193 protein-coding genes and 1 other RNA gene (2 of these 194 running past the window's edge) are annotated in these 230,686 nt (G+C 61.5%); 109 read left to right on the forward strand and 85 right to left on the reverse strand.

What is annotated here, in order from left to right:
- Positions 1–469, forward strand: partial view of a molybdenum cofactor biosynthesis protein B gene (gene moaB, locus QMK47_RS09690; RefSeq protein WP_053120541.1) — the 3' portion only. 71 nt of this gene lie to the left of the window's left edge; the window shows 469 of its 540 coding nt (coding positions 72–540); its start codon lies off the left edge, out of view; it ends in the stop codon at positions 467–469.
- Between the two features lie 22 nt (positions 470–491).
- Positions 492–1,679 (forward strand): gephyrin-like molybdotransferase Glp, encoded by a 1,188-nt coding sequence (gene glp / locus QMK47_RS09695; RefSeq protein ID WP_253478461.1) that lies wholly within the window; start codon positions 492–494, stop codon positions 1,677–1,679.
- A gap of 59 nt (positions 1,680–1,738) precedes the next feature.
- Here the strand turns inward: glp and QMK47_RS09700 are convergent, their stop codons facing one another.
- Entirely contained in the window at positions 1,739–2,047 is a 309-nt protein-coding gene (locus QMK47_RS09700) for a hypothetical protein (RefSeq protein WP_250886185.1), read from the reverse strand.
- A gap of 349 nt (positions 2,048–2,396) precedes the next feature.
- Between QMK47_RS09700 and yegS the strand changes: the two genes are divergently transcribed.
- On the forward strand, positions 2,397–3,314 hold the full coding sequence (yegS, locus tag QMK47_RS09705) for a lipid kinase YegS (RefSeq protein WP_253472725.1): 918 nt from the start codon (positions 2,397–2,399) through the stop codon (positions 3,312–3,314).
- On the opposite strand, the gene QMK47_RS09710 is transcribed toward yegS, so the two are convergent.
- From QMK47_RS09710 to QMK47_RS09720, 3 genes are all read right to left on the reverse strand, one after another.
- Complete coding sequence (locus QMK47_RS09710; protein ID WP_214510838.1) at positions 3,298–3,957, reverse strand: response regulator transcription factor; 660 nt, start codon at positions 3,955–3,957, stop codon at positions 3,298–3,300. The two genes, yegS and QMK47_RS09710, sit on opposite strands and share 17 nt — an antisense overlap.
- Positions 3,954–4,847, reverse strand: a complete 894-nt coding sequence (locus QMK47_RS09715; protein WP_214510877.1) for a sensor histidine kinase — start codon at positions 4,845–4,847, stop codon at positions 3,954–3,956. The genes QMK47_RS09710 and QMK47_RS09715 overlap by 4 nt, the downstream gene beginning before the upstream one ends.
- 233 nt (positions 4,848–5,080) lie before the next feature.
- On the reverse strand, positions 5,081–5,551 hold the full coding sequence (locus QMK47_RS09720; RefSeq protein ID WP_253472727.1) for a hypothetical protein: 471 nt from the start codon (positions 5,549–5,551) through the stop codon (positions 5,081–5,083).
- A gap of 482 nt (positions 5,552–6,033) precedes the next feature.
- On the opposite strand from QMK47_RS09720, the gene QMK47_RS09725 reads away from it, so the two are divergent.
- Together QMK47_RS09725 and QMK47_RS09730 are read left to right on the forward strand one after the other, a co-directional pair.
- A complete protein-coding gene (locus QMK47_RS09725; RefSeq protein WP_003183670.1) occupies positions 6,034–6,957 on the forward strand; it encodes a chemotaxis protein CheV in 924 nt (307 codons plus the stop codon).
- Positions 6,958–7,028: 71 nt separating this feature from the next.
- Entirely contained in the window at positions 7,029–7,838 is an 810-nt protein-coding gene (locus QMK47_RS09730; protein ID WP_253472729.1) for an MOSC domain-containing protein, read from the forward strand.
- A 236-nt stretch (positions 7,839–8,074) separates the two neighbouring features.
- Here QMK47_RS09730 and QMK47_RS09735 read toward each other — a convergent pair whose 3' ends face one another.
- The 6 genes from QMK47_RS09735 to QMK47_RS09760 all read right to left on the reverse strand — a co-directional run bounded on the left by QMK47_RS09735 (position 8,075) and on the right by QMK47_RS09760 (position 15,936).
- On the reverse strand, positions 8,075–8,359 hold the full coding sequence (locus QMK47_RS09735) for a pyrimidine/purine nucleoside phosphorylase (RefSeq protein ID WP_014337306.1): 285 nt from the start codon (positions 8,357–8,359) through the stop codon (positions 8,075–8,077).
- A gap of 93 nt (positions 8,360–8,452) precedes the next feature.
- Positions 8,453–8,995: an exonuclease domain-containing protein gene (locus QMK47_RS09740; RefSeq protein WP_253472731.1), complete on the reverse strand. Its 543-nt coding sequence runs from the start codon at positions 8,993–8,995 to the stop codon at positions 8,453–8,455.
- A gap of 62 nt (positions 8,996–9,057) precedes the next feature.
- The gene (locus QMK47_RS09745; RefSeq protein WP_320390090.1) at positions 9,058–11,028 is read right to left on the reverse strand and encodes an acetyl/propionyl/methylcrotonyl-CoA carboxylase subunit alpha; all 1,971 of its coding nucleotides are present in this window, start codon (positions 11,026–11,028) and stop codon (positions 9,058–9,060) included.
- Between the two features lie 133 nt (positions 11,029–11,161).
- Positions 11,162–12,319, reverse strand: coding sequence for a citronellyl-CoA dehydrogenase (atuD, locus tag QMK47_RS09750; RefSeq protein WP_320390091.1), 1,158 nt, complete (start codon positions 12,317–12,319; stop codon positions 11,162–11,164).
- 33 nt (positions 12,320–12,352) lie between these two features.
- Complete coding sequence (gene atuC / locus QMK47_RS09755) at positions 12,353–13,969, reverse strand: geranyl-CoA carboxylase subunit beta (RefSeq protein WP_320390092.1); 1,617 nt, start codon at positions 13,967–13,969, stop codon at positions 12,353–12,355.
- A gap of 143 nt (positions 13,970–14,112) precedes the next feature.
- Entirely contained in the window at positions 14,113–15,936 is a 1,824-nt protein-coding gene (locus QMK47_RS09760) for an acyclic terpene utilization AtuA family protein (RefSeq protein WP_320390093.1), read from the reverse strand.
- Between the two features lie 180 nt (positions 15,937–16,116).
- On the opposite strand from QMK47_RS09760, the gene QMK47_RS09765 reads away from it, so the two are divergent.
- From QMK47_RS09765 to QMK47_RS09775, 3 genes are all read left to right on the forward strand, one after another.
- The gene (locus QMK47_RS09765) at positions 16,117–16,743 is read left to right on the forward strand and encodes a TetR/AcrR family transcriptional regulator (RefSeq protein WP_253472742.1); all 627 of its coding nucleotides are present in this window, start codon (positions 16,117–16,119) and stop codon (positions 16,741–16,743) included.
- Positions 16,744–16,860: 117 nt separating this feature from the next.
- Positions 16,861–17,637, forward strand: coding sequence for a substrate-binding periplasmic protein (locus QMK47_RS09770; RefSeq protein WP_320390516.1), 777 nt, complete (start codon positions 16,861–16,863; stop codon positions 17,635–17,637).
- A gap of 71 nt (positions 17,638–17,708) precedes the next feature.
- On the forward strand, positions 17,709–18,722 hold the full coding sequence (locus QMK47_RS09775) for a GNAT family N-acetyltransferase (protein ID WP_214510848.1): 1,014 nt from the start codon (positions 17,709–17,711) through the stop codon (positions 18,720–18,722).
- A 119-nt stretch (positions 18,723–18,841) separates the two neighbouring features.
- Here the strand turns inward: QMK47_RS09775 and QMK47_RS09780 are convergent, their stop codons facing one another.
- The gene (locus QMK47_RS09780; protein WP_024619408.1) at positions 18,842–19,390 is read right to left on the reverse strand and encodes an RNA polymerase factor sigma-70; all 549 of its coding nucleotides are present in this window, start codon (positions 19,388–19,390) and stop codon (positions 18,842–18,844) included.
- A gap of 283 nt (positions 19,391–19,673) precedes the next feature.
- On the opposite strand from QMK47_RS09780, the gene QMK47_RS09785 reads away from it, so the two are divergent.
- Positions 19,674–32,660: a non-ribosomal peptide synthetase gene (locus QMK47_RS09785; protein WP_320390094.1), complete on the forward strand. Its 12,987-nt coding sequence runs from the start codon at positions 19,674–19,676 to the stop codon at positions 32,658–32,660.
- 97 nt (positions 32,661–32,757) lie between these two features.
- Here QMK47_RS09785 and QMK47_RS09790 read toward each other — a convergent pair whose 3' ends face one another.
- Positions 32,758–33,024, reverse strand: a complete 267-nt coding sequence (locus QMK47_RS09790) for a hypothetical protein (protein ID WP_024619516.1) — start codon at positions 33,022–33,024, stop codon at positions 32,758–32,760.
- A gap of 168 nt (positions 33,025–33,192) precedes the next feature.
- Between QMK47_RS09790 and QMK47_RS09795 the strand changes: the two genes are divergently transcribed.
- Entirely contained in the window at positions 33,193–33,999 is an 807-nt protein-coding gene (locus QMK47_RS09795) for an alpha/beta fold hydrolase (RefSeq protein ID WP_320390095.1), read from the forward strand.
- Between the two features lie 170 nt (positions 34,000–34,169).
- Here QMK47_RS09795 and dsbG read toward each other — a convergent pair whose 3' ends face one another.
- The 3 genes from dsbG to dsbD are packed head-to-tail and all read right to left on the reverse strand — an operon-like array spanning position 34,170 to position 37,509.
- Entirely contained in the window at positions 34,170–34,937 is a 768-nt protein-coding gene (gene dsbG, locus QMK47_RS09800) for a thiol:disulfide interchange protein DsbG (protein WP_320390096.1), read from the reverse strand.
- Complete coding sequence (locus QMK47_RS09805; RefSeq protein WP_214510852.1) at positions 34,913–35,782, reverse strand: TlpA family protein disulfide reductase; 870 nt, start codon at positions 35,780–35,782, stop codon at positions 34,913–34,915. The genes dsbG and QMK47_RS09805 overlap by 25 nt, the downstream gene beginning before the upstream one ends.
- The gene (gene dsbD / locus QMK47_RS09810) at positions 35,782–37,509 is read right to left on the reverse strand and encodes a protein-disulfide reductase DsbD (RefSeq protein ID WP_320390097.1); all 1,728 of its coding nucleotides are present in this window, start codon (positions 37,507–37,509) and stop codon (positions 35,782–35,784) included. The genes QMK47_RS09805 and dsbD overlap by 1 nt, the downstream gene beginning before the upstream one ends.
- 175 nt (positions 37,510–37,684) lie before the next feature.
- Here dsbD and QMK47_RS09815 point away from each other — a divergent pair, with 175 nt between their 5' ends.
- The 4 genes from QMK47_RS09815 to QMK47_RS09830 all read left to right on the forward strand — a co-directional run bounded on the left by QMK47_RS09815 (position 37,685) and on the right by QMK47_RS09830 (position 41,632).
- Positions 37,685–38,365, forward strand: a complete 681-nt coding sequence (locus tag QMK47_RS09815; RefSeq protein WP_013692602.1) for a response regulator — start codon at positions 37,685–37,687, stop codon at positions 38,363–38,365.
- Positions 38,362–39,693 carry an ATP-binding protein gene (locus QMK47_RS09820; protein WP_253472761.1) on the forward strand — a complete coding sequence of 444 codons (1,332 nt, stop codon included), beginning with the start codon at positions 38,362–38,364 and terminating at the stop codon, positions 39,691–39,693. The genes QMK47_RS09815 and QMK47_RS09820 overlap by 4 nt, the downstream gene beginning before the upstream one ends.
- A 214-nt stretch (positions 39,694–39,907) precedes the next feature.
- A complete protein-coding gene (locus tag QMK47_RS09825) occupies positions 39,908–41,320 on the forward strand; it encodes an aspartate aminotransferase family protein (protein ID WP_320390098.1) in 1,413 nt (470 codons plus the stop codon).
- Positions 41,321–41,404: 84 nt separating this feature from the next.
- Positions 41,405–41,632, forward strand: coding sequence for an MbtH family protein (locus QMK47_RS09830; RefSeq protein ID WP_079305605.1), 228 nt, complete (start codon positions 41,405–41,407; stop codon positions 41,630–41,632).
- Positions 41,633–41,804: 172 nt separating this feature from the next.
- On the opposite strand, the gene QMK47_RS09835 is transcribed toward QMK47_RS09830, so the two are convergent.
- On the reverse strand, positions 41,805–42,701 hold the full coding sequence (locus tag QMK47_RS09835) for a LysR family transcriptional regulator (RefSeq protein WP_258690648.1): 897 nt from the start codon (positions 42,699–42,701) through the stop codon (positions 41,805–41,807).
- 102 nt (positions 42,702–42,803) lie between these two features.
- Here QMK47_RS09835 and QMK47_RS09840 point away from each other — a divergent pair, with 102 nt between their 5' ends.
- Positions 42,804–43,649: a type 1 glutamine amidotransferase domain-containing protein gene (locus tag QMK47_RS09840; protein WP_320390099.1), complete on the forward strand. Its 846-nt coding sequence runs from the start codon at positions 42,804–42,806 to the stop codon at positions 43,647–43,649.
- A 150-nt stretch (positions 43,650–43,799) separates the two neighbouring features.
- Here the strand turns inward: QMK47_RS09840 and QMK47_RS09845 are convergent, their stop codons facing one another.
- Complete coding sequence (locus QMK47_RS09845) at positions 43,800–44,618, reverse strand: pyruvate, water dikinase regulatory protein (protein ID WP_014337326.1); 819 nt, start codon at positions 44,616–44,618, stop codon at positions 43,800–43,802.
- Between the two features lie 184 nt (positions 44,619–44,802).
- On the opposite strand from QMK47_RS09845, the gene ppsA reads away from it, so the two are divergent.
- The 9 genes from ppsA (at position 44,803) to QMK47_RS09890 (ending at position 53,388) form a co-directional block, all read left to right on the forward strand.
- Complete coding sequence (gene ppsA, locus QMK47_RS09850; protein ID WP_214510859.1) at positions 44,803–47,178, forward strand: phosphoenolpyruvate synthase; 2,376 nt, start codon at positions 44,803–44,805, stop codon at positions 47,176–47,178.
- Positions 47,179–47,360: 182 nt separating this feature from the next.
- Positions 47,361–48,350, forward strand: coding sequence for an alpha/beta fold hydrolase (locus QMK47_RS09855; protein ID WP_320390100.1), 990 nt, complete (start codon positions 47,361–47,363; stop codon positions 48,348–48,350).
- Positions 48,351–48,476: 126 nt separating this feature from the next.
- Positions 48,477–48,968, forward strand: a complete 492-nt coding sequence (gene rraA / locus QMK47_RS09860; RefSeq protein ID WP_320390101.1) for a ribonuclease E activity regulator RraA — start codon at positions 48,477–48,479, stop codon at positions 48,966–48,968.
- A gap of 25 nt (positions 48,969–48,993) precedes the next feature.
- A complete protein-coding gene (locus QMK47_RS09865) occupies positions 48,994–49,989 on the forward strand; it encodes a zinc transporter ZntB (protein WP_253472777.1) in 996 nt (331 codons plus the stop codon).
- A 63-nt stretch (positions 49,990–50,052) separates the two neighbouring features.
- Complete coding sequence (locus QMK47_RS09870) at positions 50,053–50,298, forward strand: hypothetical protein (protein WP_003199521.1); 246 nt, start codon at positions 50,053–50,055, stop codon at positions 50,296–50,298.
- A 2-nt stretch (positions 50,299–50,300) separates the two neighbouring features.
- Entirely contained in the window at positions 50,301–51,125 is an 825-nt protein-coding gene (locus QMK47_RS09875; RefSeq protein WP_003199523.1) for a mechanosensitive ion channel family protein, read from the forward strand.
- Between the two features lie 91 nt (positions 51,126–51,216).
- Positions 51,217–51,807 carry an RNA polymerase sigma factor SigX gene (sigX, locus tag QMK47_RS09880; protein WP_003183614.1) on the forward strand — a complete coding sequence of 197 codons (591 nt, stop codon included), beginning with the start codon at positions 51,217–51,219 and terminating at the stop codon, positions 51,805–51,807.
- Between the two features lie 108 nt (positions 51,808–51,915).
- Positions 51,916–52,950 (forward strand): OmpA family protein, encoded by a 1,035-nt coding sequence (locus tag QMK47_RS09885; RefSeq protein ID WP_214510862.1) that lies wholly within the window; start codon positions 51,916–51,918, stop codon positions 52,948–52,950.
- Between the two features lie 249 nt (positions 52,951–53,199).
- A complete protein-coding gene (locus QMK47_RS09890) occupies positions 53,200–53,388 on the forward strand; it encodes a nucleoid-structuring protein H-NS (RefSeq protein WP_320412955.1) in 189 nt (62 codons plus the stop codon).
- A 212-nt stretch (positions 53,389–53,600) separates the two neighbouring features.
- Here the strand turns inward: QMK47_RS09890 and cobA are convergent, their stop codons facing one another.
- From cobA to QMK47_RS09930, 8 genes are all read right to left on the reverse strand, one after another.
- Positions 53,601–54,356, reverse strand: coding sequence for a uroporphyrinogen-III C-methyltransferase (gene cobA, locus QMK47_RS09895; RefSeq protein WP_320390102.1), 756 nt, complete (start codon positions 54,354–54,356; stop codon positions 53,601–53,603).
- An 11-nt stretch (positions 54,357–54,367) separates the two neighbouring features.
- Positions 54,368–57,085, reverse strand: coding sequence for a molybdopterin-dependent oxidoreductase (locus QMK47_RS09900; RefSeq protein WP_320390103.1), 2,718 nt, complete (start codon positions 57,083–57,085; stop codon positions 54,368–54,370).
- A complete protein-coding gene (nirD, locus tag QMK47_RS09905; RefSeq protein ID WP_018605256.1) occupies positions 57,085–57,402 on the reverse strand; it encodes a nitrite reductase small subunit NirD in 318 nt (105 codons plus the stop codon). Before nirD ends, QMK47_RS09900 begins: the two co-directional genes overlap by 1 nt.
- A complete protein-coding gene (nirB, locus tag QMK47_RS09910) occupies positions 57,399–59,852 on the reverse strand; it encodes a nitrite reductase large subunit NirB (protein WP_320390104.1) in 2,454 nt (817 codons plus the stop codon). The genes nirD and nirB overlap by 4 nt, the downstream gene beginning before the upstream one ends.
- A gap of 426 nt (positions 59,853–60,278) precedes the next feature.
- The gene (locus tag QMK47_RS09915) at positions 60,279–61,949 is read right to left on the reverse strand and encodes a bifunctional protein-serine/threonine kinase/phosphatase (protein WP_320390105.1); all 1,671 of its coding nucleotides are present in this window, start codon (positions 61,947–61,949) and stop codon (positions 60,279–60,281) included.
- Between the two features lie 9 nt (positions 61,950–61,958).
- On the reverse strand, positions 61,959–63,170 hold the full coding sequence (locus tag QMK47_RS09920; RefSeq protein WP_253472792.1) for a nitrate/nitrite transporter: 1,212 nt from the start codon (positions 63,168–63,170) through the stop codon (positions 61,959–61,961).
- A 360-nt stretch (positions 63,171–63,530) separates the two neighbouring features.
- A complete protein-coding gene (locus QMK47_RS09925; RefSeq protein WP_003199539.1) occupies positions 63,531–64,106 on the reverse strand; it encodes an ANTAR domain-containing response regulator in 576 nt (191 codons plus the stop codon).
- A 14-nt stretch (positions 64,107–64,120) separates the two neighbouring features.
- Entirely contained in the window at positions 64,121–65,332 is a 1,212-nt protein-coding gene (locus tag QMK47_RS09930) for a CmpA/NrtA family ABC transporter substrate-binding protein (protein ID WP_253472795.1), read from the reverse strand.
- A gap of 180 nt (positions 65,333–65,512) precedes the next feature.
- Between QMK47_RS09930 and QMK47_RS09935 the strand changes: the two genes are divergently transcribed.
- The 20 genes from QMK47_RS09935 to QMK47_RS10030 all read left to right on the forward strand — a co-directional run bounded on the left by QMK47_RS09935 (position 65,513) and on the right by QMK47_RS10030 (position 84,857).
- On the forward strand, positions 65,513–66,250 hold the full coding sequence (locus QMK47_RS09935; RefSeq protein ID WP_258690655.1) for a helix-turn-helix domain-containing protein: 738 nt from the start codon (positions 65,513–65,515) through the stop codon (positions 66,248–66,250).
- 58 nt (positions 66,251–66,308) lie between these two features.
- Positions 66,309–67,904, forward strand: a complete 1,596-nt coding sequence (gene sctC, locus QMK47_RS09940) for a type III secretion system outer membrane ring subunit SctC (protein WP_258690656.1) — start codon at positions 66,309–66,311, stop codon at positions 67,902–67,904.
- On the forward strand, positions 67,901–69,007 hold the full coding sequence (gene sctW, locus QMK47_RS09945) for a type III secretion system gatekeeper subunit SctW (RefSeq protein WP_258690657.1): 1,107 nt from the start codon (positions 67,901–67,903) through the stop codon (positions 69,005–69,007). Before sctC ends, sctW begins: the two co-directional genes overlap by 4 nt.
- Positions 69,008–69,030: 23 nt before the next feature.
- A complete protein-coding gene (locus QMK47_RS09950) occupies positions 69,031–71,082 on the forward strand; it encodes an EscV/YscV/HrcV family type III secretion system export apparatus protein (RefSeq protein ID WP_258690658.1) in 2,052 nt (683 codons plus the stop codon).
- A 13-nt stretch (positions 71,083–71,095) separates the two neighbouring features.
- Positions 71,096–71,503, forward strand: a complete 408-nt coding sequence (locus tag QMK47_RS09955; protein ID WP_258690659.1) for an Invasion protein B family — start codon at positions 71,096–71,098, stop codon at positions 71,501–71,503.
- On the forward strand, positions 71,500–72,786 hold the full coding sequence (gene sctN / locus QMK47_RS09960) for a type III secretion system ATPase SctN (RefSeq protein ID WP_258690660.1): 1,287 nt from the start codon (positions 71,500–71,502) through the stop codon (positions 72,784–72,786). Before QMK47_RS09955 ends, sctN begins: the two co-directional genes overlap by 4 nt.
- A complete protein-coding gene (locus QMK47_RS09965) occupies positions 72,770–73,225 on the forward strand; it encodes a type III secretion protein (protein WP_258690661.1) in 456 nt (151 codons plus the stop codon). The genes sctN and QMK47_RS09965 overlap by 17 nt, the downstream gene beginning before the upstream one ends.
- Entirely contained in the window at positions 73,222–74,118 is an 897-nt protein-coding gene (locus QMK47_RS09970) for a type III secretion effector protein (protein ID WP_258690662.1), read from the forward strand. Before QMK47_RS09965 ends, QMK47_RS09970 begins: the two co-directional genes overlap by 4 nt.
- Positions 74,115–75,038, forward strand: a complete 924-nt coding sequence (locus QMK47_RS09975) for a FliM/FliN family flagellar motor switch protein (RefSeq protein ID WP_258690663.1) — start codon at positions 74,115–74,117, stop codon at positions 75,036–75,038. Before QMK47_RS09970 ends, QMK47_RS09975 begins: the two co-directional genes overlap by 4 nt.
- Positions 75,031–75,690 (forward strand): EscR/YscR/HrcR family type III secretion system export apparatus protein, encoded by a 660-nt coding sequence (locus QMK47_RS09980; RefSeq protein WP_024618104.1) that lies wholly within the window; start codon positions 75,031–75,033, stop codon positions 75,688–75,690. Before QMK47_RS09975 ends, QMK47_RS09980 begins: the two co-directional genes overlap by 8 nt.
- A gap of 8 nt (positions 75,691–75,698) precedes the next feature.
- Positions 75,699–75,953 carry an EscS/YscS/HrcS family type III secretion system export apparatus protein gene (locus tag QMK47_RS09985; RefSeq protein WP_014337351.1) on the forward strand — a complete coding sequence of 85 codons (255 nt, stop codon included), beginning with the start codon at positions 75,699–75,701 and terminating at the stop codon, positions 75,951–75,953.
- Between the two features lie 4 nt (positions 75,954–75,957).
- On the forward strand, positions 75,958–76,761 hold the full coding sequence (gene sctT, locus QMK47_RS09990; protein WP_320390106.1) for a type III secretion system export apparatus subunit SctT: 804 nt from the start codon (positions 75,958–75,960) through the stop codon (positions 76,759–76,761).
- Positions 76,736–77,770 (forward strand): EscU/YscU/HrcU family type III secretion system export apparatus switch protein, encoded by a 1,035-nt coding sequence (locus QMK47_RS09995; protein ID WP_320390107.1) that lies wholly within the window; start codon positions 76,736–76,738, stop codon positions 77,768–77,770. The genes sctT and QMK47_RS09995 overlap by 26 nt, the downstream gene beginning before the upstream one ends.
- Positions 77,771–78,108: 338 nt before the next feature.
- On the forward strand, positions 78,109–78,591 hold the full coding sequence (sicA, locus tag QMK47_RS10000) for a type III secretion system translocator chaperone SicA (RefSeq protein ID WP_320390108.1): 483 nt from the start codon (positions 78,109–78,111) through the stop codon (positions 78,589–78,591).
- 2 nt (positions 78,592–78,593) lie between these two features.
- Positions 78,594–80,363 carry a type III secretion system translocon subunit SctE gene (gene sctE / locus QMK47_RS10005; protein WP_320390109.1) on the forward strand — a complete coding sequence of 590 codons (1,770 nt, stop codon included), beginning with the start codon at positions 78,594–78,596 and terminating at the stop codon, positions 80,361–80,363.
- Positions 80,364–80,387: 24 nt separating this feature from the next.
- Positions 80,388–81,485, forward strand: coding sequence for a cell invasion protein (locus tag QMK47_RS10010; RefSeq protein ID WP_320390110.1), 1,098 nt, complete (start codon positions 80,388–80,390; stop codon positions 81,483–81,485).
- A 13-nt stretch (positions 81,486–81,498) separates the two neighbouring features.
- Entirely contained in the window at positions 81,499–82,605 is a 1,107-nt protein-coding gene (locus tag QMK47_RS10015) for an IpaD/SipD/SspD family type III secretion system needle tip protein (protein ID WP_320390111.1), read from the forward strand.
- Between the two features lie 19 nt (positions 82,606–82,624).
- Positions 82,625–82,915 carry an acyl carrier protein gene (locus tag QMK47_RS10020; RefSeq protein WP_074849611.1) on the forward strand — a complete coding sequence of 97 codons (291 nt, stop codon included), beginning with the start codon at positions 82,625–82,627 and terminating at the stop codon, positions 82,913–82,915.
- Positions 82,916–83,013: 98 nt separating this feature from the next.
- Positions 83,014–84,327, forward strand: a complete 1,314-nt coding sequence (locus tag QMK47_RS10025; protein ID WP_139213087.1) for a hypothetical protein — start codon at positions 83,014–83,016, stop codon at positions 84,325–84,327.
- Between the two features lie 347 nt (positions 84,328–84,674).
- Complete coding sequence (locus QMK47_RS10030) at positions 84,675–84,857, forward strand: hypothetical protein (RefSeq protein ID WP_320390112.1); 183 nt, start codon at positions 84,675–84,677, stop codon at positions 84,855–84,857.
- A 160-nt stretch (positions 84,858–85,017) separates the two neighbouring features.
- Here the strand turns inward: QMK47_RS10030 and QMK47_RS10035 are convergent, their stop codons facing one another.
- Positions 85,018–85,992, reverse strand: a complete 975-nt coding sequence (locus QMK47_RS10035; RefSeq protein WP_320390113.1) for a zeta toxin family protein — start codon at positions 85,990–85,992, stop codon at positions 85,018–85,020.
- A 469-nt stretch (positions 85,993–86,461) separates the two neighbouring features.
- Between QMK47_RS10035 and QMK47_RS10040 the strand changes: the two genes are divergently transcribed.
- The 11 genes from QMK47_RS10040 (at position 86,462) to QMK47_RS10090 (ending at position 95,019) form a co-directional block, all read left to right on the forward strand.
- Positions 86,462–87,721 (forward strand): winged helix-turn-helix domain-containing protein, encoded by a 1,260-nt coding sequence (locus tag QMK47_RS10040; protein WP_320390114.1) that lies wholly within the window; start codon positions 86,462–86,464, stop codon positions 87,719–87,721.
- Entirely contained in the window at positions 87,718–88,182 is a 465-nt protein-coding gene (locus QMK47_RS10045; protein ID WP_258690672.1) for a transglycosylase SLT domain-containing protein, read from the forward strand. Before QMK47_RS10040 ends, QMK47_RS10045 begins: the two co-directional genes overlap by 4 nt.
- A gap of 129 nt (positions 88,183–88,311) precedes the next feature.
- Positions 88,312–89,487: a PrgH/EprH family type III secretion apparatus protein gene (locus tag QMK47_RS10050; RefSeq protein WP_258690673.1), complete on the forward strand. Its 1,176-nt coding sequence runs from the start codon at positions 88,312–88,314 to the stop codon at positions 89,485–89,487.
- 3 nt (positions 89,488–89,490) lie between these two features.
- Positions 89,491–89,754 carry a type III secretion system needle filament subunit SctF gene (gene sctF, locus QMK47_RS10055; protein ID WP_258690674.1) on the forward strand — a complete coding sequence of 88 codons (264 nt, stop codon included), beginning with the start codon at positions 89,491–89,493 and terminating at the stop codon, positions 89,752–89,754.
- A 58-nt stretch (positions 89,755–89,812) separates the two neighbouring features.
- Positions 89,813–90,121, forward strand: a complete 309-nt coding sequence (gene sctI, locus QMK47_RS10060) for a type III secretion system inner rod subunit SctI (RefSeq protein WP_258690675.1) — start codon at positions 89,813–89,815, stop codon at positions 90,119–90,121.
- A complete protein-coding gene (locus QMK47_RS10065; RefSeq protein ID WP_320390115.1) occupies positions 90,118–90,840 on the forward strand; it encodes an EscJ/YscJ/HrcJ family type III secretion inner membrane ring protein in 723 nt (240 codons plus the stop codon). The genes sctI and QMK47_RS10065 overlap by 4 nt, the downstream gene beginning before the upstream one ends.
- Entirely contained in the window at positions 90,827–91,393 is a 567-nt protein-coding gene (locus QMK47_RS10070; protein ID WP_320390116.1) for a secretion system protein, read from the forward strand. The genes QMK47_RS10065 and QMK47_RS10070 overlap by 14 nt, the downstream gene beginning before the upstream one ends.
- Positions 91,365–92,072 (forward strand): oxygen-regulated invasion protein OrgB, encoded by a 708-nt coding sequence (locus tag QMK47_RS10075; protein ID WP_320390117.1) that lies wholly within the window; start codon positions 91,365–91,367, stop codon positions 92,070–92,072. Before QMK47_RS10070 ends, QMK47_RS10075 begins: the two co-directional genes overlap by 29 nt.
- Positions 92,062–92,499, forward strand: a complete 438-nt coding sequence (locus QMK47_RS10080) for a hypothetical protein (protein ID WP_320390118.1) — start codon at positions 92,062–92,064, stop codon at positions 92,497–92,499. The genes QMK47_RS10075 and QMK47_RS10080 overlap by 11 nt, the downstream gene beginning before the upstream one ends.
- 47 nt (positions 92,500–92,546) lie before the next feature.
- Positions 92,547–93,902 carry a hypothetical protein gene (locus tag QMK47_RS10085; protein ID WP_320390119.1) on the forward strand — a complete coding sequence of 452 codons (1,356 nt, stop codon included), beginning with the start codon at positions 92,547–92,549 and terminating at the stop codon, positions 93,900–93,902.
- 97 nt (positions 93,903–93,999) lie between these two features.
- Positions 94,000–95,019 carry a quinone-dependent dihydroorotate dehydrogenase gene (locus QMK47_RS10090; RefSeq protein ID WP_253472803.1) on the forward strand — a complete coding sequence of 340 codons (1,020 nt, stop codon included), beginning with the start codon at positions 94,000–94,002 and terminating at the stop codon, positions 95,017–95,019.
- A 386-nt stretch (positions 95,020–95,405) separates the two neighbouring features.
- Here the strand turns inward: QMK47_RS10090 and rmf are convergent, their stop codons facing one another.
- Positions 95,406–95,621: a ribosome modulation factor gene (gene rmf, locus QMK47_RS10095; RefSeq protein ID WP_003223300.1), complete on the reverse strand. Its 216-nt coding sequence runs from the start codon at positions 95,619–95,621 to the stop codon at positions 95,406–95,408.
- A gap of 531 nt (positions 95,622–96,152) precedes the next feature.
- Here rmf and rlmKL point away from each other — a divergent pair.
- A complete protein-coding gene (gene rlmKL / locus QMK47_RS10100) occupies positions 96,153–98,423 on the forward strand; it encodes a bifunctional 23S rRNA (guanine(2069)-N(7))-methyltransferase RlmK/23S rRNA (guanine(2445)-N(2))-methyltransferase RlmL (protein ID WP_018608655.1) in 2,271 nt (756 codons plus the stop codon).
- A 143-nt stretch (positions 98,424–98,566) separates the two neighbouring features.
- Complete coding sequence (locus tag QMK47_RS10105; RefSeq protein WP_320390120.1) at positions 98,567–100,951, forward strand: diguanylate cyclase; 2,385 nt, start codon at positions 98,567–98,569, stop codon at positions 100,949–100,951.
- A 168-nt stretch (positions 100,952–101,119) separates the two neighbouring features.
- On the opposite strand, the gene dacB is transcribed toward QMK47_RS10105, so the two are convergent.
- Positions 101,120–102,586: a D-alanyl-D-alanine carboxypeptidase/D-alanyl-D-alanine-endopeptidase gene (dacB, locus tag QMK47_RS10110; RefSeq protein WP_214508874.1), complete on the reverse strand. Its 1,467-nt coding sequence runs from the start codon at positions 102,584–102,586 to the stop codon at positions 101,120–101,122.
- Between the two features lie 48 nt (positions 102,587–102,634).
- Here dacB and QMK47_RS10115 point away from each other — a divergent pair, with 48 nt between their 5' ends.
- Both QMK47_RS10115 and QMK47_RS10120 read left to right on the forward strand, forming a co-directional pair.
- The gene (locus QMK47_RS10115) at positions 102,635–102,829 is read left to right on the forward strand and encodes a hypothetical protein (protein WP_253472813.1); all 195 of its coding nucleotides are present in this window, start codon (positions 102,635–102,637) and stop codon (positions 102,827–102,829) included.
- Positions 102,819–103,163: a YggL family protein gene (locus QMK47_RS10120; protein WP_003199553.1), complete on the forward strand. Its 345-nt coding sequence runs from the start codon at positions 102,819–102,821 to the stop codon at positions 103,161–103,163. Before QMK47_RS10115 ends, QMK47_RS10120 begins: the two co-directional genes overlap by 11 nt.
- A 158-nt stretch (positions 103,164–103,321) precedes the next feature.
- On the opposite strand, the gene QMK47_RS10125 is transcribed toward QMK47_RS10120, so the two are convergent.
- Positions 103,322–104,512 (reverse strand): benzoate/H(+) symporter BenE family transporter, encoded by a 1,191-nt coding sequence (locus QMK47_RS10125; RefSeq protein WP_003199555.1) that lies wholly within the window; start codon positions 104,510–104,512, stop codon positions 103,322–103,324.
- Between the two features lie 244 nt (positions 104,513–104,756).
- On the opposite strand from QMK47_RS10125, the gene QMK47_RS10130 reads away from it, so the two are divergent.
- Complete coding sequence (locus QMK47_RS10130; protein WP_253472816.1) at positions 104,757–105,521, forward strand: GntR family transcriptional regulator; 765 nt, start codon at positions 104,757–104,759, stop codon at positions 105,519–105,521.
- Positions 105,522–105,643: 122 nt separating this feature from the next.
- On the opposite strand, the gene guaD is transcribed toward QMK47_RS10130, so the two are convergent.
- The 4 genes from guaD to xdhA form a co-directional block, all read right to left on the reverse strand.
- Positions 105,644–106,948, reverse strand: a complete 1,305-nt coding sequence (gene guaD / locus QMK47_RS10135; RefSeq protein ID WP_253472818.1) for a guanine deaminase — start codon at positions 106,946–106,948, stop codon at positions 105,644–105,646.
- A gap of 19 nt (positions 106,949–106,967) precedes the next feature.
- Positions 106,968–107,810 carry a xanthine dehydrogenase accessory protein XdhC gene (xdhC, locus tag QMK47_RS10140; RefSeq protein ID WP_253472821.1) on the reverse strand — a complete coding sequence of 281 codons (843 nt, stop codon included), beginning with the start codon at positions 107,808–107,810 and terminating at the stop codon, positions 106,968–106,970.
- A 126-nt stretch (positions 107,811–107,936) separates the two neighbouring features.
- Positions 107,937–110,336 (reverse strand): xanthine dehydrogenase molybdopterin binding subunit, encoded by a 2,400-nt coding sequence (gene xdhB / locus QMK47_RS10145; protein ID WP_320390121.1) that lies wholly within the window; start codon positions 110,334–110,336, stop codon positions 107,937–107,939.
- Positions 110,329–111,783, reverse strand: coding sequence for a xanthine dehydrogenase small subunit (gene xdhA / locus QMK47_RS10150; RefSeq protein ID WP_320390122.1), 1,455 nt, complete (start codon positions 111,781–111,783; stop codon positions 110,329–110,331). Before xdhA ends, xdhB begins: the two co-directional genes overlap by 8 nt.
- A gap of 383 nt (positions 111,784–112,166) precedes the next feature.
- Between xdhA and QMK47_RS10155 the strand changes: the two genes are divergently transcribed.
- The 5 genes from QMK47_RS10155 to QMK47_RS10175 all read left to right on the forward strand — a co-directional run bounded on the left by QMK47_RS10155 (position 112,167) and on the right by QMK47_RS10175 (position 121,394).
- Positions 112,167–112,826 (forward strand): GntR family transcriptional regulator, encoded by a 660-nt coding sequence (locus QMK47_RS10155; protein WP_253472830.1) that lies wholly within the window; start codon positions 112,167–112,169, stop codon positions 112,824–112,826.
- Between the two features lie 2 nt (positions 112,827–112,828).
- Positions 112,829–116,317 carry a chromosome segregation protein SMC gene (gene smc / locus QMK47_RS10160; RefSeq protein WP_320390123.1) on the forward strand — a complete coding sequence of 1,163 codons (3,489 nt, stop codon included), beginning with the start codon at positions 112,829–112,831 and terminating at the stop codon, positions 116,315–116,317.
- 258 nt (positions 116,318–116,575) lie between these two features.
- Positions 116,576–117,421, forward strand: a complete 846-nt coding sequence (gene zipA / locus QMK47_RS10165; protein ID WP_058545536.1) for a cell division protein ZipA — start codon at positions 116,576–116,578, stop codon at positions 117,419–117,421.
- A 195-nt stretch (positions 117,422–117,616) separates the two neighbouring features.
- Complete coding sequence (gene ligA / locus QMK47_RS10170; protein WP_320390124.1) at positions 117,617–119,974, forward strand: NAD-dependent DNA ligase LigA; 2,358 nt, start codon at positions 117,617–117,619, stop codon at positions 119,972–119,974.
- Positions 119,975–120,233: 259 nt separating this feature from the next.
- Positions 120,234–121,394 carry a putative zinc-binding metallopeptidase gene (locus tag QMK47_RS10175; RefSeq protein WP_320390125.1) on the forward strand — a complete coding sequence of 387 codons (1,161 nt, stop codon included), beginning with the start codon at positions 120,234–120,236 and terminating at the stop codon, positions 121,392–121,394.
- 125 nt (positions 121,395–121,519) lie between these two features.
- Here the strand turns inward: QMK47_RS10175 and QMK47_RS10180 are convergent, their stop codons facing one another.
- Positions 121,520–122,482 (reverse strand): IS110 family transposase, encoded by a 963-nt coding sequence (locus QMK47_RS10180; protein ID WP_018603751.1) that lies wholly within the window; start codon positions 122,480–122,482, stop codon positions 121,520–121,522.
- Positions 122,483–123,016: 534 nt separating this feature from the next.
- On the opposite strand from QMK47_RS10180, the gene ffs reads away from it, so the two are divergent.
- Positions 123,017–123,113: signal recognition particle sRNA small type (gene ffs, locus QMK47_RS10185), an RNA gene on the forward strand.
- Between the two features lie 192 nt (positions 123,114–123,305).
- Here ffs and QMK47_RS10190 read toward each other — a convergent pair.
- Positions 123,306–123,812 (reverse strand): DUF4823 domain-containing protein, encoded by a 507-nt coding sequence (locus tag QMK47_RS10190; protein WP_253472842.1) that lies wholly within the window; start codon positions 123,810–123,812, stop codon positions 123,306–123,308.
- Positions 123,813–124,013: 201 nt separating this feature from the next.
- Positions 124,014–124,328, reverse strand: coding sequence for a helix-turn-helix transcriptional regulator (locus QMK47_RS10195; RefSeq protein ID WP_320390126.1), 315 nt, complete (start codon positions 124,326–124,328; stop codon positions 124,014–124,016).
- A gap of 338 nt (positions 124,329–124,666) precedes the next feature.
- On the opposite strand from QMK47_RS10195, the gene QMK47_RS10200 reads away from it, so the two are divergent.
- Entirely contained in the window at positions 124,667–126,415 is a 1,749-nt protein-coding gene (locus tag QMK47_RS10200; protein ID WP_258690689.1) for a putative bifunctional diguanylate cyclase/phosphodiesterase, read from the forward strand.
- Here QMK47_RS10200 and QMK47_RS10205 read toward each other — a convergent pair.
- The gene (locus QMK47_RS10205) at positions 126,361–127,131 is read right to left on the reverse strand and encodes a substrate-binding periplasmic protein (RefSeq protein ID WP_253472852.1); all 771 of its coding nucleotides are present in this window, start codon (positions 127,129–127,131) and stop codon (positions 126,361–126,363) included. The two genes, QMK47_RS10200 and QMK47_RS10205, sit on opposite strands and share 55 nt — an antisense overlap.
- 143 nt (positions 127,132–127,274) lie before the next feature.
- Here QMK47_RS10205 and dnaX point away from each other — a divergent pair, with 143 nt between their 5' ends.
- The 4 genes from dnaX (at position 127,275) to recR (ending at position 131,727) form a co-directional block, all read left to right on the forward strand.
- The gene (dnaX, locus tag QMK47_RS10210; RefSeq protein WP_258690691.1) at positions 127,275–129,350 is read left to right on the forward strand and encodes a DNA polymerase III subunit gamma/tau; all 2,076 of its coding nucleotides are present in this window, start codon (positions 127,275–127,277) and stop codon (positions 129,348–129,350) included.
- Positions 129,351–129,414: 64 nt separating this feature from the next.
- A complete protein-coding gene (locus tag QMK47_RS10215) occupies positions 129,415–129,753 on the forward strand; it encodes a YbaB/EbfC family nucleoid-associated protein (RefSeq protein WP_214508885.1) in 339 nt (112 codons plus the stop codon).
- A gap of 276 nt (positions 129,754–130,029) precedes the next feature.
- Positions 130,030–131,058, forward strand: a complete 1,029-nt coding sequence (locus QMK47_RS10220; protein ID WP_320390127.1) for an NADP-dependent oxidoreductase — start codon at positions 130,030–130,032, stop codon at positions 131,056–131,058.
- Positions 131,059–131,124: 66 nt separating this feature from the next.
- A complete protein-coding gene (gene recR, locus QMK47_RS10225; protein WP_003199585.1) occupies positions 131,125–131,727 on the forward strand; it encodes a recombination mediator RecR in 603 nt (200 codons plus the stop codon).
- Between the two features lie 127 nt (positions 131,728–131,854).
- Here recR and QMK47_RS10230 read toward each other — a convergent pair whose 3' ends face one another.
- The 18 genes from QMK47_RS10230 to ccoN (QMK47_RS10315) form a co-directional block, all read right to left on the reverse strand.
- Positions 131,855–132,403 carry an adenine phosphoribosyltransferase gene (locus QMK47_RS10230; RefSeq protein ID WP_003199587.1) on the reverse strand — a complete coding sequence of 183 codons (549 nt, stop codon included), beginning with the start codon at positions 132,401–132,403 and terminating at the stop codon, positions 131,855–131,857.
- Positions 132,404–132,479: 76 nt separating this feature from the next.
- Positions 132,480–133,214, reverse strand: coding sequence for a fumarate/nitrate reduction transcriptional regulator Fnr (fnr, locus tag QMK47_RS10235; protein ID WP_018608622.1), 735 nt, complete (start codon positions 133,212–133,214; stop codon positions 132,480–132,482).
- 94 nt (positions 133,215–133,308) lie between these two features.
- Positions 133,309–134,691, reverse strand: coding sequence for an oxygen-independent coproporphyrinogen III oxidase (gene hemN / locus QMK47_RS10240; protein ID WP_320390128.1), 1,383 nt, complete (start codon positions 134,689–134,691; stop codon positions 133,309–133,311).
- Between the two features lie 283 nt (positions 134,692–134,974).
- Positions 134,975–135,658, reverse strand: coding sequence for a sulfite exporter TauE/SafE family protein (locus QMK47_RS10245; RefSeq protein WP_046065274.1), 684 nt, complete (start codon positions 135,656–135,658; stop codon positions 134,975–134,977).
- On the reverse strand, positions 135,651–135,869 hold the full coding sequence (ccoS, locus tag QMK47_RS10250; RefSeq protein WP_003183505.1) for a cbb3-type cytochrome oxidase assembly protein CcoS: 219 nt from the start codon (positions 135,867–135,869) through the stop codon (positions 135,651–135,653). Before ccoS ends, QMK47_RS10245 begins: the two co-directional genes overlap by 8 nt.
- Before the next feature lie 24 nt (positions 135,870–135,893).
- Positions 135,894–138,344 (reverse strand): heavy metal translocating P-type ATPase, encoded by a 2,451-nt coding sequence (locus QMK47_RS10255; protein ID WP_253472867.1) that lies wholly within the window; start codon positions 138,342–138,344, stop codon positions 135,894–135,896.
- Positions 138,345–138,517: 173 nt separating this feature from the next.
- Positions 138,518–139,057, reverse strand: a complete 540-nt coding sequence (locus QMK47_RS10260; RefSeq protein ID WP_214508889.1) for a FixH family protein — start codon at positions 139,055–139,057, stop codon at positions 138,518–138,520.
- An 11-nt stretch (positions 139,058–139,068) separates the two neighbouring features.
- Entirely contained in the window at positions 139,069–140,484 is a 1,416-nt protein-coding gene (gene ccoG, locus QMK47_RS10265; protein WP_214508890.1) for a cytochrome c oxidase accessory protein CcoG, read from the reverse strand.
- A gap of 431 nt (positions 140,485–140,915) precedes the next feature.
- A complete protein-coding gene (locus QMK47_RS10270; RefSeq protein ID WP_258690695.1) occupies positions 140,916–141,326 on the reverse strand; it encodes a type II toxin-antitoxin system VapC family toxin in 411 nt (136 codons plus the stop codon).
- Entirely contained in the window at positions 141,327–141,581 is a 255-nt protein-coding gene (locus QMK47_RS10275; protein ID WP_258690696.1) for a type II toxin-antitoxin system Phd/YefM family antitoxin, read from the reverse strand.
- 151 nt (positions 141,582–141,732) lie between these two features.
- Positions 141,733–142,716 (reverse strand): cytochrome-c oxidase, cbb3-type subunit III, encoded by a 984-nt coding sequence (gene ccoP / locus QMK47_RS10280; protein ID WP_003199603.1) that lies wholly within the window; start codon positions 142,714–142,716, stop codon positions 141,733–141,735.
- Positions 142,713–142,898 carry a CcoQ/FixQ family Cbb3-type cytochrome c oxidase assembly chaperone gene (locus QMK47_RS10285; protein ID WP_003183474.1) on the reverse strand — a complete coding sequence of 62 codons (186 nt, stop codon included), beginning with the start codon at positions 142,896–142,898 and terminating at the stop codon, positions 142,713–142,715. Before QMK47_RS10285 ends, ccoP (QMK47_RS10280) begins: the two co-directional genes overlap by 4 nt.
- A gap of 6 nt (positions 142,899–142,904) precedes the next feature.
- Positions 142,905–143,513, reverse strand: coding sequence for a cytochrome-c oxidase, cbb3-type subunit II (gene ccoO, locus QMK47_RS10290; protein WP_003199605.1), 609 nt, complete (start codon positions 143,511–143,513; stop codon positions 142,905–142,907).
- The gene (gene ccoN, locus QMK47_RS10295; RefSeq protein WP_003199607.1) at positions 143,513–144,955 is read right to left on the reverse strand and encodes a cytochrome-c oxidase, cbb3-type subunit I; all 1,443 of its coding nucleotides are present in this window, start codon (positions 144,953–144,955) and stop codon (positions 143,513–143,515) included. Before ccoN (QMK47_RS10295) ends, ccoO (QMK47_RS10290) begins: the two co-directional genes overlap by 1 nt.
- A 481-nt stretch (positions 144,956–145,436) precedes the next feature.
- Complete coding sequence (ccoP, locus tag QMK47_RS10300) at positions 145,437–146,390, reverse strand: cytochrome-c oxidase, cbb3-type subunit III (RefSeq protein ID WP_320390129.1); 954 nt, start codon at positions 146,388–146,390, stop codon at positions 145,437–145,439.
- Positions 146,387–146,590, reverse strand: coding sequence for a cbb3-type cytochrome oxidase subunit 3 (locus QMK47_RS10305; RefSeq protein ID WP_253472878.1), 204 nt, complete (start codon positions 146,588–146,590; stop codon positions 146,387–146,389). The genes ccoP (QMK47_RS10300) and QMK47_RS10305 overlap by 4 nt, the downstream gene beginning before the upstream one ends.
- Before the next feature lie 3 nt (positions 146,591–146,593).
- Entirely contained in the window at positions 146,594–147,202 is a 609-nt protein-coding gene (ccoO, locus tag QMK47_RS10310) for a cytochrome-c oxidase, cbb3-type subunit II (protein ID WP_320390130.1), read from the reverse strand.
- A 10-nt stretch (positions 147,203–147,212) separates the two neighbouring features.
- Positions 147,213–148,637, reverse strand: a complete 1,425-nt coding sequence (ccoN, locus tag QMK47_RS10315) for a cytochrome-c oxidase, cbb3-type subunit I (protein WP_320390131.1) — start codon at positions 148,635–148,637, stop codon at positions 147,213–147,215.
- 95 nt (positions 148,638–148,732) lie between these two features.
- Here ccoN (QMK47_RS10315) and QMK47_RS10320 point away from each other — a divergent pair, with 95 nt between their 5' ends.
- Positions 148,733–149,422: an alpha/beta family hydrolase gene (locus QMK47_RS10320; RefSeq protein ID WP_320390132.1), complete on the forward strand. Its 690-nt coding sequence runs from the start codon at positions 148,733–148,735 to the stop codon at positions 149,420–149,422.
- Between the two features lie 167 nt (positions 149,423–149,589).
- Here the strand turns inward: QMK47_RS10320 and QMK47_RS10325 are convergent, their stop codons facing one another.
- The 3 genes from QMK47_RS10325 to acnA all read right to left on the reverse strand — a co-directional run bounded on the left by QMK47_RS10325 (position 149,590) and on the right by acnA (position 155,097).
- Positions 149,590–151,155, reverse strand: a complete 1,566-nt coding sequence (locus QMK47_RS10325) for a methyl-accepting chemotaxis protein (RefSeq protein ID WP_253472884.1) — start codon at positions 151,153–151,155, stop codon at positions 149,590–149,592.
- A gap of 86 nt (positions 151,156–151,241) precedes the next feature.
- A complete protein-coding gene (locus tag QMK47_RS10330; RefSeq protein WP_253472887.1) occupies positions 151,242–152,030 on the reverse strand; it encodes a CPBP family intramembrane glutamic endopeptidase in 789 nt (262 codons plus the stop codon).
- Positions 152,031–152,355: 325 nt separating this feature from the next.
- Positions 152,356–155,097 carry an aconitate hydratase AcnA gene (gene acnA, locus QMK47_RS10335; RefSeq protein WP_253472890.1) on the reverse strand — a complete coding sequence of 914 codons (2,742 nt, stop codon included), beginning with the start codon at positions 155,095–155,097 and terminating at the stop codon, positions 152,356–152,358.
- Positions 155,098–155,269: 172 nt separating this feature from the next.
- On the opposite strand from acnA, the gene rlmM reads away from it, so the two are divergent.
- Both rlmM and tusA read left to right on the forward strand, forming a co-directional pair.
- Entirely contained in the window at positions 155,270–156,343 is a 1,074-nt protein-coding gene (gene rlmM, locus QMK47_RS10340; RefSeq protein ID WP_253472907.1) for a 23S rRNA (cytidine(2498)-2'-O)-methyltransferase RlmM, read from the forward strand.
- A 188-nt stretch (positions 156,344–156,531) separates the two neighbouring features.
- Positions 156,532–156,783: a sulfurtransferase TusA gene (tusA, locus tag QMK47_RS10345; RefSeq protein ID WP_014339369.1), complete on the forward strand. Its 252-nt coding sequence runs from the start codon at positions 156,532–156,534 to the stop codon at positions 156,781–156,783.
- Here the strand turns inward: tusA and QMK47_RS10350 are convergent.
- Positions 156,780–158,183, reverse strand: a complete 1,404-nt coding sequence (locus tag QMK47_RS10350; protein WP_320390133.1) for an MATE family efflux transporter — start codon at positions 158,181–158,183, stop codon at positions 156,780–156,782. The two genes, tusA and QMK47_RS10350, sit on opposite strands and share 4 nt — an antisense overlap.
- A 293-nt stretch (positions 158,184–158,476) precedes the next feature.
- Between QMK47_RS10350 and pdxB the strand changes: the two genes are divergently transcribed.
- Positions 158,477–159,619, forward strand: a complete 1,143-nt coding sequence (pdxB, locus tag QMK47_RS10355) for a 4-phosphoerythronate dehydrogenase PdxB (RefSeq protein WP_253472910.1) — start codon at positions 158,477–158,479, stop codon at positions 159,617–159,619.
- Between the two features lie 242 nt (positions 159,620–159,861).
- Here the strand turns inward: pdxB and QMK47_RS10360 are convergent, their stop codons facing one another.
- Positions 159,862–160,041, reverse strand: coding sequence for a PA1571 family protein (locus QMK47_RS10360; RefSeq protein ID WP_003199629.1), 180 nt, complete (start codon positions 160,039–160,041; stop codon positions 159,862–159,864).
- Positions 160,042–160,290: 249 nt separating this feature from the next.
- Here QMK47_RS10360 and QMK47_RS10365 point away from each other — a divergent pair, with 249 nt between their 5' ends.
- A complete protein-coding gene (locus QMK47_RS10365; RefSeq protein ID WP_258690700.1) occupies positions 160,291–162,072 on the forward strand; it encodes an ABC transporter transmembrane domain-containing protein in 1,782 nt (593 codons plus the stop codon).
- A gap of 184 nt (positions 162,073–162,256) precedes the next feature.
- Here the strand turns inward: QMK47_RS10365 and QMK47_RS10370 are convergent, their stop codons facing one another.
- The gene (locus QMK47_RS10370; protein WP_253472932.1) at positions 162,257–164,185 is read right to left on the reverse strand and encodes a transglycosylase SLT domain-containing protein; all 1,929 of its coding nucleotides are present in this window, start codon (positions 164,183–164,185) and stop codon (positions 162,257–162,259) included.
- A 213-nt stretch (positions 164,186–164,398) separates the two neighbouring features.
- Between QMK47_RS10370 and QMK47_RS10375 the strand changes: the two genes are divergently transcribed.
- A complete protein-coding gene (locus tag QMK47_RS10375) occupies positions 164,399–166,318 on the forward strand; it encodes an ATP-binding cassette domain-containing protein (protein ID WP_320390134.1) in 1,920 nt (639 codons plus the stop codon).
- 195 nt (positions 166,319–166,513) lie between these two features.
- Here the strand turns inward: QMK47_RS10375 and QMK47_RS10380 are convergent, their stop codons facing one another.
- Positions 166,514–166,954 carry a universal stress protein gene (locus QMK47_RS10380; RefSeq protein ID WP_003199636.1) on the reverse strand — a complete coding sequence of 147 codons (441 nt, stop codon included), beginning with the start codon at positions 166,952–166,954 and terminating at the stop codon, positions 166,514–166,516.
- 102 nt (positions 166,955–167,056) lie between these two features.
- On the opposite strand from QMK47_RS10380, the gene QMK47_RS10385 reads away from it, so the two are divergent.
- From QMK47_RS10385 to QMK47_RS10415, 7 genes are all read left to right on the forward strand, one after another.
- Positions 167,057–167,494, forward strand: coding sequence for a hypothetical protein (locus tag QMK47_RS10385; protein ID WP_253472938.1), 438 nt, complete (start codon positions 167,057–167,059; stop codon positions 167,492–167,494).
- Positions 167,495–167,981: 487 nt separating this feature from the next.
- On the forward strand, positions 167,982–170,129 hold the full coding sequence (gene fadB, locus QMK47_RS10390) for a fatty acid oxidation complex subunit alpha FadB (protein ID WP_214508904.1): 2,148 nt from the start codon (positions 167,982–167,984) through the stop codon (positions 170,127–170,129).
- A 30-nt stretch (positions 170,130–170,159) separates the two neighbouring features.
- Positions 170,160–171,335, forward strand: a complete 1,176-nt coding sequence (gene fadA / locus QMK47_RS10395; RefSeq protein ID WP_018604861.1) for an acetyl-CoA C-acyltransferase FadA — start codon at positions 170,160–170,162, stop codon at positions 171,333–171,335.
- A 108-nt stretch (positions 171,336–171,443) separates the two neighbouring features.
- Positions 171,444–171,680: a DUF1653 domain-containing protein gene (locus tag QMK47_RS10400; RefSeq protein WP_003199644.1), complete on the forward strand. Its 237-nt coding sequence runs from the start codon at positions 171,444–171,446 to the stop codon at positions 171,678–171,680.
- Between the two features lie 115 nt (positions 171,681–171,795).
- Complete coding sequence (gene topA, locus QMK47_RS10405; protein ID WP_214508906.1) at positions 171,796–174,408, forward strand: type I DNA topoisomerase; 2,613 nt, start codon at positions 171,796–171,798, stop codon at positions 174,406–174,408.
- Positions 174,409–174,624: 216 nt separating this feature from the next.
- Positions 174,625–175,149 (forward strand): DUF6586 family protein, encoded by a 525-nt coding sequence (locus QMK47_RS10410; protein WP_320390135.1) that lies wholly within the window; start codon positions 174,625–174,627, stop codon positions 175,147–175,149.
- Between the two features lie 106 nt (positions 175,150–175,255).
- On the forward strand, positions 175,256–175,489 hold the full coding sequence (locus tag QMK47_RS10415; RefSeq protein ID WP_003183419.1) for a hypothetical protein: 234 nt from the start codon (positions 175,256–175,258) through the stop codon (positions 175,487–175,489).
- A 71-nt stretch (positions 175,490–175,560) separates the two neighbouring features.
- Here the strand turns inward: QMK47_RS10415 and sulA are convergent, their stop codons facing one another.
- On the reverse strand, positions 175,561–176,034 hold the full coding sequence (sulA, locus tag QMK47_RS10420) for an SOS-induced cell division inhibitor SulA (protein ID WP_003199648.1): 474 nt from the start codon (positions 176,032–176,034) through the stop codon (positions 175,561–175,563).
- Positions 176,035–176,044: 10 nt separating this feature from the next.
- The gene (gene lexA, locus QMK47_RS10425; protein WP_003199651.1) at positions 176,045–176,653 is read right to left on the reverse strand and encodes a transcriptional repressor LexA; all 609 of its coding nucleotides are present in this window, start codon (positions 176,651–176,653) and stop codon (positions 176,045–176,047) included.
- A gap of 241 nt (positions 176,654–176,894) precedes the next feature.
- Here lexA and QMK47_RS10430 point away from each other — a divergent pair, with 241 nt between their 5' ends.
- The 3 genes from QMK47_RS10430 (at position 176,895) to QMK47_RS10440 (ending at position 182,116) form a co-directional block, all read left to right on the forward strand.
- On the forward strand, positions 176,895–177,602 hold the full coding sequence (locus tag QMK47_RS10430) for a TetR/AcrR family transcriptional regulator (protein WP_013692622.1): 708 nt from the start codon (positions 176,895–176,897) through the stop codon (positions 177,600–177,602).
- A gap of 183 nt (positions 177,603–177,785) precedes the next feature.
- Positions 177,786–178,784, forward strand: a complete 999-nt coding sequence (gene nagZ / locus QMK47_RS10435) for a beta-N-acetylhexosaminidase (RefSeq protein ID WP_320390517.1) — start codon at positions 177,786–177,788, stop codon at positions 178,782–178,784.
- 41 nt (positions 178,785–178,825) lie between these two features.
- Positions 178,826–182,116, forward strand: coding sequence for a DEAD/DEAH box helicase (locus tag QMK47_RS10440; RefSeq protein WP_320390136.1), 3,291 nt, complete (start codon positions 178,826–178,828; stop codon positions 182,114–182,116).
- Positions 182,117–182,321: 205 nt separating this feature from the next.
- On the opposite strand, the gene QMK47_RS10445 is transcribed toward QMK47_RS10440, so the two are convergent.
- Genes QMK47_RS10445 through mfd form a run of 3 tightly spaced genes read right to left on the reverse strand, consistent with a single transcriptional unit; the run spans position 182,322 to position 189,053 of the window.
- A complete protein-coding gene (locus QMK47_RS10445; protein WP_320390137.1) occupies positions 182,322–185,015 on the reverse strand; it encodes a DEAD/DEAH box helicase in 2,694 nt (897 codons plus the stop codon).
- A gap of 11 nt (positions 185,016–185,026) precedes the next feature.
- Positions 185,027–185,593, reverse strand: a complete 567-nt coding sequence (locus QMK47_RS10450; protein WP_253472946.1) for a CsiV family protein — start codon at positions 185,591–185,593, stop codon at positions 185,027–185,029.
- A 10-nt stretch (positions 185,594–185,603) separates the two neighbouring features.
- Complete coding sequence (mfd, locus tag QMK47_RS10455) at positions 185,604–189,053, reverse strand: transcription-repair coupling factor (protein ID WP_320390138.1); 3,450 nt, start codon at positions 189,051–189,053, stop codon at positions 185,604–185,606.
- Positions 189,054–189,221: 168 nt separating this feature from the next.
- Here mfd and QMK47_RS10460 point away from each other — a divergent pair, with 168 nt between their 5' ends.
- The gene (locus QMK47_RS10460; protein WP_320390139.1) at positions 189,222–190,685 is read left to right on the forward strand and encodes a glyceraldehyde-3-phosphate dehydrogenase; all 1,464 of its coding nucleotides are present in this window, start codon (positions 189,222–189,224) and stop codon (positions 190,683–190,685) included.
- Positions 190,686–190,838: 153 nt separating this feature from the next.
- On the opposite strand, the gene QMK47_RS10465 is transcribed toward QMK47_RS10460, so the two are convergent.
- Positions 190,839–192,137 carry an MFS transporter gene (locus tag QMK47_RS10465; RefSeq protein ID WP_253472952.1) on the reverse strand — a complete coding sequence of 433 codons (1,299 nt, stop codon included), beginning with the start codon at positions 192,135–192,137 and terminating at the stop codon, positions 190,839–190,841.
- Between the two features lie 314 nt (positions 192,138–192,451).
- Between QMK47_RS10465 and QMK47_RS10470 the strand changes: the two genes are divergently transcribed.
- Positions 192,452–193,441, forward strand: a complete 990-nt coding sequence (locus QMK47_RS10470; RefSeq protein ID WP_320390140.1) for an FAD:protein FMN transferase — start codon at positions 192,452–192,454, stop codon at positions 193,439–193,441.
- A 211-nt stretch (positions 193,442–193,652) separates the two neighbouring features.
- Positions 193,653–195,047, forward strand: a complete 1,395-nt coding sequence (gene sthA / locus QMK47_RS10475) for a Si-specific NAD(P)(+) transhydrogenase (protein WP_003183399.1) — start codon at positions 193,653–193,655, stop codon at positions 195,045–195,047.
- A gap of 42 nt (positions 195,048–195,089) precedes the next feature.
- Here the strand turns inward: sthA and QMK47_RS10480 are convergent, their stop codons facing one another.
- Positions 195,090–195,812, reverse strand: coding sequence for a glycerophosphodiester phosphodiesterase (locus QMK47_RS10480; RefSeq protein WP_063322173.1), 723 nt, complete (start codon positions 195,810–195,812; stop codon positions 195,090–195,092).
- Entirely contained in the window at positions 195,809–196,405 is a 597-nt protein-coding gene (locus QMK47_RS10485; protein WP_320390141.1) for a PilZ domain-containing protein, read from the reverse strand. Before QMK47_RS10485 ends, QMK47_RS10480 begins: the two co-directional genes overlap by 4 nt.
- Before the next feature lie 94 nt (positions 196,406–196,499).
- Between QMK47_RS10485 and QMK47_RS10490 the strand changes: the two genes are divergently transcribed.
- From QMK47_RS10490 to QMK47_RS10500, 3 genes are all read left to right on the forward strand, one after another.
- Positions 196,500–197,750 carry a lipoprotein-releasing ABC transporter permease subunit gene (locus tag QMK47_RS10490; protein WP_003199675.1) on the forward strand — a complete coding sequence of 417 codons (1,251 nt, stop codon included), beginning with the start codon at positions 196,500–196,502 and terminating at the stop codon, positions 197,748–197,750.
- 7 nt (positions 197,751–197,757) lie between these two features.
- Positions 197,758–198,441: a lipoprotein-releasing ABC transporter ATP-binding protein LolD gene (lolD, locus tag QMK47_RS10495; RefSeq protein WP_162843734.1), complete on the forward strand. Its 684-nt coding sequence runs from the start codon at positions 197,758–197,760 to the stop codon at positions 198,439–198,441.
- Positions 198,442–198,504: 63 nt separating this feature from the next.
- Positions 198,505–199,749, forward strand: coding sequence for a lipoprotein-releasing ABC transporter permease subunit (locus tag QMK47_RS10500; protein ID WP_320390142.1), 1,245 nt, complete (start codon positions 198,505–198,507; stop codon positions 199,747–199,749).
- 188 nt (positions 199,750–199,937) lie between these two features.
- On the opposite strand, the gene QMK47_RS10505 is transcribed toward QMK47_RS10500, so the two are convergent.
- Entirely contained in the window at positions 199,938–201,287 is a 1,350-nt protein-coding gene (locus tag QMK47_RS10505; RefSeq protein WP_320390143.1) for a heavy metal sensor histidine kinase, read from the reverse strand.
- Positions 201,284–201,964, reverse strand: coding sequence for a heavy metal response regulator transcription factor (locus QMK47_RS10510; RefSeq protein ID WP_320390144.1), 681 nt, complete (start codon positions 201,962–201,964; stop codon positions 201,284–201,286). The genes QMK47_RS10505 and QMK47_RS10510 overlap by 4 nt, the downstream gene beginning before the upstream one ends.
- A 157-nt stretch (positions 201,965–202,121) precedes the next feature.
- Between QMK47_RS10510 and QMK47_RS10515 the strand changes: the two genes are divergently transcribed.
- Both QMK47_RS10515 and queF read left to right on the forward strand, forming a co-directional pair.
- Entirely contained in the window at positions 202,122–202,667 is a 546-nt protein-coding gene (locus QMK47_RS10515) for a cupredoxin family protein (protein WP_320390145.1), read from the forward strand.
- A gap of 61 nt (positions 202,668–202,728) precedes the next feature.
- Positions 202,729–203,559, forward strand: a complete 831-nt coding sequence (gene queF / locus QMK47_RS10520) for an NADPH-dependent 7-cyano-7-deazaguanine reductase QueF (protein WP_320390146.1) — start codon at positions 202,729–202,731, stop codon at positions 203,557–203,559.
- Positions 203,560–203,745: 186 nt separating this feature from the next.
- Here the strand turns inward: queF and QMK47_RS10525 are convergent, their stop codons facing one another.
- Positions 203,746–204,009 (reverse strand): DUF4404 family protein, encoded by a 264-nt coding sequence (locus QMK47_RS10525; protein ID WP_214508918.1) that lies wholly within the window; start codon positions 204,007–204,009, stop codon positions 203,746–203,748.
- Between the two features lie 109 nt (positions 204,010–204,118).
- On the reverse strand, positions 204,119–204,739 hold the full coding sequence (locus tag QMK47_RS10530; RefSeq protein ID WP_320390147.1) for an HAD family phosphatase: 621 nt from the start codon (positions 204,737–204,739) through the stop codon (positions 204,119–204,121).
- Between the two features lie 202 nt (positions 204,740–204,941).
- Between QMK47_RS10530 and QMK47_RS10535 the strand changes: the two genes are divergently transcribed.
- From QMK47_RS10535 to rssC, 3 genes are all read left to right on the forward strand, one after another.
- Positions 204,942–205,631, forward strand: a complete 690-nt coding sequence (locus QMK47_RS10535; RefSeq protein ID WP_092344347.1) for a VacJ family lipoprotein — start codon at positions 204,942–204,944, stop codon at positions 205,629–205,631.
- A 346-nt stretch (positions 205,632–205,977) separates the two neighbouring features.
- The gene (gene rssB, locus QMK47_RS10540) at positions 205,978–207,159 is read left to right on the forward strand and encodes a two-component system response regulator RssB (RefSeq protein ID WP_053120765.1); all 1,182 of its coding nucleotides are present in this window, start codon (positions 205,978–205,980) and stop codon (positions 207,157–207,159) included.
- A complete protein-coding gene (gene rssC / locus QMK47_RS10545; protein ID WP_018609990.1) occupies positions 207,159–207,641 on the forward strand; it encodes an anti-sigma factor antagonist RssC in 483 nt (160 codons plus the stop codon). Before rssB ends, rssC begins: the two co-directional genes overlap by 1 nt.
- Positions 207,642–207,844: 203 nt before the next feature.
- Here the strand turns inward: rssC and tal are convergent, their stop codons facing one another.
- The 7 genes from tal to QMK47_RS10580 all read right to left on the reverse strand — a co-directional run bounded on the left by tal (position 207,845) and on the right by QMK47_RS10580 (position 212,341).
- Positions 207,845–208,771: a transaldolase gene (gene tal / locus QMK47_RS10550; RefSeq protein ID WP_214508920.1), complete on the reverse strand. Its 927-nt coding sequence runs from the start codon at positions 208,769–208,771 to the stop codon at positions 207,845–207,847.
- 178 nt (positions 208,772–208,949) lie between these two features.
- Positions 208,950–209,936, reverse strand: coding sequence for a tRNA dihydrouridine(20/20a) synthase DusA (gene dusA, locus QMK47_RS10555; protein WP_320390148.1), 987 nt, complete (start codon positions 209,934–209,936; stop codon positions 208,950–208,952).
- 82 nt (positions 209,937–210,018) lie between these two features.
- Complete coding sequence (locus tag QMK47_RS10560; RefSeq protein ID WP_024616334.1) at positions 210,019–210,303, reverse strand: type II toxin-antitoxin system RelE/ParE family toxin; 285 nt, start codon at positions 210,301–210,303, stop codon at positions 210,019–210,021.
- Positions 210,293–210,535: a hypothetical protein gene (locus tag QMK47_RS10565; RefSeq protein WP_024616335.1), complete on the reverse strand. Its 243-nt coding sequence runs from the start codon at positions 210,533–210,535 to the stop codon at positions 210,293–210,295. The genes QMK47_RS10560 and QMK47_RS10565 overlap by 11 nt, the downstream gene beginning before the upstream one ends.
- A 220-nt stretch (positions 210,536–210,755) precedes the next feature.
- Positions 210,756–211,478, reverse strand: coding sequence for a metallophosphoesterase (locus QMK47_RS10570; protein WP_320390149.1), 723 nt, complete (start codon positions 211,476–211,478; stop codon positions 210,756–210,758).
- 93 nt (positions 211,479–211,571) lie between these two features.
- The gene (locus QMK47_RS10575; protein ID WP_320390150.1) at positions 211,572–212,171 is read right to left on the reverse strand and encodes a putative adenosine monophosphate-protein transferase Fic; all 600 of its coding nucleotides are present in this window, start codon (positions 212,169–212,171) and stop codon (positions 211,572–211,574) included.
- Positions 212,171–212,341: a YhfG family protein gene (locus QMK47_RS10580; RefSeq protein ID WP_003199786.1), complete on the reverse strand. Its 171-nt coding sequence runs from the start codon at positions 212,339–212,341 to the stop codon at positions 212,171–212,173. Before QMK47_RS10580 ends, QMK47_RS10575 begins: the two co-directional genes overlap by 1 nt.
- A gap of 648 nt (positions 212,342–212,989) precedes the next feature.
- Between QMK47_RS10580 and QMK47_RS10585 the strand changes: the two genes are divergently transcribed.
- The 3 genes from QMK47_RS10585 (at position 212,990) to QMK47_RS10595 (ending at position 214,826) form a co-directional block, all read left to right on the forward strand.
- Positions 212,990–213,265: a hypothetical protein gene (locus QMK47_RS10585; protein ID WP_018610006.1), complete on the forward strand. Its 276-nt coding sequence runs from the start codon at positions 212,990–212,992 to the stop codon at positions 213,263–213,265.
- 381 nt (positions 213,266–213,646) lie between these two features.
- Positions 213,647–213,934 carry a metal-sensing transcriptional repressor gene (locus tag QMK47_RS10590; RefSeq protein WP_258690744.1) on the forward strand — a complete coding sequence of 96 codons (288 nt, stop codon included), beginning with the start codon at positions 213,647–213,649 and terminating at the stop codon, positions 213,932–213,934.
- A gap of 7 nt (positions 213,935–213,941) precedes the next feature.
- Positions 213,942–214,826: a nickel/cobalt efflux protein RcnA gene (locus tag QMK47_RS10595; RefSeq protein WP_320390151.1), complete on the forward strand. Its 885-nt coding sequence runs from the start codon at positions 213,942–213,944 to the stop codon at positions 214,824–214,826.
- Between the two features lie 10 nt (positions 214,827–214,836).
- Here the strand turns inward: QMK47_RS10595 and QMK47_RS10600 are convergent, their stop codons facing one another.
- Positions 214,837–215,784: a LysR substrate-binding domain-containing protein gene (locus tag QMK47_RS10600; RefSeq protein WP_258690746.1), complete on the reverse strand. Its 948-nt coding sequence runs from the start codon at positions 215,782–215,784 to the stop codon at positions 214,837–214,839.
- A 181-nt stretch (positions 215,785–215,965) separates the two neighbouring features.
- On the opposite strand from QMK47_RS10600, the gene QMK47_RS10605 reads away from it, so the two are divergent.
- Together QMK47_RS10605 and QMK47_RS10610 are read left to right on the forward strand one after the other, a co-directional pair.
- Entirely contained in the window at positions 215,966–217,261 is a 1,296-nt protein-coding gene (locus tag QMK47_RS10605) for a dicarboxylate/amino acid:cation symporter (protein ID WP_258690747.1), read from the forward strand.
- A 10-nt stretch (positions 217,262–217,271) separates the two neighbouring features.
- On the forward strand, positions 217,272–218,786 hold the full coding sequence (locus tag QMK47_RS10610; protein ID WP_258690748.1) for an amino acid racemase: 1,515 nt from the start codon (positions 217,272–217,274) through the stop codon (positions 218,784–218,786).
- A 130-nt stretch (positions 218,787–218,916) separates the two neighbouring features.
- On the opposite strand, the gene QMK47_RS10615 is transcribed toward QMK47_RS10610, so the two are convergent.
- Positions 218,917–219,834 (reverse strand): AraC family transcriptional regulator, encoded by a 918-nt coding sequence (locus QMK47_RS10615; protein ID WP_320390152.1) that lies wholly within the window; start codon positions 219,832–219,834, stop codon positions 218,917–218,919.
- A 186-nt stretch (positions 219,835–220,020) separates the two neighbouring features.
- Here QMK47_RS10615 and QMK47_RS10620 point away from each other — a divergent pair, with 186 nt between their 5' ends.
- The gene (locus tag QMK47_RS10620; protein WP_320390153.1) at positions 220,021–221,070 is read left to right on the forward strand and encodes an NAD(P)-dependent alcohol dehydrogenase; all 1,050 of its coding nucleotides are present in this window, start codon (positions 220,021–220,023) and stop codon (positions 221,068–221,070) included.
- 522 nt (positions 221,071–221,592) lie between these two features.
- Positions 221,593–222,810, forward strand: coding sequence for an MFS transporter (locus QMK47_RS10625; protein ID WP_320390154.1), 1,218 nt, complete (start codon positions 221,593–221,595; stop codon positions 222,808–222,810).
- 207 nt (positions 222,811–223,017) lie between these two features.
- On the opposite strand, the gene QMK47_RS10630 is transcribed toward QMK47_RS10625, so the two are convergent.
- Positions 223,018–223,506, reverse strand: a complete 489-nt coding sequence (locus QMK47_RS10630; RefSeq protein WP_258690752.1) for a hypothetical protein — start codon at positions 223,504–223,506, stop codon at positions 223,018–223,020.
- Between the two features lie 135 nt (positions 223,507–223,641).
- On the opposite strand from QMK47_RS10630, the gene arsN2 reads away from it, so the two are divergent.
- Complete coding sequence (gene arsN2 / locus QMK47_RS10635; RefSeq protein ID WP_258690753.1) at positions 223,642–224,073, forward strand: arsenic resistance N-acetyltransferase ArsN2; 432 nt, start codon at positions 223,642–223,644, stop codon at positions 224,071–224,073.
- Here arsN2 and chrA read toward each other — a convergent pair.
- Positions 224,070–225,428 carry a chromate efflux transporter gene (gene chrA, locus QMK47_RS10640; RefSeq protein ID WP_320390155.1) on the reverse strand — a complete coding sequence of 453 codons (1,359 nt, stop codon included), beginning with the start codon at positions 225,426–225,428 and terminating at the stop codon, positions 224,070–224,072. The two genes, arsN2 and chrA, sit on opposite strands and share 4 nt — an antisense overlap.
- 178 nt (positions 225,429–225,606) lie before the next feature.
- On the opposite strand from chrA, the gene QMK47_RS10645 reads away from it, so the two are divergent.
- The 3 genes from QMK47_RS10645 to QMK47_RS10655 form a co-directional block, all read left to right on the forward strand.
- On the forward strand, positions 225,607–226,266 hold the full coding sequence (locus QMK47_RS10645) for a ribonuclease T2 (protein WP_320390156.1): 660 nt from the start codon (positions 225,607–225,609) through the stop codon (positions 226,264–226,266).
- 375 nt (positions 226,267–226,641) lie between these two features.
- Positions 226,642–228,213, forward strand: coding sequence for a diguanylate cyclase (locus QMK47_RS10650; RefSeq protein ID WP_320390157.1), 1,572 nt, complete (start codon positions 226,642–226,644; stop codon positions 228,211–228,213).
- Between the two features lie 205 nt (positions 228,214–228,418).
- Positions 228,419–230,686: the 5' portion of an EAL domain-containing protein gene (locus QMK47_RS10655; protein WP_320390158.1), read on the forward strand. 309 nt of this gene lie beyond the right edge of the window; the window shows 2,268 of its 2,577 coding nt (coding positions 1–2,268); it begins with the start codon at positions 228,419–228,421; its stop codon lies beyond the right edge, outside the window.

A 230,686-nucleotide genomic window follows, 5' to 3' on the forward strand; every position in this document is an offset into this window, starting at 1 on the left:
CCTGGAAACCGATACGTCCGGACAGGTCTTCGTCGATCGGCTCACGGCGGCTGGCCACAACCTGGCGGCGCGGGTCCTGCTCAAAGATGATTTGTACAAGATCCGGGCGCAAGTCGCGACCTGGATTGCCGAAGACGTGGTGCAGGTGGTGCTGATCACCGGCGGCACCGGTTTCACGGGGCGTGACAGCACGCCGGAAGCCGTCACGTGCCTGCTGGACAAGCAGGTCGATGGCTTTGGCGAGTTGTTTCGACAGATATCCGTGGCCGACATCGGCACGTCCACCGTGCAGTCCCGCGCGCTGGCAGGCCTGGCCAATGGCACGCTGGTGTGTTGCCTGCCGGGTTCGACCAACGCGGTGCGTACCGGATGGGATGGCATCCTGGCCGAACAGCTGGATGTGCGGCATCGGCCGTGCAACTTCGTGGCTCATTTGAAACAGGCAGCGCCTTGTGAATCCCGTGGGTAAACCGGGCAAGGCCGGGGCCTTGATGGCCGTTGAGGTCGCATTGGAACGACTGCTCGAGATGGCGGCGGCCACGCCGATTGTCCAGCGCGAGCATTTGCCTTTGGCCGCGGCGTTAGGGCGAGTGCTCGCCGGGGATCTGGTGTCGACCCTAGATTTGCCGCCATGGCCCAACAGCGCCATGGACGGCTATGCCTTGCGGCTGGCTGACTGGAACGGCGAGCCATTGAAGGTCAGCCAGCGGATTTTTGCCGGGCAGGCCCCAGAGCCGCTGGCCGTTGGCACGTGCGCGCGGATCTTCACCGGGGCGCCAGTCCCTGCTGGCGCCGATTGCGTCGAGATGCAGGAAAATGCCGTGGTTGAAGACGACCAGCGGGTGCGCTTTACCGAGCGTATGGTCAGCGGGCAGAACATTCGCCCCCAGGGGCAGGAGACCACCGTCGGCGAGCAAGTGCTCTCTGCCGGCACTCGCCTGGGGCCGATCGAGCTGGGGCTGGCCGCCTCCTTGGGCTGTGCATCGCTGGAAGTGGTGCGCAAAGTCCGCGTCGCAGTCCTGTCCACGGGGGATGAGCTGGTCGAGCCCGGGCAGGCGTTGGGCCCAGGCCAGATCTATAACAGCAACCGCGTGCTGCTGTGTAGCTGGCTGCAACGCATGGGTTGTGACGTGATTGACGCGGGTATCCTGCCCGACGATTTATCGGCCACCCGCGAGCGCCTGGCACAGTTGTCTGATGTCGATCTGATCCTGTCCACCGGTGGCGTATCGGTGGGGGAGGCGGATTTCCTGGGCATCGCCTTGCGCGAGGACGGCGAGCTGGCGCTATGGAAACTCGCCATCAAGCCGGGTAAACCGCTGACGTTCGGGCATTACCGTGGCGTGCCGGTCATAGGCTTGCCTGGAAACCCTGCCTCGACCCTCGTGACTTTCGCACTGCTGGCACGGCCCTACCTGCTAAGACGCCAGGGCGTTCAGTCGGTGGCGCCGCTCAAGTTCAAGGTGCCGGCCGGTTTCGCCTGGCCGAAGGCAGGCAGTCGACGAGAATACTTGCGAGGCCGCATGGAGAATGGTCGAGCGATCATCTACCGGAATCAAAGCTCGGGTGTCCTGCGCAGCGCCGCCTGGGCCGAAGGGCTGGTCGAAGTGCTCGAGGGCCGGACGCTGGTGGAGGGCGATGAAGTGGGTTTCATTCCCTTGAGCGAAGTCCTGGGCTAGCACTGTGGCAGGTGTTCTGCGGCCCGAGCCGGATCCTCGGGCCTTCACGCGTCTCACCTTCATCGTGTGAGCAGCATCACCACCTGATCGAATCGATTGTTCGCAATCCAGCCCAGCAGGCCGAGCACCACCGCTGCAGCGCCAGCCGAATAGGCCAGCCTGTGGCGGATCACCTTTACGTCGGTGCGAATTTCATCCATGTCTTTGCGGATGTATTTGAGGTGGGTTTCCAGTTCAACGACGCGCGGTTCCAAATCAATTCCTCCAACGGGATTACTGCAACTTTTGCATTCGTTCCGAGTATCGGCCCGCCCGCTTCCAAGGGGCGCGCGCTGCTGGGGCAACAGCTTGTATTCACGGTTATGCATGGGACGGTTCATCCCCTTGGCCATAACTGTTCAAACGACTGATCCGGCCCCAGCGGGCCGTGACGTATCCATCCATGGGTAAGTGCTTCCTTGTGTGAAGAGGGTTTTAGCGTTCCAGCAAAACAGAAGGCCAAGGTGTCTCAATACCGCTAGAGGGTCAATTGAGCTGATTCGCCAGATCTTGTAAGAAAACTCTTCGAATCAAGACGTCCCGGTCGAACGAGCTGCCCTGCGGGTTTTCTCCCGGGGGGGCAAGCCTTCCTGCTTTTTTAATAAATTGAGATATTTCGGGCTTTTTCGCTCGAATGAGCGGTCCCATTTCCTGAACCTTCCAATGACGGAGACAACGATGAGCAAAGGCAAGGCGCTGTTGATTTTGCATGGCAAGCAAGCGCTCAACGAAGAGGTTCGCACGGCAGTGATGCTCAAGCGCGAGCAGGGCTGGGACCTGGCGGTACGGTTGACCTGGGAGGCGGGTGATGCCCAACGATGCGTCGATGAGGCGCTGGAGGCCGGTTATACGCGGCTGATCGCCGGCGGCGGTGATGGGACCTTGCGTGATATCGCCGAAGCGATCGTCCTCCATTCGAGTGATGCCAGCCTGGTACTGCTGCCGCTGGGCACTGCCAACGATTTCGCCCGGGCGGCTGGCGTTCCGTTGGAGCCTGCGCAGGCCCTGGATTTGCTCGACGTTGCGCCGCAGGCCGTGGATGTGGGTGAAGTCTGCGGCAGGATTTTCCTGAACATGGCCACCGGCGGTTTTGGCAGCCAGGTGACGGCGAACACTTCCGAGGACCTCAAGAAAGTCCTGGGGGGCGCGGCCTACCTGTTCACCGGCCTGTCACGATTCAGTGAGCTGAGTGCCGCCTATGGTGAGTTGCAGGGCCCCGATTTCCACTGGCAGGGCGATTTGCTCGCGCTGGGTATCGGCAATGGCAGTCAGGCGGGGGGTGGCCACGTGCTGTGCCCGCAGGCGTTGGCCAATGATGGGTTGCTGGACATCAGCATCTTGCCGGCGCCTCAGGAGGTGGTCAGTACATTGAAGGACTTGCTGGCGGGTGGCCTGGGCATCGACAACATGTTTGTCCGCGCGCGCTTGCCATGGGTGGAGATCAAGGTCGCGCAAGGCCTGGATATCAATCTCGATGGCGAGCCGTTGCAGGTAGACGCCCTGCGTTTCACTGTCCGCCCAAAAGCACTGCGCGTGCACCTGCCGTCCGATTCGCCGCTGTTGGGCGGCGCGACGGCGCTCAATCGTCCAGGCTGATGATCTGTTCGCGCACCGCGAACAGCACAAGGCCGGCCACGTCATGGATCTGCAGGCGCTTCATGATTTGCGCCCGGTGGGTTTCCACGGTCTTGATGCTCAGGTTCAGGCCGTTGGCTATTTCCCGGGTGGACTTGCCGCGCACGATCAGCCGCAGTATTTCCAGCTGGCGTGCCGTCAGGTTATGAGTCCGGGCGGGGTCCGACTGATGCTTCTGGACGCGAGTCAGCGCCTGGTTGATCACGGTATGGGCGATGGCCGGGCTCAGGTAGCGTTCGTTGTTGCGCAGCGCCTCCAAGGCGTGTTTCAGCTCATTGGCGGTGGTGTCCTTGAGCAGGTAGCCATGGGCTCCTGATTCCAGCGCCTGCATGATCAGCGCCGGATCCGTATGCATGGACAGGATCAGCACCTTGCTGTGGGGGCGCACCCGCTTGAGCTGTTGCAAGGCGTCCAGGCCGCAGGTGTCCTTCATGGAAATGTCCAGCAGCACGATATCGGGGTTCAACCGTTCGACCAGTTCGACCAATTGCGTGCCATCGCTGGCCTCACCAATGACGGCATAGCCCGGGATATCCATGACCAGCGCGCGTACGCCGGCCCTGATCAGGGAGTGGTCATCTACCAGGAGCAAATTACAAATCAAAGGAGAACCTTATTCTTACTGGCTCGTTCCAGGGCTCGCGGCGCCCAGGGAAAGCGTGCTTCGATGTGCGTGCCCTTGCCGGCCTCGCTGATGACCTTGAGGGTGCCGCCCAACTGTTCGACTCGCTCCGACATGCCGGCCATGCCCCGTTGGCCTTCGCGAGCGGGGTGGGTGGCGGGGACAAACCCCTGGCCATCGTCGCTGATCAGCAGGGTCAGGCCGTCAGGCAGGCGTTGCAAGCGTACCAGCAGATTCGTCGCCCGGGCATGACGCAAGATGTTGGTGACCGCTTCCTGGGTGATCCGGAACACCGCGACCGACATTTCCTCCGGGATGCCTGCCATGCGCTGTTGGCAATCGAGGCTCCACTTCACCGGGGCATTGGCCAGGGTCTTGAGCAGGTGCGCCCGCAGGCTGGCCTCCAGTCCGAGGCTGGTCAGTTGCCGGGGGTTGAGGATCGCCGATACGTCGCGGACCTTGTTGAGGGTTTCGTCCAGGGTCTCGCAGAGTAGCGCGCATTGGCCTTGCAATTCTTCCGGCATCCGCCGCTTGAGCCATTCGCCTTGCAGTTTCGCTGCGGTCAGCAACTGGCCAATGTCGTCGTGCAATTCGCGGCTGAGGCGATGGCGCTCGTTTTCCTGGACCTCAAGCAACCGGTCGGCCAGTTCCTGAGGCTGGAACTTGATGGATTTGCGTGACAACCGATGGTGGATCCAGACACAAGTCATGGCTGCGACATTCAGTACCAGCAGGCTCAACGGCACCGTGTAGGCGTACAGGTAGGCCAGCAGGCAGCCGAGGGTCGAGCAGATACACAATAATAATGTGAAGCGACGGGCGTTTTCTCGGGAGGGAGGCCAGGTGATGAATGACTTGAGGCTGGCGTACATAGCGGATGGAGCCAATGAATGTTCGCTGCGGGCTGGCCGGTCAGCGCATCTGACAGGCCCGGTCGGGTAAACGTTTTCAGGTCGAGGGCAGCTTCGGTCGGCGGCTTTACGGCGCTGTCTTGAAGTGGCTGACGCGCGAGATAGTACCACTTCACCTATCGTTGGTCGCGCTCGGCATGGCGCGGTGAAAGCGCTACGTACCTGGCACGCAGCACTGAGCCGGCATCATCGTCTCAGGCTTGTTTCTGGGGGTAGGATACCAACGCCAGCGGACTTGACGCTGCCGATGCCTGGCCGGGGCTCTGGCCTACCTGGAAAGCGAATGCCTCGATCAACGAAATCTGTTCACTGCTGTCCAGGCCCAACTGGCCGGTGGTGTGATCGACCAGTTCCAATTGCCAGGCCATCAGGGTTAAACAATCCTTCAGGGCGTCCAAGGCTCGGTCATGCAACTCCATGTGGTTTTGCGCGTGACTGAGCAAGCCATGGATATGCAGTGAAAACTCCGAAACGGCTTCCAGCGCCAGGGCATTGGCCTTGTTCGACAGTTTCAGCAAGGTGCTGAGCATGCAATCGATGGCGTCCTTGTCGTTGTTGATCAATTGCAGATGGCTCAGGCATTCCTCCGACTTGGCCAACAGCGTCTCGGCCTCGATCAGAAGCTCGGGAAGACGCTGAGTCCAGTTCCTACGATCGTTCGGCATGCTTATCTCCACAACATCATGTCAGGCGAAAGAAAACCGCTTATGGCGAACGGCTGGATCTCAAGGTCGGCCGCGGTCGGACGCACGGCGACACATCCCTGCCGTTCAGCGAAAGCGAATTCGCAAACAATTGCACGGGTGGGATCGGCCGAAAGACTGGAGGTCCGATGACCTTTGGTCGCGCACAAAAGCCTGACTCCGTTCAGCAATGAGAATGGCGTCACATTAATGGCTATTGGATAACGGGAATATCAGGTTGGACCTGATTGTGCCTAGGGGAATCCCTTAGGCAGGGGAACTTTGCACGCAAACCTGGGTCGCGCGGCAGAGAAAAGGTGCAGATGAAATCATGAAGTCAGTAAAACATGATGTTAATGTGACATCAATACCCCGTGATTGTATTTTATCCGGGGGTCAAGATTCGGTTCGCGCAGCCGATATCTCATTCATTGGATTCATCCGAACAAGCCCAGGAGTCATCGATGGCCGGCATTCTCGACACAGTAGATCAACGAACCCAACTGGTGGGTGAGAATCGCCTGGAAATTCTCATGTTCCGCCTGGCGGGTCGACAGTTGTTCGCCATTAACGTGTTCAAGGTCCAGGAAGTGCTGCAGCTGCCGAAGCTGACCCTGATGCCGCAGCGCCACCCGTTCGTGTGCGGCGTGGTCAATCTGCGGGGCCAGACGTTGCCGGTGATCGACCTGTCCCAGGCCATTGGCATGCGTCCGCTGGTGCCGGGCCCCAACAGCACCATCATCGTGACTGAGTACAACCGCTCGGTTCAGGCATTTTTGGTGGGCGGTGTCGACCGCATCGTCAACATGAACTGGGAAGCCATCCTGCCACCGCCGACAAGCGCTGGCCGTGAGCACTACCTGACGGCCATCAGCAAGGTGGACGATCAGTTGGTGGAAATCATCGACGTGGAAAAAGTCCTGGCCGAAATCGTGCCGTACAACGCCAAGGTCTCCCGGGACAAGCTCGAAGACCCGGTGCTGGAGCGCGCCCGTGGTCGCGAAGTGTTGCTGGTGGACGACTCCAACGTCGCGCTCTCGCAACTGCGCGATACCCTGGGGCAACTGGGCGTGAAAATGCACATCGCCAGCGACGGCCTCAAGGCCCTGAACATGCTCAAGGCTTGGGCCGATACCGGCGAGGTGATGACCGATAAATTGCTGATGATCTTCACCGACGCGGAAATGCCGGAAATGGACGGCTACCGGCTGACCACTGAAATCCGCAACGACCCGCGCTTGCGTGGGCTCTATGTCGTACTGCACACCTCGTTGTCCGGCAGCTTCAACGATTCGATGGTCAAGAAGGTCGGTTGCGACAACTTCCTCTCCAAATTCCAGCCGGACAAGCTGGTCGATGTGGTGCGCCAGCGGCTGATGCTCGACTGAAACCGATGGTGGTTTGCTTCAATGGCCGGCTCGTATAAGGTGGCATTTTTTCGCCACCAGGGAAGTTGACCATGTTGCGGCTGAGCGCGCTGTATCGGTATCCGTTGAAGTCCGGCAAGGGTCAGCCCTTGCAAGGGATCGGCCTGGACAAGCTCGGGCTGGACGGTGACCGGCGCTGGATGCTGGTGGATGAGGGCACGGGGCGTTTCCTGACCCAGCGAGCCGTGGCGAAGATGAGCCAGCTCTCAGCCTTGTGGAACGAAGCGGGTGGCCTGACGCTCAGCGCGCCGGGCCATGGCGCCATCGACGTGCCGCTGCCGCCCGTGGTGGAAGAACAGCGGCGCGGGGTGACCATCTGGCGTGACACCTTGCGTGTGCCGGATGCCGGTGACGAGGCCGCGGCCTGGGTCAGCGAATTCATCGGCAATCCAACCCGCCTGGTGCATGTGCCGGTGGATCTGGCGCGTACCACCGCCGCCGGTTATGGCAAGGATGACGACAAGGTTGCCTTTGCCGATGGGTTCCCCCTGCTGCTGATTGGCCAGGCGTCCTTGCAGGATCTGTCGAACCGAGTCGGTCGTTCGCTGGAAATGTTGCGCTTTCGCCCCAACCTGGTGGTCGAGGGCAGCGAGGCGTTTGCCGAGGACGGCTGGAAGCGCATTCGTATCGGCGAGGTTGAGTTCCGGCTGGTCAAGCCATGCTCACGTTGCATCATGACCACGGTCGATCCGCAAACCGGCGAACGCGATCCGAATCGCGAACCCTTTGCCACGTTGCAGCATTACCGTTCGACACCGGACGGTGCGATGTTCGGCCAGAACCTGGTCAACGACAGCAACGGTCGGCTTGAAGTCGGCATGCCGGTTGAAGTGCTCGAATAAAAAAATCCGTAAACAAAAATGCCCGTGTCATTGGACACGGGCATTTTTGTTTATCACGCAAGCATTTTTTGTAGGCTTTTGTGGCGAGGGAGCTTGCTCCCGTTGGGTTGCGAAGCAGCCCCTGCATTCCAGTCATCACATCGTAGGGGACGCTGGCGCGTCCAGCGGGAGCAAGCTCCCTCGCCACAGGGTTAACCATGCCCCCAAAAGGGGAGCAGCTCTGGTGGTTCGCCGAATCAGCCGCGGTACTCACACAGGTAAGCGGTATCGACGGCCACTTTGAGCTGGAATTTGCTGTTGGCCGGAACATTGAACTGGCTGCCGGCCTCGAAGGTTTCCCAGTCGGTGCTGTCAGGCAGCTTCACGGTCAGGGCGCCGGAGACCACGTGCATGATTTCCCGTTGGGCCGTGCCGAACTCATATTCGCCCGGTGCCATGACGCCGATGGTCGCAGGGCCTTCGGCAGTGCCAAAAGCGATCGACTTGACGGTGCCGTCGAAGTACTCGTTGACTTTAAACATGGGCGATTCCTCGAAAAAGGGGCTGAAAAAGGCCGGCCAGTATGCACAAGGCCGCAACATTCGTCATCTGCCACACTGGGAGGTGGCTGCCGCTCAACGCGCAAGCACCAGGGGCAACAACCGCGCGGTATTGCGTGCGTCTTCCAGCGCACGGTGCTGTTGACCGCAGAATTGCAGGCCAGCCAGTTGCAGCGCGCCATTGAGCCCCAGCGGTCGCTCCAGTCGCCGGGCCTTGGCGAAGCGTTGCTTGAGGTTCATGTGCGGCACCTGGCCGAGGACACTGTGCAACTGCTGGTGCTGCCATTCCTGAAGCAGTTGCTTGCGGTCGTAATCGCCCCAACTGACCCAGCTTTCCAGCTTCGACTGATACGGCGCCAGCCAGCGCTCGAACGCCGGCCAGACCTCGGTCAAGGGCGCGGCATTGTCGATATTGGCCTGGGTGATGTGGGTCAGTTCGCGGCAGAAGGGCGTGAGCAGCGGCCGCCTCAGGGGCCGCACGAAGCGCTGGAAATGATCCACTTCGCGGCCGTCACGATTCACCAGCGTGGCGCCGATTTCGATAATTTCCATTTCGGTTACCGGCCAGCCACCTTCATCGGTGGTGGCCTCCAGATCAATCACCAGCCAGTGAGGCATTGCAGGGTTCCCGGTATCGGCGTGCTGATGGGTTTGAGCGTAGTCAAACCCTCGGCATCCGACTAGTGGGCTGTTTCAACGCGCAACAAAACCTGGCGATTTTTCACCTGGTCACCCCGCGTGACCTGCAATTGCCTGACCACCCCGTCGATGCCTGCCTTGAGTGGATGCTCCATTTTCATCGCTTCGAGCACCATCAGCAGTTGGCCTTGGCGCACCGTGCTGCCTTCGCTGACCAGCACCTCGACAATGGCACCGTCCATGGGCGCCTTGAGCATGCCGTCGTTGGCACTGGCCTTGGCGGCGATGGCGGCCAGGGTTCGGTCCTGCAGATGCAGGCCGCCGGGTCGGGTGGACAGCCAGAGATCGTTGCCATCGAGGCGCCACGCATGCCGCCGGCGAATCCCATCGATCACCAGTGTTGCGCCATGGGGGTCAGCGTCGAGCAGCCTCAGTTCGATCAAGCACCCGGCACTGCGGATGTTGAATGTGCCGTCGGTTTCGGCCACCAGGCTCAGCGTCCAGTCGTGCTCGCCGACGCCGATCCGGTAGTGCAGCGCCGCGCCGATGCTGTTGCGCCATCCGCGCAGGCCCGGAGCATGCCGTGCTTGCGAGGCCTGATAAAACGCCGCCGTGGCGATGGCGAGTTGTTCGGCTGAGGGCTCAAGGGGCCGGAGCGCCGCATGATCGGCAAAGTGTTGCCCGATGAATCCGTTACCGAAGTCACCGTCGATGAACCGCGGGTGTGCCAGCAACCCGGCGAGCAATCGCTGGTTGCTCTGGACGCCAAGCAGCACGCAATCTTCCACCGCTCGCAACAATTTGCGTCGGGCCTCCTCGCGAGTGGCGCCGTGGACGATGAGCTTGCCCAGCATCGAATCGTAGAACGGGGTGATGGCTTGGCCCTCCAGCAGGCCATGGTCGATTCGCACGCCGTCCAGTATGGGCGGCTCCCAACCGATCAACCGCCCGGTCTGGGGCAGGAAATCCGCCGCCGGGTCCTCGGCGTACAGCCGCACTTGCATGGCGTGGCCGGTGAGCGTCACCTGCTCCTGGCGCAGGGGCAGCGGCCTGCCGGCGGCGACGTCCAATTGCCAGGCCACCAGATCCAGGCCGGTGATCAACTCGGTGACCGGGTGTTCGACCTGCAGGCGCGTATTCATCTCCAGGAAGTAAAACCGACCGTCCGCAGCGAGCAGGAACTCCACGGTCCCGGCCCCGACATAATTCACAGCGCGTCCGGCCTTGAGTGCTGCGTCGCCCATGGCCTGGCGCAGGTCGGCGGTCATGACCGGGCAGGGCGCTTCCTCGATGACTTTCTGGTGGCGCCGCTGGATCGAACAGTCCCGTTCGCCCAGGTGGATCAGCTGACCATGGTGGTCGCCGAAAACCTGCACTTCCACATGCCGCGGATCGATCAAGGCCTGTTCGAGGATCAACTCGTCGCTGCCAAAACCGTGCAGGGCCTCCGAGCGCGCGCTGCGCAACTGCTCCAGCAGGTCCTCGGCCCGCTGGACCAGGCGCATGCCTCTGCCTCCGCCACCGGCGCTGGCCTTGATCATCAACGGGTAGCCGATACGCCCGGCTTCGCGCTGCAGCGTGTCGTCGTCCTGGGCGGCGCCCTGGTAACCGGCGATGCAGGGAACGCCGGCTTCAATCATGGCGATTTTTGCCCGGCGCTTGCTGCCCATCAGGTCGATGGCCTCGGGGCTGGGGCCGATGAATACGATGCCGACCGCTTCGCAGGCCTTGGCGAACCCGGCATTTTCCGAAAGAAAGCCGTAGCCGGGATGGATCGCATCGGCCCCGCAGCGCCGGGCTGCATCGAGCATGGCCGAGGGGTTGAGGTAGGACTGCTGCACCGCGGCTGGGCCGATCAACACCGCTTCATCGGCCATGCGCACGTGCAGCGCCTCGGCGTCGGCCTCGCTGAACACCGCCACCGTGCGATAGCCCAGGGCCTGGGCGGTGCGCTGGATCCGGCAGGCGATTTCGCCGCGGTTGGCGATGAGGATTTTGCTGAAGGCGGGCATGGGGGTCATTCCTGGGTTTTTGTGGTGTCTGTTCTGGTCTCATCGCGAGCGAGCTCGCTCCCACACGGGGCTGTGTTCACCTTCCTTTGTGGGAGCGAGCTTGCTCGCGATAGCGGCCTGGCAGGCGAGGCGCTCAGTTTTTCTTCCCCGGCAAAATCCCCATGAGCTTGCAGATGATGCCCAGCATGATCTCGTCCGCACCGGCACCGATGGACACCAGCCGCACGTCGCGATAGGCCCGGGCGACCGGGTTGTCCCACATGAAGCCCATGCCGCCCCAGTATTGCAGGCAACTGTCGGTGGTTTCCCGGGCCAGGCGTCCGGCCTTGAGCTTGGCCATCGACGCCAGCCGCGTGACGTCCTGGCCATTGATGTACTGCTCGGTGGCCTGGTAGACCAGCGCCCGCAGGCATTCGATCTCGCTGGCCAGCTCCGCCAGGCGAAAGTGGATCACCTGGTTGTCGATCAGGGCCGCGCCGAAGGTCCTGCGTTCCTTGCAGTACTCGATGGTGCTGTCGATGCAATGCTCCAGGCCCTTGAGCATGTTGGCCGCGCCGAACAGGCGTTCTTCCTGGAACTGCAGCATCTGCATCATGAACCCGGCGCCTTCCTGGCCGATGCGATTGCGTTGTGGCACTCGCACGTCGTCGAAAAACACCTGGGCGGTTTCCGAGCTGCGCATGCCGAGTTTGTCCAGGTGCTGGCCGAGGCTGATGCCGGGGCTGTGCATCGGCACCATGATCAGCGATTTGTTGACGTGGGGCTTGTCATCCGAGGTGTTGGCCAGCAGGCAGATGAAATCGGCGCTGGGTGCATTGGTGATCCACATCTTGCTGCCGTTGATGACGTAGTCGTCGCCGTCCTTGCGCGCCGTGGTCTTGAGCCCGGCGACGTCGGAGCCGGCGCCAACCTCCGAGACGCCGATGCAGCCCACCTGTTCGCCGCGAATGGCCGGGCGCAGGAACGCTTCACGCAACTCATCGGAGCCGAAACGGGCCAGGGCCGGGGTGCACATATCGGTCTGGACACCGATGGACATGGGCACGCCGCCGCAATGAATGGTGCCGAATTCCTCGGCCGCGACGATCGAATAGCTGTAGTCCAGGCCCATGCCGCCGAAGGCAGCTGGTTTGGAAATGCCCAGCAGGCCCAGCTCGCCGGCCTTGCGGAAAACCTCGTGGATGGGAAAACGCCCGGCTTTCTCCCATTCGTCGACGTAAGGGTTGATGTCATGCTCGACAAACTGGCGAACGGTGCGCCGCAGTGCTTCGTGTTCCTGGGTGAAGATCATTTTTGGTGTTCTCCTGTGAGCCGTGGAGCGTCCTCAGAAACGGGCCACGCCGAAGCTGTTGGCTTGCAGTGGCCGCTGCTCGGCCTGGTGACAGATGTCCAGCAGCAAGCCCAGCAAAGAGCGCGTGTCGCGCGGGTCGATGAGCCCGTCGTCCCACAGGCTGGCGCTGCCGTAGAGGGCGGTGGACTGGCTGTCGAGCTGCTGCGCGGTGGTTTGCTCGAGCAGGTCCAGCATCTTCGGGTCGGGGGTCAGGCCGTTCTTGATCTGCGTGGCCTCGGTGACCATGCGCAGGACCTTGCCGGCCTGGGCACCGCCCATCACCGCCGTATGGCTGTTGGGCCAGGCGAAGATGAAGCGTGGGTCCAGCCCACGGCCGCACATGGCGTAATTGCCGGCGCCGTAGGAACCGCCCACCACGACGGTCAGCTTGGGCACTCGGGCATTGGCCACGGCCTGGATCATCTTGGCGCCATGCTTGATCACCCCCTGTCGCTCCGACTCGGTGCCGACCATGAACCCGGTGGTGTTGTGCAAAAACAGCAACGGCGTGCGGCTCTGGTCGCACAACTGGATGAACTGCGCGGCCTTGCTGGCACCTTGCGGCGTGATCGGTCCGTTGTTGCCGATCAGGCCGCAGGCGTGGCCGCGAATGTGCAAGTGACCGCAAATCGTCTGGGCGTCGAACTCGCTTTTGAAGGCCAGGAAATTCGAGCCGTCGGCGATGCGGGCGATGATTTCCTGCACGTCATAGGGCTTCTTCGGGTCGTCGGGGACCAGTCCCAATAATTCGTCGGCAGGGTAGAGCGGCTCCGTCCAGCTCCGTTCGGGCTGCGGTGGCAGTTGCGCATTCCAGGGCAGCAGGCTGAGAATCTCCCGGGCCAGGCGCACGCCGTCGGCGTCGTTCTCGGCCAGGTATTCGGCGGTGCCCGCCACCTGCGCATGCATCTGCGCACCGCCCAGATCCTCCTCGCTGGCCACTTCGCCGGTCGCGGCCTTGAGCAACGGCGGCCCGGCCAGGAACAGCCGCGCCTTGTCGCGCACCACCACCACGTAATCCGACAATCCTGGCTGATAAGCCCCGCCTGCGGTGGCCGAGCCATGCACCACGGTGATCTGTGGCAGGCCCATGGCCGACATGCGTGCCTGGTTGGCGAAGCAGCGCGCGCCTTCGACGAAAATCTGCGCGGCGTAATTGAGATTGGCGCCACCACTTTCGGCGAGGGTGATGATCGGCAGTTTGTTTTCCATGGCGATCTGTTGCAGGCGCAGGGTCTTGTACAAGCCGCTGGGGGAAATCGTGCCGCCCTTGATTGCGCTGTTGTTGGCCACCACCAGCACCCGCACCCCGGACACGTAGCCGATCCCGGCGATCAGGCCGCCGCCGGCCTGGCTACCGTCCTTGTCGTCATGGAGTTTGTAGCCGGCCAGGCTCGCCAGTTCGAGGAACGGCGCGCCAGGATCGAGCAGCAGGTTCAGGCGCTGGCGCGGCAACAGTTGGCCGCGTTGGTCGAACTTGCCCTGGGCCTGGGCGGCTTTCTCCAGCACGGCCTGTTCGAGCTGGCGCAACTGTTCGACACCGGCCAGCATCGCCGCGTGGTTGCGCGTGAAGTCAGCGCTGTGGGGATCAAGGTGCGATTCGAAGATTGGCATGAGGATTCCTCTTGCTCGAACGGATTAGCGCAAAATCGCCCCCCCTGTAGGAGCTGCCGAAGGCTGCGATCTTTTGATCTTGATTTTTATCTTTCGCTCGCGACTCAATTGTCCGGGACAAGATCGCAGCCTCGTTGCACTCGTCAGCTCCTACGGGTCAGGCATGCATCAGGGCGGTGTGGGGAGGCGTTGACCCGGTCGGCAATGTGTTGCGGCACCGGAATCTGGATTTCCAGCAACTGCTGGGCGAACGCCTTGCCCTGGGGATCAATGCGCAGGCTGGCGACACCGCCGCCGCCGAGGGCGTTTTCCAGCAGGAAATTCAAACTGTGGGTGCCCGGCAGATACCAGCGTTCGACCCGGCCCAACCGCGGGTCGAGCACGTGGCTCATCCAATCGACCATCACCTCCGGCGTCAGCGCTTCGGCGATCCAGGGCAGGTATTCGGGTTCCCGGGCGATCACGCCAATATTGCTGTGGTTGCCCTTGTCGCCGGAGCGCGCCACCGCCAGTTTGACCAGCGGCACGCTGGCATCGGCCCGGCCCTGGGGTTTGGGCACATCCGGGGCGACCGGCAGATCGACGGTGCGTAGCGGTTCGAAAGTGGGCAGGGGGCAAGGGTGACGCTGGCCGTCGAGTTCGATGTCGAGCCGGCAAGTGGTTTTGTCGATCAGGAACGAGAACAGGCGAATCAACGGCGACACCGTCGGCCGACCGCCGACCAGCCCCGTCAGCCCCGGCGCCATGCCGGTGGCGGCTTGGGCGATTTCCCTGGAAAACAGCACCAGCGGCTGTTTGTCCGGGTGCCGTACCGCCAGCTTGATCACCACCTCACGGCTGTCCCGGCGCTGGCCGTAAGTAGCTTCGCTGCCCAGCAGTTCGATGTTCACTTCGCTGTAGGGCGCCCAGCCACGTTGACTGAAAATCTGTGAGGTCTTGGCGACGATTGCCTGGCTGACCCGTTCAGCCTTGGCCACCGCATCAATGCCGGCGATCAGGCAGGTGGCGGTGCAGCGCCAACCGTCCGGCCAGGTGGCGCTGACCTTGTATTGATCGGTGGGCGGCAAGCCCTTGGCGCCGTGGACGCGCACGGCGTGCTTGCCTTGCTGGATCAACCTGACCTGGCTGAAATCACAGATCACGTCTGGCAACAGATAGCCTTGCGGGTCGCCGATTTCGTAGAGCAACTGCTCGCCGACGGTCAATGGCGTGACCAATCCGCCGCTGCCTTCGGTTTTGGTAACCGTGAATTGGCCGTCGGCGCTGACCTCGACGATGGGAAAGCCGATGTGCTCATAATCCGGCACTTGCTGCCAGTCGGTGAAGTTGCCGCCCGTGCACTGGGCGCCGCACTCGATCAGGTGCCCGGCCAGTGCGGCCTGGGCCAATCGGTCGTAATCGTCCCAGGCCCAGCCGAATTCATGCACCAGGGCGGCGCTGACCACGGCGCTGTCCACCACTCGACCGGTGATCACGACATCGGCCCCCAGGCGCAACGCCTCGACAATGCCGGGCGCGCCAAGGTAGGCGTTGATCGACACGCACGCGCAGGGCAGGGGCTCGCCACTGAACATTTCACGGATGCCCTGGGCGGCGAGCCGTTCGAATTGCGGTTGCAGGTCATCGCCCAGCAGCACGGCGATCTTCAACGGCACGCCCGCCTGATCGCAGGCCGCTTGCAGGGCCTTCGCACAGGCCTGGGGGTTGACCCCGCCGGCGTTGCTGATGACGCGGATGCCGTCGTCCTGCAAACGCTGTAGCAGCGGTGTGAGGACCTCGATGAAGTCCGTGGCATAGCCGCTCGAAGAATCCTTCAGCCGCGCTCCCGCCATGATCGACATCGTCACCTCGGCCAGGTAATCGAACACCAGGTAATCCAGCGCCCCGCCCTCGACCAGTTGCGCCGCCGCAGTACAGGTATCGCCCCAGAAGGCGCTGGCGCAACCGATACGGATCGTTTTGGGCATGGCGTTCCCTCCGACAAAGGTGGCTCGAGACTACCAAGCAAGCGCTTGGTTTGTAAACGACCGCTGGTTCTTCTGGCCGAGCGCTTGCTTGGTTGCCTCGGTCAGCTTAAATTGCCCGCGCCACTGATGGTTTGATGTGCAATGCTCGCGCGTGGGTTGATCGACTGTAGGAGATAATGGGTGGACGAGCAAAAAGCCCTGAGCGTGATGCGGGAGCTGGTCGACAACGGGCAACTGACCGACCCGGACAGTGCTCGCGGCAAACTGCTCCAGACCGCCGCCCACCTGTTTCGCAACAAAGGCTTCGAGCGCACCACGGTGCGTGACCTGGCCAGTGCCGTGGGCATCCAGTCGGGTAGCATCTTTCACCATTTCAAGAGCAAGGACGAAATCCTGCGGGCGGTGATGGAAGAAACCATCTGCTACAACACCGCATTGATGCGCGCCGCCCTGGCCGAGGCCGACAGCGTGCGTGAGCGGGTATTGGCGCTGATCCGCTGCGAATTGCAGTCGATCATGGGCGGCACCGGCGAGGCCATGGCGGTGCTGGTCTATGAATGGCGTTCGCTATCGCAGGACGGACAGCGGCACGTGCTGGCCCTGCGTGATATTTATGAAGACTTGTGGCTCGAGGTCCTGGGCCAGGCCAAGGAGGCCGGGTATATTCGTGGAGACGTGTCCATTACCCGGCGGTTCCTCACGGGAGCGTTGTCCTGGACCACCACCTGGTTTCGCGCCGAAGGCAGCCTGAGTCTCGATGAGCTGGCCGAGCAAGCCCTGATCCTGGTGCTTGAAGAAAAACAATAATCGAGCAATGCCTTGAATGACCGTGTGTGGCTGGCTAAGTGGCTGAAACCGCCTAGCTTGATTGTTATTGATGGGACTTTTGGGGAGTGGGTTATCTTGACGTTTTCGCCGATGGGGATGACCTCGCGTCTGCTGCTGGCTGTTCTGGCCGTTTTCCTGGCGCTGCCGACCGAGGCAGCGCAACTGGTACGGATCGGCGCGGCGCATTTTCCGCCTTATACCGTTCGTCCCGAAAACGGCGCCGACACCGGCCTGCTGCCGCAAATGGTGGAGGCCTTGAACCAGGCGCAAACCGACTATCAGTTCGTGCTGGTGCCGACATCGATCCCGCGCCGCTTCAATGATTTCAAGCAGGGCCGGGTCGACATGGCGATCTTCGAGAACCCCGAGTGGGGCTGGCAAGATGTGCCGCACACCTCGGTGGACATGGGCCTGGAGGATGCGGAAGTCTTCGTCGCGCAGCGCGAGCCGGATCGCACGCAAAGTTATTTCACCGACCTCAGGGGCAAGCGCCTGGCCCTGTTCAGCGGCTATCACTACGCCTTCGCCGAATTCAACGCCGACCCCAAGTTCCTCGCCGGCCAATACAACGCCACGCTGACGTATTCCCACGACAGCAACCTGCTGATGGTCTTGCGTGGGCGTGCGGATATCGCCCTGGTGACCCGTTCGTACCTCAACGATTACGTGTTGCGCAATCCCGAAGTCGGCCCGCAATTGCTGGTGTCTGAACGCATCGATCAGGTTTACCACCATTACGCGTTGATCCGCCCGCAGGCGCCCATTTCCAGTGAGGCGTTTGCGCAGTTGCTGCAAATGTTGCGGGATAACGGTCAGTTGCTGAAGATTTTCCAGCCCTACCAGATTCATCTGGTGCCCACGCATTCCCATTGAATGCGCCACTAAATTTCCCTTCCTGGCTCACGTCCCTCGTTGACTACCGACGAATACGCGAGCCCCCCCCCATGTCCAACCTCAACCACCCGACGACGCTGCCCTTGCCCGGCGGCCGTCGCCTCGGCGCCGATGAAACCGAACGCCACCTGAGCCTGATGCTCGAAGGTGCGCCGCTGATCCGGCTGCGCCTTGCGCGCGGTCCCGAGTTGCACGTGCACTTGCAGGAAATCAACGACCGCCCGGTGGGCCCGGCGCTGTGGGCGGCCTGCTATTGGCTGTTTGCTCGCGACCCCGATTGCCAGCGCCTGACCTGGCACCTCGACGAGCGCCCCGGCGAAGCCTTGCTCAGCGGTTTGTTGACGGCCACTGAACGTGCCGGTGAATACATCTGCGAGCGCACGATGTTCTGGCAATTGCCGCAGCCCTGGCTGGGAGTGTCGTTCAACGGCAGCTACCCGCAACACATGACCATCACCGATGGCCAGCGCCATCCACGCCGGCCCATCAAGCCCCGTGGCGAGGTGTACCGGCGTTTCGATGCGCGGCTGGGGGCCTGGGTGTCCTTGCGCACCCTGGAAATCGAGCAGGACCTTACGCGTTTCAACCGCTGGCAGAACAGCCCGCGGGTGGCGAGTTTCTGGCAGGAGGAGGGCAGCCTGGAACAGCATCGCGAGTACCTGGGCAAGCTGCAGGCCGATCCCCGGGTCTTGACCCTGATCGGTTGTTTCGATGACCAGCCGTTCGCTTACTTCGAAGCCTATTGGGCCAAGGAGGATCGGATCGCGCCGTTCTATGACGCCGGCAACTACGATCGCGGCATCCACATGCTGGTGGGTGAAGAGCAACACCGGGGACCGCACAAGGTGGCCAGTTGGTTGTCGGCGCTGGTGCATTACCTGTTCCTGGACGATCCGCGCACCCAGCGCGTGGTCGCCGAGCCCCGGGCCGACAATGCCCGGATGATCGGGCACCTGCACAACCAGTGCTTCCATTGTGAAAAGGAATTCGATTTCCCCCACAAGCGCGCGGCGCTGATGATCCTGGGGCGTGAGCGGTTTTTTGATCGGTGTGGGTTGATGTAGGGGGGGGCAGGGCCTTAGGGCCTCATCGCGAGCAAGCTCGCTCCCACAGTTTTTGTGGTCACTGAATTCCTCTGTGGGAGCGAGCTTGCTCGCGATGAGGCCGGCAAAACCACCGCAAGTTACCGCCGGGCGAAGGTATCCCCCCGAACCCCCGACACCTTGCGGCAATGCACCAGGGCATCGCGGATCATGAAGTTCACCAGGGTCGGCGAGACGCCCAGTTCCTTGGCGATGTCCTTCTGTGGCACGCCATGCAGGCGATACATCTCGAAGGCATAGCGGGTGCGGCTGGGCAGCTCGGTCAGCGCGTCGGCGATGTGCTCCAGCGTGGAGAAGTTGATATGGGAGGTTTCTGGCGAAGCACCCTGGATCACCACGTTCAACCCTTCCTCTTCCGGCCCCGAGTATTTCTGTTCCAGCGCCTGCTTGCGGTAGTGGTCGATCGCCAGGTTGCGCACGATCTGGAACAGATAGCTGAGCTGCGCCTTGAACGAGGAGGTGATCTGCGGCGCCGATTGCAGCCGGAAAAACGCGTCCTGCACCACATCCTCCGCACGGGATCGGCAGCCGGTAATGCGTGCCGCGATCTTGACCAGGATCAATCGGTTGTCCACGAATGCCTGGAGTAACGGTGAGTCGCACCTGCTTGTGGATACTTGTTCCGTCATGGAATTCACCTTGCTGCAAAAAGTTAGCGGGACGTCCGGATGCCGCACTCGTCCTACACATCGAGCGCCAAATTAGGCTTAATGATAATGATTGTCAATTGAGAAGAAGAATTATTGATGTAATGAAGTCCAGCCTCGGTGCTGCGACCCATTGCCGCGACGCGTGGCCGTCGGATGCTTCGGTGCGCTGCTTCGGTGAGTAGGCTCCTCGACTAATTATTTGTCGGGACTATCCGTTCCCATGGGTGACAACTTGCAAGCCGAATCCAGGCAGGAACCCCCCATGACCGACGCGTTCGAACTCCCCATCACCCTGGCTCATGCCCTCCAGCGCCGCGCCGCGTTGACGCCGGACCGGGTGGCCCTGCGCTTCCTCGCCGACACCCCTGGGCAGGGTGTGGTGTTGAGTTATCGCGACCTGGACCTGCGCGCCCGGATCATCGCCGGCGCTTTGCAGGCCGAGGCCGCGCTGGGTGATCGCGCCGTGCTGCTGTTCCCCAGCGGCCCGGATTATGTCGCGGCGTTCTTTGGCTGCCTCTACGCCGGGGTGATTGCCGTGCCGGCCTATCCGCCGGAGTCCGCCCGTCGCCACCATCAGGAGCGTTTGCTGTCGATCCTCAAAGACGCCGAACCGCGCCTGTTGCTCACCAGCAGCGATCTGCGCGAGCCATTGCAAGCCATCGAATCGGCACCGCCGGTGTTGTGCGTCGATACCCTCGACCCGGCCCACGCCGGGCAATGGCGGATGCCGACGCTGCAGGACGACGACATTGCTTTCCTGCAATACACCTCCGGCTCCACCGCGTTGCCCAAGGGCGTGCAGGTCAGCCACGGCAACCTGGTGGCCAACGAACTGCTGATCCGTCATGGCTTCGGCATCGACCTGAACCCCGATGACGTCATCGTCAGCTGGCTGCCGCTGTACCACGACATGGGGCTGATTGGCGGCTTGTTGCAGCCGGTGTTCAGCGGCGTCCCCTGCGTATTGATGTCGCCGGCCTACTTCCTGGCCCGACCCCTGCGCTGGCTCGAAGCGATCAGTGAGTACGGCGGCACCATCAGCGGTGGCCCGGACTTCGCCTACCGGCTGTGCAGCGAACGGGTCAGTGATTCGGCCCTGCAGCGTCTCGACCTGAGCGGCTGGCGCGTGGCCTATTCCGGTTCCGAGCCGATCCGCCTCGACACGCTGGAGCGGTTTGCCGAGAAGTTCGCCCCGTGCGGCTTCACGCCGGACAATTTCATGGCCTCTTACGGCCTGGCCGAAGCGACGCTGTTCGTCGCCGGCACGCCACGCCGCCACGGCATTCCTTCGCTGCGGGTGGACGATGCGGCCCTGGCGCAAAACCGTGCCGAGCCGGGGCAGGGCAGTGCGGTGATGAGTTGTGGTGTCAACCAGCCCGGACACGCGGTGCTGATCGTCGAGCCCGCCACGTTGCAGCCGTTGGCCGACCATCAGGTCGGTGAAGTCTGGGCCGCCGGCCCGAGCATCGCATTGGGCTACTGGCGCAACCCTGAAGCCAGCGCCAAGACCTTTGTCCAGCACGACGGGCGGACCTGGCTGCGTACCGGTGACTTGGGTTTCCTGCGCGGTGGCGAGCTGTTCATCACCGGTCGCCTGAAAGACCTGCTGATCGTGCGCGGGCATAACCTCTATCCCCAGGACATCGAGCAAACCATCGAGCGCGAAGTGGAGGTGGTGCGCAGGGGCCGCGTGGCCGCGTTCGCGGTCAACGATAACGGCGAGGAAGGCATCGGCATCGCTGCGGAAATCAGCCGCAGCGTGCAGAAAATCCTCCCGCCCGAAGCCTTGATCAAAGCCATTCGCCAGACCGTGGCCGAGGCCTGCCAGCAAGCCCCGAGCGTGGTGGTGCTGCTCAATCCCGGCGCGTTGCCCAAGACCTCCAGCGGCAAGTTGCAACGCTCGGCGTGCCGCAGTCGATTGGCCGACGGCAGCTTGGACAGTTATGCACAGTTCCCGTCAGCCGAGGCAGAAGTCGCTGACGAATCTGCGCCGTCATCCGAGCTGCAAACGCTCATCGGCCAAATCTGGCGGGAGCAGCTGCAGGTCGAACACGTCCAGGCTGACGATCATTTCTTTCTGCTGGGCGGCAACTCCATCGCCGCCACCCAGGTGATCGCACGGCTACGGGAAACCCTGGGGCTGGAGTTGAACCTGCGCCTGCTGTTCGAAGCCCCGACCCTGGTTGCGTTCGCCACAGCGGTGGCGAACCAGCAACAGGACGGCGGCCAGCCTCAAGGCGCGATCAGCGCATTGTCGCGCGACGATGCGTTGCCGCAATCCCTGGCCCAGAACCGTTTGTGGATTACCTGGCAGCTCGATCCGGCGAGCCATGCCTACAACATTCCCGGCGCCTTGCACCTGCGCGGCGAGCTGGACGAAGACGCGTTGCGCACCAGCTTCCAGCAATTGATCGAGCGTCATGAGTCCCTGCGCACGCGGTTCCTGGAGCGGGATGGCGTGGCCCTGCAACAGGTCGATCCGGCCGGTGAATTCAAGCTGCGTGTCATCGACCTTGGCGACCTGCCTGCCGACTCGCGCGAAGCCCGGGCGCGGCAGGTTCGAGAAGACGAAGCGGCCACGCCGTTCGATCTGGAGAAGGGGCCGCTGCTGCGGGTCAGCCTGTTGCGTCTCGACGAGGATGACCATCAGCTGCTGGTGACCCTGCACCACATCATCGCCGACGGCTGGTCGATGAACGTGTTGGTCGAAGAGTTTTCCCGGCTGTACGCCGCTGCATCCCAAGACCAGGTCGCCGGTCTGGCGCCGTTGCCCTTGCAATACGCCGACTACGGCAGTTGGCAGCGCCAGTGGCTCGCCCAGGGCGAGGCCGAGCACCAACTGAGCTACTGGAAGCAGCAACTGGGCGCGGAACATTCGGCCCTGGTGCTGGGCACGGATCACCCGCGCAGCGCTCAACGCCAGCGCAGTGCCGCACGGCATAGCCTGCGCCTGGACAAGGGCCTCGGCGATACCTTGCGCCAAGTGGCCCAGGCTCACGACGCAACGCCGTTCATGCTGTTGCTGGCAGCCTTCCAGGCGCTGTTGCAGCGTTACACCGGCCAATCCGACATTCGCATCGGCGTGCCCAACGCCAACCGTCCGCGCCTGGAAACCCAGGGCCTGATCGGCTTCTTCATCAACACCCAGGTGCTGCGTGGGCAGGTCGATTCACGTCAGCCATTCGCTGCGCTGCTGGCCCAGGCCCGGGAAGCCACGCTCGGTGCCCAGGCCCACCAGGACTTGCCGTTCGAACAATTGCTCGAAGCGTTTCCCGAAGCGCGTGAACAAGGCCTGTTCCAGGTGATGTTCAACCACCAGCAGCGTGACTTGAGTGCCTTGCGGCGCCTGCCGGGGTTGCTGGCCGAGGAGTTGCCGTGGCACAGCCGCGAAGCCAAGTTCGACCTGCAACTGCACAGCGAAGAAGATCGCAACGGCCGGCTGACGTTGTCGTTCGACTACGCCGACGAACTGTTCGAGGCGGCAACCATCGAGCGGCTGGCGGCGCATTATTGCAACCTGCTGCGGGCGGTCTGTGCCGATCCTCAGCAAGCCATCGGCGATGTGCCGTTATTGGGCGCCGATGAACACAGCCAACAGCAGCAATGGAGCGCGGCCCCGTGCGCGCCGGCCAGCCAATGGCTGCCGGAGCTGTTGAACGAACAGGCCCGCTGCACGCCGCAACGCACTGCGTTGCGCTGGGACGGTGGTCAAGTCGATTATGCCGAGCTGCACGCCCAGGCCAATCGCCTGGCCCATTACCTGCGGGACAAGGGCGTTGGCCCGGACGTGTGCGTGGCGATTGCCGCCGAGCGTTCGCCGCAGTTGCTCATCGGTGTGCTGGCCATCATCAAGGCCGGCGGTGCCTATGTGCCGCTGGATGCGGACTACCCGGCCGAACGCCTGGCCTACATGCTCCACGACAGTGGCGTCGACTTGCTGCTGACCCAAACCGCGCTGCTCGAGCGTTTGCCGGCTTGCGACGGTGTCAGTGTCATCGCCATGGACGCCCTGCACCTGGAGCAATGGCCGAGCAATCCGCCGGGCTTGCACCTGCACGGCGACCACCTGGCCTACGTGATCTACACCTCCGGCTCCACCGGCCAGCCCAAAGGCGTCGGCAATACTCACGCGGCCCTGGCCGAGCGCCTGCAATGGATGCAAGCGACCTACGGGCTGGATGCCAGTGATGTGCTGATGCAAAAAGCGCCGATCAGTTTTGACGTGTCGGTCTGGGAGTGCTTTTGGCCACTGATCAGCGGCAGCCAACTGGTATTGGCTGGCCCCGGAGAGCACCGTGACCCGCACCGCATCGCCCAGTTGGTGCGGCAGTTTGGCGTGACCACGTTGCACTTCGTACCGCCGTTGCTCAGCCTGTTTGTCGATGAGCCCCTGAGCGCCCGTTGCAGCAGCCTGCGTCGGTTGTTCTCTGGTGGCGAAGCCTTGCCCGCCGAACTGCGCAACCGGGTGTTGGCGCAACTGCCGGCGGTGCAACTGCACAACCGCTACGGCCCGACCGAAACCGCGATTAACGTCACCCATTGGCATTGCACCGAGGCCGATGGCGAGCGCTCGCCGATCGGCCGTCCCCTGGGCAACGTCCTGTGCCGGGTACTCGACAGCGAGCTCAATCTCGTGCCGGCCGGTGTGCCCGGCGAGCTGTGCATCGGCGGCCTGGGCCTGGCCCGGGGTTACCTCGGCCGTCCGGGCCTGAGCGCCGAGCGTTTCGTCGTCGACCCATTGGGGCCGGCCGGTGCGCGGTTGTACCGTACCGGCGACCGCGCGCGTTGGAACGCCGACGGCGTGATCGAGTACCTCGGCCGCCTCGACCAGCAGGTCAAGCTGCGCGGTTTCCGGGTCGAGCCGCAGGAAGTCGAAGCGCGCCTATTGGCCCAGGACGGCGTCGCCCAAGTGGCGGTGTTGGTGCGCGACACCTCGGCCGGCCCGCAGTTGATCGGCTATTACACCGCCCCGGATGTCGCTCAGGACCAGGACGCGTTGAACATTCGACTCAAAACCGCCCTGGCCGCCGAGCTGCCCGACTACATGGTGCCCACCCAACTGCTGCGTCTGGAGACCATGCCCCTGGGCCCGAGCGGCAAGCTCGACCGCCGTGCCTTGCCCGAACCGCAGTGGCAGGTGCGCGAGCACGTCGAGCCGGCCAGCGCCCTGGAGCAACAAATCGCTGGGATCTGGCGCGACGTGCTGGGCCTTGCGCGCATCGGCCTGCGGGACGATTTCTTTGCCCTCGGCGGCCATTCGCTGCTGGCGACCCAGATCATTTCCCGCACCCGCCAAACCTGTGACGTCGAGCTGCCGCTGCGCACTTTGTTCGAGGCCAGTGAGTTGGGAGCCTTCGCTGAACAAGTGCGCTTGATCCAGGCCAGCGGCCAGACCAACCGCCAGCCGCCCATCGAGAAGGTCGACCGCAGCCAACCAGTGCCGCTGTCCTATTCCCAGCAGCGCATGTGGTTTCTCTGGCAGATGGAGCCGGACAGCCCGGCCTACAACGTCGGTGGCATGGCGCGCTTGCGCGGGGTGTTGGATGTCGGCCGCTTCGAGGCGGCCTTGCAGGCGTTGATCCTGCGCCACGAAACCCTGCGCACCACGTTCCCGAGCATCGACGGCGTGGCTCGCCAGCAGGTGCACGGCGAGACGGGCCTGTGCATGGACTGGAAGGACTTCTCGAGGCTGGCCGCCGACGTCCGCCAGCAGCGGGTGCAGCAACTGGCGGACAGCGAAGCCCACCAGCCCTTCGACCTGGAAACCGGGCCGCTGCTGCGGGCCTGCCTGGTCAAGACCGCCGAGCATGAGCATTACTTTGTGCTGACGCTGCACCACATCGTCACCGAAGGCTGGGCGATGGACATTTTCGCCCGTGAACTGAGCGCGCTGTACGAAGCCTTTATCGACGATCGTGAATCGCCTCTGGAACCGTTGCCGGTGCAGTACCTGGACTACAGCGTCTGGCAGCGTCAGTGGCTGGAGTCCGGCGAGCGTCAGCGACAACTCGACTATTGGACCGCGCAACTGGGCCGCGAACACCCGCTGCTGGAACTGCCCGGTGACCGTCCGCGTCCATCGGTGCAAAGTCATCGCGGTGAATTGTTCCGTTTCGACCTCAACGATGATTTGGCGGCGCGGGTCCGTGCCTTCAACGCGCAACAGGGCCTGACCCTGTTCATGACCATGACCGCGGCCCTGGCCGTGTTGCTCTATCGCTACAGTGGCCAGACCGACCTGCGCATCGGCGCGCCGGTGGCGAACCGCATCCGTCCGGAAAGCGAAGGGCTGATCGGCGCGTTCCTCAATACCCAGGTGTTGCGTTGCCAGCTCGACGGGCAGATGTCGGTGGGCGAACTGTTCGAACAGGTGCGCCACACCGTCATCGAAGGCCAGTCCCACCAGGATTTGCCGTTCGATCATCTGGTGGAAGCCCTGCAACCGCCGCGCAGTGCGGCGTACAACCCGCTGTTCCAGGTGATGTGCAACGTGCAGCGCTGGGAGTTCCAGCAGAGCCGCACGCTGGCCGGCATGACGGTGGAATACCTGGTCAATGACGCCCGGGCCACCAAGTTCGACCTCAACCTGGAAGTCACCGACCTGGATCAGCGCCTGGGTTGCTGTTTGACCTACAGCACCGACCTGTTCGACGAGCCGCGCATCGCGCGCATGGCTGGGCACTGGCGCAATCTGTTGGAAGCGTTGCTGGTCGATCCGGCCCGACGCCTGAGCGAACTGCCGTTGCTGGACACCCGCGAGCAGCAACAGCTGCTCGACAGCCTGGGCGTCGAGCCCGGTGAGCATCGCCTGGACCAATGCCTCCACGCACTGTTCGACGAACAGGCGCGGATGCGTCCCGACGCACCGGCGCTGACGTTCGCCGGGCAGACCCTGACGTATGCGCAACTGGACAGCCGCGCCAATCGCCTGGCCTGGATGCTGCGCGAGCGAGGCGTCGGGCCGCAGGTGCGGGTCGGCCTGGCCCTGGAGCGTTCGCTGGAAATGGTCATCGGCCTGCTGGCGATCCTCAAGGCCGGCGGTGCCTACGTGCCGCTGGACCCGGAATACCCGCTGGACCGCTTGAGCTACATGATCGAGGACAGCGGCGTCAGCCTGCTGCTCAGTGACCGGGCGATGTTCCAGGCCCTCGGTGCGTTACCCGAGGGCGTGGGCTGCTGGTGCCTGGAAGATGATTCGGCGACCCTGGCCCAATACCCGGATCAGCCGCTGCCGCTGATCAACCTGCCGCAACAGCAGGCGTACCTGATCTACACCTCCGGCTCCACCGGCAAGCCCAAGGGTGTGGTGGTGTCCCACGGTGAAATCGCCATGCATTGCCAGGCGGTGATCCAGCGTTTCGGCATGCGCCCGGACGATTGCGAGCTGCATTTCTATTCCATCAACTTCGACGCCGCCACCGAACGCCTGCTGGTGCCATTGCTCAGTGGCGCCCACGTGGTGCTGCGGGCCCAGGGCCAATGGGACGCCGAGGAAATCTGCGGGCTGATTCGCCAGCATCGCATCAACATCCTTGGCTTCACGCCCAGTTACGGTAGCCAGTTGGCGCAGTGGCTGGCGACCCAGGGCCAGACCTTGCCGGTGCGCATGTGCATCACCGGCGGCGAAGCCCTGACGGGCGAGCATTTGCAGCGCATTCGCGCGGCGTTCAACCCAAGCCTGTTCTTCAACGCCTATGGTCCGACCGAAACCGTGGTCATGCCGTTGGCGAGCCTGGCTCCGGAGCGACTGGAAGAGGGCGCGGCCAGTGTGCCGATTGGCAGCGTGATTGGCGCCCGCGTGGCGTACATCCTCGACGCCGACCTGGCGTTGGTGCCCCAAGGTGCCACAGGTGAGTTGTATGTCGGCGGCGCCGGTCTGGCCCAGGGGTATCACCAGCGTCCGGGGATGACCGCCGAGCGTTTCGTCGCCGACCCGTTCGCCACCGAGGGCGGACGCCTGTATCGCACCGGCGACCTGGTGCGCCAGGGTGCCGACGGTCTGGTGGAATACCTGGGGCGGATCGACCATCAGGTGAAAATCCGCGGCTTCCGCATCGAACTGGGGGAAATCGAAACCCGCCTGCTGGAACATGACGCGGTGCGCGAGGCCGTGGTACTGGCCCTCGACACGCCGGGGGGCAAGCAACTGGCGGGTTACCTGGTGACCGAGGTCGCCGAACAGGGCGGCGAGCAACAAGCGACCCTGCGCGAAGCCTTGAAAAACCACCTCAAGGCACAGTTGCCGGATTACATGGTGCCCACGCACCTGATCCTGCTGGCGAGCATGCCGCTGACCGCCAACGGCAAGCTCGACCGCCGCGCCTTGCCGCTGCCCGATCCCGAACTCAATCGCCAACACTACGTGGCGCCGAGCAATGCCCTGGAGCAGACCCTGGCGGCGATCTGGTGCGACGTGCTGAACGTCGGGCAAGTGGGCCTCAACGATAACTTCTTCGAGCTGGGCGGCGATTCGATCCTGTCCATCCAGGTGGTCAGCCGCGCCCGGCAGCAGGGCATTCATTTCACTCCCCGGGACTTGTTCCAGCACCAGACCGTGCAGACCCTGGCCGCGGTCGCCACGCGCAGCCAGCAGGTGCTTGCCGAGCAGGGCCTGTTGCAGGGTGAGTCCGGGCTGACGCCGATCCAGCACTGGTTCTTCGAGCGCCGGATCCCCAACCAGCACCACTGGAACCAGGCGCTGGTGCTGGCGCCGACCACGGCCCTGGCGCCGCAACCGCTGGAGCAGGCACTGCGCAGCGTCTTCCAGCACCACGATGCCTTGCGCCTGGGCTTCGACGAAAGCGCCGGGCACTGGCGGGCCGAGCATCAGTCGTTGTCTGACGCGGCGCTGTTGCGGCACGTGTCCGTGGACACCGCGCAGGATTGCGAAGCGTTGTTTGCCGAGACGCAGAGCCGTTTCAATCTATCAACCGGGCCATTGCTGCGCGCAGTGCTGGCGCAGTTACCCGATGGCCAGCAACGGTTGCTGATCGTCATCCATCACCTGGTGGTCGACGGTGTGTCGTGGCGGGTGCTGATGGACGATCTGCAAACCGTCTACCGCCAGCTCACCACCGGGCAGGAAGTACAACTGTCGGCCAAGACCAGCCCATTGCGGGACTGGGCCGCGCGTTTGCAGGCTTACGCCGGCAGCGAATCCCTGCGCGAAGAACTGGGGTGGTGGCAAGCGCAGTTGAGTGGCGCGCAGGTGCAGCTGCCGTGCGTGAATCCCGAGGGCGGGCTGCAGGAACGTCATGCTGAAACCGTCAGCGTACGCCTGGACGCCGAGCGCACCCGGCAACTGTTGCAACAGGCGCCGAGCGCCTATCGCACCCAGGTCAACGACCTGCTGCTCACGGCGCTGGCCCGGGTGCTGTGCCGCTGGAGTGGTCACGCATCGGCCCTGGTCCAGCTCGAAGGCCATGGCCGCGAAGCGCTGTTCGACGACATCGACCTGACCCGCACCGTCGGCTGGTTCACCAGCGTCTATCCCATACGCCTGAGCCCAGCGGCCGAAGGCTTCGGAGCGTCGATCAAGGCCATCAAGGAACAATTGCGCGCGGTGCCCCACAAGGGCCTCGGCCATGGCGTATTGCGCTACCTGGCCGACGCGACGACTCGCCAGACGATGGCCAACTTGCCGCATGCGGCGATCACCTTCAACTACCTGGGCCAGCTCGACCAGACCCTCGGTCAGGATGCGCTGTTCCAGCCGCTGGATGCGCCGTTGGGGGCGATCCACGATCCCGAGGCGCCGCTGCCCAATGAGCTGAGTGTCGACAGCCAGGTCAGCGGTGGCGAGTTGGTGCTGCGCTGGACGTTCAGCCGTGAACGGCATGATCGTCAGGCTATCGCTACCCTGGCCGAGGCCTACCTCGATGAGTTGCAACGCCTGATCGAGCACTGCCTGACGGACGAGGCGGGCGGCTTGACGCCATCGGACTTCCCCCTGGCGAAGCTGACCCAGGGCCAGCTCGACAGCCTGCCGGTGCCGGCCGGGCAGATCGAAGACGTCTACCCGCTGACGCCGATGCAGGAAGGCATGCTGTTGCACACCTTGCTGGAACCGGGCACGGGCCTGTACTACATGCAGGATCGCTATCGCATCAACAGCGAACTGGACCCGCAGCGTTTTGCCCAGGCCTGGCAGGTGGTCATCGCCCGGCATGAAGCCTTGCGCGCGTCGTTCTGCTGGAACGTCGGCGAAGACATGCTGCAAATCATCCACAAGCCGGGCAACACGCCGGTGGATTATCTCGACTGGTCCGAGGTGCCCGAAGACGCCCAGGAAGCCAAGCTCCAGGTCCTGCTCAAGAACGAGCGCGAGGCCGGTTTCGATCTGTTGAACCAGGCGCCGTTTCACCTGCGGCTGATTCGGGTCGGCGCGGCACGCTACTGGTTCATGATGAGTAACCACCACATCCTCATCGATGCGTGGTGCCGTTCGCTGCTGATGGACGACTTCTTCGAGATCTACACCGCCCTGGGTGAAAACCGCGAACCGCAGTTGGCCGTGCCACCGCGCTATCGCGACTACATCGGCTGGCTGCAGCACCAGAGCCTGGCCGAAGCCCGCCAATGGTGGCAGCGCAACCTGCAAGGCTTCGAGCGAACCACCCCGATCCCTGGCGACCGGCCGTTCCTGCGTGAGCACGCCGGTGACAGTGGCGGCATGATCGTCGGCGACTGCTACACCCGTCTCGATGCCCGGGACGGTGCGCGGCTGCGGGAGCTGGCACAGGCTCAGCAACTGACGGTCAACACGTTCGCCCAGGCGGCGTGGGCCCTGGTACTGCGGCGGGTCAGCGGCGACCGCGACGTGCTGTTCGGCGTCACCGTGGCCGGGCGCCCGGTGGAGCTGCCGCAGATGCAACGCACCGTGGGGCTGTTCATCAACAGCATCGCCTTGCGCGTGCAGATGCCTGAGGACCATCAGCGCTGCAGCGTGCGCCAGTGGCTCAGCGATTTGCTGGACAGCAACATGCAACTGCGCGAGTACGAATACCTGCCGCTGGTGAGCATCCAGGAGGTCAGCGAACTGCCCAAGGGCCAGCCGCTGTTCGACAGTTTGTTCGTGTTCGAGAATGCGCCGGTGGAGGTCTCGGTGCTGGACCGCGCCCAAAGCCTCAACGCCACTTCGGACTCGGGCCGGACCCACACCAATTTCCCGCTGACGGCGGTCTGCTATCCGGGCGATGACCTGGGGCTGCACCTTTCGTACGACCAGCGCTACTTCGATGAAAGCACCGTCCAGGGGCTGCTGGGCGAGTTCAAGCGGTTGCTGCTGGCGCTGATGGAGGGCTTGCACGGCGACATGAGCGAGCTGCCGCTGATCGGTGCTCAAGAACAGGATTTCCTCATCAAGGGCTGCAACCAGAGCGAGCATGCCTATCCGCTGGAGCAGAGCTACGTCGAGCTGTTCGAGGCGCGGGTCGCGGCCCATCCGCACCGCCCTGCGGTCAGTTGCCTGGACGCGAGCTACAGCTACGCCGAGTTGAATGCACGCAGCAACCGCCTCGGCCACGCCCTGATCGCTGCCGGTGTCGGCCTGGACCAGCCCGTGGCGCTGCTGGCCGAACGGGATGCCGAGTTGCTGGGCATGATCATCGGCAGCTTCAAGGCCGGTGCCGGCTACCTGCCGCTGGACCCGGGCCTGCCGAGCCAGCGCCTGAGCCGCATCATCGAATTGAGTCGCACGCCGTTGCTGGTCTGCACCCAGGCCTGCGAGGCCCAGGCCCAGGCCTTGCTGGACGAGTTTGCCTGCTCCGCGCGGCCAAAGTTGCTGGTGTGGGAAACCGTCCAGGCCAGCGCTCTTTCGCTGGAAAACCCAGGGGTCTACAGCGGGCCGGATAACCTCGCCTACGTGATCTACACCTCCGGCTCCACCGGCCTGCCCAAAGGCGTGATGGTGGAGCAGCGGGGCATGCTCAACAACCAACTCAGCAAAGTGCCGTACCTGGCGCTGAGCGAGGCGGATGTGATTGCCCAGACCGCTTCGCAGAGCTTCGATATTTCGGTCTGGCAGTTCCTCGCCGCGCCGTTGTTCGGTGCCCGGGTCGACATCGTGCCCAACGCCATTGCCCACAACCCGCAAGGGCTGCTGGAGCATGTACAGCAGCAGGGCATTAGCGTGCTGGAAAGCGTGCCGTCGCTGATCCAGGGCATGCTCGCCCAGGAACGCATCGGGCTGGACGGCTTACGCTGGATGCTGCCCACCGGCGAAGCGATGCCGCCGGAACTGGCGCACCAGTGGTTGTTGCGTTACCCGGACATCGGCCTGGTCAACGCCTACGGCCCGGCGGAATGCTCCGACGACGTGGCGTTCTTCCGGGTCGACCTGGCCTCGACCCGTGGTACGTATCTGCCGATTGGCACGCCCACCGACAACAATCGTCTGTACCTGCTCGACGGCGCGCTGGACCTGGTACCGCTGGGGGCGGTGGGTGAGTTGTGCGTGGCGGGCACCGGGGTCGGGCGTGGTTATGTCAGCGATCCGTTGCGCACCGCCTCGGTCTTTGTGCCGAATCCGTTCGGCGCGCCGGGGGAGCGACTGTACCGTACCGGCGACCTGGCGCGGCGGCGTAGCGATGGGGTGTTGGAGTACGTCGGGCGCATCGACCATCAGGTGAAAATCCGCGGCTACCGCATCGAGCTGGGGGAAATCGAAGCGCGCTTGCATGAACAGCCAGAAGTGCGCGATGGGGCGGTGGCCGTGCAGGAGGGCGTCAATGGCAGGCATCTGGTGGGCTACCTCGTCGCCACCGACTCGGTGCTGAAACCCGCCGAGCGCCTGGAGCGCATCAAGCAGCGCCTGCGGACCGAACTGCCGGAATACATGGTGCCGCTGCACTGGCTGTGGCTCGAGCGCCTGCCCCTCAACGCCAACGGCAAGCTCGATCGCAAGGCCTTGCCGGCCCTGGAGATCGGCCAGTTGCAAAGCCAGGACTACCAAGCCCCCGGCAATGAACTGGAACGGACCCTGGCAGACATCTGGGCCCAGGTGCTGAAAGTCGAGCGGGTCGGGGTGCGGGATAACTTCTTCGAACTGGGCGGCCATTCCCTGCTGGCGACGCAAATCGCCTCACGGGTGCAAAAGGCCCTGCAACGCAACGTACCGCTGCGAGCGATGTTCGAATGCAGCACGGTGCAGGAACTGGCCGACTACATCGATGGGCTGGCGGCCAGCGAAATTACCGAGGAGAAGGTGGATCGGTTGAATGATTTGATGGCGGAATTGGAAGGAATGTAGTTCTGCGGCGTCTATGAAGACCTCATCGCGAGCTCGCTCCCACAGGGTTTGTGATCGACACAAATCCCATGTGGGAGCGGGCTTGCTCGCGAAGGCGTCACGACGTAGCGCAACAAGCCTCGGGCCTGGTGAAAAAGGTCACGTCGGGTCCAAAAGCCCCGAGCTTTTGAATCGTATCGTTCACGGCATCCAGCAGGCCGAGTTGTTCCGGGGTCGGCGTAGATCCATAGACGGCCACCAGGGCCTCAAAAAACTGAAGCTTTCCCTTGGCTATTTGCCCGGACGCTTTTTCTGTATTGCCCGCTTTGGGTTGCAAGAGAACCACCTGTTCCCGGGCGAAGGTTTCAAGCTCAGCTTTTGTCATGATGATGCTTCCTTTCGTTGGTAGTCGAGTTTTCAAGCTATCCCCAGCGGCTGAGCATTTCTACTGTCAGGTCTTACAGGTCGTTGCGGCGCAATACCGGCGGTTGACGCTGACTACCCGCCACGTCAGTCTCCCTGGGCTATTCATTTCCAAACAAGGAGGTCACCCATGCCCTTTGCAATCATTGACGGACAACCGCTTCACTACCTGGACCAAGGCCAGGGCCCGGTGGTGCTGCTGGGCAGCAGCTATCTGTGGGACCACACCATGTGGGCGCCGCAGATCGAGGTGTTGTCCCCGCATTATCGGGTCATCGCCTTGGACTTGTGGGGCCACGGCCAGTCCGGGTGTTTGCCTGAGGGCATGACTTCCCTGGACGACCTGGCCCGCCAGGCGTTGACGTTGATGGATTACCTTGGCATCGACTGCTTCAACCTGGTCGGGCTTTCGGTGGGCGGGATGTGGGGTGCGCGGCTGGCGCTGGCGGCGCCTGGGCGCGTGCAGTCGCTGATATTGATGGACACCTACGTCGGCGTCGAGCCGGAGGCGACCCGCCAGTATTACTTCTCGCTGTTCGACAAGATCGAAGCCAGCGGCAGTATTCCCGAACCCTTGCTGGACATCATCGTGCCGATCTTTTTCCGGCCGGGGATCGACCCGCATTCGGCGCTCTACCAGCAGTTCCGGGCCACACTGGCCGCGCTGCCGACCGATCGCCTGCGCGACAGCATCGTGCCGCTGGGGCGGATCATCTTCGGTCGGGACGACATCCTGCCGCGCCTGCATGAACTGGACGCCAAGCGCACGACGGTGATGTTTGGCGACCAGGACAAACCGCGGCCACCGTCCGAGTCGCTGGAGATGGCCGAGTTGATCGGTTGCCCCCATGTGGTGATTCCGGAGGCGGGGCACATCTCCAATCTGGAGAATCCGGAATTCGTGAATCGGATGTTGCTGGGACTCTTGCGTCGCTGATCCACCGCTATCGCGAGCAAAGTCGCTCCCACAGGGGACTTGTGATCGACGCAGATCCAATGTGGGAGCGAGCTTGCTCGCGATTGCGGTGTGTCTATCACATCAATGCTGACTGATCTGCCGCTATCGCGAGCAAGCTCGCTCCCACCAGGGGTCTACAGTGATGCCAGTCACTTCGGCCCGAGAATCTTCACCAGTTTGTCCGGCGACGGCGCGCCTTGCTGCTGTTGCAGCTCGCCTTTTTCATCCAGATAGAAAATCGCCGGGGTGGCGGACAGTTCCAGCTCGTCCATCAACTGCTGGTTGGCGTCCAGTTTTGCCTGGATGGCCGGCGGTATGTCCTTGAGCGCTTTGAGCGGGCTGCCCTTGCCGGCCTTTTCATGCTCGGCCAGGGCTTTTTCCGGGTCCTTGGCCGCCAGCAAGGCGGCGGATTTACCCGGGCTGTCTTCGCGGATGATACCCACCATGATGTGGCGCAACTGCACCTTGCCGGCCTTGACCCAGGGCCGAGCCTGTTCCCAGAACATGTTGCAGTACGGGCAGTTCGGATCGCTGAACAGGTACACCGTGCGTGGTGCGTCCTTGTTGCCGTCGGCGATCCAGTTGCTGCCCTCCATCTTCGCCCAGATGGCCTTGGCCATCGGTGCATAAACCAGTTTTTGCAGTGGCTCGGCGCTCAGGTCCTTGCCGTCGGCGTCGTACAGGTTGCCCAGCAGGACGTGTTGCCCATCCGGGGTCAGGTACAGCGCCATGCCACGGTTCTGGTATTGCGCCGCATAACCGCGCAAGCCGTCCGGCGCGTCGAAGGTGCCGATGATTTTTGCGCCCTTGGCTTCGATCTTCTTGATCGCTGCAGGCAATTCTTCGGCCTGGAGCAGCGGGGCATGCGACAGTGCGGCGGCAACGGCCAGGGTCAGCAGGTGGCGGAGGCGGGGCATGGCGTTTTCCTTGTGGCGGAGTGGGGCGTCGTGGACGAGTCCGGCGTTTCGAAGTTTTCCAGGGCGCGAGCCAGGCTCGCTTCCGACAATTCCCCCAGGTGGCTGCCCAGCAGGCGACCGTCGGCGCTGTAGAACAGGGTGGTCGGCAGGGCCATGGAGCCGACGGCCTGGCCGAGGCGGCCGCTGCCATCGAACAACACGTTGTCCAGGCTCAGGCCTTGGGTGGCAAGGTAGGTGCTGACGCTTTGCATGCTTTCGGCCTGATTGACGAACAGGAAGGTCAGGTCCGGACGCTGTTGCTGGGCTTCTTCGAGCACCGGCATTTCACGGCGGCAGGGCGGGCACCAGGTGGCCCATAGATTGATCACCAGGGGGCCGCCCTGGTAATCGGTGAGTTTCACGGTCTCGCCGTCGGCGGTGCGCAGGGTGATGTCCGGCAGCCGGGTGCCTTGTTCATAAATTGTCAGCGACAGGGTCGCCACCAGCCAGAACAGCAAGCCGCTGCCGACGCCGAAGCCCAATGGTCGGCGCAGGGGCGGACGGCGGCGGGCCCACAACAAGGCGCCAATCAGCAGCGCCACGATGCCCGGCCAGGCCAGGAAGCCACCGTCGCGCAGGTCGACGATCTGCCACGGGTCGTCCCGGTAATGTTGCCAATAGGCGACGACGAAGCCGATCCGTGCGGCCAGCAGGCCCAGGAGAAACAGCACGAACAGCACCGACTCGGGGTTTTCGCCACCGCGCTTGGCCACCCGCCAGCCGACGAAGGTCGCCAGCGCCAGGGCGCTGATGAGCAACAGGTGGTTGAGGGCAATGGCAAAGGTGCCCAAGGTAAACGTCAGCATCAGCGCGCGTCCCGGGTGAGGTTCCAGCGCTCCAGGAATGCCTTGGCGTCGACTTCCCCGGTGATCCGCTGGCTGCGGCGTTCTTCACCGTCGGCGCCGATCCACAGCAGGCTCGGCGGCCCCGGCACTTGGTAACGGCCCAGCAGTTCGCGGCTGGCGGGGCTGTCGGCGGTGACATCCAGGCGCAGCAGGCGCACGCCTTTCAGGGCGTCGAGCACTTCGCTGCGGCCGAAGACCTGTTTTTCCATGATCTTGCAGGACACGCACCAGTCGGCGTAGTAGTCCAGCAGCACCCACTGGCCCTGGGTCTTGGCGGCGTCCAGTTCCCGTTGCAGGGCGGCGGGCTCGCTGACCGTGACGAACGCGTCGTGGGCACTGACGGTCGCGCGGCCCTCGGTGCCGGCGTAGACCTTCAGGGGCTGGAAGAAGTCATCGCCGCCGCCCGCTGCGCCAATCACCAGCAGGCTACCCCACAAGCCGAACAGCAACGAGGCGCTGCCGCAGACATAGGCGATGCGGCCGAACCCTTCGGTCTGGCGCCAGGCGCTGTAGGCGGCGATCAACAACAGCACGCCCCACAGGCCGACCCACAACGAACCGTCGATGATCGGGCGAATCATCAGCAGCGCGGTGCCCAGGAACAGGAAGCCGAACACACCCTTGAGCAGGTTCATCCAGGCGCCGGGCTTGGGCAGGAAGCGGTTGCCCACGGTCACCAACAGCAACAGCGGCAGGCCCATGCCGATGCCCATGGTGAACAGGATCAGCCCGCCGTGCAGCGCATTGCCGCTCTGGGCGATATACAGCAGCGCACCGGCCAGCGGCGCGGTCATGCACGGGCCCACCAACAGGCCGGACAGCGCCCCGAGAATGCCGGCGCCCACCAGGCTGCCACCGCGGCGCTGGCGCCCGGCGTTTTCCAGGCGGTCACGCAGGGCGGCCGGCAATTGCAATTCGAAGAAGCCGAACATGGGCAGCGCCAGCAACACGAATACGGCTGCGAAGCTGCCCAGCAGCCACGGTTGTTGCAGCAGCGCCTGGAGGTTGGCGCCCAGCAGCGCGGCGAGCACGCCCAGGGCGGCGTACACCAGGGCCATGCTGATCACGTAGCTGCCGGCCAAGGCCAGGCCGCGTCTCGGTCCTGCACCGCTGCCTACCACCAGCCCGGCCAGGATCGGCAGCATCGGCAGCGAGCAGGGGGTGAACGCCAATAGCAGGCCCAGGCCGAAGAACACCAGCAGGCTCCAGCCCAGGGCCCGTTGTTGCAGGCCGCTGGCCAGGGCCTGGTCCGGCGCCTCGCCGCTGGCCGCCACCGGTGCGCTGCCACCCAGGTCGACCACTTGGGTCTGGGGTGGATAGCACAGGCCGGCGTCGGCGCAGCCCTGGAAGCCGACCTTGATCTTGCCCGTGGCACTGGCCGGAATCTTCAGCTCTAGCGCCTGGCGGTAGACCTGCTGGTCGCCGAAAAACTCGTCGCTGTGGGCTTCACCCTCCGGCAGCTGGGGTTTTTGCGCCTCGGCCAGGCCATCGAACTTGAGCCGCTGCTGGTACAAGTAGTACCCATCGGCGATCTGCCAGAACAGCTGGGTTTCACCGGAGTCCAGGCGTTCGGAGGTAAACACGAACGCCTTTTCCACCGGCAGGAAATCGGGTTTGGTTTCGAAGGGATTGGCGGCCTGGGCCAGGCCCGCGATCAGGAACAGCCACAGCAAAAACAATCGACGCATGGATAAAGCCTTAGAACGAAGCAAGTGGAAAACACAATGGCGGCTGGCGATTAACCGTCGATTAACCCGACGACGACCGGCAGGCCGCAATGATCGCCCATGTTGGCTGTACTCGTCGCATAATGTCGGCTTAATCGGCCGGCGGCCTAATGTACCTTTTTCCACGGGGCTTACCATGCGCGTACTGGTCTGCGAAGACGATGAGTTGATTGCCAGCGGGATCGTTGCCGGCCTTACGGCGCAGGGCCTGACTGTCGAGCACGTCGCCACCGCATCGGCGGCGCGGGCGATGGTCGGCGTGGCGGAATTCGACGTTATGGTGCTGGACTTGGGATTGCCCGACGAGGACGGTCTCAAGCTGCTCAGGCAACTGCGTCAGCAGGGGTTGGAGACGCCGGTGCTGATCCTCACTGCCCGGGACTCGGTAACCGACCGGGTCGACGGCTTGCAGGCCGGCGCCGATGACTACCTGCTCAAACCCTTCGACCTGCGCGAACTCGCGGCGCGCCTGCACACGTTGCTGCGACGCGTGGCGGGGCGTAGCGTCAACCTGATCGAGCACGGTCGCCTGACCTACGACCCCAGCAGTCGGGAAACCACCCTGGACGGCCAGCCGGTGGATCTGTCCCGGCGCGAGCAATCGCTGTTGCAGGCGCTGCTGCACAGTCGCGGCCGGGTGCTGTCCACCGAACAGCTCAAGGACAGCGTCTACGGGTTCAACGACGAATTGGAAAGCAACGCCCTCAACGTCCATATCCATCACCTGCGGCGCAAGTTGGGCAACGGGATTGTCGAGACTGTGCGCGGCCTGGGCTATCGCCTGGGGCCGGCCGAAGGTGGAGAGTCTTCCAAGTGATGAGCCTGCGACTGCGCCTGAGCCTGACCCTCGGCGCGGCCTTTGCCCTGATCTGGGCCCTGGCCGCGGCGTGGATGCTCAGTGACCTGCGCAACCAGATGATGTTTTCCCTCGACCAGCGCCTGGTGGCCTCCGCGCGGATGGTCGCCGGGTTGCTGGAACAGATGCCACCGTTGCCCAGCAAGGGCGACGGCACGCATTTGAGCTCCGAGCAATTGAGCATTCCTGGCGGCATGGCCTGTCAGGTCAGCTCCTTGCGCGGCGAGATTCTGGCTCGCAGCCATGGCACTCCGGAACAAACCCTGGAAGCCGAGAAGATGGGTTTCCACGACCAGATGATCGACGGCGCGCCCTGGCGCAGCTTCACCCTGGCCCGGGGTGACTTGCGCGTCACGACCGCCGACCGCCAGATCGAACGCGAAGCCCTGAACATGTCGATACTGCTGGCCGCCTCGGTGCCGGTGGGCGTGGCGTTGCTCGGTTGCTTGTGCCTGTTGTGGCTGGGTATTGGCCAGGGCCTGGCACCGCTCAATCGCATTCGCGATGCGCTGATGCGGCGCAGCGCCGACTCCCTGGAGCCCTTGCAGATCCATCCACTGCCCAGCGAATTGCGACCGCTGCTGGAGACCCAGAACCAGTTGTTCCAGCGCATCGGCAAGACCATCGAGCGCGAGCGACGGCTGACCGGCGACGCCGCCCACGAGTTGCGCAGCCCGCTGACCGCCATCAAGACGCACCTGCAAGTGGCGCGCATGACCGAGGGCGCCGCCCGCGACCAATCCCTGGCCCGGGCCGAGGAGGGCGCCGACCGCATGCATCGCACACTCGAACAGTTGCTGCTGCTGGCGCGGGTCGAAGGCAGCCTGTCGTTCGACGATGGCGTGCAATGCAACGCCGAGCAGGTCGCCCGGCTGGCGATCCAGGATGCCGCCAGCAGTGATTCGCGGCGGATCAGGCTGCACGTGTCCCCAGGGTTGTCCGATGCACCGGTGCAGATGCCGGCGGTGCTCTCCATCGCCGCCTTGCGCAACCTGCTGGATAACGCCCTGCGCCATACGCCGGACGATACCGATGTGGAGCTGAGCCTGGAGATGATCGGCCAGCGCGTGCGCTTCCAGGTCCGCGACCACGGCCCCGGCATCGCCGCCGACGACATCCAGCACCTGACCCAGCGCTTCTGGCGCAACGGCCAGAGCACCGGCTGCGGCCTGGGGCTGGCGATCGTCCAGGCCATCGTCCAGCGTTGCGGCTGTGGTCTGCATTTCGACACGCGCCCGGATGGGCTGCGAGTCGAATTGACTGTGCCGGTTCAGGTGTTACCGGCCTGATTCACTTTAGCAATGGCCTGTAGGAAGGCTTTGCTCCCACAGGCTTCAAGGACAAACCACTGATCGCGCTGATGGAGAAAGTTCTGCCCGAGAGTAAATCCCTGCATTGCTGATGCGTTTCCACAACAGGAAACCTGCATGTGCGCTCCGACCGGAGATGCACCTGTGCGGTGTGTCGTTGGGTCATTACTTCAGTGTATTGCGGGGTCGAGGGATGTCAGTCGCCAACAGTCTTATCGAAGCACAGCCGGCCCGGGTCAGTCCTGCGCCGGCCGAGACGCTCTACCAGTTCAATGAGTCGCCGCTGCTGGCCCGCCAGAGTCGGCAGGAGTCCAATGCCCGCAGCTACCCACGGCGGATTCCCCTGGCCCTCAAGCGTGCCAAGGGGCTGTATGTCGAGGACGTCGAGGGTCGCACCTTCATCGATTGCCTGGCCGGCGCTGGCACACTGGCGCTGGGGCATAACCACCCGGTGGTGATCGAAGCGATCCAGCGGGTGCTGGCCGATGAGCTGCCCTTGCATACCCTGGACCTGACCACGCCGGTCAAGGACCGTTTCGTCCAGGACCTGTTCGGCTTGTTGCCGGCAGAGCTGGCCGCCGAGGCGAAGATCCAGTTCTGCGGCCCCACCGGTACTGACGCCGTGGAAGCGGCCCTCAAGCTGGTGCGCACCGCCACCGGCCGCAGCACCGTGCTGTCGTTCCAGGGCGGTTATCACGGCATGAGCCAAGGGGCGTTGAGCCTGATGGGCAGCCTGGGGCCGAAGAAACCCTTGGGCGCCTTGCTCAGCAGCGGCGTGCAGTTCATGCCATACCCCTACGATTACCGCTGCCCGTTCGGGCTGGGCGGTGTGGCGGGCGTGAAGGCCAATCTGCATTACCTGGAGAACCTGCTGAATGACCCCGAGGCCGGCGTGCAATTGCCGGCAGCCGTCATCGTCGAAGTGGTGCAGGGCGAGGGCGGGGTGATTCCCGCTGATCTGGACTGGCTGCGCGGCTTGCGGCGGATCACCGAGCAGGCGGGGGTGGCGTTGATCGTCGACGAAATCCAGAGCGGCTTTGGCCGTACCGGCAAGATGTTTGCGTTCGAGCACGCCGGGATCATCCCGGACGTGGTCGTGCTGTCCAAGGCCATCGGTGGCAGCCTGCCGCTGGCGGTGGTGGTTTATCGCGACTGGCTCGACACCTGGCTGCCAGGTGCTCACGCCGGGACCTTCCGTGGCAATCAGATGGCCATGGCCGCCGGTTCCGCAGTGATGCGCTATCTGCAGGAGCACGACTTGCCGGCCCACGCCGCCGCCATGGGCGAACGCTTGAGCGAGCACCTGCGCATCCTGCAGCGAGACTTCCCACAACTGGGCGATATCCGCGGTCGCGGGTTGATGCTCGGCGTCGAACTGGTGAACCCGGCGGGTAAACCCGATGCGCTGGGCCATCCGCCGGTGCATGCACGGCTGGCGCCACGGCTGCAACGTGAATGCCTCAAGCGCGGGCTGATCCTGGAGTTGGGTGGCCGGCAAGGCGGCGTGGTGCGGTTCCTGCCACCGCTGATCATCACAAAGGCGGAAATCGACCGGGTTGCCGAGATTTTCGGGCGTGCCCTGCAGGCGGCGGTTGTCGAGGCCTAATTTTCACTCGGGCCCGTACGTTCCTTTCATATCCTGGCTGCGCATGCGCCGCAGCGAACCTCGAGCAAAGATGGAGAGACACCCATGACTTCAGTATTCGACCGCGAGGACATCGTCTTTCAGGTCGTGGTCAACCACGAAGAACAGTATTCGATCTGGCCAGACTACAAGGCCGTCCCCGAAGGCTGGCGCACCGTCGGCAAAAGCGGGTTTAAGAAGGAATGCCTGGCCTACATCGAAGAAGTCTGGACCGACATGCGCCCGCTGAGCCTGCGCAAGAAGATGGACGAGCAGGCGGCTGCGGTTCACTAAATGCAGAGCTTGTGGCAGTAAGGAAGCTTCCACAGGAAGGCTGCGGGAGAATAAAAATCCTGCAGTCACATCAGAACCCCTGTGGGAGCGAGCTTGCTCGCGATGGCGGCGGATCAGCAATATCGATGCTGCTGACACTCCGCCATCGCGAGCAAGCTCGCTCCCACAGGGGCTATTGCGCGATCAAAAAATCAATCAACGCCCGTGCCGCCGCCGGCAGTTGTCGGTGCGGCGGATAGATGATTGAAAACGGCCGGCTGCGTCCGCCGAAGTCTTCCAGCAAAGCCACCAGTTCCCCGCGCTCGATTCGCTCCCGGACAATGAACTCATAGGTCTGGCAGATCCCCATCCCGGCCTGGGCCAGGGACACGATGCCCAATACATCGTCGGACACCTGCACATTGCCCACCGGCAGCCATTCCCGATCTTGATGATTTTCGCGAAACAGCCAGGGGGCGATGCGTCCGCTGCTGGGCATCACGAAGGGCAGGCAGGCGTGTGCAGCCAGTTCATCGACGTGCCGGGGCGTTCCGGCGCGTGCCAGGTAGTGCGGCGCGGCCACCAGGCAAAGGCGGGCGTCTTCGAGCTTGCGGCCGACCAGCCCGCTGTCCGGCAATGGCCCGAGGCGGATCGCCAGGTCATACCCCTCGGCCACCAGGTCGACATTGCGGTTGGTGATGCTCAGCTCGACCCGCACTTGCGGGCACGCCTGGGCGAAACGCGACAACAGCGACGGCAGGCGGTAATGACCGTAGGTCGTCGGCACGCTCAGGCGTACGCGACCGGTCAGGACACCGTCCTGGCCCTGGATCCGCCGCTCGGCATCGTCAATCAGGGCAAAGGCCGAGCGCGACTGTTCCAGGTACACCGTGCCGGCATCGGTCAGGTTCAGCCGCCGGGTCGTGCGTCGCAACAATTGCACCCCAAGCCGGGCTTCGAGGCGGGAGATGGCGCGGCTCAGGACCGAAGGCGTGGTCCCCAGCGCCACGGCGCCGGCGCTGAGGGTGCCTTTTTCCACGACTGTGACGAAGGCTTCCACATCCGCCAGATGATCGAAACGACGAGCCATTATTGCCTCCAGAGGCCAGGTGATGTTCCGGGCAGCCAGTTTATCGCCGGTAAGCGCATCAATACAGTGAGCCATCTTTTATCGAAGCGTTCTGGAGTCATCATGAAAAAGCTCACTACCTTGGCAACGTCTGTCGTTCTGGCAGGCATCAGCGTCGCGGCCCATGCCGATAACGTGCTGGTGGTCCTGTCGGACGCCGATCATCTGGATCTGAAAAATGGCCAGGTCTTCTCCACCGGCTTTTACCTCAACGAATTGCTGCAACCGGTGAAACTGTTGCTGGAGGCGGGTCACCAAGTGACGTTCGCAACGCCCGAGGGCAAGGCGCCGACGCTGGACCGTTCCTCGGTGGACAAGATGTACTTCAACAATGACTCGGCGGAGCTGGAGCGCTACCAGGCGTTGCTGGCGCAGTTGAACATCACCTCGGCCAAGGACTCACCGGTGATCAGCCTGGCCCGTGTCGAGCAGATCGGCCTGGAGCGGTTCGACGCCCTGTACATCCCCGGCGGGCACGCGCCGATGCAGGATTTGCTGACCAGCGCACCGCTGGGACGGGTGCTGACGCATTTTCATGACAGGGGCAAGACCACCGCGCTGGTCTGCCACGGGCCGATAGCGCTGCTGTCGACCCTGCCCGATGCCAGGGGCTTCGTCGACCAGTTGGCCGCCAGAGGCCAGGCCTCGGCCAAGGCCGACTGGATCTACGCCGGGTACAAGATGACGGTAATCAGCAATCAGGAAGAAGAACTGGCCAAGGGGCTTCTGGGCGGCGGGAGCATGAAGTTGTATCCACAAACCGCACTGGAACAGGCGGGTGGGCAATACCGCAGCAACACATCGCCATGGATGTCCCATGTGGTCATGGACCGGGAGTTGATCACCGGCCAGAACCCGGCGTCGGCGCTGGAGGTGGGGCAGGTGTTGGTCGAGCGGTTGAAGCGCTGACCCAGCACCACCACCGATTCCCCTGTGGGAGATTCCCTTGTGGGAGCGAGCTTGCTCGCGATTGCGGTGGATCAGCATTGTTGATGTCAGCTGACACACCGCTATCGCGAGCAAGCTCGCTCCCACAGGTTTTGGCTTAAGGCCTCTACCTTACTTGAACCGCCGCTCCACCCCTTTCTCCACCAGGATCTTCGCCGAAATCTCCTCCACGGAAAAATGCGTGGAGTTGATGTGCGGAATATTCTCCCGCCGGAACAGGTTTTCCACCTCGCGCACTTCGAACTCGCACTGGGCATAGCTCGAATAGCGGCTGTTGGGCTTGCGCTCGTTGCGGATCGCGGTAAGGCGGTCCGGGTCGATGGTCAGGCCGAACAGCTTGTGCTGGTGGGCACGCAGGGCGCTGGGCAGCTGCAGGCGCTCCATGTCGTCTTCGGTCAGCGGATAGTTGGCCGCACGGATGCCGAACTGCATCGCCATGTACAGGCACGTCGGCGTCTTGCCACAGCGCGACACCCCCACCAGGATCAGGTCGGCCTTGTCGTAATAATGCGTGCGGGCCCCGTCATCGTTGTCCAGCGCGAAGTTGACTGCCTCGATCCGCTCCATGTAGTTGGAGTTGTGGCCAATGGAGTGGGACTTGCCGACCGAGTAGGAGGAATGCTCGCTCAGTTCCTGTTCCAGGGGCGCCAGGAACGTGGAAAAAATGTCGATCATGAAACCATTGGACGTTGCGAGAATCTCACGGATGTCCTGATTGACGATGGTGTCGAAGATAATCGGGCGGAAACCGTCGGTTTCGGCGGCTTTATTGATTTGCTGTACCATGGCCCGCGCCTTGTCGACGTTGTCGATGTACGGTCGTATGAACTTGGCGAAGGTAATGTTTTCGAACTGTGCCAACAGGCTTTGGCCTAGCGTTTCGGCCGTAATGCCGGTGCCGTCGGAGATAAAGAAAGCAGATCGTTTCATTTGCGCCTTGGGCCTTAAGCTAGTGAGCTAGTGACGATTCTTGGATATGATAGGCGCGATTTGCTGGCCGCCAGTGGTCCGCATTCTCACTTATTTTCCAGGTCCAGGCCATATCGCCGGTCATCGCTCCCCTGGAGCCACCGGTGCCTTGAGCTTTTCCAACACAGTTAGTGGAGAGATCACCTTGGTAGAGTACGTAGTTTCCCTCGATAAGCTCGGCGTCCATGATGTGGAGCATGTGGGGGGCAAGAACGCATCCCTGGGCGAGATGATCAGCAACCTCGCCGGTGCCGGTGTATCGGTACCAGGTGGCTTCGCCACGACCGCCCAGGCTTATCGTGATTTCCTGGAACTGAGCGGCCTGAACAAGCAGATCCACGATGCGCTCGATGCCCTGGACGTCGATGACGTCAATGCCCTGGCCAAGACCGGTGCCCAGATCCGCCAATGGATCATGGACGCCGAGTTCCCCGAGAAACTGAACGCCGAGATCCGCACCGCTTTCGCCAAGCTGTCCGAAGGCAATCCCGACATCGCCGTCGCCGTGCGTTCCTCGGCCACCGCCGAAGACCTGCCGGATGCCTCCTTCGCCGGCCAGCAGGAAACCTTCCTGAACATCCGTGGCGTGGAAAACGTCATCCGTGCCGCCAAGGAAGTCTTCGCCTCCCTTTTCAACGACCGTGCCATTTCCTACCGCGTGCACCAGGGCTTCGACCACAAGCTGGTTGCCCTGTCCGCCGGTGTGCAGCGCATGGTCCGCTCCGAAACCGGCACCGCCGGCGTGATGTTCACCCTCGACACCGAGTCGGGCTTCCGTGACGTGGTGTTCATCACCGGCGCCTACGGCCTGGGTGAAACCGTCGTGCAGGGCGCGGTGAACCCGGATGAGTTCTACGTCCACAAAGGCACGCTGCAAGCCGGTCGTCCGGCCATCCTGCGCCGCAACCTGGGCAGCAAGGCCATCAAGATGATCTACGGCGACGAAGCCAAGGCCGGTCGTTCGGTGAAGACCGTCGACGTGGACAAGGCCGAGCGCGCGCGTTTTTGCCTCAGCGATGCCGAAGTCAGCGAGCTGGCCAAGCAGGCGATGATCATCGAGCAGCACTACAAGTGCCCGATGGACATCGAGTGGGCCAAGGACGGTGACGACGGCAAGCTGTACATCGTGCAGGCCCGTCCGGAAACCGTGAAGAGCCGCACCCAGGCCAACGTCATGGAGCGCTACCTGCTCAAGGAAACCGGCACCGTGCTGGTGGAAGGCCGTGCCATCGGCCAGCGCATCGGCGCCGGCAAGGTGCGGATCATCAAGGACGTCTCGGAGATGGACAAGGTCCAGGCCGGCGACGTACTGGTCTCCGACATGACCGACCCGGACTGGGAACCGGTGATGAAGCGCGCCAGCGCCATCGTCACCAACCGCGGCGGGCGTACCTGCCACGCGGCGATCATCGCCCGTGAACTGGGGATCCCGGCCGTGGTGGGTTGCGGCAACGCCACCCAACTGCTCAAGGACGGCCAGGGCGTGACCGTGTCCTGCGCCGAAGGCGATACCGGCTACATCTTCGAGGGCGAACTGGGCTTCGACATCAAGAAGAACTCCGTGGACGCCATGCCGGACCTGCCGTTCAAGATCATGATGAACGTCGGCAACCCGGACCGCGCCTTTGACTTCGCGCAACTGCCGAACGCTGGCGTGGGCCTGGCCCGCCTGGAGTTCATCATCAACCGCATGATCGGCGTGCACCCCAAGGCACTGCTGAACTACGACGGCCTGCCGCAGGACATCAAGGACAGCGTCGACAAGCGCATTGCCGGCTACAACGATCCGGTCGGTTTCTACGTCGAGAAGCTGGTGGAAGGCATCAGCACCCTGGCGGCGGCGTTCTGGCCGAAAAAGGTCATCGTGCGCCTGTCGGACTTCAAGTCCAACGAATACGCCAACCTGATCGGCGGCAAGCTCTACGAGCCGGAAGAAGAGAACCCGATGCTGGGCTTCCGTGGTGCTTCGCGCTACATCAGCGAATCGTTCCGCGACTGCTTCGAGCTCGAATGCCGCGCCCTCAAGCGTGTGCGCAACGAAATGGGCCTGACCAACGTCGAGATCATGGTGCCGTTCGTCCGGACCCTGGGCGAAGCGAGCCAGGTCGTTGACCTGCTGGCGGAAAACGGCCTGGCCCGTGGCGACAATGGTCTGCGCGTGATCATGATGTGCGAGCTGCCGTCCAACGCGATCCTGGCTGAAGAATTCCTCGAGTTCTTCGACGGTTTCTCCATCGGTTCCAACGACCTGACCCAGCTGACCCTGGGCCTGGACCGCGACTCCGGGATCATCGCGCACCTGTTCGATGAGCGGAATCCGGCGGTCAAGAAGCTGCTGGCCAACGCCATTGCCGCCTGCAACAAGGCTGGCAAGTACATCGGCATCTGCGGCCAGGGCCCGTCGGACCACCCGGACCTGGCCAAGTGGCTGATGGAGCAGGGCATCGAAAGCGTTTCGTTGAACCCGGACTCCGTGTTGGAAACCTGGTTCTTCCTGGCTGAGGGTCAGGCGGCGGTCTGATCTTTGATCGACTAAAGCCTGTGAGTTGACTTTGTGGGAGCGAGCTTGCTCGCGATAGCTGTGGGTCAGCAAAATTTAATGCTGACTGACACTCTGCCATCGCGAGCAAGCTCGCTCCCACAGGTTCTGTGGTTGTAGGGCGGGCTCCACAAGGATGCCGCCCTTTTTTGTGCAAGAAGATCATGCAAAGCAGCAGCAACCTCTTTCCTGTCGCCCTGATCAGCGCCGAGCGGCGCGGTGATCTGAGCGAAGATGTCTATCGCTTGAAACCCGGCAACAGCCCGGACGCCAGCGTCGAACTGGCCGTCACCCGGCTGGGCATGGCCGATGCCTGCGAGACCCGTGGGGTCCCGGTGATCCTGTTGCACGGCAGTTTTTCCAACCGGCGTTTCTGGTATTCCCCCAAGGGCCTGGGCCTGGGCGCGTACCTGGCACGCCTGGGGTTCGATGTCTGGATCCCCGAGATGCGCGGCCATGGGTTGTCCCAGCGCAACCTGGGCTATCGCCACAATCGCGTGGCCGACTACGCCCGCTACGACTTGCCGGCCATTGGCGCCTTCGTGCGTGAGCAGAGCGGGCAAGTGCCCCACTGGATCGGTCACTCCCTGGGGGGCATCACCCTGGCGGCCGCCCTGGGCGGTCATTACCTGGGCGAGCCGGCGGTGGCGTCGGCGGCGTTTTTTGGTACCCAGGTCAGCCGTACCTACTGGCCGCTGAAGATTCCGCCAGTGGAGTGGAGCGGTCGCTTCATTCTCAAGCGTTTTGCCCAATTGTCCGGTTCAAGGCTCAAGCGCGGCCCCGAGGACGAGCCCATCGGCCTGGCCCTGGAAAGCATGCGCTGGTACGGCCTGTTCGGACGTTTCGGCGATGCCGAGAAGAACTGGTGGGCCGGGTTGGCCGATGTCCAGTTGCCGGTGTTGGCGGTGAGTGCCGCAGGCGATCACCAGGACCCGACCTGGGCGTGCCGCAAACTCTTCGATCAGATCGGTTCCGAGCACAAGCAGTTTGTCTGCCTGGGCCGGGGACAGGGTTTCACCGAAGACTTCGGTCACGTCGAGATGCTGGTCAGCAAGGCCGCGCACCTTGAGGTCTGGCCGCTGGTGGCGCGTTGGCTCAAGGATCAGCAGGCCCCTTTGCTGGCCGAACAGCCCCAGTTGGCCGAGGCGGTTTGAGGCGAAGGCTCTGACAAGGTCATTTCGCTCTGATCGGCTTGCGGCTAAGATATGACGCTTCAAGCGGTTCCAGTCACAAACGGTTGCTCATTCAGTCCGACGTTCCAGCCTTTCAGGAGTTGTTCGATGAACCATTACCTCACGCCCGACCTGTGCGACGCCTACCCGGAACTGGTGCAGGTGTTGGAGCCGATGTTCAGCAATTTCGGCGGTCGCGATTCCTTCGGCGGCGAAATCGTGACCATCAAGTGCTTCGAGGACAACTCGCGGGTCAAGGAGCAGGTTGAACTCAAGGGCAACGGTAAGGTGCTGGTGGTCGATGGCGGCGGTTCCCTGCGTCGGGCGCTGCTGGGGGACATGCTGGCGGAAAAAGCCGCGAAAAACGGCTGGGAAGGGCTGGTGGTCTACGGTTGCATCCGCGACGTCGACATCATTGCCCAGACGGATCTCGGGGTTCAGGCCCTGGCCAGTCACCCGATGAAGACTGACCGGCGCGGCGTTGGCGAACTCAATGTGCCGGTGACCTTTGCCGGCGTGACGTTTCGCCCGGGCGAGTATGTCTATGCGGACAATAACGGCGTGATCATCTCGCCAAGCCCGCTGAAAATGCCTGAATGAAGCAGTACAGCCATAAGGGATGAGGATGTTCGAGGAAGAAAACGCGCAGTGGGGGCTGGTGCATGCCCTGGTGCTGGACGGTAAAGGCGGCGCGCGTTCCATAGCCCGGACCGAACTCGACGATTTGCAGTTGCAGGCCCATGAAAGCCTGTGGCTGCACTGGGATCGCAGTCATCCGCAAACCCACACCTGGTTGCGCAAATCCAGTGGCCTGAGCGAGTTCAACTGCGACCTGCTGCTCGAAGAAAACACCCGGCCGCGGCTGTTGCCGTTGCCCAATGCCGAGCTGCTGCTGTTCCTGCGGGGGATCAATCTCAACCCGGGCGCCGAACCTGAAGACATGGTGTCGGTACGGATCTTTGCGTCCGCCCAGCGGGTGATCTCCCTGCGCCTGCGTCCGTTGCGCGCCACCGATGAGCTGTTGGCGCAGCTGGCCGAGGGCAAGGGCCCGAAGACGGCGTCCGAACTCATCCTCTACATGGCGCAATACCTCACCAATAAGGTGCAGGACCTGGTCACCTGTCTCTCCGAAATCGTCGATGGCGAGGAAGAAAAACTCGATACCGACGAACGGTATACTCCCGAGCACGACGCCATTTTGCACATCCGCCGAAGGGCTGCCGGGCTCAAGCGATTCCTGGCGCCACAGCGGGACATCTTCGGCCAGATGACGCGGCTCAAACTGCCATGGTTCTGCGACGATGACGGTGACTACTGGAACGAATTGAACAACAGCCTGACCCGTTACCTCGAGGAGCTGGAATTGACTCGAGAGCGCGTGGGGCTTGTGCTGGAGGCCGAAGACCGACGTCTTTCGGTGCGCATGAACCGCACCATGTACCGCTTCGGTATCGTCACCGGGATTTTCCTGCCGATGAGTTTTCTCACCGGCCTTCTGGGTATCAATGTCGGCGGCATTCCGTTTTCCGCAAGCCCCTACGGTTTCATGGTTGCCTGCCTGCTGATGATCTGCGTCGCGACGGGGCAGTGGTTGTTGTTCCGCCGTTTGCGCTGGGTGTGATGGGGTTTCATGTGACCCGACGAAATTTGATCGCGTCTTCCACAGACATCACGAGAGGTGCGTATGCACGATCCGTTTGAACAGTCTTTGCGCGACATGCTCAAGGCTTCGCCGTCCAGCCGGGACGACGATGCATGCCTGGGACGTGTACTGAAAACCGCCAACCGCCAGGTCGGCGCGGGCGATCTGTTCAGCCTGCTGGGCCGCTGGTTGCCCGCGCTGATGATCGCCCTGAATAACGGATCGGCCCATCTCTCGCCGGTTTCCCGCCGTAAACCTGTTACTCGCACCGCTGATAAGGCTGATTGAATATGGAACTTGATCTCTGGACCCAGAGCCTCGTCACGGCGATGACTGCGTTGTGGACCAAAGTAGCTAACTTCATCCCGAACCTCTTCGGCGCCCTGGTGGTGCTGCTGTTGGGCTTTGTCGTGGCCAAGCTGCTGGACACGCTGCTGTCCAAGTTGCTCGCCAAATTGGGCCTCGATCGCCTGATGGGCGGCACCGGCCTGACCAAATTGCTGTCCCGTGGCGGCATCCAGGTACCGATCTCGACCCTGGTCGGCAAGATCGTGTATTGGTTCGTATTGCTGATTTTCCTGGTTTCGGCAGCAGAATCCCTCGGCCTTGAGCGAGTTTCGGCTACGCTCGATATGCTCGCATTGTATTTGCCGAAGGTTTTTGGTGCTGCGCTGGTGTTGCTGGTCGGCGTTCTGCTGGCGCAACTGGCCAATGGGCTGGTGCGCGGCGCGGCCGAAGGCGTTGGGCTGGACTACGCCGCTGGCGTAGGGCGAATTGCCCAGGGCCTGGTGATCATCATCAGTATTTCGGTGGCGATCAGCCAGTTGGAGGTCAAGACAGACCTGCTCAACCACGTGATCGTGATCGTTTTGATTACCGTTGGTCTGGCGGTTGCGCTGGCAATGGGATTGGGAAGTCGTGAAATCGCCGGTCAGATCCTGGCGGGAATCTATGTGCGTGAATTGTATGAGGTTGGGCAACAAGTGCGTGTTGGCGAGGTCGAAGGCCAGATCGAAGAGATTGGCACGGTGAAGACCACATTGCTGACCGAGGAGGGCGAGCTGGTGTCGCTTTCCAATCGGATCCTGCTGGAACAGCATGTGAGTAGCCGCTAACCCGGCAAACCCTGCTAATGTATGCCGCCGCAAAATGCCTGCTATCGCAGGCTGCGGCGCACATTGACCTAGACTGTCGGCCCGACTTGTTTTGAACAAACCCCAATCGCTATCTACGCGCTACGACCCCCGTGATCTCTCTGATGAGGAGTTGGTCGCGCGCGCGCATACCGAGCTGTTTCACGTAACGCGCGCCTATGAAGAATTGATGCGCCGTTACCAGAGAACATTATTTAACGTTTGTGCACGATATCTTGGGAACGATCGCGATGCTGACGATGTCTGTCAGGAGGTGATGTTGAAGGTGCTGTATGGGCTGAAGAACTTCGAGGGGAAATCGAAGTTCAAGACCTGGCTCTACAGCATCACCTACAACGAATGCATCACGCAGTATCGCAAGGAACGGCGAAAGCGTCGCTTGATGGACGCTTTGAGCCTGGATCCTCTGGAGGAAGCGTCGGAAGATAAGGCGCCCAAGCCCGAGGAGAAGGGGGGACTCGATCGTTGGCTGGTCTATGTGAACCCGATCGATCGGGAAATTCTGGTGCTACGATTTGTCGCAGAGCTGGAATTCCAGGAGATCGCAGACATAATGCATATGGGTTTGAGCGCGACAAAAATGCGTTACAAGCGCGCGCTTGACAAATTGCGTGAGAAATTTGCAGGCATTGCTGAAACTTAAGTTCGGCGCAAATATCTCTTACGTGTAGGCAAGTTCTGATAGACTTGCCGCCGAGTTGTCCCCCGGTTTGCGGGACTGCTTCACAATCACCAGATGGGGATTTAACGGATGAAACTGAAAAACACCTTGGGCTTTGCCATTGGTTCTTTGATTGCTGCCACTTCGTTCGGCGCTCTGGCACAAGGCCAAGGCGCAGTTGAAATCGAAGGCTTCGCCAAGAAAGAACAATTCGACAGCGCTCGTAACTTCAAGAACAACGGCAACCTGTTCGGCGGTTCGGTTGGTTACTTCCTGACCGACGACGTTGAACTGCGTCTGGCCTACGACGAAGTGCACAACGCACGTTCCGACGACGGTCGTAACATCAAGGGCGCCAACACCGCTCTGGATGCCCTGTACCACTTCAACAACCCAGGTGACATGCTGCGTCCGTACGTATCGGCTGGCTTCTCCGACCAGAGCATCGGTCAGAACGGCTCCAGCGGTCGTAACCGTTCCACCTTCGCTAACGTTGGTGGCGGCGCCAAGCTGTACTTCACCGAAAACTTCTACGCCCGTGCCGGCGTTGAAGCTCAGTACAACATCGACCAGGGCGACACCGAGTGGGCTCCAAGCGTCGGTATCGGTGTGAACTTCGGTGGCGGCTCCAAGCCTGCTGCTGCTCCAGTTCCAGCTCCGGCTGAAGTCTGCTCCGACAGCGACAACGATGGCGTGTGCGACAACGTCGACAAGTGCCCTGACACCCCAGCCAACGTAACCGTTGACGCTGATGGCTGCCCAGCTGTTGCTGAAGTCGTACGTGTTGAGCTGGACGTGAAGTTCGACTTCGACAAGTCGGTTGTCAAGCCTAACAGCTACGGCGACATCAAGAACCTGGCTGACTTCATGAAGCAGTACCCATCCACCAGCACCACTGTTGAAGGTCACACTGACTCCGTCGGTCCTGACGCTTACAACCAGAAACTGTCTGAGCGTCGTGCAAACGCCGTTAAGCAAGTTCTGACCAACCAGTACGGTGTTGAATCGTCCCGCGTTCAGTCTGTTGGCTACGGCGAATCCCGCCCAGTTGCTGACAACGCCACTGAAGCTGGTCGTGCAGTTAACCGTCGCGTAGAAGCGCAGGTTGAAGCCCAAGCTAAGTAATTAGCCCACAGCTTTGGAAAAGCCCGGCCTAGGCCGGGCTTTTCTTTGCCTGGGATTTATGACTCAGGGCTGGATCACTGAACCTGTGGGAGCGAGCTTGCTCGCGATGGCGGCCTCGCAGCCGGCCAGGGTTTTGTTGACCGGGTACATATCCATTTTCGCGGTAACGGCCACTTAGGGTTCCGCCCTGACGGCGGGTCACTTTCGAAAAGCGCGAAAGTAACCAAAGCGCTTCTGCCCCACCACTCGGTGCCTCGCCTAGGCTCGGCATGCCCGAACGAAGGCATTGCTCCGTGGGCCCGCCGCGAAGGGCCATCCATGGCCCAGCGCGGCTATCCCGGCATCCATGCCGGGATGCCCACTACGCAATACCTGCGTTCGGCCAGCGTGGTTAACGGGGCGCCCCAGATCAACGTCCACCCCGAGGCGGCCTTATAGCCGACCTGGCTCTCCCGGTCGTACACCCATCCGATCTGTGGGAGCAAAGCTTGCTCGCGAAAGCGGCCTGACAGCCGACCTGGCTCTCCCAGTCGTACTCCGATCCCATTGTGGGAGCGAGCTTGCTCGCGATTGCGGTGTGTCAGTCACCATCCAGGCTGCTGATACATTGCAATCGCGAGCAAGCTCCCACATTTGGTAGGGGGTGTCTGTCAGAGGGCTGAAACCTGGGCCCAGGCCGGTGGGGAGGCGGCCCGTTCGGCAGCGCCGGCCACTGCGCCAATCACCAGGATCGCCGGGCTCTTGAGTTGAAAGGTGCTGGCATCGGCTTCCATCGAGGCCAGGTCGCTGCGGCAGTCACGCTGGTGGGGCAGGGAGGCGTTTTCGATCATGGCCACGGGTGTGTCCGCCGCCAGGCCGCCGGCCAGCAATTGCTCACGAATTTCGCTCAGCTTCGCCACGCCCATGTACACCACCAGCGTCGTGCCGCTTTGCGCCAAGGCTTGCCAGTTCAGGCTGCTGCCGTCCTGGGTGTGGGCCGTCACCAGCGTCACGCCCCGGGCAATCCCGCGCAGGGTCAGTGGAATATCGCACTGGGTCGCCCCCGCGAGGCCGGCGGTGATGCCATTGACCATCTCCACTTCGACACCCTGCTCGCGCAGCCACTGCGCCTCTTCACCGCCGCGGCCGAAGATGCACGGGTCGCCGCCCTTGAGACGCACCACGCATTTGCCCTGGCGGGCATAACGCAGCATCAGGCGATGGATAAAGGCCTGGGGTGTGGAGCGGCAGCCGCCGCGCTTGCCCACGGCAATGATGCGCGCATCGGGGCAATGTTCCAGCACCGCGGCGTTGACCAGGTCGTCGATCAACACCACGTCGGCCTCGCCCAGGGCGCGCACGGCTTTGAGGGTCAGCAATTCAGGGTCACCGGGACCTGCACCCACCAGCCAGACTTTTGCGTTCATAGTGTTTTTCCTCACGAGATAGCCGCCAGCGGTTGCGCAGTGGCAACCAGCAGGCGCTTGATTTCCGGTACGCAGGAACCGCATTGCGTGCCACAGCCCAGTTCCTGTTTGAGCCCCTGCAAGTCCAGGCCACGTTCGATGCCTGCGCAGATCGCACGCTGGCTGACGTTCATGCAGTTGCACAGCGTTTTACTGCCACCCGTTGCGGCGCCGACGTTGCCCGGCGGCGCGCTCAAAGGCGCCAGCAGCCAGCGCCGCAGTTGTTCATCGGCACGACCTTCCAGCCACAGGTTTTGCAACCAGTGGCGGGCCAAGGTTTCGCCGGCCAGGCGAATAGCGGTGATGCGGCCGTTTTCGATGCGCACCCGTTTACCGATGGCGCGACGCGGGTCGTCATAGGCCAGCACCGGCCCATCGATCAGGCCCAATTGTTCGTCGATGGCCTGGAGCAGTTGCGGTTCAGGGGCAACGGCGCTGGCAGCGCGAATCAGCAACGCGGGACGCTCACGGCCAGTCAGGCTCAGGCTGACGTAGGAAAATGCCTCACACAGGGGGCGCAGGGCTTCCAGATGCTGTTGAACATCGCCTTCGATCAAGGCGAAAAGCTGCCAAGGCAGGTTCACCGGTTCCAGGCGCACGCCGCTGTGCTTGAGTTCCGGTTGTTTCGACAAGGGATCGAAGGCTGGTTGCGTCAGGGTATTCACGCCGCCCTTGAGGAACCGGTCGCCCCAGTGCATGGGCAGGAATGCCTGGCCGGGACGCACGCTGTCGTCGCTGTCCACGGCCACGATCACGCTGCCGCGACGGCTCTTGAGGCTGACCAGGTCGCCCGCTTGCAGGCGATGGCGTTGCAGTTCGTCGGGGTGCAGGCTGAGCACCGCTTCGTTCACATGACCAAACAACTGCGCGGCAGTACCGGTACGGCTCATGCCGTGCCATTGGTCGCGCAGGCGGCCGGTGTTCAGGGTCAACGGGTAGCGGGCGTCACGCAGTTCCTTGGCGGCGCGATAGGGGTCGGCCACAAACCGCGCCCGGCCGCTGTCGGTCGGAAAAATCCCGTCTACGTACAGGCGCGCCGTCCCGACCGTGGCGCCGTCCGGGAAGGGCCATTGCTGAGGGCCGAGTTGATCGATCAGGGCATGGCTGATGCCGGACAAGTCCAGGTCGCGGCCACGGGTCAGCTGTTTGTATTCATCGAACAGTTGGGCCGGGCTTTCAAAGGCGAACAGGCTGGGCTGGCCCGGGCGCAGGTGTTTTTCCAGGCGTTGTGCGAAATCCACGGTGATTGCCCAGTCCGCACGTGCTTCACCCGGTGCGCCGATGGCCCGGCGGACGTGGGAAATGCGCCGTTCGGAGTTGGTCACCGAACCTTCTTTCTCGCCCCAACTGGCCGCTGGCAGCAGCAGGTCGGCAAACGCGGCGGTTTCGGTGGTCCGGAAAGCTTCCTGCAACACCACGAATGGACAGGCTTGCAGGGCTTCACGTACCGCGGTCTGGTCCGGCATCGATTGGGCAGGGTTGGTGCAGGCGATCCACAAGGCCTTGATCTTGCCGCTGCGCACCTGCTCGAACAGCTCGATGGCGCTCAAGCCAGTGGTGGTGGGCAGTTGCTCAACGCCCCAGTAGCGGGCGACTTCCGCACGATGTTCCGGGTTGGCGGCTTCACGATGGCCCGGCAGCAGGTTCGACAGGCTGCCGGTTTCTCGTCCGCCCATGGCGTTGGGCTGACCGGTCAACGAGAACGGTCCCGCACCCGGTCGGCCGATCTGCCCGGTGGCCAGGTGCAGGTTGATCAGGGCGCTGTTTTTCGCGCTACCGGCGGTGGACTGGTTCAAACCCATGCACCACAACGACAGGAAGCTCGGCGACGTGCCGACCCATTCGGCGCACTGCTGCAGTTGTTCGACGCTGATACCGCACAGCTGGGCGACCATGCTCGGGGTGTAATCACGTACCAGGTTCTTCAGCTCCGCCAGGCCTTCGGTGTGGGCCTTGATGAAGTCGCGATCGACCCAGTCTTCCCACAGCAGCAAGTGCAAAATCCCATGGAACAAGGCGACATCGGTGCCCGGCAGGATCGCCAGGTGCAGGTCCGCCAGGTCGCAAGTGTCGGTGCGCCGGGGGTCGATGACGATGATTTTCATCTGCGGCCGGCGGGATTTAGCCTCTTCGAGACGGCGAAAGAGGATGGGATGGGCGTAGGCCATGTTACTGCCGACGATCATCACGCAGTCGCTCAATTCCAGGTCTTCGTAGCTGCAGGGCGGGGCGTCGGCGCCGAGGCTGCGCTTGTAGCCCACCACGGCGGAGGACATGCACAGCCGCGAATTGCTGTCGATGTTGTTGGTGCCCACCAATGCCCGGGCGAGCTTGTTGAAGGCGTAGTAATCCTCGGTCAGCAATTGGCCGGAGATGTAGAACGCCACGCTGTCCGGGCCGTGTTCGGCGATGGTCTCGGCGAAGACGCTGGCGGCGTGATCCAGGGCGCTGTCCCAGTCGGTGCGGGCCCGGGCCAGGCCTTTGCCCAGGCGCAACTCGGGGTAGAGCGCGCGGGCGGCGAGGTCGCCGGTCAGGTGCAGGGTCGAGCCTTTGCTGCACAGTTTGCCAAAGTTGGCCGGATGGGCGGGATCGCCGCTGACGCCGAGGATGCGCTCGTCGTCATGCTCGATCAGGACGCCGCAACCGACCCCGCAATAACAGCAGGTCGAGGCAGTGGTCTGGCGGTTCATCAGCTTGCGTCCCGCAGTGCCAACTGCACCCGGCCGTTCTCGACCCGGGCCGAATGATGATGGGCGCAGCCCACGTCCGGGGCCTGGGCCTGGCCGCTTTCCAGGTCGATCTGCCAGTTGTGCAGCGGGCAGGCCACGCGCTTGCCGTAGACCAACCCTTGGGACAGTGGGCCACCCTTGTGCGGGCAACGGTCATCGAGGGCGAACACTTCATCGTCGCTGGTACGAAAAATCGCGATGTCGCCTTTCGGGCCGTTGATGATGCGCGAGCCGAGGATATTGATCTCTTCCAGTGCGCAGATATCCAGCCAGTTCATGCCGGCACCTCCAGGTTTTTCACGGGAATGACCTCAAACTCTTTCTTCAGCTGGGGTTGTTCCAGGCGCTGTTTCCACGGGTCTTGTTCCAGCGACAGGGAAAACTTCAGGCGTTCATGGAGCGCCTTGCGTCGAACCGGATCTTCCAGCACGGCTTTCTTGATGTGCTCCATGCCGACCCGCTGCATGTAATGCACGGTGCGTTCGAGGTAGAAGGCTTCCTCGCGGTACAGCTGCAGGAAGGCGCCGTTGTATTCGCGCACTTCTTCGGCAGTCTTGAGCTTGACGAAAAACTCCGCGACTTCGGTCTTGATCCCGCCGTTGCCGCCGATGTACATCTCCCAGCCGGAGTCGACGCCGATAATGCCGACGTCCTTGATGCCGGCTTCCGAGCAGTTGCGTGGGCAACCGGAGACGGCCAGTTTCACCTTGTGCGGTGACCACATGTTGAACAGGTCGTGCTCCAGCTCGATGCCCAGTTGGGTGGAGTTCTGCGTGCCGAAGCGGCAGAACTCGCTGCCGACGCAGGTCTTCACCGTGCGGATGGACTTGCCGTAGGCGTGGCCGGACGGCATGTCGAGGTCTTTCCACACGCCGGGCAGGTCCTGCTTCTTGATTCCCAGCAAATCGATGCGCTGGCCGCCGGTGACCTTGACCATGGGCACGTTGTACTTGTCGGCCACGTCGGCGATGCGCCGTAGTTCCGAAGGGTTGGTCACGCCACCCCACATCCGCGGGACCACGGAGTAGGTGCCGTCTTTCTGGATGTTGGCGTGGGCGCGTTCGTTGATCAGGCGCGACTGTGGGTCGTCGTGAGCTTCGCCAGGCCAGGTGGAAATCAGGTAGTAGTTCAACGCCGGGCGGCAGGTGGCGCAGCCGTTGGGGGTGCGCCAGTTCAGGTAGCTCATGGCCCCGGCGATGGTCAGCAAATGCTGGTCGCGGATCGCCTGGCGGATCTGGCCATGGTTGAGGTCGCTGCAACCGCAGATGGCTTTCTCGCTTTTCGGCTTGACGTCCGCCGCACCGCCGACGGTGTTGATCAGGATCTGCTCCACCAGGCCGGCGCAGGAGCCGCAGGAACTGGCGGCCTTGGTGTGTTTTTTCACGTCATCAACGCTGAACAACCCGTGTTCCTGGATCGCCTTGACGATGGTGCCTTTGCACACGCCGTTGCAGCCGCAGACTTCGGCGGTGTCGGCCATGCTCATGGCTTTGTCCTGGCCCTGGTGGCCGACGTCTCCGAGTGCGTTTTCTCCAAACATCAGGTGATCGCGGATCTCGCTGATGCCGTGGTTCTCACGGATCTGGCGGAAATACCAGCCGCCGTCTGCCGTATCGCCGTACAGGCAGGCGCCGACCAGTACGTCATCCTTGATCACCAGCTTTTTGTAGACGCCGCCGATGGGGTCGGAAAGGGTGATGGTCTCGGTGCCTTCGCCGCCCATGAAGTCACCGGCGGAGAACAAATCGATGCCGGTGACCTTCAATTTGGTCGAGGTGACCGAACCCTTGTAAGTGGCGAAGCCCAGTTGCGCGAGGTGGTTGGCGCAGACCTTGGCCTGTTCGAACAACGGCGCCACCAGGCCGTAGGCGGTGCCGCGGTGGCTGGCGCATTCACCGATGGCGTAGATGCGCGGGTCGTAGGTTTGCATCGTGTCGTTGACCAGGATCCCGCGGTTGCACGGGATGCCGGATTTTTCCGCCAGTTCGGTGTTGGGACGGATGCCGGCGGCCATCACCACCAGGTCGGCGGGGATGATGTCGCCGTTTTTGAACTGGACCGAGCCGACCCGGCCATTGCCGGCGTCGTGCAAGGCCTGGGTCTGTTCGCTGAGGCGGAATTTCAGGCCACGGCTTTCCAGGGCGGTCTGCAGCAGTTGGCCGCTGGTCTTGTCCAGTTGCCGTTCCAACAGCCATTCACCGATGTGGACGACAGTCACGTCCATGCCCCGCAGCTTCAAGCCGTTGGCCGCTTCCAGGCCGAGCAGGCCACCGCCGATCACCACCGCGTGCTTGTGGGTCTTGGCGGTATTGATCATCGCCTGGGTGTCGGCGATGTCGCGGTAACCGATCACGCCTTCCAGGGTGTTGCCAGGAATCGGCAGGATGAAGGGTGTGGAGCCGGTGGCGATCAGCAGGCGGTCGTATTCGGCTTCGCTGCCGTCTTCGGCGATGACCCGACGCTTGACCCGGTCGATCTCCACCACTTTTCGGTTGAGCAGCAGCTTGATGTTGTTGTCCAGGTACCAGCTCAGGTCGTTGAGCACGATCTCTTCGAACGTCTGCTCACCGGCCAGCACCGGCGAGAGCAGGATGCGGTTGTAGTTGGTGTGGGGCTCGGCGCCGAACACCGTGATGTCGTACAGCTCGTTGCTCAGCTTGAGCAGTTCCTCGAGGGTTCGAACCCCGGCCATGCCGTTGCCGATCATCACCAGTTTGAGTTTCTTCATCAGGGTTCTCCGCAAGCTCAGGTCCGCTTTATCACGGCGATCGGACTGGCTCGGTCATTTTTACGAAAACAAAAAAAGGCGTCCCGCTAGCAAGCTAGCGAGGACGCCTTTGTCCTGGTCCCGTTCTCTCGGGAAGCACCGCCTTCATCGTTGGAGGCGTTGCCTTATGTATGTTGATAGGGGGTATGCAGTGGTTGTGCCAAGTGGCTCGAAGGTGCGGATTTATTGAGCAGCGGGCTGGTTGAGCGGATTGGGGAGGGATTTATTGCACCGTATCAAAGCGTGTTGCCCGGTAATGGAGCGTGGAAGGGCTGGCGAGAAAGCTTTTGTGGCGAGGGAGCTTGCTCCCGCTCAAGCGCGCAGCGGTTGCCTGTTTTTTGGGTCTGCTTCGCAGCCCAGCGGGAGCAAGCTCCCTCGCCACGGTTGTTATGAGTGAAACACTAGAAACAACAGCACCAGATTCACCACCAACGACACCAGCGCCAACGTCCGCCAGACCTTCAGCGGCTCTCTTTCCAGCAACGGCCTGGGCCTGACGCTCAAGCTGCGGCGCTCGCCCTGTTCCAGCAGCAACAACCATTCCTCGGCGGTTTCAAAACGCTGCTCCGGGTCCGCTGTGACGGCGCGGTCCAGGCTTTGCCCGAGCCATTCGGGCAGGTCTGGCCGATAGCGGCTGGCACTGACCGGCACGCCAAAGCGCGGGCGTTGGAAGGCTTCGATTTCGCCGTAGGGATAGTGCCCGGTCAGGAGGAAATACAAGGTCACGCCGACGGCATACAAATCCTGCTGCGCCGTGGGTGCGGTGCCGCCGAAAGCTTCCGGAGCGATGTAGCTGGGGGTGCCGGGCAAGACGTTGGCCTGGTCCTCGGACAGGCCCGGGCAGTAGGCCAGGCCGAAATCCAGCAGGCGCAATTCCCCGTCGTCGCCCAGGTGCAGGTTTTCCGGCTTGATGTCGCGATGGTAGATCTGCCTGCGATGCAACAGGCCTACTGCCCGTACCAGCCGTTGCGCCAGGTCCAACCACTGGGCCAGGGGTAGCGGCCCGGCCTGGTGGAACAGCTCGGCCAGGGTCGCACCCGGATATTCTCGCATCACGTAGTACAAATGCTGACGCTGGGGAACACCATGGACCTCGGGAAACTGCCGCCCGGCGACGCGCTTGAGAAACCATTCCTCCGAGAGCAAGGCCTGCCCAGCGCGGCTATCGTCCCGTAGCTGCACGGGCAAGGTTTTCAGCAGCCAGGGTTGGCCCTGGCCGTCGCGTACCCGGTAGAGCAACGATTGCTGGCTGTGACCGAGCAGGCTTTCGATCTGCCAGCCCTCGAACACCTGACCCGGTTTCAGCGCAGGCGGCAGGGGCCATTGCTGCAACTGGATCAGGGCATCGCCGATGCTGGCTTCACCCACGGCATCGACCCGCACCAACAAGGCGCTGGCGTTGTCCTGGCTACCGGCCAGGTGCGCGGCGTTGACCAGCGTTTGCGCGGCCAGGCCCAGGTCCGGTTGGTCGCGCAGGATGCCGGCGATGGCCGTGTCCCCCAGGACTGCCCAGACACCATCGCTGAGCAATACGAAGGTTTCGTCGGTGCGCAGTTCACCGTCGAGGAAGTCGAGGATCAGGTGTTGATCAAGTCCCAGGGCGCGCTTGAGCACATGTTGCATGCCTTGCTGTTCCCAGACGTGATCCTCACTGACCCGTTGCAGGTGATCGGCGTGCCAGCGGTAGACCCGGCAATCGCCGACATGCGCGAGGGTGAAGCGCCGGCCCCGCAGGACCAGGGCGCTGACGGTGGTGAGCAGCGGTTGCCCGCCACCGTTGGCTTGCAGCCAGCGGTTCTGCGCCAGCAACAGCCGGTCCAGCGCCTGGGCCACGCCCCAGGTCTGCGGCGTGGAGTAGTAGTCCAGGGCCAGCGCTTGCAAGGTCGAACGGGCGGCCAGTCCGCCATCGGCGCATTGGCTCACGCCGTCGGCGATGGCGAACAGGTAACCCTTGCTGGCGGCCAGGGCCGGGGCGGGGGTGACCAGGCGCAGGGCGTCCTGGTTTTCCTCCCGCGGGCCGATGGCACTGGCTTCGGCGAAACTCAATTGCAGGCTCATGGTTGCAGCTTATACCCGAGCAGCGGTGACAGCTGCCGAACCCCAAGTGGTTCTCCAGCGACGCTTGACGCCGTGCAGGCCGAACCAGGCCAGGACACCGAGGCTGGCAAACAACCACAGGGCCAGTTGATAGCTACCGGTGCTTTGCTTGATCGCGCCCATGCCCGCCGCCAGGGCGAAGCCGCCGATGCCGCCGGCCATACCGATCAGGCCGGTCATCACGCCGATCTCGCGGCGGAAGCGTTGTGGCACCAGTTGGAACACCGCGCCGTTGCCCGCACCCAAACCGAGCATGGTGCAGACGAACAGGGCCAGGGCGGCGTAGGAGCTTGGCAGGTTGAAACCCACTGCGGCGATGCAGACGGCCGCTACGGTGTACATGCCCAGCAAGGTGCGGATGCCGCCGAAACGGTCCGCCAGGGCGCCGCCCAATGGACGCATCAGGCTGCCACCGAAGACGCAGGCGGCGGTGTAGTAGCCAGCGGTGACCGGGCTCAGGCCATATTGGTCGTTGAAGTAGCCGGGCAGGGCGCTGGCCAGGCCGATGAAGCCGCCGAAGGTCACGCTGTAGAAGAACATGAACCACCAGCTGTCGCGGTCACCCAGGGCCTTGAGGTAGTCGGCCATGGATTTGGCTTTTGGCCGCTCGGGGGCGTTCTTGGCCAACCAGGCGAAGATGACCAGGGTCAGCACCAGCGGGATCAGCGCGAAGCCGAACACGTTGGTCCAGCCGAAGGCCACGGCCATGACCGGTGCGATCAGCGCCGCGAGCACGGTGCCCGAGTTACCGGCCCCGGCGATGCCCATGGCCTTGCCCTGATGCTGTGGCGGATACCATTGGGAGGCCAGCGGCAGGGCCACGGCGAACGAAGCACCGGCTACGCCCAGGAACAGGCCGAGCAGCAGGGCTTGTTCGTAGCTGTGGATGCCCAGTTTCCAGGCGCAGAACAGCGCACTGATCACGATCACCTGGCCGACCATACCGGCGGTTTTTGGCGAGATCCGGTCGGCCAGCAGGCCCATGAACAAACGCAGAACGGCGCCAGCCAGGATCGGCGTCGCGACCATCAGGCCGCGTTGCTGGGTGGTCAGGTGCAGGTCGGCAGAGATCTGTACTGCCAGTGGACCGAGCAGGTACCAGACCATGAAGCTCAGGTCGAAGTAGAGGAAGGCCGCGAACAGAGTCGGGGTATGGCCGGATTTCCAGAAGCTTGAATTCATCGCGCACCTCAGCTGTAAAAGTCTCGAGAAATGAGTCAGTGCTTTGAGCAGTGCGCCGTCTGTGGTCGCACCACCGGTCCCGAAGGGCCAAAACAAAAAAACGCCGCAACCCGGATCGCCAGAGAGGCAAGAAGGGTGTGCGACGTCTTTGTCGTAGGTGGGGCAACCGCCGTTGGTTACCTGTGGGTTTGCTTAAGCGAGATCTGTGCCAGGTCTGTCATGATCGTTCCTACGCTCTGCGTGGGAATGCATCTCGTGACGCTCTGCGTCACCTTGTGAAGCGGAACGCGGAGCGTCCCTGGCGGCATTCCCACGCAGAGCGTGGGAACGATCATTAGTAGGGCTGGCGCTACAAGGCTTTCAGCCCAGCAGCTCATTCATGGCAATGATCTGCTCCGCCACCTGGATCAGTTTCTGCTGGCGGCTCATGGCCTGGCGGCGCATCAGGGTGTAGGCCTGTTCCTCGTTGCATTCCTTCATCTTCATCAGCATGCCCTTGGCCAGTTCGATGCGCTTGCGTTCGGCCAGTTGCTGGTCCCGAGCCAGGAGTTGGGCGCGCAAGGCCTGGTCGCTTTCGAAGCGGGCCATGGCCACGTCGAGGATCGGTTGCAGGCGCGCGGCGTGGATGCCTTCGACGATGTAGGCGCTGACGCCCGACTTGATCGCCTGGCGCATCACATTGGGGTCGTGCTCGTCGGTAAACATGACGATCGGTCGTGGCTGGTCGCGACTGACCAGCACCACCTGCTCCATCACATCGCGCCCGGGTGACTCGGTATCGATCAGGATCACGTCCGGACGCACCGTTTCGACGCGCGCTGGCAGGTCGATGGTCAGGCCGGACTCGTCGATCACTTCGAAGCCGGCCTCAATCAGGGCAGCCTTGAGGCGACCGACTTTTTTCGCGGTGTCGTTGATCAGCAGGATACGCAGCATGGTCGTGGCTCCTGTCAGCGGCTGGCGAGAAGGGGAGCCGCATCGCTCAAGGCGTGCAGTTTGAAGCTGCGGGCGTACCCGGCCGGGTCCGAGCCGTCCCAGGTGGTGCCGTCGATCAGTTGGCTGCTGCGCATGTCCTGGCGCGGGGACGCGATGTCGAGCGCCGCGCAGGCTTCGCGGTACAGCTTGAGTTGCTGGACGCCCTGGGCCACGGCCAGGTAATCCGGGTCTTCGCGCAGCAGGCCCCAGCGGCGGAACTGGGTCATGAACCACATGCCGTCCGACAGGTACGGCAGGTTCACCTCGCCGTTGCCATGAAAGCGCATGGCGTGGGGATCCTGCCAGCTGTTGCCCAAGCCGTCGGCATAAATCCCCAGCAGGCGCGGCTCGATGCAGTCCAGCGGGGCGTCGAGGTATTCGGGCGCAGTCAACAGTTGCGCGGTGCTGCGACGGTTTTCGCTGCTTTGTTCGATGAAGCGGCTGGCTTCGAGGATCGCCATCACCAGGGCCCGGGCGGTATTGGGGTATTGCTCGACGAACGCGCGGGTGCAACCGAGGACTTTTTCCGGGTGATCGGGCCAGATGGTCTGGGTGGTCGCCAGGGTGAAACCGAGGTTTTGTTTCACCGCGCTGGCGCACCAGGGCTCGCCGACGCAAAACCCGTCGATACGCCCGGCTTGCAGGTGCGCGATCATTTGCGGCGGAGGCACGACCACGCTGTCGACATCCGACAACGGGTGGATGCCCTGGGCGGCGAGCCAGTAATAGAGCCACATGGCGTGGGTGCCGGTGGGGAAAGTCTGGGCGAAGGTCAGTTTCGGGCGAGTTTGGTGCACGTGCCGTTCCAGTGCTTCAGGACTGGTCACGCCTTGGGCCTGCAAGCCATGGGACAGGTTGATGCTCTGGCCGTTCTGGTTCAGCCCCATCAGCACGGCCATGTCGCTCGCCGCGACCCCGCCGATGCCCAGATGCACCGCATAGATCAGGCCATACAGGCTGTGGGCGGCATCGATTTCACCGCTGACCAGCTTGTCGCGCAGGTTGGCCCAGGACGCCTGGCGCTTGAGGTTCAGGGTCAGGCCGTAGGGCTGGGCGAAGCCCTGGGTGGCGGCCACGACGACCGGGGCGCAGTCGCTCAAGGCCATGAACCCGAGGTTGACCGCGCTCTTTTCCGGGGCATCGCTGCCGTTGACCCAGGCCAGGGGGTTGGCTGGAACTTCATTCATCGCGCATCACCTTCCACTTAATCAGTCTGGCACTCATTTGGCCTTTGGCACCGGCGCCGATGAGCAGTAATGGTGCAAGGCATATGCCAGCCGAGCTCTCATCACCTTCCCATCAAGATTCCAGGCGTCGTGTCTTTCATTCTGTCGGTCCTTCCAACGCCACGTAGCAAAGGAGACGGCATGCAGGACACAACAATTCGCGCCACGGCATTGCCCGATCTGGGTGAGCGCGTGCTGCACCTGCGCGTGGCCCAGGCCCCGGTGCAGATATACGCTGCGCGGTTGGGCCGCAGTCACTGCCTGCCCGTCGGTTGGGAGGGTTTGGTGGTGCAGAGCGATTCGCTGCGCTTGAGTGGCGGCGAGTTGCATGTCACGCCGGTTTGCGAAGCGACGGTGGTCAAGCTGCAGGCGTTCCTGGACATGAGCGATGTCCTGGTGGATGCCGGGCAACGGCTGCACGCGGAGCCATGGGCCTTGTTGCCGGTGGCGGGCGAAACCGTCCGTTCGCCGCAACGGCTCGAACGCTGGTACATCGGCCAGGCGATGGACGGTGCCGCGGCCTATCACGCCGTTGCTCGTCTGTTGCGTCATCACGAGAGCTACGGGCTCGTGCGTTTCCTTCTGGAGCAAGGCACCCACAGCGAAAAACTGAACACGCTGGCGCAACGCTACGGCGTATCGGTTTCGCATTTTCGCAGGCTCTGTCGCCAAGCCCTGGGCTCTGCCGCCAAGCCGGCCTTGCGTGGCTGGCGCACGGCCCAGGCGCTGTTGAACATGAGTCTTCAGGACGGCTCGTTGACCGATGTCGCGCTGGAGTTCGGCTTTGCTTCTTCGTCACATTTTTCCAAGGAGATCCGCGAACTGGTGGGTTTCGCACCCAGCAGCCTGGCGGATATCACCTACCTTCCAGGCAAGTGAGCCGATGAGCCGCCAACCGTTATCCCCATCCCTTTTATTCGTCTGTCTTAGCGCTGTGATGCTGCTCGCATCCGGTGCCGCAAGGGCCGATGTCTATACCTTCGAGGCTCGCGAGCAGAGCGCGCGGACCTTTTTCAGCGAGCTGTCCGGGTCATTGGGCAAGCCGGTGATTGTCAGCAAGGCCGCGGCGGCCAAGCGCATTGGCGGTACGTTCGACCTGCGCACGCCGCAACGGACCTTCGAGCGAGTCAGCGTGCAGATGGGGTTGATCTGGTACAGCGATGGCCAGGCGATCTATTTGTATGACGCCTCGGAAATCAAGAGCGCGATGATGTCGCTGCAGACCCTGACCGTCGCCAAGCTCCAGGCGTTCCTGGGGCGTTCGGGCTTGCACGATGCGCGTTATCCGCTGCGCCACGACGGTTTGCGGACCTTCCATGTGTCGGGTCCGCCGATGTATGTCGACCTGGTGGTGCAAGCGGCCGGGTTGATGGACAACCAGCGCTCGGAGCTGTTGCTGGGCAAGCAGCAGATTGGCGTCATCCATGTGCGCAACACCTTCGTCAGCGACCGTAAATATGAGCTGCGTGACGACAAGGTGACAATCCCCGGGCTGGCCACCGTGATCGAAGCGCTGTTGCGCGGCGAGAAGCAGCAGGTCGAGCCAACGGTGGCCCAACCTTCGACCCGGCAGCCACGAGGCGCGATGCCGGTGTTTCCCCTCGAAGGCCTGGCGAACAGCTCTTCGGACCAGGACCCGACGGCACCGCGAATCATTGCGCGCGAGGTGGCCGCCGGCAACATTCGTGTGGTCGCCTACCCGGACACCAACAGCCTGTTGGTCAAGGGGCTGCCCGAGCAGGTGCGCTTTATCGAGAACCTGGTCAATGCCCTGGACACGCCGAAACGCCATGTCGAGCTGTCGCTGTGGATCATCGATCTGCACAAGGATGAACTCAATCAGTTGGGTATCAACTGGCAAGGCGCGGTGAAGTCCGGCGGGCAATTCAGTGCCTCGCTCAACGCCGGTTCGGCCACCACCCTCGACGGCGCCTCGTTCGTGACCCAGGTCATGGCGCTGGAGCGCACCCACAGGGCGAACGTGGTCTCGCGACCGGTGATCCTGACGCAGGAAAACGTGCCGGCGATCTTCGACAACAACCGCACGTTCTACGCCCCGCTGGTGGGGGAGCGCAGCGTTGACCTGCAGCACATCACCTACGGCACGCTGGTCAGCGTACTGCCGCGTTTCGCCCAGGCGGACGAGATCGAGATGTCGCTCAATATCGAGGACGGCAACGAAGTCGAGAACCCCGGCCGGGGTGAGCAACAGAGTGCGTTGCCGACGGTCGGACGCACGCGCATCAGTACCGTGGCACGGGTGCCCCAGGGCAAGAGCCTGCTGGTGGGCGGTTTCACCCGTGATGACCATGGCGAGCAGATCGGACGCGTGCCAGTGTTGGGATCGATTCCGTGGATCGGCCGCTTGTTCAGCTATCGCCAGGACCGCTCGGCCAACACGGTGCGGGTATTCCTGATCCAGCCCAAGGAAATCCGCGACGCCCTTGAACCCGTGGAGACGGGCATGCCGTTGCTGACTCCCGAGCAGCACGAACGTGTGCGTCGAATGTACTTCCGGATGTCAGAGCGATGATCCTGCCAACGGTTTCCAGCGGTGGCCGGGTTGCCCAGGCGCGGCTGAACGCCGAGAAGGCCGCCGAACATCCACAACCGCAAGTCGACGCCGAGGCGGGGCTGGACGACAGCGCAACGGCGGCGGTGGCGCAGCGCATCGTGCAGATCAGCGACGAGCTGTCGGCGGCGCTGACGCAGTTCCGTGGCCGGCGCTTGTTCGAACTCAAATCCGAGACGCTGACCGACACCTTCGAACGCGTGCTCGAGGACGACACCGTACCCAAGGCACGACAGGTGCTGAGCTTGGCGCGGCTGGCGGACAAGCCCGTGGCCTGGTTGCTGCAAATGGCGCGCAGCCTGTTCCCCGACGACAGCGACCTGGCGCTGGTGCTGCGGGCGTTGTTGCGCCGCCGGAACCTGGAAACCCGCACCCGCCAGCGGCTCGAAACGCTGTTGCAGACGGTGGTTGCCCAAGGTTCGCCCAAGCGCATGAACGCCGGGATCAATGCGGCGCTCAAGGCCAGAATGTTCGGCAGGAGCATGGCGGTGCGGGCCGGTTTGCTGCGCGAGACCTACCGGGATTTTCTCGAGTCCGACGAAGGCCCGCTCAGTTGCTACCAGGACTGGATTGCCCTGTACGGCCCGGCACAGCGCACGAATGTGCTGGCCTTCATCGAAGCCGCGCTGCTGACCGACATCAGCGCCCAGGACCCCAGTTGCTCACGCATCGAGTTCGGCCAACTGTTGACCCGGGTCACCGACCTCAAGCGCCTGCGCTCGGCTGATGCGCTGTTTATCGGCGCCGTGCTCGGCGATGCACTGCTCTGCCGGCATAACCCCCACGAGGCCGACTGGCTGGTGTTCATGTTCGGCGTGTTGACCTACCCCGATGACCTCGACCAGCTGTTGCTCGGGGCGTTGGGGGAGGGGGTGTTGCTCAGTGCCCACCGGGAGCGCTCGGCGGTGTTGCAGGCCGTGCGTCGGCTCAGCCTGCAATTGCCGACGCCGCTGTTTGCCGATGAAGAGGCGCCGCAACGCCTGGCCATCCAGTTCACCCGCCTGGCCGACGTCGCCTATGCCCACGAACTCATCGAACAGCGACTGCCCGGTGACCGCCCATGATCTTGTCCCGGAGCCAGGCCTGAATGCTCAACGTGTTCTTGCGCAATGTCGGCGCGCGCCCGGAGCTGCTGATCCTCACCTTGATGGTGATGATCATCGCCATGCTGATCATCCCCTTGCCGACGGTGCTGGTGGATTTTCTTATCGGCCTGAACATCGTCATCTCGTTGCTGGTGTTCATGGGCTCGTTCTACATCGAACGGATCCTCAGCTATTCGACGTTCCCGGCGCTGCTGCTGTTGACGACCTTGTTCCGGCTGGCGCTGTCGATCAGCACCAGCCGGCTGATTCTCAGCCAGGCCGATGCCGGCGAGATCATCGCGTCGTTCGGCGACTTCGTGATCGGCGAAAGCCTGGTGGTGGGTTTCGTGATTTTTTCCATCGTCACCATTGTCCAGTTCATCGTGATCACCAAAGGCTCGGAACGGGTCGCCGAAGTGGCGGCGCGCTTCTCCCTGGACGGCATGCCCGGCAAGCAGATGAGTATCGACGGCGACCTCAAGGCCGGTGCCATCGATGCGGCCCAGGCGCGGGAAAAACGCAGCGTGCTGGAGCGTGAAAGCCAGTTGTACGGTTCTTTCGACGGGGCGATGAAATTCATCAAGGGCGATGCCATCGCCGGCATCATCATTATCTTCGTCAATTTCATCGGCGGCATGGCCATCGGCGTCGGGCAATTGGGCATGGACATGTCCACGGCCTTGTCCAACTACACGCTGTTGACCATTGGCGATGGCCTGGTCGCGCAGATCCCCGCGCTGCTGATCGCCATCGGCGCCGGCTTCATCGTCACCCGGGTCAACGGTGATGACAGCAACCTGGGGCGCAACATGCTTGCCCAGATGCTGGGCAACCCGTTCGTGCTCGGTGTCACCGCGTTGCTGGCGGTGGGCGTGGGCCTGTTGCCCGGTTTTCCGCTGCTGACCTTCCTCTCGATTGCCAGTGTGCTCGGGCTGGTGGTGTTTGTGCGCCACCGCAAGTCCTTGCGCCAGGCCAGCCCGGGCGAAAGCCGTAGCGAACCTGCCGAGCCAGGCGCGGCGCAGGGTGAGTCGGGATTGCTCGACGACGTCGACAACGTTGCCACTGAAACCATCGCCCTGATGCTACTGGTGCCCCCAGCGCGCCTGCAAGCGTTGGAGAAGGAGCGTTGGGCGGCGCGCTTTCGCAGCCAGTTCTTCGTCGATTACGGGCTGCGCATTCCCGAACCGCGGCTACGGGCCAGCGAGGCGTTGCCGGCCCATCAAGTGGCAGTGCTGATCAATGAAGTGCGCGCCGAGCAGTTCGATATTCATTTCGATCACTGGCGCCTGCTGGACTATTCGCCGCAGCTGGAGCCGTTGGGCTTTGCCCTGGTGCGTGGCAACGACAGCAATCGCCTCGGTGGTGTCTGGGTCACCGCCGCCGACCGCGAGCGCGTGCAGCAGTTGGGCTATCACCTGCGACCTGCCGACGAAGAATGCTATCGCTGCCTGGTCACGCTGCTGGCGCGCAACATCCAGGAGTTTTTCGGCGTGCAGGAAACCAAGCAGCTGCTCGACGAAATGGAAGCGCGCTACCCCGACCTGCTCAAGGAAGTCTATCGCCACGTCACGGTGCAGAAGATCGCCGAAGTGCTGCAACGCTTGATCGGCGAGCGCATCTCCGTGCGCAACATGAAGCTGATCCTCGAAACCCTCGCCCATTGGGCCTCCCGGGAAAAGGATGTGCTGGCGCTGGTCGAGCACGTTCGCGGCGCCATGGCCCGCTACATCAGCAACAAGTTTGCCCAGGGCAACGATCTGCGCGTGCTGCTGCTGTCGGCGGAGTTTGAAGACGTGGTGCGCCGGGGCATCCGGCAAACCTCGGGCGGCAGTTTCCTCAACCTGGAACCGGCCGAATCGGAAGAACTGATGGACCGCCTCAGTGTCGGCCTGGACAGCGTGCACATCGCCCACAAGGACATGGTGCTGCTGTGTTCGGTCGATGTGCGGCGCTACATCAAGAAACTGGTCGAGGGACGTTTCCGGGAGCTGGACGTGATGTCGTTCGGCGAAATCTCTGAGACCGTCTCGGTCAATGTCATCAAGACGCTTTAAGGAAATTCTGCACATGTTACCGATGGATATTGCCGACCTGTTACGCGAAGCGCTGCGACACAGCGGCTGCGTGGACAGCCAGATTGGGCATTTCGACAGCCACAGCACGATAGAAATGCAGATGAAGAATCTGCCGGACATCAGTGTGGCTGAGGTGGAAGGCGATGTGTGGGTTTGGGCAGCGGTCGCCGAAGCGACGCCATCGTCATTGAATTATTGTGCTTTCAACCTGCTGCAGTTCCTGCTCGAAGGCAACCCGTTTTCCCGTACCGGGCAATTGCACTTGTGCGAAGTCGAAGGGCGGCTGGAGTTGCGTTTTATGGCCAGCGCCTATGCCTTGAACGCTGCCGAGCACTTGGCCCAAGCGCTGGATTCCTTTGTGCAAGCCATTGAACGGCTGTTGGACATCCTGCGTCGATGAGCCTGCGGCTGGAACGGCTCGCGGCCCATCCCTTGCGCTTGAGCGGCCCATTGATCGAAGCGGCGCTGCGGGAGGTGGTGGTCGGCGAAATCTGTGAAGTGCGCCGGCATTGGCGCTCGCCCCAGGTGGTGGCCCGGGCGCAGGTCATCGGCTTCAAGCCTGGTGCGGTGCTGCTCAGTTTGCTGGGCGAGGCGAAAGGCTTGTCCCGGGAGTCGATGATCGTGCCCACCGGCGCCACCTTGCAACTGACCTGCAGTGACGCCTTGCTCGGCAGTGTGGTCGATCCCCAGGGCGTTATCGTCGAGCGCCTGGCGCCGTCGACGGCGGTGGCCCAGCGCGACTGTCCGGTGGATGCCGACCCGCCGTCGTACCAGCAACGGCGCCCGGTGGTGGAGCCCTTGCGCACCGGCATTCGGGTCATCGACGGTTTACTGACCTGCGGTGTCGGCCAGCGCATCGGCATTTTTGCCGCCGCCGGCTCCGGCAAAACCACCTTGATCAACATGCTGATCGAACACACCGATGCGGATGTTTTCGTGATCGGCCTGATTGGCGAGCGCGGGCGCGAAGTGACCGAGTTCATCGAGCATTTGCGCCAGTCGCCCAAGCATTCCCGTTGCGTGGTGGTGTACGCCACGTCGGATTTTTCCTCGGTGGATCGCTGCAACTCGGCGCTGCAGGCCACCACCATCGCCGAGTACTTTCGCGACCAGGGCCGGCGCGTGGTGTTGTTGCTGGACTCGTTGACGCGCTACGCCCGCGCTCGCCGCGACCTGGCCTTGGCGGCCGGTGAAGCACCGGCGCGGCGCGGCTATCCGGCCTCGGTGTTCGATGCCTTGCCGCGCTTGCTCGAACGTCCGGGTGTGACCGCGTCGGGCAGCATCACCGCCTGGTACACGGTGCTGCTGGAAAGTGACGACGAGCCGGACCCGATCGCCGAGGAGATTCGCTCCATTCTCGACGGCCACGTCTACCTCAGTCGGGCCCTGGCCGCCAAGGGGCACTACCCGGCCATCGATGTCTTGCGCAGCGTCAGCCGGGTGGCGACGCAAGTCACCTCGCCACAGGTCCGGCAACTGGCGGCCGCGACCCGGGACACCCTGGCGCGGATTGAACAATTGCAGATGTTTCTCGATATGGGCGAGTACAGCCCGGGCGTGGACGCGGCCAATGACCACGCGCTGCAACGTCGCGAAGCCCTCAGCCAGTGGCTGCGCCAGCCGACGGATCAATGCGTTGAACCGGATGAAACCTTGCGGAGCCTGCATGAACTCATTGCTTGATCGACGGCGCCTGCTGGCCTTCAGTCAGTTTCGTCGGCAACGCGGCGAGCAGGCGCTGTTGCGTGTCCAGCGTCAGTTGCAGCCGCTGTTGCAGGAACAGTCCGGTTTCGAGGAACAGGAGGCTGCGCTGCAACGTTTGTTGAGCAGCCATCGGGCCAATGACTGTGTGCTGGATCACGGGCAGTTGTTGGCGCTGTTGCGAACCCAGGCGGTCATCCGTCGGCGCATCGATCTGCTGCGCGTCGAGCGTGACCGCGTGGATCAGCAGCGCCGACAGGTCGAGCAACAGCTGCAGATGCAGCGCGAACAACTGCGCGGGCTGCAACGCAAACACGACAACTATGAGCGCGCTGTTCAGCAGCTGTTGCGTGGGCAACGGTTGGAGGCGGTGCGTCGCGAAGAACGAGAGCTGGAAGAGTTGATTGGAGTTCGGCGATGAAAGAGGTCTGTGTGCCACCAACCCGTCTGGTCCACGCCTTGGAACCGGTCGACGAAGACCCGCTGGATGAGCTGCAAGACCTGCTCATCCCGGTGGCGGAGGATGAGCTGCCGCAAGGCGTGCTGGACCTTGTGGTTGCGCTGGTTCGGCAGCAGCGGCCCCCGATGGAAACCGCCCGTGTGCCGGCCTGGCAGGCGATGAGCGTGGGGCAGGAAACGCAGGCGCTCGATCGTGATGAAGCGCAGCCGATTGCCCGGGAAACGCGGGCGGTTGAACCCGATGGCAGACGATTGCCCGCCCGGGAAACAATGGCTGTGCCACAAGCAGGTCCAATGTTCAGCGAGCCCACGCAACGCCCGTTACCGCAACGCCTGCAGCCTGTTGTTGCTGTCATCGATAAAGCCACAGTGCCGAGGGATGGGGTGTCGATCGAGCCGCAACCAATGGCCCCTGTCATTGTTCCCCGTGCACGGTCGGCCCCCCGTATCGACGAACAGTTGCCCCAAGCGCCGTTGAGTTTTCAGGGCGCGCGCCATGGGTCACCGGTTGCACCGTCGGCGCTGCCTGCACCAGCGCTACCGCCAGCGCCGCCGCCAGCGCTTGAGGCCATGGTCGAGGCCTTGCCGGACACGGGCCGGGGCTTGCTGCAAATACCGTTCAGTCGAGGGGCCGCCAGTGGACAGATCACGATCAGCCGGCTGCCTGAAGAGCCCACTCGGAACCTGATGCTCAGCCCAAGCAATGCCCTGGTGCTCGAGCAGCTCAAGGCACCTTTCGAGCTGGCCCGGGAGCCAGCCTGGCGCTTGGCTGACAGTGGCGGTGAGCAGCCGCGCCAGGGCTCGCATCAGGCGCCGGATGAGGAGCAGGACGAACAGGGCGAGCGTCCGGCATGAGCGCGTTGCAGTTACGGCGGGTCGACCTTTTGGCGCATGCCCAGGCCCAGGCGATTCAACGCTGGCGGCGTGCCGGGCGCGACGCGGGGTTGGGCAAGGTGCCAGAGCGCTCCGGCTATTTGCGGTTTTGCGCCCAGGGTGACGGCGGCGAGTGGCAGGGGCTGATCGAGGCCCATGATTGGCTGCATCGCGCGCTTCCACAGTTGCGGTCTTTGCTGACGAGCGAAACGTCGTGGACGAATGTCCTCGGATTGTTTCGCGCCGCGCCGCACCCCTTGCTGCTGGAGGTGGATGAGCTGCACTACCGGGCGTTGTCCGACATCGACGGCGTCGCCCCGGCGCGATTGCCAACCCGCGACCTGCCATGGCTGGACACCCCTCGGGGACGGGTTTGGTTGCTGCAACTGCCGCCGGCACGTCTCGCCAGCGAGCGCTTGGACGCCGACTCATGGCTGGATGAATTGCCGTTGCACCTGGAACTGGTTCTCGGCGTCAGCCACCTGAGTCTTGCCAGCCGCAGACGCCTGGGTGAGGGCGATGTCCTGCGCATCGTCCAGTGCACTCAACGGTGCTGCCTGGCCGACCGTTGCCTCGGCACTTTTACCTTTACCCAAGAGGGGCTACACATGCAACCGACTGTGACCGATGCCGATCCAGAGCAGCCGCCGGAGTCTGGCGCGGCCATCGACCTGGGCGCGCTGCCGGTGCGCCTGGAATTCCTGCTCGCCACCCATCAAACCGACCTGGCAACGCTGTCGCGCATCATCGAGGGACAACTCATCCCGTTGGCCGAAGATGCCGCGCGGCACATCGAGGTGCGCGCCAACGGCAAGCCGGTGGCCCAAGGGGAACTGGTGCAGTTGGACGGCCAGTTGGGGGTCGAGTTGTTCAAGGTCTATCGAGCGGGCGCCGATGAATGACGTCTCGCTGATCGCGCTGCTGGGGTTCGCTTCGCTGCTGCCGTTCCTGGTGGCGGCGGGCACCTGCTACATCAAGTTCTCCATCGTCTTCGTCATCGTGCGCAACGCGTTGGGCCTGCAGCAGGTGCCATCGAACATGGCGCTCAATGCGATTGCCCTGATGCTGGCGATTTTCGTCATGACGCCGGTCATGAAGCAGGGCCATGACTACTACAAGACCGAGGCGGTGACCTTTACCGACATTGCGTCGGTGGTGGACTTCGCCGAGAACGGCCTGGGCAGCTACAAGGATTACCTGCGCAAGTACACCGACCCGGAGCTGGCGCAGTTTTTCGAGCGGGCCCAGGCGTTCCAGGCTGAAACCGACGCGGGCCTGCCTGCCGATGAAGAGGTTGAGGCCTCGCTGTTTTCGCTGCTGCCGGCCTATGCGCTGAGTGAAATCAAAAGTGCCTTCAAGATCGGCTTCTATCTGTACCTGCCCTTTGTGATCGTCGACCTGGTGATCTCCAGCATCCTGCTGGCACTGGGCATGATGATGATGAGCCCGGTGATCATTTCCGTGCCGATCAAACTGGTGTTGTTTGTCGCACTGGACGGCTGGGCGTTGCTGTCGACCGGGCTGGTCAAGCAATACCTGACCTTGCTGGCCTAGGTGCACCGATGAACGATCTGGTCTATGCCGGCAACAAAACCCTGTACCTGATCCTGCTGATGGTGGCCTGGCCGATCATCGTTGCCACGGTGGTCGGCCTGGTGGTCGGGTTGATCCAGACCGTGACGCAGCTGCAGGAGCAGACGCTGCCGTTTGGCTTCAAGCTGTTGGCGGTGGCGGCGTGCCTGTTCCTGCTTTCGGGCTGGTACGGCGAAACCTTGCTGGATTTCAGTCGTGAAGTCATTCGCCTGGCGTTGAGTTAGGCCGATGTCAGTGGCGTTGTTCTTCGAGCTGTACGCCTGGTTCGCTGCGGCGGTGTTGGGCGTGGCGCGTCTGGCGCCGATTTTCTTCATGTTGCCGTTTCTCAATGGCAGCGTGCTGACCGGTGTCACGCGCCAGGCTGTGATTGTGCTGGTGGCGCTGGGCTTCTGGCGCTATGTCGGCGTGCCTACGCCAGCCCTCGACAGCGTGGCTTTCCTCGGTCTGGTGCTGCGCGAGGCGGGGATCGGCGTGCTGCTTGGCGTGCTGCTGGGTTGGCCGTTCTGGGTGCTGCATGCCATGGGCAACCTGATCGACAACCAGCGCGGGGCCATGCTCAGCAGCACGGTGGACCCGGCCAACGGTGTCGACACCTCGGAGTTGGCGAATTTTCTCCAGTTGTTTGCCGCGACGGTTTATCTCGAAGGTGGCGGCCTGTTGTTGATGCTCGAAACTGTCGGCCACAGTTATCGCCTTTGCGCGCCAGCGAGCAGTTGTGAGCTGCACCTGCCTGCACTCTATTCATTGCTCGATGCACTGGTGAGCAAGACCCTGGTCATCAGTGCGCCGGTGGTGGCGACCTTGCTGGTCAGCGAGGCGCTGCTTGGGTTGCTCTCGCGGTATGCGCCGCAGATGAATGCTTTTTCGGTGTCGCTGACGGTCAAGAGCCTGGTGGCGCTGGTGGTCTTGATGCTGTATTTCGGCGTGCATCTGCCGGACGAAGTGCTGCGCATGGGCATGCTGTCCGACGGCTTGGCGCAGTATCTGGATGGCGGGGAGGGCGGAGATGTCATCCAGCGCCTCGAAGACTGAAAAGCCCACCGCCAAGCGCCTCAGGGATGCGGCGCGCAAAGGACAGACGTTCAAGGCCAAGGACCTGGTCATCACCTGCCTGACTCTGTGTGGCATCACCTACATGGTCTTCAACAGCTCGTTGATCGAGATCATGGAGGTCTACCGGCGCATCATCGCCAGCGATTTTGACACTGAGTTGCAAGCCTACTCGGCGATGCTGGTGCTGGTCGGCCTCAAGGCGTTGCTGCCGTTGTTGCTGGTGTGCGTGCTGACCAGTGCCTTGCCGGCCTTGCTGCAAAGCGGTTTTGCCTTGGCCAGCGAAGCGTTGAAACTGAATCTGGGTGCGTTGAACCCGGTCAATGGCTTCAAGAAGCTGTTCAGCCTGCGCACCGTCAAGGACACCTTCAAGGCGCTGTTGTACCTGGGCAGTTTCGCCATGGCGCTGTGGATTGTCTGGCTGACCCAGCGGCAATTGCTGTTCGCCCAACTGTTCGCCCAGGCGCCGGCGTTATTCGCGATCTGGGGGCGTTTGCTGCTGGTGTTGGTGCTGGCATTCCTGGCCTGCGTCCTGCTGATCGTCGTGCTCGATGCCCTCAGCGAATACTGGTTGTTCATGAAAGACCAGATGATGGACAAGGATTCGGTCAAGCGTGAACACAAGGAGCAGGACGGCAACCCGCAGATCAAGGGCCGTCGCCGCGACTTGCACATGGAGCTGTTGTCGGAGCAGGTCAAATCCGATGTGCGCAGCTCGCGCATGATCATCGCCAACCCCACCCACATTGCCATCGGCGTGTATTTCCGCCCGGAGATCACGTTGCTGCCGTTTATCTCCCTGATGGAAACCAACCAGCGCGCCCTGGCGGTTCGGGCGTACGCCAAGGAAGTGGGGGTGCCGGTGATCAACGACATCACCTTGGCCCGCCGCATCTTCAAGACCCACCAGCGCTACAGCTTCCTCCAGGTGCAGGAAATCGAGGAGGTGCTGCGGCTGCTGATCTGGCTTGAGCAGGTTGAGCAGGCGTGAGGCCAGGCACGGTCCTTGTGGCGAGGGAGGAGGATTGTGCGACTCCGTTCGATTGAAGAATAACCCTGTGGCGAGGGAGCTTGCTCCCGCTGGGCTGCGCAGCAGCCCCCTCCAAAAGGTCACTCATTCCATCTGAAGTAACGTGCCGCCAGGCTTTTTTGGGCCGCTTCGCGCCCCAGCGGGAGCAAGCTCCCTCGCCACAAAAGCGGCTTTGCCACAAGAGTCGTCTCGTCGGCCTGGGTTTTTAGTGGCATGAGCGCAATTTGGCAGCGTGCTTGCCGGCGTTTTGGCTCAATGCATCGGTCAGCGACGCTGGCGTTTTTTCAGGAGTGTGGCTGATGAGTCGCGATAACAAACAAGACGAGCAGGTGGCCCTGGACGTCGTCGATGCAGTGCTCGGTGGTGCGGCGTTGAAAGACGTGCAAGGCATCAGCGACGAGCACATGGACGGTCTCTATGCCTTCGCTTTCCAGTTCTACGAACAGGGGCGGCTGGACGATGCCGAGAAGTTCTTTCACTTCCTGTGCATCTACGACTTCTACAACAGCCATTACTGGATGGGACTGGCTGCGGTGCACCAACTCAAGCAAAACCACCAGAAAGCAATCGACCTGTATGCCATCGCTTTCGCCCAAGGCAAGAACGACTACCGACCGATGTTGTACACCGGCCAATGTCACTTGGCCCTGGGCAAGGTCGGCAAGGCCCGGTTGTGTTTCGAATACGTGCTCGAGCAATCCACCGAAAACGATCTGCGCGAGCAGGCCAAGGTGTATCTCGACACCCTGGCCCACATGGAACAGCACTGTTCGGAGGACTGAACATGAGTGAAATAAGGACTGCTTTCAACCCGGCGCTTCACGGCGCGATGAGCCGCAGCGAGGCCTTTGAAAAATACGGCGCAGCGGCCAGCAAGGCCGCCAGGACCGCAGATTTTCAGGAGGCCGGCCAGAAAGCGCTGGCGGACCTGATGTCGGTGAAATACGAAGGTCACGACGGCCCGTCCACCGCCAGTACCGGCCGGCCCGCATTGCACCCGCCAGCACCGCGCGCCGATGGCAATAAACAGGAAACCAGCGGCGATCTGTTCACGTTATTGATGGCGATGATCAGCGAGCAGATCGGCGAGGTCGACGTCAAGAAACTGAAAAATCGCCTGGCGATGCTGCAGAGCATGGCTGGCGCCAAGCAACAGGCCCATGAAAACCTCTCGGCTGAATACACCGCTGCCGTCCAGGCGATGGAGGCCGCCGAGGGCAATGTCGGCAGCAGCCAGGAACACCTCGAACAACTGCGCGATCGGGTCTTGCACTTCCAGGGACTGCTGGATGAAAGCGAGGCGCGGCTGGCGCAACTGGACCCTCAATCGCCTGAATATGCACAGGAGCTGGCCCGTCGCGACCAGTTAAAAGGCGAAGTGGCGAACCATACCCAAGCCTTCAATGTGGCGACCGATGCGCATCTGAAGCTGATCGAGGTCGCCACCGCCTGCGCCAAGGTTGTGGGCACGGTATTCGCGAAAGTGGTCTCATCCAGCGTGAACAGCTCGACCCCCAAGCCAACCGATGAGAAGGCCCTCAGCAGCAGTGCGCTGGCGTTGTTGAACCGCTTGAAAATCATCGAACTGCTCGGCGAATCGGCGCAGAACAAGGAGGAACTAAGCCAAGAGCTGTTCCAGGAACTGCAAGCCAGGCTCCAGGCACACATGGAGCGTGAGTCGGAAAAATACCTGGAGGAAGTGCGCAAGGCCGAGGCCTTGCAAAAAACCATGGGCTGCATCGGCAAGATCGTCGGGGCGATCCTGACGGTCGCAACCATCGCCGCCGGGGTCCTGACCGCCAACCCGGTGCTCATCGCCGTGGGCGTGGTCGGCGCGGCCGTGATGATTGCTGACTCGGTGATCCAGGACAAAACCGGCGTGTCGTTCATGGCTGAAGCCATGAAGCCGCTGACCATTGTCATGCAAGAAGCCATCAAGCTGTTCACCGAGATCTACACCAAGTTGCTGATCGGCCTGGGCGTTGATGAAGACACGGCCAAGAAAATCGCGCAGATCGCCGGCATGATCCAGGGCATCGCTTCTACCTTGGCGGCTGTCGCGTTGGTGGCCGTGGTCGGGGTGCAGGTGATCGGGCCGATGGTCAGTGCCATCGCTTCGAAACTGGCCTCGGTGGTCGCCCAGGCCACGCCTGCCGCGATGCAAGCGATGAGGCAAGTGGCAACCTCGGTCGGCAACACCTTGACCCAGATGCTCACCCAGTTGCGCGGGTTCATCACCAATGGTGCTGATCCGGTATTGCTGGCGCGTTACGCCGCCAACCTGGAGATCGCCCAGGCCGTTACCGAGTTCGGCAACGTGGCGGTGCAGGGTGGGCTGCAAATCAAGAGCGGCCAGCACCAGGCCCAGGCCGCCGTGCATCTGGCCGATGTGCGGGTACGCATGGCCATCAGTGAGGAAATCAGCGCCTACCTGACCCAGGTGGTCGAGAACTATGGGCAGGCGATGCAGGAGCGAACCCGGCAAATAGAGCAGGTGTTTGCCGATATGCAACGCAGCCATTCCGTCAGCCTGCAAATGGTTCGGCATGTTTGAAATCACGGACAACAGGTATCCACGATGACCACTATTCACGTTCCAACCACAATCGCATCCCCTGTCATTGACCATTACCGGATCAATGACGCCGGGCTGGGCGAGTTGATTGCCCAAGAGCAATTTTCAAAGCGCAAGTCTCTTGAGGGGGCGTCGATCCTCGACCAGATCGCTGCAAAGCAGATACTCCAGAACGGCCCCTTCGCGGCCCCTTCTGCTGCGGAGCTGGAAAGCCGGATCAATGCCTATCAGCCCACCGAAGCGGATCGGGAGGACTTCTCTGAAGCCAAGTCCATGGTCGGCGATGATGTGCGCAACGATCTGGTTTTCGACCCGGGCGCCTGGGAGAAACACGCCAACGTACTGGTGGCCGCGATCATCGCCCTGAACATCGCACGAGTCGCCAATGCGCAACTGCGCGGCCACTTCAGCGTCATGGCCGCCGACGCGGCGAAGTCCCAAGGCGCGGCCATTATCGAGTCCGGCAAGGCGGCGCTGAACAGCGCCATTACCGCCGCGGTGGTGTCCGGCGCCATCGCCGGGTTCGCCATGGTCAAGACCTTCCAGGGCCAGGCGATGAAGCATGCGGACATCGACCTGCATCGCCGCAACGCCATGGACGCGGGCAATCTCGAACGCGACCTCAAGCTGGAGCGCAATCGCAATGAGTGGAGCCCGGACACCACTTACAAGATCAAGACCCTCGATGATTTTGCCCGGCCGACCACCGTCGACTTCAAACCCAAGGGCTCGACACTGACGAACCAGGAGCAGGCCTGGTTCGACGGGGAAATCCTCAAGGCCCAGAAGGTCGGTCAAACCTCCGACTGGCTGAGCCAGATGGGCAGCAAGGGTATCGAAAAGAAACTGGAAATCGGCCGCGCGCTCAATGCCATGTCGATGAGCATGAGCCAGGTGGTGGCGAACATCGTGCGCATGAACGAGCACGCCGCCCGTGAAAAAGAAGTGTTGATGCAAAGCGCGCAGAACAGCCAGAAGAGCCTGAGTGATGAAGTCGGCCAGAAAGACGCGGCCGAGGCGGCGTTGTTGCAGAAGCTGATGGAGATGGTGATGCAGCTGTTTCAATCGCGCAGTGATGTTATCCGTGCCGTGACGGCGTGAAGGAGAGAGGTCTATGGAAATCACCCAATCGATTCGTTCGCCTATCGTATTGCTGCCTAACGCGGAGGCCATCACGGATACCGCGTCGCCTGTGGACGTACCCGCTGAGATTCAAACGGTCAGTTCCCTGACGAATCTACTCGATCGGTCCATGAACGCAATGAATCGCAGCCTGGGCCATTTGCTCAGGTGCCCGTCGATCATTGCCAAGCCTCCGGAAGGCACTGCCGCCGAGACCACAGCACAACACCTCGTTGCGGAGTTCGTCGAACAGATCCACTCCACGCGTGACCGAGCGCAAATGTGGGCCGGGCAGGTGCGCCAGTGCTGTGCCGTGATGACCCACAGCCAGAAAACGGGGCTCTTGGATGAAAGCCAGCGCCAGCAGCTCAATGACGAACAAAGCAAGATCCTTCGCGCCCTCCAGGAACATCTGGAAGAGCAGAAGCCCCGTGAGATCGCGGAGGCTTTGGATGCGACGATCAACTCATCGAATGACTTCTTTGAAAAACTGCTTGAACTGATCGACCTGATCAAGAACGGCTACCTCGCCGGCTATGAGCACATCATTGCGGCTTATTCGGACTTTTTTTCCGACTTCAACAGCGAAATCACCGCGATGATGAAGGACTGGATCGAAGGGGCGAACGACGGCAAGGAGGTCACGTTGAATGTGGGCGCGTTGCGCAATGCATTGGATAGACTGATCGCAAAATATTCCCTACCCAACTCCGCTGCCATCCTCTTTCCCAAACCACCTGAAACAGGCGCCACTAAGGAAGAGGCAGAAAACTGGCTCAAGGCACTCGGCCTACCTGCAAGTTGCCTCAAGCAGAATCCCGCCCCGAACGGTCCTTGGTGTGTCGTCATCGACACCGGGCCACTGACAACGATGAAAAGTAGTCTACCGTCGGGCGGCGGCACGGTGACCTGGGATACCGCCAAATTCAACGCCTGGCAAACCGGCTTCAACGCCCAGGAGGAACGCATGAAAAACATGCTGCAGTCGTTTACGCAGAAGTATTCGAATGCCAACTCTTATCATGACAATTTCAATAAGACGTTGTCGGCGCATTTGAATCAGTTTGCGGATATGTTGCGGGCGATGTTGAATTTTTAATCTTGCGATGGGGTGATGGATGAATCAACCAAGTGCTGGAGTGTGTATTGATTCTGAAGTGATGAAATTACTATCTGACTATTTTTCTTTGGCTTCGCGGAAGTTAGGCAGAAGCTCACGGTTAATAGAAGACTTAAGTGCCGATTCTGTGGATGTAATAGAAATTATTATGATTATTGATGAGGTGTTCGGTGTGGAGCTTTCGTCGGAACAGATAATTGAATGGCGGACTGTAGCAGATGTTGTTTATTCGGTTGCAGAGGCAGCTGGTATTGAAGTGGAGCTGGGAAGTGTGGGCGAGCAAAGCTGAAATTCAGCTAGTGTCTGTTGTGCAATTGCAAAAAGAAGGTTGTGAGAGCTAGTGGGTTGTGTTTTTTTTCTTGGGTTTAATTATTTGATAGGTGGTTTATGAGGGTTGAATGTTTTGAAGTCGCTCCGAGACTGATGGTTGGGTCATGTAATGTGCCAGCACTTGGTCAAGAGGTGGTTAAGGTTAGCAATGGCTCGGCAGTGTTGTCTCCTGTTAGCAAGGTGTCTTTCGATCTAAAGGAAGGCGCTTTAGGAGTAGGCGGTAACTCTCAGGGTGGCGGGGTGAATGAAGCTAATGCTAAAAGTGTTCTGGCGGATTTGAAGCGGTTGCCAAAGTCAGAAAACACTTTTCAAGAACGTTTGGCGTGTTTGTTGGCTGATCCTTCACTAGAAACATGGCAGGCATTTACTTATCCGTCAAATGAAGAGCTGGTTGCGCAGAAAGCGAGTGGTGACGTCGGGTTTAGAGAGTTTTTAAGGGGGGGTGGTGTTTGGTTACCGGAAGTTGAGAATGTGAATCACAATATAATAAATAATCTGCTTGTCAGGGCTGCTGATAAGTACGCGGAATCGTTCGTAGATCTTATGCTAGGAGATGGAAAGGTAGAAGTAAGTGATTTAGTTATCGCACGAGGAGCTCCTGGTGTCGGAAAAAGCCACTATTTGGCAAATCAATACGCTTTGGCTGTCGATGATGCCAAGGCTATGATCCAACATCGGATACAGGGACTAACAAGTGCTCAGGTTCATTTGCAAGGAAAGATAATAATTCAACGTTTTGAACATGCCCTGATGGAAAGGTTCTCATTGGTACTTACTTTGGATGCTTTGTATCTTACGATGGATGCTGTTAAGAATAAGCTTGATGCAATGATTGAGAGTGGTAAGGATCAGAAGGTGTCTGTGCGGGATATTCAGGTGGACTTGATTACTTTGTGTTGTCGAGTTTTAAAGAGAAGTGTTTTTCAACCACGTCTGACGTTTGCCGCAGTAAGTGATTATGCTAAAAGTTCATTGCAGAATAGGCAGGCATTTATTGAGCTCTTGGAGCAAAAGCAGGCGCTCGTTAAGGACTATTCACTTTTGGTCTGGGAAGCAGGTAAGTACATTGAAGCTGCTCGTTTTTGTCCGGAAGAAGGCAGGGTAGTTGCTGTTGATGACGCTTTGTTCGATAAGTGTAAGTCTTTTGAAGGTGTCGATGCTGAAATCGAAGAAGTCCGCCGTATGGTGATTGATGAGCTTTTTATGAAGACTGTTGTGAAGGACCTTGATAACGTAGAGGCTCAACGCTTTGTGAAGGCTTTAAAGGTGTATGAGGGGCGGACATTGGAAGAGGCTATGTTTATTCATTCCCGTGATACAAGTTTAGAGGGGGGCGTAGGGGAGAGGGTATTAAAAGGGGTGTTGTTTTGAAAGTGCGATAGTGATTAACAGATTGAGCCTGCAGGCGGATGAATTTCAGTCGCTGCGAGTCATTGCGGTGGTAATCAAGAATTTAAAAATCTAATTCTTGTAGGCGGTCAGTTTTAATGCATCGCTCGTGGAGTTGGCCCTAGGTACATGTCTATAGGCGTGGACTTGTAAGGTTCGCTGGGTGACGGCCTACTCAATATGTTGTGGTTTCCTACGCAAATGAGGCTTTTAGTCCTACGGAATCCCCCCACGCATCTTCCTATAGTCACGCAGCTCGCCATCCCGAGCCTGTGCCTGCCACAGGCTCAATCGCGCTTCAGTAACTTTCTATAGAGAAGTCTCAGTGTATGGACAGTGCAACTGATCAAACCCCAGTCAAGTCATTCGTTTTTGACCACTGGCTACTGCAAAGCGATGGAACGCTGATGCGAGATGGACAAGGAGATCATGTTCCACCCAAAGAACTGCACGTACTGCAGCCTGCTGCTGAAGTCGGCGAGTGCAGTCGTGAGCAGGGAAAAGCTGCGTGAAGTGTACCGAATAAACATGCAGCTCAAGTCGAAGGCATAAATTAAAAAGCACCAAAGCGTGATTTTTATCGGGTCACCGATTTTTTGAGTCTCCAACGAAGGGGATAACAAATATCGGTGACTTTTCAGATGTTAAATGATAGGCGGTGTGGAGTGGTATTTATTGTCTCAGTTCTGGATTGCTGTAATTTAAGTTGAAGCTGACGGCATTTGACAGGTTTTCAAATAACTTGGCGTGATTTTTCTGAGTGTCTTGTCTTCCTGTCTCAATTGCCCTCACAATTTCTTTAGGTGAAATGGCTGTAGTGGATTGGTAATAAGGGTCTCCATTTCTTGCGCAAACTTTTACCTCGTCCAACTTCGAGGAGAGTTCTTCGTACCTTTCCGGATTAGTAAGGCTTTGATAGGCGTCTTCATGATATGCCGCAGGCGTTCTTCTTGCTCCTCCAGATGGCGGTTCTCCCAAATTTATATTTTTTAATGCTGACTCATATCTTGAGAGTATCCCTACGTTACTGGTGGCCTTGTCGACAGCGAGAACTGTTAGGGACGTACGAAAACCGTTTTCTTTGCAAGCCTTCACCAACGTAAGCATTTCTGTGCCGTTTCCTTGTATCGATGCTTGCGTTACCATGTTTAGCCTGTTTTCAAATCCATACTTTCTTAATCCGTCTTCCAAATAGCGTGCTGCTTCCTTACAGCCAGGTACAGTGCCTGGATAACCCTTTGATGATTCTTCTGTATATCCCGGTATATACTGTTTTAGTTCGTCATAGTCGATAATTAGGCAGTCGCCTTTAAGCTCGGTGGAGATGTTGTTTGTAATCGTTGATTTTCCTGCTCCCATTTGACCGGTTATGATGTGCACTACCGGCTCTTTTTTTGGGCTTGCATTTCCTGCGAGCTGATTTATAACCTCGGCTAACAGCAGCCTTTTTTCCTCCTGATTCAGCGGTTCAAGTTTCCTGGGGTCCGTTGGAGTCGCTACTTGCCGAAGTTCATGAAAGCTATTGCTTCGATTCAATGTGGATACGAGCGCTCCAGGCAATCTGTTGTTTACTTGTTGCTCCGGATTTTCCCCTGCAATCGATCTGATGGTTGCCGGTGCGCTGACTGGCCCCAAAAAAACACCCATAGCTTTCGCCTCATTCTTAAAAGTGATTGGAATAACTTTATCGGTTGTCAGTATTTTTCAGAGTTTTCTTGGAAATGCTTTTGCATATTGAAATAAAGGGCGCGAGCCGCGCATTCAAAAAAAGCTCATCGTCGTTGCGGTGCGTCATTTTTTCAGTTTGTTATCGCTGATCGGTTGCGCTGTTTTCTCCGTATAAAGGTCTGCGTTATTGATGGTTGGTTTTCAGCTGGAAAATGGATATCGAGGGTAAATATCGTCAGAGATGGCAGGGAAATCGGATAACTATTTAAACTAGAAGGGAGGTGAATATTCCTACGGTGTTTGTCGTGTTATCGTCGGAGCGCTAGGTAATTTTCCTGCGGAATTCGCCCACACATCTTCCTATAGTCACGCAGCTCGCCATCCCGAGCCTGTGCCCGTCACAGGCTCAATCGCGCTTCAGTAACTTTCTATAGAGAAACCTCAGAGTATGGACAGTACAACTGATCAAACGCCGGTCAAGTCATTCGTTTTTGACCACTGGCTACTGCAAAGCGATGGAACGCTGATGCGAGATGGACAAGGAGTTCATGTTCCACCCAAAGAGCTGCACGTGCTGCGCCTGTTGTTGAGGTCGGCGGGTACGGTCGTGAGTAAGGATTATCTGCTTGATCATGTCTGGCCGCGGATGGATGCGGCGGAAGAGTCGTTGACCCGGTGTATCTATGCCTTGCGCAAGTTGTTCAAGGAGCACAAGGGTTACATTGCGACGGTTTACGGCCAGGGTTATCGGTTCACCGGTTCCGTGGTCGAGCTCGATGTGACGAGCCAGGCGAGGGCGGTGGCGCCGTCGTTGGCGGTGTTGCCTTTGCGCAATCTGGACGAGATCGCCGCGCTGGATCTGCAGGATCTGATGATCCGCCAATTGACCACAGCATTCGGTGAGGCGTTGCATGTCATTCCCTCGGGGCTGATCGCGGCCAGCGGTGTATCGGACGATGTGCGGGCGTTGGCCGGGCGGTTGCCGGCGGATTACTGCTTGAGCGGGCGTTTTATCGGCGCGGGCGGGTTGCAACACTGGTCGGTCGAGTTGATTCGTGGCTGCGATCAGTCTCTGCTGCGTGGGCAGACGCTGGATGCCTGTGATCTTGGGGAGGCGCTTGGCGTGTTGACCAGCCTGGTGGCCCAGTGTGTACCCGGGTTGCGTCCGGTCGGTGATCGCTGCGGGTCCTATTCGGCGGCGGTGGCGTATCTCAACGGGTTGTGCAGCGTGCAGCAGCACACGGTGCAAAGCCTCGGCGATGCCCTCGTGCTGTTCAGGCAGTGCGTGAAGCTCGACGCCGGGTACGCACCGCCCTGGTGTGGCTTGGCGGATGTGTGGCTGGGGCGGGTGATGATGGGCCTGGGTGACACGGAGCGCGCCATCGAAGAGGCGCATGCGGCGGTGTCCAGTGCGTTGATGCTGGACCCCGGCAGCATCCCGGCGTTGACGCGCCTGGCGTTGCTCACCAGTTTGCGCGGTTGCGAACAGGCGGCCCAGGTGTTGTTCCGGCGCTGCCTGTTGTCGGCCGATCAGGCGGACGTGTTGTACTTTCACGCCTGGCATCACTGGTTCTGGCGGCGCAACGAGCAAGCGGCGCAGATGATCGACCAGTGTCTGGCGCATGATCCGGACTGTGTCCGGGCGCAGATCTTGCGGGTGCGCATTCACGAACAGCTGACGTGGATCGGCGAGAGGCGCCTGGCATGAAGCGGCGCCGGAAAACCTGGTTATGCGTGCCGGTGTGTCTTGGCCTGGGGTTTGGCACGCCCCAGGCACAGGCCTGGTGTTGGAGCAGGGCGGGGCAGTTGCACGCCATCGAGCCCGAACTGCTCCAAGCGATTGCCGAAGTCGAATCAGGTCTGCGCTCGGACGCCATCAACCACAACCGCAACGGCACTCGCGATATCGGGCTGATGCAGATCAACAGCATTCATCTATCGCGCTTGAGTGCCCAGGGCATCACCGAGCAACGCCTGCTGGATGAGCCTTGCCTGTCGGTAGAGGTCGGTGCCTCGGTGCTGGCCGGGTTTATCGCCCGTTACGGTTACAACTGGACGGCGGTCGGCGCCTACAACGCGGGCAATGCCCCGGATCGCCAAGCGGCGCGGCTGCGTTATGCGCGCAAAGTCTGGCAACGTTACCAAGTGATCACCCAGGCCGGGGACTGACGGCGTCACGAACGGGCCCCGCGCAGGATTCTGATCCTTTGCAGCACGCAATCGGCAGAATTGGATCAGGAATTCTGCGGCCGGCCTTTCTAACCTACCTGCTCATTCGACCTTCCTGGAGTTTGGACGGTGACAGTCCCTACGGCCCCCACGCTACAGCCCTGCATCCTGCGGATCCTCAACGGTCCGTTGCAGGGCTGCGAATTCCCGCTCGGCGAGGGCACGACCCTGTTCGTCGTCGGGGCAGTGGAGGTGTTGGGGGACGGCGCACGTGTTGCCAGCGTGCCGGCGGATGCGATCTTCGTTCCCCTGGAGGAGGGTGGCTGCAATTTCGAGGTACTGGCCGACCAGGCCACGCCGGACGGTGTGCCGGTGCGCTTGCTCGGTGATTCGGTCGAAGTGCGTCACTGCGTCTTCCAAACCCGCGTGCAGCTCGGCGGGTTGCAAGTGGCCTTGCGTCCAGCAGATCAATCCTGGGCGCCCGAGTGTCTTGGTCCGGCAGATAGCCCGTGCAATGCCGCCGTGTTCAGCGGATGGCGTGCCCATTGGACCCGCGGGATTGCCGGTGCTCTGGCGTTGGCTGCGTTGGTCTCTGTGGTCAGCCTCTGGTCGATGCCGGGGCCGTCGCCTGAAACCGATATTCGTGCGTTGATCGCCGGCGCCAGTGCGCCGGTCCAGGTGCTGCGCGGTCGTGATGAGGCGGTTTATGTCTTCGTGTCTTCCGAGCGCGATGCCGGTTGGAGCCGGCAGGTGCTGACGCGCCACGCCCGCCTGAACAGCGAGGTACTGATGCTGGACCAGGAGCGTCGCCGGCTGGAGCAACTGCTGGTCGACCATGATCCGCAACTGGCGTGGCACTTCCTGGACCTCAAGGATCCGTCGGTGCCGCGGCTGTTGCTCAGCGCACAACGCAACCTGCTCACGCCCGACAAGGAGGCCAAGCTGCTCGATACCGTGCTCGCGGCGGCGCCGTATGCCCGCGATGTCGTGCTGCAGATGCAGGATGACGCGCTGCTCGCGGACCTTGCGCAGGGCGGTTTGCAACGCCTGGCATTGACCTTCAGCCGGGTCGAACACGCAGATGGGCTCTCGTTCGCCATCGAGGGCAACCTGCAGGATGCCGACCTGGCCGCCGCGCGCCAGTACGTCGACGATTTCTACCGGCAGTGGGGGGATCGCTACGTGCATTTCACTGTCGAGCTCAAGGACGACGCGCTCAAGGGCACGTCGTTTCAAACCGGCCCCCAGGGCTACGTCAAGACGAGCCCTTCGTCCTGGCATTTTCCAAACAACCAGAATAGGTGACCCATGCCTGGTATTCCGATCATGTTCCCCGTGTTTCCTGATGACTTTCTTGGCGAGCAAGCCGCAGCGTTCGAGCGTGGCGCCCAAGGCCTTAAAGATGCACTGGATCAAGCGCTGGAGGACCTCAAGCTCGATGCCTCGGACCCTGGAAAGCTAGCGGCCTACCAGACCGCATTTTCCTCCTACACGGTGTTCCGCAACGCCCAGACCAACACGATCAAGGGCTTCAAGGATATCGACATGGCGATCATCCAGGCGGCCCGCTGACGCTTTCCCTTTCGACTGGCCATTGCTCGTGACGATGGCCATTTCATGAGTGCATCGTATGTCTATCCAGAATCTTGCCCCGTCGCTTATCGCCCGGTCCGCCTTCGTTGAGTTGCGTGGCCCGCAGGAAGGCCCGGTCGTTTCCCTGGAGTCGCGCTTGATCGAAGCGTTTGCCGGTTCCGCCGTCGACAGCGCGCAAGACGTTTCGTCGATCAATCAGTTGTTGCAGCGCCCGGATATCACCGACCCTGAAGTATTGGCCCAGTTGCAGGAGCTGACAGGGCAGTACAACGTGGATATCAACTTGCTCAACGTGCTGGTGCGCAAAGCCGTGGGCACGGCAGAAACCCTGTTGCGTGCATCATGAAACCGGGCGTGCTTCTGCTGTTGTTGTGCCTCGCGCTAGTGGGGTGCCGCCAGCCGAACCTGCTGGAAGGGCTGGATCAGCAGCAGGCCAATGAAGTGCTGTCGGTGTTGCAACGCAACAACATCGCGGCGGTGAAAGTCGACACCGGAAAAACCGGGTATGCGGTGAAAATCGACGCGCGCGATTTTTCCGCTGCCGTCGATCTGCTCAATCTCTATTCGCTGCCTTCCCGGCCACGCCTGCAAGTGGCCGAGATGTTTCCGTCCGATTCCCTGGTGGCCTCGCCCCGTGCGGAAAAGGCCCGCTTGTATTCAGCGCTGGAACAGCGCATCGAACAGTCGCTGAGTGTGCTCGAAGGCGTGGTGTCGGCGCGAGTCCATGTCAGTTACGACCTGGATGCCGGCGAGGGCGGGCGCAAGTCGCCGCCTATTCATCTCGCGGCGGTGGTGCTGCATGAGCGCGATGTCGAGCCGCAGTTGCTGATCACCGACATCAAGCGTTTTCTCAAGAACAGTTTCGCGACGGTGGAGTACGAAAACGTCTCGGTGGTGCTGTCCAAGCGCTCGGCGACCCAGCATGTCGCGCCGTCGGTGGCTGTGACGCGGGGGCATTCGCCGTGGCCGTGGTGGTTGGCGGCGATCAGTGCGGTGCTGTTGGCCGGTGGCGGCACTTGGGCCTACCGCCAGTCCAGCGCAGGGCGGCGTGATGTCGGAGCTTGAGTGCCTGGAGCAGATCCTCGCCGAGCCTTTGGCGTATCTGCACCCCCAGCGTCTGGTTGTACCGGTGGGATTCGAAGGCGTCGAGGCACGCACGTTGCTCAACCGGATCGTGCTCGAAGGGTTGGGACTGCAAGGACCGTGGCCTTCGACGTCGCTGACGGATGTGGCGAAGCAATGGGTTCGCCATTGGCGACAATTGCCCTATATCGCCTTGCTGATGGGTGCCTATCGCTTGATGCCCGACCTGACGCGCGGCGCCGCACTGCTGCGCCTGCCGGGGGCGGTTCGCCGGTTCGCCAGCTTCAACCTGGGCCCGAGAGGCGGCCTGCTGATCGAGTGCGCGCCGGTTTCGACGGCGCAGGTCGAAGCGGCCGGCCTCAATGCGTTGTGGAGTTGGCGAGAGCACGTGCCTCGTTTTTTGCTCGAACGCCTGGACCTGCAGTTCCCCGAGCCGGTCGTTCGCCTGCATCGGCAATGGCCAGTCGCGAAACCTGATCCCATTCTTTTCTTCTTAGCGGTGCAGCATGCTCGACTCCATCCGAACCCTGACTGACCTGCCCGCGTGCGAAGACGTGCGCCTGGCCCGCGAAGACATCGCCGCCGCGCGCCGTCGTCAGCGCTTACAGCAAGAGGCCCAACGCCGCGCGCGGGAGTGTCTCGAGCAAGCGCACCGTGATGTCGAGGCGGTGCATGCACAGGCGTTCCAGCAGGGCTATGCCGAAGGCGTCCTGCGTGCGAGCGAACATCTGGCTGAAGGCCTGCTGAAATCGCAAAGCCTGGGGCTGCAATTGCGCAGCGATCTGGCCCGGGCCGCTGGTGATCTGCTCGGGCAAGCCTTGAGTCGCCCCGAGTGGCTGGATGAAATGCTGGAACGTTGGCTGGCCGGGCAGGCGGGCGACTCGGGCGCGGTCCTGCACCTGTTGTTGCCAATGCATTGCCGTCCACGCGGCCAAGCGCTGTGTGAGAGCGTGGGCAGGCGATGGAACGGCGAGCTGATCCTGGAATATCACCCGCAAGACCGCTATGTGCTGCGCCTGGCGGATCAACTGCTGGAGTTCGATGTCGAGGCGACCCGGGAACGGCTGGTGCCCCGGTTACTGGCGAGCCTCGCCAACCTGCCGGAGACGGTGCGCTTGTTGGATCAGGCCTCAAGGCAGGCGCTGGCGGACGTGTGCGCAAGCTTCACCGGTTTCGCGCCAACCGACACTGCCGAGGTTCGCCATGAAGATTGAATCCATGACGGTTTCCAGCCTGCTCGATCACGACGCGAATGAGTCGGTCCAGACCCTGGAATCGCGGCTGCTGGCGGCCCGCGAGCAAGCACCTGAAAGCAAACGCCCGGACCCTGAGTTCGAGCACTTGTACCAATTGCTGCTGGCCATGGAAGGTCAGGGGGAGAAGGCGATTCATGAGTTTCTCCGCACACTGCGGGGACCGGATGGTGAAACGGCTGCGTACCCCACCGCCCGGGCGTTGATGGCGATCACGCTGCAGGTTTTGGTGCGATTGAAGAACGAGGGGTTGGAAAAGTCGCAGCTTTATAAAGAGGTCAGCGGTGCCAATGGGTTGGCATTTGCGATGGATGTTTTCGTCAAGGGTTTTATGCGGGAGGTGTTCCAGCCGATGGGGGATGAGGCTTGGGAGAAGAGTGAGTGGTGAGAGACGCTTAAGAATAACGCTTATAAAAATAACAAGGAGAAACACATATGCGAGTTGATACTTCATTTACCCCTTCAATAGCTTCCACGGCGTCCGGCAGCGTTTCATCCTTAGAATCTACGATCAGTCCACTTGATGCTTCGAAGTTGGAGATTGGGGATTTTAGCGTGAAGTCGCTAGGAACAAATCGAGAAATTACAGCCGGTTTCGAGCTTATGGACCGCGCGACAAATCCATACGTTGGGGAATTAAAGACTGGCTTGGGGGAGTCGGACATGGATGCGGTGGTGCAAATTGAGCGATACGTCTACAACGGTGACATACCCGAAGGAGATGAAAAAAACGGGATTTTTGCCACCTTAAATGTAGGAGCCACAGGCACCGAAACCCGCGAGGGTCGACTGAAGGCTGTGCTTGAGGCAGGGTTGGGATTACTCGAAGCCGCCAAGGGGCCAGGGCTCAATGCGCTGAATATCGCCATGCACACAGGGACAATCATTGTGCTGGCTACCCTTTTGCGCGAGTACATTGCCTCTCTGGTTGTGGATGCTATTGGCGAAGGTGATACACCTGAGACCTCTCAGGCGTGGGCGGCTGTTGCGCTGGCGATGACGGGTCCTGCGCTAATGTTGGCGGGAAAAATCGGCGAGTGGTACGCAACTGGGGAGCGACCGACCGCGCTTTCGATAGTGTCGTGTCTCTGCATGGCAAGCGCGGTGATGGGAAGTACGATCGCGGCAGGTGTGACGGGCACGGCCTCGAAGCTACTCCCCTCAGTCGGCGGCCTTGCCTATAACGGGGCCAGGGCTGCGGCTGAACTCGTCAGTCATTTGAAAGTTGACAACGCAGGACTTCCGAATTTGAAGTCAAACGTGGCTACAGCTGCGTTTCATGGAGTGGTCTTCGGTGCGTTGAGGGAAGTGGTTAGCCTTATGCCGTTGAGCGGTCCTGCCAGGGCGGCCGCGCAGGTGAGTTACGATTTCGGGGCGGATGTTATTCAGGCTGGGCTGAACGGTTTCGCAATGATAGGCGATAAGGCCTTCTCGATTTTCTCCAGAAGTTTGCTATCCCCCTCGCGAGGACTGGACTCGGTATTTTCTGATCCGGAGTCTTTGCAACAAATCAAATTGAAGGTGCGCGCTGGCCTCCGGCTGCCCACTGGAACCCATTTGGCGGATGCGGCGACCCTTGGGGGGCTACGTCTCTCGTTTGGTCACGCTGTCAACCTGGTCGGAGGCGCAGTAGCGTTATGGCTAAGTGGAACCGAGATCAGCGACGATAACCAAGGCCATATTGTCAACTGTTGTCTTGCTGCGACGATGATGCTTCTTTACGTCTTTCTCAGCTATGGCACCTCAAAAGACACTCGCAACACTTATGCCCTGGATACGCCCCTTCCTTGACTGAAACCGAGGAGCCGACAACCATCGGTTGCTCGCTCCCATCCCTCCACCCCGCTATAATCCGCGCCTCATTTCTTCGAACGAGTCAAACCCACCCATGTACACCCTGGCCCGTGAGCTGCTGTTCAAACTTTCCCCGGAAACCTCCCACGACTTGTCCCTGGACCTGATCGGTGCGGGCGGACGTTTGGGCCTCAATGGGTTGCTGTGCAAGGCCCCGGCGAAATTGCCGGTGACGGTCATGGGCCTGGAGTTCCCCAACCCGGTCGGGTTGGCGGCGGGCCTGGACAAGAATGGCGCGGCCATCGACGGGTTCGCCCAGTTGGGTTTCGGGTTCGTGGAAATCGGCACCGTCACCCCCCGACCGCAGCCGGGCAACCCCAAGCCACGGCTTTTCCGCCTGCCGCAAGCCGAGGCGATCATCAACCGCATGGGGTTCAACAACCTGGGCGTCGATCATCTGCTGGCGCGCGTGGCCGCGGCCAAATACAAGGGCGTGCTGGGCATCAACATCGGCAAGAACTTCGACACGCCGGTGGAACGCGCCGTTGACGACTACCTGATCTGCCTGGACAAGGTCTACGCCCACGCCAGCTATGTGACCGTCAACGTCAGCTCCCCCAACACCCCGGGGCTGCGTAGCCTGCAATTCGGTGATTCGCTCAAGCAACTGCTGGCCGACCTGGCCCGTCGTCGCGCAGAACTGGCGTTGATTCACGGCCGGCACGTGCCGCTGGCGATCAAGATCGCCCCGGACATGACCGACGAAGAGACCACCCAGGTGGCCCAGGCCCTGATCGAGACGGGCATGGACGCGGTAATCGCCACCAACACGACCCTGGGGCGCGAAGGTGTCGAAGGGCTGGAACACGGTGACGAGGCGGGCGGTTTGTCTGGCGCGCCCGTGCGTGACAAGAGCACCCACACCGTGAAGGTGCTGGCCGCTGAATTGGCGGGGCGCTTGCCGATCATCGCCGCGGGCGGGATTACCGAAGGCCACCACGCCGCCGAGAAGATCACCGCAGGGGCGAGCCTGGTGCAGATTTATTCGGGCTTTATCTACAAGGGGCCGGCGTTGATTCGTGAATCGGTGGATGCGATTGCGGCGTTGGGTTGATTCCCAGGGTTAGTCAGATCCATCTGTGGCGAGGGAGCTTGCTCCCGCTGGACTCTGTAGGAGCTGGCGTAGCCTGCGATCTTTTGATCCTGATCGTTCGCTCTCGACTCAATTGTCTGGAACAAGATCGCAGCCTCGTTGCACTCGGCAGCTCCTACAGGGCGCAGCCCAGCGGGAGCAAGCTCCCTCGCCACAATAATGTTCACAGCTCAGGCATTCATAAGTGTCCATGAAGCTCAGGCACTCACAGCGTTCATGAAACCCAGGCATTAAAAAGGGCTCCTCGAAGGAGCCCCCTGGGCCGTAGCCCGCCGTCCGGATGGGACGTGCGTGGTTAAATCGATATGGATGTCAGATTGTCGAGTTCTTGAGTATTAAGCCCTGTGTCAGCCGACGGCGTGAAGTTCGTTGAGTCTGTGGATACCCGCAGTGCCGGTCATACCGTCCCAGTTGTCGCCGCGTCCTTCTCGCCAGCCATTGATCCAGGCTTGACGTACCGACGGTAGAGTAAAGGGGCAAAGCTCACGGGATTTACCACCAACGCCATATTGGTAACCACGTAAAAATGCTCTTTCCAACGGATCACGCTTAAGTCTTCTCATAGGGTGTTGCCCTCACTTGTTGACTGTTACTTAGCGTCGACCTCTATCGAGGCCGGGGCAGAATCATTCTGCCGTTGGTGGCTCGTTGCCGGCGTGACGAGCCGAGGTGTTGACGCCGTTGCGACGTCAACCTGTGTTGAGTTCTAACCAAAGCGTCACATGGATGGAATGATCGTTTTGTCATAAGCACGTAACAATAAAGATGTTAGGGCGATAAGTAACTTGATGTTCGTTGACCGCTTTTGAGCAAGACCCCTGTATGATCGGCCCTGCGCCGAAAGGGGTAGGCCTGGCTCGGATGAGAATGTCCTCCCGTTGCACTCGGGTACTATTCGACGAAAGGGTCGAGTTTTCACAATTTGTTGCACAGAATTTTTTTTCTGCCTTCGCATCTAAGCTCTTTTAACCTGAGCGGCGAGGGCGGCACGGCACACTTTCGTGCCACGCGGGTGCTCTTGAGAAAAGCACCTGATTGAACCCGGCCCGGCAATGCGTTGCCCGGTCCACTTAGCCAAAGGCTCTGGAAATCCCATGTCCGATCGTTTCGAACTCTTCCTCACTTGCCCCAAGGGCCTCGAAGGCCTGCTCATCGAGGAAGCCGTCGGGCTTGGCCTTGAAGAGGCGCGCGAGCACACCTCGGCCGTGCGCGGCATGGCCGACATGGAAACGGCGTATCGCCTGTGCCTGTGGTCGCGCCTGGCCAACCGCGTGTTGCTGGTGCTCAAGCGCTTCCCGATGAAGGACGCCGAAGACCTCTACCACGGTGTGCTGGATGTTGACTGGCAAGACCACATGCTGGCCGATGGCACCCTGGCGGTAGAGTTCAGTGGCCACGGCTCGGGCATCGACAACACCCATTTCGGTGCCTTGAAAGTCAAGGACGCCATCGTCGACAAGCTGCGCACGCCGTCGGGCGAGCGACCGTCCATCGACAAGCTCAACCCGGATCTGCGCATCCACCTGCGCCTGGACCGCGGCGAAGCGATCCTCTCCCTCGACCTCTCCGGCCACAGCCTGCACCAGCGCGGTTATCGCCTGCAGCAAGGTGCCGCGCCGCTGAAGGAAAACCTCGCCGCCGCGATCCTGATCCGCGCCGGTTGGCCGCGCATCGCCGCTGAAGGCGGGGCACTGGCCGACCCGATGTGCGGTGTCGGCACGTTCCTGGTTGAAGCCGGCATGATCGCCGCCGACATGGCGCCGAACCTGCGTCGCCAGCAGTGGGGCTTCACCGCCTGGCTTGGCCACGTGCCGGCGTTGTGGAAGAAACTCCACGAAGAAGCCACCGAGCGCGCCGCTGCCGGCCTGGCCAAGCCACCGTTGTGGATTCGCGGCTACGAAGCCGACCCACGGCTGATCCAACCAGGCCGTAACAACGTCGAACGTGCCGGCCTGAGCGAGTGGATCAAGATCTATCAGGGCGAAGTCGCCACCTTCGAGCCGCGTCCAGACCAGAACCAGAAGGGCCTGGTGATCTGCAACCCGCCGTACGGCGAGCGTCTGGGCGATGAAGCCAGCCTGCTTTACCTCTACCAGAACCTCGGCGAGCGTCTGCGCCAGGCTTGCCTGAACTGGGAGGCGGCGGTATTTACCGGCGCGCCGGACCTGGGCAAGCGCATGGGCATTCGCAGCCACAAGCAGTATTCGTTCTGGAACGGCGCCTTGCCGTGCAAGTTGCTGCTGATCAAGGTGTTGCCGGACCAGTTCGTCACTGGCGAACGTCGCACCCCGGAACAGCGTCAGGCCGAGCGTGAGCAGGCCGCCTACGATCAGGCCCCGGAAGTACCGCAAGAGCGCCAGTACAACAAGAATGGCAACCCGATCAAGCCAGCACCGGCGCCGGCCCCTGTGGTCGAGCAGGCGCGGTTGAGCGAAGGCGGGCAGATGTTCGCCAATCGCCTGCAAAAGAACCTCAAGTTGCTGAGTAAGTGGGCCAAGCGTGAAGGCGTGGACTGCTACCGGGTCTACGATGCCGACATGCCGGAATACTCCATGGCCATCGACCTGTACCACGACTGGGTACACGTCCAGGAATACGTCGCGCCGAAGTCCATCGACCCGGAAAAAGCCTCGGCCCGGCTGTTCGACGCCCTGGCGGCGATTCCCCAGGCGCTGAACGTGGACAAGAGCCGCGTGGTGATCAAGCGCCGCGAGCGCCAGAGTGGCACCAAGCAGTACGAGCGCCAGAGCGCCCAGGGCAAGTTCACCGAGGTCAACGAAGGTGGCGTGAAGCTGCTGGTCAACCTCACCGACTACCTGGACACCGGGCTGTTTCTCGACCATCGGCCGATGCGCCTGCGGATCCAGAAAGAGGCGGCCGGCAAGCGTTTCCTCAACCTGTTCTGCTACACCGCGACCGCCAGCGTCCACGCTGCCAAGGGCGGGGCGCGCAGCACCACCAGCGTCGACTTGTCCAAGACCTACCTGGACTGGGCGCGGCGCAACCTGTCGCTCAATGGTTTTTCCGACAAGAACCGCCTGGAGCAGGGCGACGTAATGGCCTGGCTGGAAGCCAGTCGTGACGAATACGACCTGATCTTCATCGACCCGCCGACTTTCTCCAACTCCAAGCGCATGGAAGGCGTGTTCGATGTGCAGCGTGACCACGTCCAGTTGCTGGACCTGGCCATGGCGCGCCTGGCGCCGGGCGGTGTGCTGTATTTCTCCAACAACTTCCGCAAGTTCCAGCTCGAGGACAACCTCGGCGAGCGTTATGCGGTGGAAGAAATCACCGCCAAGACGATCGATCCGGATTTTGCCCGCAACGGCAAGATCCACCGCGCCTGGAAGATCATGGCGCGTTGAGTCGGGGCTGATTGGATCCACGAAGCCTTGTAGTTCAAGGCTTCTAGCCTCGTTTGGGGACTGGTCAAAGTGGTGGCGAATAGCTATAACTTAGGCTGTGTCCAGGGCAGTGCCTATGCCTGGTTCCTCTCTGAGTTGTGTTTATGGCATTGCATCAGGTGCGCCCCAGGATCCTGGGCTTTATCAGCGAAGATGTATCGGCCTGGCTGGTGGCTTCGCTGGTGCTGCTGGCCGGTGCCTTCCTGACTGGCGTGCTGACCTGGGCGATGATGAACCTGGTCAATCAACAACTGCGCCAGCGTTTCGAGATGCAAGTCGAGGAGCGTTTCAGCCGCATTGAGGAACAGTTCCAGGACGAGGAGCAAATCCTCGGCAGCCTCGGACGTTTTTTTGCCAACTCCGAAAGGGTCTCCAACAGCGAATTTCGTGGCTACGCCGTCGCGCTGTTGCGCCGTACCCGGGCCTTCGCTTGGGTGCCCAGGGTGCTGCGCGACGAGCGGCACGCGTTCGAACAGCGGGCGCAGGCAGAAGGGGCCACTCAATTTACGATCCGCGAGGTGGACGGCCACGGAGGCCTGCGACCGGCCGCCGAACGAGACGAATACGCACCGCTGCTCTACATCCAGAGCCAGGCGTCCTACGGGACACCGCTGGGCCTGGACCTGCTTTCCGAACCCGTGCGCCGCGCCACCCTCGAGCGGGCCCGCCAGCACGGCGGGTTGGTGGCCTCGCAACCCGTGGACTTGATGGGCGCTGACCCGGCATTTTCCCGCGGGCTACTGCTGGTCGCGCCGGTGATCAGGGAGTCGGCCAGCGAACCGCTCGGATATGTGGTGGCGGTCATCAGCATGCGGCAACTGGCGGGCGAGGGGCTGCCGGCGTCCGGTCACGACAATCTGTCGATGCGGGTCATGGACCCGTCTACCAAAAACGGCGAGGAGGCATTGTTCGAGTCCCGCAACCCGCCTGGCCAGAGCGATTTGGCGGCGACCCGCCTGTTGCGCCTGGCCGATCGCGACTACCGGGTGGAGTTACGGCCCAGTCAGGTGTTTCTGTCGACCAATCATTCTTCGGTCACGACCATGGTGATACTCGGCGGTTTGCTCAGCCTGCTGCTCAGCGCCTTGCTCTACGTGCTGGTCAGCCAGCGGCAGCGGGCCTTGAAACTGGTAGAGCAACGCACCCGTGAACTGCGCGCCCGGGAGCAGGAGCTGCGCGGAACCCACGGTCAGTTGCGCGGTGTGCTGGATGCCGCGACCCAGGTCGCGATCATCGCCACCGACCTGCGCGGCGTCATCACCACCTTCAACGCCGGTGCCGAACAGATGCTCGGCTACCCGAGCTACGAGGTCCTGCAGAGCATGACCCTGGAAAGCCTGCATGTACCGCGCGAACTCCAGGCCCGCGCCGCCCAGCTCGGCGCGCGCTTTGGCAAGCCGATTCCGACGTGCCACGCGATGCTGCTCGAGGGCGGCGAGCAGGGCGGGCAACAGGCGCGGGAGTGGACCCTGGTGCGCCGCGATGGCAGCCACCTGACCGTGAACATGCTCGCCACACCGATGCTCGATGACCAGGGGCTGTGGGTCGGGCACCTGGCGATCTGCATCGACATCACCGAACGCAAGCGCGTCCACGAAGCATTGGCCGCCCGTGACCTGTTGCTGAAAAAGCTCAGTGCCCATGTACCCGGGGGCATCTACCAGTTCAAAATGGATTTCAGTGGTCGCTTCAGCGTGATCTATGCCAGTGACGGCATTCGCGACATCTATGAGCTGGAACCCGATGTGCTGGTGCAGAACGCCGAGGCGATTTTCTCGCGTATTCATCCGCTGGACAGTCCGCGTGTCCGCGCTTCGGTTCGTACTTCGGCCCGCACCTTGAGCCCGTGGCGGGAAGAGTATCGGGTGCAATTGCCCGTGCGCGGCCAGCGCTGGGTGCGCGGCGAGGCCACGCCCGAGGAACTGCCCGGCGGCGGGGTGTTGTGGCACGGCTATATCTCGGATATTTCCGACCTCAAGCGCGTGGAAGAAGAGCTGCGGGCGTTGTCCGTGACCGATGCCTTGACCGGCATTCGCAACCGTCGCTATTTCCAGGATCGCCTGACCTCGGAGATGGCCCGGGTCGAGCGCGGTTCCGGGGGGCTGGCGGTCATCATGCTCGACATCGACCACTTCAAGCGCATCAACGACCAGCATGGCCACGCAGTGGGCGACCGGGTGTTGCAGGCGGTTTGTCAGCGCGTCGCCCAGCGGTTGCGGCGCACCGATGTATTTTGCCGGCTGGGTGGGGAAGAGTTCGTCGTGCTGTGCCCGGACACTGACAGCGAAAATGCCTACACCTTGGCATTGGAGCTGTGGGAAGGCTTGCGGGCGGCGCCCATCGAGGGTGTGGGGTTTGTCACCGCCAGCTTCGGTATCGCCACCTGGCGCGCCGGGGAGGGCGCCGATGCGCTGCTGCTAAGGGCTGACTCGGGCGTGTATGCGGCCAAGCAGGCCGGGCGGGATCGGGTTGAGGTGCAGTTGGGTTAGCCACATATCATCGCGATATCGGTGGTTCAGTTGATGAATAGACTGAATGACATACCGCTATCGCGAGCAAGCTCGCTCCCACATTGGGTCGGCTTCGCACACGAGTTTTGTGCCCGCGGCAGGTCAAGTGTGGGAGCGAGCTTGCTCCCACATTGGGTTTGTGCTGTGTCAGAGCACCGAAGCCGTCTGCGGCAGTTTCGGCTGGCGGTACAGGTCCAGCAGCACCTGGTCCAGCACCGACGAGGCACCCCATGGTTTTGGATCGTTGAGAATCGCCACCACCACCCAGGTGTTGCCATTGATGTCACGGCTGAAGCCGGCGATGGCTCGGACGGTGTTCAGGGTGCCGGTCTTGACGTGGGCTTCGCCGGCCATGGCGGTGGTCTTCAGGCGTTTGCGCATGGTGCCGTCGGTGCCGGCAATCGGCATCGAGCTGATGAACTCGGCCGAGTACGGGCTGCGCCAGGCGGCTTGCAGCATGGCCGCCATTTCCCGGGCGCTGACCCGTTCGGCGCGGGACAGGCCGGAGCCGTTCTCCATCACAAGGTGCGGTGCGGTGATGCCTTTCTTGGCCAACCACTGGCGCACCACCCGTTGCGCGGCCTTGGCGTCATCACCGTCGGCTTCGTTGCGGAACTGCGCGCCGAGGCTCAGGAACAGTTGCTGGGCCATGGTGTTGTTACTGTATTTGTTGATGTCGCGGATGATCTCCGCCAGGTCCGGGGAGAATGCCCGGGCCAGCACCTTGGCGTTGCTCGGGGTCGCGGCCAGGCGGTCCGTGCCCTGGATGCTGCCGCCCAGCTCTTTCCAGATCGCCCGCACCGCTCCTGCGGTGTAGGTGGCATGGTCCAGCAGCGACAGGTAGGTCTGGGAGCTGCAACCGTCACCGAGCTGGCCGCCGACGGTCACCGTCACGCTGCCGTCCGTCTGGGCCACCGGGTTGTAGCGCACGCCACCGGCGCATTGCTTGGAGTTGACGGCCTTGACCTGGTTGTCGATGCGAATGCTCGCAATCGGCGGCTCCACCGACACCAGCACCCGGCCGCCGTCATTGCGGGCGACGAAGCGCAGGGCCTTGAGGTTGACCAGCAACGAGTCGGGCTTGACCAGGAACGGTTTGTTTTCGTCGTTGCCGTCGTCGTTGAATTCGGGCAGTTGCGGCTGGATGAAGAAGCCGCGGTCCAGCACCAGGTCGCCGGTGACCTGCTGCACGCCGTTGGCCCGCAGGTCGCGCATCAGCAGCCAGAGTTTTTCCATGTTCAGCTTGGGATCGCCGCCGCCCTTGAGGTACAGGTTGCCGTTGAGGATCCCGCCGCTGAGGGTGCCGTCGGTGTAGAACTCGGTTTTCCACTGGTGATTGGGGCCGAGCATCTCCAGGGCCGCGTAGGTGGTCACCAGTTTCATGGTGGAAGCGGGGTTAACCGAAACGTCGGCGTTGTACAGGGTCGGGGTGCCGGGACCGTTGAGCGGCACCATCACCAGGGACAGCGCGTCGTCCTGCAGCTTGCTGGCCTTGAGGGCCTTTTGCACGTTGGGCGACAGGGCTGTGTTGATGGTGGCGGCGTGGCTGGTGACGGGGAGGGCCAGGGGAAGAAGAAGGCTGGCCAGAAGCAGTGGACGCAAAGATTTGATCATTTGAAATAAAACCCTACGGGCGAGGGGGAAAATAACGAGGACATGAAAATGAACGCCCTCAACGGTCATGAAAGTGTCGGCATTATGCCCCAAGCCGCAGCCGCTTGGGCCGTGCCTGAGCCCTTCGGCCGCTATTTTTTACCGACGGTAGGTCGATACGCCCGATCAGTCGGGCAATCGGCGCACCAAACTGGTAAAGTGCCGGCCGTTATTACTTATGAGGATTGTTCCAATGGCGACTAACCGTTCCCAGCGTCTGCGCAAAAAACTGTGCGTGGATGAATTTCAAGAGCTGGGTTTCGAACTGAACCTGGATTTCAAAGAAGATCTGGCCGATGAGGCTATTGACGCTTTCCTCGACGCTTTCCTGAAAGAAGCCATGGAAGCCAACGGCCTGGGCTACGTCGGCGGCGACGACTACGGTCTGGTTTGCCTGCAGAAGCGTGGCTCGGTTTCCGAAGAGCAGCGCGCTGCCGTTGAAGCCTGGCTCAAGGCACGTCCTGAGCTGACCAGCGTTGAAGTCAGCCCGCTGATGGACGTCTGGTACCCGGAAAAGCCGATCAATCCGGTCGCTTGATGGTCAGAAACCGGCAGCCCTTTCGGGCGCCGGTTTTTTTGTGCCTGTCTGTTGGGTAGCTGTTGCCCTTCAGGCCGCTATCGCGAGCAAGCTCGCTCCCACAGTGGTGATGTGAACGACACACATCCCCTGTGGGAGCGAGCTTGCTCGCGATGCTTTTAAGCGCTACGCCAGTTCAGGATCAGCAAGGTCAACACCCCCGCCACAATCCCCCAGAACGCCGAACCGATGGAGAACAGCGTCAGCCCCGACGCCGTGACCATGAAGGTGATCAACGCCGCTTCCCGCTCCTTCACTTCGCTCATGGCGATGCTCAATCCGTTGATGATCGATCCGAACAGCGCCAAGGCCGCGATGGACAGCACCAGCTCCTTGGGCAGTGCCGCGAACAACGCCGCCAGCGTCGCGCCGAACACCCCGGCAATCCCGTAGAAGATCCCGCACCAGACCGCCGCCGTGTAGCGCTTGTTGCGATCTTCGTGGGCGTGGGGGCCGGTGCAGATCGCGGCGCTGATGGCCGCCAGGTTGATGCCATGGGAGCCGAACGGCGCCAGCAGTAGCGAAGCGATGCCGGTGCTGGTGATCAACGGCGAGGCCGGCACGTTATAACCGTCGGCCCGCAGCACGGCGATGCCGGGCATGTTCTGCGAGGTCATCGCCACCACGAACAACGGAATGCCGATGCTGATGGTGGCCGCCAGGGAAAAGTGCGGCGTGGTCCACACCGGTGTCGCGACTTCCAGGGCAAAGCCGCTGAAGTCCAACAGCCCCAGCAGGCCTGACAGCGCCGTGCCGATCAACAGCGCTGCCAGTACCGCGTAGCGGGGCGACAGGCGCTTGACGATCAGATAGGTGAAAAACATCCCCAGCACCAGGCCGGTGCGATGCTGGGTGGCGACGAAGATCTCGCTGCCGATCTTGAACAGGATCCCCGCCAGCAACGCCGCCGCCAGCGAGGCTGGAATACGCTTGACCAGGCGCTCGAAACTGCCGGTCAGGCCACAGATCGTCACCAATACTGCACAGGTGATATAGGCGCCGATGGCCTCGCCATAACTCACGCCGCCCAGGCTGGTGATCAGCAGCGCTGCGCCGGGTGTCGACCAGGCGATGGTGATCGGTGTGCGATAGCGCAGCGATAGCCCGATGGAGCACACCGCCATGCCGATGGAGATCGCCCAGATCCACGAGGAAATCTGCCCGCTGGTCAGCCCGGCTGCCTGCCCGGCCTGGAACATCAGCACCAAGGAACTGGTGTAGCCGGTCATCATCGCAATGAACCCGGCGACGATGGCTGAAGGCGAGGTATCGGCCAATGGACGAAGTGGCGTGGTCGTGACTTCGGTCATGGTGGGCGGTGGTCCTTGTTGTAGATTGGCTGGGCTTGATCGCGCCGCAGGTTTTGGGTTTGCAGCCTAAACTCAACGCAGTAGCCGATTGCAATACAGCCATGCCCGTAAACAGCCGTACAGTCGTGTTGCCATCAGAGGTTGTGTACAATCGGGCTGTTTTTTACGCGATACTTGCCAGCGACCCGCTGTGCCGTATTACAGTCACGGTCAATTCGCCGCAGTTCTCCCGACTCGAGTGCCCATGAACGAACAGTTGCAACCCCTCAAGAAACAACCGCGAGCCGGTAAAGCCGGCCGCAGCGGAACCCAGGACGATATTGTCTATGCGCATATCTTCGAGGCCATCCTCGAACAACGCCTGGCGCCCGGTACCAAGTTGAGCGAAGAGGCACTGGGGGAGATTTTCGGGGTCAGCCGCACGATCATTCGTCGGGCGCTGTCACGCCTGGCCCACGAAGGTGTGGTGTTGCTGCGGCCCAACCGCGGTGCCGTGGTGGCGAGCCCGAGTGTCGAAGAGGCTCGCCAGGTATTCATGGCCCGGCGCCTGGTGGAAAGGGCGATCACCGAATTGGCGGTGCAGCATGCCACGGCCGAACAATTGGCTGAGCTGCGGCAGATGGTCAGCGACGAGCGCGACAGTTTCTCCCGCGGTGACCGCGGCGCCGGCATCCGTTTGTCGGGCGAGTTCCACCTCAAGCTGGCCGAAGCGGCGAAGAACGCCCCGCTGATCAGTTTCCAGCGCAGCCTGGTGTCCCAGACGTCGCTGATCATCGCCCAGTACGAAAGCGGCAACCGTTCCCACTGTTCCTATGACGAACACACCCAGTTGATCGACGCCATCGAGGCGCGCGACGCGACGCTGGCAGTGGACCTGATGATGCATCACATGGACCACATCGACAGCAAGCTCAACCTCGACGAGGAAAGCGCGTCGGATGACTTGCATGCGGTGTTCTCGCACCTGCTGCAGAGCAAGAAGCCTGGGCGGTCGCCGGCCAAGCTCTGAGGGTTGAATCAGTCATACCGCCAATCGCGAGCAAGCTCGCTCCCACAGTGGATTTCTGTCGTTCACATAACCTTTGTGGGAGCGAGCTTGCTCGCGATGGCGATTCAACAGGCAATAAATATCTACCGCTGATGCACCAATTTACCGGCCGCAAAAGTCTGCATCACCGTCCGGTCATCTCCCAGCGTCATCAACACAAACAACCGCTCGGCAATGTCCTTGGCCTGCTTGAGGCGATAGCCCAGCAGCGGCGTGGCGTTGTAGTCCAGTACCAGGAAGTCCGCATCGGAACCCGGTTGCAACGTCCCGATTTTGTCCTCCAAACGCAGGGCCCGGGCGCCGCCGAGGGTGGCCAGGTACAGCGACTTGAACGGGCTCAGCCGCGCGCCCTGCAACTGCATGACCTTGTAGGCTTCGTTCAGGGTTTGCAGCAGCGAAAAACTGGTGCCGCCACCCACGTCGGTACCCAATCCCACGTGCACTTTATGCCTCTCAGCCATCGGCAGGTTGAACAGGCCGCTGCCGAGAAAAAAGTTCGAGGTCGGGCAGAAGGCGATGGCCGAGCCGGTCTCGGCCAGGCGTGCACATTCGTCGTCGCACAAATGCACGCCATGGGCGAACACTGAGCGCTCGCCGAGCAACTGGTAGTGATCGTAGACGTCCAGATAACCCTTGCGCTCCGGGAACAGCTCTTTGACCCACTGCACTTCCTGCAGGTTTTCACTGATGTGGGTCTGCATGTACAAGTCTGGGTATTCCCCCAGCAACTGGCCGGCCAGGGCCAGTTGTTCCGGGGTGCTGGTGGGGGCGAAGCGTGGGGTCACGGCGTAGTGCAGGCGGCCCTTGCCGTGCCAGCGCTCGATCAGCGCCTTGCTCTCGGTGTAGCTGGATTCGGCAGTGTCGATCAGGTAGTCCGGGGCGTTGCGGTCCATCATCACTTTACCGGCGATCATCCGCAGATCGAGCTTCTGGGCTACTTCAAAAAACGAATTCACCGATTGCGGGTGCACGCTGCCGAACACCAGCGCGGTGGTGGTGCCGTTGCGCAGCAATTCCTTGACGAAAATATCAGCCACGGCATCGGCGTGGGCCTTGTCGGCGAACTGGCTTTCGCAGGGGAAGGTGTAGGTGTTGAGCCAGTCCAGCAATTGCTCGCCATAGGCGCCGACCATGCCGGTCTGCGGCAGGTGGATGTGGGTGTCGATCAAACCAGGGGTGATCAGCGCGTCCGGGTAATGAGTGACTTCGATGTCCGCTGCCAGGGTCGGCAGCAGGTCGCGGGCGTGGCCGATGGCGCTGATCTGGCCGTTTTCCACCACCAGCAAGCCGTCCTCGAAATATTCATAGGACGCCTCGATACCGACTTCAGCTGGGTCGGCGAGGCTGTGGAGCAGGGCGGCGCGGTAGGCTTTGCGTGTCAGGGGCATGGGCATTCTCAACGAGTGTTCAACGGTTCGCCTGGCTGCGGCGCGAGGCCGGCAGCAGCTTGGCAATCGGTTCGGCGCGGGCGGTCTGCTGGCCGAAATCGGCGTTATAGGTGGCGATGATTTCGCCGGCGATGGAGATGGCGATTTCCACAGGCAACTTGCCTTTGACTTCGCCGATACCCATCGGGCAACGCATGCGCTGCAAGGTGCTGCTGTCAAAACCACGATCACGCAGGCGATGCTCGAACTTGACCCGTTTGGTCTTCGAGCCGATCAGGCCGAAGTAGGCAAAGTCGTTGCGCTTGAGGATCGCGGCGCTCAGTTCCAGGTCGAGCTGATGGTTGTGGGTCATGACGATGCAGTAGCTGCCGACGGGCAATTCGTCGACTTCATCCAGTGGTTCTTCGGTGACGATCTTGCGCACGCCATGGGGCAGCTGTTCGGGGAATTCCGCCTCCCGCGAGTCGATCCAGCGCACCTTGCAGGGCAGGCTCGCCAGCAGCGGCACCAGGGCGCGGCCGACGTGGCCGGCGCCGAACACGGCGATCTGCGCCTGGACCTGGCCCATGGGTTCGAACAGCAGCACGGTGACGCCGCCGCAGCACTGGCCCAGGCTCGCACCGAGGCTGAAGCGCTCCAGATGGGTGTTCTGCTGGCCGCTGGCGAGCATGTGCCGGGCGATTTCCATGGCCTTGTATTCCAGGTGTCCGCCACCGATGGTGTCGAACGTCTGGCTGGCGCTGATGACCATCTTCGAACCGGCGTTACGCGGGGTGGAGCCGAGCTCTTCGATGATCGTCACCAGCACGCAGGGTTCGCCGCGGGTTTGCAGGTCGGCGAGGGCGCTGATCCAGTTGTACATATTCACCTCGACATCTCTTTGTCTGTTCCGGCCTCATCGCGAGCAAGCTCGCTCCCACATGGGATCTCCAGGGTTAACAAAATCCCTGTGGGAGCCGAGCTTGCTCGCGATAGCCGCGCCGCGGTCCTAGAGCGAAGCCACTTCGGCTTCAGCTTCCTCAACCTTGACTGCCTTCAACCCACGCATCTGCTCGCACCCCCACAACACCCGCTCCGGCGTTGCCGGGGCGTCGATGTTCGGCTGGTGCTGGTAATCCCCCAGGCTCGCCACGGCGTCCTTGATGGCGCACCACGCGGCGATGCCGAGCATGAACGGCGGCTCCCCCACGGCCTTGGAGTGGAACACCGTGTCTTCGGGGTTCTTGCGGTTTTCCACCAGCTTGACCCGCAGGTCCAGCGGCATGTCGGCCACGGCGGGGATCTTGTAGCTGGCCGGGCCGCAGGTCTCTAGCTTGCCCTTGTCGTTCCACACCAGTTCTTCCATGGTCAGCCAACCCATGCCCTGGATGAAACCACCCTCGACCTGGCCGATGTCGATGGCCGGGTTCAGCGAGGCGCCGACGTCGTGGAGGATGTCAGTGCGCAGCATCTTGTACTCGCCGGTGAGGGTGTCGACGATTACCTCGGCACAGGCCGCGCCATAGGCGTAGTAGTAGAACGGTCGGCCTCGGGCCTGGCTGCGGTCGTAGTAGATTTTCGGGGTCTTGTAGAAGCCGGTGCTCGACAGCGAGACCTGGGCGAAATAGGCCTGCTGCACCAGCGCCTCGAAGCTCAGGATGTGATCGCGCACCCGCACATGGCCGTTGTGGAATTCCACATCTTCTTCGCTGACCTTGTACTGTCGCGCGGCGAATTCCACCAGGCGCCGCTTGATGGTTTCGGCGGCGTTCTGCGCGGCCTTGCCGTTCAGGTCGGCACCGCTGGAGGCGGCGGTGGGCGAAGTGTTCGGCACCTTGTCGGTGTTGGTCGCAGTGATTTGCACGCGGTCCATTTCCACCTGGAACACCTCGGCCACCACTTGCGCGACCTTGGTGTTCAAGCCTTGGCCCATTTCGGTGCCGCCATGGTTGAGGTGGATGCTGCCGTCGGTGTAGACGTGAATCAAGGCGCCTGCCTGATTGAGGAAGCTGGCGGTAAAGGAAATGCCGAATTTCACCGGGGTCAGTGCCAGGCCTTTTTTCAGGATCGGGCTATTGGCGTTGTAGCGGCGGATCGCTTCGCGGCGCTCGGCGTACTGGCTGCTTTCTTCAAGCTCGGCGGTCATTTCCTCGAGCATGTTGTGCTCGACGGTCTGGTAGTAGTGGGTGACGTTGCGTTCGGTCTTGCCGTAATAGTTGGCCTTGCGCACCGCCAGCGGATCGAGCCCCAGGTGCCGGGCGATGGCATCCATCACCTCTTCGATGGCGACCATGCCTTGGGGCCCACCGAAACCGCGGTAAGCGGTGTTCGACGCGGTGTTGGTCTTGCAGCGGTGGCCGTTGATGGTCGCATCGCCCAGGTAGTAGGCGTTGTCGGCATGGAACATCGCCCGGTCGACGATCGAGGCCGACAGGTCCGGCGAGCAACCGCAGTTGCCGGCCAGTTCCAGGGCGATGCCGTGCAGGCGCCCGCAGCTGTCGAAGCCGACGTCGTATTCGATGTAGAAGGGATGGCGCTTGCCGGTCATCAGCATGTCTTCGACACGGGGCAGGCGCATTTTGGTCGGCTGCCCGGTGAGGTGTGCGATGACGGCGCACAGGCACGCCGGGCTGGCGGCCTGGGTTTCCTTGCCGCCAAAGCCACCGCCCATGCGGCGCATGTCCACCACGACTTTGTTCATCGACACGCCCAGCACCTCGGCCACCAGTTTCTGCACTTCAGTGGGGTTCTGGGTCGAGCAGTAGACGAGCATGCCGCCGTCTTCGGTGGGCATCACCGAGGAAATCTGGGTTTCCAGGTAAAAGTGTTCCTGGCCGCCGATGTGCAGCGAGCCCTGGATGCGATGCTCGGCGCTCGCCAGTGCCGTGGCCGAATCGCCGCGCTGGTGGGTGTGGCTGTCGAGCACGAAGTGCCGCTTGCGCAGGGCCTCGACCACGTCCAGCACCGGTTCCAGGTCTTCGTATTCAATGATTGCGGCCATCGCTGCCTTGCGCGCGGTGTCCAGGTCCTTGGCGGCGACGGCCAGCACCGGTTGGCCGACGAACTGCACGTCATCGATGGCCAGCAACGGATCGCCGGGCAACAGCGGGCCGATGTCCTTCAGGCCGGGGATGTCTTGGTGGGTGATGGCGATGCGCACGCCTTCGAAGGCGTAGCAGGGCGCGGTATCGATGCGAATGATCCGGGCGTGGGCGCGGTCCGACAGCCGGGCATAGACGTGCAACTGGTTCGGAAATTCCAGGCGGTCATCGATGTACTGGGCCTCGCCGGACACATGCTTGGCGGCGCTATCGTGCTTGACGCTGCGGCCCACGCCGGTGGTCAGGTCGCGGGCGAACAGTTCGGCGAGTTCGGCTTGGGTCTTCTCTACGGTGTGATGATTAGACATAAGCGGTCACCCGAGTCTCGATGTGCGGCGTTTGCAGTTCGATGAAGTATTTGCGCAACAGGTTGCGGGCACTGAGCAGGCGGTATTCCTTGCTGGCGCGGAAGTCCGACAGCGGCGTGAAATCCTCGGCCAGGGCGGCGCAGGCGCGTTCGAGGGTGCTTTCGGTCCACGGCGCACCGATCAATACCGCTTCGCAATGCTTGGCGCGTTTTGGGGTCGCGGCCATGCCGCCGAAAGCCACGCGGGCGTCGCGGACCATGCCGTTGTCGATGCGCAGGTTGAAGGCCGCGCATACGGCGGAAATGTCGTCGTCCAGGCGCTTGGAGACCTTGTAGGCGCGGAACGCCTGTTCGGCGCTGGCCCGCGGCACGATGATCTTTTCGATGAATTCGCTTTCCTGGCGGGCGGTGACCCGGTAGTCGATGAAATAGTCTTCCAAGGCCAGGGTGCGGCGGGTCTGGCCCTTGCACAGCACGATCTGCGCGCCGAGGGCGATCAGCAGGGGCGGCGAGTCGCCAATCGGTGAGGCGTTGCCGATGTTGCCGCCCAGGGTGCCCTGGTTGCGGATCTGCAGCGAGGCGAAGCGCTGCAGCAGTTCGCCAAAGTCCGGGTACTCGGCTTTCAGGGCTTCGTAGCAATCGGAGAGGGCGGCGGCGGCGCCGATCTCCAGGCGATCGTCGAAGCGTTCGATACGCTTGAGTTCGGCGACGTTGCCCACGTAGATCATCACCGGCAGGGTGCGGTGAAATTGCGTGACTTCCAGGGCCAGGTCCGTGCCGCCGGCCAGCAGGCGCGCCTGGGGATAGGCGTCGTAAAGATCGGCCAGGTCGGCGACGGTCAGTGGCACCAGGCAGCGTTTGTCGCCGCTGTTGAGCTCACCGGTCTCGGTCGGCGCAATGGCTTTGAGGCGGGCGATAGTCTCGGCCTCACGGGCATCGAACTGGTCGGGTTGTTTGCCACAGCAGGCCTGCTCGGCGGCGGCCAGGATCGGCCGGTAGCCGGTGCAACGGCAGAGATTGCCGGCCAGGGCTTCGTGGGCTTTATGGGCGTCGGGTTGTTCGCTGTTCTTTTGCAGGGCGAACAGCGACATGACGAAGCCTGGTGTGCAAAAGCCGCATTGCGAGCCGTGGCAATCGACCATCGCCTGCTGGACGCTGTGCAATTGGCCCTGGTGCTTGAGGTCTTCGACGCTGATCAGTTGCTTGCCGTGCAGGGACGAGACGAAGGTCATGCATGCATTGAGGCTGCGATAGCGAATGCGTTCACGGCCATCGGCGTCCGTTTCCAATTCGCCTACCACCACAGTGCACGCGCCACAGTCGCCACTGGCGCAGCCTTCTTTGGTGCCTGGTTTGCCAACGTGTTCGCGCAAATAGTTGAGCACGGTCAGGTTCGGGTCCAGGGCGTGCTCGCTACGGAGTTCCTGGTTGAGTAAAAACTGGATCACGGAAGGCCTCGCAGACTCATTATTGTTGTATCGACGTGGGCCTGAATTTATCAGGTCTGACTTTTCGGTCAACGATTTTCTGACTTAAAGGTCAAGAAAATCTCTTTGGTCGATGAACAACGATCGATGGACACTGTAGAACCCTGTGGGAGCCGAGCTTGCTCGCGATGACGGCGGTACATTCAGTATGGATGCAAGCTGATATACCGCTATCGCGAGTAAGCGCGCTCCCACAGGTTCTTCCACAGGTTCTGTTTCAGCAGGAACGCTCAAACTTTTTTTGCTTGAATCGTGCCAAAAACCCGGTACAGGCCCTGCGCCATGACGTATCGAGTGCGCTACACTGCGCCGCTTGTGCAAATCGAAGAGTTTGAAGGACAACCATGACGTTCAAGGCCCCGGACAGCCTCGCCGAGCAAATCGCCCATCACCTCGCCGAACGCATCATTCGCGGCGAAATGAAACCGGGAGAGCGCATCCAGGAGCAGAAGGTCACGCTGGCGCTCAACGTCAGCCGCGGTTCGGTCCGCGAGGCCTTGCTGATCCTGGAACGACGCCACTTGATCGCGATCCTGCCGCGCCGCGGCGCCCACGTCACCGAACTCACCGAGCACAAGGTGCGCAGCCTCTGCACGTTGATGAGCGAGCTGTACATCCTGCTGGGCAACGCCGTGGCCCATGGCTGGAAAGAGCAAGTCGACATGGCACCGTTCGTGGCGATCCAGCAGCGTCTCAACGAGGCCTACGCGCGCCAGGACATCCGCACCTTCGTCGATGAAAGCTTCAGTGTGATGCGCGCCGCCTATCCCTTTGCCAACAACCCGTACTTGCAGGAAACCGTCGAGAACCTGCAACCGGCCATGAGCCGTGCCTATTTCCTGGCCCTGGACCAGCGCAAGGCGGAAATGAGCGAGTTCCTCGACCTGTTCCAGCGCCTGCTCGCCGCCGTGCTGGCCCGTGATTTGCCGCAGATCCGCATCGTGCTCACGGCCTACGCCCAGCGCAGTTGCGACCTGGTGGTCTCTGCACTGACGAAGGCCTGAACGTGCGGCTCAAGTGCATCAAGTTGGCGGGGTTCAAATCCTTCGTCGACCCGACCACGGTGAACTTCCCAAGTAACATGGCGGCGGTGGTCGGGCCCAATGGTTGCGGCAAGTCGAACATCATCGACGCCGTGCGCTGGGTGATGGGCGAAAGTTCGGCCAAGAACCTGCGCGGCGAGTCGATGACCGACGTCATCTTCAACGGCTCCACCAGTCGCAAGCCGGTGAGCCAGGCCAGCATCGAGTTGGTGTTCGATAACTCCGACGGCACGCTGGTGGGTGAATACGCGGCCTATGCGGAAATCTCCATTCGTCGCAAAGTGACCCGCGACAGCCAGAACAGCTATTTCCTCAACGGCACCAAGTGCCGGCGTCGCGACATCACCGATATCTTCCTCGGCACCGGCCTGGGCCCGCGCAGCTACTCGATCATCGAACAGGGCATGATCTCCAAGCTGATCGAGGCCAAGCCCGAAGACCTGCGCAACTTCATTGAAGAAGCCGCCGGTATTTCCAAATACAAGGAGCGGCGGCGCGAGACCGAAAATCGCATTCGTCGCACCCACGAGAACCTCGCGCGGCTGACCGACCTGCGCGAAGAACTCGAACGCCAACTCGAGCGTTTGCACCGTCAGGCCGAGGCCGCGAAGAAGTACCAGGAATACAAGGGCGAGGAGCGCCAGCTCAAGGCCCAGCTTTCGGCCCTGCGCTGGCAGGCGCTGAACGAGCAGGTCGGCCAGCGTGAGGCGATCATCGGCAACCAGGAAGTCAGCTTCGAAGCCCTGGTAGCCGAACAACGCAACGCCGACGCCGCCATCGAACGCCTGCGCGACGGTCACCATGACCTGTCCGAGCGCTTCAATCTGGTGCAGGGGCGCTTCTATTCCGTGGGGGGCGACATCGCCCGGGTCGAGCAGAGCATCCAGCATGGTCAGCAACGGCTGCGGCAGTTGCAGGATGACTTGAAGGAAGCCGAGCGGGCGCGCCTGGAAACCGAGTCGCACCTGGGCCACGACCGCACGCTGCTGCTGACCCTTGGCGAAGAACTCGACCGGCTCACGCCAGAGCAGGAAATCACCAGCGCCGCCGCCGAAGAGGCCGCCGCGGCCCTGGAAGAAGCCGAGCTGACCATGCACGGCTGGCAAGAGCAGTGGGACAGTTTCAACCTGACCTCGGCCGAGCCGCGGCGTCAGGCTGAAGTCCAGCAGTCGCGCATCCAGCAGTTGGAAACCAGCATGGAGCGCCTGGCCGAACGTCAGCGCCGTCTGTCCGAAGAGCGCACCTTGCTCGCGGCGGATCCGGAAGACGCGGCGATTCTGGACCTGAGCGAGCAACTGGCGGCCAGCGAAGCCACCCTCGAAGACTTGCAGGCCAGCGAAGACGCCCAGGTCGAACGGCTTGAGCAACTGCGCCAGGCCTTGCAAGTGGCCTTGCAGAACCAGCAGCAGGGCCAGGGCGAATTGCAGCGGCTCAATGGGCGTTTGGCTTCGCTGGAAGCCTTGCAGCAAGCCGCGCTGGACCCAGGCACCGGCACCGCCGAATGGCTGCGCGACCAGCATCTGGCCGAGCGTCCGCGACTGGCCGAGGGCCTGAAGGTCGATGCCGGTTGGGAGCTGGCGGTGGAAACCGTGCTGGGTGCCGACCTGCAAGCAGTACTGGTGGATGACTTCGGCGGCTTCGACCTGTCGGGTTTCACCCAGGGCGATCTGCGCCTGCTCAGCCCGGCTGGCGACGGCGTACGAATCCCCGGCAGCTTGCTGGACAAGGTCGAGGCCCAGGTCGACCTGTCGCCCTGGCTCGGGCAGGTCAAGCCGGTGGACAGCCTTGAACAGGCCTTGGCCCAGCGTGGGCAGTTGGCGGCCGGCGAAAGCCTGATCAGTCGTGACGGCTATTGGGTTGGCCGGCATTTCCTGCGGGTGCGCCGGGCCAGCGAAGCCGAGAGCGGCATGCTCGCCCGTGGCCAGGAAATCCAGCGCCTGGGCGCCGAGCGCGAGGAGCGCGAGGCCAGCGTCGAAGCCCTGGAAACTGAATTGCAGAACCTGCGGGCGCAACAGCGTCAGCAGGAGAACGGCCGCGAACACCTGCGGCGGCTGTTGCAGGATGAAGCGCGCCAGCAAGGCGAGCTCAAGGCGCAGTTGTCGGCCGGCAAGGCCAAGGTCGAGCAGCTGGCGTTGCGCCGCACCCGCCTTGAAGAAGAAATCGCCGAACTGGGCGAGCAGCGGGCGTTGGAGCACGAACAGATCGGCGAGGCGCGTTTGCAGCTGCAAGACGCCCTCGATGCCATGGCGCTGGACACCGAGCAGCGTGAACTGCTGCTGGCCCAGCGTGACAGTCTGCGCGAGCGCCTGGACCGGGTGCGCCAGGAAGCACGCCAGCACAAGGACCATGCCCATCAGTTGGCGGTGCGCCTGGGCTCGCTCAAGGCCCAGCACGATTCCACGCGCCAGGCGTTGGAGCGGCTGGAAATGCAGTCCGAACGCCTGACCGAAAAACGCGAGCAGTTGAGCCTCAATCTGGAGGAGGGCGAAGCGCCGCTGGAAGAGCTGCGTCTCAAGCTCGAAGAATTACTCGACAAGCGCATGAGCGTCGACGAGGAGCTCAAGACGGCGCAGATCGCCCTGGAGGACGCCGACCGCGAACTGCGCGACGCCGAAAAGCGCCGTAGCCAGGCCGAGCAGCAATCGCAACTGATTCGCGGCCAGATGGAACAGCAGCGCATGGAGTGGCAAGCCCTGACGGTGCGGCGCAAAGCCTTGCAGGACCAATTGCTCGAAGATGGCTACGACCTCGACGGCGTGCTCGCCACCTTGGTGGCCGGGGCGAACGAGAAGGACGCCGAGGAGGAGCTGGAACGCATTGCCCAGCGTATCCAGCGCCTGGGGGCAATCAACCTGGCGGCCATTGACGAGTACCAGCAGCAGTCCGAGCGCAAGCGCTACCTGGACGCCCAGAACGACGATCTGGTGGAAGCGCTGGAGACCCTGGAAAACGTCATTCGCAAGATCGACAAGGAAACCCGCAACCGCTTCAAGGATACCTTTGATCAGATCAACGGCGGTTTGCAGGCACTTTTCCCAAAAGTTTTCGGTGGCGGCAGCGCTTACTTGGAACTGACGGGCGAAGATCTACTCGATACAGGGGTGACAATCATGGCGCGTCCTCCTGGCAAGAAGAACAGCACCATCCATTTGCTCTCCGGGGGCGAAAAGGCGCTGACCGCGCTGGCCCTGGTCTTTGCCATCTTCAAATTGAACCCGGCGCCGTTCTGCATGCTCGACGAAGTCGACGCACCACTGGACGACGCCAACGTAGGCCGTTACGCACGGCTGGTGAAGGAGATGTCTGAAACGGTGCAATTCATCTACATCACCCACAACAAGATCGCCATGGAAATGGCCGATCAGTTGATGGGTGTGACCATGCATGAGCCGGGCTGTTCGCGGCTGGTGGCGGTGGATGTGGAGGAGGCCATGGCCATGGTGGATGCCTGAAGAACGGGTTGCAGGGCTTCTACTTGGAGCGCTATAGGTATTTTTTACCCTTGGGCCTGTTGTTCAAATCACAGTTTGGGCACAAGCCTGTGCGACAGACGGTGTAAAGTTATCTTTGGTCGTGCTAGTTTAATGTCAATTTTTCGTATGCGTGGGCAAAAGGCCATTCAGAACATAGAGTTGGCGCCACGTTTTAAAGCGGTTTGCAAATAGCTAAGCCCCTTATTTTTCAGCATTTTTATAGAGGCACGGGATTACATGGAAATCGGTCTGCGCGAGTGGCTGATCGTCATCGGCATCATTGTCATTGCCGGTATTCTTTTCGACGGCTGGCGCCGCATGCGCGGCGGCAAGGGGAAGCTGAAGTTTCGCCTGGACCGCAGCCTGTCGAACCTGCCCGATGAGGACGACAGCGCCGAGCTGCTGGGCCCGCCCCGGGTGCTGGACACCCACAAGGAACCGCAGCTGGACGAACACGACTTGCCGTCTATGAGCGCGCCTGCCCGTGAGCCACGGGAATCGGGTTCCAAGCGCGGCAAGCGCAACAGCGAGCCATCCCAGGGTGATTTGAACCTGAACCTCGACCTGGATGGTGGTCCGAGCTTCAGCAGTCGCGACAGCGACTTCCCGGACGAGAACAAAACCTCGAGCGCCGACAAGGATCAGGCCCAGGCTGAAGAAGTGCTGGTGATCAGCGTGATCTGCCGCGACCCGGCCGGCTTCAAGGGCCCGGCGTTGCTGCAGAACATCCTGGAAAGCGGCCTGCGTTTCGGCGAAATGGACATTTTCCATCGTCACGAGAGCATGGCCGGCAACGGCGAGGTGCTGTTCTCCATGGCCAACGCCGTCAAGCCTGGCGTGTTCGACCTGGACGACATCGATCATTTCAGCACGCCGGCGGTGAGTTTCTTCCTCGGCCTGCCGGGCCCACGTCATCCCAAGCAAGCCTTCGACGTGATGGTGGCCGCGGCTCGCAAGCTGTCCCAGGAGCTCAATGGTGAACTCAAGGATGACCAGCGCAGCGTGCTGACTGCCCAGACCATCGAGCACTACCGCCAGCGCATCGTCGAATTCGAGCGCCGGGCGCTGACCCAGAAGCGCTGAGGCCAAAGATCGCTGGCTTGTAGGAGCTGACGAGTGCAACGAGGCTGCGATCTTTCCACTGACGATTGGGTCGTGAGCGAAAGATCAAAAGATCGCAGCCTCGTTGCACTCGTCAGCTCCTACAGCGCCTGCATGCGATCGAAGTATTGAGAATGAGCAGCTTAGGCTGCTCTTTTGCTTTATGAGAGAACACCCATGAACGCCGTTGAAACCCGCATCCAAAAGCTGCGTACCGAGCTGGATCAGCACAACTACCGCTACCACGTCCTCGACGAGCCGAGCATCCCGGACGCCGAGTACGACCGCTTGTTCCACGAGCTCAAGGCCCTGGAAGAGCAACACCCGGAATTGGTGACCAGTGATTCCCCGACCCAGCGCGTCGGCAGCGTGGCGCTGTCGGCGTTCAGCCAGGTGCGTCACGAGATCCCGATGCTCAGCCTGGGCAACGCCTTCGACGAAACCACCATGCGCGAATTCGACCGGCGGGTGACGGAAGGTCTCGACCTGCCCATGGGCGATTTGCTGGGCGGTGGCGCGGCGGTGGAATACAGCTGCGAGCCGAAGCTCGATGGCCTGGCGGTCAGCCTGTTGTATCAGGACGGCATGCTGGTGCGCGGAGCCACGCGCGGTGATGGCACCACGGGCGAGGACATCAGCGTCAACGTGCGTACCGTGCGCAATATCCCCCTCAAGTTGCAGGGCAGCGGCTGGCCGCCAGTGTTGGAAGTGCGCGGTGAGGTGTACATGTCCAAGGCCGGCTTCGAGCGCCTCAACGCTACGCAACTGGAAGCGGGTGGCAAGACCTTCGCCAACCCGCGCAACGCGGCGGCGGGGAGCCTGCGCCAGCTGGATTCCAAGATCACCGCCAACCGCCCGCTGGAATTCTGCTGCTACGGTATCGGCCAGGTGACCGCGGACATTGCCGATACCCATATTGGCAATCTCAAGCAGCTCAAGGCCTGGGGCCTGCCCATCAGCCGTGAATTGAAGCTGGCCCACGGTATTGACGAATGCCTGGATTACTACCGCGACATCGGCGAGCGGCGCAACGCGTTGCCTTATGAGATCGACGGGGTGGTGTTCAAGGTCAACAGCATCGCCTCTCAGCGCGAGCTCGGTTTCCGCGCCCGGGAGCCACGCTGGGCCATCGCTCATAAATTCCCGGCCTCTGAAGAACTCACCGAGTTGCTGGACGTCGAGTTCCAGGTCGGCCGCACCGGTGCTGTCACGCCCGTGGCGCGCCTCAAGCCGGTCAAGGTCGCTGGCGTGACCGTGGCCAACGCCACCTTGCACAACATGGACGAAGTGGCGCGTCTGGGCCTGATGATCGGCGACACCGTGATCATCCGTCGTGCCGGTGACGTGATCCCGCAAGTGGTGCAAGTGATCACCGAGCGCCGCCCGGACGATGCCCGCCCCGTGGAGATCCCCCAGCAGTGCCCGGTATGTGGTTCCCATGTCGAGCGCACGCAACTGATCAAGCGCAGCAAGGGCCGTGAAACCATCAGCGAAGGCGCGGTGTACCGCTGCGTCGGTCGCCTGGCCTGTGGTGCGCAGCTCAAGCAGGCGATCATTCACTTCGTCTCGCGTCGGGCCATGGACATCGAGGGCCTGGGCGAGAAGAGCGTCGAGCAACTGGTGGACGAGGGCCTGGTGGGTTCGCCTGCCGATCTGTATGCCCTGACCTTCGAGCAGGTGGTCGACCTGGAGGGTTTCGCCGAACTGTCGAGCAAGAACCTGCTGGCGGCCATTGTCGATAGCAAGAAGCCGAGCCTGGCGCGTTTCGTCTACGCCCTCGGTATCCCGGACGTGGGTGAGGAAACCGCCAAGGTCCTGGCTCGCTCTCTTGGTTCGCTGGAGCGTGTGCAGGCGGCTTTGCCCCAGGTGCTCACCTACTTGCCCGACGTCGGCCTGGAAGTGGCCCACGAGATCCACAGCTTCTTCGAGGACCCACACAACCGCCAGGTGATCAAGGACCTGCTGCGCCACGGTCTCGAGATCCAGGACCAAGGCGAGTTGGGCGCCGAGTTCTCCGCCAGCACGACCCTGGGCGGCTTTCTCGACAAGCTGAACATCCCCTCGGTCGGGCCGGGCGGGGCGCAGAAACTGGCAGACAAGTTCGGTTCACTCGAAGCGGTGATGAATGCCGACTGGCTGGACATGCGCCAGGCGTTGCCGGAAAAGCAGGCCAACGCCGTGCGCGAGTTCTTCGCCATTGCCACCAACCGTCAGCAGGCCGAGGCAGCGGAACAACAGTTGCGCGACTTTGGCATGCATTGGCAGAGCGAGAAGAAGGTCGTCGAAGGCTTGCCCGAGGCGGGGCATACCTGGGTGCTGACCGGTTCGCTGGAGTTGATGAGTCGCGACGTCGCCAAGGACAAGCTGGAGAGCCTGGGGGCGAAGGTCGCCGGTTCCGTGTCGGCGAAAACCCACTGCGTGGTGGCGGGGCCGGGGGCGGGCTCGAAATTGACCAAGGCCAACGAGCTGGGGCTCAAGGTGCTGGATGAACAAGCCTTTGTCGATTTCTTGACTGGGCATGGCATCGCGTTCTGAGGGCGCTCGGCTTTTTGTGGCGAGGGAGCTTGCTCCCGCTGGGCTCTGTAGGAGCTGGCGAAGCCTGCGATCTTTTGATCTTGATCTTTCGCTCACGACTCAATGGGCAGTGGAAAGATCGCAGCCTCGTTGCACTCGACAGCTCCTACAGTGCAGCCCAGCGGGAGCAAGCTCCCTCCCCACGGTCTATGACGCAACGCGTTGGAACGATCATGAACGTAAGGTGATCTAGTCTTGCAGGCTCCAGGGAGAGATCGCCATGTACCGCGTCTTCGAACAACTGAGCTCACGCATCGCCGCGCCGTTCCTGGGCGATCGGTCACGTAACAGCAAGGTCTGGCCGTGCCGCTGTGGCCAGTCGTTGTTTTTTCGCAATAGCCAATGCCTGGCCTGCCTGGCGGCGCTGGGTTATCAACCTGAGCAGAGTCGCCTGACGTCCTTGCAACCTGGCGAGCAAGCCGGGACCTGGACGCTGGACGCTGATCCCCAGGCCGGGCTGTTCCGCCGTTGCGCCAACCTCGACACCGCGGCGGCCTGTAATTGGCTGCTGCCGGACAACGGGCACGACACCCTGTGCGTCGCCTGTAGCCTGAACCGCACCATTCCCGACCTGTCGATCCCGGAAAACCCAGAACGCTGGCGCAAGGTCGAGACCGCCAAGCGTCGACTGGTCGCGCAACTGATTACTTTCGGCTTGCCTGTCATCCCGAAAACCGTCGACGAAAACATCGGCTTGGCGTTTGATTTCATCGGTGTCGACCCCGACGGCACGCCACCCACCACCGGTCACGCCAGCGGGCTGATCACCCTTGACATCAAAGAAGCTGACGATGCCCATCGAGAATACGTGCGCCAGCAGATGCGTGAGCCGTATCGCACCTTGCTCGGGCATTTCCGGCATGAGGTGGGGCACTATTACTGGGACCGGCTGATCGCCAACAGCCACTGGCTCGAAGCCTTTCGCGAGCTGTTCGGCGATGAGCGCGTCAGCTACGCCGAAGCCCTGGAGCGGCACTACCAGCAAGGCGCGCCGCTGGACTGGCAAACCCGCTACGTCAGCGCCTATGCCACCATGCACCCGTGGGAGGACTGGGCGGAAACCTGGGCCCATTACCTGCACATGATGGACGCGGTGGACACCGCCCTGGGGTTCGGTATGAGCGCCCGGGAAATGGATTTCGACTACCAGCCGTTCCCGCCCGAAACCCTATACGATTCCGAGCACGCTGGCGGTACGGCCTTCCTCTCGTTCGTCAACGCCTGGATCGAGTTGGCCGGCATGCTCAACGAACTGTCCCGCAGCATGGGCCAGCCGGATTTCTACCCGTTTGTCGTACCGGCCGCCGTTATTACCAAGCTGCATTTCATCCATCTGGTGATCCAGGAGGAGGGTGGTCGGGCGGATGAGGTGCTGTTGTAGTTTTCTGTGGAAGCAGCTTGCAACCCTGTTGAATGTACCGACGCCTTCGCGAGCAAGCTCGCTCCCACAAGGGGGGCGACTGTTCACAGCACCGGCTTCCAAGCGCAGAGCTTTAGTGGGAGATTCTATGTTGCAGGGCAACCCTGCAACATAGGCTTCGGCTGGTATTCGCTCTGATTTTTCATCAAGGCAAATGCCACCCGGCAGAGCTTGCGAGCAAGCACCACCAATGCCTGGGTTTTTGAGAAACCTCTGACCAGGTACGACTCATAAAACGGTTTCCATCTAGGCGAGCGACATGCCGTCATTGCAGCGATATGAGCTAAGCGGCGTATTTCTGGATCCCCCTTTTTGCTCAGGTACCGGGGACCGTTCTTTTTTCCAGAATCATCGACCCGCAGGTCCATCCCTAAAAACGCGATAAATGCATCGCTGTCCGCAAAATCACCTCGCATAAAACTCGTCGCCAACCCAGTTGCGACCAGTTCACCAACGCCTTCGATGGCTTTGCAGCGGTCGATATTCGCCTCAATTCCCGACTCTTTGCTGACTTTTTGTAGCAACTTCTGGATGGCCTGAATCGCCTCTTTAAACGCTTTTTGCTGAGCAATCAGCGCTTTTTTTAACAAGGGTTCGTCGGCCCAGCTCAACATAAGACCCGCGTGATTCTTGACCAGCGTCGCGCGCCGATGAAGCAGGCTTTTTAATGTCGTGTAGGCCTTCGGTGGCGGGTTCCAGAGCCGCAGCTCGTGCTGTTCATTGGTCAAATACCGCGCCAGCAGACGGGCATCACAAGGATCGTTCTTAGCTCTTTGGCCGATGCCGCGACGATAGTTGCTCACCCGGTAAGCATCCACGACATAGACCTGATGACCCATCGCGTGAGCCAGCTCGACGGTATCCAGGTGATAGATATTGGTGGCTTCAACGGCAAGAGCGCTTTGGGCGGGCAACGTTTTTAGCCAGCGTTTGAGGGCTGTTCGATCATTCTTGATAGTGTCGATGGTTTGCAGATCAGAGCGATAAACAACAATTTCGGCCTTGGCTATATCGATACCAACAACCGTCTGCGAGGTAAGGATTGTCATGACGAATCCTCGGAGCTAGGGTTTAGGTGCTTGTTGGGGTCTACCTTTGCGCTGGCTTGTCTCTATCGTCGGTTTTACCGATGAATTCCTTATTGGCGCTTTGGGTAGAAAGGGCGGGACGAGAAGTCTCCCACGGTCCGTACTGGCTAGAGTCGGAATCGAGCTTTTAGTCCCGCCCACCCCTTCAAGTCTAAACATACAAGCGAGCTTGCTCGCGAAAACGGTGGGTCAGCTTGCATCCATGCCTGATGTGCCGATGTCATCGCGAGCAAGCTTTGCTCCCACAAGGGGGGCGACTGTTCACAGCGGCGGCTTCCAAGCGCAGAGCTTTTGTGGGAGCGAGCTTGCTCGCGAAAACGGTGGGTCAGCTTGCATCCATGCCTGATGTGCCGATGTCATCGCGAGCAAGCTTTGCTCCCACAGCAAGTGCTTGAACATCTTCAGTTTTTTAATCCGGCACGAACGGTTGTAACTTCTTGCCAGATAGGTACAATGGCGCGGCTCGCCGTCAGGCGGGCGTCGTTATGGTGACCCCATCGGTCCCCCCGCAACGATTACCCGTGAACCTGGTCAGATCCGGAAGGAAGCAGCCACAGCGGGAACATTGTGTGCCGGGGTGTGGCTGGTGGGGTTGCCTCCATAACGCCCGAGCCTTCGTTCGCAAGGTTTTCCAAACTCCAACCATTTCTTTTATTTCGCTGATCGATATCGATCGTTGTGTTCTGCTGTCCGGATTTTGCCTCGGCCAGGGCAAGCGAGTGCTGATGGAGAGGTCCGGTCCGTCCTGCTCGACGGACCGAGCTCCTATCGCAGAGCGCTTGGATCAGTATTGAGCTTTCACATACTCAGCAATCGGCTCTTGCAGCAGATCCTGCGGATGATCCCCGCCAAAGGTCGCCCATTTGCTCTTGCCTGACAGGACCGCAGACCCCAGTGGCTGCTCTCCTGTCGGGCCATAAATGGCGAGTTTTACTTCAATCTTGTCCGGGAGCCCCGACCATTCTGTGGCGCGTTCTTCCCAATGCAGGATTTCCGGGATGACGTAGTAACCCGAAGGGCTGTTCTGTCTCAGGCAGCTCAATTCACGGCACGAACCCATTACCGTTACACGGTTGGTGTAATAGGAGAAGGCCGTCTTGACGGCGGCGGCGGTCATATCGCCAGATGCCGGGTAGGGGGTCGTTTCGTAGCGGCCGTCGACTGGTGTGGCGATGGTGACGGGCAGTTGCCGATCAAGTTTTTCCTGGCTGGGGAGTACGTCTTGTTGTGCGTATTTGGCGGTGCAGCCGGTGGCGAGTATCGAGACAAGAATGATCGAAAGTTTATGCACAGTGTTCCCTGGGATTTTATTGTGTCGACGAGTTGTAGGCGTCATGGGGACGCAGGAATCAACGCGTTGATAGTCCGGGCTCGGGGCAAGCGATGTCAACGTGACATTGTGTCTTGCGTCGCCCTCGGAATTGGGCGAGCGAGCAAAGAGAACCCCGGCCTGTCTCCCGCTGGCAGCCTCGGCTTCTCTTTCACATCTGCATCAAGGCTTGGACAAGGCCTGGTCGACCGCCGTGATCAGTTTTTCCAGGTCCTTGGGGGTGGCTTTGTGTATGACACCGAACAGATACGCCCGCTGTTCGTCCTCATCGCCCATGTCGGCAAAAAAGGCTTTGAGTTGTACATCCAGCACATTGGCAAGCAGGAGCAAGGCTTCGACGCTGGGGGTGTAGGTGCCGGTTTCGAAGCGGCTGATGGTTTTGGGGTCAAAACCGGTTTTTTCGCCAAGTTCAGCCTGAGTAAGCCCTGCTACTTTGCGGTAGCGTCTGATGGCTGGACCCAAACTTGAAATTCGCATCGCTTAATTCCCATTTAGAATCAAGAACTTAACGATAGATTTTCGCATTAGGCAACCGCGTGATCCATCACCTTGCTTTGCAAAATGTGATGTGTTTCGTAGAATCGGCCTTTGGCACGGGTATTTGGTGACCTGCTTCAGAAGCCGGGGTGTGTGCAGAGACCAGGCCTTGCGTTTCTTGCCGCGATACAAGGCAAGGGCTGAAGCCCTCCCTTGGCACCACCAGGGCCCGCGCTCCAGCTGTTCTCAAAGTGTTTGAGCCTAGTTGATTTTCGCCTGTCTTGGAGGCGGTGCAACCGCGCGCGACAAATGAGCCTGACTCATGGATGACTGCTTCGATGGATAAGAAGTACCGCAGAGCCGTTGACGCCGCCGCGATTTTTTCCGAAACCGATCTGAGCGGGCGCATCACCTACGTCAACGATCAATTTTGCAGCCTTTTTGGTTACCGGCGCGATGAGTTGCTGGGCGTGAATCATCGCCTGCTCAATTCCGGCCAGCACCCTGAAGAGTTCTTCAGCGCCATGTGGCGCACCATTGCCGTGGGCCAGGTCTGGAAAGGGGAAATCTGCAACCGGGCCAAGGACGGTACGCTGCACTGGGTCGATACCACCCTGGTGCCGGTGATCGATGACGAAACAGGGCACATCGAACGCTACCTGGCGATTCGCTTCGACGTCAGCGAAAAGCGTCGCCTGCTGCATTCGCTGCAATGGCGAGTCGGTCACGATGTGCTGACCGGGCTGCCCAACCGCACTTATCTGTCCGATCTGCTGGACCAAGCCCTGGAGTTTTCCCGTGCGGAAAACTTGCCCCTGGCAGTGTGCATGCTCGACCTCGATGGCTTCAAGGCGGTCAATGACGGCTATGGTCACGCCAGTGGCGATCGGCTGCTGGTGGAGGTCGCCAGGCGCCTGCGCAGTATTGTGCGTGGCGAGGATGTGGTGGCCCGGCTGGGTGGGGATGAGTTCGTGCTGGTGCTGCGCCATGTGCGTGGGATGGATGAGTTGCATGCCGCGTTGAACCGGGTGTTGATCGCTGTTTCCATGCCGTATGGCATTGACGGGAAGGACATCAAGGTCTTCGCCAGCATTGGCGTCACATTGTTTCCGTGGGACAACGAAGACGCCGAGACCTTGTTGCGCCACGCCGACCAGGCGATGTACGTGGCCAAGCAAAGCGGTCGCAATCGTTTCCATTTGTTCGATGTGTCCCGGGACAAGGAAGTGCGAGCCACTTACCAGACCGTCGAGCGGGTCCGCCAGGCGCTTGCCGGCAATGAGTTGCGGCTGCATTTCCAGCCCAAGGTCAACATGCGTCATGGCGCCGTGGTCGGCCTGGAGGCGCTGCTGCGCTGGAAGCATCCGCAACGTGGCCTGGTGCCGCCTCGGGAGTTCCTGCCGCTGGTGGAAGAGACCGACCTGATCGTCGAGATCGGCGAGTGGGTCATGGAGCAGGTATTGACCCAGTTGCAGCAATGGCAGCAAGCGGGGCAGGGCTGGCCGGTGAGCATCAATATCTCGGCGCGGCATTTCCAGCGAGCGGATTTTGTCGAGCGGCTGCGACAGGTGTTGGAGCGGCATCCGGCGGTACCGCCACGCCTGTTGGATCTGCAGATTGTCGAATCGGTCGCGGTGGAGAACCTTGCCCACGTCAGCGCTTGCCTCCAGGCCTGCCATGCCTTGGGCGTGGGGTTTTCGCTGGGTGGTTTCGGCACGGGCTACTGCTCGCTCAATGATCTCAAGCACCTGCGCACCCAAACCATCAAGATCGACAAGACCTTTGTCCGCGACATTCTCCATGACCGCGACGACCTGGCACTGACCAAAGCGGTGATCGGCCTGGCCCGGGCGTTTGGCCGTGAGGTGGTCGCCGAAGGGTTGGACAGCCTTGAGCATGGCCAACTGCTGCTGAACCTGGGCTGTGAGGTGGCACAAGGTTATTTCATCGCACGGCCCATGCCGCCCGAACAGATACCCGGCTGGGTGCAGGGCTTCATCCCGCCGTTGCAATGGCAGCAGCGGCCGGGCGATCAGGGGGAGGGCGCCTCGCTCCTGGACTGGGATGCATCACTGCGGCCAGTGTAAAGCTGGATGATCGCGTCGATTTCCCCGGAGGTTTTCATGTCCAGCAAGGTCCTCAGAATGCGTTGTGCTGGAATGTTCGGATCGTTGCGCACGTAACAGTTCAACTGCTGCTCCTGAAGCACAGCCACTGCATGGAGTTGTCGATCCGCAGTATGGCGTTGATTGAACCAGTCCAGTGCCCATTGGTTGCTGACCGCATAGCTATAGCGGCCGGCCAGCAGTTTCGCCAGCACTTGTTCCTGGCTGCGAGCATCGTCTCGGTGCAGTTGGCCGCTGTTGAACAAGGGTTGCAAGGTCGGGTAGGTATAGCCGAGCACCGTGCCTATGGCCTGGTGCGCCAGCGTTGCCGGTGCTACCGCCGCAGGTGTGCTTGCCGTGGCAATGAGCAGGTCGCGCTGGAAAAACAACGGGATGCTCCACAGGTAATCGCCGCTATCACTCACCCAGTCAGGGCTGACGTAGCAACGTACGTCGATCTCGCCGTGTTTCATGGCGCCGTCCAGTCGGGCGCGGGACAGGACGTGGAATTGCGCTGGCAGTCCCATCTGGGTCGCCAGGCTGGTCATTACATCGGGAAGGATGCCCTGGGTCGGGCGGCCTCGTTCGATCTGCACCATGGGCATCGCCCAGCCGTCGGTAACGGCGAAACGCAAGGGTGCCTCCTCGGCAAAGCAACTGGTTCCCAACAACAGCAAAGCCCCCATGGCTGAGCGCATAAACTCTCCTGACTGTGCAAATCCGTGTCGACAACCGAGTCCCTGATTCAATCTTAGTCAGATTAGACGAGCACACCGGATGCAATTTCGCCCCTGCTCCGCTAGCATTAGCCGCTTATGTTCCTTCGTTGCGACGGTTTTCGATGAGTTATCAGGTTCTTGCACGTAAATGGCGTCCGCGCTCGTTCCGCGAAATGGTCGGCCAGACCCATGTGCTCAAGGCTCTGATCAATGCCTTGGACAGCCAGCGGCTGCACCATGCCTACCTGTTCACTGGTACCCGTGGCGTGGGCAAGACCACCATCGCGCGGATCATCGCCAAGTGCCTGAACTGTGAAACCGGCATCACCTCCACGCCTTGCGGCGAGTGCTCGGTCTGCCGGGAAATCGACGAGGGCCGTTTCGTCGACCTGATCGAGATCGACGCCGCCAGCCGCACCAAGGTCGAAGACACCCGCGAGCTGCTCGACAACGTGCAGTACGCGCCGAGCCGTGGGCGCTTCAAGGTCTACCTGATCGACGAAGTGCACATGCTCTCCAGCCATTCCTTCAATGCGCTGCTCAAGACCCTTGAGGAGCCGCCGCCCTACGTCAAGTTCATCCTGGCGACCACCGACCCGCAGAAGCTTCCTGCAACGATTTTGTCGCGGTGCCTGCAGTTCTCCCTCAAGAACATGACGCCGGAACGGGTTGTCGAGCACCTGACCCACGTACTGGGCGTCGAGAACGTGCCCTTCGAGGACGATGCGCTGTGGCTGCTGGGCCGCGCCGCCGATGGTTCGATGCGCGACGCCATGAGCCTGACCGACCAGGCCATCGCTTTCGGTGAAGGCAAGGTCATGGCCGCGGATGTCCGGGCCATGCTCGGTACCCTCGATCACGGCCAGGTCTATGACGTTTTGCATGCGCTGATCGAAGGCGACGCGAAGGCGCTGCTCGAAGCGGTGCGTCACCTGGCCGAGCAGGGCCCTGACTGGAATGGCGTGCTCTCGGAAATTCTCAACGTGTTGCACCGGGTCGCCATCGCCCAGGCCCTGCCTGAAGGCGTCGACAACGGTCACGGCGACCGTGATCGCGTACTGGCCCTGGCCCAGGCGTTGCCGGCCGAAGACGTGCAGTTCTATTACCAGATGGGCCTGATCGGCCGTCGCGACCTGCCTCTGGCCCCCGATCCGCGCGGCGGCTTCGAAATGGTCCTGCTGCGAATGCTGGCGTTCCGGCCAGCCGACACGGCGGACGCCCCGAGGCAAGCGCTAAAGCCAGTGGGGATCAGCCAAGCCACAGCTGATTCCGCCAAGCCAGTGGCTGCCGCGCCCGTCGTTGCGCCGGCAGTGGCTTCGGCTCCGGTAGCGCCGGCACCTGTGGCACCACCGACCCCGACGCCTGTTGTCGCGGTCCCTGAGCCAGAACCTGAACCGGTCGTCGAGGCGCTGCCCGAGCCGGTCGCCGAAGCCGTTGTCGATCTACCCTGGAACGATCCGATCGAGCCCGAGGTTGCCCAGCAACCTGCCGTGGAGCCGGTCCTGGAGACCATCGCCGAGCAGCCCGAGTTGCCGCCGATGCCTTTGCCGACGCCCGACAGCGTGGTGCCCGATGCGCCGGAGTGGGTCGCCGCGCCGGTGCCCGAACCGACAGTGGCCGACGTCGATGTCGCCACGCCAGGCCTCGACCAGGACGACGAACCGCCGCTGGACGAGGATTACATCGAGCCAGACATGGATTCGGCCTACAGCTACCTGGACGACCTGGCCAGCGAGCACGCCGCTGAGCCGGCCCCGGAGCCCGAGCCGGAACCGGCGGCGATGCCAGCCACCGGCCTGGCCCTGCAATGGCTGGAACTGTTTCCTAAGCTGCCGATCAGCGGCATGACCGGCAGCATCGCCGCCAACTGCACGCTGATGGCCGTGGAAGGCGACCACTGGCTGCTGCACCTGGACCCGGCCCACAGCGCACTGTTCAACGCGACCCAGCAACGTCGCCTCAACGATGCGCTGAACCAGTATCACCAGCGCACCCTGACGCTGACCATCGAGCTGATCAAGCCCGAGCAGGAGACCCCGGCCCAGGCCGCGTCCCGGCGCCGTGCCGACCGTCAGCGCGAAGCCGAGGAGTCGATCCACGGTGATCCATTCATCCAGCAGATGATGCAACAGTTCGGCGCCGTGGTCCGTCACGATACTATCGAACCTGTCGAGGCCCCGGTCACCCAGGGCTCATAACTGAAGGCGCCGGGTCGAACGGGCCGGGCGCGTTGTTTATCCAAGTACTTTCGAGGTGATTCCCATGATGAAAGGTGGCATGGCCGGCCTGATGAAGCAGGCGCAGCAGATGCAGGAAAAAATGGCCAAGATGCAGGAAGAACTGGCCAACGCCGAAGTCACCGGCAAGTCCGGCGGCGACATGGTGACCGTGGTCATGACCGGTCGCCACGACATCAAGCGCGTCAGCATCGACCCAAGCGTGGTCGAAGGCCTGAGCGAAGACGACAAGGAAATGCTCGAAGCCCTGTTCGCCGCAGCCGTCAATGACGCGGTGCGCAAGATCGAAGCCAACAGCCAGGACAAGATGTCTGGCGTGACGGCCGGCATGCAACTGCCGCCGGGCATGAAACTGCCGTTCTGATTCGCCATCCCGGTCGGGATGGGCTACACACAATGCCAGGCATCGCGCCTGGCATTTTTGTTTCTGTCGTAGGGGCGAGCGGTGACAGAAACCTTAGCTGTGGGAGCAAGGCTTGCCCGCGATGCAGACGCCTCGGTGTGTCGGAACGGCGCGCCATCGTTCATCGCGGGCAAGCCTTGCTCCCACAAGTACCCGTTGAACAAACATCGAACGCCGCCCCTTCGGCAATGGTCTGCTTCCTATACGTGTCCGCTCAACGAACAAGGAGACGCATCCATGTCATCGCTTTCCAGTCAGCGCATCGTCCTGGCCTCCCGCCCCCAAGGGGCGCCCACGCCGGAAAATTTTCGTCTTGAACACGTGACACTGCCGGATCTGGCGGAGGGACAAATTCTGCTCAAGACGCAGTTCCTGTCCCTGGACCCTTACATGCGCGGGCGAATGAGTGACGCGCCTTCCTACGCTGCTCCGGTAAAAATCGACGAGGTGATGACCGGCGGCGCCGTCAGCCGCGTAGAACGCTCGATGCACCCGAAATTCCAGGAGGGTGATCTGGTGGTGGGGGCCACCGGTTGGCAGAGCCACAGCATCAGCGATGGGCGCAACGTGATGCCCATCCCTTCGGGGCTGCCGAGCCCGTCGATGGCCTTGGGGGTGCTGGGCATGCCGGGCATGACCGCTTACATGGGGCTGATGGACATTGGCCAACCCAGGGCCGGGGAGACCCTGGTGGTGGCGGCGGCCTCGGGTGCGGTGGGCTCGGTGGTCGGCCAGGTGGCGAAGATCAAGGGCCTGCGTGTCGTCGGCGTCGCGGGTGGCAGCGAGAAATGCAAGTACGTGGTCGACGAGCTGGGGTTTGACGCCTGTGTCGATCACAAGAGCGCACGTTTTGCCGAGGAGCTGGCGCAGGCTTGCGACAAGGGCATCGATATCTATTACGAAAACGTCGGTGGCAAGGTTTTCGATGCCGTCGTGCCGCTGCTCAACGCCAAGGCGCGGATCCCGCTCTGTGGCCTGATCGCTTCCTACAACGATCATCAAGCGCCGAGCGGCCCGGATCGCTTGCCGCAGTTGCAGCGCACGTTGCTTAACAAGCGTGTGCGGATCCAGGGGTTTATCGTGTTTGATGACTACGGTGACCGTCAGCCGGAGTTCATCAGCGCCATGGCCTCTTGGGTGCGTGATGGCAAGGTCAAGTTCCGTGAGGACGTGGTCGATGGCCTTGAGAATGCGCCACAGGCGTTTATCGGGTTGTTGGAAGGGCGCAATTTCGGCAAGTTGGTGGTGCGGGTCGCGCAGGATTGAGTATTTGACGCTAATCGGAGGCGCGGGTATAAACCGCGTCTCGTTGTTATGTCGGACATTTCCTCCATGAGCTTCAGCCCTTTGATTCGCCAACTGATCGATGCCCTGCGAACGTTGCCGGGTGTAGGTCAGAAAACTGCCCAGCGCATGGCGTTGCAATTGCTCGAGCGTGATCGCAGCGGCGGTTCACGCCTGGCCCAGGCCCTGAGCCAGGCCATGGAAGGCGTAGGGCATTGCCGTTTGTGCCGCACCCTCACTGAAGACGATCTCTGCCCACAATGTGCCGACCCGCGTCGGGACGACAGCCTGCTTTGCGTGGTGGAGGGGCCGATGGATGTGTACGCGGTGGAGCAGACCGGTTTTCGTGGCCGTTATTTCGTGCTCAAGGGCCACTTGTCACCGCTTGATGGCTTGGGGCCTGAAGCCATCGGCATTCCACAGTTGATCGCGCGGATCGAAGAAGCGGGTACTTTCACGGAAGTCATCCTTGCTACGAACCCGACGGTCGAAGGCGAAGCCACCGCCCATTACATCGCCCAACTGCTCAACAACAAAGGCCTGATCGCCTCACGCATCGCCCACGGCGTGCCGCTGGGTGGGGAGCTTGAGTTGGTGGATGGCGGGACACTGGCGCATTCGTTTGCGGGGCGCAAGCCGATCGCCTTGTAACAGCAACACAAATCCCTGTGGGAGCGAGCTTGCTCGCGATGGCGGTAGATCAGCCGATATCTATTCTGGCTGACACACCGCTATCGCGAGCAAGCTCGCTCCCACAGGGGTATTCACTGCTTGATGATTATTTTTCGCTGAGCGAGAACTGCGTCAGGCAGAACGTCGGTATCCCCATGTCTTCCAGGCGCTGGGAGCCGAGCAGCTCCGGCAGGTCGATGATCGCCGCGGCTTCGTGGACCTTGGCGCCCATGCGGCGGATCAGGTTGGCAGCGGCGATCAGCGTGCCGCCAGTGGCGATCAGGTCATCGAACATCACCACCGAATCACCCTCGCACAAGCTATCGGCGTGCACTTCAAGGAAGGCTTCGCCGTATTCGGTCTGGTAACCCTCGGCCAGCACATCGGCCGGCAGCTTGCCTTGCTTGCGGAACAAGATCAGCGGTTTGTTCAACTGATAGGCCAGGATCGAGCCAATCAGGAAACCCCGCGCATCCATCGCGCCGATATGAGTGAACTCGGCCTCGACATACCGGTGGGCGAAACTGTCCATGACCAGTCGCAGGGCGGTTGGGGATTGGAACAGAGGGGTAATGTCGCGAAAGATCACGCCGGGCTTGGGGAAATCGATCACCGGGCGGATCAGGGATTTGATATCGAAGGAGTCAAAGACCATCGTGGAGGTGTCCTGGCTGAGCTGCAAACACGGCAGTATAGCGCGGCTGGGAACATCCCTCAGCCGCGCGCGGCCATCAGCCTTCGATCGAGCCGCCGGCCAGGGCGCAGAGCTGGATCGGGTCGAGAATGTGAATTTCCTTGCCTTCGGCGGCAATCAACTCGTTCTGCTGGAAGCGGGTGAATACCCTGGACACGGTTTCCACCGCCAGGCCCAGGTAGTTGCCAATTTCGTTGCGCGACATGCTCAAGCGGAACTGGTTGGCCGAGAACCCGCGGGCGCGGAAGCGTGCCGAGAGGTTGACCAGGAACGTGGCGATACGCTCGTCGGCGGTTTTTTTCGAAAGCAGCAGCATCATTTGCTGATCGTCACGAATTTCCCGGCTCATGACCCGCATCAACTGGCGGCGCAGTTGCGGCAGCTGTATGGACAACTCGTCCAGGCGATCGAAGGGAATTTCGCACACCGAGGTGGTTTCCAGCGCCTGGGCCGAGACTGGGTGGGACTCGGTGTCCATGCCGGACAGGCCCACCAGTTCGCTGGGCAGGTGGAAGCCGGTGAGCTGTTCTTCGCCGCCGTCGCTCAGGTTGAAGGTCTTCAAGGCGCCCGAGCGCACCGCATAGACCGAATCGAAGGTATCGCCCTGGCGAAACAGGAATTCACCTTTTTTCAACGGGCGGCCCCGTTTAACGATGTCGTCCAGCGCGTCCATGTCCTCCAGATTCAGCGAAAGTGGCAGGCAGAGGGGGGCCAGGCTGCAATCCTTGCAATGGGCCTGGTTGTGGGCGCGCAGTTTGACTGGCTCGGACATTTCTTAAATCCTTGTGGGAAATCACGCATAAGGCGTAAGGGTACCCCAGAGCAGACAGTCCGGCCAGCGTGGTTTCGTCGTCAAATTGTCGCGCTCAGATGACGCGGGAGAAGCGTTGGCGATTGTGCAAGTCCAGATAGGCATCGAACACCATGCACACCGATCGCACCAGCAGGCGCCCGGCGGGCAATACCCGGATGTGGGTGTTATCCAGCTCGATCAGTCCATCCGCAGCCATGGCCTGCAATTGCGGCCACTGCGGCGCGAAGTAACCGCGAAAGTCGATCTTGAAGGTTTGCTCGATCTCGGCGAAAGGCAGGTGGAAATGACAGATCAACTGCTGGATCACCGCGCGCCGCAGCCGGTCGTCAGCGTTGCAGATCAGCCCGCGACTGGTCGCCAGTTGCCCGTCGGCGAGAGTGTTCTGGTAATGGTTCAGGTCACTGCTGTTCTGGCAGTACAAATCGCCGATCTGGCTGATGGCTGACACGCCAAGGCCGATCAGGTCGCAGTGGCCATGGGTGGTGTAGCCCTGGAAATTGCGCTGCAACGTAGCCTCTTCCTGGGCGATTGCCAGTTCGTCGTCGGGCAGGGCGAAGTGGTCCATGCCGACATAGCGGTAACCGGCGGCGGTCAGTTGTTCGATGGTGCCTTGCAGCATCGCCAGTTTCTGCTCCGGGTTCGGCAAGTCCTGGCTGTTGATGCGCCGCTGGGGCATGAAGCGTTCCGGCAGGTGGGCGTAGTTGAACACCGAGAGCCGGTCCGGTTGCAGATGGATGACTTCCTGGACGGTGCGGGCGAAGTTTTCCGGGGTCTGCTTGGGCAGGCCGTAGATCAGATCGATGTTGATCGAACGGAACTGCAAGGTCCGGGCGGCTTCGACCACGGCACGGGTTTCTTCCAGGCTTTGCAGGCGATTGACGGCTCGCTGCACCGCTGGATCAAGGTCTTGCAGGCCGATACTGACCCGGTTGAAACCCAGTTCACGCAACAGGCCCATGGTCGACCAGTCGGCCTCCCTGGGGTCGATTTCGATGCCGTAGTCGCCGGAATCGTCGTCCAGCAGGTTCAGATGCTTGCGCAGCTTGGCCATCAGTTGGCGCAGTTCGTCGTGGCTGAGGAACGTCGGGGTACCGCCGCCAAAGTGCAACTGTTCTACGCGCTGCGTGGGGTCCAGGTGGCAGCCGATCAGTTGTATTTCCTGTTCCAGGCGTTGCAGATAAGCGTGGGCACGACCGCGGTCCTTGGTGATGACTTTGTTGCAGGCGCAGTAGTAGCAGATGTTCGCGCAGAACGGTATGTGCACATACAGCGACAACGGCCGCAGGGCCTTGCGGCTGTCGCGCAGGGCGTGGAGCAGGTCGAAGGTGCCCACTTGGCTGGCGAACTGTGCCGCAGTGGGGTACGAGGTGTAGCGTGGTCCCGCCAGGTCGTAACGGCGGATGAGATCTGAGTCCCAACAAATGGTGTCGAGCATGCGGGCATTCCCCGGATAGACTGGCATGGGGCGAGTCTAGGGGCGCGTGGGCGTGGCCGTTTTGATTTGCGTCAACGGGCTCGCTGCGAAGGAGGGTGTGCATGGTTTTTGAGGGCGACGCATGACCTGTGGGAGCCGAGCCTGCTCGCGATGACGGCGGCACATCCAGCAGGGATGTCAGCTGAACCACCGCTATCGCGAGCAAGCTCGCTCCCACATTTGATCTGGGGCGCTCACACGTCTCCTGTGGGAGCGAGCCTGCTCGCGATTGGGGGCGACTTGGTCAATGCCCCATGAGCCAATGTTGATGCGGCCCCGGCAGTGTCCATATCCCGAAAATAATCACCAACAAACCACCGGCCATGCGCACGCTGCGTTTGCGCAGTAGGGCGGTGACGCGTTCGGCGGCCAGGCCGGTGGCGAGCAGTACCGGCCAGGTGCCCAGGCCGAAGGCGAGCATCAGCAACGCGCTGTCCAGCGCATTGCCCTGGCTGGCGGACCAGAGCAGGGTGCTGTAGACCAGGCCGCACGGCAGCCAGCCCCACAGCGCGCCGAGCAGCAAGGCCCGGGGCAGGCTCGACACCGGCAGCAAACGGTTGGCGACGGGTTGGATGTGCCGCCACAAACCACGCCCCACGCTTTCGATGCGCGTCAGGCCGCTCCACCAGCCCGCCAGGTACAAGCCCATGGCAATCAACAGCAAGCCGGCCAGCACCCGCATGATCATCGCTGCCGGACTGTTGGACACGGCCCAACCGGCCAGGCCAATCAGCAACCCGGCGGTGGCGTAGCTCAGGATCCGCCCCAGGTTGTACGCCAGTAGCAACCGAAAGCGCCGGCTGCGTTGTTCCTTGGGGATCGCCAGGGTCAGGGCGCCCATCAGGCCGCCGCACATGCCCAGGCAGTGGCCGCCGCCGAGCAGGCCAAGGATAACCGCCGAAACCAACAGTGGCGCCAGATCAAGCATGGGGCGGAGCCTTGTCGTCCGGCTTGCGGGCCTCGCCACTGGCTTCGTCCACCGCCGCCTTGTGGTTCGGGTCCTGGTCGTCGAACAGAATGCTGTGGGCCGGCCCGTCGAGGTCGTCGTACTGGCCGCTGTCCACGGCCCAGAAGAAAATGTACACGGCGATGGCCACGATCAGCAGCGCGGCCGGGATCATCACGTAGAGAGCTGGCATGTCGGAACTCCATGCCCGCGCGGCTCAGGCCGGCAGCGGGCGGGTATCGGGCGTGGCGTCGAAAACCTGCGTCTTGGGCTGACGCGTCAGCCTCAGCGCATTCAACACCACGGTCAACGAACTGATGGACATGCCGACCGCCGCCCACACCGGCGTAATCCAGCCGAGGGCGGCGAACGGCAACATGAGGCCATTGTACAGCCCTGCCCACACCAGGTTCTCAATGATCACCCGGCGGGTGCGTCGAGCCAGGCTGAAGGCGTGGATCAGGGCGTCGAGGCGGTTGGACAGCAGCACCGCGTCGGCGCTGGTCTTGGCCAGGTCGGTGGCCGAGCCCATGGCGACACTGATGTCCGCCGCCGCCAGCACGGGCACGTCGTTCACCCCATCGCCGAGCATCAGCACCTTGCGGCCCTGTTGGTGCAACTGCTGCAACACCGCCAGTTTGTCGTCCGGGCGCAGCCCGCCGCGAGCCTCATCGATGCCCAGCTCGCCGGCGACGCTGGCAACCATGGGCGAACTGTCACCCGACAACAGCAGCGTCCGCCAGCCCCGTGCCTTGCAGGCCGCCAGCAGGGCTGGGGCATCGACGCGCAAGCGGTCATCGAGGACGAACCAGGCCAGGGGCCCGATCTCATCGCCCAGCAACAGCCACTGCCCGGGTTCATCCGGCATCACCGGCACCGTCGCGCCACTGAGTTCGCAGACGAAACCGGGTTGGCCGATGCGCAGGCGCTGTTCCGCCACGAGGCCTTCCAGGCCCAGCCCCGGGGTGCTGTGTACCTGCTCGGCGGCCAGTGGCGCGCGGCCGAAGGCGCGGGCGATAGGGTGTTCCGAGCGGTTTTCCAGGGCCGCGGCCAAGCCCAGGCATTGATCGCTGTCGAGGGCCGCCAATGGCCGAATGGCGCGCAACGCCAGGCGGCCTTCGGTGAGGGTACCGGTCTTGTCGAAAATCACCGTGTCGATCTGGTTCAGGCCTTCCAGCACATGACCGCGCGTCAGCAGCAGGCCGAGCTTGTGCAAGGTGCCGGTAGCGGCGGTGAGGGCGGTCGGCGTGGCGAGGGATAACGCGCAAGGGCAGGTGGCGACCAGCATCGCCAGGACGATCCAGAACGCGCGCGAAGCGTCCAGTTGCCACCACACCAGCCCGATGACGGCAGCGGCGACCAAGGAGAACAGCAAGAACCATTGGGCGGCGCGGTCGGCGATTTCCGCCAGCCGTGGCTTCTCGGCCTGGGCCCGCTCCAGCAGCCGCACGATGGCCGACAGTCGGGTGTCTTGCCCGAGGGCCAGCACCTCGACCGTCAAGGCCCCTTCGACGTTCAGCGTGCCGGCGGTGACCGCGTCGCCCACCTGGCGAGGCTGTGGCAGGTATTCACCGGTCAGCAGCGATTCGTCGATGCTGGACTGCCCCTCCAGGATCCTGCCATCGGCCGGCAGGACTGCCCCGGGATGCACCAGCACCCGGTCACCGGTGCGCAATTCGCTGAGCAGGATGCGTTCATTCTGGCCGTTATCCTCCAGGCGCAGGCACGAAGCCGGCAACAGATTGACCAGTTGGGCGGTGGCGGCAGCTGTGCGCTCCCGGGCCCGGCGTTCCAGGTAACGGCCGGCCAACAGGAACAGGGCAAACATGCCCACGGCGTCGAAGTACAACTCGCCGACGCCGGTAATCGACGTCCAGATCCCGGCAACGTAGGCGCTGCCGATGGCCAGGGACACGGAAACGTCCATGGTCAGGTGGCGGGTACGCAGGTCGCGCATGGCGCCTTTGAAGAACGGCGCGCAGCTATAGAAGACGATGGGCGTGGTGAGGAACAGGGCAACCCAGCGCAGGATGGTGTGCATCTCCGGGCTCAGGTCGATGTTGAATTCCGGCCAGGTGGCCATGGTCGCCATCATCGCCTGGAACCACAACAGACCGGCCACACCCAATTGGCGAAGGGCCAGGCGGTTTTGTGCGGCGAGTTGTTCACAGGCCTGGTCGGCCTGGTACGGGTGGGCGACATAGCCGATCTGGCGCAATTCGGCGAGCAGCGTGCTCAGCGGCAGTTGAGCGTCGGCCCAGCGTACATGCAGGCGATGATTGGACAGGTTCAGTCGCGCTTCGGCCACGGCCGGCAGGCTGCGTAATTGTTTTTCAATCAACCAGCCGCAGGCGGCGCAACTGATGCCTTCCATCAACAGGGTGGTTTCGGCCAGTTCGCCTTCATGGCGCACGAATGATTGCTGCACGTCTGGGCGATCGTACAGGGCCAGTTCATCGGTCAACTGGACGGGCAGGGATTCGGGGTTGGCCGACGCTTCGCTGCGATGCTGGTAATAACTTTCCAGGCCACCGGCGACAATGGCCTCGGCCACCGCCTGGCAGCCCGGGCAGCACAGCTCGCGGGTTTCACCGAGGACAACGGCGGTGAAGCGACTGCCGGGGGGGACGGGCAGGGCGCAGTGGTAGCAGGGCTGTGGAGTGGTCATGGGTATCGCATGAAGGCCTGGCATAGTGGGCTTGCAAGGAGGTACACAAACTGTAGGAGCTGCCGAAGGCTGCGATCTTTTGATCTTCTGATCTTTCGCTTGGGACTCAAGCAGCAAGGGAAAGATCGCAGTCTCGCTTCGCTCGGCAGCTCCTACAGGGGCTGTCGTCTGGTTTACTTTTTCAGGTCTTCAGCGCCTTGCAGCGGTTCATCGCCGAGCAAGAGGTCCTGGCCGTGATTGATCTGTTCTTCTTCGAACAGGCGCCAGGTCTTGTCGTTCTCCACCCCCAGCAATTCGACAAAGCGCCGGCCTTCGATCTTGTCCGCCAACTGACCGACGTAGCGCCCCGGTTCGCTGTCGTTGCGGGTCAGGACGATCTTGCGGTCCTTCTCCGGTTGGGTCGGCGAGATCAGGCTCAGTTCCAGGGTCTGGGGACGGCTGTTGCCGTTCAGGCGCAGGTTCACTTCACCGGTGAGTTCGTCCATTTGCACGTTGGCACGCAGTTGCAGGGTCTGGGCCAGCAATTCGCGCTCCAGCGAGCGGTTGATGCCCTTGCCGGCTTCGTAATAGTTGTCGTTGACCAGGTTGTCCGGGTTCTTCACCGCAATGGTCACCATCGTCAGGCTCAGTGTCACCGAACAGGTCAGGATCGCGATGATGATCCACGGCCAGAGGTGCTTGTACCAAGGGCTGGTGGCGGTTGCTGCAGGCATGTTCAGTTCTCTCAACGAGTTTGTGGGCCGATGAACCGGCTCTTGGCTTCGACATGTACGCTTTCGTCATCGGCGTCCTTGAGGATGAAGGTCACCTCGTTGGTGCTCGATGGCAGTTGTTCCGGTGCGCTGGACAGCTCGACCGGCTGGCTGTAGATCTCGCCGGCCGCGACCTTGATTTCCCGCCGGCCTTGCAGCTTGAGGTCGGGCAGGCCGGCGGCTTCCAGGACGTAGGTATGGTCGCGTTGGTCTTTGTTCATGATCTTCAGGCTGTAGACGTTCTCGATTCGGCCTTCGGCGTTTTCGCGGAAGAGCACGCGGTCCTTGCTGACGTCGAAACCCACCAGCGAGCGCATGAAGAACGCCGCCGCCAACAGGCTCATCATGGTCAGCAGCACCAAGGCATAACCGATCAGGCGCGGGCGCAGTTTATGGGTTTTCTGCCCCGAAAGGTTGTGTTCGGTGGTGTAGCTGATCAGGCCGCGTGGATAATCCATCTTGTCCATGATGTTGTCGCAGGCATCGATGCAGGCTGCGCAGCCGATGCACTCGATCTGCAGGCCGTCGCGGATGTCGATACCGGTAGGGCAGACCTGGACGCACATGGTGCAGTCGATGCAATCCCCCAGGCCCAGGGCTTTGTAGTCAACGCCCTTCTTGCGCGGGCCACGGCTTTCGCCACGACGCGGGTCGTAGGAAACGATCAAGGTGTCCTTGTCGAACATCACGCTCTGGAAGCGTGCGTAAGGGCACATGTAGATACACACTTGCTCACGCAGCCAGCCAGCGTTGCCGTAGGTGGCGAGGGTGAAGAAACCCACCCAGAAATACGACCAGCCATCGGCCTGGCCGGTAAAGAACTCGAACACCAGTTCGCGGATTGGCGTGAAGTAACCAACAAAGGTCATGCCGGTGACGAAGCCGATCAGCAGCCACAGGCTGTGCTTGGTGAGCTTGCGCAGGAATTTGTTGGCGCCCATGGGGGCCTTGTCGAGCTTGATGCGCTGGTTGCGGTCGCCTTCGGTGACTTTTTCGCACCACATGAAGATCCAGGTCCACACGCTCTGTGGGCAGGTGTAGCCACACCACACTCGTCCTGCATAGACCGTGATGAAAAACAGGCCAAAGGCGGCAATGATCAACATCCCGGACAGCAGGATGAAATCCTGGGGCCAGAAGGTGGCGCCGAAAATAAAGAATTTGCGCTCCGGCAGGTTCCACCAGACGGCCTGATGGCCACCCCAGTTCAGCCAGACCGTACCGAAATACAGCAGGAACAAGAGCGCGCCGCCAGCCATTCGCAGGTTGCGGAACAGACCGGTGAAGGCGCGGGTGTAGATTTTTTCCCGAGAGGCATACAGGTCGACGCTTTTGTTCGCGTCCTTGGCAGGCGGGGTGACGTCATGTACCGGAATCTGGTTACTCATCAAATGCATCCCACGGCAGTGGAAAAGTGCCGTGGCCAGTACGTGCCGACCACGGTCAGAAAGGGTGTTGCGGTGGCGCAATGATACGCCTGTCGCTCTAGCCCAAGGGTGCGACCTTTGGTCGCGTTGGGGGTCTGCATAGAATGGTGTAGTGGATGTAACAAGTCATGACTCAGATCAATTGACTATAGCTATTTCATAACGTCGGCGAAACGAAGAGCGCGCTCTGCAGGCTGTTCTGTTTCGTGGCGAGGGAGCTTGCTCCCGCTCGGCTGCGCGTAGGAGCTGCCGAAGGCTGCGATCTTTTGATCTTGATCTTTCGCTCTCGACTCAATTGTCAGTGGAAAGATCGCAGCCTCGTTGCACTCGACAGCTCCTACACCGCCCCCCAGCGGGAGCAAGCTCCCTCGCCACAAAAGGCCACCTTGTAATCAGCCAACCCACGGGTTGAGCACCGCCACGCCGCTGCTTTGAAAATCACTCACGTTGCGGGTCACCACGGTCAACCCATGAACCAGGGCGGTGGCGGCGATCAACGCATCGCATTCATTGCTGCGGTCAGGCACATGCAGGCGAGCGCAACGCAATGTGACGGCACGGTCCACGGCCAGGATCCGGCCGGCAAAGGCAGGCATCACATGATTATCCAGCCAGGCCCGCAGGCGACTGCCCTGCGTCGGGTCCTTGCGTTCGAAGCGCAGCACGCCGGTTTCCAGTTCCAGTACGGTGATCGCCGAGACATACAGGCTGGGAGCAGGGACGCTGCGCGCCCAGGCTTGGACGTTTTTGTCTGCCTGGGGTTTGCGCAGCTCCGAGATGACATTGGTATCGAGTAGAAACATTCAGGACAGGTCCACCGAGCGGGGGGCGATGACGGCACGCTCGGTATCGAAGTCGATGTCCGGCGCATCGGGCATGACCAGCAACTCGACAATGCTGGTGCCGATGCCGGTCAGTTTCAGGTACTCCTCAATGCTTAGCAGTACATGGGCCGGCTTGCCACGGTCGGTGATGATCACCGGCCCTTCACGGGTGGCTTTTTTGGCACCACTTGTGTCGTGGTTGAATTCGCGGCTGGAGATGGTGGTGATGGACATGGAGGTGTCCTCGTTTGAACTTGAATGTAGGCACGTTACTACCGGGGTGGTTGGCCGGCAAGCGAAACAGATTTACCCAGGTTTTTCGGCCGGTAACAAAAAGGCCCCGCCAATCAGATTGGCGGGGCCTTTGGTGTATCAGCTACTTGTCTTACTGGGCGTCAGCGGCCGGAGCCTTTTCGCCATGAGACAGGCTATAGACATAGGCGGCCAGCAAGTGGACCTTGTCGTTGCCTTGCAGGTCAGCCTGGGCAGGCATCTGGCCCTGGCGGCCGTAACGGATGGTCTGCTGCAGTTGAGCGAAGCTCGAACCGTAGATGAACGCCGCAGGGTGCGTCAGGTCAGGTGCGCCCATGGCGGGCGTGCCTTTGCCGGCTGGGCCGTGGCAGGCCACGCAGTTGGCCGCGAACAGTTTCTGGCCGTTGGCCGGATCGGCCTTGGCGCCTTCCGGCAGTTTACGGCCGTGCAGGCTGGTCACCAGGTAGGAAGCCACGTCAGCGACGCCTTGCTCGCCGACCACGGCAGCCCAGCCCGGCATCACGGCGTGACGACCGCCCATGATGGTGGTCTTGATGGTTTCCGGCTCACCGCCCCAGCGCCAGTCGGCGTCGGTCAGGTTGGGGAAGCCATAGGCACCCTTGGCGTCGGAACCGTGGCAAACCGAGCAGTTGGAGGCGAACAGGCGGCCACCCATCTTCAGGGCTTGCGGGTCCTTGGCGACTTCTTCGATCGGCATGGAGGCGAACTTGGCGAAGATCGGACCGAACTTGGCGTCCGAGCGAGCCATTTCCTTTTCCCACTCGTGAACGCCCGTCCAGCCGGTCTGGCCGTTGGCGAAGGCGGTCTGCTTTTCGGTGTCCAGGTAGTTGTAGCCTGGCAGCAGGCCTTTCCAGTTGCCCAGGCCAGGGTAGAGCACCAGGTAACCGAGGGCGAACACGATGGTGCCCACGAACAGCATGAACCACCATTTCGGCAGTGGGTTGTCGTACTCCTCGATCCCGTCGAACGAGTGGCCGACGGTCTCGTCCGTCTGCTCGGCGCGCTGGCCCTTGCGGGTCGACAGCAGCAGCCAGGTCAGGGAGAAGATCGTTCCCAGGCTGAGGACTGTGACGTACAGACTCCAGAATGTAGTCATTCTTTGTTACTCCTAGAAGCTTGCTCGACGTGCTTGATGGCTTCGGGATCATCCGCGAACGGCAGCAAGGTCGCGTCGTCAAACTCCGACTTGCGCTTGGGGCTGAACACCCACAGGGCCAGACCGATGAAGGCCACCATCACGACGACGGTGCCCAGGCCGCGAATCATCCCGATATCCATAAAGAATCACCGTTTGCTTTTGATGATGGTGCCCAGGCCTTGCAGATAGGCCACCAGCGCGTCCATTTCAGTCTTGCCCTTGACGGCATCCTTGGCACCGGCGATGTCTTCGTCGGTGTAAGGCACGCCCAGGGTGCGCAGGACTTCCATTTTCTTGGCGGTGTCTTTGCCGTCGAGCTTGTTTTCTACGAGGAACGGGTAGGCCGGCATTTTCGACTCAGGTACCACGTTGCGCGGGTTGTACAAGTGCGCACGGTGCCAGTCGTCGGAGTAGCGGCCGCCAACGCGGGCCAGGTCCGGACCGGTACGCTTGGAACCCCACAGGAACGGGTGATCCCAGACGCTTTCACCGGCGACCGAATAGTGGCCATAGCGTTCGGTTTCGGCGCGGAACGGACGGATCATCTGCGAGTGGCAGCCGACACAACCGTTGGCGATATAGATGTCACGGCCTTCCAGTTCAAGGGCGGTACGTGGCTTCATGCCTTCGACCGGCTTGTTGGTCACGTCCTGGAAGAACAGCGGAACGATCTGGGTCAGGCCGCCGATGCTCACGGCGATGACCATGAAGAAGGCCAGCAGGCCGATATTCTTCTCTACTGCTTCGTGCTTCATCAGTGAGCTCCAACTACGGCGATCTTGGCGGCGGCTTCAGCTTCAGCCGGGTCAGAGGCACGAACGGTGCGGTACACGTTGTAGGCCATGAACAGCATGCCGCTGGCGAAGAACGCGCCGCCCAGGGCTCGGACGATATAGCCCGGGTGGCTGGCTTGCAGGGCTTCGACGAACGAGTAGGTCAGGGTGCCGTCGTCGTTGATTGCACGCCACATCAGGCCTTGGGTGATGCCGTTGACCCACATCGAGGCGATGTAGAGCACGGTGCCGATGGTCGCGAGCCAGAAGTGCGCGTTGATCAGGCCGGTGCTGTGCATCTGCGCACGACCGAACAGTTTCGGGATCATGTGGTAGATGGCGCCGATGGAAATCATCGCCACCCAGCCGAGCGCACCAGCGTGTACGTGGCCGATGGTCCAGTCGGTGTAGTGGCTCAGGGAGTTGACGGTCTTGATGGCCATCATCGGGCCTTCGAAGGTCGACATGCCGTAGAACGCCAGCGACACAACCAGGAACCGCAGGATCGGGTCGGTGCGCAGCTTATGCCAGGCGCCCGACAGGGTCATCATGCCATTGATCATGCCGCCCCAGCTTGGCGCCAGCAGGATGATCGACATCGCCATGCCCAGGGACTGCGCCCAGTCTGGCAGTGCGGTGTAGTGCAGGTGGTGCGGACCGGCCCAGATGTACAGGGTGATCAGCGCCCAGAAGTGCACGATGGACAGGCGATAGGAGTAGATCGGACGCTCGGCCTGTTTCGGCACGAAGTAGTACATCATCCCCAGGAAACCGGTGGTCAGGAAGAAGCCTACGGCGTTGTGGCCGTACCACCACTGGATCATCGCATCGGTCGCGCCCGAGTAGGCCGAGTACGACTTGAAGAAGCTGACCGGCAGGGAAGCGTGGTTGACGATGTGCAGCATGGCTGTCACGACGATGAACGCACCGTAGAACCAGTTACCGACGTAGATGTGCTTGGTCTTGCGCTTGACGATGGTGCCGAAGAACACCAGACCGTAGGTCACCCAGACAATGGCCAGCAGGATAGCCAGGGGCCATTCCAGCTCAGCGTATTCCTTGGTGGTGGTGTAACCCAGTGGCAAGGTCACGATCGCACCGACGATGACCGCTTGCCAGCCCCAGAAGGTGAAGGCGGCGAGGCTGTCGGAGATCAGTCGCGTTTGGCAGGTTCGCTGCACGACGTAGTAAGAAGTGGCAAACAATGCACAACCACCGAAGGCGAAGATCACCAGGTTGGTGTGCAGCGGGCGCAGGCGTCCAAATGTCGTCCATGGCAGATCGAAGTTCAACTCCGGCCAGACCAGTTGCGAGGCGATGAAGACACCGAGCCCCATGCCAAGGATCCCCCAGACCACCGTCATGATGGCGAACTGGCGGACTACCTTATAGTTATAAGCAGTCGGACTGATTGCTGTGCTCATTCTAAGGTTCCACGGTTTGGGTGTTTTATTAGGATAAAAATCGGTCGCAAGTATGGAGAAAGCGGGGGGTCATTGCAACGCGCCATGACCTGGGTCAATGCTTTCCAAAGCTGATTCTGCGGCCTTTCCATGTTTCTTGTAGGGACAAAAATGGCCCACGGCAAAATGTCGCAACGAAGGAATGAGGCGAGGGGGTCAGGTCGGTTGTAACGGGGTGTGTTCAAACACGGCGTTCGGGTGATGCCAGGCAACTGTCGCAACAGCCGGTATTCACCTGCCTTTGCGGCCTTTTTGACGAACGATTGTCGAACGCATCGGGTCGGGTCGACCTGAAACCGGCAGTCGCCAGCGCACGCAAAGGCAAGCTTAGACCCGATTCCGGGGAACCGAAAGAAAGACTATGGGAGGGTGCGACAATGCGTCGCGCAGGGACACGGAGCAGCCGCATCCAGACGGATGCGGCTGTTCACGCGGTCAAGATTTATTCGCTTTTGTGTTCGGCTTGCAGGCGCTCGGCACCGGCGGCGTGGGACAGGCTGTAGACGTAGGCGGCCAGCAGTTGCACCTTGTCATTGCCCAGCAACTCATTCTGCGCTGGCATGTGGCCCTGGCGACCATGGCGAATGGTCTGCTGCAACTGTGCCAGGCTGGTGCCGTAGATGAAGCCGGCCGGTTGCGTCAGGTTCGGCGCGCCCATGGCTTCGGTTCCCTGGCCGTTGGCGCCGTGGCAGGCGACACAGGTGGTGCTGAAGGCTTGCTGGCCGGCTTGCAGGTCGGCACCGCTGTCCGCCGGCAGAGGCAGGCCGGCCAAGTCGTGGCGTACGTACGCGGCCACATTCTTGACCCCGACCTCTCCCAGCACTTCGCCCCAGGCCGGCATCGCCGCCATGCGGCCGCCCATGATGGTGGTCTTGATGGTGTCGGCAGCGCCGCCCCAGCGCCAGTTGCTGTCGGCCAGGTTCGGGAAGCCGAAGGCACCCTTGGCGTCCGAACCATGGCAGACCGAGCAGTTGGAGGCGAACAGGCGGCCACCCATCTTCAAGGCCTGTGGGTCCTTGGCTACTTCCTCCACGGGCATGGCGGCGAATTTGGCGAAGATCGGTCCGAACTTGGCATCGGCCTTGGCCATTTCCTTTTCCCATTCATGGGCGCCGGTCCAGCCGTTCTCGTAGCCTGGCAGGATGCCTTTCCAGTTGCCCAGGCCCGGATAGAGGACCAGGTAGCCGACGGAAAACACCAGGGTGCCGGCGAACAACAGGAACCACCACTGCGGCAGCGGGTTGTCGTACTCCTCGATGCCGTCGAAGCTGTGGCCCATGGTCTGGTCGACGCTGCCCTTGGTCTCGCCCTTGCGAGTGCCGATCAGCAACCACGTCAGGCCGATGAGGCTGCCGATGGTCAGTACGCAGATCCACGTACTCCAGAAGGTGGTCATGGCCGGGTGCTCCTTGTTGCAGGGTCTTGGGGGGTGGCGATGTCGGCAGCTGGCTCGTCGGCGAACGGCAGCAGGCGCGCTTCGGCGAACTCTGGACGACGTTTGCTGCTGAATACCCACAGGGTCAGGCCGATGAAGGCGATGAACACCACGACCGTGCCCAGGCCGCGGATCATTCCAGTACTCATTTCAAGAACCATGGCTCACCTCTTGCTCTTGATGGCAGTGCCGAGCACTTGCAGGTAGGCCACCAGCGCGTCCATTTCGGTCTTGCCCTTGAGCGAGGCCACGCTGCTCGTGATGTCGTCGTCGGTGTACGGCACGCCCAGGGTGCGCATGGCGCGCAGCTTGCCTTCGGTGTGGCTGCTGTCTACCGCCTGGGTCACCAGCCACGGGTAGGCCGGCATTTTCGACTCGGGCACGACGTTGCGCGGGTTGTACAGGTGGGCGCGGTGCCAATCATCGGAGTAGCGCGCGCCGACCCGTGCCAGGTCCGGCCCGGTGCGCTTGGAGCCCCACAGGAATGGGTGGTCCCAGACGCTTTCGCCGGCGACGGAGTAGTGGCCGTAGCGCTCGGTCTCGGCGCGGAATGGACGGATCATCTGCGAGTGACAGCCGACGCAGCCTTCACGAATGTAGATATCACGGCCTTCCAGTTGCAGGGCGGTGTAGGGCTTCATGCCGTCCACCGGTTTATTGGTCACGTCCTGGAAGAACAGCGGCACGATCTGGGTCAGGCCACCAATGCTCACGGCCAGGACCATCAGCAGCATCAGCAGGCCGACGTTTTTTTCGATTGTTTCGTGTTTCATGGTGGACTCCTCAGGCCATCTGCGCGGCAGCGGCGGCTTCGGCAGGCTGGTAGGCCCGCACGGTGCGCCAGGAGTTGTAGGCCATCAGCAGCATGCCGAGGAGGAAGATCGACCCGCCCGCCAGCCGCACGACGAAGCCTGGGTGGCTGGCCACCAGGGTTTCGACGAAGGAGTAGGTGAGCGTGCCGTCTTCGTTCACCGCACGCCACATCAGGCCCTGGGCGATGCCGTTGACCCACATCGAGGCGATGTAGAGCACGGTGCCGATGGTCGCGAGCCAGAAGTGCGCGTTGATCAGGCCGATGCTGTGCATCTGTGGCCGGCCGAAGACTTTCGGGATCATGTGGTACAGCGCACCGATGGAAATCATCGCCACCCAGCCGAGCGCGCCGGCATGGACGTGGCCGATGGTCCAGTCGGTGTAGTGGGAGAGGGCGTTGACGGTCTTGATCGCCATCATCGGACCTTCGAAGGTCGACATGCCGTAGAACGCCAGGGACACCACCAGGAACCGCAGGATCGGGTCGCTGCGCAGCTTATGCCAGGCCCCCGACAGCGTCATCATGCCGTTGATCATGCCGCCCCAGCTTGGCGCCAGCAGGATCAGCGACATCACCATGCCCAGGGACTGTGCCCAGTCCGGCAGCGCGGTGTAGTGCAAGTGGTGAGGGCCGGCCCAGATGTACAGGGTGATCAGTGCCCAGAAGTGCACGATGGACAAGCGATAGGAATACACCGGGCGCTCGGCCTGCTTCGGCACGAAGTAGTACATCATCCCCAGGAAGCCTGCGGTGAGGAAGAAGCCTACGGCGTTGTGGCCGTACCACCATTGCACCATCGCGTCCGTGGCCCCGGCGTACACCGAGTAGGATTTGGTGAAGCTCACCGGCAGTTCCAGGTTGTTGACGATGTGCAGGATCGCCACGGTCAGGATGAACCCGCCGAAGAACCAGTTACCGACGTAGATGTGCTTGGTGTTGCGCTTGGCCACGGTGCCGAAGAACACAATCGCGTAGGCAACCCAGACGATGGTGATCAGGATGTCGATCGGCCATTCCAGCTCGGCGTATTCCTTGGAACTGGTGTAGCCCAGTGGCAGGCTGATGGCCGCCAGCAGGATCACCAGTTGCCAGCCCCAGAAGCAGAACGCGGCGATTTTCGGCGCGAACAGCTGCGTCTGGCAGGTGCGTTGCACGGAATAAAACGAACTCGCAAACAACGCGCACCCGCCGAAGGCAAAGATCACTGCGTTGGTGTGCAGTGGGCGCAGGCGGCCGAAGCTGGTCCATGGCAAATCGAAGTTGAGTTGTGGCCAGACCAATTGGGCGGCGAGAAAAACCCCGAGCCCCATGCCGACGATGCCCCACACCACCGTCATAATGGCGAATTGGCGGACCACCTTGTAGTTGTAGGCGGTACTGATAGAAGTGTTCATGGTTCCCCATCCACGGTTCAGCCGAAGTGGCGCCTGCGCAAGGCAGTGCAGCGTTCTTCGCCTGGAGTTATAGGCAGACTAAAAGCGAGGTCAGCATGGACAAACAGCACAAGGCCAGTATTGACGGGGATCAATGGGCGCGATGTGTGGCCGAACACGGCTGGTTATGGACAGCCGGGCAATCGGTCGCCAGCGCCAGGGCGCCAACCCTGATCCTGGCCCATGGTGCCGGTGCGCCAATGGACAGTGGCTTTATGGCGCAAATGGCCGCGCGCCTTGCCGGGCAGGGCGTCAACGTATTGCGCTTCGAGTTTCCCTACATGGCCCAGCGGCGCCAGGACGGGGGCAAGCGTCCACCCAACCCGGCGCCTAAGTTGCTGGAATGCTGGCGTGAGGTGTACGCCACGGTGCGGCCTTATGTCGCTGGGCGGCTGGCGGTGGGGGGCAAATCCATGGGCGGGCGCATGGCGAGCCTGCTGGCCGATGAACTGGGCGCCGATGCGCTGGTGTGCCTGGGGTATCCCTTCTACGCGGTGGGCAAGCCGGAGAAACCGCGGGTCGAGCATCTGGCGGCGTTGAAGACCCGGACCTTGATCGTCCAGGGCGAGCGCGATGCGTTAGGCAATCGGGAGGCGGTGCAGGGGTATGCCTTGTCACCGGATATTGAAGTGATGTGGCTGGCGGCGGGGGATCATGATTTGAAGCCGTTGAAGGCTTCGGGGTTTAGTCATGAGCAGCATCTGGAGGCTGCTGCGGGAAAGGTGGCGGCGTTTCTTCAGGATTGATGGCGTCTGTCCTGGCCTCTTCGCGAGCAAGCTCGCTCCCACAGTGGAATGCATTTGAATGAGCGACCCCAACCCCTGTGGGAGCGAGCTTGCTCGCGATAGCGATCTATCAGGCAACAAAAAACCCGGAAGCTTTCGCTATCCGGGTTTTCTGTATCAAGCAACGATCAGCGGTTAAACCGCTCTACCAACGAATACTGCGTATTGGCCGTGCGGGTCAGCTCTTCACTCAGCAGTGCCGAGCTGTGAGCCTGGCCAGAGGTCTGGTCGGCCAGCTCCGAGATATTGCTGATGTTGCGGCTGATCTCCTCGGCCACTGAGCTTTGCTCCTCGGTGGCGGCGGCGATCTGGGTGGTCATGTCGGTGATGTGGGCCACCGCTTCGCTGATCCCCACCAGTGCCTCGTCCGCTTCCATGACCCGCGCCACGCCTTCTTCGGCCTGGCGATGGCCGGCGTCCATGGTCTGCACGGCGTTGGTGGCGGTCTGCTGGAGCTTGGCGATCAGGGCGTGGATCTGCCCAGTGGATTCGCTGGTGCGTTGTGCCAGTTGCCGCACTTCGTCAGCCACCACGGCAAAGCCACGGCCCATCTCCCCGGCACGGGCCGCTTCGATGGCGGCGTTGAGGGCCAGCAGGTTGGTCTGGTCGGCGATGCCTTTGATCACGTCTACCACGCCACCGATCTCGTCGCTGTCCTTGGCCAGCTGGGTCACGGTCTGCCCGGTCTCGCCGACCACCACCGACAGGCGCTCGATGGCTTCGCGGGTTTCGCCGGCGATGTCGCGGCCGCGGCTGGTCAGGCGGTTGGCTTCCTGGGTGGCATCGGCGGTGCGCTGCACGTGGCTGGCGACTTCCTGGGTTGTTGCCGCCATCTGGTTGACGGCCGTAGCGACCTGTTCGGTCTCCACCCGCTGGCGCTCCAGGCCACTGGAACTGCTATGAGCCAGGGTATTGGACTGGCGAGCCTGGTCGTTAAGGTGCTCGGCGGTGTCCTGCAGGCGGGTCAGGCAGGTTTTCAGGCGTGCTTCCTGGCTGAGGATCGACATCTCCAGGCGTGCCTGGACGCCACGGCTGTCGGTGTACATCCGGGCGATCAGTGGGTCGGACGTGGTTTGCTCGGCCAGGCGCAGCAGGCGCTTGATCCCGCGTTGCTGCCATTGCAGGCCCATCAGCCCCAAGGGCACCGACAGCACGGCCGCCAGGGCAAAGCCCCAGGAGGAATCCAGGAACGCGCCGACGACGAAACTCAACTGGCTGACCAGGATAAACGGTAGCCAGTCCTGCAGCATGGGCACCCATTTGTCGCTGCCCGGAACCGCGGACTTGCCTTGGTTGATGCGTTGATAAAGCGCTTCGGCCCGAGCGATCTGTTCGGCGGAGGGCTTGACCCGCACCGATTCGTAGCCGACCACCTGATTGCCCTCGAACACGGGCGTGACATAGGCATTGACCCAGTAATGGTCGCCGTTCTTGCTGCGGTTCTTGACGATGCCCATCCATGGCAAGCCTTGTTTCAGCGTACCCCACATGTGTGCGAACACCGCGGATGGGACGTCGGGATGGCGCACGAGATTGTGCGGCGAACGAATCAGTTCTTCCTTCGAATACCCGCTGATGTCAACGAACGCGTCGTTGCAGTAGGTGATCACGCCCTTGGCGTCGGTGGTCGAAATCAATCGTTGCTGGGCCGGGAAGGTCCTTTCGCGTTGTGTGACGGGTTGGTTGTTACGCATGTGTGTTGATCCGCAAGACTTTGAAAGGCTATGAAAGGTTGTCGGCGGTGTCAGGTTTTAATTGAAGTTATTTTTGCCTGTCGCTATCACGCCAGCATCGGGTAGGTAAATAGGGCGAAATGAAGCAGATTGAGGAGAAAATGCGTAGCAATCGCCGCGCCCAGGCCGCCAAAACGATACGCCAGGCCGTAGCCGACCCCCGCCAGGCCCGACAACAGCACCCATTGCCAACCTGCGCCAGCGTGTACCACGCCGAACAGCAGCGAGGTCAGGAGCAGCGCCAGGTTGTCGCCGTAGCCCAGGTGTTTGAAGCGCCGGCTCAAGCCTCCCTGAATGTAGCCACGAAACAGCGCTTCCTCCACGAGCGTCACCAATAAAAGATTATTGAGCACCCACAACCAGGCGTGATCCGGCCATTTTGGTGCCCAATGGATCATGCCCAGCAGCATCGCCCCGCCGAGGGCCAGCACCGCGCTCAGCGCCAGCCCCAGGGCCGTGGCATAGACCGACAGGCGAAATGAGCGCCGGCCGACGATCCAGGGGCAGGCCAGCAGCAGCCAGAATCCGATCAGGGGCTTGTCCTGGTTGAAGTACATGGCAAATGGCGCGGCGTCGTCGGTCAAGCGTTGCGCGGGGATCGCCCGGCCATTGAAGAAGCCGGGCATCCAATGCAAGGCCAGCGCCAGGGCCATTACCACAAATAGAATGTGACCGAGAAACCGGCCGATTGGCATGGGTTGCTGGCGAACGGCATACCCGGCGAACAGCAATAGCGCGACTGAGATGAGGGCGGTCCAGGCCAACTGGCCGTAGGCCAGGGCCAGGCCATAGCCGATGGCGAGCATGGCCAGATAGGGCCAAGGTAAAGCGGGCATATAACATCCTTTTAGACGGTAGAGCTTTGGGCGAAAGTGGCCGCCGCGTCTATGACGCTGCCAGGTCGCGCAAAGAACACGTTTTGTATCCATGCAGGTTCATGCGTAGGAGGGGCAAGCCGTTGGCTGACTCGGTTCCGTGAGTGCCGACGGGATTATAGGCAGGCTCGTGCAAAGACGCCGCCTGTTAAAACGCTAATAACGGTCAGTAAGCCGCAGAACCTGTGGGAGCGAGCTTGCTCGCGATAGGGGCTTGTCAGTCAACATCGATGTTGGCTGTTCTACCGCTATCGCGAGCGAGCTCGCTCCCACAGGGGGCTGATCTTTAGCCGGCAATCAATTGCCGCAACACATAGTGAAGGATCCCGCCGGCCTTGAAATATTCCACTTCATTCAAGGTATCGATCCGGCACAGCACTTCGATTCGCTCCTGGCTGCCGTCCTCGCGGGTAATGACCAGGGACAGGTTCATGCGCGGCGTCAGTTCGACGTCATTGAGCCCGAGGATGTCCAGGGTTTCCTTGCCCGCAAGGTTCAGGCTCTTGCGGTTCTGGTCGAGCTTGAACTGCAACGGCAGCACACCCATGCCCACCAGGTTGGAGCGATGGATGCGCTCGAAGCTTTCGGCGATCACCGCCTTGACCCCCAGCAGGTTCGTGCCCTTCGCTGCCCAGTCCCGGCTCGATCCGGTGCCATATTCCTGGCCGGCGATCACCACCAGCGGCGTGCCTGCGGCCTGGTACAGCATGGCGGCGTCGTAGATCGGCATTCGTTCGCCACTGGGGATGTAGATCGTGTTGCCACCTTCTTCGCCGTCGAGCATTTCGTTGCGAATGCGGATATTGGCGAAGGTGCCGCGCATCATCACCTGGTGGTTGCCACGCCTGGAACCGTAGGAGTTGAAGTCTCGCGGCTCCACGCCTTGTTCACGCAGGTAGCGACCGGCCGGGCTGTCCGCCTTGATGTTGCCGGCCGGGGAGATGTGGTCGGTGGTCACCGAGTCTCCCAACAGGGCCAGGACACGTGCACCCACGACGTTCTTGACGGCCGGTGGCGGCCCGTCGATGTCGTCGAAGAACGGCGGGTGCTGGATGTAGGTCGAGTCGTCCTGCCAGACGTAAGTCGCCGCCTGCGGCACTTCGATGGCTTGCCATTGCTCGTCACCGGCAAACACGGCGGCGTATTCCTTGTGGAACATGCTGGTGTTGACCTGGGCTACGGCGGCGGCCACTTCCTGGCTGCTGGGCCAGATGTCCCGCAGGTATACCGGTTTGCCGTCCCGGTCGTTGCCCAGCGGCTCGCTGCTGATGTCGATGCGCACGGTGCCGGCCAGGGCATAGGCGACCACCAGCGGCGGTGAAGCCAGCCAGTTGGTCTTCACCAGTGGGTGCACCCGGCCTTCGAAGTTGCGGTTGCCCGACAAGACCGAAGCCACCGTCAAGTCGGCTTTCTGGATGGCTTTTTCGATGGGCTCTGGCAACGGTCCGGAGTTGCCGATACAGGTGGTGCAACCATAGCCCACCAAGTCGAAACCGAGTTTATCCAGGTACTCGGTCAGGCCGGCCGCCCTGTAGTAGTCGGTGACCACCTTGGAGCCCGGGGCCAGGGAACTCTTGACCCACGGCTTGCGGGTCAGGCCCTTTTCCACGGCTTTTTTGGCCAGCAGCCCGGCGGCCATCATCACGCTGGGGTTGGAGGTGTTGGTGCACGAAGTAATGGCGGCAATCACCACCGCGCCGTTTTTCAGGCGATGGGTGTGGCCTTCGTATTGGTATTCGGCTTCGCCCACCTGATCGGCATTGCCCACCGCGACGCCACCGCCACCTTCACTTTCCAGGCGACCTTCTTCTTTGCTGGTGGGTTTGACCTGCAACCCCAGGAAGTCGCTGAAAGCCTGGCCGACATTCGGCAGCGAAACCCGGTCCTGCGGGCGTTTCGGTCCGGCGAGGCTGGCCTCGACGCTGCCCATGTCCAGCTCCAGGGTGTCGGTGAACACCGGTTCCTGGCCGGGCAAGCGCCACAGGCCTTGGGCCTTGCAATAGGCCTCGACCAATTTCACCGTTTCCGCTGGGCGTCCCGACAGGCGCAAGTAGTCCAGGGTCACATCGTCCACCGGGAAGAAACCGCAGGTGGCGCCGTATTCCGGGGCCATGTTGGCGATGGTGGCGCGGTCGGCCAAGGGCAGGTCGGCCAGACCGTCGCCATAGAACTCGACGAACTTGCCCACCACGCCTTTCTTGCGCAGCATCTGCGTGACGGTCAGCACCAGGTCGGTGGCGGTGATGCCTTCGCGCAGCTTGCCGATGAGTTTGAAGCCGATGACCTCGGGAATCAGCATCGACACCGGTTGGCCGAGCATGGCCGCTTCCGCCTCGATCCCGCCGACGCCCCAGCCCAGTACGCCGAGGCCGTTGATCATGGTGGTGTGGGAGTCAGTGCCCACCAGCGTGTCGGGGAACGCGTAGGTGCGACCGTCTTCCTCTTTGGTCCACACGGTGCGGCCCAGGTATTCGAGGTTGACCTGATGGCAGATGCCAGTGCCCGGCGGCACCACGCTGAAGTTGTCGAAAGCGCTCTGGCCCCAACGCAGGAAGGCGTAGCGTTCGCCGTTGCGCTGCATTTCGATGTCGACGTTCTGCTCGAACGCCTGGCTGCTGGCGAATTTGTCCACCATCACCGAGTGGTCGATCACCAGGTCCACCGGCGACAGCGGGTTGATCCGCTGGGGATCGCCGCCGGCCTTTTCCACGGCGGCACGCATGGCGGCCAGGTCGACCACGGCGGGGACGCCGGTGAAGTCTTGCATCAACACCCGCGCGGGGCGGTATTGAATCTCGCGGTCGGAGCGGCGCTCCTTGAGCCACCCGGCCAGGGCCTTGAGGTCGGTGCCGGTGACGGTTTTTTCATCTTCCCAACGCAGCAGGTTTTCCAGCAGTACCTTCAACGACATGGGCAGTTTGTCCAGGTCGCCCAGGCTTCGGGCGGCATCCGGCAGGCTGAAGTAGTGGTAGGTCCTGGCGTCGACTTGCAGTGTTTTAAGGGTCTTCAGGCTATCGAGGGACGGCATTGAAATCACTCCTTTGAGTCCGCACGGCTACGGACTGACGGAACGGACAGAGCCTTTAACCTAGCCCTGTTTTGAGCGTATGACTAATCACTGGACTCTATGGGCAGGTTCGCGGTTCCGAACTCCGCTATCATGCGGCGGTTTTCGTGACAGGCTTTGCTACGGAGTTTCAATGAACACGCTTTTCATGCACTGCCGGCCGGGCTTCGAAGGCGAGGTCTGTTCCGAGATCGCCGAGCACGCGGCCCGACTCAACGTGGCCGGCTACGCCAAGGCCAAACCGGCCAGTGCCTGCGCTGAATTTGTCTGCACCGAAGACGGCGGCGCCGAGCGGCTGATGGGCGGCCAGCGTTTCGCCGAACTGATTTTTCCGCGTCAGTGGGCGCGCGGTACTTTCATCGATTTGCCGGAAACCGATCGCATCAGCGTCATCCTGGCCCACATGGCCGCTTTCCCGACCTGTGGCAGCCTGTGGCTGGAAGTGGTGGATACCAACGACGGCAAGGAACTGTCGAACTTTTGCAAAAAATTCGAAGGCCCCTTGCGCAAGGCGCTGATTGGCGCCGGCAAGCTGGTGGACGACCCGCGCAAGCCGCGCCTGCTGCTGACCTTCAAGAGTGGCCGCGAAGTGTTCCTGGGCCTGGCCGAATCCGATAACTCGGCGATGTGGCCCATGGGCATTCCCCGCCTGAAGTTTCCCCGGGAAGCGCCGAGCCGTTCCACCCTCAAGCTTGAAGAGGCCTGGCACCATTTCATTCCCCGGGACCAGTGGGACGAGCGCCTGCACAGCGACATGACCGGCGTGGACCTCGGCGCCGCGCCGGGCGGCTGGACCTGGCAACTGGTCAACCGGGGCATGCTGGTGACCGCCATCGACAATGGCCCGATGGCCGAAAGCCTGATGGACACCGGCCTGGTGCAGCATCTGATGGCGGACGGCTTCACGTTCAAGCCCAAGCAGCCGGTGGACTGGATGGTCTGCGATATCGTCGAGAAGCCGGCACGCAACGCGGCGATGCTGGAGGAGTGGATTGGCGAAGGGCATTGCCGCGAGGCCGTGGTCAACCTCAAGCTGCCGATGAAACAGCGTTATGCCGAGGTCAAGCGCCTGCTCGAACGTATCGCCGAGGGGTTCAAGGCTCGGGGGATCAAGGTTGAGATCGGTTGCAAGCAGCTGTACCACGACCGCGAGGAAGTGACGTGCCACCTGCGGCGGTTGGACACCAAAAAGCCCAAGTCTCGCTAATCCCCTAAGGACAATGAGACCCCCTGTGGGAGCGAGCTTGCTCGCGATGGCGCCGGCACATTCAACATTGATGCAAGCTGACCCACCGCTATCGCGAGCAAGCTCGCTCCCACAGGGTGCGGCGTTAAGCCAGGGGTGACCGAACGCCGACATTGCGCGACAATGCCGGCCAGTTTCAGGAGTAGAACATGAGTGAAATGAACGATACGCCGGTGGACGGCACGCTGGATGCCACGGGTCTCAATTGCCCGGAACCGGTGATGATGCTGCACCAGCACATCCGCGACCTGGTCCCCGGCGGGCTGCTGAAAGTGATCGCCACCGACCCCTCGACTCGCCGCGACATCCCCAAGTTTTGTGTGTTCCTGGACCACGAACTGGTGGCCCAGCAGGAGGAAGCGGGCACTTACCTCTACTGGATTCGCAAGAAACTCGCTTAATCCGTCGAGCGGCTGAGGCGGATCTGCTTGCGCGCGCTGCGTGCCAGGCGGATCGACAGCATCAGCGCCGCGCAGCTCAAGCCCACGATCAGGCCTTGCCACAATCCGCTCGGGCCGCTGGCGGCACCGAGCCAGTCGGTCAGGCCCAGGGCGTAACCCACCGGCAGGCCGATGCCCCAATAGGCGAACAGGGTCAGGATCATCGTCACCCGGGTGTCCTGGAAGCCGCGCAACGCACCTGCCGCCGTGACCTGGATCGCATCGGAAAACTGGAACAGCGCCGCGTAGACGATCAGCATCGACGCCACGTTGATCACCACCGGATCGGCGGTATAGATCGCCGCGATGGGCCCGCGTAGCGCGAACATCAGGCTCGCCGACAGGCAGGCGTACGCCAGGGCCGTGCCCATGCCCACCCCGGCGGCGAAGCGCGCTTCGCGCGGCTGACGACGGCCCAGGGCCTGGCCGACCCGCACCGTGACGGCCATGCCCAGGGAGTAGGGGATCATGAACACCAGGGAACTGAAGTTCAGCGCGATCTGGTGCCCGGCCACCACGGTGGCGCCGAGGCTGCCGATCAGCAGCGCAATCACCGCGAAAATACTCGACTCGGCGAACACCGCAATGCCAATCGGCAGGCCGATGCCCAGCAGGCGCTTGATCACCGCCCATTGCGGCCAGTCGAAACGGCTGAACAGCCGGCTCGACTGATAGGCCGGTGCCCAGCGCGCCCAACCGGCCATGCCCAGGGCCATGACCCACATCACGATGGCCGTGGCCCAGCCACAACCGACGCCGCCCATGGCGGGCACGCCCAGGTGCCCGTAGATAAAGATGTAATTGAGCGGAATGTTCAGCGCTAGCCCACATAACCCCAGCACCATCGCCGGCCGCGTGCGACCCAGGCCATCGCTGAAGCAGCGCAGTACGTGATACAGCGCCACCGCCGGCAGGCCCGTGCCGATGCCGCGCAGGTATTCCATGCATGGGCCAATCAGTTCAGGGTCGACTTTCATGATGTGCAGGATCGGTTCGGCGCTGAACAGCGCCAGTGAGGCGATCAACCCCACCACCAATGCCAGCCACAGCGCCTGGCGCACCAGCGGGCCGATCTCGTCGAACGTACCGGCACCGAAGCGCTGGGCAACTTTCGGCGTGGTCGCCAGCAATGTGCCGGTCATCAACAGGAACACCGGCACCCAGATCGAATTGCCCAGGGCCACGGCCGCCAGGTCTCGCGGGCCAACCCGACCGGCCATCACCGCATCGACAAACCCCATGGCGGTGGTTGCCAGTTGCGCCACCATGATCGGCAAGGCCAGGGCCAGCAAGGTCCTGAGTTCCAGGCGAACGCGGGCCGGGCGGGAGAGGGTGGTGGGGGTATCGATGACAGGGTTCACAGGGAAAGCGTCCGAAAAGGTTAAGCGCAAGGCGGCGAATTCTACGCTTTGACGCAGTGGTCAGGAAAAATCCTGTGTTGTGGATTTGTAATCGTTCGCTCAGTCGTGCAAATGCTGTTGTGGCGAGGGAGCTTGCTCCCGCTCGACTGCGCAGCAGTCGCCTGCACTTTGGGCCCGCTTCGCAGGCCAGCGGGAGCAAGCTCCCTCGCCACAATTTAGTTCACTGAGGTAATGCGCTGGCCCATCGAGGCGAGGAACGCCTACACTGCGCCTCCCGCCAAAGGAGCTCTGCCATGCTGATCGTCGCCGACGAAAACATCCCCCTGCTTGATGCATTTTTCCAAGGATTCGGCGAAATCCGCCGGGTACCGGGCCGGGGGATCGACCGGACGATGGTCGAGCAAGCCGACGTGCTGCTGGTGCGTTCGGTCAGCCAGGTCAATCGGGCTCTGCTGGAAGGCAGCAAGGTGCGCTTCGTCGGCACCTGCACCATCGGCACCGATCACCTGGACCTGGATTATTTCGCCGAAGCCGGTATCCGCTGGGCCAGCGCGCCGGGCTGCAATGCCCGTGGCGTGGTGGACTACGTGCTGGGCAGCCTGATGACCCTGGCAGAAATCGAAGGTGCGCAACTCGAGCAACGAACCTTCGGCGTGGTCGGCGCAGGCCAGGTGGGCGGGCGGTTGATCGAGGTGCTCAAGGGGCTGGGCTGGACCGTGAAGGTCTGCGATCCGCCGCGTCAGGCCGCCGAGGGGGGCGACTATGTGAGCCTGGAGCAGATCATCGAGCAGTGCGATGTGATCAGCCTGCACACACCGTTGACCCGCGACGGTGAGCAACCGACCTGGCACCTGTTCGACGAGGCACGCCTGAACCAGCTCAAGCCCGGGACCTGGCTGATCAACGCGGCCCGCGGCCCGGTGATCGATAACGCCGCGCTACGCGAAGTGTTGCTGGAACGCGAAGACCTGCAAGCGGTGTTGGATGTCTGGGAGCAGGAACCCACCGTGGATGTGGACCTGGCCGATTTGTGCGTGATCGCGACCCCGCACATTGCCGGTTACAGCCTCGATGGCCGTCAGCGCGGCACCGCCCAGATCTACCAGGCCTTGTGCGCTTTCCTGGAGCGGCCGGTTGAAGTCAGCCTCAGCGACCTGTTGCCTCGGCCTTGGCTGGGTGGCATCACCCTGGATGCCGCAACCGACCCGGCCTGGGCCTTGGCGGCGTTGTGCCGGAGCGTGTATGACCCCCGTGGTGACGACGCGAACTTTCGCCGCAGCCTGGTGGGCAGCGTCAGCGAGCAACGCAGCGCGTTCGACGCCTTGCGCAAGCATTATCCGCCACGGCGGGAAATCGACAGCTTGAAGGTTCGTATCGAAGGGCAGTCGGCGGCCTTGCAACAGATCGTGACGGCATTGGGCGCCACTGTTATTTGATCACCGCTCTTGTGGCGAGGGAGCTTGCTCCCGCTCGGCGGTGTAGGAGCTGGCGAAGCCTGCGATCTTTTGATCTTTCACTTGGAACTCAAGCGCCAATGGAAAGATCGCAGCCTCGCTTCGCTCGACAGCTCCTACAGCGCAACCCAGCGGGAGCAAGCTCCCTCGCCACAGAAGCTTGTGCAATCAGCAGGCATAAAAAACCCGACATCAAGGTCGGGTCCAATTGAAGACGGGCTGTATCACTTTTGTTCGGCAGGCTTGACCAGTCGTTTTTCCAGCTCGCTGCAGGCTTTCTGGATCATGTCTTCGGTGATCGGTACTTCGCGCCCTTGGGCATCGATGAACGAGCAGCCCAGAGACTGGTCCGGTTGCGTGCGGATTACTTGAATCTTGTCGTCGCTGCTGTGTTGCAAGGACATGGCCTGTCTCCTCATCAGGTTGTGTGCCTACTTTAATGTCGCCAGGTGACCGAGCCATGACACTCCTTGTAGGTTCATGGCGACACCTCCACTCAATCAGAAACGCAGTTGCGTTTCCAGCCAGACTTTAGACCGATAACATCTAGCCTCTAGTCGTTGTGGTCATATTTAACCTGACTCATTCTGATTCAATTTGGTTCCGCTACGCTTTGGCGTCGCTGGCCGGCCTTTTTCCTGCTGCATTATCGGATGCCCTTGATGCTTTCTTCCCGACATCGCCGTGCCATACGCCTGGCCAACGGCTTCATCGCCCCTTATCGCAAACAGGTCGCCGGCGCCTTGCTGGCCCTGATTGTCACCGCCGGTATTACCTTGTCCATGGGCCAAGGCATCCGGTTGCTGGTGGACCAGGGCTTCATGACCCGCTCGCCGCACCTGCTCAATCAATCCATCGGCCTGTTCATGGTGCTGGTGGTGGGGTTGGCGATCGGTACGTTTGCCCGTTTTTACCTGGTGTCCTGGATCGGCGAGCGGGTGGTGGCCGATATCCGGCGGCAGGTCTTCAACCATCTGGTGTACTTGCACCCCGGTTTCTACGAAAACAACCGCAGTTCGGAAATCCAGTCGCGGCTGACCGCCGATACGACCTTGCTGCAATCGGTGATCGGTTCGTCGCTGTCGTTGTTTTTGCGCAACGCCTTGATGGTGGTGGGCGGCATCGTGCTGCTGTTCATCACCAATCCCAAGTTGACCAGTATCGTGGTGATTGCCCTGCCGCTGGTATTGGCGCCGATCCTGGTCTTTGGTCGGCGGGTGCGCAGTCTGTCGCGCCAGAGCCAGGACCGCATTGCCGACGTCGGCAGCTACGTCTCCGAAACTCTTGGCCAGATCAAGACCGTGCAGGCTTACAACCACCAGGTCCAGGACGAGCGACGATTCTCCGTGACGGTGGAGCAGGCCTTCGACACCGCCCGCAAGCGCATCGCCCAGCGGGCCTGGCTGATCACCCTGGTGATCGTGCTGGTGCTGGGCGCGGTGGGGGTGATGCTTTGGGTCGGCGGCATGGATGTGATCGCCGGGCGGATCTCCGGCGGTGAGCTGGCGGCATTCGTGTTCTACAGCCTGATCGTCGGCAGCGCCTTCGGTACCCTGAGCGAGGTGATCGGCGAGCTGCAACGGGCGGCGGGCGCTGCCGAGCGCATTGCCGAGTTGCTGCGTTCGGAAAACATCATCCAGCCGCCGGCTTCAGGCCTTGTCATGTTGCCGGAGCGGGTCCGGGGCGATCTGCGCCTCGAAGGCGTGCGTTTTTCCTACCCCTCCCGGCCGGACAGTTATGCGGTCGACGGTCTCGACCTGAGCATCAAGGCCGGCGAGACCCTGGCCCTGGTCGGGCCTTCCGGTGCGGGCAAGTCAACGGTGTATGACCTGCTGCTGCGTTTCTACGATCCGGTGCAAGGGCAGATCCTGATCGACGACGTGCCGTTGACTCAACTCGATCCGCTGGACCTGCGCCGCCACTTCGCCCTGGTTTCACAAAACCCGGCGCTGTTTTTCGGCACGGTCGAAGAGAACATCCGCTACGGCAACCCTGGCGCAACGTCCGAGCAGGTGCGTGAGGCCGCGCAGATTGCCCACGCCCATGACTTCATCGAAAAAATGCCCGACGGCTATCAGACACATCTGGGCGACGGTGGCCTGGGTCTGTCCGGCGGCCAGCGCCAACGCCTGGCCATCGCCCGGGCGTTGCTGGTGGACGCGCCGATCCTGCTGCTGGACGAAGCCACCAGCGCTCTCGATGCGCAAAGCGAACACCTGATCCAGCAAGCCCTGCCCAACCTGATGAAAAACCGCACGACCCTGGTCATCGCCCACCGCCTGGCCACGGTGAAAAACGCCGACCGGATCGCGGTGATGGACCAGGGCAAGGTGGTTGCCGTGGGCACTCACCAGGAGCTGGTTGCCAGCAATGCGCTGTACGCGCGGCTGGCGGCGTTGCAGTTCAATGTGGGGTTGGAGACGGCAACCGACTAAGTATGGTCCCTTGTGGGAGCGAGCTTGCTCGCGATAGCGTTGAGCCAGCTTGCATCCATGTTGAAGGTGCCACCGCCATCGCGAGCAAGCTCGCTCCCACAGGGTTCAGCAAGCGAGCAAAAAGAAATGCCCGCATCTTTCGATGCGGGCATTTTTTCTTCTCAGGAACAGCTTCCGCTAATAATCACTGATCATCGAAATACCGCTCATGCCAATCCACCAGCGGTTGCGGCGAATTGAGTTTCTGGCCGTAGATCACCGAGTACGACAACACGTTCTGCACGTATTGGCGGGTTTCGTCGAAGGGAATGCTTTCGACCCAGACGTCGAAGCTCAAGTGGTCGGCGCCGCGCAGCCACTGGCGCACGCGACCGGGGCCGGCGTTGTAGGCCGCCGAAGCCAGGACGCGATTGCCGTTGAACTGGCTATGAACCTGGCTCAGGTACGCCGCGCCCAACTGGATGTTCTTGTCCGGGTTCAACACTTGCTGTGGTGAGGCCAGGGGAATGCTGAACTTGCGCGCGGTTTCCTTGGCGGTGCCGGGCATCAGTTGCATCAGGCCTGCGGCACCGACGCCGGAGCGGGCGTCGTCCATGAAGGCGCTTTCCTGGCGGGTGATGGCGAACGCCCAGCTTGGATGCAAGCCGCGGATCTTGGCTTCGCGTACCAGGGTGTCGCGGTGGGCCATCGGGAAGCGGATGTCCAGGTCGTCCCAGTACTTGGCCTGGCTGATGGTGCGAATGGCCGGGAAATACCACTTCAGGTCATAGGCCAGTTTGGCCTGGGCGACCATTTCGTCACGGTTGAAATGACGGCTGACGTGATACCACTCGCGGCGCCCGTCGACGATGTCCCCACGGGCATGAAATTCCAGCGCCCGACGCACGCCAGGGGTGTTGCGCACTTTGTTGATCAGCGCCTGGCTCATCACCAGCGGCTTGTTGACGAGCGAGTACGGTGACTGGGAACGGTCGGCGGCCAGGAAGCCATAGAAGTCTCGTTCACGGGCCAGGTGCTTGTAGAGCGCCAGCGCCTCGGGGTTCTGCGGCTGCGCCAGTTCCAGCGTGCGGGCTTGCCAGTACCGCCAGCGATTGGTGCTCGACAGCGACTCGGGCAGGCGACGGGTCAGTTGGTAGGCATCGTCCCAGCGGGCCAGGCGCAGGAGCAGGCGCAAGCGCCATTCCGAAACGGTGTCATCGCGCAGTTCCGGGTCGTATTTCGTCATCACGTCCAAGGCCCGGCTGTCGAAGCGCTTGGCCAGGGTCAGGCCGATTTCCCGGGCAATCGCAACTTTTTCATCACGGGAAAAATGCATGGTGCTGGCGTAGCCGTCCAGCAGTGCCATGGCCTTTTCCGGATCCTGGCGGGCCAGGCGACGCAGGCCGAGGCTGACGATGTCGGACATCGGTTCATCGGCCGGGGTGAAGCGCGAGGGCTGGTTGAGCAACTCAGGCTTTTGCGCCACGTCCACCAGCAGCTTGCCGCGGGGGGCGAGGGTGGTCAGACCGCTGACCAGGCTGTTGGCCAGCGGGTAGTTGCGGGCCTGGGCCGCCAGTTTTGTGCGTTCCCAGCGTTTCTGTTCGGTCAACTGGCCCTGGGAGGCCCATAGGCCGAACAAGGCATCGCACGCCTGGGGCTGGGATTTGCCGGAGAGCCACAGCTTTTCGGTATTGGCATAGCCTTCGGCTTTCAAGCCATGGCTGAGCTGGTACTGGGCGTTAAGGCAGTCCAGTTCGGTGAAATTGAGCTTGGGGTCGTAATACTTGACGAAGGTCTCCCAGTCACCGCGCTCGGTCAGCCAACGCAGCCAGCGCAACTTCATCCAGTTGGCCTGGGGCAGATCGCCGTGTTCGGCGAGGAACTTCTCGATTTCGGCGTTGCTGGCGCTCTTGAGGCGAGCGGTCAATTCGTCGTAGGCCAGATAGGGTTCCAGCGGATAATCGCGCAGGGCCTGGCTGTAGCGAAAGTAAGGGCCGGAATCACCCTTGGCCAAGGCGCGCTTGGCCTCGTCGTAATATTGGCGTTGAGTGGAGATATCCACCGCCTGCGCGGATTGAACGGCAGTGGCACATACAAAAAGACACGATAAAACACTGAAAAGGCGACTGCGCATGAGACGTCCGGGCATAAAAAACATGACAAGCCCAAGGGGTAACCCAGGGTAACTGTCTGTAGCTTAGCCTTTTGCCAGCAGCCGGCGAAAGCTTTGCAAGGCCGTCAGTGCAAGTTCGCAACATTTGTTATGCAGAGTGCTTCGGTGGCGAAATTGGCGGACCCCTGAGGCCTCATCTCAGGTAGAATGCGCGCCCGGTTTTTGGAGAAGCTCATGACCCTGCTCAAATTCAGCGATGTGTCCCTTGCTTTCGGCGCTATGCCGTTGTTGGACAAGGTGTCCTGGCAGATCGCCCGTGGTGAGCGGGTGTGCATCATCGGCCGCAACGGCACTGGCAAGTCCAGCATGATGAAGCTGGTCAAGGGCGATCAAAAGCCCGATGACGGCTCGGTCTGGCGCGCGCCAGGCCTGAAAATCGGCGAATTGCCCCAGGAACTGCCGGTGGCCGACGAGCGGACCGTATTCGACGTGGTTGCCGAAGGCCTGGACGGTGTCGGCGCGCTGTTGGCCGAGTATCACCACCTGAGCCAGAACATCGTCACCGATGCTGACCTGGACAAGTTGATGCACGTGCAGCACGACCTTGAAGCCCGAGACGGCTGGCGTCTGCAGCAACTGGTCGACAGCACCCTGAGCCGCCTGCAACTGCCGGCCGACAAGACCCTCGCCGAGTTGTCCGGCGGCTGGCGTCGTCGCGTCCTGCTGGCCCAGGCCCTCGTGTCCGAGCCGGACCTGCTGCTGCTCGACGAACCGACCAACCACCTGGACATCGGCGCCATCGCCTGGCTTGAAGAAGCCTTGAAGGACTTCCAGGGGGCTGTGCTGTTCATCACCCACGACCGTTCCTTCCTGCAAAACCTGGCGACCCGCATCCTTGAACTGGACCGTGGCGGCCTGATCGACTGGAACGGCGACTACGCCAGCTTCCTGGTGCACAAGGAAGCGGCGCTGGCAGCGGAAGAAACCGCTAACGCGTTGTTCGATAAGAAACTGGCCCAGGAAGAAGTCTGGATTCGCCAGGGCATCAAGGCGCGTCGCACCCGCAACGAAGGCCGTGTGCGGGCGCTCAAGGCCTTGCGCATGGAACGCAGTGAACGTCGCGAGCGCACCGGCAAGGCCAACATTCAGTTGGATACCGCTGACAAGTCCGGCAAGCAGGTGATGGTCCTTGAGAACGTGAGTTTCGCGCATCCGGGCGGCCCGTTCCTGATCAAGGACTTCTCCATGGTCCTGCAGCGCGGTGATCGCATCGGCCTGCTGGGTGCCAACGGTACCGGCAAGACCACGCTGCTCAAGCTGATGCTCGGTGGCCTGGTGCCGACCAATGGCAAGGTGGAGGAGGGCACGAAGATCGACGTCGCCTACTTTGACCAGTTGCGCCATCAGTTGGACCTGGAAAAGACCGTGATCGACAACGTCGCCGAAGGTCGCGATTTCATCGACATCGATGGTCAGAGCCGCCATGTGTTGAGCTACCTCGGCGATTTCCTGTTCAGCCCCCAGCGTGCCCGTACGCCGGTCAAGGCGCTGTCGGGTGGCGAGCGCGCCCGTCTGTTGCTGGCCAAGTTGTTCAGCAAGCCGGCGAACCTGCTGGTGCTCGACGAACCGACCAACGACCTGGACGTGGAAACCCTGGAGTTGCTGGAAGAGGTGTTGCTGACCTTCAATGGCACCGTGCTGATGGTCAGTCACGACCGGGCATTCCTCGACAACGTGGTCACCAGCACCCTGGTGTTCGAAGGCGAAGGCCTGGTGCGTGAATACGTCGGTGGTTATCAGGACTGGCTGCGCCAGGGCGGCTCGCCGCGTCTGCTGGGGGTCACCGAGAGCAAGTCTGGCAAGGCCGACCTGAATTCGGCCGTGGTCAAGACCGAGCCAGCCCCGGTAGCCGCCGCAGCGGCGCCGGCACCGGCCAAGAAAAAACTCAGCTACAAACTGCAGCGTGAGCTGGAGGCGTTGCCGGGTGATATCGACGCGAAGGAGCAGCAGATCGCTGCGGTGGAAGCGGAGATGGCTGACGCCGGTTTCTACCAGCGACCTGCTGCCGAAACCGCCAAGGTGATCGCGCACCTGGAGCAGTTGCAGGCCGAGCTGGACGCACTGGTCGAGCGCTGGGCTGAACTGGACGCTTGATCCGCTGTTGAAAAAATCCCGGAATTCAGCAATGAATGCCGGGATTTCTATTTGAAACGCTATTCCCCTGTAGGGGTGAGCCTGTGGGAGCAAAGCTTGCTCGCGATGAAGGCATCTCGGTCTGTCGAATGACCGCGTTATCGTTCATCGCGAGCAAGCTTTGCTCCCACAGGCTCGCTCCCACAAGGGTAGGGTTTATGTGCGCTTGACCAGATGTACCGCCAGCACGTCGCAAGGCGCGCCATGCAGCACGTCGTTGGCGGTCGAGCCCAGCAACAGCGCCAGGCCGTGGCGACCATGGCTGCCGACCACAATCAGGTCGCAGCCCTGCTCCTTGGCCAGGTGATGGATCTCCTGGCGCGGCTGGCCGTAGGTCAGGTGGCTGAATTCCTTCTTCAGGGCCGGGTATTTCACGATCAGTCGGTCAAGGCGCTCCTTGGCCTGGTCGAATTGCTGCTGCTGCAACTGGGAAAGGTCCATAGGCACGTCGCCGCCGAAGGCCATGGCCATCGGTTCGACGATGTGTACCAGCGACAGCTTGGTGTCCCGGCTTTCGCAAAGGGCGAGGGCGCGCTTGACGACCGGATCGCATTCTTCAGTGAGGTCGACGGCGACCAGAACGTGTTCGTAGTACATGGAAAGCACTCCAGAGAATTGCGATACGGTAAGTATGGCTGGTTTCAAGCGCATTGACGGCGACGTGGCTCAATGGGCTCATCAGAATTCGGGAGTACGAATATGACGGTCTGGATAGTGGTGTCAATCCTGTTGGTGGTGTTAAGTCCGCTGGCATGGTTGCGGCCGTCCCGTGTCCAGAGCGGTCGCATGGCCCTGCGCATGGAGGCACGACGCCTGGGCCTGGCCATGCAGCTGGCGCCGCAGGAGTGGCCGCACTGGCTCGGCCAGCAGCCGCCAAACCCCTGCGCCCAGTACCACCGGCCCCGGCGCGGCAAGGAACCGGCGGTCTGGAGCTATTGGCAGACGGCGCCAGGCGTCTGGGTCAACCGGTGGCGAGAAGTCTGCCAGGATGAATCCCTGCTCAATCATTTCGAAAAATTGCCGGCCAACGTCTACAAAGTTGAAGCCGATCGGCAAATGATTGCCTTGTACTGGGGCGAGAAGGGCGAAGCGACTGTTTTGCAAGATATTTGCACGGTGCTCAAGGCGCTGGCCTGAGGCATAAAAAAAGCCCGACAGTCTCATCGGGCGGGTTGGCCAGGCAGGCCGGTAATCAATCTCATGTCAGGGCGTGCGTTCGTAACGTCCTTTGTTTCCAATTTTCAATCGCGTCCCGACAGCGTAGACCGCTGGATCCGGTCTGTCTGGAATTAGGGCGATTTTTCTAATTATTGATCCTATGAATAGCGGCTCATGCGGCGCCGTGTTGCGGATCCGTACGGTACGGAAATGACCGTGAAGTCGCGTTCACGCCTGTGTTTAGGGCGATTGACAATTGTCGGAAATTCCGTGAAGGTGACGTACCCAAATCAAACGGGCGTATGAATTGAGCGTTTGTATTTTCAGAATGCTCCTACAGACCCCGACTATCGCGTTGACGGGTGTGCCTGGCGGATTGGCGTAGCATCGACGGTAACGTCTATGCCAAACCAGTGGTCAGCGTTCAACGTGTACTGTTCAGCTTCCATATCGTGGAGATCAGTTGATGATTTACGAAGGTAAAGCCATCACGGTTAAGGCTCTTGAAAGTGGCATCGTCGAATTGAAATTCGACCTCAAGGGTGAGTCCGTCAACAAGTTCAACCGTCTAACCCTGAATGAATTGCGTCAGGCTGTAGACACTATCAAGGCAGATGCTTCGATCAAGGGTGTGATCGTCAGCAGCGGCAAGGACGTGTTCATCGTCGGCGCCGACATCACCGAATTCGTCGACAACTTCAAGCTGCCCGATGCCGAACTGATCGCTGGCAACCTCGAAGCCAACCGTATTTTCAGCGACTTCGAAGACCTCAACGTACCGACCGTCGTGGCCATCAACGGCATCGCCCTGGGTGGCGGCCTGGAAATGTGCCTGGCGGCGGATTACCGCGTCATGGCCACCACGGCCAAGATCGGCCTGCCGGAAGTCAAGCTGGGCATCTACCCAGGCTTCGGCGGCACCGTGCGCCTGCCGCGCCTGATCGGTGCCGACAACGCCATCGAGTGGATTGCCGCCGGCAAGGAAAACCGTGCTGAAGACGCGCTGAAGGTCGGTGCCGTGGATGCCGTGGTCGAACCTGGCAAGCTCCAGGAAGCGGCCCTTGAAACCATCAAGCGCGCCATCAGCGGCGAGTTCGACTACAAGGCCAAGCGTCAGCCGAAGCTCGAGAAGCTCAAGCTCAACGCCATCGAACAAATGATGGCCTTCGAAACCGCCAAGGGTTTCGTGGCCGGTCAGGCAGGCCCGAACTACCCGGCGCCGGTCGAAGCGATCAAGACCATCCAGAAAGCCGCGAGCTTCGGTCGCGACAAGGCCCTGGAAGTCGAGGCCGCCGGCTTCGTCAAGCTGGCCAAGACCTCGGCTGCGCAAAGCCTGATCGGTCTGTTCCTCAATGACCAGGAGCTGAAGAAAAAGGCCAAGGCCTACGACGAAATCGCCAGTGACGTGAAGCAGGCCGCCGTGCTCGGCGCCGGCATCATGGGGGGCGGTATCGCGTACCAGTCGGCGTCCAAAGGCACGCCGATCCTGATGAAGGACATCAACGAACACGGGATCGAGCAAGGCCTGGCCGAAGCCGCCAAGCTGCTGGTCGGCCGTGTCGACAAAGGTCGCATGACCGCTGCGAAGATGGCCGAAGTGCTCAATGGCATTCGTCCGACCCTGTCCTACGGCGATTTCGGCCATGTCGACCTGGTGGTCGAAGCCGTTGTCGAGAACCCGAAGGTCAAGCAGGCGGTACTGGCTGAAGTCGAAGACAAGGTCAAAGAGGACACCATCCTGGCCTCGAACACCTCGACCATCTCCATTTCGCTGCTGGCCAAGGCCCTCAAGCGTCCGGAGAACTTCGTCGGCATGCACTTCTTCAACCCGGTGCACATGATGCCGCTGGTGGAAGTGATCCGTGGCGAGAAGTCCAGCGAACATGCCGTTGCCACCACCGTGGCCTACGCCAAGAAAATGGGCAAGAACCCGATCGTCGTCAACGATTGCCCGGGCTTTCTGGTCAACCGCGTGCTGTTCCCGTACTTCGGCGGTTTCGCCAAGCTGGTCAGCGCTGGCGTGGACTTCGTGCGCATCGACAAGATCATGGAAAAATTCGGCTGGCCGATGGGCCCGGCGTACCTGATGGACGTGGTCGGCATCGACACCGGCCACCACGGTCGCGACGTCATGGCCGAAGGTTTCCCGGACCGCATGAAGGACGATCGTCGTTCGGCTGTCGACGTGCTCTACGAAGCCAAACGCCTGGGCCAGAAAAACGGCAAGGGCTTCTACGCCTATGAGACCGACAAGCGCGGCAAGCAGAAGAAAGTCGCCGACTCGTCGGTGCTGGAAGTGCTCAAGCCGATTGTCTACGAGCAGCGCGAAGTCACCGACGAGGACATCATCAACTGGATGATGATCCCGCTGTGCCTCGAAACCGTGCGTTGCCTGGAAGACGGTATTGTCGAGACCGCTGCCGAAGCCGACATGGGTCTGGTCTACGGTATCGGTTTCCCTCCATTCCGTGGCGGTGCGCTGCGCTACATCGATTCGATCGGTGTTGCCGAGTTCGTTGCCCTGGCTGACCAGTACGCTGATTTGGGCGCGCTGTACCACCCGACCGCGAAGCTGCGTGAAATGGCCAAGAACGGCCAGCGCTTCTTCGGTTAAGCGCCCAACGACTAGAGCGAGAGAACATTTATGAGCTTGAATCCTAGAGACGTCGTGATTGTCGACTTCGGTCGTACGCCGATGGGCCGCTCCAAGGGCGGCATGCACCGCAACACCCGCGCCGAAGACATGTCGGCGCACCTGATCCGCAAGCTGCTGGAACGCAACGTCAAGGTCGACCCCAACGAAGTCGAAGACGTGATCTGGGGCTGTGTGAACCAGACCCTGGAGCAGGGCTGGAACATCGCCCGCATGGCCTCGCTGATGACTCAGATCCCTCATACGGCGGCGGGCCAGACCGTCAGCCGCCTGTGCGGTTCGTCCATGAGCGCACTGCACACCGCCGCCCAGGCGATCATGACCGGTAACGGTGACGTGTTCGTCGTCGGTGGTGTCGAGCACATGGGCCACGTGAGCATGATGCACGGTGTCGATCCGAACCCGCACATGTCGCTGTACGCGGCGAAAGCCTCGGGCATGATGGGCCTGACTGCGGAAATGCTTGGCAAAATGCACGGCATCACCCGCGAACAGCAGGACGCCTTTGGCGTACGCTCCCACCAGCTCGCCCACAAGGCGACCGTGGAGGGCAAGTTCAAGGATGAGATCATCCCGATGCAGGGCTACGACGAGAACGGCTTCCTGAAGCTGTTCGACTACGACGAAACCATTCGTCCGGAAACCACCCTGGAAAGCCTGGCGGCCCTCAAGCCGGCATTCAATCCGAAGGGCGGCACCGTGACAGCCGGTACCTCGTCGCAGATCACCGACGGTGCCTCGTGCATGATCGTGATGTCGGCCCAACGTGCCCAGGACCTGGGTATCCAGCCGATGGCGGTGATTCGTTCGATGGCCGTGGCGGGTGTGGACCCGGCGATCATGGGCTATGGTCCAGTACCGGCCACGCAGAAAGCCTTGAAGCGCGCAGGCCTGGGTATTGCCGATATCGACTTCTTCGAACTCAACGAAGCTTTCGCCGCACAGGCCTTGCCAGTGCTGAAAGATTTGAAAGTGCTCGACAAGATGAACGAGAAGGTTAACCTGCACGGCGGCGCGATCGCCCTGGGTCACCCGTTCGGTTGCTCCGGTGCGCGTATCTCCGGCACGCTGCTCAACGTCATGAAGCAGAATGGCGGCACTTTTGGTGTGTCGACCATGTGCATTGGCCTCGGCCAGGGCATCGCCACTGTCTTCGAACGCGTCTAAGCGTTGCGTTGATGGAAGCCGGGGCCAAGTGCCCCGGTTTTTGTTTTTTCGGGTTTAGTAAAAAAGATTTTGTTTTTATTTTGAAAAAATTTGAGTGAGGGCCAAAGCATGCCGATACAACCTGGGCTCTACCAGCATTACAAAGGTCCGCAGTACCGCGTATTCAGCATCGCGCGGCATTCCGAGACCGAGGAAGAAGTGGTCTTCTATCAAGCCCTGTATGGCGATTACGGCTTTTGGGTGCGTCCCTTGAGCATGTTCGAGGAGTCCGTCGAGGTTGACGGCGAACAGGTGCCACGCTTTGCTTTGGTGCAGGCCGAGGAGAGCATTTTTTCCAAGCCTTGAGGCCGGTATGCGGGCAACCCTGCGCTTGACCTCACCTTGCAGCCACTATATATAGCGGTGCCGCGTCAGGCGCCAACCGCCTTTCACTTTTTAGAATTCAGGAATTTTCTGATCCATGGGCAAATCGCTGGTCATTGTGGAATCCCCGGCTAAGGCCAAGACCATCAACAAGTATCTGGGCAACCAATACGTGGTGAAGTCGAGTATCGGCCATATCCGAGACCTGCCCACCAGCGGTTCGGCTAGCGCCAGCAAGGAGCCAGCCGCCAAGCGCGGCAAGGCTGCTGCCGGTGAAGCGCCGGCGCTGTCGCCGAAAGACAAGGCGCGCAAGCAGCTGGTCTCACGCATGGGGGTCGATCCGGAACACGGCTGGAAAGCCAAGTACGAGATCCTCCCGGGCAAGGAAAAGGTCATCGAAGAGCTGCGCCGGCTCGCCAAGGATGCCGACACCATCTATCTCGCGACGGACTTGGACCGCGAAGGGGAAGCCATTGCCTGGCACCTGCGCGAAGCCATTGGTGGGGATGACAGCCGCTACAAACGCGTGGTGTTCAACGAAATTACCAAGAAGGCCATCCAGGAAGCCTTCTCCCAGCCGGGCGAGCTGGATATCGATCGGGTCAACGCCCAGCAGGCGCGTCGCTTCCTCGACCGCGTGGTGGGCTACATGGTCTCGCCCCTGCTGTGGGCCAAGATCGCCCGCGGCCTGTCGGCCGGTCGTGTGCAGTCGGTCGCCGTGAAGCTGGTGGTGGAGCGCGAGCGGGAGATCCGTGCGTTCATCCCTGAAGAGTACTGGGAAGTCCACGCCGACCTCGGCACCGCCAAGGGCGCCACCGTGCGCTTCGACGTGGCCCGGGAGAAGGGCGAGGCCTTCAAGCCGCTCAACGAAGCCCAGGCCATGGCTGCGCTGGAAAAGCTCAAGGCTTCCAGCTACAGCATCGTCAAGCGCGAAGACAAGCCGACCAGCAGCAAGCCGTCGGCGCCGTTCATCACCTCCACGTTGCAGCAGGCCGCGAGCAATCGCCTGGGCTTTGGCGTGAAGAAAACCATGATGATGGCCCAGCGTCTGTACGAAGCCGGCTACATCACCTATATGCGTACCGACTCGACCAACCTTTCGGTCGATGCCGTGGCGATGGCGCGCACTTATATAGAAAGCGAGTTCGGCAAGAAGTACCTGCCGGACACGCCGAACGTCTACAGCAGCAAGGAAGGCGCGCAGGAGGCTCACGAAGCGATTCGTCCGTCCGATGCCAACACCGAGCCAAGCAAGCTGTCGGGCATGGAGCGCGATGCCGAGCGTCTCTACGAGCTGATCTGGCGCCAGTTCCTGGCCTGCCAGATGCTGCCGGCGCAATACCTGTCGACCACGGTCAGCGTCGGTGCCGGTGACTTCGAGCTGCGCGCCAAGGGCCGCATCCTGAAGTTCGACGGCTACACCCGCGTCATGCCGCAGATCACCAAGCCTGGGGATGACGACGTCCTGCCGGACATGGCCCAGGGCGACGTGATGAAGCTGATCAAGCTTGATCCGACCCAGCATTTCACCAAGCCACCGGCCCGTTACTCCGAAGCCAGCCTGGTCAAGGAAATGGAAAAGCGCGGCATTGGTCGTCCTTCGACCTACGCAGCGATCATCTCCACCATCCAGGACCGCGGCTATGTGGCGCTGCACAACCGTCGTTTCTATTCGGAAAAGATGGGTGACATTGTCACCGAGCGCCTGTCCGAGAGCTTCTCGAACCTGATGGACTACGGCTTCACCGCCGGTATGGAAGAGAACCTCGACGATGTGGCCCAGGGCGAGCGCGACTGGAAAAACGTTCTCGACGAGTTCTACGGCGACTTCAAGAAGAAGCTCGAAGTGGCCGAAAGCCCGGACAGCGGCATGCGCGCCAACCAGCCGGTCATGACCGATATCCCGTGCCTGACCTGCGGGCGCCCGATGCAAATCCGTACGGCCTCGACCGGCGTGTTCCTCGGTTGCTCGGGCTACAGCCTGCCACCCAAGGAGCGCTGCAAGGCGACGGTCAACCTGGTGCCGGGCGACGAAATCGCCGCGGACGACGAGGGTGAATCGGAATCCCTGGTGCTGCGCGGCAAGCATCGCTGCCCGATCTGCAGCACGGCGATGGACGCCTACCTGCTGGATGAAAAGCGCAAGCTGCACATCTGCGGTAACAATCCGGACTGTGCCGGTTATGAGATCGAAGAGGGCACTTATCGCATCAAGGGCTACGAAGGCCCGAGCCTGGAGTGCGACAAGTGTGGCAGCGAGATGCAGCTCAAGACCGGCCGTTTCGGCAAGTTCTTCGGTTGCACCAACCCGACCTGCAAGAACACCCGCAAACTGCTCAAGAGCGGTGACGCGGCGCCGCCGAAGATGGACCCGGTGAAGATGCCTGAGCTCAAGTGCGAGAAGGTCAACGACACCTACATCCTGCGCGACGGTGCCTCCGGCCTGTTCCTGGCGGCGAGCCAGTTCCCGAAAAACCGTGAGACCCGTGCACCGTTGGTGATGGAAATCGTGCCGCACAAGGACGAGATCGATCCGAAGTACCATTTCCTCTGCGAAGCGCCGCAGAAGGATCCGGAAGGGCGCCCAGCGGTCATCCGCTACAGCCGCAAGACCAAGGAGCAATACGTGCAGACCGAAGTCGACGGCAAGCCGACTGGCTGGAAAGCCTACTACGACGGTGGTAAGTGGACGGTGCAAGACAAGAGCTGATGGTAGCACTCACGTGTGACGAGGGGGCTTGCTCCCGCTGGGCCGGTCCGACGTTTCGGGCGTAGCCGCCCCAATAAGTCTCAAGTGAACAAAAGGCCGCATGACAACCCACAGGTTTTCATGCGGCCTTTTTGTTTTTGGCTTGCAGTGGCCTCGGTTGATCCATGACACTGTCGCACTTGCGTGACGCTTTCATTTCGTTGGGGAGATGCCGCCATGGCCCACGAACTCTATACCCGCACCAATCAGAAAATCTATTTCGCCGGTCTGTCGCTCGAAGCGCTCACCAGGGCCGAAGATGGACGTGCGGTGAACTCTCCGGCGCTGCTCCAGGCAGGGCGCGAATCCGCGCTGTTTCACCTGTACGGTGCATTGTTGGGGTTGTGCCATGAAATCGCCGGTTTCTATCGCCTGCCACAAGCGAACGCACCTCGGGCCGAGCTGCTGTTGACCCGCGAAGCGTTGGAAACCATTGCTATCCCGGAGTTGGCCGAAATGGTCGAACTGGCGCACAACCCGGAAACCTGGCTGGCGAAGCTATTGGCAGCCCATGCGGCGTTGTTCGAGCCGCCACGAGCCCCGCGCAAGCCCAAGGGGGACGTGACCCAGCCGTTGATCGTGGCGGTCAATCTGGACGAACAAGAACCCGAGCAGGAGTTGAGCCGGGAGGAGCTGGAGAGCTGGCGCCAGAACCTCAAGAGCCTGGCGATACGCTTTCGTGAAGGGTTGAACGAGTGCTGAGTTCGCCCCCGGCCCGTTACGTTGGTTGATAACACTTGGTCAAGATCCCGAGCGGAGCCTGGCCGATGACTATATAATCCTCGCCTTTCGTGGAGAACAGACTTTTATGCCTACGTCCTTTCTAGAAATTGTCGAACTTCCTGATGGCCGCATCGAGCTGCGCAGGGCTGAGGACGAGGGTTCTCTGGTTACCCTGAACTTCTCCGAAGATGCCAAGGTATTCCTCCAGGGCCAACACGTGGAAGTCGCCAAGGCGATGCTGAGCGTGGGCGTCCAGATGGCAGGTCGCCTGGTTGAAGGCGAATTCAACAAGGAAGAGGGGCCGCGGGTTCTTCATTGATCCCGTCTGTCGGCTTTTTTGGATAGTGTGGCTGGTCGGCTTCTCTGCCTTGGAGAAGCCCCGCGTTCGTCTTAGCCCAATCGAATATTCAGACTTTGCGCGTCCCCGGTACGGGCGGCGCTGATCAACTGTTGCCGTGCGGTCGCGGTTAGCGGGTTGAGCCAGCTGACCACGGTGTGGCTGCGGCCCAGGCGCAAGGCTTCGCAGGTCAACTGTTGAGCGCTTTGGGTGCCCCGCGGCTGCAACAACAGGATGCGTTCGCGGTTCAGGCCGGCATCCCGCAGCCAGGCCTGGGTGACGCTGGCCGGTGGTGCGATCAGCGTCAGCCAGCGAGCATCCTGGTCCTGGCTGAGTTCTCGCAGAATCGGCGCCAGCAGGTTCAGGCAGTTTCCGGCCGCACCACGTAACGACAGTTCGCTGAAAGCCTCGGGCTCGACGCCCCAGGGCGACTCGATGACCTCTTTCAGGACTGGAACCAGCGGTTGGGCCATGAATGCCTCGAACAGCGGAAGTTGTGTGTGTTGTGGTGTGTGAGGGAACTGCATAAAGCCTCCTTTAGCGGCGAATGACGCCGACGCTCAAGCCTTCGATGACCAGGTCCTGATCTTTCAGGTTCACTTCGATGGGCGCGAACTCCGGGTTCTCGGCGATGAGCCAGACCTTGCTGCCGTCGCGCTTGAAGCGCTTGACGGTCACTTCGTCGCCGATTCGCGCCACCACGATCTGGCCGTTGCGGGCTTCGCGGGTGGTATGGACGGCCAGGAGGTCACCGTCGAAGATGCCGATGTCCTTCATGCTCATGCCGTGTACACGAAGCAGATAGTCGGCACGAGGATGGAAGAACGAAGGATTGATGTTGCAGGACTCTTCGACATGCTGCTGGGCCAGGATCGGTGCGCCTGCCGCTACCCGGCCGATGATCGGCAGGGTGGTTTCGTCGGCCTTGGCTTCGAAGCCGGGGATGCGAATGCCACGGGATGCGCCCGGGGTCATTTCGATAGCACCCTTGCGCGCCAGCGCCTTGAGGTGTTCTTCAGCCGCGTTGGGCGACTTGAAACCCAGTTCCTGGGCGATTTCCGCGCGGGTTGGCGGGTAGCCGTTGTCTTCGAGGCAGCGTTTGATGAAGGCCAGAATCTCTGCTTGGCGTGGCGTCAGCTTTAGCATATTGATCGCTCTGTCTTTTTATACAGTGACTGGGATTATATACAGTGGACGCCGCTTGGCAATCCTCCTTTTTTCACCGGCCGCTGGACGGTCGGTCGGGCTGTTGGATGCGACATGGCTACCACCCGTGAAAAGGTGTGGTTAAATACGTGACCGGGCGTTCGCAAAACGCCCCGGCAGGCTTGACAACCCCTGGGCTGAAACGTATGTTTCAAACAAGTGTTTGTCAGGCGGAGTAACCATGGCCCAGTCGGAAACTGTTGAACGCATTCTCGATGCTGCCGAGCAGTTGTTCGCGGAAAAAGGTTTCGCTGAAACCTCGTTGCGTCTGATCACCAGCAAGGCCGGGGTAAACCTGGCGGCGGTGAACTATCATTTCGGCTCGAAAAAGGCCCTGATCCAGGCGGTATTCTCGCGGTTCCTCGGGCCTTTCTGCCTCAGCCTCGATCGCGAGCTGGAGCGCCGGCAGGCCAAGCCTGACGTCAAGCCGACCCTGGAAGAGCTGCTGGAAATCCTGGTCGAGCAAGCCCTTGTCGTGCAACCACGCAGCGGTAACGACCTTTCCATTTTCATGCGCCTGTTGGGCCTTGCCTTCAGCCAGAGCCAGGGCCACCTGCGACGTTACCTGGAAGACATGTACGGCAAGGTTTTCCGGCGCTACATGCTGCTGGTCAACGAGGCCGCACCGCGCATTCCGCCCATCGAGTTGTTCTGGCGGGTGCACTTCATGCTCGGCGCTGCGGCGTTCAGCATGTCCGGTATCAAGGCGTTGCGCGCCATCGCTGAAACCGACTTTGGCGTGAACACCTCGATCGAACAGGTCATGCGCCTGATGGTGCCGTTCCTGGCAGCCGGCATGCGTGCCGAAAGTGGTGTCACCGATGAAGCCATGGCTGCCGCGCAATTGCGTCCGCGCAGTAAATCGACACCGGCGCTGGCCAAGGCGTAAGCGCACGGGTGGGCGCGGCTGCCGACATCCGCTAAGCTAGCCGCCCATGCCGACTCTCGTTTCGAACCCGTTCCATTTTTCATTGCATGACCGCGACCTGCCGGGCCTTGGGCCCAGCGGTGTGGTCGTGTCTGTGTTACCGCGCGGGTTCATCGTTATTAAGGAAATGCTATGACTGCTGGCCTGCAAGGCTCGTTGATGGTGGACGTCGCCGGTACCTGGCTGACGGCCGAAGATCGCCACCTGTTGCGCCAGCCCGAGGTAGGCGGCCTGATCATTTTTGCCCGCAATATCGAGCATCCACGGCAGGTGCGCGAGCTGAGCGCGTCGATCCGCGCCATCCGCCCCGACCTTTTATTGGCGGTGGATCAGGAAGGTGGTCGTGTCCAGCGGCTGCGCCAGGGTTTTGTGCGGTTGCCGGCGATGCGGGCGATAGCCGACAACCCGAACGCCGAATACCTGGCCGAACAGTGCGGCTGGATCATGGCCACTGAAGTGCTGGCGGTTGGTCTCGACTTGAGCTTTGCCCCGGTGCTTGACCTCGATTACCAGCGCAGCGCCGTCGTCGGCAGTCGTTCCTTCGAAGGCGATCCCGAGCGCGCTGCGTTGTTGGCCGGTGCCTTCATCCGCGGCATGAGCTCCGCCGGGATGGCCGCCACCGGCAAGCATTTCCCGGGGCATGGCTGGGCCGAGGCCGATTCCCACGTGGCGATTCCGAACGATGAGCGTAGCCTGGAGCAGATTCGCGCCAACGACCTGGTACCGTTTGCCAGGCTGAGCAAGCAACTGGCCGCCGTCATGCCGGCCCATGTCATCTACCCGCAGGTCGACGCCAATCCAGCCGGGTTTTCCCGCCGCTGGCTGCAGGACATCCTGCGTGGCGAGTTGCAATTCGATGGCGTGATCTTCAGCGATGATCTGTCGATGGCCGGTGCTCATGTGGTCGGTGATGCCGCCAGTCGTATCGAGGCTGCTTTGACGGCGGGTTGCGACATGGGCCTGGTGTGCAATGATCGCGCGGCTGCAGAGTTGGCCTTGAGCGCTGCCCAGCGCCTGAAGGTCAAGCCTTCGGCACGGATCGCCCGCATGCGCGGCCAGGCCTGTGCCTCCACTGAATACCGTCAGGACCCTCGCTGGCTGGCGGCGCTCGGCGCGCTGAGGGCTGCCCAGCTGGTTGATTGAGGAAGTGTCGTGACTGATATGCGTAATGCTCGGCGGTGCCCATGACCCAGCCAATTGAGGCGCTTCTTGAGACGGATTGGGGAGAAGACTTCCATCAGAGTTACCTTCAGCGCGGGTTCGACTACGCCGAGAGAGACCGAGTACGGATACTGCGGATAGACGAGCAATCGATTCACGCCGAATGCGAGGGTGGCGGCGATAATGTCTATCAGCAGGTGATCGAGCTCACTCGTTATCGGGGCTACGACGGCGTTCGTTACGAATGTTCGTGCCCGGTCGGTGACAGCTGCAAGCACTGCGCTGCCGTCATGTTCCATTTGATGTGGAATCCGCAAGCGCTGGAGGCCGGCTCCGCCAGCGAGCGCCTGAGTTCTGAACTTGAAACCTGGATCAAGGGTATTCCCGAGTGGGACGCCGATTCGCTACCGAGCAAAAAAGACGCCGATGTCCGGATCTTCTACAAACTCAAGAAGACGCACATAGGGCAGTGGCTTTTGGAACTCTTCAAGGGGCGCCAGCTCGATGATGGTTCCCTGAAGGATCTGAAAGCGTTTGGTCAACTGACGGACATGCTGAATCGTTCTCCGAATTATATGTCCGACGTCGACAAGCAAATTGGCCAGTCGCTTATCAGCAGTCAGCATTATCACAGCCAGAACAGCTTTCCGTTGCAAGGTCGCAGCGGCGCCGAAGTGCTGGCGCTGGCATTGCAGTCCTCACGCTTGTTCCTGGATTTCGACCCGCCGCAGCCATTGGGCGCAGGTCCGCTAAAAAATGCGCAGTTTTTCTGGGCTGAGCAGGCCAATGGCAACTATCGGTCTCGGTGGCGCAGTGGCGATCAGGTACTGGATAACCTCCTGGTGCTTGAGCCGCTTCATTATCTGGATTTATCGCGCAGGGAACTTGGCCGGCTGTCCTATGAAATGGACGACAAATTGGCGTGCCATTTATGCCATGCGCCGGAGGTGCCCGCTCGGGATGTCGTGCTTTTCAGCCATAGGATCAACGCCGTCGACCGACCTATCCCGCCGCCGAAAGAACTGACTGAGCGCATCATCGAAGGTGTTGAACCGCGAGCGGTGTTGACGTTGGGAAGTGCAATCAACTTCCGGCACTGGAAATCTGTTCCAGAACATCGCGCGGCACTGACCTTTATTTATGATGGTCATGTGGCGGACGACAAAGCATCCACCGAACTGTCGATCCTGTCCGGAACCGAAATCTTGCGCATTGAGCGTAAGCCGGATGTCGAGCAAGCCTTTCGCACCGTTCTGCGTAAGGTAGGTTTCAAGAAAACCAATCGCAAGAGCCTTGCGCTGGCGGACATCGGGGGTGAGCTATTTCAAATGACGGATGACGACGCCTGGTTGGCCTTCATGGACAAAGGCCTGCCACGATTGCGTGCCGCCAATTGGCAGATCGATATCGAAGCGGGTTTTCATTTCGATCTGCAACCGGTGGAGCAGTTGTACGCCGACATCGAGGAGTCTCCCGGTCGAGAGTGGTTCGATTTACAACTGGGCATTATCGTCGATGGAAAACGGCACAGCCTGCTGCCGATCTTGCTTCATCTGCTTCGCTCAAGCCCCGAGATGATGACCCCGGACAACTTGGGTCGTCGCGGTGACGAAGAGTTGATGTTGCTCGATCTCAACGGCGGAAAATTCGGGGCGGGTCCTGGTGTGAAGGTCGCGTTGCCATATGGGCGGGTCAAGCCGCTGATGGCAACGCTTGGTGAGTTGTACATGAAGGAGCACCGGGGTGACTCGATACGGTTGAATGCCTTTGATGCGGCCAGGTTGAATGTGCTTGAAAGCGTGCCATTGACCTGGCAAGGCGGGGAGCGGTTGCGTACGTTCGCCAAGCGATTGAATGAGTCGACTCACGTGCATGTCCCTGCGCCGGCAGGGCTCAAAGCCAAGCTGCGACCTTATCAGCTCGAAGGGCTCAATTGGATGCAGACGCTGCGCGAGCTGGAAGTTGGCGGCATCCTGGGTGATGACATGGGCTTGGGTAAAACCTTGCAGACCCTGGCTCACCTGCTTTGCGAGAAACAGGCCGGGCGCCTGGATGTCCCGGCGCTTGCAGTCATGCCCACCAGTCTGATTCCCAACTGGCTCGACGAAGCGGCACGCTTCACACCGCAGCTCAACGTCGTGGCGCTTCATGGTGCAGCCCGGCAAAAAGATTTCGCCAGCCTTGCACAGTACGACCTGGTTCTGACGACTTATGCCTTGTTGCCGCGGGATTTGGAGGTGCTGAAACCCCAGGCCTGGAGTGTGCTGATTCTCGATGAAGCGCAGAACATCAAGAACCCCACCAGCAAGGCCGCCCAGGCTGCTCGCGAACTCAATGCCCGGCAGCGCTTGTGCCTGTCCGGTACGCCCCTGGAAAATCACTTGGGCGAACTCTGGTCTCTGTTTCATTTCCTCCTGCCCGGCTGGTTGGGGGATAACAAAAGCTTCAACCGAGACTACCGGACGCCGATCGAAAAACATGGCAACAGCGAGCGAATGCACTATCTGACGGCGCGAATAAAACCGTTTCTGCTGCGGCGTAAAAAGGAACAAGTCGCTACTGAGCTGCCACCCAAGACTGAAATCGTCCATTGGGTCGACCTCAGTGACGGGCAGCGGGATGTCTATGAAACCGTGCGTGTGGCCATGGACAAGAAAGTGCGCGACGAAATCGCTCGCAGCGGCGTGGCCCGTAGCCAGATTATCATTCTCGATGCGTTGCTCAAGTTACGCCAGGTCTGCTGCGACCTGCGGCTGCTCAATACCGTACAGACCGCCAAAGCGCTACGTTCCGGCAGCGGCAAGTTGGTCAGTTTAATGGAGATGCTCGAAGAGTTGCTCAGCGAAGGGCGCAAGATTCTGCTGTTTTCCCAGTTCACCTCGATGCTGGCCCTGATCGAGGAGGAACTGCAAAAGCGCAGCCTGACCTATTCCTTACTGACCGGATCCACCACGGATCGCCGCACCCCGGTGAGGGAATTTCAGAGTGGCAAGGTGTCGCTGTTTCTAATCAGCCTCAAGGCCGGCGGTACGGGGCTCAATCTGACGGCTGCGGACACGGTGATTCACTTCGATCCGTGGTGGAACCCAGCGGTGGAAAATCAGGCGACCGACCGGGCTTATCGGATCGGTCAAAACAAGCCAGTGTTCGTCTACAAGCTGATTGCCCGAGGCACGGTGGAAGAGAAGATACAGGCGCTTCAGGAGGATAAGGCCGCGTTGGCGGGCAGTCTGCTGGATGGCGGCGCGACGGGTGGGTGGAAGCTTGAGCAGAGCGATATCGAAGCGTTGTTTGCACCGTTGCCCAAGACCTGATTCACCGGCACATTCACTGGCTATGTCGCCTGATAGTCAGTCATCGCGAGCAGGCTCGCTCCCACATATTGTCCGCGCACATCAAGTGACTCGGTCACCTGTGGGAGCCGAGCTTGCTCTCGATGACGGCGGCACAGTCGACATCCGCGCCAACTGAACCACCGCTATCGCGAGCAAGCTTGGCTCCCACAGGAATTGAGGGGTGTCAGCGTTTTTCCAGCTTGTCAGGCAGCGGCGCGAACAATGCTTCGATATCGTCGCTCTGCAGTTTCCAGTCTCCAGCCACGCGTCCGTCCAGCACGCCGGCGGCGAGGTCGGATTTTTCCTTTTGCAGTAGCTGGATCTTCTCTTCCACCGTGCCTCGGGCAATCAGCTTGTAGACGAATACCGGTTTTTCCTGGCCGATGCGGTAGGCGCGGTCGGTCGCCTGGTTTTCGGTGGCCGGGTTCCACCATGGGTCGTAGTGAATCACGGTGTCGGCCTCGGTCAGGTTCAGGCCTACGCCACCAGCCTTGAGGCTGATCAGGAAGATCTGACGCTTGCCGCTCTGGAACTCCTTGACGGGCGTGCGTCGGTCGCGGGTCTGGCCGGTCAGGAGGGCGTAATCGACGCCGCGTTTCTTCAGCTCATCTTCAATCAGTGCCAGCATGGACGTGAATTGGGAAAACAACAGCACCCGGCGACCTTCTTCAAACAGCTCTTCGAGCATTTCCATCAGGCTGTCGAGCTTGCCCGAGGTGCTGCCTCGGGCGGGCAGGGTAGCGTCGTTGATCAGGCGCAGGTCGCAACACACCTGGCGCAGCTTGAGCAGGGCTTCGAGAATGATGATCTGGCTGCGGGCCACGCCTTTGCGGGTGATCTCGTCGCGGACCTTCTTGTCCATCGCCAGGCGCATGGTCTCGTAGACGTCCCGCTGGGCGTCGCTGAGTTCGACCCAATGGATGATCTCGGTCTTGGGCGGCAACTCCGTCGCCACCTGCTCCTTGGTCCTGCGCAGCAGGAAAGGTTTTATCCGACCGTTGAGGTGCTGCAGTCGTACATCGCTGCCGCGCTTTTCTATCGGTACACGGTAATCGCGGTTGAAACTCTTGACGTCCCCAAGCCACCCCGGCAGCAGGAAGTGAAACAGCGACCACAATTCGCCCAGGTGATTTTCCAGCGGCGTGCCGGACAGGCACAGCCGCTGGCGGGCGTTGAGCTCGCGGGCGGCCTGGGCGGCTTTGCTGGTGGGGTTCTTGATGTACTGGGCTTCATCGAGGATCAGCACGTGCAACGGCTGCGCGGCCAGGCGCTCGACATCCTTGGGCAGCAGGGCATAGGTGGTGAGGACCAGGTCGTAATCGGCCAGTCGGTCGAAATATTTCTTGCGCCCGGCGCCGTAAAGCGCCAATACCTTGAGCTGCGGCGTGAAGTGAGCCGCCTCGTCGAGCCAGTTGGGGATCAGGCTGGTCGGCATGACGACCATGCACGGCCGGTCGAGGCGTCCGGCGTGTTTTTCGCTGAGAATGTGCGCCAGGGTCTGTAGGGTTTTGCCCAGGCCCATGTCGTCCGCGAGAATGCCGCCGACTTCCAATTGCCTGAGCGATTGCATCCAGCTCAAGCCTTCGAGTTGATAGGGCCGCAGCGTCGCGTTCAGGCCCTCGGGCGCGAGGGCGGTGTAATCCTTGATGTCCCGCAGGCGTTGCGCCAGGCCGCGAATGTGTTCGCCACCTTCCCAGGTCAGCGGCATGTCCTGCAGCGGGTTCAGGCGCAGGGCGTCCGCGCTGTTGAGGCGCAGTTTGGTGGTGCCGGGCTCTTGCAGGTAAAACTCGCCCAGGGTCGCCAGCACCGGTTTCAGCCGGCCATAGGGCAGGGCCACCTGCTGCGGGCCGAACTCCGAGTTCGGGCGGTTGGGCAGGTTGACCAGAATGAGTTCGTCATCCCGACGCCGGGCCAGGCGTTCCGGGTTGAACAATTCGATGTGCGAGCGCATCAGGTTCAGCAGGATCGGCAGCAGGCTCAGGCGTTCGCCGTTGACGATGATCCCCAGTTCGAGGTCGAACCAGTCCCGCTCCGGCGTTTCCTCGACGGTGGCGTACCACTCGTCCACTGCCGTCAGGTCGAAGCCGAAGTCCTCGTCGATCTGCAATTCCCAGCCCTGGGTGCGCAGTTTCGGCAGGTCATTGAGGGTGAAGGTCAGCCAGGCGCTGTCGTTGACCATCTCGTACAGTTCGCCAGCGCTTTCCGGCAGGGCCTTGCTTTGTCGGGTCGCGACCTTGAAGCCGAGGATTCGCAGCTGTTCGCGGTAGGACTGTTCCACGTCGGTGTGGCGTTTTATCCGCAGAGTCTGGGTTTCCTGGCGAATCAGCACGTCGGTGTTGCGCTGGCCGCTGACGTATTCGTCCAGGTAACTGAACGACAGTGCGGCGCGGTGTTGAATGTAGCGCTGCATCTTGCCGTTGCGCGGCTCGAAGGCGCTGAACTCGATACTGGCCAGCCACAGGCGCGGCACCGGTTGCACATTGTCCACCAGCACTTGTGGCGGGGCCTTGGGGCTGCGGTTGTCCAGCACCGCCTGGAGTTTCTCCAGCAACTGCGCGTCTTTTTCGGCGGCCGGGTAGGCCAGGGTTTCCTGGACTTGCAGCAACACCGCCGCGCAGTGCTTGCAGTTGATGCGCACCGGGCAGGAGCACGCGGCTTCGAGCAGAATCAGCGTGCCCTTGGCTGACTCTTTAAGGCGAATGGTCTGACGGTAGACGTTACCGCCAGAGCCTTCGCAACTGGCGGTGATGGTGCTGTCGCCGGCTTCGACAATCCTGACGCGGTTTTCCAGCGCATAACGGCGCCCGCGCTCCAGGCTCTGTTCCTTGAATCGATTGACCCAGGAAGGTGCCAGGGGTTTGCTCAGGGGCGAGGGCATAGGTGCGCCAATCAGTCCGGAATGACTTCAGGTGCCTGCCGTGGCGCGGGCGCGGTCAACGAGGTGATCTTGATCAGCAGGCCAAGATGCCCGTTGTCGAGGAAGTTCAGTTGGCCATTCTTGGTATGGCTCTGCTGCTTGAGGCGCTCGCTGGAGGTGACCAGGCCATTGGCGTTGATCTGGTTGATCCAGAAATCGGCATCCACGTCGGTGAAACGGCCCAGCTTCAGTTCCAGGGTGCCCTCGATGGGGAATTGCCCGAACTGTTCGGCACCGTCGCTGATGGCAATTTTGCGCCCCTGTTCACCGAGGGTCTGCTGCCAGGCCTTGTGCATCAATACCGTGTATTGGCCGCTGGCGGTGAGTTTCTCGACGATGTTGCCCATGGCCGGCGTGCGCTGGCTATCCGCGCCCAGGCGTTGCGCGCCGGCGTCCCAGTCTTCCGGTGCGGCGCGGCTGACAATCGCCGGCTCGGCATTCTGGCGCACCAGGATCATTTCAACCTGATACAGGTCGTCGGCAAGCGCCAGGGGAGCGACCAGGGTCAACAACAAGGTCAGTGAGCGAAACAGGCGCATGTGGCGTCCTTCAAACAGTGGTCGGAGTGAGGCGCTCGAACAGCGCTTCTACGGTATTGAAGCGCTCTTCCGCGCGCTCCATGGGCACCATGAATTTGAACATCGTGGCACCTTCGAACTTGTAGCGTTTGGGTTGGCCCTGGATCAACTTGATCAGCACCAGTGGATCGACCGGCGTCTGGGCCTCGAACTCGATCCGGCCGCCGTTGGGGCCGCCGTCGACTTTCTTGATGCCCAGTTGTTCGGCCTTGAGCTTGAGCAGCGTGGTACGCACCAGGTTCTTGGTCGGTTCCGGCAGCAGGCCGAAGCGGTCGATCATCTCCACTTGCAGGTCCTTGAGGCCTTCCTCGTCGCTGGCCGAGGCGATGCGTTTGTAGAGGATCAGCCGTGCGTGAACGTCCGGCAGGTAGTCTTCCGGGATCAACGCCGGCACCCGCAGGTTGATTTCCGGCCCGCCGCCCAGGGGTTGGTCGAGGTTCGGCTGTTCGCCCTTGCGGATCGACTTGACCGCGCGTTCGAGCATTTCCATGTACAGGGTGAAGCCGACGGCCTGGATCTGGCCGCTCTGGCCGTCGCCGAGCAATTCGCCGGCACCGCGGATTTCCAGGTCGTTGGTGGCCAGCACGAAGCCGGCGCCCAGGTCCTGGGTATTGGCGATGGCTTCCAGGCGCTTTTCCGCATCCGGGGTGATCTGCTGGCGCGGTGGCGTCAACAGGTAGGCATAGGCCTGGTGGTGGCTACGACCGACTCGGCCGCGCAACTGGTGCAGCTGGGCCAGGCCGAATTTGTCGGCGCGCTCGATGATGATGGTGTTGGCGCTCGGCACGTCGATGCCGGTCTCGATGATGGTCGAGGCGATCAGCACGTTGAAGCGCTTGTGGTAGAAGTCGCTCATCACCTGTTCGAGTTCACGCTCGCGCATTTGCCCGTGGCCGATGCCGATCCGCGCTTCCGGCACCAGTTCGGCGAGGTCGGCGGCGCATTTCTCGATGGTCTTCACGTCGTTGTGCAGGTAATAGACCTGGCCGCCACGCAGCAACTCACGCAGCAAGGCTTCCTTGACCGTGCTTTTGTTCTGCTCCATGACAAAGGTGCGCACCGACAGGCGCCGGGCCGGCGGCGTGGCGATGATCGACAGATCGCGCATGCCCGACACCGCCATGTTCAGCGTGCGCGGGATCGGCGTGGCGGTCAGGGTCAGGATGTCGACTTCGCTGCGCAGGGCCTTGAGCTGTTCTTTCTGGCGTACGCCAAAGCGGTGCTCTTCGTCGATGATCACCAGCCCCAGGTTCTTGATCTTCACGTCGTCCTGCAGCAGCTTGTGCGTGCCGATGACGATGTCGATCTTGCCCTCGGCCAGGTCGGCCACGGCGGCGTTCACTTCCTTGGTGGATTTGAAACGGCTCATCACTTCCACTGTCACCGGCCAGTCGGCAAAGCGGTCGCGGAAACTGTTGTAGTGCTGCTGGGCGAGCAGAGTGGTCGGCACCAGGATCGCGACCTGCTTGCCACCGTGCACGGCAATGAACGCGGCGCGCATCGCCACTTCGGTCTTGCCGAAGCCCACATCGCCACACACCAGCCGGTCCATCGGTTTGGGCGCGAGCATGTCGGCGCGCACGGCTTCGATGGTGGTCTGCTGGTCGACGGTTTCTTCGAACGGGAAACCGGCGCTGAAGGTTTCGTAGTCGGCTTTCGGATCGGCGAAGGCATAGCCCTCGCGGGCCGCGCGCCGGGCATAGATGTCCAGCAGTTCGGCGGCCACGTCGCGCACCTGTTCGGCCGCCTTGCGTTTGGCTTTCTGCCAGGTTTCCGAGCCCAGGCGATGCAGTGGGGCCAGGGCGTCGTCGCTGCCGGTGTAGCGGGCGATCAGGTGCAGGTTCGCCACCGGCACGTAGAGCTTGGCACCCTCGGCGTATTCAAGGGTCAGGAACTCGGCGGCCTGGCTGTCGATTTCCAGTGTCGCCAGGCCCAGGTAGCGGCCCACGCCGTGGTCGATGTGCACCACGGGCGCGCCTTCGCGCAGTTCGGTGAGGTTCTTGATGACGGCGTCGTTGGCGGCGTCGGCGCGTTTCTCGCGACGGCGGCGCTGCATGACGCGCTGGCCGAACAAAGGACTTTCGGCGACCAGGGCCAGGGCTGGGTCATCCAGGACCAGGCCGTCGTTCAATGGCGCGATGGTAATCGCCAGGCGATCCTTGCCGGCGACGAAGTCCGGCCAGCTGTCCACCGTTTTCGGTCGCAGCTTCAGGCGCTCAAGCAGCTCCAGCAGCACTTCGCGACGACCCGCGGATTCGGCGGTGAACAACACGCGGCCGGGGAATGCATCGAGAAAGCCGGCCAGCGCCGCCAGGGGTTGCGTGGCCTTGGCTTCGATGGCCAGGTCCGGCAACGCCTTGGCCGGGAAACGTTCACGGCCGACGCCGGTTTCCACGTCCTGCTGGCTCGCCACCACCCGTGGCCAGCTCTTGAGGCGGGCAAAACAGTCTTCCACCGGCAGGAACAGCTCGGCCGGCGGTAATAGCGGCCGGGAAGGATCGACGCGACGTTCTTCGTAGCGGTTGCGCACGTCGTTCCAGAAGTTTTCCGCGGCCTGTTCGATGCCCGGCAGGGAAAACACCTGGGTGTCCTGGGGCAGGTAATCGAACAGGGTGGAGGTTTCTTCGAAAAACAGTGGCAGGTAATACTCGATGCCGGCGGGCGTGATCCCGCTGCTCAGGTCCTGGAAGATCGGGCAGCGCCGGAAATCCACATCGAAGCGCTCGCGAAAGCGGGCCTTGAAGCGGGTCACGGCGTCTTTCTGCAGCGGGAACTCCTTGGCCGGCAACAGGCGGATCGACTGCACTTTATCGATGGACCGCTGGTTTTCCGGGTCGAAGGTGCGCAGGGTCTCGATTTCGTCATCGAACAGGTCGATGCGATAAGGCAGTTTGCTACCCATCGGGAACAGGTCGATCAAGGCGCCGCGTACCGCGAACTCGCCGTGCTCGTACACCGTGTCGACGCAGCGATAGCCACTGGCCTCAAGGCGAGTGCGCATTTGCTCGACATCGAGCTTCTGTCCGATGTCCAGCACCAGGCTGCTGCCAAGCAGGAATTGGGTCGGCGCCAGGCGATGTAGGGCCGTGGTGATCGGCACTACCAAAACGCCATGACTGAGTTCCGGCAGCCGATAAAGGCTGGCGATTCGCTGGGAAATGATGTCCTGGTGCGGCGAAAACAGATCGTAGGGCAGGGTTTCCCAGTCCGGAAAATGCAAGACCGGCAAATCCGGAGCGAAGAAACTCAGCTCCTGTTCCAGCCGCTCGGCGCTTTGGCTGTCGGCGGTCAGCAGCAGGGTGAAACGCTTTGCAGCGCTGGCAGCCTCGGCGATGGCCAGGCTCAGGGCGGCACCGGGCAGGTTGCCCCAGTGCTGTTTACCTGCCGCGGCAGGGAGAAGCGGAAGACGCAGAACGGGCACGGAAGATTGAGCTCCAGCATTGCGACAAAGTCGACAATTGTAGCGGGGGAAGAGGGCTGCTGTCAGTCGCAGACTACCCGGGCAGACAGGAAAACCACGGTGCGACAGGCGCGCATTGCTCCGCCGATGACTCGGCGGCATAATGTAGCCCCTTTTTTCAGCCCCTACATGTGGAAGGTTACCGTGACTCAGAAGCCCGACCAGTGTCTTGGTGAATGGATTGATCGTGAAGCTCTCGCAGAAGCGATGATCCCTCTCATCGGTCAGCTCTACCGCAATAACAACGTGGTGAGCTCGATCTATGGCCGCAGCCTGATCAACCAGTCTGTCATCGCGATCCTCAAAGCCCATCGCTTTGCTCGCCACCGTTCTTCCGACGACAGCGAACTCTCCGTCCACGAAACATTCCCCCTGCTTAAAGCCATGAGCGAGCTCAAGCTCGGCGCGGCTTCGGTGGATCTGGGCAAGTTGGCGTTCAAATTCCGCAGCGAAGGCAATGGCCGTAGCGCCGAGCAGTTCGTTCGTGAAGAGATGGCCGATGTGGTTGGCCAGCAGAACGCTTCGCCTCGCAAAGGCACTGACGTGGTCCTGTACGGCTTCGGTCGTATCGGCCGTCTGCTGGCGCGCATCCTGATCGAAAAAACCGGTGGCGGCGACGGCCTGCGCCTGCGGGCCATCGTGGTGCGCAAAGGCGCCGATAACGACCTGACCAAGCGCGCCAGCCTGTTGCGTCGTGATTCGGTCCATGGTTCGTTCAACGGCACCATCATCATCGATGAAGAAAACAACACCATCCTCGCCAACGGCAACCTGATCCAGGTGATCTACGCGAAGAACCCGGCCGAGGTGGACTACACCCAGTACGGCATCAAGGACGCACTGCTGGTGGACAACACCGGCGTATGGCGTGATGCCGAGGGCCTGGGCCAGCACCTGGCCTGCCCGGGCATCGACCGCGTCGTGCTGACAGCGCCTGGCAAGGGCAAGCTGAAGAACATCGTTCACGGCATCAACCACGGCGAAATCACCGCTGAGGACAAGATCGTCTCCGCTGCTTCTTGCACCACCAACGCCATCGTGCCGGTGCTCAAGGCGGTGAACGACAAGTTCGGCATCGTCAACGGTCACGTTGAAACGGTTCACTCGTACACCAACGACCAGAACCTGATCGACAACTTCCACAAGGGCGATCGCCGTGGCCGCAGCGCCGCGCTGAACATGGTCCTCACCGAGACCGGTGCCGCCACCGCCGCCGCCAAGGCCCTGCCTGAACTGGCCGGCAAGCTGACCGGCAACGCGATCCGTGTGCCGACGCCGAACGTGTCGATGGCCATTCTCAACCTGAACCTTGAGAAAGCCGCCACCCGTGAAGAGATGAACGAGTACCTGCGCTACATGGCGCTGCACTCCGACCTGCACAAGCAGATCGACTTCGTCAATTCCCAGGAAGTGGTGTCCACCGACTTCGTCGGCTCGCGCCACGCCGGTGTCGTGGATGCTGAAGCTACCATCAGCCAAGACAGCCGCGTTGTTCTGTACGTTTGGTACGACAACGAGTTCGGTTACAGCTGCCAGGTGGTTCGCGTGATGGAAGACATGGCCGGTGTAAACCCGCCAGCGTTCCCGCGCTAAGCCTTAGCTGCTTGTGAAAACGCCCCGACTTGTCGGGGCGTTTTTTTGTCTGGGGTTTGTGGTGCCTGGGCTGGCCTCATCGCGAGCAAGCTCGCTCCCACAGTTTGATTGTGTACACCCTGTGGGAGCGAGCTTGCTCGCGATAGCGATCCATCAGGCGCCACCGACCACCGAGGCCTGCGCCGTCCGCAGTGCATGCCGATTGCCCTTGAACAGCACCAGGGTCGCAATCAACCCCAGCACCGCCGCGCCACTGAGCCATATCCCCGGCGCGGCCTTGTTATCCAGTACATGAATCAGATAGGTACAAGCCGCCGGGGTAAACCCGCCGAACGTCGCTGTCGCCAGGCTGTAGGCCAGGGAGAAGCCGGTGGTGCGCACCTCGACCGGCATGATTTCCGTCAAGGCCACGACCATTGCACCGTTGTACGATCCATACAGGAACGACAACCACAGCTCGACGATCAGCAAATGGCTGAAACTGGGGTTCGCCACCAACCAGGACAGCGCCGGATAGGCGGTGAGGATCGCCAGGACAGTCGCACCGAGCAGCAGGGGTTTACGTCCGATCTTGTCGGAAAACGCCCCCATCACGGGCAGCCAGAAGAAATTCGACAAGCCGATGCACACCGTGACCAGCAGCGCATCCAGGTCCGACAGGTTCAACTCGGCCTTGCCGAAGGTCGGTGTGTAGGCGGTGATCAGGTAGAACGACACCGTGGTCATCACCACCAGCGCCATGCCGGCCAAGACAATGCCGAAGTTCTGACCAATGGAGCGGACAATATCCGACAGGCTGGGACGATGTTTTCTCGCTTGGAACTCAGGTGTTTCTTCCAGCGAACGACGGATCACGAATATGGCCGGGACAATCATGCACCCCACCAGGAACGGTACGCGCCAGCCCCATTCGCCCATTTCCTGGGGGCTCAGCCAGTGATTGAGGCCAACCCCCAGCAGGCCGGCGAACACCACGGCAGCCTGTTGACTGGCGGATTGCCAACTGACAAAGAAGCCCTTGCGCCCCGGTGTGGAGATTTCCGCCAGGTAAACCGACACGCCACCGAGTTCCACGCCGGCGGAGAAGCCTTGCAGCAATCGGCCCAGCAGCACCAGCAACGGGGCCGCCACGCCGAGGGCAGCGTAGCCCGGCACGCAGGCGATCAGTATGGTGCCCGTGGCCATCAGCGCCAGGGTGATGATCAAGCCTTTGCGACGGCCGTGGCGGTCGATGTAGGCACCGAGAAAAATCGCACCGAGGGGACGCATCAGGAACCCGGCACCAAACGTGGCCAGGGACAACATCAGCGAGGCGAACGCACTGTCGGCGGGGAAGAACGTCTTGGCGATGGCCGTGGCGTAGAAGCCATAGACCATGAAGTCGAACATCTCCAGGAAGTTGCCGCTGACAACGCGAAAAATCGCCTTGCCGTTGCTCGTTTGGGAAGACATGTGTAGGTACTCACTCTGGCAAATCTTGTATGGAAGCGCTGCACCCCTGTGGGAGCCTTGCAGGAACCTTGGAACCTTGGAACCTTGGAACCTTGGAACCTTGGAGCCTTGGAACCTGTGGAAGCAAAGCTTGCTCGCGATGCAGGCGATACGGTTTAGCTGCAAGACCGCGTCATCGTTCATCGCGAGCAAGCTTTGCTCCCACAGGGCTCCATTGGCTCCCACAGGTTTTTTTGCGCGCGCCGGAGTTCATAATGGCGGGCGCGGTTTTGAGGGGAGATGAAGATTTGTTAACTGGACGATGGATTGGGCTTGTGGTGCTGGCCGGCGTGTTGTCGGGTTGCGGCAACGGCGACACCCTGGAGCGCTTCGACGGCCCGACCATGGGCAGTCATTATTCGATTCAGTACGTCAGGCATTCCGCCGGGCCCACTGCGAAAACGGTGCAGGCCGAGGTGGAAAGCATCCTCGCCGAAGTGGATCGGCAACTCTCGACCTATCGCAGCGACTCGGACATCGAGCGTTTCAACGCGCTGCCGGCCAACAGCTGCCAGGTCATGCCTGGCTCGGTCCTGGAGTTGGTCCGCGTAGGTGAGCAGTTGTCGGTTCAAAGCGACGGCTCCTTCGACCTGACGGTGGAACCGCTGCTGAACCTGTGGGGCTTCGGTCCCCAGTCTCGCGAAGAAAAAGTACCGACCGCCGAAGCCTTGACCTTGGCGCGCCAGCGCGTCGGTCATGGTCATTTGCGCATCGAGGGCGACCGGTTGTGCAAGGACACTGCGGTGGAAGTCGACTTCAACAGTGTCGCCGCAGGCTATGCCGTCGACCGCATCGCCGCCAGGCTCCAGGCCCTGGGGATCGACAGTTACCTGGCCGAAGCCACCGGCGAACTCAAGGCCTTGGGGCGCAAGCCCGATGGTTCGGCCTGGCGTATCGCCCTGGAAGAGCCCCGGGACGACCGGCAAGTGGCCGAACGTGTCATCGAGGTCAATGGCTACGGGGTTTCCACCTCGGGCGACTACCGTAAATATTTCGAACAGGGTGGTAGGCGTTATTCCCACACTTTTGACGCACGCACCGGTACACCAGTCCTACATAACCTGGCGTCAGTCACGGTGATTCATCCTTCGGCGTTGATGGCCGATGGACTATCGACGCTGTTGCTGATTCTTGGTCCTGAACGGGGTTGGGACTATGCCGAAAAGCACGGCATTGGGGTATTTTTTGTGCTGCGCGATGGCAATGGCTTTGTTACACGTACCAACGATGCGTTTGAGCGCATAAGCAGCGGAAAAGCCCAATGATGACAGCGTCATGAAAGGCGACCTGTGGCGAAATAGCGCAGGCAAAACTAGCCTACGACGCGACCAAGGGGTAATGTGCGCGGCGTTGACGCTTCTATAGACTGTGGCCGGGCTCGTGAACCGGCCCCAAATTGTTCCTTCATGCCGCAGGCCGGCATGATTTAGCCGTCGGTGCCAAGTGAGGCACAGCGGCCTGTTCTGAGGAGTATGCATGGCTGTCTACAACTACGACGTGGTGGTACTGGGTTCCGGCCCGGCGGGGGAAGGCGCGGCAATGAACGCGGCCAAGGCAGGGCGCAAGGTGGCGATGGTCGACAGCCGTCGGCAGGTCGGCGGCAACTGCACCCACTTGGGTACCATCCCGTCCAAGGCCTTGCGTCACTCGGTCCGGCAGATCATGCAGTTCAACACCAACCCGATGTTCCGTGCCATCGGCGAACCGCGCTGGTTCTCCTTCCCGGACGTGCTCAAGAGCGCCGAGAAGGTGATCTCCAAGCAGGTGGCCTCGCGCACCGGTTACTACGCCCGCAACCGCGTGGACGTGTTCTTCGGCACCGGCAGCTTTGCCGACGAGCAGACGGTCGAAGTGGTCTGCGGCAATGGCGTGGTCGAGAAACTGGTGGCCAAGCACATCATCATTGCCACCGGTTCGCGCCCGTATCGTCCGGCCGACATCGATTTCAACCATGCGCGTATCTACGATAGCGACACCATCCTGAGCCTGGGTCACACCCCGCGCAAGCTCATCGTCTACGGCGCTGGCGTGATCGGTTGCGAATACGCCTCGATCTTCAGCGGCCTGGGTGTGTTGGTGGAACTGGTGGACAACCGCGGCCAGTTGCTGAGCTTCCTGGACTCGGAAATCTCCCAGGCCCTGAGCTATCACTTCAGCAACAACAACATCACCGTGCGCCACAATGAAGACTACGACCGCGTCGAAGGCGTCGACAATGGCGTGATCCTGCACCTCAAGTCCGGCAAGAAGATCAAGGCCGACGCCTTGCTCTGGTGTAACGGTCGTACCGGCAACACCGACACCCTGGGCCTGGAAAACATTGGCGTGAAGGTCAACAGCCGCGGCCAGATCGAAGTCGACGAGAACTACCGTACCTGCGTGCCGAACATCTACGGTGCCGGTGACGTGATCGGCTGGCCGAGCCTGGCCAGTGCCGCCCACGACCAGGGCCGCTCGGCCGCTGGCAGCATTGTCGACAACGGCAGCTGGCGCTTCGTCAACGACGTACCGACCGGGATCTACACCATTCCGGAGATCAGCTCGATCGGCAAGAACGAGCAGGAGCTGACCCAGGCCAAGGTGCCTTATGAAGTGGGCAAGGCCTTCTTCAAGAGCATGGCGCGGGCGCAGATCGCCGGCGAGCCGCAAGGCATGCTGAAGATCCTGTTCCACCGCGAGACCCTGGAAGTGTTGGGCGTGCACTGCTTCGGCTACCAGGCGTCGGAGATCGTGCACATCGGCCAGGCGATCATGAACCAGCCGGGCGAATTGAACACGTTGAAGTACTTCGTCAACACCACGTTCAACTACCCGACCATGGCCGAAGCCTATCGGGTAGCGGCCTATGACGGGCTCAACCGGCTTTTTTGAGCGGCTCCGGCCGGTGGCCTGAGCCGGCCGGGGAGACCGATTTCAGCAATTCTCGAGGGTGGCAGTGGCCAAACCGGGAAAGTCTGTAATCAGGCTGTCAGCGCCAAAGTCGGCGAGCCTGCGCATCAGCGCGGGCTCGTTGACGGTCCACACCGACACATGCAGCCCCTGGCGCTGCGCCTTGATCAGGCGTTCCGGCGTGCACAGGGTCCAGTTCAGCGCCAGAATCTCGCAGCCGTAACTCTGGGCGACCTTCAACGGGTCGAGCCAGGCGTATTCGGCCACCAGTCCGCGGGAGATGTCCGGAGTCAGGTCCAGGGCCGCCTTGAGTACTTCCCGGGAACTGGACGTGATGGTGATTTTGTCCAGCAGCCCGAAACGCTGGGCCATTTCGCGAATGCCCAGCACCGTCGCGGCGGCGCGGGTGCGCGAGGCGCTCTTGACCTCCAGTTGCCAGTGCTCGAAATCACACTTCTCGAACAGCTCCTCCAGGCGTGGGATCGGGCACGGCTTGATCCAGCCCGGGCCACCCTTGCGCGCATCGTAGGTCACCAGCTCGGCGGCGGAATGCTCCACCACTTTGCCGCGCCGGTCCGTGGTGCGCTTGAGGGTCGGGTCGTGGATCACCATCAACTCGCCGTCCATCGAAAGGTGCAGGTCCAGCTCGCAACGGCGTACGCCGTGCTTGAGGCACTCCTGAAAACCGGTCAGGGTGTTTTCCGGCGCTTCGCCCTTGGCGCCGCGGTGGCCATAAATGAGGGTCACGGTTCTTCCTTATTGATACCTGAGTCGTTCTGTTCCCGGGCCAGGCGACGCTCTTGCGCCTGTTTCTGCAGGATGTAGCGAGCCAGCAACTGGCGCTGGGCGTCGGTCGGGCGTTCGAACTCGGTGCCGACGTCGTAGCCGTCGCCCTTGGGGTCGCAGTGGGTGACCCGCGCCCGCAGCAACAGGCCGAGGGCTTGCGGCATCAGCACCAGCTTGATCGACAAGTGGGTGCCGACCGCGATCGGCGTGGGGTGTTGGAAGTCGACGCCGCCTTCGGAAATGATCACCGGTTGCGGTTCGCCGATTTCGCCGAGCACCGTCAGGGCAATGACCTGGCTGAGCAGGTCGATGCGTTTGTTCATTGCCTTGAGGTAGGCCGCGATGCTGCGTTCGCGCTCGCTGATCTGGCGCAGCAGGTGCTGTGATTCGAATTCGCTCAGGTGCAATTCACTGAGCAGATTGAACAATGGAGAAGCATCCTGCAACACTTCCTGGCCAGCAGCTTCAGGAATGGACAGGGGCCGAATTTCCAGTGCGATCGTGTCCTCGATACGGTAGTATTCGCGGCGATCTTCTTCATCTAATGTCGACATGGCGAACCCATGGTAGCGGCGGTGGTCTGAGTGTAAAGCTGGTTTGTGACCCCCGCCACAAGGACGTTCCTTTTCCCTCCGAACAAGCCCCGACATGTTCAGACCTCTCTTCGTATTTATCGGCACGCGTTATACCCGTGCAAAGCGTCGCAATCATTTCGTATCGTTCATTTCCCTGACGTCCATCATCGGGCTGGCCCTTGGCGTGGTCGTGATGATCGTCGTGCTCTCGGTGATGAACGGCTTCGACCATGAGATGCGCACCCGCGTGCTGGGCATGGTGCCCCACGCGACCCTCGAATCCGGCGAAGCCATCAGCGATTGGCCGAGCCTGGCCGCCAAGGTCAAGCAGAACCCGCAGGTGCTGGCCGTTGCGCCGTTCACCCAGATGCAGGGGCTGCTGACCAACGACGGCAAGGTGTCCAAAGTGTTGCTCAATGGCATCGACCCCGGGCTCGAGCGGCAGGTGTCGATCATCGACAACTTCATGCAACAGGGAAAACTCGATGACCTGGCGCCAGGCAGTTTCGGCATCGTCATCGGTGACAAGGCCGCGGCCAAGCTCGGCGTTGCCATTGGCGACAAGCTGACGTTCGTCGCCCCGGAGGTCACCGTGACCCCGGGCGGCATGTTCCCGCGCATGAAACGCTTTACCGTGGTCGGCATTTTCCATGTCGGCGCCGGCGAGCTGGACGGTTACCTGGGCGTCACCAACCTCCAGGACCTGGCGCGCCTGCACCGCTGGAAGCCGGATCAGGTCCAGGGCCTGCGGTTGAAGTTCGACGACCTGTTCCAGGCACCGCGCGTCGCGTGGACCATCGCCCAGCAACTCGGCGAAGACCGCTACTATGCCCGGGACTGGACCCGCACCCACGGCAACCTGTACCAGGCGATCCGCATGGAAAAAGCCATGATCGGTCTGCTGCTGTTGCTGATCGTTGCCGTGGCGGCGTTCAACATCATCTCCACGCTGGTGATGGTGGTGAACGACAAGAAGGGCGACATCGCCATCTTGCGTACCCTCGGCGCCACGCCGGGGCAGATCATGCGGATCTTCATGGTCCAGGGCACGGTCATTGGCGTGATCGGTACGTTCGTCGGCGCCCTGGTCGGGATGTTCGCCGCGCTGAACGTCAGCGCCGCGATTGCCGCCCTCGAAGGCCTGATCGGGCACAAGTTCCTCAACGCCGACGTGTACTTCATCGACTACCTGCCATCGCAATTGCAGGCCGATGACGTGTTGATGGTCTGCGGCGCCGCGTTGGTCCTGAGTTTCCTCGCCACCCTGTATCCTGCCTGGCGTGCCGCGCGCACCCAGCCTGCGGAGGCGTTACGTTATGAGTGAGTCGGGCATGAGTGAAAAAGCAATCTTGAGTTGCCGCAACCTGGGCAAATCCTACGAGGAAGGTCCGGAGTCGGTGGTGGTGTTGTCGGGCCTGCAACTGGAGTTGCATCCTGGCGAGCGCGTGGCGATTGTCGGCACCTCCGGGTCGGGCAAAAGTACCTTGCTCAACCTGCTGGGCGGCCTGGATACGCCGACCGCCGGCAGTGTCTGGCTGGCAGGCGAAGAGCTTTCGGCGTTGAACGAGAAGGCCCGCGGCCTGCTGCGCAACCGTTCCCTGGGCTTCGTCTACCAGTTCCACCATTTGCTGCCCGAGTTCACCGCGCTGGAAAACGTCTGCATGCCGCTGTTGATTGGCCGCACGGCGATTCCTGAGGCCCGTCAGCGCGCCACGGCGTTGCTGGAGCGGGTAGGGCTGGGGCATCGCCTGGAGCACAAGCCGGCCGAATTGTCCGGTGGTGAACGCCAGCGCGTGGCGATTGCCCGGGCCCTGGTCAACAAGCCTGGCCTGGTGATGCTCGACGAGCCGACCGGCAACCTCGACTCCCACACCGCCCAAGGCATCCAGGATTTGATGCTGGAGCTCAGCACGTCGATGCGCACCGCGTTCCTGGTGGTGACTCACGACATGAACCTGGCCCGGCAGATGGACCGCGTCCTGCACTTGCAGGAAGGTTGCCTGACGCCCATCTGACCGACCGAAACCCGGCGTTTGCTACATACGCCGGGTCTTTTATTTTTATACGGTGCCCCGCGAATGTTCAGACCGTTATCGATCTTTATCGGCACGCGCTATACCCGCGCCAAGCGCCGCAATCGCTTTGTTTCGTTCATTTCCATGACCTCGATGATCGGCCTCGCCCTGGGTGTGCTGGCGATGATCGTAGTGTTGTCGGTGATGAACGGCTTCCAGCGCGAAATGAGCTCGCGCATCCTCGGCATGGTGCCCCACGCCACTATCGTCGGTGTCAATCCGATCGACGATTGGCAGCCGGTGGCCGCCGCGGCGCTGAAAAACCCTGAAGTGACCGCTGCCGTGCCGTTTACCGAGATGGAAGGGATGCTGAGCCATAAAGGTTCGATGCAGCCGATCCAGATCAGCGGCGTCGACCCGGCCCAGGAAGGCAAGGTGTCCATCGTCGCCCAGCATATCGTCCAGGGGCGTCTCGATGCGTTGAAGCCGGGCGAGTTTGGCGTGGTGATCGGCGAAATCACCGCCCGACGTTTTCGCCTGAACGTTGGCGACAAAATCACCCTGATCGTGCCGGAAGTCAGCACGGCCCCCGGTGGCATCACCCCACGGATGCAGCGGCTGAATGTGGTGGGTGTGTTCAAGGTGGGCGCCGAGCTGGACGGCTCCATGGCGCTGATCCACCTGGCCGATGCCGCACAGATGCAGCATTGGCAGCCGAACCAGGTGCAAAGCGTGCGTCTGGCGGTGAAGGACTTGTACGCAGCGCCGAAGGTCTCCGGTGACATTGCTACCGGTCTTGGCGCGGCCTACAAGGCCGACGACTGGACCCACACCCAGGGCAGCCTGTTCAGTGCCATGAAAATGGAAAAAACCATGATCGGCTTGCTGCTGATGATGATCGTCGCGGTGGCGGCGTTCAACATCATCGCCACCCTGATCATGGTGGTGAACGACAAAGGCGCGGACATCGCGATCCTGCGCACCATCGGCGCCACCCCGCGGCAGATCATGGCGATTTTCATGGTCCAGGGCACGGTGATCGGCGTTGTCGGTACGCTGATTGGCGGCGTGCTGGGGGTGGTCGCGGCGCTGAACGTCAGTGCGCTGGTGGGCTGGCTGGAACGGGTCAGTGGCCAGCACATCTTCAGTTCCGATGTGTACTTCGTCAGCAACCTGCCGTCGGAGCTGCAGCGTGGCGACGTGGTGCTGATCTGCTCGGCCGGGTTCATCCTGAGCTTCCTCGCCACGGTGTACCCGGCGTTGCGTGCGGCGAAGATCGAACCGGCGCAGGCGTTGCGGTATTCCTGAGAGACTGCAAAAGTGGGTTTGCGGGGCCTCTGCAAGCCCACTGGCAAGTGACGATTGCCTTTGTGGCGAGGGAGCTTGCTCCCGCTGGAGTGCGAAGCGCTCCTGATCCTGATCCAGGCCAAACGCTTTTGGGGCTGCTACGCAGCCCAGCGGGAGCAAGCTCCCTCGCCACAGGGGTTGCGTCGGGCTCAATCCCCCTTCGGCAATTCGATCAGGAACCGCGTCCAGCCATCGGCCGATTCACAGCGAATCTGCCCGCCATGGGCGCGGATGATCGAGCGGGTGATGGCCAGTCCGAGGCCCGCGTGTTCGCTGCTGCCCTCCTGGCGGGCCGGGTCGGCGCGATAGAAGCGGTCGAACAGGCGCGGCAGCAAGTCCGCTGCAATCCCCTCGCCGCTGTTCTCCACGCTTATGCTCACCCTTTGAGAAACATCGACAATGCGCACCCGCACTTCGCCGTCAGCGGGGGTGAAGCGCAGCGCATTGTCCAGCAGGTTGGAGAGCGCCCGGCGCAACATGTTGCGGTCACCCTCGATGCGCCCATCGCCCTCGCGGCTCAGGCGTACGTTGGTGTCTTCGGCCAGCGGCGCGAAGAAGTCCAGCAGCACGTCCACCTCTTCGGCCAATCGCAGCGGTTCGCGATTGAGCGCCAGCAAGCCGTGGTCGGCCTTGGCCAGGTACAGCATGTCGTTGACCAGTTGCGCCATCCATTGCAGTTCTTCGAGATTGCTGTGCAACGCCTCGCGGTAATCCTCCAGGGGGCGTTCGCGGGTGAGGGTGACCTGGGTGTGGGTCAGCAGGTTCGACAGCGGTGTGCGTAATTCATGGGCGATGTCGGCAGAGAACGCTGAGAGCCGCTGAAACGCATCGTCGAGGCGTCCGAGCATGGTGTTGATGCTGTGGGCCAATTCCGCCAGTTCGGCGGGCATTTGCTCTTCGGGCAGTCGGGCGTTGAGTGAGCGGGCCGAGACACTGCCGGCAATGGCGCCCATGCGCCGCAAGGGGCGCAAGGCCCGCCGGGCGGCCCAGGCACCCAGCAGGGCGGTGGCCAGGGCCGAGAGGCCCACGGTCAGCCAGATCAGGCGCTGCATGCGTTGCAGGAAGTGCTGGTGGTGGGTGATGTCCAGCAGCAGGGTCAGCTGCGGCGAATTGGCTCGATCGGGATACAGCGGCGCATTCAATACGCGGTAATCAGTGTCGGCATCGCTGAGGGTCGACAGGCCGGGCCGCTCTGGCAATTGCGCCGGAATCCGGATCGAGCTGTCGTACCAGCGCACACCATCGCTGCCCTTGATGCGCAGCGCCAGGTCGGCCTGGCGGCTCAATTCATCTTCCAGGCGCGCCTGGGTCTGCTCAGCGTCGAGGTCTTGCAGGGCCCGGCGCAGGCCGATCAACTTGCCTTCGAGCAGTTGCTGGTCCAGTTCGATGAAGTGCGCCTCGCTGCCACGGCTGAACAACACCCCGGCGAACAATGACACCACGGCGGTGCAGGCGGCGAACAGCAGCGCCAGGCGGCTGCTCAGCGACAACCGCCTCACAGGCTGCGCTCTTCAAGCACATAACCCATGCCCCGCACGGTATGGATCAGTTTGCTGGGGAAGTCGTCGTCAATCTTGATTCGCAGGCGTCGTATCGCGACTTCGATGACGTTGGTGTCGCTGTCGAAATTCATGTCCCAGACCTGGGACGCGATCAGCGATTTGGGCAGTACTTCGCCCTGGCGGCGCAGGAGCATTTCCAGCAAGGCGAATTCCTTGGCGGTGAGGTCGATGCGCCGGCCGCCGCGTTCGACACGACGGCGGATCAGGTCCAGGCGCAAGTCGGCCAGTTGCAGGGTGGTTTCCTGTTGCGTCGAACTGCCTCGACGCAACAGGCTGCGTACCCGCGCCAGCAACTCGGAAAAGGCAAAGGGCTTGACCAGGTAATCATCGGCGCCCAGCTCCAGGCCGTGTACGCGATCCTGTATCGCATCCCGCGCGGTGAGAAACAGCACCGGTGTCTCCAGCCCGGCGCCACGGACGGCTTGCAGGATCTGCCAGCCATCGCGGCCGGGCAACATCACGTCGAGGATCAGCAGGGCGTATTCACCGCTCAAGGCCAGTTGCTGGCCGGTGATGCCATCGGCCACCAGGTCGGCATTGAACCCGGCTTCACCCAGGCCCTGGCGCAGGTATTGGCCGGTTTTGGTTTGGTCTTCGACGATCAGCAGTTTCATGGGCAGCTCAGGGCATGGTTTGAACGTGGGCGTTATACCGCGGCGGCCGGGCTCGTGGCACAACCTGACAGAGTTGTAATGCAACTGTCAGTCAATTGGCAGCCACACCGATCTAGAGTCTTGGGCAAGTTGAACCTTACCTTGTCGGAGTATGAACATGTTGATGGTAAACCGTCTGATCCTGGCCGCCTCCGCGTGGGTATTGAGTAGCTCGTTGTGGGCATCGCCCGGTGCGCACTTTGATTTCGGCCAGCCCGCACCGGCGGCCAAGGCCAGTCGCACCATCGAGGTGGTGATGGGCGACATGTCGTTCAATCCTGGCACGCTGGATATCAAGGCAGGCGAGACGGTGCGGTTTGTACTGATCAATAAAGGCCAGTTGTTGCACGAATTCAACCTCGGTAACGCCGCGATGCATGCCCAACACCAGCAGGAAATGCTCAAGATGCAACAGAGCGGCATGTTGACACCCACCGGGATGAAACCGGGAATGGACCATGCCTCGATGAATCCGGCCTCGATGGAGCACGGTGGTAAAGACGGCATGATGGGCCACGACGACGCTAACAGCGTGCTGGTTGAGCCGGGCATGTCCGCCGAGCTGACCTGGGCTTTTGACAAGGCTACCCGGCTGGAATTTGCCTGCAATGTCCCCGGTCATTACCAGGCCGGGATGAAGGGCGACCTGACAGTCAGTCAGTAAGCACTCAAAGGCTGCCGCAAAGGCTGATAGAATCGGCTGATTCTTCAGTCAGGTTTCCGTCATGCATCCCGCAGCCGAACATTCGCCGCTGGGCAAATCCAGCGAATACATCGCCACGTACACGCCGTCACTGCTGTTCCCGATCCCGCGCACGGCGAAATGGGCGGAACTGGGCCTGACGGCCGAGACCCTGCCGTACAAGGGCGTGGATTTCTGGAACTGCTTCGAGCTGTCGTGGCTGCTGCCGTCCGGCAAGCCGGTGGTGGCCATCGGTGAATTCGCGATCCCGGCGGATTCGCCGAATATCATCGAGTCCAAATCCTTCAAGCTGTACCTCAACTCCTTGAACCAGACCCCGTTCGCCGATACCGCGAGCCTGGAAGCGACCCTGCGCCAGGACCTGTCGACGGCTGCCGGCAAAGCAGTGGGCGTGCGGATCCGCAGCCTCAAGGACGTGGAGCGTGAAGGCATCGTGGCGTTGCCCGGTACATGCATCGACGATTTGGACATCAGCGTCGACTCCTACGCGCACCCGCGCCCGGAACTGCTGCGTTGCGATGCTTCGCGCATCGTCGAGCAAAGCCTGCACAGCCACTTGCTCAAGTCCAACTGCCCGGTGACCAGCCAGCCAGACTGGGGCAGCGTGGCGGTGGAATATCGCGGCGCGGCCCTGGACCCCGCCAGCCTGCTGGCCTACATCGTCAGCTTCCGCCAGCATTCGGATTTCCATGAGCAGTGCGTGGAGCGAATCTTTCTCGACCTGCAGCGCTTGCTCAAGCCGGAAAAACTGACGGTGTACGCGCGGTATGTGCGTCGGGGCGGGTTGGATATCAACCCGTATCGCAGCACCGAAGACGTGCAACTGCCCAACCACCGCCTGGTCCGCCAATAAACGTTCCTTGTGAAAGTGAGCTCTTGTGGGAGCGAGCTTGCTCGCGATGAGTCCGGTACATTCGACATTGATGTCAGCTGACACACCGCTATCGCGAGCAAGCTCCCTCCCACAGGGAATGCGGTTCAGTTTTGTGAAACTAAAAAGCCCCGCTAGCGACAGCAGGGCTTTTTGCATTTAAAGGGTTCAGATCCCCATATTGCCCAACGCTTGCACGATGTTGCGCAAGGTCCCGGCAAGGGTGGGGTGTTCCACCTCGAAGCGTTCGACAGCCAGGTTCACATTGTCGGCGAGGTTGTTGTCCGGTGCTTTGGTTTCCAACTCAAGCTCAAGTTCGATCTTTTGCATCAGCGCGTGCAGGTCATCGCGCTCGACTTCGGAAAGCGGTGGATTCTGGTCCAATTGCTCGCGCAGTTTGTTGAGCTGTTCTTGCAATTCGCGGGCAGGCATTGGCGTACTCCCTTTATTGATAGGCACAGCCATGGACCGCGACAGTCTGTCAAAAGTCCGTGGCTTGCCTTAAGAGTAATCCACACTCACGCTCCCTGCATGATCCCGGTCATGGCTTCTCGCCTTTGAGTCGGCGCAGGCTGATGTCCGCCAGGCAGGTGTCGAGTTCGCCCAGGTGATCGATCACCGAATGTACCCCCAGGCCGAACAATTGCACGGTGGCCTTGGCGCGCTTGGTTTCCCGTTCCTGTTGGCTCAGCGCCTGCCATTCGCCAGGCGCCAGGCCACACAGCGAGCCGCAGGACGCCAGGCCGATGGTCCACAAGCCGGCGTTGAGCCCTGACTGCAACAACCGGGGTTCGCCACTGACCAACACGCAACCGTCCAGTTGCTGGACGTTCAGCGCCATCAGCGCCTGCCAGCAGGCATGTGGTGCTGGCCAAGGATTATTTGTTGCTGGAAGTTGCGGCGGTTTGATCCACGTCGGCAATGAGGCCGCCAGGGCATGACTGACGGCAGGCGGCAGTTCGTCGAGCCAGGCGCAGGGGATTTCCTGGCGCTGCAGGTGGTGCAAGCTCTCCAGGGCGCCCGGTGTTGGCTGCGCATGCTCGACTGGCGCTGCCCCTGGTTGACGGATGCGTGCGCCGAAATCCACCAGGCATCCGCTCAGGCCAAACAGTACGGCGGTCAGGCTGGCGGCGGGGAGGGGCAGGGCTTCGGCGCGGGGCATGGGAACGTCCTTGAAATAACCTGCAGCCTAAAGGGCCTCGATGACAGTCCGGTGACAGTGAAATGAAGGGTGCCAGTCGTGGAAACGTCCTACGGCCTACTTGTTTTTTCGGTGCTGCCTATCCACGCGTTCCGTCTTATACTAGCCACCTTACCGCCTGGGCTCGGCGCCCTTGCCTGATTAATCCAAGGAGTTTTCCCCTATGCGCTGGAGCCATCGTCTAGCTCAGCTGTGTTTGTCAGCCAGCGTCGTGCTGGTTCCGTTCGCTGCCCAGGCCGCCACGGAAGAAGATCCTTGGGAAAGCATCAACCGTCCGATCTTTACCTTCAACGACACCATTGATACCTACGCGCTCAAGCCACTGGCCCAGGGTTATCAATACGTGACGCCGCAGTTCCTCGAAGACGGCATTCACAACATGTTCCGCAACATCGGTGACGTGGGCAACCTGGCCAACAACGTGCTGCAGGCCAAGCCGGCCGCTGCCGGGGTCGACACCGCCCGGTTGATCTTCAACACCACCTTCGGCCTGCTGGGCTTCTTCGATGTGGGCACCCAGATGGGCCTGCAGCGCAGCGATGAAGATTTTGGCCAGACCCTGGGCTACTGGGGACTGGGCAGCGGGCCATATGTAATGCTGCCGCTGCTGGGGCCAAGCACCCTGCGTGATGCGCCGGCCAAGCTGGTCGATGACTACACCGCCCCGTATCGTTATATCGATAACGTCTCGGTGCGTAACTCCATTCGAGGCCTGAACGTCGTCGACACCCGCGCCAGCCTGTTGTCGGCCGAGAAGATGGTGAGCGGCGACAAGTATGTCTTCATCCGCAACGCCTACCTGCAAAACCGCGAATTCAAGGTCAAGGATGGCCAGGTCGAAGACGATTTTTAATTCCGACCTGTAAAACCACGAAGGCGGCCCACAAGGCCGCCTTCTGTGCTTTTGGCGTCGTGTTTGAGCGGGTTTGATCCTTCCATTGAGTTACGCTTCGCTCGGTTCTTATAACTCTCTGTACTTTGACAAATAAAGACGGCAAGCGGCTATCTGCCTGAGCTTGAAACGCCCCGCGGATGGGAGTACCGTCTGCGCCTTAGAAGGGCACCTCTGATGTAGTTGTGTGTAGGGCAAAGGCCTGAAACCGGTACGACAGAGAGGCTAGAAAGCGAATCCAGTAGTGCGTGCAAGGCCAGATGGCCCAGCCCGCTACGCCAACCTAATTCTGGCGCCGTTTGCCCACATGCCAAAAACCAGTGCCACGCTGCTGATAATCGATGATGACGAAGTGGTGCGAGCCAGTCTCGCAGCCTACTTGGAAGACAGTGGTTTCAGCGTCCTGCAGGCCAGCAATGGCCAACAGGGTCTTCAGGTATTCGAGCAAGACAAGCCCGACCTGGTCATCTGCGACCTGCGCATGCCGCAGATGGGCGGACTCGAACTCATTCGCCAGGTCACCGAGATTTCCTCGCAGACTCCGGTGATCGTGGTTTCGGGCGCGGGCGTGATGAACGACGCGGTCGAGGCGTTGCGCCTGGGCGCGGCGGATTACCTGATCAAGCCCCTTGAAGACCTTGCGGTGCTCGAGCACTCGGTGCGCCGGGCCTTGGACCGTTCGCGCCTGTTGGTCGAAAACCAGCGCTACCGCGAGAAGCTGGAAACCGCCAACCGCGAGCTGGAAGCCAGCCTGAACCTGTTGCAGGAAGACCAGAACGCCGGGCGTCAGGTGCAGATGAACATGCTGCCGGTCAGCCCCTGGACCGTCGACGATTTCCGTTTTGCCCACCAGATCATCCCGTCGTTGTACCTGTCGGGCGATTTCGTGGACTATTTCCGGGTCGACGAGCGGCGAGTGGCGTTCTACCTGGCGGACGTTTCCGGCCATGGCGCTTCTTCGGCATTCGTCACGGTGCTGTTGAAGTTCATGACCACGCGCCTGTTGTTCGAATCCAAGCGCAACGGCACGCTGCCAGAGTTCAAGCCTTCTGAAGTCCTTGGGCATATCAACCGAGGCCTGATCAGTTGTAAGCTGGGCAAACACGTCACAATGGTCGGTGGAGTCATCGACGAGGAGACTGGTTTGTTGACCTATAGCATCGGCGGTCACCTGCCTTTGCCTGTGTTGTATACGCCAGACAGTGTGCGTTACCTGGAGGGGCGTGGTTTGCCGGTGGGCCTGTTCAACGAGGCCACCTACGAAGACCACGTACTGGAATTGCCGCCGACATTCAGCCTGACGCTGATGTCTGATGGCATTTTGGACCTTTTGACAGAACCTACACTCAAAGAGAAAGAAGCGGCCTTGCCTGAACGGGTGAGTGCAGCGGGCGGCAGCCTGGAAGGCTTGCGTCAAGTGTTTGGATTAGCCACGCTCGGGGAGATGCCGGATGATATCGCCCTGTTAGTGTTGAGCAGGAACCTTTGATGAGTACCGGTAGAATCCAGTTCGCCGAGCAGGACGGCACCTTTGTCCTGAAGTTTGTCGGTGAAGTGCGCCTGACCCTGTGTTCGGCGCTGGATGCGACTATTGAGCGGATCTTCACCTCGCTGAACTTCAGCGCCATCGTGATCGACCTGACCGAAACCCGCAGCATCGACAGCACCACATTGGGCCTGCTGGCCAAACTGTCGATCCTGTCGCGGCAGAAGGTCGGCCTGCTGCCGACAGTCGTCACCACCCACAACGACATTACCCGTCTGCTGCAATCGATGGGCTTCGACCAGGTGTTCAACATCGTGGGCGACCCTGTGCCGTGCCCGGAATGCCTGGACGACCTGCCTGACCAGGACCAGTCCGAAGAAGAAGTGCGGATCAAGGTGCTCGAAGCCCACAAGATCCTGATGGGGCTCAACGACTCCAATCGTGAAGCCTTCCATGACCTGGTGAATGCGCTGGAAGGGCCTTGACCCCTGGGTTTTGCTTAGGCAGACCGGCCCCATCGTCGGAACGCCGCCCGGAGCAAGCTCGCTCCCACATTGGAATGCATCACCTGTGGGAGCGAGCTTGCTCGCGATAGCGTCTATCGATCCGCCACATCCCTCAGGCCAAGCCGCACAAAAAAGGGCGAACCCACCAAGGTTCGCCCTTTTTGCATACCTTGTGAATCAGCTCAAAGCTTGGCTTGCAGCAACGCCTCCAGCTTCTCCTGGTCCCGGGCAAACTGACGAATACCTTCCGCCAGTTTCTCGGTCGCCATGGCGTCCTCGTTGGACAACCAGCGGAACTGCGTTTCATTGAGGATCAAGCGCGCTTCCCCGGCTTGCCCTGGCGCCAGCTTGCGCTCCAGCTTGCCTTCGTCGGCGGCCAGTTTTTCCAGCAGGTCCGGGCTGACGGTCAGGCGGTCGCAGCCGGCCAGTTGCTCGATCTGGTTGAGGTTGCGGAAGCTCGCGCCCATGACCACGGTCTTGTAGTCATTGGCCTTGTAGTAGTTGTAGATGCGCGTCACCGACTGCACGCCCGGATCATCAGCGCCGGTGTAGTCGTTGCCATTGGCTTTCTTGTACCAGTCGTAGATACGGCCCACGAACGGCGAAATCAGGAACACCCCGGCATCGGCGCAGGCGGCAGCCTGGGCGAAGGAGAACAGCAGGGTCAGGTTGCACTGGATGCCTTCACGCTCCAGCTGCTCGGCGGCACGAATGCCTTCCCAGGTGGAAGCGATCTTGATCAGCACGCGCTCGCGGCCAATGCCGGCCTTGTCGTACAGATCGATCAGGCGATGCGCACGCTTGAGCATGGCCTCGGTGTCGAACGACAGGCGCGCGTCCACTTCAGTGGAGATACGCCCAGGGATCACTTTCAGAATTTCTTGCCCGACCGCCACGGCAAAACGGTCGCTGGCCAGGCCCACATCGCCCTTGCAGTCCGCCACGCAGGCGTTCAGCTGCTCGGCATAACCTTGAATGGCCGAGGCCTTGAGCAGCAGGGAAGGGTTGGTGGTAGCGTCCACGGGTTTGACGCGGGCGATGGCCTCGAAGTCGCCGGTATCGGCCACAACGGTGGTGAACTGTTTGAGTTGTTCCAGCTTGGAAGTCATGAGCGTGCTCTGTCCTATGGGTCCGTTGACATTACCCGAGGGCCGGCAGCCACTCAAGGGCGTGAAGGGGTATCGACGGGCCCCAGCGGCAACAACCTGAAAACGGCTGTTTGAAAGGCCGGGGCGGTATCGGTAGATACGATGCCAAAACAGCGCGCAGGTTCAAAGCAAGTGACGGTTAACGCCCTTCCAGCAGTTGCCCCGCCTGATCCAGCAGCGCCAATGGATCCTTGGTTTTGTGAATGTCCACCGACAACAACTGCCGAAACCGCCGCGCCCCCGGGAACCCGGTGCCCAGGCCCAACACGTGACGAGTGATGTGATGCATCGCCCCGCCAGCGGCCAGGTGATCGGCGATATAAGGCCGCAATTGCGCCAGCGCCTCGGCCCGGGTGATGATCGGCGCGGTGCTGCCGAACAGCTGCTGATCGACTTCGGCCAGCAGATACGGGTTGTGATAAGCCTCGCGCCCCAGCATCACACCGTCGAAGGTCTGCAAATGCTCGTGGCACGCCTCCAGCGTCTTGATCCCGCCGTTGAGCACAATCTCCAACTCCGGAAAATCCGCCTTCAACCGCGCAGCCACGTCATAACGCAGCGGCGGGATATCGCGATTCTCCTTCGGCGACAACCCCTCCAGGATCGCAATCCGCGCATGCACGGTAAAACTCGTGCAACCGGCCTCACGCACCGTCCCGACAAACTCACACAACTGCTCGTAACTGTCCCGCCCATTGATCCCGATGCGATGCTTGACCGTCACCGGAATCGACACCGCATCGCGCATGGCCTTCACACAGTCAGCCACCAAATCTGGATGCCCCATCAGGCAGGCGCCGATCATATTGTTCTGCACCCGATCGCTGGGGCAGCCGACGTTGAGGTTCACCTCGTCGTAACCGTGCTCCTGGGCCATACGGGCACAGGCGGCCAGGTCGGCTGGGACGCTGCCGCCCAGTTGCAGGGCTAGCGGGTGTTCGGATGGGTGGTGGCGCAGGAAACGTTCGTGGTCGCCGTTGAGTAGGGCGCCGGTGGTGACCATTTCGGTGTAGAGCAGGGCGTGTTTGGAGAGGATGCGTAGGAAGAAGCGACAGTGGGCGTCGGTCCAATCCATCATCGGCGCGACGGAGAAACGGTGGGAGAGCGGGGCAGTTTGTAGGGGCATTGGGAATCTGAATCAGCGAGGCGGATGGCACAGTTTATCAGGGAAGGGCAGGACGTGTTGGGAGCGCAATATTGCGCCGACTTCACCAGTTGGTGCGGGGGCGTTGTCGAGTGTGGAATACGCCGAGGATTTGGAGGCGATCACCGTGTACGCGGTACGGAATCAGGTAAGACCAGTTTGGGACCGCCCATTCCCGCGTCTGTTTGACTCGTCCTTCTCGACCCATTGCGGGAAACTGAGCCAATTTGTCTACGCTGGCGAAGATCGCTTCGGAGAAGTCGTCAGCAGCCTTGGGGTTTTCAAGTGCAATATAGCTGGCTTCGTCCTCCAGGTTTTTGAGTGCTTTTTCCAGCCACTCAACCTGCATTCTGACTCCAGCGCCGAGCACGCATCGCTGCCACTTGCTCATCGGTAGCAAATTTGCCTTGGTCAGCTTCCTTTACGGCAAGTTCGATCTGTGTGGTCAGCGCTTTTTCGTGTTCGATGAAGTCGCGAAGAACGTCCATCGCCAAGTAGCTCGCACTTTGGCCGTTGGTCTTGGCCAGATCGGCGAGGGAGTTCGATAGGTCTTCGGGCAGATTCAGGGATATGCCGGACATGGCAGCCTCGATGGTGGACGTTTTCGGGCATCTTACACCGTTGACCGAGCGCTTGAATCAGCAGGCCGTCGCAAGGTGTGTCTCGACGTGAGTTGTTCCCCTCGTGCGCTGATCTGAAAAAGCCTCACAGACGCCGCCGTCCCGGGGGTAAATGTGGGATATGGAATGGCATGACGTTGATCTCACACCGAGAATCAAAGCCAATGAGACTGCCCCATTCTCACTGGCTCATGCTTATGCTGATTATGGTTTCGGTTTGGATGTCTACCAGGCTCAATGCACCGTCGGAAAATGAGCAGCCGGTGTCGATATAAACGACGTTGCCCAGGTGTATAACACGGGGTACTGTTGAGTGCCCAACATAGAGCCGATCTATCCCTTTAATGGAAGTGAGGTCTTGTTGCTCGATTTTCTCTCTTGCATACAGCGCTGTTTTCAAGGCTTGCCGTTGATGTGACTCTCCAGAATTTCCAGTGATAGCGTCTTTGGCTTCCTGCCATCCATCGTCACTTCGGATGACAGGAACTTCGGCATGAACTATTCCAATTGTTTGATCGCTTGGTAAATTGATTTCAATGATCAATGGAAGTGCTTGCAGGGCTTTTGATAGTTCTTGTTGAATGTCGGGTTGTAACTCGTAGAGCCAGGCACCACCGTTTCGGATATGTCTGGGGATGTCCCCATGGCCGGAGATACAGTCAATAAGCATATGCTCATGATTGCCGCGTACGGCATGGAACCACGGCTTCTCAAGCCAGTTCAATACATCCATGGAGTCGGGACCTCGGTCGATGAGGTCTCCCACGGAAAAGATGCGATCCAGCTCAGTGTTGAAGTTTAGTTTGTCTAAGGCTGCTGTTAGAAGTTTGAAATGCCCGTGAATGTCGCCCACCACAAAGTCGCGACCTTTTTTGTTGGGTGGGAAAGATCTCGTCTTGTACATTTTCAGTGCTTCAGCAGATGTTGATTGGCGGTGACTGTATCACTTGGCGAAATAAACAGTAAGACGCTGAGCGGGGGGGATAACGTCGTACGGTCAAGCTTGAATCGCCTGCCCGATGCACTTCTCAAAAACCTGTTCCATAGGCTCCACCACGCAGTTGTACGCTGCGATATTGGCGTAGATCCACTCGTCCTTCTCAATCCCCCACCAACTGATTTCAAACCCGGCATTCATGATGAGGTGTTCAAACAGGATGCGTTGCGCTCGACCGTTGCCTTCGCGGAAGGGGTGTACGACGTTGATGTCGGAATAGGCCTCTGCCACAACGACTATCAGCTCCGCTCGCTCCATGCCCTCGAACCAGTTTGCTGCTGCCAAGGCCGTGAAGATCTTGCTGGCTTCCTTTTCCATGTACTCAGGTTGGCAGAAGCGGGTGGCTTGTTTGGACATGCCGACGGTGCGCAACTCTCCGGCCCATTCGAACAGGTCTGAAAAGAGGATTCGATGAATGTTTTGAAGGTAGGCCAGGCTGTAGGGAGGAGGGCTGAACTCGACGTTGTCCGCTGCGATGGCCGAGAGCTGTTGTTCGGCTTCGCTTAGGGTCGGTTCGTCTCGAATATCGAGTTTGTTGCGAAGGACCGTGGAGCCGGGATAGCAATAAGCGTCCTCGCCGACTCCATATTTGTCAGCCATCAGGTTCTGGTCTGGGTGAAGGCCTTCAAGACCTCTTCACGCGTTGGCATTTTGCGTTCGCCGTCGGCGAAGGTCGTTTTGAAACCTTCCAGACGGAGGCTGGCTGCGTAGTTCGATCTACGCGTCCTGGCGGCATAGGCCTTTTTGGTTTCAAGGCTGACGTTGCCCATGGGCTGGACCTCAAATCGCGCTGGTGGGCGGATTATAGCCCATCCCGTTGGCGTGGCCTATGTTGCGGCCTGGACGAAAGGCGTTGAGCGCTCATTCGTTTCGAGATTTTTCCTTGTGCTCATAGCTGTGCTGCTCAATCCATCGCCGGACGCCCCCATCGGAAATTTCCCTCAAGACGCGTCGCTCCCCGCTGACTATCCACCCGATCACCCCGTGCGCTAAGTTTGCTCCGTCGCTGCAAATTCAGCGGCAGGGTGTGGAAGCCCTCACGAAAATCTAGCGCGTTGCGCCGCTAAATTAAAAAGCAGACGCTTTTCCTGGGTCTGCTGTTAAATTACGGCGGCTGTACGCGGGGCACCTTCGGGTGCGCCGGGTCCTAGATTCTCGGTCTTCCACACCCGCGTACGGCTGCCACCCACCATGTGGAAGTGGTGAAGGCAGTTCCTTTACATAATCTAGGATATAAGCCAATGAAAAAGCTCACCCCCAACCCTCCGAAAACCACAATCTATCCAAGGTGGCTTTCGTCTAGCGTCGCCCAAGAATATCTCCTGCCAAATATCCGAATCTCGATCCCGAATTCGCTCCCTTTGCCAGCGGCATCCCAATCCGCCACTGACCTCCCATCCCCGCAGGAGTAACCCCTCATGTCCCGTTACATGCCTATCACCGGTATCGAAAACAATTTCCACGCGCTCCTGATCGACACAGAAGCACCGCTGGATGTGCTGCACGACACGGCCGCTTACCGCATCGCCGCTGTCACCCAGTTGCTGGAAAACCTCGCCATGCGTTCCGACATCAGTACGGACGCCGTGATACTCCATGATTTCGCCCAAGTGCTAGCGATCCCCCTGCGCGATGGGTGTGATCTGCTGGATGTGATTGGGCGGCGACTGCAGGCGCAGGTTTTGGCGCTGTAAGGGAAGTAGGCGACCTCACGAGGTCGCCTGCACTGTCTTGCTCATCACCCTGTGCAGTTTGCAATCCTGTGGGAGCGAGCCTGCTCGCGATAGCGGTGGGTCCGTTGGTGAGGATGTTGGATGTGATGCCGTCATCGCGAGCAAGCTCGCTCCCACAGTTTTTTTCGGGGTGTTCACAGATATTGCGTACACCCTCAATCCTCTGTGGGAGCGAGCTTGCTCGCGATAGCGGTGGGGCAGTTGGTGGCGATGTTGGATGTGCTGTCGTCATCGCGAGCAAGCTCGCTCCCACAGTTAGTTGGCGTTTTGATGGGGTTGCTTGTATCCCCCCTGGGGGGATAGGATGGCGGGGTAAATTCATCGAAACCCAGGGCTCAAACCATGACTGAGCAGGACCACGAACATCCCCACCAAAGCCATGCGGCGATCGTCAAGCGTCTCAAGCGCGCGGACGGTCATTTGCGCAGCATTATCACGATGATCGAAGAGGGCCGTGAGTGCGTGGATATCGCCCAGCAGTTGCATGCGGTGGAGAAAGCGGTGTGCCAGGCCAAGCGGACGTTGATCCAGGATCACATCGATCACTGCCTGGAGGACACCGTTTCGTCGTTGCATAAAGGCGAGCGCGCGCCGCTGGAAGCTTTCAAACAAATCACTAAGTACCTCTAGGCCCGACATGCCCAATTTTGCTGAACTGCTGCAACAGGGTGGCACTCACGCCTGGCTGTATTTCCCCAGCGCTATCTTGCTGGGCGCCTTGCACGGCCTGGAGCCTGGTCATTCGAAAACCATGATGGCGGCGTTTATCGTGGCGATTCGGGGCTCGGTCAAACAGGCGGTGTTGCTGGGTTTGGCCGCGACGCTGTCCCACACCGCCGTGGTGTGGCTGGTCGCCATCGGCGGCATGTACCTGGGCCAGGGGTTGGACGCTGAAACCACCGAGCCTTATTTCCAGCTGGCGTCTGCTGCGCTGATTGTTGCCATCGCGCTGTGGATGCTGTGGCGTACCTGGCGTGGCGAGCGGATGTTCAGGTTCCAACAGGGACATGACCACCATCATCACGATCACGATCACGATCACGATCACGATCACGATCACGATCACGATCACGATCATCACCACCACGAACATGACCACGGGCATCCCGACCCCAAAGGCCTGGCGCTGTCGCTGGAGGGTTATCAGGACGCCCACGAGCAGGCACATGCCAACGATATCCGCAGGCGCTTCACCAATCGGGAGGTCACCACCGGCCAGATCATTGTGTTTGGCCTGACGGGCGGGCTCATTCCTTGCCCCGCGGCCATTACCGTGCTGCTGCTGTGCCTGCAAGTCAAAGAAGTCGCGCTGGGCGGTCTGCTTGTCCTGTGCTTCAGCATCGGCCTGGCGATTACCCTGGTGACCGTGGGGGCGGCGGCGGCCATTGGTGCACGGCAGGCTTCCAATCGCTGGCCTTGGTTGGGCACCGTTGCTCGCCGGGCACCTTACCTGTCGAGTCTGCTGATCATCGGCGTCGGTCTCTACGTGGGGATCCATGGCTGGATCGGCTTGAACGCGTAGCCTCCACCGATCAGTTCGCACCTTCTGGCGCAGAGGGTGCGCTGCCCGGCCGCTGCAGCGAAGCGCCTTCCAAGGTCTTCCACAGCTTACGCATCGTTGGGTTGCGATTGGCAATCGCACAGTACGAGCGAATCTCCAATCGCGTGCTCCATTGCTCGCCACCGGCCCGCACCAACAGCCCACGTTCCAACTCGTCGGCCACCGCACTCTGCGGCAGCCAGGCCACGCCGTAGCCCTCGATGGCCATGCGCATCAGCAGCATCGCCATGTCCGCTTCATAACAGCGCTCCAGCGCGATCGGTTCAGGGCCGTTGTTGATGACGATGTCCGCCACGCGCCCCAGGAATGTCGTTGCCGTATAGGCGAGGTAGGGGACCGGTTTGCCAGCACGGCCGGGCAGGCGGAACAGCGGGGCGCCCTTGCGGTTGGGCGCGCACAGGGGGATGAACGCATCGTGGCCGAGCACCAGGCTGCCAAAACGCTCGGGGTCCAGCAGGATGGGCGCAAGCGGATGGTGGTAGACCATCATCAAGTCGCAACTGCCTTCCTCCAGTGCAATGACGGCGTCATGAATATTGGCGGCCACCACCCGGGCGTTGAACTGTTCGTTGTGTTGCTGGAACTGCGAGAGCCACTTGGGCAGGAAGGTCATCGACAGGCTGTGGCCGGCGGTGATCTGGATCGAGCGTCCGGGCATTCGTTCCACGTCGCGCAGCGTCGAGCGCAACCTCAGTAATCCGGCGAGGGCCTCTCGGCTTTCATCGCAGAAGGTGACTCCCGCGGGTGTGAGTTGGACAGGGTAGGTGCCCCGGTCCACCAGCTTGACGCCCACCCATTCCTCAAGTGAGCGGATACGCCGGGACAAGGCCGATTGCGTCACGCAACGCACCTCGGCGGCGCGGGAGAAATTTTTCCATTCGCCAATCGCCAGAAGGTCATCCAGCCATTTGAGTTGCATATCGGAATCCCCGTTGTGAGCGCACGATTTTACTGCGCAATCCCCCGGCCCAGCGCGGCCTTTTGCTAATTATTCCAAAAGCGCATGGGGTTAGCTGGATTACTCATCATCCTTCCGGATCCGCTCCTTAGAATCGATCCTGCCAAGTAAAAAACTCCAAGAACTACTTGAGGACAGCACCGTGAAGAAGAATAAGCTCCCACGTCGAATTGCAATGGGCATTGCCCTGGGCGTACTTGTTGGTTGGGCGTGTCACCATTTCGCAGGGAGCGAGCAAAGTGCCAAAGAGATCGCCGGTTACTTCTCGATGGTCACTGACATTTTCCTGCGCATGATCAAGATGATCATCGCGCCCCTGGTCTTCGCGACATTGGTGGGCGGTATCGCCAGCATGGGCAACTCCCGTTCCGTTGGCAGGATCGGGGCTCGGGCGATGGCCTGGTTCGTCACTGCTTCACTCGTGTCGCTGCTGATCGGGATGGGTCTGGTCAATCTGTTTCAACCCGGTGCCGGGTTGAACATGGACGTGGCCCAGCACGCAACGGCTGCCGTGCCGGTCAATACCGGCGACTTCAGCCTCAAGGCGTTCATCGGTCATGTGTTTCCGCGCAGCATTGCCGAAGCGATGGCCAACAACGAGATCCTGCAGATCGTGGTGTTTTCGCTGTTCTTCGGCTTTGCACTGGCCGGCGTGAAACGGGCGGGTTACACCCGTATCACCGATTCCATCGAAGAGCTGGCGAAGGTGATGTTCAAGATCACCGACTACGTGATGGCGTTCGCGCCGATTGGGGTGTTTGCCGCCATCGCCTCGGCCATTACCACCCAGGGACTTGGCCTGCTGGTGGATTACGGCAAGCTGATCGCCGAGTTCTACCTGGGGATCATGATTCTCTGGGCGCTGCTGTTCGGCGCTGGCTACCTGTTTCTCGGCCGCTCGGTTTTTCACCTCGGCAAGCTCATTCGCGAACCGATTCTGCTGGCTTTTTCCACCGCCAGCAGCGAATCCGCCTACCCGAAAACCATCGAGGCGCTGGAGAAGTTTGGCGCGCCCAAACGCGTGTCCAGCTTCGTGCTGCCCCTCGGTTACTCGTTCAACCTCGACGGTTCCATGATGTACCAGGCGTTCGCCATCCTGTTCATCGCCCAGGCCTACAACATTGATTTGAGTTTCACCCAGCAGTTGCTGATTCTTCTGACACTGATGATCACCAGCAAGGGCATGGCCGGTGTCGCGCGGGCTTCGGTGGTCGTGGTCGCGGCCACGTTGCCGATGTTCAATCTTCCCGAGGCGGGGCTGCTGTTGATCATTGGCATCGACCAGTTCCTCGACATGGCCCGCACCGCCACCAACGTGGTGGGTAACAGTATTGCGACGGCGGTGGTCGCCAAGTCCGAACCACAGGAAGAGGCCGACGAGGACGAGGGCGCACATGCCCCGGTTCGGTCGCGATCCGAGCCGGTGCCGGTGGCTTGAGGAGACGTTCATGAAGGCTAAAGCGCAGTCGAGTCACAAGGCTTCTGTGGTGCGCAAGTTGGGCATCGTCGGTGGGCTTGGGTCACTGGCCGGGGGCGATCTGTTCTACAAGTTGGTCAAGTCCCGGGCGGTGCTCGAGGATCAGGGGCGCTACCATTTCCTGTTCGAACAGCACCCCTTCAAGGACGTGCTGCTGCCGTTGGACCAGGGCGCGAGCATGACGTCGCGTAAGTTCTATGTGTTCCAGGTGTGCAAGTCGTTCGAGGACAGTGGCTTCGATGCGGTGATGCTCCCATGCTTTGCCAGCCATACCTTTCGCGCCGAAATCGAGGAGGAGTTGGGCATTCCCGTGCTGGACATGATGGCCGCCTTGACCCGGCACGTCAGCCACACGGTGCTGCCCCAGACGACGTTAGGGGTGATCGCCTCCGATTTCGTGCGCCATTGCGGATTGTTCGAGCGACATTTCGGCAAAGACTTCCAGATTGTTTACCCCGACGCAGACGCTCAAGCGGGGTTGATGGAGGCGATGTACGGTCTCAACGGCATCAAGGACGGTCATCTCGAAGGCGTGCCGCTTGAAGCGGTCTACCAGGCGTGCCTCTCGTTGCAGGCCCAGGGTGCGACGGTGATCCTGCCCGGCATGACCGAGCTGTCCCTGGTTTGTGCCGATTTGCAGCGTCGCGGGATCACCGTGCTGGACGTCAATGAGATCTACGCCGACTTCGCTACGCTGGACCAGCAGCCCAGGCGCCCACCTTTCAAACTGGGCATCGTGGGAGGCGTCGGGCCTGCCGCCACGGTGGACTTCATGGCCAAGGTGGTGGCCAATACCCCGGCGGGAAAGGACCAGGACCACATCAAGATGGTGGTCGAGCAAAACCCGCAGATACCGGACCGGACGGCCAACCTGCTGCGCGATGAAACCGACCCGACGATGGCGATGTATGCCACGTGCAAACGTCTCGAAAGTGCCGGCGCCAACGCCATTGCGATTCCCTGCAACACCGCCCATGCCTTCGTCGAGCGGATCCAGGCGCACCTGAGGGTGCCCATCGTGAACATGTTGAGCGAGACGGTGGAGTGGATCGCGCGGACCTATGGTTCGGGCAAGGCGATTGGCCTGCTGGCGACTTCCGGTACGGTGCAGAGCCAGGTCTATCACCAGGCGGCGCGCCATGCCGGGCTCCAGGTCCTCACTCCAGGTGTCGATTACCAGGCGATGGTCATGGACGCCATCTATGGACCGCGGGGTATCAAGGCTGGCTTCACGCAGGGACTCTGCAAGGAGCAGCTGTTGCTGGCGGCCGAGCATTTGTGCGAGCTGGGGGCGGGGGTGTTGATCCTGGGGTGTACGGAGTTGCCGCTGGTGTTGGCGCATTGCGAGGCGTTGGATATCAATGGGCACAGGGTGGCACTGGTTGATCCGACGATGATTCTGGCGTTGAAGTGTGTGGCGTTGGCGCAAAAGCCTGTGAGGCCAATGAGAGCCCTGAAAACTCCTGAGGATCTTACTGCGATTTGATGCTTGAAAATGGGCCCCCTGTGGCGAGGGAGCTTGCTCCCGCTTGAGTGCGAAGCGCTCACAAAAAGGGGCTGCTCCGCAGCCCAGCGGGAGCAAGCTCCCTCGCCACACTGAATCAGGCCTGGCTCAATCAAACCGCCTTGATGTGGTTGGCCGGCCCGCGCAGCGCCGCAATGTCCCGCTTGGGCGGCACGCCAAACAAGCGGGCGTATTCGCGGCTGAACTGGGAAGGGCTTTCATAGCCCACCTTGAAGGCCGCACTCGCCACATCCACGTGCTCGTTGAGCATCAAGCGTTTTGCTTCGTTCAACCGCAGCCACTTCTGGTATTGCAGCGGGCTCATCGCCGTGAGCTGTCGGAAGTGGTGGTGAAACGTCGGCGCGCTCATTTGCACCCGCGCCGCGAGGTCGTCTACGCGCACGGGTTCGGTGTAGTTCAATTTCAACCAGTCGATGGCTTTGGCGATCCGGTAGCCTTGGCTATCGACCGAAACGATCTGCCGCAGTCGGGCGGCCTGGTCGCTGAGCAGCAGCCGGTAGTGAATCTCGCGCTGGATCAACGGCGCCAGGATGGGAAGCGCTTCGGGCTCATCCAGTAACCCCAGCAGGCGCGCGAACGGTTCCAGCAGGTCCGGCGTTGCGGTGCCGATTCCCGCGCCGATCCCGACTGCTCGATCACGCGGCGGTGACAGGCTGCCTTGGGCGATCAGATCGGCCACCGTGCGCAAGTCGAGCCTCAGAACCAGGCCCAGGCAGGGCTGTTCCGGGCTGGCCTGCATCACCTCGGAATTGGCCGGGATGTCCAGGGAGGTCATGAGGAACCGCCCGGTGTCGTAGCCATAGGCTTCGCCGCCGATCCAGACCTGCTTTTCGCCTTGAACCACCAGCACGATGCTCGGTTCGATCATGCAAGTCACCGGCGGCGCCGGGGCGTCACGCCGGAAGAAGACGAGGCCGGCGATGGGCGTTTCAAAGTCCCCCGCGCGTGGGGTCCGGGCGCCGATGATGGCGGCTAGAGTCTCTTGTACGGATCTGCGTTGGATGGCCATGTCGGGTCCGGGTGTCATCTGAGCTCAAGCGCTATAGGCAGAACATTAACTCGCCAAGCGAAGCGCTGCCTATACGCAATAGAAACACTCATAGGATCAGGCAAGCATCTCAGCGTAATGCACTACCGGTCGACCGGGCTGAACCCTGAAGATACAACCTCATTCAATCCAGCAAGGAGTCTTCTGATGCGTGTACAAGCCTATGGCGCCCACGCGGGCGACAAGCCCCTTGAACCCCTGCAGATCACTCGTCGCACGCCGGGCGTCCACGACGTCCAGATCGACATCGCTTTTTGTGGTATCTGCCATTCGGACCTGCACCAGGTGCGTGCCGAGTGGGCGGGTACCCAGTTCCCTTGCGTACCGGGCCACGAAATCGTCGGTCGGGTCGCGGCGGTGGGCGCCCATGTGTCCGGCTTCAAGACTGGCGACCTGGTGGGCGTTGGCTGCATCGTCGACAGTTGCAAGCATTGCGACGACTGCGACAGCGGCCTGGAAAACTATTGTGACGGGATGATCGGGACCTACAACTTCCCAACCCCGGATGAGCCCGGTTGGACGCTGGGTGGCTATTCGCAAAATATCGTGGTGCATGAGCGCTATGTGTTGCGCATTCGTCACCCCGAAGCCCAGCTTGCCGCCGTCGCGCCGCTGCTCTGCGCAGGCATCACCACCTATTCGCCGCTGCGCCACTGGAACGTCGGGCCGGGCAAGAAAGTCGGTGTGGTTGGCATTGGGGGGCTGGGTCACATGGGCATCAAGCTCGCCCATGCGATGGGGGCTCACGTCGTGGCGTTCACCACGTCCGAGTCCAAGCGCGAGGATGCGAGGCAGTTGGGGGCCGACGAGGTCGTTGTGTCGCGCAATGCTGAAGAAATGACCGCGCACACCAAGACTTTCGATTTCATCTTGAACACCGTGGCGGCCCCTCACGATCTGGACGCGCTGCTGGTGCTGCTCAAGCGCGACGGCACGATGGCCCTGGTGGGCGCCCCGGCAACTGCGCATCCTTCGCCGAATGTGTTCAACCTGATCATGAAGCGACGCACCCTCGCCGGGTCGATGATCGGCGGCATCCCCGAGACCCAGGAGATGCTCGATTTCTGCGCAGAGCACGGCATCGTTGCCGACATCGAACTGGTCCGGGCCGAGCAGATCAACGCGTCCTACGAACGCATGCTCAAGGGCGATGTGAAGTATCGCTTCGTGATCGATAACGCGACCTTGGTCGGCTGATAGAGAGCCACCGGGTTGCTCGCGAAAGGGGGCTGCCTGGGGCCGTGATGTTGGCTGTGCCGCTGTCATCGCGAGCAAGCTCGCTCCCACAGGGGAATAGGTGGCAGGCACGAATGCATGAACACCCCCATTCAAAACTGTGGGAGCGAGCCTGCTCGCGATAGCGCTCTGCCTGAGGCGGTGATGTTGGCTGTGCCGCTGTCATCGCGAGCAAGCTCGCTCCCACAGGGGAATAGGTGGCAGGCACGAATACATGAACACCCCATTCAAAACTGTGGGAGCGAGCTTGCTCGCGATAGCGTCCGCCTGAGACTGAGACGGTGATGTTGGATGTGCCGCCGTCATCGCGAGCAAGCTCGCTCCCACAGGGGAATAGGTGGCAGGCACGAATGCATGAACACCCCCATTCAAAACTGTGGGAGCGAGCTTGCTCGCGATAGCGGTCTGCCTGAGACGGTGATGTTGGATATGCCGCCGTCAATCTGCCCACAGATCCATCAAGAAACACAGGATTGTTCTCCAATGACCGATAACTCATCGCCACAAGTCCAACCCGCCTGGGGCGCGGTACTTGCCATGGCCCTCGCCGCATTCGTGCTCGTTGCCTCGGAGTTCATGCCAGTCAGCTTGCTGACGCCGGTAGCGGCCGATCTTCACGTCAGCGAAGGGCAGGCCGGCCAAGGCATTGCCGTCTCTGGCGCCTTTGCCCTGATCACCAGCCTGTTCATCGCATCGATCGCCGCCCGGGTCGATCGCAAATGGCTTCTCCTGGGGCTGACCTTGCTGATGATTGTTTCTGGCACCGTGGTGGCGTTCGCGCCGAATTACCCGGTATTCATGCTCGGTCGCGCGTTGATCGGCGTGGCGATTGGCGGTTTCTGGTCGCTGTCGGCGGCCACGGCCATGCGGCTTGTGCCGGACGATCAGGTTCCGCAGGCACTGGCCATCGTCAATGGCGGCAATGCCTTGGCGACGGTGGTCGCTGCGCCGCTGGGCAGTTTCCTGGGGGCGATCATCGGTTGGCGTGGCGCGTTTTTCTGCATCGTGCCCGTCGCCGCCATCGCCCTGGTCTGGCTGCTGTTACGCCTGCCTTCCATGCCTTCGCAGGCGAAGCAGGGCAGCACCAATGTCTTCAAGTTGATGGCCCGGGCACCGGTCGCGCTGGGCATGCTGGCGGTCAGCACATTTTTCATGGGCCAGTTCATGTTGTTCACCTACCTGCGCCCGTTCCTTGAAACGGTGACACAGGTGAGCGTTTCCATGCTGTCCTTCATGCTGCTGGTGATCGGTGTGGCGGGTTTGCTGGGCACCTTCCTGATCGGCGCCTGTTTGAAAAACAACCTCTATCGGACGCTCATCGTCATCCCGCTGTTGATGGCCGCGATTGCCATTGCCCTGGTGGGCTTCGGTGGGTCGGTCACGATCACGACCCTCCTGCTCGGCCTTTGGGGCCTGGTGGCCACGGCGGCGCCCGTAGGTTGGTGGACCTGGCTTTCGCGAACGCTGCCGGAAGATGCCGAAGCCGGCGGCGGTCTGATGGTGGCGATCGTCCAACTCGCCATCGCCGCGGGCGCGACAGTGGGCGGCCTTCTGTTCGACCTGAGTGGCTATCGCGCGACCTTCGAAACCAGTGCGGCGGTGTTGGGCGTTGCCGCTGTTCTTGCGGTGCTGGCCGCTCGGTCAGCGCTCCGGGAGTTTTCATCGACTACGGATGCAGCGCCCTATGGCTCGGCGGGCTGATGTTCGATCCGTACTGGAGCTGGGCGGATACCCGATACGCGCAAGGTGCGGCTGACGAAATCGACAATGCCTTGCATAAACTCGTGGGAAGGCCGGTGGAGGAACTGACGCTACCGGTGCCAGGGAGCGATCCAACCGTCGAATCAGCGCCGCAGTTCTAGTGGGTTCTCCAACGAAATGGGCGACCTCAAGGGCCGCCCATTTGCGTTAAAGCCCCAGGCCTTGCTCTACCAGCGTGAGCAAGGTGTCCTCGTCCAGCATGGTGGGTTCAAGACGCGGTTGCCCGGTCTGGCGCAGGGCCTGGATATGCCAAAGCGATTCACCATGTTCGCCGAGTGTGCGCACGATGCAGTGTTCCTGCCCCTTCATATGGACTTCAATGCAGCCCTCTCCCTTGGACGAGAAACGCGCAATCGGGTCGAATGAAATGCGGTGATGATTGCCTTCGATCACCAATTGATCGATGGCGTAGCTGTACGTCGAACCGCTGGAATGACTTTCAAATACATGGGTGGGGTTGCGCCGAATGTCCAGGCCCGCCTCGCACACGGGCGCCAGCCAGATTTCGATCTGGCGATACAGTTCGTAGACCTGGGCGGGCCAGTGCTCGATCGCCAGGTCGGCGCAGTTGTCGGTATCCGCGCGGGTTTGCTGGGCTTTCCTCAGTTTGGCCGCTAGCTCGTCTGCCTTGCTCATGTCGATTCCCTGTCGTGATGATAGGTTGAGCTTAGCTGATGGGCTGGGGTGATCATTTGCGCTGGGTCATGTGGTGGCGTGTTGTTGAGTTTCGGTACGATGACGAGCGCCGGAACAATTTACGAGGAGCAAGTCATGCACATGAGAATACTGAGCAATAACGACCTGCGACCCTTGCGCGATGCACTCACCCTGGCCGGTCTTCCCGTCGACGACCTGGCGTATCCCGGTCGACAGTTTTTCAGCTTCAGCCACCAAGGCGTCGATGTGGCGTTTGCTGGTATCGAGGGGGAGGGGGCTGACCGGTTGCTGCGCTCACTGGTTGTCCTCGAGGGGCAGCGGGGGAAGGGTGCTGGCGCAGCGGTGTTGGCCGCTATCGAGGCGTTTGCGAAACGTGAGGGTGTAGAGCAGCTCCATCTGCTGACTGACAGCGCCGCCGCGTTTTTTACCGGCCAGGGCTATCAGGCGCGGGATCGCTCGCTGGCGCCTGCTTCGATCGGTGCGACGGCCCAATTCAAAAGCTTGTGCCCGGCTTCGGCGACGTACCTGAGCAAACGCCTCGTCTAGCGCAGCAAGTGCACCGCCAGCCCAGCCAGCCCGCACGCCAGCAACACCTGGATCACTCCCAGCTTGTAGCGAAACAGCGCAATGGCCGCTGCGATTGCGATGATTGCCGACGGCCAGTCCAAGGCACCTGCAAAACCATTGGGCCAGAGTACGTGGTAACCGAAGAAGCACGCCAGGTTGAGGATCACCCCGACCACCGCCGCGGTAATTGCAGTCAGCGGTGCGGTGAATTTCAGCGCGTTGTGCGTCGATTCCACCAACGGGCCGCCGGCCAGGATGAACAGGAACGAGGGCAGGAACGTGAACCAGGTCACCAGCGTGGCTGCGACGGCCCCGGCGAGAAACGCCTGTTCGGGACCAAACACCTGCATCACGTAGCCCCCGACGAAACCGACGAAGGCCACGACCATGATCAGCGGTCCCGGCGTGGTTTCGCCGAGCGCCAGACCGTCGATCATTTGTGTCGGCGTCAGCCAGCCGAAGTGTCCGACGGAGCCCTGGTACACGTAGGGCAAAACCGCATAGGCGCCGCCAAACGTCAGTAATGCAGCCTTGGTGAAGAACCAGGCCATTTGCGTCAGCGTGCCTTCCCAGCCGAACACCGCAGTCAGCAGGCCCATTGGCAACGCCCACAACAGGGCCCCGATGATCGCCAGCCGGGCGAGCCTGAAGGCGCTGAACCGGGCGTGGTCCGGAGGCGGGGTGTCATCGTCGATCAATGCCGGGCCGAAGGATTGGTGCTTGTCATCGTGGCCGCCCAGGCTGAACTTTCCCGGTACCCAGCGACCGCCCAGGTAACCGATGACGGCGGCTCCCAGCACGATCAGCGGGAAGGGCACGTTGAAGGCGAATATCGCGGTGAACGACGCCGCAGCGATCGCCCACAGCCAATTATTCTTGAGTGCGCGGGAGCCGATCCGGTGGGCGGCATGCACCACGATTGCCGTTACCGCCGGCTTGATGCCGTAGAAAATGCCCGCCACCACCGGCACTTCGCCAAAGGCGACATACAGCCAGGACAAGGTGATGAGGATGAACAGCGAAGGCAGTACGAACAACGCCCCGGCGATGATCCCGCCCCAACTGCGGTGCATCAGCCAGCCCAGGTACGTGGCCAGTTGCTGGGCCTCTGGCCCAGGCAGCAACATGCAGTAATTAAGGGCATGCAGGAATCGTCGTTCGGAAATCCAGCGTCGGCGCTCCACCAACTCCTGGTGCATGATCGAGATCTGCCCCGCAGGGCCGCCGAAGCTGATGAAGCCCAGTTTGAGCCAGAACCAGAAGGCCACGCGCAGGCTGACGGCGTCGGGTCGGGTCAGGGGCTGTTCGTCATCGGTTCGGATCGGTTTGCTCATGGGCGACGGGGCACGTAAAAGTCAAAGGCGATCTACGTTATGGGGCGCTACGCAATTTAGATAGCCCCCGGCAAGGATTGCTTGTAAAAAACAGCCCTTCAGAGATTTGAAACACAAGGTTGGAACAATCATCGCCCGATCATCCTGCTTTCGCACAATCGCCCCAAGGAGTGGGTCAATGAAACAACGTCTTGCCATTGTCGTGCTGATCGTACTGACACTGGGTTCCATGGGCGCGGCCAATGCCCGCGAATCCGGCAATGCACGGGCGCAATCCGTGGCCGGAGTGTTCGATTACTATTTGCTGGCGCTGTCCTGGTCGCCGACGTTCTGCCTGACTCACCAGAAGGATGCGCAGTGTTCCGGCAAAGGCTACGGCTTTGTGCTCCATGGCCTCTGGCCGCAATACACCCGGGGCGGCTGGCCGCAATCCTGTGCGCCTCAGGTGCCGTTGACGGCGGCGGAGCAGCAGAAGGGCCTGACCTTGTTTCCCACCCGCAAGTTGATGGCGCATGAATGGTCCAAGCACGGCACTTGCAGTGGCCTGGGTGCCATGGGCTACCTGGAGGTTGCCGACAAAGCCTTGGGCGCGGTGAAAATCCCACCGCAGTTGCAACCGTTCAATTCCTCGTATTATTTCGAGGCAGATGAAATCATCCGGCTGTTCCGCCAAAGCAATCCGGGCATCGCACCTGACGGCATTGCGGTGATTTGCAGCGGGCCGCAGTTGTCGGAGGTGCGGGTGTGCATGGACAAGGACCTGGCGTTCGCCGCGTGTGGCAGGGGCGTCAGGACACAATGCCGGGCCGGGGAGATCCGGGTGCCGCCGGTACGGTGAGAGCCACAACCCATTGACCCCTGTCTCCGATCCGTACACCCGTGGCGAGGGAGCTTGCTCCCGCTCGGCTGCGCTGTAGGAGCTGTGTAGGAGCTGTCGAGTGCAACGAGGCTGCGATCTTTCCCCAGACACTTGAATCCCAAGCGAAAGATCAAAATCAAAAGATCGCAGCCTTCGGCAGCTCCTATACGGGGAATTTCCTCGTTCTGAAGAGGACGTTTTTATCGGCTGGCAGGCGAGTTTTTGGATCCACTGCAGCCACCCATCGGCTCTGCTGCACAGGCAAATTGCCGCCTCACAAGCGGTAGGCTAAGCTCACGAATATTGGGGGCTTTGAGCGAATTCGCTCATGTTTTGCCCCCTTCAGGAATTCGCTTGCCTATCCCTATTTTCGATCCTTTCCATGCCCCTGGCGGTGCCTTGAAGCGCCTGCCGTTGCTCAAGGCAGCGGTTACGTTCATCGCGGCGGTGTGCCTGTGCCTGTGCGGTCTGCTTTACCTGCAACTGGAGCAATCGCGCAGCCACGACCTGGAGTCGGCCCGCGTTGCTTCGGCGACCCTTGCCCGGGCCATGGCCCAGCAGGCCCAGGACACCTTCCTCCAGGCTGATCTGGTATTGGCCAGTCTGGCTGATTGGATCCAAGTCGATGGCTATGGCGCCGCCGTACAACCACGCTTGCAGCAAACTTTTGCCCGCCGTGTGCAATCGCTCGAACAATTGCATGGTCTGTTCCTGTTCGACAAGCACGGCCACTGGGTGGTGACCTCTTTTGACATCCTGCACAGGGGCGCAGGGGTGGCGGATCGGGATTATTTTACTTTCCACCAACAGAATGCCTCCTTGATCGCTCATATCGGCCCGGCGATCCGCAGCCGGCAAAATGGCGAATGGATCATTCCCGTTTCCCGACGTTTGAACGATCAGGATGGCAACTTCCAAGGCGTGTTGATGGCCGGCATCAAAATGTCGTACTTCGACCGGTTTTTCAGGAGCTTCAATCTGGATGATCAAGGCGAGATGGCCCTGGCCTTGTCTGACGGGACACTGTTGGCGCGTCGACCTTTCGATCAGGCGCGGATCGGTCATCCGCTGGGTGACGAGAATATCTTCAAGCATGACGCGGCAAACGTGATGGCCGGCGATGCAGTCATCCGATCAACCATCGATGGCGTCGTCAGGCTGTATGGGCACCAACATTTAGAGGCTTATCCGCTGGTGGTCACCGCCGCGGTGTCCGAAGAGGCGATCCTGTCGGGGTGGCATGACAGGGCTTTCCAATCCAGCCTGATTGTCGGCCTGGTGGTGCTGGGCATTTGCTTGTTCGGCTGGGTATTCGTGCGCCAGGTACGTAACAGCGAACGGATCGAGGCGGACTTGCGCAAGGCTCAGGAGGCGTTGGAGCTGATTGCCACCCATGACAGCCTCACCGGGCTGGCGAACCGACGCCTGTTCGAACGGGCCCTGGACATCGAGTTCGGCCGGGGTGCCCGTCAGCGCAGCCCCTTGAGCCTGATCATGCTCGATATCGATTTCTTCAAGCGCTACAACGACGCCTATGGGCACGTAGCCGGGGATCATTGCCTGGCGGAAGTGGCCAAGGTGCTCAAGGACTGTTGCCATCGCAAGGCCGATCTGGCGGTGCGTTATGGCGGCGAAGAGTTCGCGGTCCTGTTGCCCGACACCAATCTTTCGGGGGCCATGGCGTTGGCCGAGCAGATCCGCCGCAGCGTCATCGACAAGCACATCACCCATTCCGGCTCCCCGACCGGTTACCTCACGGTGAGTCTGGGCTGCTATGCCTTTGTGCCCAGCGGCCAGGACAGCATCGAAGTCTTCATCCAGCGGGCCGATGCGGCGCTTTACCAGGCCAAGCACAGCGGCCGCAACCGGGTGGCGGTGTTATCGACCGACGACGGGCTCGATACGCTGGCGCGCTCGGATCGTTGAGGTCGGGTGGAATCATCGGCAGTCTGCCCCGGTCCACTATTGAGGCATTGCGCTGGCGAACTTCAAGCGGTGTGTAGTCTCTTTCGCAAAAAACCGTGGGCTTGCCAACTGATCAGGCAGTGGGTGCTAAGGTTGGGTAGACGACTGGCTCGGTCCTCTCCGTTCTCGATAGTGAAGCCAGCGTTGAAAGGACAGGAGTAGGTCAATGGATTCCACTGCTGATACCCCTTCACGCACCGCGCGTCACACACCGATTACCCATCGCCTGGTCGTGGCGGTCGGGGGGCTGTTTGTCCTGGGCGTCCTGGTGGCGATTGCCGCGCTGTTCAACATTGCGCAAAAGCTCGACGCGGAGGACTTGCGCAAGACGCATTTCTATACCGAGCGCGCCCTCGAGAATCGCATTACCGCCTCGAAAAACTACATCACCAGCTATGCCTATTGGACCACGGCCTATGACCACCTCAACGGTGAAGTCGATGTGCAATGGGCCTACGCCGAACAGAACATGGGCAAGACCCTGTTCACCAATGATGAATACGAGGGGTTGTTTGTCATTGATCGGCTACGCACCAAATATGCCGTGGTACGCGGGCTCAATGTCCAAGCGGATACCGCGGTTTATATGGACGCGCCGCTGACGGACCTGATGGACCAGCTCCAGGCGCAGCCCGACCTGACGATACCCATGGTTCGCTACACATTGTTCGAGGGCTGGCCGGCTATCGTCAACGCATCGGTGATTACGCCCAATGACGAACGGTCCCAGGTCGAGGCCAAAAACACCTCGGTCCTGCTGTTCGTCGACCAACTGACGCCCGTCAAGTTGCGCAAACTGGGCAAGAGTTATGGCCTCACCGATTTGAAGCTCAAGAAAGACACCGAGCTCAAGCCCGGCCAGCCGGCCGTGCCGCTGGACAATACCGGCTTCAGCCTGGTGTCTCGTCTGGAGCGCCCGGGCCTGCAATTGCTCTGGTCCCTGGTGCCGCCGCTGGGTGGGGCGCTGCTGATCCTGGCCCTGCTGACCGCTTATTTTTTTCGCTATGCATTGCGCACGGCACGGCATGTGGACGCCAGTTACGACAGCCTGGAACGGTCGGCGCACGCCCTTGAGGCCAGCGAGGAGCGCTTTCGAGCCGTGGCCGAAGCCGCTTCCGACTGGATCTGGGAAATCGACGGGCAGCAGCACATCACTTATCTGTCGGGGCGTTTCAATACGGTCACCGGCTTTTCCGACCAGCAATGGCTGGGGCAGGACATCGAGCAACTGCTGTATTGCGACACCACGCCGATTGCCCTCTGGTTGATCAAGTTGACGGAGGAGCAGAACGCCAACAGCTTGCGCTGCTCCTACCGTGATTATTCCGGGCAACTGCGCTTCTGTCGGGTGTCGGCACGCCCGATCTACAACAAGGCCGAGGTGGTGGGTTATCGGGGCACCGCCAGCGACATCACCGATGAGGTGGCCGCCCATGCCCAGGTTCAGCACCTGTCGATGCACGATGCGCTGACCGGCCTGCCGAACCGCAACAAGCTGGCGCGACACCTGGATGATGCGCTGGTGGCCAAGGAGCATTCCGCCCCCCTGACGTTGCTGATGGTGGACCTGGACAATTTCAAGCCGATCAACGACTCCCTCGGCCACCCGGCCGGCGACGCGGTGTTGCTGGAAGTGGCCCGGCGGCTGCGCGACAGCACCCGCGAAGAAGACCTGGTGGCGCGCCTGGGGGGAGACGAATTCGTGGTGGTGCTCAGCGGGATGGACAATACCACTGAGATCGATCGATTCTGTGGGCGGCTGATCGACAGCCTGCAGCAACCGATCCTCTACGAAACCCATTCGTTGCACATCAGCGCCAGTATCGGTATCGCCCTGAGCCACCATCAGGGTTATGTGCCCGGTGAGCTGATCCGCTGCGCCGACATTGCCATGTACCAGGCCAAGTCCGAGGGCAAGAAAACCTGGTGCTATTTCGCCTCGCAAATGAACGATCAGATCCAGCATCGCCGCCAACTGGAAAGCGACCTGCGCCAGGCCGTGAAAAACAACGAATTCGTCCTGCATTTCCAGCCGCGCTACACCGTCGACGGTCGGGAGATCGTGGCGGTCGAGGCGTTGGTTCGCTGGCAGCATCCAACCCAGGGCTTGTTGGCCCCCGACACGTTTATTCCATTGGCCGAGCAAACCGACCTGATTGTCCCGCTTTCGCGTTGGGTATTGCGTGAGGCCTGCGAAACCGCACTGACCTGGCCGGGAGAATTGATGGTCTCGGTCAACCTGTCACCGGCGCAGTTCGAGCGCAGCGATGTGGTGGAGGATGTGCGACAGGTGTTGATCGAAACCCGTTTCCCGGCGAGTCGCCTGGAACTGGAGATCACTGAAAACGTGATGCTCAACGACGTTGATGGCGCTCTGCAGGTCATGAATGCCCTGAAGGAACTGGGCGTGCGCTTGAACATGGACGATTTCGGT

This window comes from Pseudomonas sp. P9_35 (assembly GCF_034008205.1).
Taxonomy (GTDB): domain Bacteria; phylum Pseudomonadota; class Gammaproteobacteria; order Pseudomonadales; family Pseudomonadaceae; genus Aquipseudomonas; species Aquipseudomonas kilonensis.

What these genes read in the sequence shown, in the direction of transcription:
- QMK47_RS10600 (WP_258690746.1), bottom strand. Translation starts at nt 215,784, where the DNA reads ATGCAACTCAAATGGCTGGATGACCTTCTGGCGATTGGCGAATGGAAA.
- QMK47_RS10485 (WP_320390141.1), bottom strand. Translation starts at nt 196,405, where the DNA reads ATGTCGACATTAGATGAAGAAGATCGCCGCGAATACTACCGTATCGAG.
- QMK47_RS10215 (WP_214508885.1), top strand. Translation starts at nt 129,415, where the DNA reads ATGATGAAAGGTGGCATGGCCGGCCTGATGAAGCAGGCGCAGCAGATG.
- QMK47_RS10460 (WP_320390139.1), top strand. Translation starts at nt 189,222, where the DNA reads ATGTGGAAGGTTACCGTGACTCAGAAGCCCGACCAGTGTCTTGGTGAA.
- QMK47_RS10585 (WP_018610006.1), top strand. Translation starts at nt 212,990, where the DNA reads ATGTCCCGTTACATGCCTATCACCGGTATCGAAAACAATTTCCACGCG.
- ccoG (WP_214508890.1), bottom strand. Translation starts at nt 140,484, where the DNA reads ATGAGTAACCAGATTCCGGTACATGACGTCACCCCGCCTGCCAAGGAC.
- QMK47_RS10620 (WP_320390153.1), top strand. Translation starts at nt 220,021, where the DNA reads ATGCGTGTACAAGCCTATGGCGCCCACGCGGGCGACAAGCCCCTTGAA.
- atuD (WP_320390091.1), bottom strand. Translation starts at nt 12,319, where the DNA reads ATGATCTTCACCCAGGAACACGAAGCACTGCGGCGCACCGTTCGCCAG.
- QMK47_RS10570 (WP_320390149.1), bottom strand. Translation starts at nt 211,478, where the DNA reads ATGTACAAGACGAGATCTTTCCCACCCAACAAAAAAGGTCGCGACTTT.
- QMK47_RS10045 (WP_258690672.1), top strand. Translation starts at nt 87,718, where the DNA reads ATGAAGCGGCGCCGGAAAACCTGGTTATGCGTGCCGGTGTGTCTTGGC.
- QMK47_RS10270 (WP_258690695.1), bottom strand. Translation starts at nt 141,326, where the DNA reads ATGTTTCTACTCGATACCAATGTCATCTCGGAGCTGCGCAAACCCCAG.
- QMK47_RS10205 (WP_253472852.1), bottom strand. Translation starts at nt 127,131, where the DNA reads ATGCGCTCAGCCATGGGGGCTTTGCTGTTGTTGGGAACCAGTTGCTTT.
- QMK47_RS10260 (WP_214508889.1), bottom strand. Translation starts at nt 139,057, where the DNA reads ATGCCTGCAGCAACCGCCACCAGCCCTTGGTACAAGCACCTCTGGCCG.
- topA (WP_214508906.1), top strand. Translation starts at nt 171,796, where the DNA reads ATGGGCAAATCGCTGGTCATTGTGGAATCCCCGGCTAAGGCCAAGACC.
- recR (WP_003199585.1), top strand. Translation starts at nt 131,125, where the DNA reads ATGAGCTTCAGCCCTTTGATTCGCCAACTGATCGATGCCCTGCGAACG.
- QMK47_RS09795 (WP_320390095.1), top strand. Translation starts at nt 33,193, where the DNA reads ATGCCCTTTGCAATCATTGACGGACAACCGCTTCACTACCTGGACCAA.
- QMK47_RS10440 (WP_320390136.1), top strand. Translation starts at nt 178,826, where the DNA reads ATGACCCAGCCAATTGAGGCGCTTCTTGAGACGGATTGGGGAGAAGAC.
- QMK47_RS10525 (WP_214508918.1), bottom strand. Translation starts at nt 204,009, where the DNA reads ATGCCTGCCCGCGAATTGCAAGAACAGCTCAACAAACTGCGCGAGCAA.
- QMK47_RS10155 (WP_253472830.1), top strand. Translation starts at nt 112,167, where the DNA reads ATGACGTTCAAGGCCCCGGACAGCCTCGCCGAGCAAATCGCCCATCAC.
- QMK47_RS10025 (WP_139213087.1), top strand. Translation starts at nt 83,014, where the DNA reads ATGAGGGTTGAATGTTTTGAAGTCGCTCCGAGACTGATGGTTGGGTCA.
- QMK47_RS10035 (WP_320390113.1), bottom strand. Translation starts at nt 85,992, where the DNA reads ATGGGTGTTTTTTTGGGGCCAGTCAGCGCACCGGCAACCATCAGATCG.
- QMK47_RS10575 (WP_320390150.1), bottom strand. Translation starts at nt 212,171, where the DNA reads ATGGCTGACAAATATGGAGTCGGCGAGGACGCTTATTGCTATCCCGGC.
- QMK47_RS10125 (WP_003199555.1), bottom strand. Translation starts at nt 104,512, where the DNA reads ATGACCGAAGTCACGACCACGCCACTTCGTCCATTGGCCGATACCTCG.
- QMK47_RS10065 (WP_320390115.1), top strand. Translation starts at nt 90,118, where the DNA reads ATGAAACCGGGCGTGCTTCTGCTGTTGTTGTGCCTCGCGCTAGTGGGG.
- QMK47_RS10380 (WP_003199636.1), bottom strand. Translation starts at nt 166,954, where the DNA reads ATGTACTACGAACACGTTCTGGTCGCCGTCGACCTCACTGAAGAATGC.
- QMK47_RS10075 (WP_320390117.1), top strand. Translation starts at nt 91,365, where the DNA reads ATGCTCGACTCCATCCGAACCCTGACTGACCTGCCCGCGTGCGAAGAC.
- sctW (WP_258690657.1), top strand. Translation starts at nt 67,901, where the DNA reads ATGATCCTGCCAACGGTTTCCAGCGGTGGCCGGGTTGCCCAGGCGCGG.
- QMK47_RS10465 (WP_253472952.1), bottom strand. Translation starts at nt 192,137, where the DNA reads ATGTCTTCCCAAACGAGCAACGGCAAGGCGATTTTTCGCGTTGTCAGC.
- QMK47_RS10020 (WP_074849611.1), top strand. Translation starts at nt 82,625, where the DNA reads ATGAATCAACCAAGTGCTGGAGTGTGTATTGATTCTGAAGTGATGAAA.
- rssB (WP_053120765.1), top strand. Translation starts at nt 205,978, where the DNA reads ATGCCAAAAACCAGTGCCACGCTGCTGATAATCGATGATGACGAAGTG.
- QMK47_RS09935 (WP_258690655.1), top strand. Translation starts at nt 65,513, where the DNA reads ATGCAGGACACAACAATTCGCGCCACGGCATTGCCCGATCTGGGTGAG.
- QMK47_RS10030 (WP_320390112.1), top strand. Translation starts at nt 84,675, where the DNA reads ATGGACAGTGCAACTGATCAAACCCCAGTCAAGTCATTCGTTTTTGAC.
- sctF (WP_258690674.1), top strand. Translation starts at nt 89,491, where the DNA reads ATGCCTGGTATTCCGATCATGTTCCCCGTGTTTCCTGATGACTTTCTT.
- hemN (WP_320390128.1), bottom strand. Translation starts at nt 134,691, where the DNA reads ATGCTCGACACCATTTGTTGGGACTCAGATCTCATCCGCCGTTACGAC.
- xdhB (WP_320390121.1), bottom strand. Translation starts at nt 110,336, where the DNA reads ATGTCTAATCATCACACCGTAGAGAAGACCCAAGCCGAACTCGCCGAA.
- rmf (WP_003223300.1), bottom strand. Translation starts at nt 95,621, where the DNA reads ATGAGAAGACTTAAGCGTGATCCGTTGGAAAGAGCATTTTTACGTGGT.
- QMK47_RS10580 (WP_003199786.1), bottom strand. Translation starts at nt 212,341, where the DNA reads ATGGGCAACGTCAGCCTTGAAACCAAAAAGGCCTATGCCGCCAGGACG.
- atuC (WP_320390092.1), bottom strand. Translation starts at nt 13,969, where the DNA reads ATGCCAATCTTCGAATCGCACCTTGATCCCCACAGCGCTGACTTCACG.
- QMK47_RS10325 (WP_253472884.1), bottom strand. Translation starts at nt 151,155, where the DNA reads ATGCGTAACAACCAACCCGTCACACAACGCGAAAGGACCTTCCCGGCC.
- QMK47_RS10130 (WP_253472816.1), top strand. Translation starts at nt 104,757, where the DNA reads ATGAACGAACAGTTGCAACCCCTCAAGAAACAACCGCGAGCCGGTAAA.
- QMK47_RS10400 (WP_003199644.1), top strand. Translation starts at nt 171,444, where the DNA reads ATGCCGATACAACCTGGGCTCTACCAGCATTACAAAGGTCCGCAGTAC.
- QMK47_RS09875 (WP_003199523.1), top strand. Translation starts at nt 50,301, where the DNA reads ATGGAACTTGATCTCTGGACCCAGAGCCTCGTCACGGCGATGACTGCG.
- sctI (WP_258690675.1), top strand. Translation starts at nt 89,813, where the DNA reads ATGTCTATCCAGAATCTTGCCCCGTCGCTTATCGCCCGGTCCGCCTTC.
- QMK47_RS09745 (WP_320390090.1), bottom strand. Translation starts at nt 11,028, where the DNA reads ATGCCCGCCTTCAGCAAAATCCTCATCGCCAACCGCGGCGAAATCGCC.
- rlmKL (WP_018608655.1), top strand. Translation starts at nt 96,153, where the DNA reads ATGTCCGATCGTTTCGAACTCTTCCTCACTTGCCCCAAGGGCCTCGAA.
- dsbG (WP_320390096.1), bottom strand. Translation starts at nt 34,937, where the DNA reads ATGCCCCGCCTCCGCCACCTGCTGACCCTGGCCGTTGCCGCCGCACTG.
- QMK47_RS10610 (WP_258690748.1), top strand. Translation starts at nt 217,272, where the DNA reads ATGAAGGCTAAAGCGCAGTCGAGTCACAAGGCTTCTGTGGTGCGCAAG.
- QMK47_RS10195 (WP_320390126.1), bottom strand. Translation starts at nt 124,328, where the DNA reads ATGCGAATTTCAAGTTTGGGTCCAGCCATCAGACGCTACCGCAAAGTA.
- cobA (WP_320390102.1), bottom strand. Translation starts at nt 54,356, where the DNA reads ATGAACGCAAAAGTCTGGCTGGTGGGTGCAGGTCCCGGTGACCCTGAA.
- QMK47_RS10410 (WP_320390135.1), top strand. Translation starts at nt 174,625, where the DNA reads ATGGCCCACGAACTCTATACCCGCACCAATCAGAAAATCTATTTCGCC.
- ccoS (WP_003183505.1), bottom strand. Translation starts at nt 135,869, where the DNA reads ATGCCAGCTCTCTACGTGATGATCCCGGCCGCGCTGCTGATCGTGGCC.
- QMK47_RS09950 (WP_258690658.1), top strand. Translation starts at nt 69,031, where the DNA reads ATGCTCAACGTGTTCTTGCGCAATGTCGGCGCGCGCCCGGAGCTGCTG.
- QMK47_RS09840 (WP_320390099.1), top strand. Translation starts at nt 42,804, where the DNA reads ATGAAAAAGCTCACTACCTTGGCAACGTCTGTCGTTCTGGCAGGCATC.
- QMK47_RS10415 (WP_003183419.1), top strand. Translation starts at nt 175,256, where the DNA reads ATGCCTACGTCCTTTCTAGAAATTGTCGAACTTCCTGATGGCCGCATC.
- QMK47_RS09700 (WP_250886185.1), bottom strand. Translation starts at nt 2,047, where the DNA reads ATGCATAACCGTGAATACAAGCTGTTGCCCCAGCAGCGCGCGCCCCTT.
- rraA (WP_320390101.1), top strand. Translation starts at nt 48,477, where the DNA reads ATGAACCATTACCTCACGCCCGACCTGTGCGACGCCTACCCGGAACTG.
- ccoO (WP_320390130.1), bottom strand. Translation starts at nt 147,202, where the DNA reads ATGAAACACGAAACAATCGAAAAAAACGTCGGCCTGCTGATGCTGCTG.
- QMK47_RS10360 (WP_003199629.1), bottom strand. Translation starts at nt 160,041, where the DNA reads ATGTCCTTGCAACACAGCAGCGACGACAAGATTCAAGTAATCCGCACG.
- QMK47_RS10230 (WP_003199587.1), bottom strand. Translation starts at nt 132,403, where the DNA reads ATGGTCTTTGACTCCTTCGATATCAAATCCCTGATCCGCCCGGTGATC.
- guaD (WP_253472818.1), bottom strand. Translation starts at nt 106,948, where the DNA reads ATGCCCCTGACACGCAAAGCCTACCGCGCCGCCCTGCTCCACAGCCTC.
- QMK47_RS10070 (WP_320390116.1), top strand. Translation starts at nt 90,827, where the DNA reads ATGTCGGAGCTTGAGTGCCTGGAGCAGATCCTCGCCGAGCCTTTGGCG.
- ccoP (WP_003199603.1), bottom strand. Translation starts at nt 142,716, where the DNA reads ATGACTACATTCTGGAGTCTGTACGTCACAGTCCTCAGCCTGGGAACG.
- QMK47_RS10385 (WP_253472938.1), top strand. Translation starts at nt 167,057, where the DNA reads ATGACGGTCTGGATAGTGGTGTCAATCCTGTTGGTGGTGTTAAGTCCG.
- QMK47_RS09835 (WP_258690648.1), bottom strand. Translation starts at nt 42,701, where the DNA reads ATGGCTCGTCGTTTCGATCATCTGGCGGATGTGGAAGCCTTCGTCACA.
- zipA (WP_058545536.1), top strand. Translation starts at nt 116,576, where the DNA reads ATGGAAATCGGTCTGCGCGAGTGGCTGATCGTCATCGGCATCATTGTC.
- QMK47_RS09930 (WP_253472795.1), bottom strand. Translation starts at nt 65,332, where the DNA reads ATGAATGAAGTTCCAGCCAACCCCCTGGCCTGGGTCAACGGCAGCGAT.
- tal (WP_214508920.1), bottom strand. Translation starts at nt 208,771, where the DNA reads ATGACTTCCAAGCTGGAACAACTCAAACAGTTCACCACCGTTGTGGCC.
- QMK47_RS09740 (WP_253472731.1), bottom strand. Translation starts at nt 8,995, where the DNA reads ATGCCTCACTGGCTGGTGATTGATCTGGAGGCCACCACCGATGAAGGT.
- pdxB (WP_253472910.1), top strand. Translation starts at nt 158,477, where the DNA reads ATGCTGATCGTCGCCGACGAAAACATCCCCCTGCTTGATGCATTTTTC.
- QMK47_RS10305 (WP_253472878.1), bottom strand. Translation starts at nt 146,590, where the DNA reads ATGGTTCTTGAAATGAGTACTGGAATGATCCGCGGCCTGGGCACGGTC.
- rssC (WP_018609990.1), top strand. Translation starts at nt 207,159, where the DNA reads ATGAGTACCGGTAGAATCCAGTTCGCCGAGCAGGACGGCACCTTTGTC.
- QMK47_RS09730 (WP_253472729.1), top strand. Translation starts at nt 7,029, where the DNA reads ATGTTGCGGCTGAGCGCGCTGTATCGGTATCCGTTGAAGTCCGGCAAG.
- QMK47_RS09830 (WP_079305605.1), top strand. Translation starts at nt 41,405, where the DNA reads ATGACTTCAGTATTCGACCGCGAGGACATCGTCTTTCAGGTCGTGGTC.
- QMK47_RS10430 (WP_013692622.1), top strand. Translation starts at nt 176,895, where the DNA reads ATGGCCCAGTCGGAAACTGTTGAACGCATTCTCGATGCTGCCGAGCAG.
- dsbD (WP_320390097.1), bottom strand. Translation starts at nt 37,509, where the DNA reads ATGCGTCGATTGTTTTTGCTGTGGCTGTTCCTGATCGCGGGCCTGGCC.
- QMK47_RS10115 (WP_253472813.1), top strand. Translation starts at nt 102,635, where the DNA reads ATGAACGCCCTCAACGGTCATGAAAGTGTCGGCATTATGCCCCAAGCC.
- QMK47_RS09995 (WP_320390107.1), top strand. Translation starts at nt 76,736, where the DNA reads ATGTCATCCAGCGCCTCGAAGACTGAAAAGCCCACCGCCAAGCGCCTC.
- QMK47_RS10445 (WP_320390137.1), bottom strand. Translation starts at nt 185,015, where the DNA reads ATGCCCTCGCCCCTGAGCAAACCCCTGGCACCTTCCTGGGTCAATCGA.
- sicA (WP_320390108.1), top strand. Translation starts at nt 78,109, where the DNA reads ATGAGTCGCGATAACAAACAAGACGAGCAGGTGGCCCTGGACGTCGTC.
- glp (WP_253478461.1), top strand. Translation starts at nt 492, where the DNA reads ATGGCCGTTGAGGTCGCATTGGAACGACTGCTCGAGATGGCGGCGGCC.
- QMK47_RS09815 (WP_013692602.1), top strand. Translation starts at nt 37,685, where the DNA reads ATGCGCGTACTGGTCTGCGAAGACGATGAGTTGATTGCCAGCGGGATC.
- QMK47_RS10365 (WP_258690700.1), top strand. Translation starts at nt 160,291, where the DNA reads ATGCCCTTGATGCTTTCTTCCCGACATCGCCGTGCCATACGCCTGGCC.
- QMK47_RS10450 (WP_253472946.1), bottom strand. Translation starts at nt 185,593, where the DNA reads ATGCGCCTGTTTCGCTCACTGACCTTGTTGTTGACCCTGGTCGCTCCC.
- QMK47_RS09715 (WP_214510877.1), bottom strand. Translation starts at nt 4,847, where the DNA reads ATGTACGCCAGCCTCAAGTCATTCATCACCTGGCCTCCCTCCCGAGAA.
- ccoN (WP_320390131.1), bottom strand. Translation starts at nt 148,637, where the DNA reads ATGAACACTTCTATCAGTACCGCCTACAACTACAAGGTGGTCCGCCAA.
- QMK47_RS10330 (WP_253472887.1), bottom strand. Translation starts at nt 152,030, where the DNA reads ATGCCCGCTTTACCTTGGCCCTATCTGGCCATGCTCGCCATCGGCTAT.
- QMK47_RS10320 (WP_320390132.1), top strand. Translation starts at nt 148,733, where the DNA reads ATGGACAAACAGCACAAGGCCAGTATTGACGGGGATCAATGGGCGCGA.
- QMK47_RS10645 (WP_320390156.1), top strand. Translation starts at nt 225,607, where the DNA reads ATGAAACAACGTCTTGCCATTGTCGTGCTGATCGTACTGACACTGGGT.
- QMK47_RS09870 (WP_003199521.1), top strand. Translation starts at nt 50,053, where the DNA reads ATGCACGATCCGTTTGAACAGTCTTTGCGCGACATGCTCAAGGCTTCG.
- rlmM (WP_253472907.1), top strand. Translation starts at nt 155,270, where the DNA reads ATGAACACGCTTTTCATGCACTGCCGGCCGGGCTTCGAAGGCGAGGTC.
- QMK47_RS10530 (WP_320390147.1), bottom strand. Translation starts at nt 204,739, where the DNA reads ATGCCCCGCGCCGAAGCCCTGCCCCTCCCCGCCGCCAGCCTGACCGCC.
- QMK47_RS10220 (WP_320390127.1), top strand. Translation starts at nt 130,030, where the DNA reads ATGTCATCGCTTTCCAGTCAGCGCATCGTCCTGGCCTCCCGCCCCCAA.
- QMK47_RS10595 (WP_320390151.1), top strand. Translation starts at nt 213,942, where the DNA reads ATGCCCAATTTTGCTGAACTGCTGCAACAGGGTGGCACTCACGCCTGG.
- QMK47_RS09980 (WP_024618104.1), top strand. Translation starts at nt 75,031, where the DNA reads ATGAATGACGTCTCGCTGATCGCGCTGCTGGGGTTCGCTTCGCTGCTG.
- sctT (WP_320390106.1), top strand. Translation starts at nt 75,958, where the DNA reads ATGTCAGTGGCGTTGTTCTTCGAGCTGTACGCCTGGTTCGCTGCGGCG.
- QMK47_RS10515 (WP_320390145.1), top strand. Translation starts at nt 202,122, where the DNA reads ATGTTGATGGTAAACCGTCTGATCCTGGCCGCCTCCGCGTGGGTATTG.
- QMK47_RS10120 (WP_003199553.1), top strand. Translation starts at nt 102,819, where the DNA reads ATGGCGACTAACCGTTCCCAGCGTCTGCGCAAAAAACTGTGCGTGGAT.
- QMK47_RS10370 (WP_253472932.1), bottom strand. Translation starts at nt 164,185, where the DNA reads ATGCGCAGTCGCCTTTTCAGTGTTTTATCGTGTCTTTTTGTATGTGCC.
- sulA (WP_003199648.1), bottom strand. Translation starts at nt 176,034, where the DNA reads ATGCAGTTCCCTCACACACCACAACACACACAACTTCCGCTGTTCGAG.
- ccoO (WP_003199605.1), bottom strand. Translation starts at nt 143,513, where the DNA reads ATGAAGCACGAAGCAGTAGAGAAGAATATCGGCCTGCTGGCCTTCTTC.
- ligA (WP_320390124.1), top strand. Translation starts at nt 117,617, where the DNA reads ATGAACGCCGTTGAAACCCGCATCCAAAAGCTGCGTACCGAGCTGGAT.
- QMK47_RS09760 (WP_320390093.1), bottom strand. Translation starts at nt 15,936, where the DNA reads ATGCCCAAAACGATCCGTATCGGTTGCGCCAGCGCCTTCTGGGGCGAT.
- QMK47_RS09925 (WP_003199539.1), bottom strand. Translation starts at nt 64,106, where the DNA reads ATGCTGCGTATCCTGCTGATCAACGACACCGCGAAAAAAGTCGGTCGC.
- QMK47_RS10560 (WP_024616334.1), bottom strand. Translation starts at nt 210,303, where the DNA reads ATGCAGGTTGAGTGGCTGGAAAAAGCACTCAAAAACCTGGAGGACGAA.
- fnr (WP_018608622.1), bottom strand. Translation starts at nt 133,214, where the DNA reads ATGTCCGAGCCAGTCAAACTGCGCGCCCACAACCAGGCCCATTGCAAG.
- QMK47_RS10015 (WP_320390111.1), top strand. Translation starts at nt 81,499, where the DNA reads ATGGAAATCACCCAATCGATTCGTTCGCCTATCGTATTGCTGCCTAAC.
- QMK47_RS09845 (WP_014337326.1), bottom strand. Translation starts at nt 44,618, where the DNA reads ATGAAACGATCTGCTTTCTTTATCTCCGACGGCACCGGCATTACGGCC.
- ccoN (WP_003199607.1), bottom strand. Translation starts at nt 144,955, where the DNA reads ATGAGCACAGCAATCAGTCCGACTGCTTATAACTATAAGGTAGTCCGC.
- QMK47_RS09965 (WP_258690661.1), top strand. Translation starts at nt 72,770, where the DNA reads ATGAACTCATTGCTTGATCGACGGCGCCTGCTGGCCTTCAGTCAGTTT.
- QMK47_RS10490 (WP_003199675.1), top strand. Translation starts at nt 196,500, where the DNA reads ATGTTCAGACCTCTCTTCGTATTTATCGGCACGCGTTATACCCGTGCA.
- QMK47_RS10085 (WP_320390119.1), top strand. Translation starts at nt 92,547, where the DNA reads ATGCGAGTTGATACTTCATTTACCCCTTCAATAGCTTCCACGGCGTCC.
- arsN2 (WP_258690753.1), top strand. Translation starts at nt 223,642, where the DNA reads ATGCACATGAGAATACTGAGCAATAACGACCTGCGACCCTTGCGCGAT.
- sctN (WP_258690660.1), top strand. Translation starts at nt 71,500, where the DNA reads ATGAGCCTGCGGCTGGAACGGCTCGCGGCCCATCCCTTGCGCTTGAGC.
- QMK47_RS10255 (WP_253472867.1), bottom strand. Translation starts at nt 138,344, where the DNA reads ATGACCACTCCACAGCCCTGCTACCACTGCGCCCTGCCCGTCCCCCCC.
- QMK47_RS10625 (WP_320390154.1), top strand. Translation starts at nt 221,593, where the DNA reads ATGACCGATAACTCATCGCCACAAGTCCAACCCGCCTGGGGCGCGGTA.
- fadA (WP_018604861.1), top strand. Translation starts at nt 170,160, where the DNA reads ATGAGCTTGAATCCTAGAGACGTCGTGATTGTCGACTTCGGTCGTACG.
- QMK47_RS10200 (WP_258690689.1), top strand. Translation starts at nt 124,667, where the DNA reads ATGGATAAGAAGTACCGCAGAGCCGTTGACGCCGCCGCGATTTTTTCC.
- QMK47_RS09855 (WP_320390100.1), top strand. Translation starts at nt 47,361, where the DNA reads ATGCAAAGCAGCAGCAACCTCTTTCCTGTCGCCCTGATCAGCGCCGAG.
- queF (WP_320390146.1), top strand. Translation starts at nt 202,729, where the DNA reads ATGCATCCCGCAGCCGAACATTCGCCGCTGGGCAAATCCAGCGAATAC.
- yegS (WP_253472725.1), top strand. Translation starts at nt 2,397, where the DNA reads ATGAGCAAAGGCAAGGCGCTGTTGATTTTGCATGGCAAGCAAGCGCTC.
- QMK47_RS09785 (WP_320390094.1), top strand. Translation starts at nt 19,674, where the DNA reads ATGACCGACGCGTTCGAACTCCCCATCACCCTGGCTCATGCCCTCCAG.
- QMK47_RS10080 (WP_320390118.1), top strand. Translation starts at nt 92,062, where the DNA reads ATGAAGATTGAATCCATGACGGTTTCCAGCCTGCTCGATCACGACGCG.
- QMK47_RS10275 (WP_258690696.1), bottom strand. Translation starts at nt 141,581, where the DNA reads ATGTCCATCACCACCATCTCCAGCCGCGAATTCAACCACGACACAAGT.
- QMK47_RS09885 (WP_214510862.1), top strand. Translation starts at nt 51,916, where the DNA reads ATGAAACTGAAAAACACCTTGGGCTTTGCCATTGGTTCTTTGATTGCT.
- QMK47_RS09865 (WP_253472777.1), top strand. Translation starts at nt 48,994, where the DNA reads ATGTTCGAGGAAGAAAACGCGCAGTGGGGGCTGGTGCATGCCCTGGTG.
- acnA (WP_253472890.1), bottom strand. Translation starts at nt 155,097, where the DNA reads ATGCCGTCCCTCGATAGCCTGAAGACCCTTAAAACACTGCAAGTCGAC.
- QMK47_RS10565 (WP_024616335.1), bottom strand. Translation starts at nt 210,535, where the DNA reads ATGTCCGGCATATCCCTGAATCTGCCCGAAGACCTATCGAACTCCCTC.
- dacB (WP_214508874.1), bottom strand. Translation starts at nt 102,586, where the DNA reads ATGATCAAATCTTTGCGTCCACTGCTTCTGGCCAGCCTTCTTCTTCCC.
- ccoP (WP_320390129.1), bottom strand. Translation starts at nt 146,390, where the DNA reads ATGACCACCTTCTGGAGTACGTGGATCTGCGTACTGACCATCGGCAGC.
- QMK47_RS09915 (WP_320390105.1), bottom strand. Translation starts at nt 61,949, where the DNA reads ATGAGCCTGCAATTGAGTTTCGCCGAAGCCAGTGCCATCGGCCCGCGG.
- QMK47_RS10590 (WP_258690744.1), top strand. Translation starts at nt 213,647, where the DNA reads ATGACTGAGCAGGACCACGAACATCCCCACCAAAGCCATGCGGCGATC.
- nirD (WP_018605256.1), bottom strand. Translation starts at nt 57,402, where the DNA reads ATGAACTGGCTGGATATCTGCGCACTGGAAGAGATCAATATCCTCGGC.
- QMK47_RS09725 (WP_003183670.1), top strand. Translation starts at nt 6,034, where the DNA reads ATGGCCGGCATTCTCGACACAGTAGATCAACGAACCCAACTGGTGGGT.
- QMK47_RS09920 (WP_253472792.1), bottom strand. Translation starts at nt 63,170, where the DNA reads ATGAATTCAAGCTTCTGGAAATCCGGCCATACCCCGACTCTGTTCGCG.
- sctC (WP_258690656.1), top strand. Translation starts at nt 66,309, where the DNA reads ATGCTGCTCGCATCCGGTGCCGCAAGGGCCGATGTCTATACCTTCGAG.
- dusA (WP_320390148.1), bottom strand. Translation starts at nt 209,936, where the DNA reads ATGCCCCTACAAACTGCCCCGCTCTCCCACCGTTTCTCCGTCGCGCCG.
- QMK47_RS09805 (WP_214510852.1), bottom strand. Translation starts at nt 35,782, where the DNA reads ATGCTGACGTTTACCTTGGGCACCTTTGCCATTGCCCTCAACCACCTG.
- QMK47_RS09770 (WP_320390516.1), top strand. Translation starts at nt 16,861, where the DNA reads ATGACCTCGCGTCTGCTGCTGGCTGTTCTGGCCGTTTTCCTGGCGCTG.
- dnaX (WP_258690691.1), top strand. Translation starts at nt 127,275, where the DNA reads ATGAGTTATCAGGTTCTTGCACGTAAATGGCGTCCGCGCTCGTTCCGC.
- QMK47_RS10615 (WP_320390152.1), bottom strand. Translation starts at nt 219,834, where the DNA reads ATGGCCATCCAACGCAGATCCGTACAAGAGACTCTAGCCGCCATCATC.
- tusA (WP_014339369.1), top strand. Translation starts at nt 156,532, where the DNA reads ATGAGTGAAATGAACGATACGCCGGTGGACGGCACGCTGGATGCCACG.
- QMK47_RS09955 (WP_258690659.1), top strand. Translation starts at nt 71,096, where the DNA reads ATGTTACCGATGGATATTGCCGACCTGTTACGCGAAGCGCTGCGACAC.
- QMK47_RS09775 (WP_214510848.1), top strand. Translation starts at nt 17,709, where the DNA reads ATGTCCAACCTCAACCACCCGACGACGCTGCCCTTGCCCGGCGGCCGT.
- lexA (WP_003199651.1), bottom strand. Translation starts at nt 176,653, where the DNA reads ATGCTAAAGCTGACGCCACGCCAAGCAGAGATTCTGGCCTTCATCAAA.
- QMK47_RS10535 (WP_092344347.1), top strand. Translation starts at nt 204,942, where the DNA reads ATGCGCTGGAGCCATCGTCTAGCTCAGCTGTGTTTGTCAGCCAGCGTC.
- QMK47_RS10285 (WP_003183474.1), bottom strand. Translation starts at nt 142,898, where the DNA reads ATGGATATCGGGATGATTCGCGGCCTGGGCACCGTCGTCGTGATGGTG.
- nirB (WP_320390104.1), bottom strand. Translation starts at nt 59,852, where the DNA reads ATGAAGAAACTCAAACTGGTGATGATCGGCAACGGCATGGCCGGGGTT.
- QMK47_RS10630 (WP_258690752.1), bottom strand. Translation starts at nt 223,506, where the DNA reads ATGAGCAAGGCAGACGAGCTAGCGGCCAAACTGAGGAAAGCCCAGCAA.
- QMK47_RS10010 (WP_320390110.1), top strand. Translation starts at nt 80,388, where the DNA reads ATGACCACTATTCACGTTCCAACCACAATCGCATCCCCTGTCATTGAC.
- QMK47_RS10175 (WP_320390125.1), top strand. Translation starts at nt 120,234, where the DNA reads ATGTACCGCGTCTTCGAACAACTGAGCTCACGCATCGCCGCGCCGTTC.
- sctE (WP_320390109.1), top strand. Translation starts at nt 78,594, where the DNA reads ATGAGTGAAATAAGGACTGCTTTCAACCCGGCGCTTCACGGCGCGATG.
- lolD (WP_162843734.1), top strand. Translation starts at nt 197,758, where the DNA reads ATGAGTGAAAAAGCAATCTTGAGTTGCCGCAACCTGGGCAAATCCTAC.
- QMK47_RS10500 (WP_320390142.1), top strand. Translation starts at nt 198,505, where the DNA reads ATGTTCAGACCGTTATCGATCTTTATCGGCACGCGCTATACCCGCGCC.
- QMK47_RS09985 (WP_014337351.1), top strand. Translation starts at nt 75,699, where the DNA reads ATGAACGATCTGGTCTATGCCGGCAACAAAACCCTGTACCTGATCCTG.
- QMK47_RS10090 (WP_253472803.1), top strand. Translation starts at nt 94,000, where the DNA reads ATGTACACCCTGGCCCGTGAGCTGCTGTTCAAACTTTCCCCGGAAACC.
- QMK47_RS09790 (WP_024619516.1), bottom strand. Translation starts at nt 33,024, where the DNA reads ATGACAAAAGCTGAGCTTGAAACCTTCGCCCGGGAACAGGTGGTTCTC.
- QMK47_RS09780 (WP_024619408.1), bottom strand. Translation starts at nt 19,390, where the DNA reads ATGACGGAACAAGTATCCACAAGCAGGTGCGACTCACCGTTACTCCAG.
- QMK47_RS10105 (WP_320390120.1), top strand. Translation starts at nt 98,567, where the DNA reads ATGGCATTGCATCAGGTGCGCCCCAGGATCCTGGGCTTTATCAGCGAA.
- QMK47_RS09900 (WP_320390103.1), bottom strand. Translation starts at nt 57,085, where the DNA reads ATGAACCGCCAGACCACTGCCTCGACCTGCTGTTATTGCGGGGTCGGT.
- chrA (WP_320390155.1), bottom strand. Translation starts at nt 225,428, where the DNA reads ATGAGCAAACCGATCCGAACCGATGACGAACAGCCCCTGACCCGACCC.
- QMK47_RS10245 (WP_046065274.1), bottom strand. Translation starts at nt 135,658, where the DNA reads ATGCTTGATCTGGCGCCACTGTTGGTTTCGGCGGTTATCCTTGGCCTG.
- QMK47_RS10375 (WP_320390134.1), top strand. Translation starts at nt 164,399, where the DNA reads ATGACCCTGCTCAAATTCAGCGATGTGTCCCTTGCTTTCGGCGCTATG.
- QMK47_RS09825 (WP_320390098.1), top strand. Translation starts at nt 39,908, where the DNA reads ATGTCAGTCGCCAACAGTCTTATCGAAGCACAGCCGGCCCGGGTCAGT.
- QMK47_RS09735 (WP_014337306.1), bottom strand. Translation starts at nt 8,359, where the DNA reads ATGTTTAAAGTCAACGAGTACTTCGACGGCACCGTCAAGTCGATCGCT.
- QMK47_RS09975 (WP_258690663.1), top strand. Translation starts at nt 74,115, where the DNA reads ATGAGCGCGTTGCAGTTACGGCGGGTCGACCTTTTGGCGCATGCCCAG.
- fadB (WP_214508904.1), top strand. Translation starts at nt 167,982, where the DNA reads ATGATTTACGAAGGTAAAGCCATCACGGTTAAGGCTCTTGAAAGTGGC.
- QMK47_RS09720 (WP_253472727.1), bottom strand. Translation starts at nt 5,551, where the DNA reads ATGCCGAACGATCGTAGGAACTGGACTCAGCGTCTTCCCGAGCTTCTG.
- QMK47_RS09970 (WP_258690662.1), top strand. Translation starts at nt 73,222, where the DNA reads ATGAAAGAGGTCTGTGTGCCACCAACCCGTCTGGTCCACGCCTTGGAA.
- QMK47_RS10510 (WP_320390144.1), bottom strand. Translation starts at nt 201,964, where the DNA reads ATGAAACTGCTGATCGTCGAAGACCAAACCAAAACCGGCCAATACCTG.
- QMK47_RS10040 (WP_320390114.1), top strand. Translation starts at nt 86,462, where the DNA reads ATGGACAGTACAACTGATCAAACGCCGGTCAAGTCATTCGTTTTTGAC.
- sthA (WP_003183399.1), top strand. Translation starts at nt 193,653, where the DNA reads ATGGCTGTCTACAACTACGACGTGGTGGTACTGGGTTCCGGCCCGGCG.
- QMK47_RS10180 (WP_018603751.1), bottom strand. Translation starts at nt 122,482, where the DNA reads ATGACAATCCTTACCTCGCAGACGGTTGTTGGTATCGATATAGCCAAG.
- xdhC (WP_253472821.1), bottom strand. Translation starts at nt 107,810, where the DNA reads ATGTACAACTGGATCAGCGCCCTCGCCGACCTGCAAACCCGCGGCGAA.